The organism is Pedobacter folensis (assembly GCF_056490665.1).
In genome coordinates, this window is sequence record NZ_JBWJIF010000001.1 from 230,686 (window position 1) to 461,371 (window position 230,686).

160 protein-coding genes and 1 tRNA gene (2 of these 161 running past the window's edge) are annotated in these 230,686 nt (G+C 40.5%); 113 read left to right on the top strand and 48 right to left on the bottom strand.

Annotated features, from left to right (window positions below; genetic code table 11):
• Nucleotides 1–1,366, top strand: partial view of an alpha-N-acetylglucosaminidase gene (locus AC04QZ_RS00875; protein WP_478356186.1) — the 3' portion only. It extends 800 nt beyond the left edge of the window; 1,366 of the gene's 2,166 nt are visible here — the last part of the coding sequence; the start codon falls outside the window, past its left edge; it ends in the stop codon at nucleotides 1,364–1,366.
• 226 nt (nucleotides 1,367–1,592) lie between these two features.
• Nucleotides 1,593–2,615, top strand: a complete 1,023-nt coding sequence (locus tag AC04QZ_RS00880) for a LacI family DNA-binding transcriptional regulator (RefSeq protein ID WP_478356187.1) — start codon at nucleotides 1,593–1,595, stop codon at nucleotides 2,613–2,615.
• 775 nt (nucleotides 2,616–3,390) lie between these two features.
• Here AC04QZ_RS00880 and AC04QZ_RS00885 read toward each other — a convergent pair.
• The 3 genes from AC04QZ_RS00885 to AC04QZ_RS00895 all read right to left on the bottom strand — a co-directional run bounded on the left by AC04QZ_RS00885 (nucleotide 3,391) and on the right by AC04QZ_RS00895 (nucleotide 7,048).
• Nucleotides 3,391–4,446 carry an IS110 family transposase gene (locus tag AC04QZ_RS00885; RefSeq protein WP_478356188.1) on the bottom strand — a complete coding sequence of 352 codons (1,056 nt, stop codon included), beginning with the start codon at nucleotides 4,444–4,446 and terminating at the stop codon, nucleotides 3,391–3,393.
• Between the two features lie 560 nt (nucleotides 4,447–5,006).
• A complete protein-coding gene (gene nhaA / locus AC04QZ_RS00890; protein WP_478356189.1) occupies nucleotides 5,007–6,176 on the bottom strand; it encodes a Na+/H+ antiporter NhaA in 1,170 nt (389 codons plus the stop codon).
• 458 nt (nucleotides 6,177–6,634) lie between these two features.
• On the bottom strand, nucleotides 6,635–7,048 hold the full coding sequence (locus AC04QZ_RS00895; protein ID WP_478356190.1) for a hypothetical protein: 414 nt from the start codon (nucleotides 7,046–7,048) through the stop codon (nucleotides 6,635–6,637).
• 101 nt (nucleotides 7,049–7,149) lie between these two features.
• Here AC04QZ_RS00895 and AC04QZ_RS00900 point away from each other — a divergent pair, with 101 nt between their 5' ends.
• The 10 genes from AC04QZ_RS00900 to AC04QZ_RS00945 all read left to right on the top strand — a co-directional run bounded on the left by AC04QZ_RS00900 (nucleotide 7,150) and on the right by AC04QZ_RS00945 (nucleotide 12,578).
• On the top strand, nucleotides 7,150–7,761 hold the full coding sequence (locus AC04QZ_RS00900) for a UPF0758 domain-containing protein (protein ID WP_478356191.1): 612 nt from the start codon (nucleotides 7,150–7,152) through the stop codon (nucleotides 7,759–7,761).
• A gap of 283 nt (nucleotides 7,762–8,044) precedes the next feature.
• On the top strand, nucleotides 8,045–8,437 hold the full coding sequence (locus AC04QZ_RS00905; RefSeq protein WP_478356192.1) for a single-stranded DNA-binding protein: 393 nt from the start codon (nucleotides 8,045–8,047) through the stop codon (nucleotides 8,435–8,437).
• Nucleotides 8,438–8,455: 18 nt separating this feature from the next.
• Entirely contained in the window at nucleotides 8,456–8,887 is a 432-nt protein-coding gene (locus AC04QZ_RS00910) for a hypothetical protein (protein WP_478356193.1), read from the top strand.
• A gap of 48 nt (nucleotides 8,888–8,935) precedes the next feature.
• Nucleotides 8,936–9,160 (top strand): hypothetical protein, encoded by a 225-nt coding sequence (locus AC04QZ_RS00915; protein WP_478356194.1) that lies wholly within the window; start codon nucleotides 8,936–8,938, stop codon nucleotides 9,158–9,160.
• Nucleotides 9,157–9,678, top strand: a complete 522-nt coding sequence (locus tag AC04QZ_RS00920) for a PRTRC system protein E (RefSeq protein WP_478356195.1) — start codon at nucleotides 9,157–9,159, stop codon at nucleotides 9,676–9,678. The genes AC04QZ_RS00915 and AC04QZ_RS00920 overlap by 4 nt, the downstream gene beginning before the upstream one ends.
• A gap of 13 nt (nucleotides 9,679–9,691) precedes the next feature.
• Nucleotides 9,692–9,910 (top strand): PRTRC system protein C, encoded by a 219-nt coding sequence (locus AC04QZ_RS00925; RefSeq protein ID WP_478356196.1) that lies wholly within the window; start codon nucleotides 9,692–9,694, stop codon nucleotides 9,908–9,910.
• Nucleotides 9,907–10,092: a hypothetical protein gene (locus tag AC04QZ_RS00930; RefSeq protein WP_478356197.1), complete on the top strand. Its 186-nt coding sequence runs from the start codon at nucleotides 9,907–9,909 to the stop codon at nucleotides 10,090–10,092. The genes AC04QZ_RS00925 and AC04QZ_RS00930 overlap by 4 nt, the downstream gene beginning before the upstream one ends.
• Before the next feature lie 83 nt (nucleotides 10,093–10,175).
• On the top strand, nucleotides 10,176–11,081 hold the full coding sequence (locus tag AC04QZ_RS00935) for a hypothetical protein (protein ID WP_478356198.1): 906 nt from the start codon (nucleotides 10,176–10,178) through the stop codon (nucleotides 11,079–11,081).
• Nucleotides 11,062–11,772: a PRTRC system protein B gene (locus AC04QZ_RS00940; protein ID WP_478356199.1), complete on the top strand. Its 711-nt coding sequence runs from the start codon at nucleotides 11,062–11,064 to the stop codon at nucleotides 11,770–11,772. Before AC04QZ_RS00935 ends, AC04QZ_RS00940 begins: the two co-directional genes overlap by 20 nt.
• Nucleotides 11,769–12,578: a PRTRC system ThiF family protein gene (locus AC04QZ_RS00945; protein WP_478356200.1), complete on the top strand. Its 810-nt coding sequence runs from the start codon at nucleotides 11,769–11,771 to the stop codon at nucleotides 12,576–12,578. Before AC04QZ_RS00940 ends, AC04QZ_RS00945 begins: the two co-directional genes overlap by 4 nt.
• Before the next feature lie 367 nt (nucleotides 12,579–12,945).
• Here AC04QZ_RS00945 and AC04QZ_RS00950 read toward each other — a convergent pair whose 3' ends face one another.
• The gene (locus tag AC04QZ_RS00950; protein ID WP_478356201.1) at nucleotides 12,946–14,418 is read right to left on the bottom strand and encodes an ATP-binding protein; all 1,473 of its coding nucleotides are present in this window, start codon (nucleotides 14,416–14,418) and stop codon (nucleotides 12,946–12,948) included.
• Nucleotides 14,418–15,221, bottom strand: a complete 804-nt coding sequence (locus tag AC04QZ_RS00955; protein WP_478356202.1) for an alpha/beta fold hydrolase — start codon at nucleotides 15,219–15,221, stop codon at nucleotides 14,418–14,420. The genes AC04QZ_RS00950 and AC04QZ_RS00955 overlap by 1 nt, the downstream gene beginning before the upstream one ends.
• Before the next feature lie 702 nt (nucleotides 15,222–15,923).
• Here AC04QZ_RS00955 and AC04QZ_RS00960 point away from each other — a divergent pair.
• The gene (locus AC04QZ_RS00960; protein ID WP_478356203.1) at nucleotides 15,924–17,918 is read left to right on the top strand and encodes an ATP-binding protein; all 1,995 of its coding nucleotides are present in this window, start codon (nucleotides 15,924–15,926) and stop codon (nucleotides 17,916–17,918) included.
• A 218-nt stretch (nucleotides 17,919–18,136) separates the two neighbouring features.
• Complete coding sequence (locus tag AC04QZ_RS00965) at nucleotides 18,137–18,982, top strand: FimB/Mfa2 family fimbrial subunit (protein ID WP_478356204.1); 846 nt, start codon at nucleotides 18,137–18,139, stop codon at nucleotides 18,980–18,982.
• Nucleotides 18,983–19,041: 59 nt separating this feature from the next.
• Here the strand turns inward: AC04QZ_RS00965 and AC04QZ_RS00970 are convergent, their stop codons facing one another.
• From AC04QZ_RS00970 to AC04QZ_RS00990, 5 genes are all read right to left on the bottom strand, one after another.
• Entirely contained in the window at nucleotides 19,042–19,674 is a 633-nt protein-coding gene (locus AC04QZ_RS00970) for a class I SAM-dependent DNA methyltransferase (protein WP_478356205.1), read from the bottom strand.
• Between the two features lie 54 nt (nucleotides 19,675–19,728).
• On the bottom strand, nucleotides 19,729–20,349 hold the full coding sequence (locus AC04QZ_RS00975; RefSeq protein ID WP_086545791.1) for a Crp/Fnr family transcriptional regulator: 621 nt from the start codon (nucleotides 20,347–20,349) through the stop codon (nucleotides 19,729–19,731).
• A 227-nt stretch (nucleotides 20,350–20,576) separates the two neighbouring features.
• Nucleotides 20,577–20,852 (bottom strand): hypothetical protein, encoded by a 276-nt coding sequence (locus tag AC04QZ_RS00980; protein WP_478356206.1) that lies wholly within the window; start codon nucleotides 20,850–20,852, stop codon nucleotides 20,577–20,579.
• Between the two features lie 168 nt (nucleotides 20,853–21,020).
• Nucleotides 21,021–21,587, bottom strand: a complete 567-nt coding sequence (locus tag AC04QZ_RS00985; RefSeq protein ID WP_478356207.1) for a hypothetical protein — start codon at nucleotides 21,585–21,587, stop codon at nucleotides 21,021–21,023.
• Nucleotides 21,588–21,612: 25 nt separating this feature from the next.
• Nucleotides 21,613–22,890 (bottom strand): phosphatase PAP2 family protein, encoded by a 1,278-nt coding sequence (locus AC04QZ_RS00990; RefSeq protein ID WP_478356208.1) that lies wholly within the window; start codon nucleotides 22,888–22,890, stop codon nucleotides 21,613–21,615.
• 681 nt (nucleotides 22,891–23,571) lie between these two features.
• Between AC04QZ_RS00990 and AC04QZ_RS00995 the strand changes: the two genes are divergently transcribed.
• Complete coding sequence (locus AC04QZ_RS00995) at nucleotides 23,572–24,327, top strand: hypothetical protein (protein WP_478356209.1); 756 nt, start codon at nucleotides 23,572–23,574, stop codon at nucleotides 24,325–24,327.
• A 123-nt stretch (nucleotides 24,328–24,450) separates the two neighbouring features.
• On the opposite strand, the gene AC04QZ_RS01000 is transcribed toward AC04QZ_RS00995, so the two are convergent.
• The 6 genes from AC04QZ_RS01000 to AC04QZ_RS01025 all read right to left on the bottom strand — a co-directional run bounded on the left by AC04QZ_RS01000 (nucleotide 24,451) and on the right by AC04QZ_RS01025 (nucleotide 34,618).
• Complete coding sequence (locus tag AC04QZ_RS01000; protein WP_478356210.1) at nucleotides 24,451–24,840, bottom strand: hypothetical protein; 390 nt, start codon at nucleotides 24,838–24,840, stop codon at nucleotides 24,451–24,453.
• A 267-nt stretch (nucleotides 24,841–25,107) separates the two neighbouring features.
• Nucleotides 25,108–27,375, bottom strand: coding sequence for a GH92 family glycosyl hydrolase (locus tag AC04QZ_RS01005; RefSeq protein WP_478356212.1), 2,268 nt, complete (start codon nucleotides 27,373–27,375; stop codon nucleotides 25,108–25,110).
• Between the two features lie 151 nt (nucleotides 27,376–27,526).
• On the bottom strand, nucleotides 27,527–28,753 hold the full coding sequence (locus tag AC04QZ_RS01010) for an acyltransferase family protein (protein WP_478356213.1): 1,227 nt from the start codon (nucleotides 28,751–28,753) through the stop codon (nucleotides 27,527–27,529).
• A 181-nt stretch (nucleotides 28,754–28,934) separates the two neighbouring features.
• A complete protein-coding gene (locus tag AC04QZ_RS01015; protein ID WP_086545805.1) occupies nucleotides 28,935–30,608 on the bottom strand; it encodes a RagB/SusD family nutrient uptake outer membrane protein in 1,674 nt (557 codons plus the stop codon).
• A gap of 17 nt (nucleotides 30,609–30,625) precedes the next feature.
• Entirely contained in the window at nucleotides 30,626–33,664 is a 3,039-nt protein-coding gene (locus AC04QZ_RS01020; protein ID WP_478356214.1) for a SusC/RagA family TonB-linked outer membrane protein, read from the bottom strand.
• 66 nt (nucleotides 33,665–33,730) lie between these two features.
• A complete protein-coding gene (locus AC04QZ_RS01025) occupies nucleotides 33,731–34,618 on the bottom strand; it encodes an inositol oxygenase family protein (protein ID WP_478356215.1) in 888 nt (295 codons plus the stop codon).
• A 509-nt stretch (nucleotides 34,619–35,127) separates the two neighbouring features.
• Here AC04QZ_RS01025 and AC04QZ_RS01030 point away from each other — a divergent pair.
• The 4 genes from AC04QZ_RS01030 (at nucleotide 35,128) to AC04QZ_RS01045 (ending at nucleotide 39,926) form a co-directional block, all read left to right on the top strand.
• Complete coding sequence (locus AC04QZ_RS01030; RefSeq protein WP_478356216.1) at nucleotides 35,128–36,135, top strand: LacI family DNA-binding transcriptional regulator; 1,008 nt, start codon at nucleotides 35,128–35,130, stop codon at nucleotides 36,133–36,135.
• 127 nt (nucleotides 36,136–36,262) lie between these two features.
• Complete coding sequence (locus AC04QZ_RS01035) at nucleotides 36,263–37,891, top strand: sodium/sugar symporter (RefSeq protein WP_478356217.1); 1,629 nt, start codon at nucleotides 36,263–36,265, stop codon at nucleotides 37,889–37,891.
• Nucleotides 37,892–37,936: 45 nt separating this feature from the next.
• A complete protein-coding gene (locus AC04QZ_RS01040; protein ID WP_478356218.1) occupies nucleotides 37,937–39,355 on the top strand; it encodes a glycoside hydrolase family 28 protein in 1,419 nt (472 codons plus the stop codon).
• Nucleotides 39,356–39,560: 205 nt separating this feature from the next.
• Nucleotides 39,561–39,926, top strand: coding sequence for a hypothetical protein (locus AC04QZ_RS01045; protein ID WP_478356219.1), 366 nt, complete (start codon nucleotides 39,561–39,563; stop codon nucleotides 39,924–39,926).
• A gap of 1 nt (nucleotide 39,927) precedes the next feature.
• On the opposite strand, the gene AC04QZ_RS01050 is transcribed toward AC04QZ_RS01045, so the two are convergent.
• On the bottom strand, nucleotides 39,928–40,209 hold the full coding sequence (locus AC04QZ_RS01050) for a hypothetical protein (RefSeq protein ID WP_086545812.1): 282 nt from the start codon (nucleotides 40,207–40,209) through the stop codon (nucleotides 39,928–39,930).
• A gap of 267 nt (nucleotides 40,210–40,476) precedes the next feature.
• On the opposite strand from AC04QZ_RS01050, the gene AC04QZ_RS01055 reads away from it, so the two are divergent.
• From AC04QZ_RS01055 to AC04QZ_RS01090, 8 genes are all read left to right on the top strand, one after another.
• The gene (locus AC04QZ_RS01055) at nucleotides 40,477–40,800 is read left to right on the top strand and encodes a TfoX/Sxy family protein (protein ID WP_086545813.1); all 324 of its coding nucleotides are present in this window, start codon (nucleotides 40,477–40,479) and stop codon (nucleotides 40,798–40,800) included.
• Between the two features lie 214 nt (nucleotides 40,801–41,014).
• Nucleotides 41,015–45,064, top strand: coding sequence for a hybrid sensor histidine kinase/response regulator transcription factor (locus AC04QZ_RS01060; protein WP_478356220.1), 4,050 nt, complete (start codon nucleotides 41,015–41,017; stop codon nucleotides 45,062–45,064).
• A 256-nt stretch (nucleotides 45,065–45,320) separates the two neighbouring features.
• Entirely contained in the window at nucleotides 45,321–46,700 is a 1,380-nt protein-coding gene (locus tag AC04QZ_RS01065) for a sulfatase (RefSeq protein WP_478356221.1), read from the top strand.
• A 42-nt stretch (nucleotides 46,701–46,742) separates the two neighbouring features.
• Nucleotides 46,743–48,848 (top strand): chondroitinase-AC, encoded by a 2,106-nt coding sequence (gene cslA, locus AC04QZ_RS01070; RefSeq protein WP_478356222.1) that lies wholly within the window; start codon nucleotides 46,743–46,745, stop codon nucleotides 48,846–48,848.
• Between the two features lie 167 nt (nucleotides 48,849–49,015).
• Nucleotides 49,016–52,165 carry a SusC/RagA family TonB-linked outer membrane protein gene (locus AC04QZ_RS01075; RefSeq protein WP_478356223.1) on the top strand — a complete coding sequence of 1,050 codons (3,150 nt, stop codon included), beginning with the start codon at nucleotides 49,016–49,018 and terminating at the stop codon, nucleotides 52,163–52,165.
• 32 nt (nucleotides 52,166–52,197) lie between these two features.
• Complete coding sequence (locus AC04QZ_RS01080) at nucleotides 52,198–54,198, top strand: RagB/SusD family nutrient uptake outer membrane protein (protein WP_478356224.1); 2,001 nt, start codon at nucleotides 52,198–52,200, stop codon at nucleotides 54,196–54,198.
• Between the two features lie 18 nt (nucleotides 54,199–54,216).
• The gene (locus tag AC04QZ_RS01085) at nucleotides 54,217–55,251 is read left to right on the top strand and encodes a DUF5017 domain-containing protein (protein ID WP_478356225.1); all 1,035 of its coding nucleotides are present in this window, start codon (nucleotides 54,217–54,219) and stop codon (nucleotides 55,249–55,251) included.
• 47 nt (nucleotides 55,252–55,298) lie between these two features.
• Entirely contained in the window at nucleotides 55,299–56,630 is a 1,332-nt protein-coding gene (locus AC04QZ_RS01090; RefSeq protein ID WP_478356226.1) for a glycoside hydrolase family 88 protein, read from the top strand.
• Between the two features lie 72 nt (nucleotides 56,631–56,702).
• On the opposite strand, the gene AC04QZ_RS01095 is transcribed toward AC04QZ_RS01090, so the two are convergent.
• Nucleotides 56,703–57,920 carry a right-handed parallel beta-helix repeat-containing protein gene (locus tag AC04QZ_RS01095; RefSeq protein WP_478356227.1) on the bottom strand — a complete coding sequence of 406 codons (1,218 nt, stop codon included), beginning with the start codon at nucleotides 57,918–57,920 and terminating at the stop codon, nucleotides 56,703–56,705.
• 315 nt (nucleotides 57,921–58,235) lie between these two features.
• Between AC04QZ_RS01095 and AC04QZ_RS01100 the strand changes: the two genes are divergently transcribed.
• Entirely contained in the window at nucleotides 58,236–60,116 is a 1,881-nt protein-coding gene (locus AC04QZ_RS01100) for a gamma-glutamyltransferase family protein (protein ID WP_478356228.1), read from the top strand.
• Between the two features lie 44 nt (nucleotides 60,117–60,160).
• Here AC04QZ_RS01100 and AC04QZ_RS01105 read toward each other — a convergent pair whose 3' ends face one another.
• The 5 genes from AC04QZ_RS01105 to AC04QZ_RS01125 all read right to left on the bottom strand — a co-directional run bounded on the left by AC04QZ_RS01105 (nucleotide 60,161) and on the right by AC04QZ_RS01125 (nucleotide 66,539).
• On the bottom strand, nucleotides 60,161–61,141 hold the full coding sequence (locus tag AC04QZ_RS01105) for a PorP/SprF family type IX secretion system membrane protein (RefSeq protein ID WP_478356229.1): 981 nt from the start codon (nucleotides 61,139–61,141) through the stop codon (nucleotides 60,161–60,163).
• Between the two features lie 18 nt (nucleotides 61,142–61,159).
• Nucleotides 61,160–62,104 (bottom strand): T9SS type B sorting domain-containing protein, encoded by a 945-nt coding sequence (locus AC04QZ_RS01110; RefSeq protein WP_478356230.1) that lies wholly within the window; start codon nucleotides 62,102–62,104, stop codon nucleotides 61,160–61,162.
• 38 nt (nucleotides 62,105–62,142) lie between these two features.
• Nucleotides 62,143–62,835 (bottom strand): hypothetical protein, encoded by a 693-nt coding sequence (locus AC04QZ_RS01115; protein WP_478356231.1) that lies wholly within the window; start codon nucleotides 62,833–62,835, stop codon nucleotides 62,143–62,145.
• A 25-nt stretch (nucleotides 62,836–62,860) separates the two neighbouring features.
• Nucleotides 62,861–65,776, bottom strand: a complete 2,916-nt coding sequence (locus AC04QZ_RS01120; RefSeq protein WP_478356232.1) for a hypothetical protein — start codon at nucleotides 65,774–65,776, stop codon at nucleotides 62,861–62,863.
• A gap of 628 nt (nucleotides 65,777–66,404) precedes the next feature.
• A complete protein-coding gene (locus AC04QZ_RS01125) occupies nucleotides 66,405–66,539 on the bottom strand; it encodes a hypothetical protein (RefSeq protein WP_478356233.1) in 135 nt (44 codons plus the stop codon).
• A gap of 461 nt (nucleotides 66,540–67,000) precedes the next feature.
• On the opposite strand from AC04QZ_RS01125, the gene AC04QZ_RS01130 reads away from it, so the two are divergent.
• The 8 genes from AC04QZ_RS01130 (at nucleotide 67,001) to AC04QZ_RS01165 (ending at nucleotide 78,664) form a co-directional block, all read left to right on the top strand.
• Nucleotides 67,001–68,419 (top strand): hypothetical protein, encoded by a 1,419-nt coding sequence (locus tag AC04QZ_RS01130; protein ID WP_478356234.1) that lies wholly within the window; start codon nucleotides 67,001–67,003, stop codon nucleotides 68,417–68,419.
• Nucleotides 68,420–68,445: 26 nt separating this feature from the next.
• Complete coding sequence (locus AC04QZ_RS01135; protein WP_478356235.1) at nucleotides 68,446–69,660, top strand: hypothetical protein; 1,215 nt, start codon at nucleotides 68,446–68,448, stop codon at nucleotides 69,658–69,660.
• On the top strand, nucleotides 69,657–70,160 hold the full coding sequence (locus AC04QZ_RS01140) for a hypothetical protein (protein WP_478356236.1): 504 nt from the start codon (nucleotides 69,657–69,659) through the stop codon (nucleotides 70,158–70,160). The genes AC04QZ_RS01135 and AC04QZ_RS01140 overlap by 4 nt, the downstream gene beginning before the upstream one ends.
• Nucleotides 70,161–70,752: 592 nt before the next feature.
• Nucleotides 70,753–71,835 carry an efflux RND transporter periplasmic adaptor subunit gene (locus AC04QZ_RS01145; protein ID WP_478356237.1) on the top strand — a complete coding sequence of 361 codons (1,083 nt, stop codon included), beginning with the start codon at nucleotides 70,753–70,755 and terminating at the stop codon, nucleotides 71,833–71,835.
• A 24-nt stretch (nucleotides 71,836–71,859) separates the two neighbouring features.
• Nucleotides 71,860–75,030, top strand: coding sequence for an efflux RND transporter permease subunit (locus AC04QZ_RS01150; protein WP_478356238.1), 3,171 nt, complete (start codon nucleotides 71,860–71,862; stop codon nucleotides 75,028–75,030).
• Complete coding sequence (locus AC04QZ_RS01155) at nucleotides 75,023–76,456, top strand: TolC family protein (protein ID WP_478356239.1); 1,434 nt, start codon at nucleotides 75,023–75,025, stop codon at nucleotides 76,454–76,456. The genes AC04QZ_RS01150 and AC04QZ_RS01155 overlap by 8 nt, the downstream gene beginning before the upstream one ends.
• A 544-nt stretch (nucleotides 76,457–77,000) precedes the next feature.
• Nucleotides 77,001–77,462: a VOC family protein gene (locus AC04QZ_RS01160; RefSeq protein ID WP_478356240.1), complete on the top strand. Its 462-nt coding sequence runs from the start codon at nucleotides 77,001–77,003 to the stop codon at nucleotides 77,460–77,462.
• A 65-nt stretch (nucleotides 77,463–77,527) separates the two neighbouring features.
• Complete coding sequence (locus AC04QZ_RS01165; protein ID WP_478356241.1) at nucleotides 77,528–78,664, top strand: serine hydrolase domain-containing protein; 1,137 nt, start codon at nucleotides 77,528–77,530, stop codon at nucleotides 78,662–78,664.
• Nucleotides 78,665–78,683: 19 nt separating this feature from the next.
• Here the strand turns inward: AC04QZ_RS01165 and AC04QZ_RS01170 are convergent, their stop codons facing one another.
• A complete protein-coding gene (locus AC04QZ_RS01170; protein WP_086545837.1) occupies nucleotides 78,684–78,908 on the bottom strand; it encodes a DUF3606 domain-containing protein in 225 nt (74 codons plus the stop codon).
• 301 nt (nucleotides 78,909–79,209) lie between these two features.
• On the opposite strand from AC04QZ_RS01170, the gene AC04QZ_RS01175 reads away from it, so the two are divergent.
• From AC04QZ_RS01175 to AC04QZ_RS01200, 6 genes are all read left to right on the top strand, one after another.
• A complete protein-coding gene (locus AC04QZ_RS01175; protein ID WP_478356242.1) occupies nucleotides 79,210–80,421 on the top strand; it encodes a glycosyltransferase family 87 protein in 1,212 nt (403 codons plus the stop codon).
• 106 nt (nucleotides 80,422–80,527) lie between these two features.
• Nucleotides 80,528–80,701 (top strand): DUF3606 domain-containing protein, encoded by a 174-nt coding sequence (locus tag AC04QZ_RS01180; protein WP_478356243.1) that lies wholly within the window; start codon nucleotides 80,528–80,530, stop codon nucleotides 80,699–80,701.
• A gap of 10 nt (nucleotides 80,702–80,711) precedes the next feature.
• Nucleotides 80,712–83,408, top strand: coding sequence for a DNA ligase D (ligD, locus tag AC04QZ_RS01185; RefSeq protein WP_478356244.1), 2,697 nt, complete (start codon nucleotides 80,712–80,714; stop codon nucleotides 83,406–83,408).
• A 48-nt stretch (nucleotides 83,409–83,456) separates the two neighbouring features.
• Complete coding sequence (locus AC04QZ_RS01190) at nucleotides 83,457–83,753, top strand: Dabb family protein (RefSeq protein WP_086545840.1); 297 nt, start codon at nucleotides 83,457–83,459, stop codon at nucleotides 83,751–83,753.
• 133 nt (nucleotides 83,754–83,886) lie between these two features.
• Nucleotides 83,887–84,207, top strand: coding sequence for a hypothetical protein (locus tag AC04QZ_RS01195; RefSeq protein WP_086545841.1), 321 nt, complete (start codon nucleotides 83,887–83,889; stop codon nucleotides 84,205–84,207).
• Between the two features lie 103 nt (nucleotides 84,208–84,310).
• Entirely contained in the window at nucleotides 84,311–84,508 is a 198-nt protein-coding gene (locus tag AC04QZ_RS01200; RefSeq protein WP_145954222.1) for a hypothetical protein, read from the top strand.
• A 216-nt stretch (nucleotides 84,509–84,724) separates the two neighbouring features.
• On the opposite strand, the gene AC04QZ_RS01205 is transcribed toward AC04QZ_RS01200, so the two are convergent.
• Complete coding sequence (locus AC04QZ_RS01205) at nucleotides 84,725–87,226, bottom strand: TonB-dependent receptor domain-containing protein (protein ID WP_478356245.1); 2,502 nt, start codon at nucleotides 87,224–87,226, stop codon at nucleotides 84,725–84,727.
• A gap of 159 nt (nucleotides 87,227–87,385) precedes the next feature.
• On the opposite strand from AC04QZ_RS01205, the gene AC04QZ_RS01210 reads away from it, so the two are divergent.
• Together AC04QZ_RS01210 and AC04QZ_RS01215 are read left to right on the top strand one after the other, a co-directional pair.
• The gene (locus AC04QZ_RS01210) at nucleotides 87,386–88,555 is read left to right on the top strand and encodes a DUF3095 domain-containing protein (RefSeq protein ID WP_086545844.1); all 1,170 of its coding nucleotides are present in this window, start codon (nucleotides 87,386–87,388) and stop codon (nucleotides 88,553–88,555) included.
• A 119-nt stretch (nucleotides 88,556–88,674) separates the two neighbouring features.
• On the top strand, nucleotides 88,675–89,820 hold the full coding sequence (locus AC04QZ_RS01215) for a PAS domain-containing sensor histidine kinase (protein WP_086545845.1): 1,146 nt from the start codon (nucleotides 88,675–88,677) through the stop codon (nucleotides 89,818–89,820).
• A gap of 56 nt (nucleotides 89,821–89,876) precedes the next feature.
• On the opposite strand, the gene mgrA is transcribed toward AC04QZ_RS01215, so the two are convergent.
• Nucleotides 89,877–90,866, bottom strand: coding sequence for an L-glyceraldehyde 3-phosphate reductase (gene mgrA / locus AC04QZ_RS01220; RefSeq protein WP_086545846.1), 990 nt, complete (start codon nucleotides 90,864–90,866; stop codon nucleotides 89,877–89,879).
• 383 nt (nucleotides 90,867–91,249) lie between these two features.
• Between mgrA and AC04QZ_RS01225 the strand changes: the two genes are divergently transcribed.
• Entirely contained in the window at nucleotides 91,250–92,422 is a 1,173-nt protein-coding gene (locus AC04QZ_RS01225) for an aldose epimerase family protein (protein WP_478356246.1), read from the top strand.
• 72 nt (nucleotides 92,423–92,494) lie between these two features.
• On the opposite strand, the gene AC04QZ_RS01230 is transcribed toward AC04QZ_RS01225, so the two are convergent.
• Nucleotides 92,495–93,160, bottom strand: coding sequence for an HAD family hydrolase (locus AC04QZ_RS01230; protein ID WP_478356247.1), 666 nt, complete (start codon nucleotides 93,158–93,160; stop codon nucleotides 92,495–92,497).
• Between the two features lie 222 nt (nucleotides 93,161–93,382).
• On the opposite strand from AC04QZ_RS01230, the gene AC04QZ_RS01235 reads away from it, so the two are divergent.
• On the top strand, nucleotides 93,383–93,991 hold the full coding sequence (locus tag AC04QZ_RS01235; protein ID WP_478356248.1) for a Crp/Fnr family transcriptional regulator: 609 nt from the start codon (nucleotides 93,383–93,385) through the stop codon (nucleotides 93,989–93,991).
• Here AC04QZ_RS01235 and AC04QZ_RS01240 read toward each other — a convergent pair.
• Together AC04QZ_RS01240 and AC04QZ_RS01245 are read right to left on the bottom strand one after the other, a co-directional pair.
• Nucleotides 93,988–94,620, bottom strand: a complete 633-nt coding sequence (locus tag AC04QZ_RS01240) for a phosphatase PAP2 family protein (protein ID WP_478356249.1) — start codon at nucleotides 94,618–94,620, stop codon at nucleotides 93,988–93,990. The genes AC04QZ_RS01235 and AC04QZ_RS01240 overlap by 4 nt on opposite strands.
• Nucleotides 94,621–95,169: 549 nt before the next feature.
• Nucleotides 95,170–95,520, bottom strand: a complete 351-nt coding sequence (locus tag AC04QZ_RS01245; RefSeq protein ID WP_145954223.1) for a hypothetical protein — start codon at nucleotides 95,518–95,520, stop codon at nucleotides 95,170–95,172.
• A gap of 195 nt (nucleotides 95,521–95,715) precedes the next feature.
• Between AC04QZ_RS01245 and AC04QZ_RS01250 the strand changes: the two genes are divergently transcribed.
• The 20 genes from AC04QZ_RS01250 to AC04QZ_RS01345 all read left to right on the top strand — a co-directional run bounded on the left by AC04QZ_RS01250 (nucleotide 95,716) and on the right by AC04QZ_RS01345 (nucleotide 125,631).
• A complete protein-coding gene (locus AC04QZ_RS01250; RefSeq protein ID WP_478356250.1) occupies nucleotides 95,716–96,933 on the top strand; it encodes a sterol desaturase family protein in 1,218 nt (405 codons plus the stop codon).
• Nucleotides 96,923–97,615, top strand: coding sequence for a lysoplasmalogenase (locus AC04QZ_RS01255; protein ID WP_086545853.1), 693 nt, complete (start codon nucleotides 96,923–96,925; stop codon nucleotides 97,613–97,615). The genes AC04QZ_RS01250 and AC04QZ_RS01255 overlap by 11 nt, the downstream gene beginning before the upstream one ends.
• Before the next feature lie 411 nt (nucleotides 97,616–98,026).
• The gene (locus tag AC04QZ_RS01260; RefSeq protein WP_086545854.1) at nucleotides 98,027–98,635 is read left to right on the top strand and encodes a Pvc16 family protein; all 609 of its coding nucleotides are present in this window, start codon (nucleotides 98,027–98,029) and stop codon (nucleotides 98,633–98,635) included.
• Nucleotides 98,632–99,741: a hypothetical protein gene (locus tag AC04QZ_RS01265; RefSeq protein ID WP_478356251.1), complete on the top strand. Its 1,110-nt coding sequence runs from the start codon at nucleotides 98,632–98,634 to the stop codon at nucleotides 99,739–99,741. Before AC04QZ_RS01260 ends, AC04QZ_RS01265 begins: the two co-directional genes overlap by 4 nt.
• 18 nt (nucleotides 99,742–99,759) lie before the next feature.
• The gene (locus AC04QZ_RS01270) at nucleotides 99,760–101,544 is read left to right on the top strand and encodes a phage tail sheath family protein (protein ID WP_478356252.1); all 1,785 of its coding nucleotides are present in this window, start codon (nucleotides 99,760–99,762) and stop codon (nucleotides 101,542–101,544) included.
• A gap of 3 nt (nucleotides 101,545–101,547) precedes the next feature.
• A complete protein-coding gene (locus AC04QZ_RS01275; RefSeq protein ID WP_478356253.1) occupies nucleotides 101,548–102,993 on the top strand; it encodes a phage tail sheath family protein in 1,446 nt (481 codons plus the stop codon).
• Nucleotides 102,994–103,015: 22 nt separating this feature from the next.
• Nucleotides 103,016–103,450, top strand: coding sequence for a phage tail protein (locus AC04QZ_RS01280; RefSeq protein ID WP_086545858.1), 435 nt, complete (start codon nucleotides 103,016–103,018; stop codon nucleotides 103,448–103,450).
• A 5-nt stretch (nucleotides 103,451–103,455) separates the two neighbouring features.
• The gene (locus AC04QZ_RS01285) at nucleotides 103,456–103,914 is read left to right on the top strand and encodes a phage tail protein (RefSeq protein WP_086545859.1); all 459 of its coding nucleotides are present in this window, start codon (nucleotides 103,456–103,458) and stop codon (nucleotides 103,912–103,914) included.
• A 12-nt stretch (nucleotides 103,915–103,926) separates the two neighbouring features.
• Nucleotides 103,927–104,088 (top strand): DUF5908 family protein, encoded by a 162-nt coding sequence (locus AC04QZ_RS01290; RefSeq protein WP_478356254.1) that lies wholly within the window; start codon nucleotides 103,927–103,929, stop codon nucleotides 104,086–104,088.
• A 2-nt stretch (nucleotides 104,089–104,090) separates the two neighbouring features.
• Nucleotides 104,091–104,810 (top strand): CIS tube protein, encoded by a 720-nt coding sequence (locus AC04QZ_RS01295; protein ID WP_478356255.1) that lies wholly within the window; start codon nucleotides 104,091–104,093, stop codon nucleotides 104,808–104,810.
• Nucleotides 104,811–104,816: 6 nt separating this feature from the next.
• Nucleotides 104,817–106,544 carry a type VI secretion system tip protein VgrG gene (vgrG, locus tag AC04QZ_RS01300; protein ID WP_478356256.1) on the top strand — a complete coding sequence of 576 codons (1,728 nt, stop codon included), beginning with the start codon at nucleotides 104,817–104,819 and terminating at the stop codon, nucleotides 106,542–106,544.
• A 2-nt stretch (nucleotides 106,545–106,546) separates the two neighbouring features.
• On the top strand, nucleotides 106,547–106,825 hold the full coding sequence (locus tag AC04QZ_RS01305) for a PAAR domain-containing protein (RefSeq protein WP_478356257.1): 279 nt from the start codon (nucleotides 106,547–106,549) through the stop codon (nucleotides 106,823–106,825).
• 1 nt (nucleotide 106,826) lies between these two features.
• Nucleotides 106,827–107,246: a GPW/gp25 family protein gene (locus tag AC04QZ_RS01310; protein WP_086545863.1), complete on the top strand. Its 420-nt coding sequence runs from the start codon at nucleotides 106,827–106,829 to the stop codon at nucleotides 107,244–107,246.
• 3 nt (nucleotides 107,247–107,249) lie between these two features.
• Nucleotides 107,250–110,339, top strand: coding sequence for a hypothetical protein (locus AC04QZ_RS01315; RefSeq protein ID WP_478356258.1), 3,090 nt, complete (start codon nucleotides 107,250–107,252; stop codon nucleotides 110,337–110,339).
• The gene (locus tag AC04QZ_RS01320) at nucleotides 110,340–114,287 is read left to right on the top strand and encodes a hypothetical protein (RefSeq protein WP_478356259.1); all 3,948 of its coding nucleotides are present in this window, start codon (nucleotides 110,340–110,342) and stop codon (nucleotides 114,285–114,287) included.
• Between the two features lie 11 nt (nucleotides 114,288–114,298).
• Entirely contained in the window at nucleotides 114,299–117,961 is a 3,663-nt protein-coding gene (locus AC04QZ_RS01325; RefSeq protein WP_478356260.1) for a hypothetical protein, read from the top strand.
• A gap of 4 nt (nucleotides 117,962–117,965) precedes the next feature.
• A complete protein-coding gene (locus AC04QZ_RS01330) occupies nucleotides 117,966–119,453 on the top strand; it encodes a contractile injection system tape measure protein (RefSeq protein WP_478356261.1) in 1,488 nt (495 codons plus the stop codon).
• Nucleotides 119,420–120,799, top strand: coding sequence for an ATP-binding protein (locus tag AC04QZ_RS01335; protein WP_478356262.1), 1,380 nt, complete (start codon nucleotides 119,420–119,422; stop codon nucleotides 120,797–120,799). The genes AC04QZ_RS01330 and AC04QZ_RS01335 overlap by 34 nt, the downstream gene beginning before the upstream one ends.
• Nucleotides 120,800–120,801: 2 nt before the next feature.
• Nucleotides 120,802–124,746, top strand: coding sequence for an eCIS core domain-containing protein (locus AC04QZ_RS01340; RefSeq protein WP_478356263.1), 3,945 nt, complete (start codon nucleotides 120,802–120,804; stop codon nucleotides 124,744–124,746).
• 9 nt (nucleotides 124,747–124,755) lie between these two features.
• Entirely contained in the window at nucleotides 124,756–125,631 is an 876-nt protein-coding gene (locus tag AC04QZ_RS01345; protein WP_478356264.1) for a leucine-rich repeat domain-containing protein, read from the top strand.
• A gap of 9 nt (nucleotides 125,632–125,640) precedes the next feature.
• Here the strand turns inward: AC04QZ_RS01345 and AC04QZ_RS01350 are convergent, their stop codons facing one another.
• From AC04QZ_RS01350 to AC04QZ_RS01370, 5 genes are all read right to left on the bottom strand, one after another.
• Nucleotides 125,641–126,621 (bottom strand): SH3 domain-containing protein, encoded by a 981-nt coding sequence (locus AC04QZ_RS01350; RefSeq protein WP_478356265.1) that lies wholly within the window; start codon nucleotides 126,619–126,621, stop codon nucleotides 125,641–125,643.
• 141 nt (nucleotides 126,622–126,762) lie between these two features.
• Nucleotides 126,763–129,141, bottom strand: a complete 2,379-nt coding sequence (pbpC, locus tag AC04QZ_RS01355) for a penicillin-binding protein 1C (RefSeq protein ID WP_478356266.1) — start codon at nucleotides 129,139–129,141, stop codon at nucleotides 126,763–126,765.
• A gap of 140 nt (nucleotides 129,142–129,281) precedes the next feature.
• A complete protein-coding gene (locus tag AC04QZ_RS01360; RefSeq protein WP_478356267.1) occupies nucleotides 129,282–129,917 on the bottom strand; it encodes a hypothetical protein in 636 nt (211 codons plus the stop codon).
• A 90-nt stretch (nucleotides 129,918–130,007) separates the two neighbouring features.
• Nucleotides 130,008–130,559 (bottom strand): REP-associated tyrosine transposase, encoded by a 552-nt coding sequence (locus AC04QZ_RS01365; RefSeq protein WP_478356268.1) that lies wholly within the window; start codon nucleotides 130,557–130,559, stop codon nucleotides 130,008–130,010.
• Nucleotides 130,560–130,883: 324 nt separating this feature from the next.
• Nucleotides 130,884–136,475 (bottom strand): alpha-2-macroglobulin family protein, encoded by a 5,592-nt coding sequence (locus tag AC04QZ_RS01370; protein WP_478356269.1) that lies wholly within the window; start codon nucleotides 136,473–136,475, stop codon nucleotides 130,884–130,886.
• A 132-nt stretch (nucleotides 136,476–136,607) separates the two neighbouring features.
• On the opposite strand from AC04QZ_RS01370, the gene AC04QZ_RS01375 reads away from it, so the two are divergent.
• On the top strand, nucleotides 136,608–137,111 hold the full coding sequence (locus AC04QZ_RS01375) for a nuclear transport factor 2 family protein (RefSeq protein ID WP_478356270.1): 504 nt from the start codon (nucleotides 136,608–136,610) through the stop codon (nucleotides 137,109–137,111).
• 68 nt (nucleotides 137,112–137,179) lie between these two features.
• On the opposite strand, the gene AC04QZ_RS01380 is transcribed toward AC04QZ_RS01375, so the two are convergent.
• Both AC04QZ_RS01380 and topA read right to left on the bottom strand, forming a co-directional pair.
• Nucleotides 137,180–137,584: a hypothetical protein gene (locus tag AC04QZ_RS01380; protein WP_086549292.1), complete on the bottom strand. Its 405-nt coding sequence runs from the start codon at nucleotides 137,582–137,584 to the stop codon at nucleotides 137,180–137,182.
• Nucleotides 137,585–137,679: 95 nt separating this feature from the next.
• Nucleotides 137,680–140,241 (bottom strand): type I DNA topoisomerase, encoded by a 2,562-nt coding sequence (gene topA, locus AC04QZ_RS01385; protein ID WP_478356271.1) that lies wholly within the window; start codon nucleotides 140,239–140,241, stop codon nucleotides 137,680–137,682.
• A gap of 577 nt (nucleotides 140,242–140,818) precedes the next feature.
• Here topA and AC04QZ_RS01390 point away from each other — a divergent pair.
• Nucleotides 140,819–141,331: a glutathione peroxidase gene (locus AC04QZ_RS01390; RefSeq protein ID WP_086545876.1), complete on the top strand. Its 513-nt coding sequence runs from the start codon at nucleotides 140,819–140,821 to the stop codon at nucleotides 141,329–141,331.
• Nucleotides 141,332–141,448: 117 nt separating this feature from the next.
• On the opposite strand, the gene aqpZ is transcribed toward AC04QZ_RS01390, so the two are convergent.
• The 3 genes from aqpZ to AC04QZ_RS01405 all read right to left on the bottom strand — a co-directional run bounded on the left by aqpZ (nucleotide 141,449) and on the right by AC04QZ_RS01405 (nucleotide 143,825).
• Nucleotides 141,449–142,156, bottom strand: a complete 708-nt coding sequence (gene aqpZ / locus AC04QZ_RS01395; protein WP_478356272.1) for an aquaporin Z — start codon at nucleotides 142,154–142,156, stop codon at nucleotides 141,449–141,451.
• A 342-nt stretch (nucleotides 142,157–142,498) separates the two neighbouring features.
• Complete coding sequence (locus AC04QZ_RS01400) at nucleotides 142,499–143,335, bottom strand: MBL fold metallo-hydrolase (protein WP_478356273.1); 837 nt, start codon at nucleotides 143,333–143,335, stop codon at nucleotides 142,499–142,501.
• Nucleotides 143,336–143,381: 46 nt separating this feature from the next.
• Nucleotides 143,382–143,825 (bottom strand): MarR family winged helix-turn-helix transcriptional regulator, encoded by a 444-nt coding sequence (locus AC04QZ_RS01405; protein ID WP_478356274.1) that lies wholly within the window; start codon nucleotides 143,823–143,825, stop codon nucleotides 143,382–143,384.
• Nucleotides 143,826–143,995: 170 nt separating this feature from the next.
• Here AC04QZ_RS01405 and AC04QZ_RS01410 point away from each other — a divergent pair, with 170 nt between their 5' ends.
• Nucleotides 143,996–145,228 (top strand): MFS transporter, encoded by a 1,233-nt coding sequence (locus AC04QZ_RS01410; protein ID WP_478356275.1) that lies wholly within the window; start codon nucleotides 143,996–143,998, stop codon nucleotides 145,226–145,228.
• A 736-nt stretch (nucleotides 145,229–145,964) separates the two neighbouring features.
• Here AC04QZ_RS01410 and AC04QZ_RS01415 read toward each other — a convergent pair.
• Complete coding sequence (locus tag AC04QZ_RS01415) at nucleotides 145,965–146,984, bottom strand: LacI family DNA-binding transcriptional regulator (RefSeq protein WP_086545881.1); 1,020 nt, start codon at nucleotides 146,982–146,984, stop codon at nucleotides 145,965–145,967.
• 460 nt (nucleotides 146,985–147,444) lie between these two features.
• Between AC04QZ_RS01415 and AC04QZ_RS01420 the strand changes: the two genes are divergently transcribed.
• The 20 genes from AC04QZ_RS01420 to AC04QZ_RS01515 all read left to right on the top strand — a co-directional run bounded on the left by AC04QZ_RS01420 (nucleotide 147,445) and on the right by AC04QZ_RS01515 (nucleotide 178,600).
• Nucleotides 147,445–150,642: a SusC/RagA family TonB-linked outer membrane protein gene (locus tag AC04QZ_RS01420; RefSeq protein WP_478356276.1), complete on the top strand. Its 3,198-nt coding sequence runs from the start codon at nucleotides 147,445–147,447 to the stop codon at nucleotides 150,640–150,642.
• Between the two features lie 5 nt (nucleotides 150,643–150,647).
• Entirely contained in the window at nucleotides 150,648–152,390 is a 1,743-nt protein-coding gene (locus tag AC04QZ_RS01425; RefSeq protein WP_478356277.1) for a RagB/SusD family nutrient uptake outer membrane protein, read from the top strand.
• Between the two features lie 38 nt (nucleotides 152,391–152,428).
• Nucleotides 152,429–155,503 carry a SusC/RagA family TonB-linked outer membrane protein gene (locus tag AC04QZ_RS01430; protein ID WP_478356278.1) on the top strand — a complete coding sequence of 1,025 codons (3,075 nt, stop codon included), beginning with the start codon at nucleotides 152,429–152,431 and terminating at the stop codon, nucleotides 155,501–155,503.
• Nucleotides 155,504–155,599: 96 nt separating this feature from the next.
• Nucleotides 155,600–157,372, top strand: a complete 1,773-nt coding sequence (locus tag AC04QZ_RS01435; RefSeq protein WP_478356279.1) for a RagB/SusD family nutrient uptake outer membrane protein — start codon at nucleotides 155,600–155,602, stop codon at nucleotides 157,370–157,372.
• Between the two features lie 105 nt (nucleotides 157,373–157,477).
• Complete coding sequence (locus tag AC04QZ_RS01440) at nucleotides 157,478–159,307, top strand: glycoside hydrolase family 2 protein (protein WP_478356280.1); 1,830 nt, start codon at nucleotides 157,478–157,480, stop codon at nucleotides 159,305–159,307.
• A gap of 3 nt (nucleotides 159,308–159,310) precedes the next feature.
• Nucleotides 159,311–160,405 (top strand): endo-1,4-beta-xylanase, encoded by a 1,095-nt coding sequence (locus AC04QZ_RS01445; protein ID WP_478356281.1) that lies wholly within the window; start codon nucleotides 159,311–159,313, stop codon nucleotides 160,403–160,405.
• A gap of 9 nt (nucleotides 160,406–160,414) precedes the next feature.
• Nucleotides 160,415–162,634, top strand: coding sequence for a glycoside hydrolase family 3 N-terminal domain-containing protein (locus tag AC04QZ_RS01450; RefSeq protein WP_478356282.1), 2,220 nt, complete (start codon nucleotides 160,415–160,417; stop codon nucleotides 162,632–162,634).
• 175 nt (nucleotides 162,635–162,809) lie between these two features.
• The gene (locus AC04QZ_RS01455; protein WP_478356283.1) at nucleotides 162,810–165,464 is read left to right on the top strand and encodes a glycoside hydrolase family 2 TIM barrel-domain containing protein; all 2,655 of its coding nucleotides are present in this window, start codon (nucleotides 162,810–162,812) and stop codon (nucleotides 165,462–165,464) included.
• 13 nt (nucleotides 165,465–165,477) lie between these two features.
• Nucleotides 165,478–166,653 (top strand): DUF5009 domain-containing protein, encoded by a 1,176-nt coding sequence (locus tag AC04QZ_RS01460; protein ID WP_478356284.1) that lies wholly within the window; start codon nucleotides 165,478–165,480, stop codon nucleotides 166,651–166,653.
• Between the two features lie 13 nt (nucleotides 166,654–166,666).
• Nucleotides 166,667–169,129, top strand: a complete 2,463-nt coding sequence (locus AC04QZ_RS01465) for a glycoside hydrolase family 2 TIM barrel-domain containing protein (protein ID WP_478356285.1) — start codon at nucleotides 166,667–166,669, stop codon at nucleotides 169,127–169,129.
• 23 nt (nucleotides 169,130–169,152) lie between these two features.
• Complete coding sequence (locus AC04QZ_RS01470; protein WP_478356286.1) at nucleotides 169,153–170,340, top strand: alginate lyase family protein; 1,188 nt, start codon at nucleotides 169,153–169,155, stop codon at nucleotides 170,338–170,340.
• 1 nt (nucleotide 170,341) lies between these two features.
• The gene (locus AC04QZ_RS01475; protein ID WP_478356287.1) at nucleotides 170,342–171,514 is read left to right on the top strand and encodes a glycoside hydrolase family 88 protein; all 1,173 of its coding nucleotides are present in this window, start codon (nucleotides 170,342–170,344) and stop codon (nucleotides 171,512–171,514) included.
• A 2-nt stretch (nucleotides 171,515–171,516) separates the two neighbouring features.
• Nucleotides 171,517–172,641: a glycoside hydrolase family 18 protein gene (locus AC04QZ_RS01480; RefSeq protein WP_478356288.1), complete on the top strand. Its 1,125-nt coding sequence runs from the start codon at nucleotides 171,517–171,519 to the stop codon at nucleotides 172,639–172,641.
• A 37-nt stretch (nucleotides 172,642–172,678) separates the two neighbouring features.
• A complete protein-coding gene (locus AC04QZ_RS01485) occupies nucleotides 172,679–174,145 on the top strand; it encodes a glycoside hydrolase family 30 protein (RefSeq protein WP_478356289.1) in 1,467 nt (488 codons plus the stop codon).
• A 20-nt stretch (nucleotides 174,146–174,165) separates the two neighbouring features.
• Nucleotides 174,166–174,990, top strand: a complete 825-nt coding sequence (locus AC04QZ_RS01490) for an SDR family oxidoreductase (RefSeq protein WP_086545895.1) — start codon at nucleotides 174,166–174,168, stop codon at nucleotides 174,988–174,990.
• Nucleotides 174,991–175,037: 47 nt separating this feature from the next.
• Nucleotides 175,038–176,207 carry a mannonate dehydratase gene (gene uxuA / locus AC04QZ_RS01495; protein ID WP_478356290.1) on the top strand — a complete coding sequence of 390 codons (1,170 nt, stop codon included), beginning with the start codon at nucleotides 175,038–175,040 and terminating at the stop codon, nucleotides 176,205–176,207.
• A gap of 207 nt (nucleotides 176,208–176,414) precedes the next feature.
• The gene (locus tag AC04QZ_RS01500) at nucleotides 176,415–176,648 is read left to right on the top strand and encodes a hypothetical protein (protein WP_086545897.1); all 234 of its coding nucleotides are present in this window, start codon (nucleotides 176,415–176,417) and stop codon (nucleotides 176,646–176,648) included.
• Nucleotides 176,649–176,878: 230 nt separating this feature from the next.
• Nucleotides 176,879–176,952 (top strand) — tRNA-Arg (locus AC04QZ_RS01505).
• 144 nt (nucleotides 176,953–177,096) lie between these two features.
• Nucleotides 177,097–177,795, top strand: coding sequence for a DUF1826 domain-containing protein (locus AC04QZ_RS01510; protein ID WP_478356291.1), 699 nt, complete (start codon nucleotides 177,097–177,099; stop codon nucleotides 177,793–177,795).
• 100 nt (nucleotides 177,796–177,895) lie between these two features.
• Complete coding sequence (locus tag AC04QZ_RS01515; protein ID WP_478356292.1) at nucleotides 177,896–178,600, top strand: DUF92 domain-containing protein; 705 nt, start codon at nucleotides 177,896–177,898, stop codon at nucleotides 178,598–178,600.
• Between the two features lie 23 nt (nucleotides 178,601–178,623).
• On the opposite strand, the gene AC04QZ_RS01520 is transcribed toward AC04QZ_RS01515, so the two are convergent.
• Nucleotides 178,624–179,583 carry a phytanoyl-CoA dioxygenase family protein gene (locus tag AC04QZ_RS01520; RefSeq protein WP_478356293.1) on the bottom strand — a complete coding sequence of 320 codons (960 nt, stop codon included), beginning with the start codon at nucleotides 179,581–179,583 and terminating at the stop codon, nucleotides 178,624–178,626.
• A gap of 167 nt (nucleotides 179,584–179,750) precedes the next feature.
• Here AC04QZ_RS01520 and AC04QZ_RS01525 point away from each other — a divergent pair, with 167 nt between their 5' ends.
• From AC04QZ_RS01525 to AC04QZ_RS01565, 9 genes are all read left to right on the top strand, one after another.
• The gene (locus AC04QZ_RS01525) at nucleotides 179,751–180,440 is read left to right on the top strand and encodes an aspartyl/asparaginyl beta-hydroxylase domain-containing protein (protein WP_478356294.1); all 690 of its coding nucleotides are present in this window, start codon (nucleotides 179,751–179,753) and stop codon (nucleotides 180,438–180,440) included.
• The gene (locus AC04QZ_RS01530; protein WP_478356295.1) at nucleotides 180,437–181,393 is read left to right on the top strand and encodes a hypothetical protein; all 957 of its coding nucleotides are present in this window, start codon (nucleotides 180,437–180,439) and stop codon (nucleotides 181,391–181,393) included. The genes AC04QZ_RS01525 and AC04QZ_RS01530 overlap by 4 nt, the downstream gene beginning before the upstream one ends.
• A 364-nt stretch (nucleotides 181,394–181,757) precedes the next feature.
• Entirely contained in the window at nucleotides 181,758–182,702 is a 945-nt protein-coding gene (locus AC04QZ_RS01535; RefSeq protein WP_478356296.1) for a bifunctional UDP-sugar hydrolase/5'-nucleotidase, read from the top strand.
• A 47-nt stretch (nucleotides 182,703–182,749) separates the two neighbouring features.
• Nucleotides 182,750–183,304, top strand: coding sequence for a phage tail protein (locus AC04QZ_RS01540; protein ID WP_478356297.1), 555 nt, complete (start codon nucleotides 182,750–182,752; stop codon nucleotides 183,302–183,304).
• Nucleotides 183,305–184,459, top strand: a complete 1,155-nt coding sequence (locus tag AC04QZ_RS01545) for an ABC transporter substrate-binding protein (RefSeq protein ID WP_478356298.1) — start codon at nucleotides 183,305–183,307, stop codon at nucleotides 184,457–184,459.
• Nucleotides 184,460–184,468: 9 nt separating this feature from the next.
• Nucleotides 184,469–194,302 carry a YDG domain-containing protein gene (locus AC04QZ_RS01550; RefSeq protein ID WP_478356299.1) on the top strand — a complete coding sequence of 3,278 codons (9,834 nt, stop codon included), beginning with the start codon at nucleotides 184,469–184,471 and terminating at the stop codon, nucleotides 194,300–194,302.
• Between the two features lie 56 nt (nucleotides 194,303–194,358).
• Complete coding sequence (locus AC04QZ_RS01555; protein ID WP_478356300.1) at nucleotides 194,359–195,246, top strand: PorP/SprF family type IX secretion system membrane protein; 888 nt, start codon at nucleotides 194,359–194,361, stop codon at nucleotides 195,244–195,246.
• A 239-nt stretch (nucleotides 195,247–195,485) separates the two neighbouring features.
• Nucleotides 195,486–196,094 carry a class I SAM-dependent methyltransferase gene (locus AC04QZ_RS01560; protein ID WP_478356301.1) on the top strand — a complete coding sequence of 203 codons (609 nt, stop codon included), beginning with the start codon at nucleotides 195,486–195,488 and terminating at the stop codon, nucleotides 196,092–196,094.
• Nucleotides 196,095–196,355: 261 nt separating this feature from the next.
• Complete coding sequence (locus AC04QZ_RS01565) at nucleotides 196,356–196,808, top strand: hypothetical protein (protein WP_478356302.1); 453 nt, start codon at nucleotides 196,356–196,358, stop codon at nucleotides 196,806–196,808.
• A gap of 122 nt (nucleotides 196,809–196,930) precedes the next feature.
• Here AC04QZ_RS01565 and AC04QZ_RS01570 read toward each other — a convergent pair whose 3' ends face one another.
• Both AC04QZ_RS01570 and AC04QZ_RS01575 read right to left on the bottom strand, forming a co-directional pair.
• Complete coding sequence (locus AC04QZ_RS01570; RefSeq protein ID WP_478356303.1) at nucleotides 196,931–197,509, bottom strand: hypothetical protein; 579 nt, start codon at nucleotides 197,507–197,509, stop codon at nucleotides 196,931–196,933.
• Nucleotides 197,510–197,663: 154 nt separating this feature from the next.
• On the bottom strand, nucleotides 197,664–198,527 hold the full coding sequence (locus AC04QZ_RS01575; RefSeq protein ID WP_478356304.1) for a helix-turn-helix domain-containing protein: 864 nt from the start codon (nucleotides 198,525–198,527) through the stop codon (nucleotides 197,664–197,666).
• Between the two features lie 275 nt (nucleotides 198,528–198,802).
• Between AC04QZ_RS01575 and AC04QZ_RS01580 the strand changes: the two genes are divergently transcribed.
• From AC04QZ_RS01580 to AC04QZ_RS01595, 4 genes are all read left to right on the top strand, one after another.
• The gene (locus AC04QZ_RS01580) at nucleotides 198,803–200,581 is read left to right on the top strand and encodes a hypothetical protein (protein ID WP_478356305.1); all 1,779 of its coding nucleotides are present in this window, start codon (nucleotides 198,803–198,805) and stop codon (nucleotides 200,579–200,581) included.
• 62 nt (nucleotides 200,582–200,643) lie between these two features.
• Nucleotides 200,644–202,317: a hypothetical protein gene (locus AC04QZ_RS01585; protein ID WP_478356306.1), complete on the top strand. Its 1,674-nt coding sequence runs from the start codon at nucleotides 200,644–200,646 to the stop codon at nucleotides 202,315–202,317.
• An 18-nt stretch (nucleotides 202,318–202,335) separates the two neighbouring features.
• Nucleotides 202,336–208,428 (top strand): carboxypeptidase-like regulatory domain-containing protein, encoded by a 6,093-nt coding sequence (locus AC04QZ_RS01590; RefSeq protein WP_478356307.1) that lies wholly within the window; start codon nucleotides 202,336–202,338, stop codon nucleotides 208,426–208,428.
• Between the two features lie 10 nt (nucleotides 208,429–208,438).
• A complete protein-coding gene (locus tag AC04QZ_RS01595; RefSeq protein ID WP_478356308.1) occupies nucleotides 208,439–209,959 on the top strand; it encodes a fibronectin type III domain-containing protein in 1,521 nt (506 codons plus the stop codon).
• Between the two features lie 49 nt (nucleotides 209,960–210,008).
• On the opposite strand, the gene AC04QZ_RS01600 is transcribed toward AC04QZ_RS01595, so the two are convergent.
• On the bottom strand, nucleotides 210,009–210,905 hold the full coding sequence (locus AC04QZ_RS01600) for a phytanoyl-CoA dioxygenase family protein (RefSeq protein ID WP_478356309.1): 897 nt from the start codon (nucleotides 210,903–210,905) through the stop codon (nucleotides 210,009–210,011).
• 305 nt (nucleotides 210,906–211,210) lie between these two features.
• Nucleotides 211,211–211,573, bottom strand: a complete 363-nt coding sequence (locus tag AC04QZ_RS01605) for a nuclear transport factor 2 family protein (protein ID WP_086545915.1) — start codon at nucleotides 211,571–211,573, stop codon at nucleotides 211,211–211,213.
• A 211-nt stretch (nucleotides 211,574–211,784) separates the two neighbouring features.
• On the opposite strand from AC04QZ_RS01605, the gene AC04QZ_RS01610 reads away from it, so the two are divergent.
• On the top strand, nucleotides 211,785–212,222 hold the full coding sequence (locus AC04QZ_RS01610) for a hypothetical protein (RefSeq protein ID WP_478356310.1): 438 nt from the start codon (nucleotides 211,785–211,787) through the stop codon (nucleotides 212,220–212,222).
• 76 nt (nucleotides 212,223–212,298) lie between these two features.
• On the opposite strand, the gene AC04QZ_RS01615 is transcribed toward AC04QZ_RS01610, so the two are convergent.
• The gene (locus tag AC04QZ_RS01615) at nucleotides 212,299–213,459 is read right to left on the bottom strand and encodes a sensor histidine kinase (protein WP_478356311.1); all 1,161 of its coding nucleotides are present in this window, start codon (nucleotides 213,457–213,459) and stop codon (nucleotides 212,299–212,301) included.
• A 268-nt stretch (nucleotides 213,460–213,727) separates the two neighbouring features.
• Nucleotides 213,728–214,417, bottom strand: a complete 690-nt coding sequence (locus tag AC04QZ_RS01620; RefSeq protein ID WP_478356312.1) for a phosphonatase-like hydrolase — start codon at nucleotides 214,415–214,417, stop codon at nucleotides 213,728–213,730.
• Nucleotides 214,418–214,635: 218 nt separating this feature from the next.
• On the opposite strand from AC04QZ_RS01620, the gene AC04QZ_RS01625 reads away from it, so the two are divergent.
• The 4 genes from AC04QZ_RS01625 to phnA all read left to right on the top strand — a co-directional run bounded on the left by AC04QZ_RS01625 (nucleotide 214,636) and on the right by phnA (nucleotide 218,716).
• The gene (locus AC04QZ_RS01625) at nucleotides 214,636–215,718 is read left to right on the top strand and encodes a zinc-binding dehydrogenase (protein ID WP_478356313.1); all 1,083 of its coding nucleotides are present in this window, start codon (nucleotides 214,636–214,638) and stop codon (nucleotides 215,716–215,718) included.
• Nucleotides 215,708–216,943, top strand: coding sequence for an MFS transporter (locus AC04QZ_RS01630; protein WP_478356314.1), 1,236 nt, complete (start codon nucleotides 215,708–215,710; stop codon nucleotides 216,941–216,943). Before AC04QZ_RS01625 ends, AC04QZ_RS01630 begins: the two co-directional genes overlap by 11 nt.
• Nucleotides 216,944–217,041: 98 nt before the next feature.
• Complete coding sequence (locus tag AC04QZ_RS01635) at nucleotides 217,042–217,371, top strand: hypothetical protein (protein WP_478356315.1); 330 nt, start codon at nucleotides 217,042–217,044, stop codon at nucleotides 217,369–217,371.
• Nucleotides 217,372–217,468: 97 nt separating this feature from the next.
• Nucleotides 217,469–218,716 carry a phosphonoacetate hydrolase gene (phnA, locus tag AC04QZ_RS01640; protein ID WP_478356316.1) on the top strand — a complete coding sequence of 416 codons (1,248 nt, stop codon included), beginning with the start codon at nucleotides 217,469–217,471 and terminating at the stop codon, nucleotides 218,714–218,716.
• Nucleotides 218,717–218,829: 113 nt separating this feature from the next.
• Here phnA and AC04QZ_RS01645 read toward each other — a convergent pair whose 3' ends face one another.
• Nucleotides 218,830–219,288, bottom strand: a complete 459-nt coding sequence (locus AC04QZ_RS01645) for a MaoC family dehydratase (RefSeq protein WP_029274701.1) — start codon at nucleotides 219,286–219,288, stop codon at nucleotides 218,830–218,832.
• A 401-nt stretch (nucleotides 219,289–219,689) separates the two neighbouring features.
• Here AC04QZ_RS01645 and AC04QZ_RS01650 point away from each other — a divergent pair, with 401 nt between their 5' ends.
• From AC04QZ_RS01650 to AC04QZ_RS01675, 6 genes are all read left to right on the top strand, one after another.
• The gene (locus tag AC04QZ_RS01650; protein ID WP_478356317.1) at nucleotides 219,690–222,080 is read left to right on the top strand and encodes an ABC transporter permease; all 2,391 of its coding nucleotides are present in this window, start codon (nucleotides 219,690–219,692) and stop codon (nucleotides 222,078–222,080) included.
• Between the two features lie 406 nt (nucleotides 222,081–222,486).
• Nucleotides 222,487–224,877 carry a TonB-dependent receptor gene (locus tag AC04QZ_RS01655; protein ID WP_478356318.1) on the top strand — a complete coding sequence of 797 codons (2,391 nt, stop codon included), beginning with the start codon at nucleotides 222,487–222,489 and terminating at the stop codon, nucleotides 224,875–224,877.
• A gap of 341 nt (nucleotides 224,878–225,218) precedes the next feature.
• Nucleotides 225,219–225,659, top strand: a complete 441-nt coding sequence (locus AC04QZ_RS01660; protein ID WP_478356319.1) for a PaaI family thioesterase — start codon at nucleotides 225,219–225,221, stop codon at nucleotides 225,657–225,659.
• A 100-nt stretch (nucleotides 225,660–225,759) separates the two neighbouring features.
• Nucleotides 225,760–226,002 (top strand): hypothetical protein, encoded by a 243-nt coding sequence (locus AC04QZ_RS01665; RefSeq protein ID WP_086545924.1) that lies wholly within the window; start codon nucleotides 225,760–225,762, stop codon nucleotides 226,000–226,002.
• Between the two features lie 187 nt (nucleotides 226,003–226,189).
• The gene (locus AC04QZ_RS01670) at nucleotides 226,190–229,366 is read left to right on the top strand and encodes a SusC/RagA family TonB-linked outer membrane protein (RefSeq protein ID WP_478356320.1); all 3,177 of its coding nucleotides are present in this window, start codon (nucleotides 226,190–226,192) and stop codon (nucleotides 229,364–229,366) included.
• Between the two features lie 11 nt (nucleotides 229,367–229,377).
• Nucleotides 229,378–230,686: the 5' portion of a SusD/RagB family nutrient-binding outer membrane lipoprotein gene (locus AC04QZ_RS01675; RefSeq protein ID WP_478356321.1), read on the top strand. The gene runs 113 nt beyond the window's last position; the window shows 1,309 of its 1,422 coding nt (coding positions 1–1,309); the start codon lies at nucleotides 229,378–229,380; the stop codon falls past the right edge of the window.

Sequence of the window (230,686 nt, forward strand, 5' to 3'; positions counted from 1 at the left end):
GCGTCCCGATTTTCTTTCACCTGAGGATAGCTTGTTTGGAAAGATGGCAAAGGAATATTACCTCGAAATGAAGAGGTACTATGGAAGGCATATTCGCTTTCTAAGTGGTGATCTTTTTCATGAAGGAGGAATTTCTAATGGAATAAATGTGTCGAAAGTGGCTGGAATGATACAACAAAACATGCAGTTGTATTACCCTGAAAGCCATTGGGTACTACAGGGATGGCAAAGTAATCCAAGTTCGGAACTACTTAGCGGACTGGATAGGAGTAAGACTTTAATCATTGACCTCATGGGTGAAATGACCAATAATTGGGAGAAAACCGACGGTTATCATCAATTTCCATGGATATGGTGTTCAATAAATAACTGGGGCGGGAAAACAGGAATGGGCGCTATGCTCGAACGTATATTGGAAGAACCTACGCGGGCCCAGTCAAGTCCTCAGGGAAAAAATATGTATGGAATTGGTATAATCCCGGAAGGCATTAGCAACAATCCGATCACCTACCAATGGGCGCTCAATGCTGCCTGGGAAAATCAAAGTAATCAAGATATTCTGTTAAATAAATATATCCTTTCACGCTATGGTAAATATGACCCTGATGTATTTGAAGGTTGGAAGTTACTGTTGAAATCACTCTATGGTAATTATGCAGATCTCCAAAAAGGAGCTACTGAATCTATTTTTTGTGCCCGTCCGGCATTGAACATTACCAATGTATCTACCTGGGGCCCGGGAGATGTCCAGTATGATACAAGATTACCTGAGCAGGCCCTAATATTGTTTCATAAAGCATACCCAAAATTTTCATCCTGCCCATCCTTTAGGTACGATATTACTGATCTGGCAAGACAGGTTATCTCCAATCGCGGACGTACTGCTTACAAGAAAGTGATGAATGGAATTGTTGCCAAGAATGCAGATTCTTTAGCTTATTACAGCGAACAGTTTATTATGCTGTTGAAGATGCAGGATAGAATATTGGCGACACACAAGGATTTCATGTTGGGCTCCTGGTTGAAAAAGGCCCGTGATTATGGTATTTCACCAGAAGAGAAAAATCTATGTGAACAAAATGCCAGGACACAGATTACCTATTGGGGAGCGGACAACTCTGGTACAAATTTACACGAATATGCGCATAAAGAATGGAGTGGACTACTCTCAGACTTTTACCTTCCACGCTGGAAACTTTTTTTTGAGCAGCAGAAAGAATTGCTTTCTGGTCGATCAGCCAGTCAAATAGACTATTTCCCCATGGAAGCTGAATGGACCAGGAAGCATAACAAATTTCCAGTTAATCCCATAGGGGATATTGATGAGCAGATTGGTGGTTTAATAGTCGATTTCAATATTAAATGATAGCTGAAGATCTTGTAATACCTGAAATTAGCGAGATCGCTCCGCATATTGTCGACTAAATCCCCGAAAAGAAAGTCTTGCGCAAATCTTGTGATTCTGCTCAATTAGAAGATGACTAACAAAAGCTTCTTTTCATAATTCCTTAAAGTTATAAAAACGATATCCATAAAATGATTATCAAAACCCATCACAGTACATCACCTCGGGATCGGAGCCCGAAAATGGCATGAGGTCAAAACCCGCAACACTAAAGACAATTGCCGAGCTATTGGGTATATCTGCTACCACCGTCTCCAGGTCCCTTATTGACCATCCTTCAATTTCTGCCACAACCAGGATAAGGGTGAAGGAACTCGCTATGGAGATGGACTATAAGCCAAGCCGAAAGGCTCTTGCATTTAGAAACGGACGCTCTTTTACGATCGGGATTATCGTTCCTAACCTTGGAGAATATTTTTTTTCGAAGGCTGTTACAGCCATTCAGGATGTTGCATTCGAGAATGATTATATGGTCTTTGTTGGACAATCGCATGATTGCGAGGAAAAGGAGGTACAACTGATCGAACGAATGAAAAAACTTGGGGTAGATGGTCTGTTGGTAGCCCTGTCAAAGAATACATCGGGATTTGGTCATTTTACAGAAACAATGGGATACGGTACCCCAATTGTTTTCTTTGATAGGGTTCCGCCTTTGTTTAATATTCATTCTGTTTGCTGTGATATTGAAACGGTCACTTCTGATGTTGTAAAGTTCCTGGCCAAACGTGGGCATCACCGGATTGGCATGATCAATGGACCAGAGAATATGCTCTCAAGTCTGGAAAGGAGAAAGGGTTTCCTTAAGGCTATTGATGAGTTAGGGCTTTCTTTTAATTCATCGCTCTATACAGAATGTGACCTTAGTGAGGAAGGCGCTGAAAAATGCATCACAAAATTAATGGGTATGTCCCGCGGGCCATCTGCTGTCATTGCATTTAATGACTATGTAGCGTTATATGCAATAAGAAAAATAAGGTCGACAAGCAGGTATGCTAAACCCATAGATTTCGTAAGCTTTTCAAACCTGCCATTACTCGCCCATGTCGATCATGGACCTATCGCAAGCATAGAACAATTTCCTGAAGAACAGGGGAAGATCGCAATGCAGCTGCTTATAGATTTGATTGATGGTAAAAGTGGCATCGCAGGTCAGAAAAAAGAGTATAAGAATATTGTAATTCCGGCAATGCTGATGTTAAATGATAACTAGTAATTATATTCCTGGAAAATTCAAAGCTCTTGATCTTTATAGCACAGCCGTAAGGAGACCATTTAATCTTCAGGCTGCGAGTATCGAAATTTTTAAATCAGGCTGTCTCTTGAGGGTGGGGCAGTCCGCTGTATCTTCTGTTCCAAAAGGAGGCCGCTTCTATCCCTGCCAAGGAGATTATACCCAAGTTAAAACGGTGGGGTGGATATTTTATTTCTGGATTTCAGATATATGATTTTTTGAATGCGGATGGTAATGCTATTTTTGTGCTGCAAACCTACTGGTCTGCACTTTTTATCTAAACTAGCGCTTTCAGGATTGAAGCGCTTTTTTCTTAAGTAGCACTGGTTGCATCATTGACTACCAATAATGCCACATCCATTTCAGCTCAAAGTGCGGGTAAGAGAATTGTCGAGTAAATACAATATTGTTGCTTTCTCCGCTGAACAAATACAAATAACTACTGCCAGCGGCTTTCTAGACTCAACGATTTACCAAATAAGCCATCATAGAACTCAAAATGGCACAAACCAGAACTTTTAGGCAATTCAACTTGCGGAATTCAAAAAAATCGACATAAACAGCTCAAATCGAGAATTACTTATTTATGCAATGTTCTAAAAAAAATATAGCTGAGAAAACCAATACGGCCATTTTGTTCCGTAATCGAGCGTCAGTTTGAAGCAGAATGCGGTGTCACCTAGAAATACCAACGAGCAATTTCCCCTGAAATACCCATGGCAGGAACGACTGTTTATCTGCCATACCCGCATGATCACTGGAAACAAGCGGGGCTTACCACTTCATTGGTTTGTGCCCTGTAATCGTCCCTGTAAAATCTTTCACCCTTTACGCAGGCAAATATCCTCAAGACGAGTTTAAACCGTAGCGCATTGATAACCAGCATGCCGTTTTTGCCGTCGGTTTCTGTTTTTCTTTTGAAATAGGCCTGTAGTTCTTTATTGGACCTCAATGATCCCATCGCGCATAAATGAAGCAGGGATTTCATCTTAGTGTCAGACAGGCGTGAAACCCTGGATCTTTGTTTGACGCTCTTTCCTGATTCGTAGGGAAAAGGGGCAATACCCGCAAAACATGCAAATTTCTTTGGGTGGCTGATATCCCTGAATTCATTGGTTTTAATAATGATCTGCAGCGCTGTTTTTTCCCCAACATTTGGAACAGAGGTAATCCATTGCATCAACCTGGAGATCCGTTCATCACCTTGGATGAGACACCGGATCGTATTGTCAATTTCCTCAATGTCTTTATTCATGGCAAGAATAGTCCCGGCACAATTCTTTGAGCGTAAAAGTGATGTTTTTTTGTCCAGAAAGGAGCTGATCTCTTTTTCTGTTTGCCTGAGCGCCCTGATCTGGGAGCCAAGTTTGTTTCTTAAGGAATCCAGTACGCTTAACTTCCCAATAATATCTCTTTTGGATTGCCACAGGCTCAATTGATCCCTGCATTTGTAAAGATAGCCTGCTATCCGGGCTGAATCAACCTTATCATTTTTTCCCCTGATCAGTCCAAGCGAGTTGCGGATCACCAGGGAGTTTTCATGAACAATACTGGCCTTTTTTTTCTCAAGGGTTGTTAGCAAGAGATTGCAATAAATACCGGTATGCTCCATGCCAAACACACAAAAGCATAACCTAAATGCTTTGATGGTCTTAAGTTCTGATAGGAAACTTTTGATTGCGGTTACGGAATTTTCTATCCTGTGATGTGTTATGACCTCTTTCCCATGCATTACTGTTGCATCAAAAAAATCCCGGGATACATCTATCCCTACAAAGAACCTGAACTTTTTTTCAGTAGTCGTTTTCATAAATTCAATTGTTTTCTATTTACGATGATCACAAAATGATCCGGAGCGTTTAAAAATCATACGGTTTTATCGGTGTGTAGTGCTTAGGGGCATGTGGTTCTTTTGATATTTATCGCCGGGAACATAAATTGTTGCTCTAGCGTTGAGGCTAAAAAGCCTACACTGTACCAACTATTTCCAGGCTGCCGGGAACTTGAATGTGCCATTAGGTTATTAACCTGGATTTTCGCCTAAGTCATCCCGGCAGCAACAACTAAACCGGTTTTTTATTGCAGACAATTGGGTAAGCAATTCATTAGCTGATTTTAATAACCCCTGGTTTAGAAATAAGGAAATATGGATGTATAAAGACGGCGATTCTATTTTTACCTGTATAAGAAATTACGGATGTATTTTCCTTGCGATCGGGAACCTGAAGATCCAATTAGGTCATTAACCTGCACGATGTCCTGGGCCATCCCGATCGCCTCTAAAGAAGATTCCTTTATTGCGGGTAATTGTCAGGTTTTGAACAATTATCCGATTTTAAGCATCCCTTTTTAGAATAAGAAAATACCTATTTAAGTTGTTTCGCTGATGGGTGTCCGGATGTTTTTAAGATAAAAATAACCGGCAATCCCTGCAATGACTGATGCGGCTAATATGGCAAGTTTTGCTTCCAGAACGTGATTCTCATCATCAAAGGATAGTGTGGTGATAAATATGGACATGGTAAATCCGATTCCGGCAATCATTCCAAGGCCAATAATATGTTTCCAGCCTGCACCGGTCGGCAAGTTTGCCCATTTTAATTTTACGGCCATCCAGCTGAAAAGGCTCACTCCAATGGTTTTTCCCACAAACAGACCCAGTATGATACCAAGTCCAAGAGGCGAAACCAGACCTGTGAGCATTTCTGTTTTGAATGTGATATTGGTATTGGCTAAAGCAAAAATTGGCATGATCAGGTAATTTACAGGCAGGGTCAGGCTATGTTCCAGTTTTTCCAGTGGAGAGGAATCTGCACTGCCCTTGGCTGGGATGGTTAAAGCCAGCAATACCCCGGCAATAGTAGCATGGATACCAGAGTGATGGATCAGGTACCAGAGCAATATGCCTGGTATTATATAAAAGATGAGGCTTTTTACTTTAAAATAATTCATTAGGGCAAGTATAATCACTATGCCCATAGCCATGGCCAGATACTCAAAATGAATTTGTTTGGTGTAAAAAACAGCTATTACCAGTATTGCCCCCAAATCGTCCACAATAGCCAGGGCAGCCAGAAAGATTTTTACGCTGGCTGGAATGCGTTTACCTAAAATGGCAATAATGGCAAGTGCGAATGCAATGTCCGTGGCCATGGGAATGCCCCATCCACCTGAAGTTTCAGCCCCTGCATTAAAGGCGATGTAGATCAGCGAGGGCACCAACATGCCGCCTACGGCTGCGATTACCGGCAGGGACGCGCTTTTAAGCGATGATAGTTCCCCGCTGATGAGTTCGCGTTTGATTTCCAAACCAACAAGTAAGAAAAATATGGCCATCAGGCCATCATTCACCCAGGTCAGTATGCTATATTCGACAGGGCCGAATCCGGCTTCTGTTTTCAGAAGGGCAGTAAAAACTTCACCTGAACCGGTGTTGGCAATGGTAAGGGATATGCAAACACATATTAATAACAGTAGGCCGCCAACTTTCCCTGAGCGAAAAAAACGTTGGAATACATCAAGGACTTTAAGTTTTGGCATGGGCTAAAAATAAGAAAAACATGGGTCAATATTCATTATATTTATGGTGGTCAGCCGATATTTAAATGGTATCGGGTGTTTGATCCTTTCGGAATCAATCGGTTAAATCAATTCTTGCTAGCAGATTTCATATCCATTACTGGTTAACTTTCTGGGAGCTGTTGCAAATATGGCGATATATAAAATCATGATGAAGTAAACCAGGCATTTCAGTAGAACGAACTGTATGAGGAGAATTCCACGGAACTTAATTTTGATCCGGTAGTTTGCCTGCGAGGTTAATCCCTTACTAAAGCCATTTTTTTACGGGGGCTCCATCAATCAATGATCATCAGAAAATGAAGGGTGCCGCAAAGCCCAAAGCACAGATCAGCCCTTTAACGAGGGCTTTTTTGTTGGGTATATTATTACAGTATTCTAACTCTGGGAGGTCAATTTTACGGCAGCCTCAAAAATACTTAGAGGTTAATTTGCCTTTCATTTTTGACGAGCAGGATTTTTCCGTTTTCTACCTCGAGCCAGCCATAATCATAGCAGAACCGGTAGATGTTCATTTCTTTGCTGAACACGCTGGTGCAGTATCCAAAATGTAAACCCGCCTCGATCAGGTCAGCCTTGCTGATGATGAGCTTGCTTTCATCTCCCATCCTTTCCTTTAATATCTGCCTGTTGTGGCGGAGGATGCGGTGGATCTTTTCGACAAAAGCGGGTTCCTGCCAGCCGCTTATCCGCTGTACCTGTCTTTTGTTTGCGTTCCTGCAGGCATCACTGCAGAAGCGTTTATCTGCACGGCCTTCAAATGAGAGCCCACAGACCTCGCATTTGCGGTAATTATTTTCTGGGCTCCTTTTTTCCTGTGTCTGGTCAATCATGCATTATCCGGTTTTTATCCGGTAACCCCGCCTGTTACGGCTGGCAACCGGATATTGGTATGTTCCATTCCCAACTTTGCCCTGCACTAAAGCATAAAGTTATGAAAAATAGAATGATCGCAACCGAGTCATTCCGTTCAGGAAAGGACATTTACTTTTTTGATTATCTGGAAGCAGTGAACGGGAGGCATTACCTGCGTATTGCCAGGATGGAGAACTGCGCTGATGGAGCCACTAAGCGGAGCAAGGTGGTGATTTTTGAGGAGGTGATACAGCCGATGATTTCGGCCTTTGCTTACCTGCTCCATGTCGTGAGACATGCTGATAACCAGGACGAGGGTCCAAGGGAGATGTGCGAAAAGGCAAAGCAAATCAGGGCGCTGCGTGAAAGCATGGATCCTGATATGCCACTGCGCGAGCGGCTCGGGCTGTTTGGGGCGGGCACACTCAGTGAACATGAACTGGTTTCGCTGCTTGTTGGCCTTGGAACTACATCGATCGATGCCGAGCACATGGCGGATGAACTGCTGGGCCACCTTGGCGGCAATATCGCAAAGCTGGCAGGCATGACCCAGTCAGATCTTTGCAGGATGCCGGGGATCGGGATGGCAAAATGTTCGGTGATCCTCGCTGCAATGGAACTGGGCAGGCGTTCCTTTCTTGCCGCGCCCATCACTGCTAGCCCGATTGGGATCCGGTATTTCCGGGACTGATTTTTCGTCGCTGCAAACCTTGCTTTTTTTTAAATGGAGGATTTGCTGCCTAAAGGAAAACAAAATAAAAGTATGCGAATATCGTGACCTCCGCCCGGCTGCGCACGCATAATGTTCACGGTTGCACCATGAACACCCTGCGGGACTTATAGTGCTGCGCTGGGCTTATAAGGTCACCGCGGACATCTGGCATTCTTTTATCCCGTTTTCCATCAGGAGAACAAATTTTTGGGGACGGGATCAAGGGATGAATTAATCAATTTTTAATTAAAAAACTTTAATCATGGAGATTACAGGAAGATTGACCGCTGATGCCGTAACAAGGACGGTTCGTGGTGACAAGGTAGTGGTTGGCTTTAGATTGGCCATCAATGATAGTTATGTTTCAAACAATGAAAAAGTAGAGGTGACCACGTATGTGGATTGTTCGTACTGGCTCGGTAGTGGGATTGCACCTTATCTTAAAAAAGGCGGGATCCTGCAGGTTTGCGGCCGTATAGGAGTGAATGCGTGGATTTCAAACGATGGGGAGGCCAAGGGCAGCATCACCATGTTTGTATCGGACATCAAAATGTTTTCTGCTTCTGCTCCTTCAAATGCTGCTGCACCTGCCAGTAATTCCCGGCCTTTGATGGTTGCGGATAAAGGGGATGAAAACGGGGATTTACCATTTTAAATTTTAGATAGGATAGGGATGGAAAATCTGGAAAGGGAAATCGGGGAATTTAGGGAGGCTTTCTGTCCCTATGGATACCTTGATGTAAAAATGGCTGTAGAGGCGGCGCTCGAATCAGGGCATGACGGGGATTGGGCATTTGAGCAGATCGAAAAATTTTCGCAGGAATGCTGTGCCAAAATCACCGATATAGACCCCTGTTACGTGGTATTGGATGCCATTATGCAGGAAGCTAGGGCAGAAATCGAAGATCTGACGGGCTTTGATATCATCAGCGATGCATCATTTGAGGTGTACGGAAACTATATGTGTTCGGGTTATGACTGGAAAATCGAAGATATCGATGCGTTAAAGGATGTTTTAAAAGAAAGCGAAATCGCTGCGGATGACCTCTCCGATGCAGCCATTTACTGGCTGAAAATGGTAGAAGTAAGTTTAGAGGAAATATAGCAGTAGAAACCGGGGGCAGCACGCTGCCCCCTTTAAAGAAATAAAATCATGGGAATTATAGCAGAAAAAACAGAGCGGCAGGTGCTGCTCGAAATGGCAAGGACACTGCGTTTTTTTGGCCGTTTAGGGTTATTGAAAATCTCGGCAGGGGATGATGTACGCCTTGAACATGCCGAACGGATTATCAGGGACGTAATCCACCGCAACGGCTACGGGGTGAAATTTGCCGGAAACAGGGGAATAAAGATCATTAAACTATTTACAAAGTCATGAGTGGTTTTTTTACTAGCATCAAAAGCCTGCCGAGCACGGGCGGATGGAAAATTAACATTGCCTTTGATGACAATGAAAAAATGGTGGTATCTGTGTTATTGGAAACAGACGGTAAAGGTAAACCTTTACCGCCCATGCTGTTAAGGGGTACTGCCGAGGAACTGGATCGGGCATTTTTCGAGGTAGTGGCCACGCCTGTCGCCAGTACGGCCGAACTCTTTTTAAGCCGTGAAGCTTATAACAGGGAACTGGAAAAGGCAAAAGAAGAGCTAAAGAAGAAGCCGCAGGAATCCAAGACCACCAAAGCGGCAAACAATGGAAAAGCGGACGAGGCAGCAGAGCCAAAGATCAAATTTGACGAGGTGATCAAAAAGGTCACCGAATTGAATGCGGTCTGTAAATATGCCGAGGCTTTAGAAGTGCTGCCCCCAAATTCCGAATTCCCCGAGAAAAAAGAGGAACTCGAAAAGCTGCGCAGGGAACTGGAATGGAAACGGAATCAATTGACATTACTGTAAAAAAGGAGGGATTATGTTACAACATAGTATACTGCCAAGGGCATTTTATTTTAAGCATGGCGGGGAGGAAATCCGTTTATCTGACCCCAGTCCCGATTGGACGGTGGAGCAGGTGATGGGCTTTTATTCGGGGACTTATCCCATCCTCACTAACGCCAAACAGGAGGGACCAGAGATCAAGGGGGATGAACTCCGTTATGAGTTTTTGACCACACTAGGGACAAAGGGATGAAAAAACAAAGACAGGTGCGGAAAATCCGCACCGCAAAAACCAAAGAATATTCTAACGCATGGCACTTACATCAACGTATCGGTCAATTTGCGCAAGGCCTTGGCAGAAGAAAAGACCTCGCAGAAATCAGGGCGGACAGGCAGGGGACTGCACCGGTCACGCTATTGGAACTCCTTTTTTAGCATGTCGGCATCTACCGCTTTTTAAAGGCAGCAGAGAAGCAGGCCAAGGTCAAAGGGAAACGCAAAGGGTATTTTACCATGCTATGGGAAACCTTTGCAGTTTATATGGTTTCAAGAGACACCGCAGTAGGGATATGCCTTATCCGCTCAATATTATACAGGATTTTAACAGGCTGAAAAAACAACTCGAAAGCAGGGATGCGGCATTGGAACTGGTATTTATGCAAGAGGAGGAACGCAGGCGCTTAGTCACGGTAAAAACTTTCGATACAGGCAGAACGCTTTTTTACCTACCTGTTGCCCCACTTTACGACCTGCTGAAATCCCGTAAACAAAAGGCTTTTGCAGACCTGCTGCTTTCCGTTATGGCCTACCTGTATCAGATTACAGGTATACCGCATTTTAGAGAGGATTATGTGTATCTCGAAAGTATTTACGCCATGATCGGGGAATGGGTGAGCGATGGTGACTACTGCGAGGATAAGCAGGAACGTCAGTTGATGACCGATCATTTTGAAATGATGTACGCTAAGGGGGATTATACTTTAGCAAGGATGTCGGCAAAAAAAGAGGTAATGGAATTGGAAGGGCGTGCATGCCGTTTCAAGGTAAAAAATGAAACCGAAACTGAACTTTTAGATTGTGCCAATCAACTTGTGGCCTTGCAAAGGGATTATCCTGATCGGTCGGTTATGGAGGGGATGCGGCCGCCCACAGAGACTGATTACGATGATGGGTATATCAGGGCAGAGCAGTACCTCTGTTTTTACTGGAGCGGTGTGGACTGTTTGCAGGATCAGCTGTTCGATACGGTAAATGCCGAACTCAACGAATATGGGGCAATTGAAGAGCCTGTTACCATCCAGTATTTTGAGAGCAGGCAGGAATGCACCTTGCACGATATGGATTTTGAACGCAGGCTTTTTGAAATCCTGCATGGATTGAGTGATATATTATATGATTTGGAACATGGAGAACTTAATGGATAAAATAAGTGACCTTTATGTGCCCTTTAAGGCACTAATGGTTTACAGGGCAGAAAGCGATAACAGCTATTATGTAGAAAGCCACGATCTTGATCATAAGGGAATGGCCATAAATGCGCATCCGCTTTCGCTAAAAGAAAGCCAGTCAATGGCATCAGCACTCGATTCCGCGCAGGTGAAAGGGGAAAGCTTTTTATACCATCGTGGGCTTCTGCCGTCTTGCGTGCTGCATTTGAGAACCGGTAAGGATGGAACTGCGGTATGGCATACACCGATGATAAAAAAAGAATTGCATTTTATAAAGGGGCTTCATATTTCTGATGGTATGGCCTATGTTCCCCCGATGTTATGGAAAGCGGACAGAAAACAGCTATCGGTATGGGCATTGGCAGATAACAAAAGACCAAAGGAAAAAACTGCGCTGTATCATGCCCCTTTTTTCAATGTATATGAAAATGCTTCGGTGTGCTTCGGAAATGTGAAGATCGAAATCCCTGCCGATTGCAACCTGACTACATTTTTGAAAATGTGGGAACACTATTTCTTTGATAGCACCTTTAGCCACCTGATCGGTGGTGGTGCTTTCAAGGGGGATCTGGTCAGGCTTTGGAAAGAACAAACCGCGACTGGGCGGAAATTCCCGGTAGATGAGATGAACAGGACAGCAAAAACTTTAATGGAAGTACTGAAATGAAAACGGAAAAAAACATAGATAAAGAAAATATACACATTGTACCACATTATTTTCTGCATCCCACTAACCCCCTTTCGGTCAACCTGATCGGTGTGGGCGGTACAGGAAGTGTACTATTAACGGCACTGGCAAGGATCAACCATGCGCTTATGCAGCTCGGCCATGCAGGGCTGATGGTCAGGGCATTTGACCCCGATAGCGTCGAAGAACCAAATTTGGGCAGACAGCTTTTTTCGCATCACGAAATTGGAATGAACAAAGCCGTTGCGCTGATCAATCGGGTAAACCGTTTTTTCGGCACTGCGTGGGAAGCATTTGATTGTACTTATTGCGGGCAATTGGATAATGCTCAATCCGAACCGATAGCCAATATCACCTTATCCTGCGTAGATACGCTAGCAGCTAGGTTAGCTATTGCTGATCTGCTTGCTAAAACAGCATTGAAAGGGCAACACAGGGATAATCCGATGTACTGGATGGATTTTGGTAACAGCAGGGATTCGGGGCAGGTACTGCTTTCTACCCTTGGTGAGATTAAACAGCCCGAATCCAAAAAGTTCCGGACTGTCGGCACACTTCCGACAATTATTGAAGAATATGGTAATATATTGGAAACCTCAGGGGAAGATGAGCTGCCAAGCTGCTCCCTGGCACAGGCTTTGGGCAGGCAAGACCTCTTCATCAATTCAAGTTTGGCAGATTTGGCGGCATCGCTTTTGTGGACGATGTTCCGTACAGGTATGCTCTGCTACAGGGGATTCTTTTTGAACCTTTCAGGTTTTAGGGTAATGCCAATAAAAATTTGAGGGTAAGATATGCTTCATGCAGCGAGGTCATCGTTTTTAACTAAACCTTGCTTTAAATCATGCGGCGGCCGTCCTTCGGACGGCCCGAAGGCCTCGCGTCCTATCGTACGCTCGGCCGGTCTGGATCAGGTGAAACCATAGAAGAAAACGGAGTTAGTTTATAGTACTGAAGGTCATCTCCATACAAATTCAGGTTTGTCCAGGATCGGATAATCTAACCTGTAATTGCTCTTTGTGAGGAGGGATATGAAACCTTGAGTTCAAAAAAAGCCAGACATGTGCGCCGGCTTTTATCATCAAGAATTCTTTGAGATTTACACTTTAAAAAATATTATGTTTGGTAAGCGCAATCGTTTTTGCCTGTTTATCACCTGGGCAGTTCAAACCAAAAGGTACTGCCTTTACCTTGAATGCTTTCCGCGCCAATTTCCCCCTCATGTTTTTTTATGATTTCCGAACAGATGAACAGTCCCAGCCCCAGACCGGTATACTTTACCCCTTTATTGTCTACCTGGTAATAGCGGTCAAAAAGGAAAGGGATTTTTTCAGGTGGAATACCTGGCCCATAATCAGTAACTTCAATTCGTACACCGGCGGGTAGGCTGCTTATCTTAATCTCAATTTTTTTGCTGTCAGGTGCATACTTGATCGCATTGCTAATGAAATTTATGACAACCTGCTCGATGCGTCCTTCGTCGGCAAACACACTGGCACCTTCATAACCTGTAGTCAAGATTTGATACTGGTTTTCCATGCGGATGTGGTGCACACAATCCCCGATGAGTTGGGAAAGATTGATTTGAACTTTATTGAGTTGCAGCTGGCCTTGTGCTAATTGGCTGGCATTGAGGAGGTCATCCACAAGGGTGTTGACCTTATTGAGGTTCTTATTCGCTTTTTCAACCAGGCTGGGAATCATCTTATTGCCGGGATCTGCTTTAACGCGGTCGAGTAACTGCAGTATAGCCTTAAGACTGGTAATGGGCGTTTTCAACTCGTGACTGGCGATGTCAATAAACTCATCTTTCTTCTTTAAAGCATTAACGTGCTCATTTATATTTGCGCAGGATCCAAACCATGCAGTAAGCTTCCCGCTTTCGGATATGAATCGTGCCGCCCTTAACCGGTGCCATTCATACTCATCTGAAGGATTTTTAAGACGGATATCCAGTTGTAGGTCTTTGGCCTGGTTGAGGCTATCCTGCCATGTGCTGAGCAGTTTTTTGAGGTCTTCGGGATGGAATTTTGAAAGTATAAAAGTGGTGGCAGGAATTTGGGTGCCACAATTGAAATATTCAAAGAACCTTGCGTTTAGGTAATCTATTTTTCCTGCGTCGGTCATTGTCCAGATGATTTCGGGAACCAGGTCGGCCATGAACTGAAGGCGCTTTCGCTCACTTTCTGCGGTTTTTTTGGATTTAATCAGCTCTTTTTCATACTGCCTTCTTTCCGAATTGTCGGTAATTACGGTATTGATAGCGGTGATTTTTCTATCGCTGTCCAGTTTGACCGATGCATTGAGTAGTACCGGAAGGGTTGCGCCATCTTTGCAGGTAACCTCGTAGCTCATCTCCCTGACCGAATGCTCAATGGCGGCGAGTGGCAAAAAAAACATCTCAAAATGCATCTGTCCGCCTTTGGAAAGAAGCATCGAAAATTTCTTCCCGGTGATTTCTTCTTCTTTATAGCCCAGCCAGGTTAATAGGGTATGGTTTATCTTGATGATAGTCCCGTCTGTCGAAATAGAGCAATAGCCACATGGTGCATTGTTGTAGAGTTCAGCGACATCGATGAGCGAGGAAAGGAATTCTTGGTGCCCATAAGCTGAGGGTTCGTTCATTAGTTTTTAACTAGGTAACGTTTAATAGCAGCAATTGTTTCTTCAGGTTCACTAATGTGAGGACAATGGCCTCTGGCGTTGAGCTGTACGAAGTCATTTCCAGGTGTATTTTCATGAACATATCTTCCTACTGCAGTAGGGGCGATGATGTCGTCTGTACATTGAAGGGTTAAACTTTTTACTTTTGAATTTTGTAAGTCAGCCCGGTTGTCGGAGAAGAAAGTGACCCTGGCAAAGTCACGCGCAACTTCGGGGTCGGTGGCACAGAAACTTCCAGTCAGGAATTCGCCCAGTGCCGGCCGGTCAGGATTTCCCATGATTGCAGGCGCAAGGGTGCTTGACCATCCAAGGTAATTGCTGTCCATAAAATCGAATAAATCGTCCAAATCTTTTCTTTCAAATCCCCCGGTATAATGCCCCTCGTTCAAATAATAGGGAGAGGGACCTATAAAAATTAGTTTGGAGAAATATTCTGGATGGCGGTTTGCTGCGAGCAGGCCCACCATACTGCTTACCGAATGGCCCACAAAAATAACATCTCTCAGAGAAAGTGATTCGCAGACGTCCAACAGGTCCTGCACATAACCCTCAAGCGTACTGTATTTCCCCGGGTCGTATTGGGTAATGTCCGAACTGCCAGAACCGGTGTAATCAAAGAGCACTATCTTATAATCTTCCAAAAAGGCATCAATGATAAACTTCCATGCATTCTGGTCACAGCCAAAACCATGGGCAAACAACATGACTTGTTGGCCATTTCCGATTACATTAACATGATTACGCTTGATAACCTCTTTAGACATTCACACGGGATTCGTTCAGTTAAAGGTAGAAAAAATCCGTTAAATGACTGCACATCGCATTAGCCGATTTAGTCCAGGTCTTGCAAGACAAAGGTTAACTCACACTATAGAAATTATATGGAAAATGATGTTTCTGATTTCTTAAACCCCTCACCTTGGTACCTGTGAAAATAGGCAGTCCCTGTATTGAAAAATTGTGATTTATTTTGTTGTGAAAAAAAACAATTTTGATTAATTTTACGTCAGTTTAAACAGTTTTAGACTTGGGGAAATACCAGGTTAGAAGTGTGATTTTATCAGCTAAAAAATGGGCTAAAAAAGGCGATCCCTTATTCTAGCACCGGTTTAAAATACGAGTATAAAGCATTGAAAATCAATATATTATAGAGGGGTATTTCGTCCTGCCATCCCGACACAAAACAAAAAGCCTTTAGATCATAAGATTTAAAGGCTTTTTTGTTTATAAATTATTCTGCGGCGAGCTGTAAATCAGTATTGTGTTGGATTGAATCTGGCATTTCTACTGATCAGATCAGCAAATCGAGTGATTTTTCGCTTTAGAAGATAAAAAACTGGATCAATAATCGCTAATTTCAAACATATCGTCAGAATTAATGTTGATTAAATCTAAGCAAGTCTAATGAATCTAAAAATAAATTTACTTTTTAGGAGTGCCGCCATACCTTTTGTTAAAGCGGTACTATGGAACTGAACAATAAAACCAATCTCTTCGAGGGCTATTTAAAGGGTGGCGGCGAAATGGGGGAACTGACCAGAAATTTTGATTGGGCAGGGACTGAACTTGGGCCTCCTGAAACCTGGCAGGTAAACCTGTTGACTTCTGTAAGTATCTTGTTAAATTCCAGGTTTCCAATGTTCCTTTGGTGGGGAGAAAACCTGATACAATTTTATAATGATGCCTATCGCCCCAGCCTGGGCGATCAGGGCAAACACCCGGGAGCACTGGGGGCAAAAGCTGTTGATTATTGGGAGGAAATCTGGAGTGTAATTTCTCCGCTGATCCATCAGGTTATGAATACCGGTGAACCAACATGGAGCGAAGATCAGCTGATTCCGATTTACCGTAACGGTAAACTTGAAAATGTTTACTGGACTTTTGGCTACAGCAGTGTAAACGATGAGCATGGAAATGTATGTGGTGTAATGGTAATCTGTAATGAGACAACAGAAAAGGTAGAGGCGCTTCTTTCGCTGACTCATGCCAAGAATGCGCTGGAGAAAAGCAAACGTGATGCAGAAAATCAGCGTGACCGGTTAAAACAGTTTCTGATGCAGGCACCCGCTGGGATATGTATTCTGGAAGGGCAAGATTTGGTGTATGATTTTGTAAATCCAGGCTATCAGCAGTTTTTTCCGGGCAGAAGTTTGATTGGAAGGCAGCTATTGGAGGCAGTTCCCGAAATCCGAGATCAGGAAATACACGATATATTAAATCGCGTTCTGGCAACAGGGGTGACCTATACCGGTGAATCGCAGTTGATTCCGCTGGCTTATACCGATAGCGGTCCGGTTGTCGATCGTTATTTCAATTTTGTTTATCAGGCAAAATACGGGGACAAAGGTGAAGTTGATGGAATTATTGTTTTTGCATTTGAGGTAACCGCTATGGTTGAAGTGACTCGAGAACTGGAAAAAGCAGAGGATAAACTAAATCTGGCAATCGAGGCGGCTATGATTGGCACCTGGACGGTAGATTTAAATAAAATGACCCTAAACATCTCTTCACGCACAGCTGAACTTTTTGGCTTTGAGGAACGGAATAACATTTCGATGGAAAAAGTAGGCGAAATTATCATTCCCGAAGACAGGGAAAGGATCTTATTGGCCAGGAAACTCGCATTGGAGAATGGTAGTGATTACTGTGAAGAATATAGCATCATCGCCCTGGGTGCTACGGCTCCAAAATGGATTCGTTCTATGGGTAAAACTTATTACGATGCGGGTGGAAATGCGCTTTATATGACCGGGGCTATTCTGGATATTTCAGAACAAAAATTGAATGAAAACAGGAAGAATGATTTTATCAGTATGGTGAGCCATGAAATGAAAACCCCCTTAACTTCCATTAGTCTTTACCTCCAGCTTTTGGGTACCAAGGCAAAGGTGATGGAAAATCCGGTTACCGCATCGCTACTGGATAAGGTTAATGGTCAGCTCAAAAAAATGGAGGGGCTTATTAATGGTTTTTTAAACATCTCAAGGCTTGAGTCGAACAAGATTTACCTCGATAAGGAACGCTTTGATCTTGATATGCTGATTAGCGAATCTCTTGCAGAATTTAAGCTGGTGGCAAAGGATTTTAATATTGATTTTCAGCAGTCCTGTGTGGTTTCAGTTCTAGCCGATCGCTATAAAATCAGTTCGGTGCTTTCCAATCTGCTTAATAATGCCATGAAATATTCGCCTAGGGGTAGGAAAATAAGCGTAAAATGTGGTGTTTATGGCAATAACGTGCGGGTAAGTGTAGCAGATGAAGGAATGGGGATAAAACAATCTGAAATTCCCAAACTTTTTGAAAGGTTCTATCGTGTAGAGACGCTCCACACGACTACGATTTCAGGCTTTGGCATTGGCCTTTACCTAAGCGCAGAGATTGTACAGCTTCACGGCGGCAGGATCTGGGTAGATAGTGAGATCGGTATAGGTTCCGTATTTCATTTTGAGCTACCGGTTTAGCGGCTTTGAAGGCATATTCTCAGGCCACTAATTTTAAATTCGGGGACGAGTCAACATAGTTGTCCTTATTGCACACATTTTTGTAAACGGGATTTCCAATTATGGTTAAACAGGTTCTTTTTAATATAAAACATGTGTATGGGGTTACAGATTGGTATACATTGCATTAATTGAAGTTTTAAATTGCCTGGTAGTCAATAACTTTAGGTAAAAAACCTATGAAAAAGTTATTTATTCTACTCGCGCTCACGCAGATTATTATAATTTGTTCTTGCCGAAAAATTCTGGAGGGCCACGGCGGTCAGCCAGGAGGCACCACACACCAGATTACCTTTCAGTTTTCGGGACTTAATCACACCGTCGGGCAGCCTAATGTGGGGATGCAGTCTGAACCATTACAAAATTACATTAGCCAGCTCAGTGTGATTGCTTACAATGCCAAGACAGGTTCTGAAGTTAAACGGCTGACACAGTTTTCTACACAGTCAGGTTTTGGACAGGTGGTATTTAATCTTGATCCGGCACAGTACAATTTTGTGGCCGTTGGATCTCAGTCGGCATTTGGCATTAATCAGTTTTATAAACTCGATACTATTCCGGTATACCTTCCTTACACGCAAGCTACTATCGAATATATACAGGATGGTCCGGATCCCTATTGGAGGCACTACCAAACTGGTGACACCTTTTTATCCCGAAAAACAGTTAATGTAAATAATAATCAAACCGTTGAGATGGTTATGGAACGTATTGTAGGCAAACTCGAATTTGAAGTGAATGACGCTCCTAACTTCAAGGTATCTGAAATTTATGATGAAAAAACGGCGTTTAAGGTATCTGCTGATTCATTACTTCACCGGGTTAAGACCTACAGTTTTCCTGAATACACTGCTGTAAATGGTAAAATCAGTCTTTATATGCTTAATACCACCGGAAATCTGGCCATCGAATCGGGTGTATGGTTACACCCACTTTATATTCAGGATATACGGGTATACAAAAATAAAACAACCCTGGTTAAAGCGAAGGTGTTGACCGGAGAATATACGATAACGGTTCAATAAGCTGTGAATCTAACAAGCATAGTATTTCCGCTAAAGGATAGGAGATCGATGTTAATGTGCTATTTAATTTTACAGACCAATACCAAATCTGTAATGACCAGATCACCCTGGCCAGGAGAATCATAGCGTTTGAGGAGGAGCGTTTCAAAGTTGTTCTGCTCAAGGGCTGCAGATAAGTAATCTTCGCTATGGTAATTTACGTACACTTTGTCGCCGGTGCTGGATATTTGATACCTCGATTTATTATTTTCGTCTTCTTCCATGGTACTCAAATAAAAAACACCACCTGGTTTTAACAACTTAGAAACATTTGAAATTAGTTTAATGGTTTCCTGCTGTGTTAAATAGGGCAGGCAAAAGCCACAGGTAATCCCGTTAAATTTCTCTTTGATGGTGTCAATCTCACGGCAATCCATAAGTTGAAATTGAGCCTTAGGATTATTGGCCTGGGCAAGGCCGAGCATTTTTGATGACAGATCGATTCCTAAAACCTGGTAACCTGGTTGCTTATCCAATAGGTATTTGGTGATGTTTCCAGGACCGCAGGCAATATCCAAAACACGGGCATCATCTGCTGCTATATTATCAAAAAAGACCTTGAAGGGTTCAGCATATAAACTAACATCCATGAATTTTTCCTGGTATATTTTTGCCGATTTGTCAAATGCGTCAGCAGCCTTTAATATTTTCATGCCTTCTTCAAGATAAATGGTAAACAATTAAATTAAATATACGCAAAAGCAGTCTTATGTTTTTTTGTTTTCGCTTGATCGGATCCTGCTGAGCGTTTCCAGTCGTAGTCCGATAAATGATGCGACGTATCGGAGCGGCACACGGTCAATCATCCAGGGAAAGGCTTGAAGCAGGTGTTTATAACGCCCCGTAGCAGATGGGATCTGGCAGATAAAACCCCTGTCGTAGGCCCCTCTGTAATGAAGCTCCATAATCTTTCTCCCAATAATGTTTGCCTCTGGAAAATTTTTATAAAGCATAGTAGTGAGCTCATGAGGTATGGCAATCAGCTCTACATCTTCTATGGCCTGCAGGTATTCGTCTGATTCTTCAGCAGTCCATAGATTGCGGATGGTTCCTACAATTTCATATTCCTGGCATATCCACGAAGTAATTTCAGTTCCCGAATCCTTGTAGAATCCCCTCACTACTCCTTTTAAAATCAGGTAAAGATATCTGTTGCGGTCTATCGGCGAAATAATGTATCTGTTTTTACGAAAGCTTACCGGAAAGGTGAGGGAATCGATTAGTGCCTCCATTTCTACAGTTAAGGGATGAAAGCTATTGTATAGGGCAATAAGTGGGGAAGCTCCGTTATAGGAGTCCCATTTGCTGTTTTCCTGTGCACCGGCCATGATTCTTTAGTTTAGCTTTTCGGATGATGATAAAAGTAATTAAAAGCCTAAACTTTTCAAATTTTCGTTATGACGGATTAAGTACATAACTGAGGGAGTTGCCATGATCTAAGCTTAATAACACGTTCAATATAGATAATATTATTGTTAAAGCTATCCTGCCCAGGAATTCCCTTTTGGTTGGAAATCGTTGGCACAAGCAAATGTTGAAGATAGGGTATATGCTTTTATGGTAACTTATTTTTAGCATTTAACGATGTACGTAAAGGGGCAGACAAGGCGAGCATTTCGCATACTTTATCATTCCAGTCTATCAGTGCATCTTCTGGAGAAGTGCCAAGGCCTGAAACATCGTGTTCCTCTTCAAAGGATAATACCGCATAATAGCAATCGCCATCCTGATAAACGGAGGGTTTAAATTGCATGACAAAGGTTGGCAGCCGGTACCTGTTGTAATCAAAATCTACAAGTTTTCCGGGGATCGTTCGGGTCTGCGGTTTCATAGCTTTCTGTTTTATTGAAACATGTTATTTACCTGTTTTCTGCTTAGAGCATACAAACGCATTTCTAATTTAGCCCATCTAAGTTTCCTTAAGGTTAGCAGCTTGTTGTTTATTTGTTAAGCGTTTAGTGGGGGATGTGTTTTTTTTAAAATGTTAAGTAGGGTGTAGCTAGCCATTCATATAGTAATTTAGTATCCAGTAACACTGAAATATAATAAATGCTGATACGGTAATCAGATGCACCCATTTATTGTTTGTTCTTGCAGCGTTAAGGCAAGCAATAATGTGAATAAACTCTCTGATGGGATAAACTTTTAACATTTCTGTATGATAACCAGGACCTTTTAAATAAGTATCTACAGCATCAAATAAAAAGAGTACAGCCAGGATAGAATAAAACCACTTTTTCCGCGACAAAAAATAGGTTTTATAATCTTTGTAATCCCTCATATCTTCAGGAAACAGCAAGGCAGCTAAGGTGTAGTAAGTGATCACATAAATCACCAAAAACAGGTATTTTAGAAAATCCCAATGTTTTATTTCGGTTAAGTGAACCTCAAACCACCAAAAGTACACCGTACTTAAAAACATATAAAAAGCCCACAATAGGTGTATGGTGTATGGTTTTAACCGGTCAGGGTGCTCAATGATTTTAACTACACCTTTTAATGAGTGCGTGATGCTTAGCCCCAGAATAATACCGAGAACAGTTTTGATGTGGGTGAAGGTCTCCATAGATACAGATTAATGAATTGCTTGATTACCAGAGATAAGCGGTGAGGCTCAATCCAAAGGCTAGGTTGTCAAATTTAACTTTTTCCATCCCATAGTCTTTGAAACGATAAGTACCATCCTGGTCGATCTCTTCTATTATATCAAGTTTGAAGTCGTTATCTGAATTAAAATAATTAACATAGGCTTTGATCCCAATATTTCTTTTGATCTGTTTCTGGATCCCTGCACCTGCTGACCAGCTGAACGAACTTTCTGGTTTGTATCTGAAATAAGGTAATTCTGCTGTACCGAAAAGCCGCTGGAAATCTTCCCTTAGGTTCAGGATAATTTCACCTTGTGCGCCTACAGCTGTTCCGGCACCTAGTTTTCCGGTTATAAACCAGTTTCTGGCGAGCGGAATATTAAAATACGGACCTGCATGAATATAACGGATACCCATTGGCTGGGTATAATGCCCTTCGCTAACTATTGGGATATCTATGTCGTTGAATTTGAGGTTGTCGTCGTTTATTGGGAAACTTGAAAAAGCGAACTCTCCGCCAATCCCGAAATTCTGGCTAAAAAACCAGGCGCCATCTATACCAAAATTAAAACCACCTCTTGCAAAAAGATCTTCAGATCGTGCGGTAAGGTCTTTACTCAAAGCTTGGGCATAGCCTAATTTAAGCTCGATGAAACTCGGTTTAAGACGTACAGGAACATGATTATTCTTTAACTTGATATGTGTGCCGTTTTCTTTAAAAATTTTATCGGCAACAATATAACCAAGTTCTGTTGATAGAATGCCAATTCCGGCACCTGCCAGCACATCAGAGATCCAATGGCGGTTGTTCAATTCCCTGCCCACTGCAGTAGCCGTAGCAGCGGTGTAGGCACCTACACTATATAGCGGAGAACGGTATTGGCCATATTCCTTATGCAGAAATGTAGCATTCATAAAAGAATTGGCCGTGTGCCCTGATGGATATGAATTTTTTGAACTTCCGTCTGGCCGCTCAACTTTTGCCGTATATTTTACTGTATTCACTACCGAAGCCATAATTACTGCGGAGAAAGCATAGGAAACAAGTGCTCTACCCATTTTATGCTTTCCTTTCACTCCTGCAGCATTCAACCCTAATACGGTTACCACAGGGGCATACTGCAAATAGTCGTCATAATGGTATCGGAAGGTCGGCAAGTAGCGGTTGCGAAAACTGCGCACATCTTTTCTTATTCCCCATGTGGCTGCACTTCCTGCCAGCAATAGGGCTGGAACAGCAGAAACCCTAACCGGCTTTGAATTCCAAAAGCTATTTTTCATGCGAACAGAGTCTGTAACATGATTTAACTGAGCGTAAGAACTTTGGCAAATCAATATCATATTCAAAAAGACAAGGAAGGTAGTGAGTCCGTTTTTAGCTCGAAAAAGGGTAGTTGATTGCATATTAATTTATTTGAGTGGTTAAAGCGTTATGTATTTAAAGCATTTAAATCATTCAGCACAAATAACAGTTCTTAGTCTTCTTTACTAAGATAATCATTTTTGGCATTTTCCATTTTTTATAAGGAACATTGTAGAGGGTTTCCGCAAGCTGTAGTGGTATGGCAAAATACTTTAGCCCTGCTTTTGAAAATATTTATGAAGACCTGATTTTAGGTCTCATTAGTTGAAACAATTTAACTAAATAATGAATTGTTTTTTACAAGGCTTTATATCATCTTTGTTAAAGCTAAATAATGTTTTCATGCTCCAAAAATCTCTCTGTCATCTGCTAATTGTATCTGAATGTAATCAGAGTACATTTGCCCAAACCATAAATAAGTTACTCGATTCTTCTACCAGCAAAACAAGTTCATTTAAAATACTCATTTCAGTGGCTTTGCCATAAATGTGATCACTTGAGTCTTATAGCTGGGTATTAAAAAAAATATCATTTTATATTTCCGGAAAAGAAGAACTGGACATGAAACTCTTAAATCTATATTTAACCAACCTTAAAAAATGAAATCAATTAAATTGTTAGCAGCATCTCTGATGCTATCAGCCACTGTATTTGGCCAATCAATCAAGTTTCCCTTTGTAAATAGTTCTGAAGATCAGAAAACCATTATTACAGCAGTAGAAACCAATAATCAAAATACGATAGTTTCTTTTCAATATACCAGTGCTGCCGAAGGTGATTGGGTGCAGTTGAACAAAAGTATGTATCTGCAGGATGCCAATGGCGAAGAACGATATAATTATGTCAAGTCAGAGGGAATTCCATTAAGACCATCACGTTTCGAAGCTAAAGAAGCAGGTCAGAAAGTAAATTTTAAAGTATATTTTGAAAAATTAAAACCAGGTACTAAAAATATCAATGTTATCGAAAGAGCGAGATCAATAGCCGAAATGGATAATGGTATTACCTTTCTAAATTATTTTAATGTTGATTTAAATAGATCGCAGCCAGAAGAGCGTAATGGAAATACCGCATTCGATGTGGTTTTATCACCTCCATCACCATTAAAAGATAATATCAACATGGTACCAAACATTGGAGATATGGCCAACCTCGGTTCAATGGTAAACAACATGTATTCAGGAATGCTTACTGCACAATTAAATACATTGAGTAAACCTGAGGTAATAAATCAAGTTGCCAAGATTACAAAAGATTTTTATGATGCGCTAATTAAAGCAGGTTTTCCTGCTGATGCGGCTTTGAAGATTGTAATTGCCAAACCCTTGATTTCAACTGATACGGGGGCAAAATAACAGGTTCTGGATATTGGACAAGGTTTTTTTATGAGTCTATATCTCCTGGTTTTTAATAAATTAGGAGATATTTTTTTATTAAAGAAGAAAGCATATCAATAAGTACTTCGCAATGTCTCTACTTTACCGTTTATAACCCAATGTACTAATAGGGACGCCTTCTGTCCTCAGCTCCAAAGCCCGTTTGGTGAGCTTGGTTATGCGGTATTTTAAAACTTTTTTATCATCTAGATAGAAATAAAGTTCATTTCCGTTTTTGATCTCCCACATGGCCTTCCTTTTTTCTGGAAGGTCTGACAATAGCGCCACGCTTTTTTTGAAACTGATCTGTAAAAAGAACAATGGTGCTTCCCATTTGCCATGGAAGTGTGAAGTGTCTACTACAGCAATGGTATCGTAGCTTATGTCGTATTTCCATTTCCCAAGGATCAATTTTTCAGGAGGAAGTTGCTGCTGAGCTTTTATTTGCAGAACACCAAGCAATAGAATAATGGTAAGCAGGTATTTTAACATAAATGTTTTGAGCGTTATGACCAACAATTAAATATAAAAATTTTTCTGCAGTTAATCTTTTTGGCAGAGATATAGTCAAATCAACACCTATACCATGATAACAATGAAGGTGGAAAAGAAAACTTTAAATACATCAGATAAAACCGAGAATGAGGTGCCTGAAAGCGTCTTCCCTAAAAGGATGATACTTTTTATCCTGGTACTAAGTGCGCTACTTATGATCCTAGTTTTATTTAGAAATTGAGTTGTATAGATATTCATTCAGGCTTACTGCTGTTTAGACTGGTTTTTCAGGATTCGAAGCATGGCCGGTTGATCTTCCAGATAAAAGACCAATTTGCCGCCCTGAATCAGCGATTGATGTGTAATCTGGTTTTTTGTAAAAATCTTTCCATTTAAAGTGATTTTTGAGCTATAAATAGATTTTTTACTCTTTTTAATGGCTATAATGGTTAATTTTTTGCCGTTATTAAAAGAAATGGTGGTTTGCTTAAACAAGGGGCTGGTGAGTTGGTAGTTTCCTGAAACAGGATCTACCGGATAAAAGCCGAGTGCTGCAAAAACATACCATGCCGACATCTGTCCGGCATCGTCGTTTCCACTTAAACCACCAGCACCTTCACCATACTCTTCTGCCAGAATGCGCGATACCTGCAGCTGGGTTTTCCAGGGTGAAGCGGTATAATTATATAAAAAGGGGATCTGGTGACCAGGTTCGTTCCCATGCCAGTATTCCTTCTTGTCGAAAAGAGCATCCAGTTCATTTTCGAGTTTTTTGCTTCCGCCCATTAATTTAATCAATCCGGGCATATCATGAGGTACGTAAAAAGTATACTGTCTTGGGGTTCCTTCCGTAATATAGGCTTCACGGTGATCGGGATAAAAAGGATTATACCAGTTCCCGTTAGAAAAACGCCCCCGAACCATTCCCACCTTTGGATCAAAAACGTTCCGGTAGTTAAATGATCGTTTCAACAGTTGCTGGTAATCGGCTTCTTTGCCCAAATCTTTAGCTACGCTGGCAAGGGCATAATCATCATAAGCATATTCTAAAGTCCGGCTCACCTGTTCCCTTTTATGAAAAGCATCAGGGATACTGTCTTCCATTGGGATATAGCCGTATTTTAAGTAACTGTTAATGCCACGCCTGCCTTTTCCATTCAAATAATCAACAGAATCGGGCATTTGAAAGGCATTCTGTCGCATCAGCCGGTAGGCTTCATTAATATCGTAATTACGGATGCCTTTATTGTAAGCCGAGGCGATAAAGGCGGTAGTGTGATCGCCAATCATAGCGGCAGTATAATTGTTCCAGCAGGGGAAAATGGGCATCCAGCCACCTTGCTGGCCTTTTAAGATCATTGAATGAACAAAGCTATTTGCTAAATCGGGTTTCAGTAATTCAATTAAGGGCAGTTGTGCGCGGTAAATATCCCACATCGAAAAATCATCATAATAATCGCCTTTATTTATGGTTTTGTTCTGATATTTCCCATCAAACTGTGGATATTTCCCATCTACATCATTGTATAACCTGGGATGTTGCATGGCATGATAAAGGGCCGTGTAAAAGATTTTTTTTCCTTTTTCATTGGTATCTGTAATGTTTACCTGTGATAACGATTTTTCCCAAATCTGTTTCGTTCGTGCCAACACCTTATCGAAGGTATCATGTTTAATTTCACTTTCCAGGTTGGCCCTGGCTGCATCGATACTGGTAAAAGAAGTACCTGAATACACGATGAGTTGCGCTCCCTTTTGCAGTTTAAAGCCTGCAAAAGCACCAATGTCTTTTTTGTTGCTGATGCTTTGCTGATTGAAAATATGGCCCTCGCTATAAACCCCTGCTGAAGTAAAGACTTTTTTAAAACGGATGAAGAAATAACCACTAAAGCCCGCAGGTGTTCCCCATCCCTGATAAATCCGGTGAACAGGATTATAACCGGAAATTTCACCTTTTTCTGCATCAATTTGAATAAAACCCTTGTTTTGATCGCTGTTGGGTGTAACCAGGATATAAACGCTATCTGTTTTTAGCGCGGTGATTCGCATTACACCGCTTCTAAGACTGGCTGTAATTTCTGTTAACAGTTGATGACGAGCTAATTTTAGCTTATAATAGGATGGGGTAGAAACTTCGTTTTCGTGTATATAATCTTCTGCATATTGAGCTGATTGGGTTTTAAGCTGGCCAGAAATGGGCATTATGGTAAAGCTTCCGTAATCCTGCGTACATGAACCGCTAATCCAGTGCGTTGCCCTAAAGCCATAAAACTTTTTGTTGTTATAATAATAAGGGGCAAGGCATTTTTTTTCAGTCAGTTGTGTTTGTGGCGTCCACTGGGTCATGCTGAATGGTGGCGCAACCGCCGGGATGGTATTGGCCAAACGCTCTGTTTTATCTTCGATGTGCTGACTTGCCAGTGTAGTGCTAGCCGAAGTACCCGAAAAGGGTTGAACATAAGGAATTAAATGCTGCTGCTGTGCATATGTAACATCGGTATAAGTGCTAGCTGCAGCTAAAAGGAACAGCAATTGTAGTCTCTTTTTATAATTTGATGTTATCTTTTTTAAATCAGTTAGCAACATATAGAAATAATGGATATAAAAATCAATATTACGGAAGTTCTTTTATCGTTTATTAATGCCTAGTGGTAATCTGGTGTTTTTAATAGAAAATTGCTCGTTAAATTTTTAAGAACCATTTTCTAACATAAAGAAATTTCAATATCGCAAGCTGGATCAACAATACACCAGTCCATAATCCTGCCTGCTGCCAGATTAAAGGTAGTTTAGTTATAATTCCACCAAAGAGGAATTGCGAAGTAGATTCGAAATTGAAAAGCCCATGCGCACAAACATAAATTAAAATAGAATTGGTGCCTATCCAGATGAAGGGCGTGCTCCATTTTTGATGACCGCTAATGTCAATAATGTAATAGAACAACGCCAATAAAATAACACTAAAGCCGCCAGTCAGCAGTACAAAAGAACTCGTCCACATGTTTTTATTGATCGGAAAAAAGATATTCCAGAATAATCCGGCTAAAATGAGCACCAATCCTGCTGTAAGGAGTAAAATAACTTTTTTATTCGGAGTAAAGCGGTTATTTTTTGAATGAAGAAATGACCCTGTAAATACGCCCAGTAGCGCTGTTGCGATTGCAGGAATGGTGCTGAGTAATCCTTCGGGATCGTAAACGCTTCGATGAAGTTTCCCGGGTAACCACAAACGGTCGATATAGGCGGCGAGGTTCCCTTCGGGTGTTAATACCGCATTTCCGAAACCCGGTACGGGTATCATGATCATAAAAATATAGTAACCCACCAAAATACCTGCCAGCCAGATGATCTGTTGGTTTCGTGAAAAATTAAGGTAAATCAAGGCCGCAAAAAAAGTAGAAAGGGCAATACGACCGAGCACACTGGCAAAACGGGTCGCTTCGTAACCCTGCCATTTTAATAAACCGTTTACCACCATTCCAAGTATAATTAAAATCAAAGTTCTTCTGATCAGGGCGGTATAAATGTTTTTTGCCGAATTTTGATTGTCGTGTTTTGTGCTTAAATGTTTCTCATACGAAAAAGGCATAGCAACACCCGATATGAAGATGAAGAGGGGAAAAATCAGATCATAGAAAGTAAAACCATTCCATGGACTGTGGTGCAGCTGATTACTGATGCCAATTAATAGCTCCTCGAAAAATGATAGACTCTTATTGGTTGCAATCTTCCAATTGCTGGGATCCCTGATTAAAGCATGTTCTTTCATTACGCCGCTAGCCAGTCCATGAAAGATGCCTTCACCGCTAATGATCCAGAACATATCAAAGCCGCGAAGCGCATCTAGCGAAAGTAGCCTTTTCTTATTTGGAGTGTGTATATTCTGTTGTATGGTTTCAGTATCGGGCATGTTATCGCGGTAATCTATTTGACTGCAATGCTTGATTTTGTTTCTTAATCATGAAGCAATGGTTTCCTGCTGACAATAAATTTAAGATTTTTGAAGGATTTTAATGGATCATGTGTTTAGCATGATTGGAAAAGAAATTTCTCCGGCTTAAAAGCCAGAGAAATTTCCGGTAAAGTGCAGGTTAGTTGTAACCAGGGTTTTGAACCAGTTTATTGTTTGTTGCTATAGCTGTGCTAGGAATTGGAAATATACGGCGATAAGTGTCGGTATTTGTTTTAGACAAACCATAACTATTCTCAAATTTCCCGAATCTGATCATATCGTTGCGGTGCCAGGTTTCCCAGGCAAATTCTTTTGAACGTTCGTTGTAAAGTACATCCAAAGTTAATGCACCTAATGCTGCCGAAGTTGTCCGGTTACTTCTTACGTTATTTACCAGGCCTAATGCAGTTGCACCAAGTGTTGGGCTTCCACCTCTGAATATGGCTTCTGCTTTCATTAAAATAATATCCGAATAGCGGAATAAAGGCATGTCGTTATTTTGGTTCCGGTTGGTTGGATTGGTATAATCCGCTATAAATTTAATGTTGCGGTAACCGGTATTCCAGGCAATTTCATCTTTTCCCAAATCGTAAGCATTTGCACCTAAACGTGAACTGCTCAACGGGCTTAAGTTCAGCTGATAAGTTAAAGCGCCGGCAGGCGTACCACCTGTGTAAAACTGATCGTACCCTAAATTTGTAGTGCTCACCATTATGGGGCTTCCATCTGGCCAGTACTGCGGGCCGGCCAGCCATTGTTTATTTCTGATATCGTTAGCGTCGGTAAAATTTGCATAGAACTCAGTTGTGGTCATTCTTGGTCCGCTTGGTTTATTATTTGCTAAACCGCCGCCACTACTTTGGTTCATTACCGGGTTGGTAAATGAGCCAGCTGTTGAGCCAGAGTACTGGTAGCGTATGCCCAGGTTCCGGTTCAGATCGTAACGGGCCATAAACATGTTACCAGTAGTGGTCGATGCATCAAAGGGGATTGCAAAAATAAACTCTTTCTGCGATGGCCCATTGGTTGGATAAAACATCTGCAGATAAGTAGACATCGGTTCTATACTATATAAACCTGAATTTATAATCTGGTCGCAGGCCGCTATACAATCATCGTAACGAGCAGTGCCGGTATATACGGCGGCGTTCAGGTACATTTTTGCCAATATCGAATAAGCCAGGTATTTGGTCGGTAGACCATAAGTTGATATACCGGTGGTCGATTTTAAATAAGGTATTGCTGCTTTAAGCTCACTTTCAACATAGTTGAATACCTGTGCACGTGGTGTATTTGTTTTTAAATCTGTAACGCCGTATAAAGTATCTAAAGGTACATTGCCATACATATCCATCATCATAAAATAGGAGAGGGCACGCATGGTTTTTAACTCCGCCAAACTAGTGTTTTTTTGTGCCCCGGCAGGTGCCGATTGGCCGATAATCGAAATGGTCTGATTGGCGGTGCCAATAATATTGGTTAAATATGCCCAGCCTGCAGCAACCCAGGCATTGTCTTTATTCCAGGTATGGCGGTGTAGTTCGAGGTATTTATTGCCATCGATCCAATCAGAAGCAAAAATTGGCAAGACTGACTCATCTGTCGAGCTGCTCTGTAAAAAGAAGTAAGTGGTGGCATAATCGCTTCTTAGATTGATGTATACCGGCCCCGATGCCGAAGTTAACTGGGCAGCGGTTTGCGGATAAGATTCTGGGGTAAGCTCAGATGTAATGGGTACCTCAAGTTTTTGGCAAGAGGTGAATATTAGTGTCCCGGTTAGTGCACACAATATTCCAAATAATATCTTTTTCATGTTTTTGAAATTTATTTTTAAAACGATGCGTTTAGGCCTAATAAAAATGTACGTGTTTTAGGATAGAAATTATTATAATCTATACCTGGTGCAACGCCTCCCTGGTTAATTTCGGGGTCGATACCTTTATAACCCGTAATGGTAAACAAGTTGTTGGTTGATAAATAAAGCCTGATATTGTTTACATATTTAACAGGGTTTTTAAAATTATAACCCAGGGTGGCATTATCTAAGCGCACATAAGAACCATTTTCGATATACCGGTCTGAATAGAAGGAGTTTCTAGTGTCCGTTATTTTATCATCAGCGGCACTGTTTAGTATATTGTTAACCGTTGCGCCCGCCGTGTACGATAAATCGGCGCGTGTTGCATTAAATATCTTATTTCCGAAGGTTCCCCTTAAAAAGATATTCAGCTCCAGATCTTTATATTTGAAGGTGTTGCTCCAGCCCATTAATACTTTTGGCTGTGCACTGCCGAGGTAAAAATAATCGGTACCTATACCTGGGGTAGTGGTGGTAGAACCATCGCGTTTATAAAACAACGAGTTGCCATTTGAATCTTTACCTGCATATTTCAGCGAGAAAAACTGACCAAGTGGATAACCTACCTTAAGGATCTGCAGGGTAGCATTCGTTTGGCCCGGTCCTTCTGGATCTGAATAACGGACAGAATCGCCATTAGCGTAAGGTCCCTGTAAACTGGTAATTTTGTTCTTGTTGTAAGCCATATTGATGGTGCTTAACCAGGAAAAGCTTTTGGTTGTAACAGGAGAAGTAGTTAAGCTAACTTCGATCCCTTTATTGTTAATACTTCCTCCGTTAGCCCATATTGCGCCTCCCGGAACAAGCGATGCAGGTACATTGTATTTGAAAAGCATATCGGTTGTGTTTTTATCGTACACATCTACACTTCCGGTAACTTTGTTATTGAAGATACCGAAATCGAGTCCGATGTTTTTTGTTGCCGTTCTTTCCCATTTCAAATCGGGATTTGATCCCTGAATTGGTGCATAGGCGGCCGCCTGAACGCCATTGTTATAATATGTGCCGCTAATGCCATAAATTAACTGGCCGGTGTAAGCACCGATACCTGAAGAGTTTCCGGTTACACCATAGCTCAAACGGAGTTTTAAATCACTGATGACGGACTGACCTTTCATAAATTCTTCTTCACTCACTCTCCATGCTAAACCAGCAGATGGAAAATAACCCCACTGGTTGTTTTTTCCGAAAACTGAACTTCCGTCACGTCTGATAGATCCTTGAAAAAGATATTTGTTTTTATAGTTGTAATTTACCCGCAAAAAGTCTGAAATCATGAGTATTCTGCCATAAGTAAGGTCGTTCCCTAAATTAATACGGTAAGAAGAGATCGCGTAAGGATTACCCAGGGATAGATTGGAGAAACCAATGTAATCGGTAGGGAAATTAGTGCTGGAAGTTTGAAAACCATCTCCATAAACATTATCCTGATAAGTATAACCCAATACCGCATTTATGGTATGATCACCGATTTTTTTATCCCAGGTTAAAAATGTTTCGAGGGTTTTATTGGTGTTTTCGTAATTGCTTCTTAAGGCTGAGCCATTGGTGCCAAACAATCCCCCAATCAGGGTGTGGGCGATGCCAATACCAGGATCGGGGTTGTTGTAAAAGTTTGATGTTGGATACTTTCCAAAGTAACTGCTATAAAACTCACCATGTGAAGCGGTTGTTTTCTGGTAATATAAATTGATATTGTAGGTAAAACCGAACGGCAGTTTTACCTCCGTATTAAAGCCTCCCAGCAACACATTGTATTTGGTTTCATCCTGTGCATTATCTGATATGGCAATCGGATTAAAGTAGCCGGTATTATTCAGGTTTTCAAAATAGCTTCCATCTGCATTATAGATGGGCGAAACCGGTAAACGTTTGGCTGCCTGTAATAAAACGATGTTCTGCAAAGGTTCATTAATCGATTTGCTGCTCGAATTGGATAGGTTTAGGCTAAATTTTACCTTATCGTTAAAAGCGTATTGATCAACATTCAATCGGCCGATAATGCGGTCTAATGAACTTTTGGCCAAAATACCCTCTTTGGTGAAGTAGTTCAAACTTGCACTGTAGTTGCTATGTTCAGCACCACCACTAAAAGAAAGATTGTGATTCTGCGAAAAAGCGGTAGATCGTTCAATGGCTTTCATCCAATTCACATTTTCGCCTTTATCATCATTTGGCGAAAAGGCTACTTTATTCGTTGTCAGAAATGACCTTAACTGATCAGCACTCATCAGATCAAGCTGGCTGCTTACTTTTTCTGCTGCAGCATAACCGCTATAGTTTAACTGCGGTTTCCCCGATTTGCCCCGTTTGGTGGTTACCATGATTACGCCGCTCGCCGCACGGTTACCGTAAATAGCTGTTGCAGCGGCATCTTTCAGTACATCAATTGATTCAATATCGGCAGGTGCAATTGCCGCGATATCTGCCCCAGGTATACCATCGATCACGTAAAAAGGAGCCCCGGGACTATTCACAGTAGAGGCGCCACGTAATATAACGGCTGCGGGTTTGTTCGGGTCGCCACTGGCCGTAATATTCATCCCCGCTACCTTACCCTGTAGCAATTGTCCAACATCTGCAATGGCACCTTTATTCAATTCTTCAGGTTTTACCGAGGTGATTGCACTTGATAAAGTTTTGCGCGAGCTTTTTCCATACCCCACTACAACCACATCTGTTAACGATGCTGTCGCTTCTTTTAGGGTTACTTTATAGCTTGAAGCAGCCCCAATGGTAATCTCTTTGGGCTCGTAACCCATAAAAGTAAACACCAGTTTGTCGCCGCTTTTGGCCGGGATGCTAAAAGCACCATTATCGCCGGTTACCGTTACTTTGCTAGTGCCCTTAACCGAAACGGAGGCGCCAATAACGGGCTTATTTTCGGTATCTATTAAGTTTCCGGTAATTTTTCGTTCAGTTTGCGCAAAGGCTGTATTGAACGACTGGCTGATGAGTAAAAGCAGCAAAAAGATGCTGCCATACTTTAAGCTTGTACATTTAAATCTCATGATTTTTGTAGATTTAGGTTCATAAATGGTTTGTTTTATTTGGTTATATGGTTTTGAGATAGCATGTTAAAACTTAATGGTAGCCGGTAGATATTTGGCCACAAGCGCTTTATAATAAGGCTGCAGCTCTGCCCAGCTTTTTTGATTGGGGTTTTTAGAGTACAGATCGTAGGGATTAAACAGGTTTACCCATTTAAACATTTCGTGGTCTTTCTCGCTCATCAGGTGATCATATGCATTTTCCCGGTGCTGCGAATAAAAAGAATGGTAACGCAGCATGTATAATCCTGGCTCCGGAATGTATGGCTTCATCATGTGGTACACATACTCATCATGTCCCCACGACATGTCTACATGATCCAAACCGCAATTTTGGGTATAAACACCCAATTTGGTCTGATAGGTTTCGTTATGGAAATCGGGGTTTTGGCTGAAAAATTCAGGATAAACAATTTTATCTGAATAGGCACAGCCTACCGGAAAAGTATCGCCTACTACCGCCCATTGTGGCTCTCCGAATAAACAAAGCACCTTACCCATATCGTGGATCAAACCCACCAATACCATCCAATCGGGATGACCGTCGTTTCTGATGGCTTCTGATGTTTGCAACAGGTGCTGCATCTGGTCCAGGTCGGTATCAGGGTCAGAATCATCCACTAACTTGTTCAGAAAATCAAATGCACTCCAGATAGGCATCTCCTGTTTGTCGAACTTTAAATAATCTGCTTTTTTCTGTTTTACGAAATCATAAGTTTGATAGGTATGGTTAAGCCTGTAAAATTCTTTTACGCTATCCTTTTCTGTTTCATCATAATTTCTAAACTGCTCTTCTTTTTTTTCAGCATTGATGTTTTTCGGATCAGGGTAGCGGATCAATATATCCTCTTCCCATTGATCAAGATTTTGCAATGGATTTTGATTATCCTTTGAAGCTTCGCTTTGGTTTCTCATAAGGCCAGAAATTGATTTGGTTAAAAAATTTTCTTTGATTTTATAAGTTAAAGTTGAGTTTTTGAAAGCTTAAACTTTTATATTCTGCCTATTTTATTTACGTAAACGATTAAGTAAAATTTTATTTTTTACATCTATTTTTTGTTTAACTATTTTAAAATCAGGTATTTAATTTGTGTTGCTGCACCCGTAGGTATATTTTTAGGTCAGGTGCATTCGGAGGGGAGATACGTTAAATAATAAAAAATAAACGTTGTTGTTACGATTATTTCTTATTTTCGTTTATAAGCAAGGTATCTTTTCTTAGTCGTAAGAGATATCGGCTTGCTAAACCAAATAATTGTTATGAACATCAACTTCACCCGGCCCGATCTGTGTTGCCAGCAGCTGTTTGTTTTTTAAGATTTTGGTAAAAAAGAGGAAGCGCCAGAGCTATTGTTTCAATAATTTTTACTGCTAAAAACAGCCGTTTTCTCAATAAAATAACTAACAAAACAAATTTTAATAACATGGCGGAAGCAGTAAATATTAAGCGGTTGGCTCAGGAGTTGAATATTTCAATAGCAACCGTTTCTAAAGCACTTAATGACAGCTACGAGATTAGTTTAAAAACCAAGAACAGGGTATGGACTTTGGCTAAGGAACTAAATTATACGCCCAATCCGGCAGCCAGCAACCTGCGGAGCCATAAAACGAAAACGGTAGCCGTGGTTATTCCCTGTGTAGCCAATAATTTTTTCTCACTGGCTATAAAAGGAATTGAGGAGATTGCCAGGCAATACGGTTATCATGTACTGATTTACCAAACCCATGAAAATATAGAAGCAGAAGTTGCCTTTACCAATAGCCTGTTAAATGGTCGTGTAGATGGCATTCTTACCTCAGTATCGAGCAGTGAATATAACAGCGAATATTATACTAATCTGGTGAAGAAAATTCCTTTGGTATTTTTCGATCGTGTTTATGAAAATCTGGATGCGGTAAAAGTAACCACCGATGATTACGAGATAGCTTTTCAGGCGACTGAACATTTAATTGAATGTGGCTGCACCAAAATTGCGTATTTATATGGATTGGAAAACCTTCCTGCGGGTAAAGCGAGGTTTGCCGGTTATCTTGATGCATTGAAAACACATGGGATAGATGCTGCGGAACAACTTGTTGTTAAATACCATGATGACGAAGAATTAAACCTGCAGCATATTAAGGAGTTGCTTGCGAAAGATAAACCAGATGCACTTTTTTCTTCCATCGAAGAATTTATCATTCCTGCTTATTGCGCTTGCAGGGAATCAGATCTTAAAATTCCTGATGATGTTAAAATAATCAGTTTTTCGAACCTGAATACCGCCAGACTGCTGAGCCCTTCGCTTACTACAATCACACAGCCAGCGTTCGAAATCGGGCGTGAAGCGGCAAAATGCCTGTTCAAAATTCTCAATAATAAACAACTCGATGATGAACAGAATATCATCCTGAAATCGGTGCTGATCAAACGCGAATCGACGGGCTGTTAATGGGAATAAATCCATGTTATTGCTGTCTGCTACGCGAAAACGTTTACGTAATTAAATAATCCAATTAAGCCGCCAACATTGGGATTTTTTCTGATTTTTAAAAAAAAACCAAATATAAAAAGCCCTTATGAACCACTTGTCTGCATTCGATTATGCTGTTTTTTTGATGTATTTTGTTATTGTTTCGGCTTACGGCTATTGGGTTTATCGGAGCAAGAAGAAAAAACGTACCGATACCAAAGATTATTTTCTGGCAGAAGGTTCGCTCACCTGGTGGGCCATTGGTGCATCAATTATTGCTTCTAATATTTCTGCCGAACATTTTATTGGCATGTCGGGTTCGGGTTTTGCTATGGGCCTTGCCATTGCCAGTTACGAGTGGATGGCCGCCGCTACGCTCATTATTGTAGCCATATTCTTTCTGCCCATTTACATCAAGAATAAAATTTACACGATGCCGCAGTTTCTGTCTAACCGCTATAATAATACGGTAAGTACGCTAATGGCTGTTTTTTGGCTGCTCGTTTATGTGTTTGTAAACTTAACTTCCATTTTCTTTCTTGGTGCTATTGCCATCGAAACCATTACGGGCGTTCCTTTTAATATCTGCATCATTTTTCTGGCCATTTTTTCTGCCATTATTACTTTGGGAGGGATGAAGGTAATTGGTTATACCGATGTAATACAGGTTTTTGTTTTAGTGGCAGGCGGACTGATTACCTGTTATATGGCGCTTAAACTGGTGTCCGAAAAATTAGATGCCCCCAGTGTTTTAGCCTCACTTCCTTTATTACGCAGTGAAGCATCCGATCATTTTCATATGATATTTTCGAAAGGAGATAAATTTTATAATGAACTGCCTGGTATTGCGGTGCTGATAGGTGGTTTGTGGATCAATAATTTAAATTACTGGGGCTGTAATCAGTATATCGTTCAAAGGGCATTGGGCGCTGATTTAAAAACCGGACGTAATGGATTAATATTTGCGGCATTTTTAAAATTACTTATTCCGGTAATTGTGGTTATCCCGGGTATTGCGGCCTATGTACTTTATCAACGTGGTTATTTCCATTCCGAAATGCTCGATGCTGCGGGAGTGGTTAAACCCGATCATGCTTATCCGGTACTGATGAACTTATTGCCTGCAGGGATAAAAGGACTGGCTTTTGCTGCGCTTACTGCCGCTATTGTAGCCTCTCTTGCCGGAAAATGTAATAGCATAGCCACCATTTTTACACTCGATATTTATAAAAAGTTTATCAAACCCGAAGCTTCAGAAACGCGCCTGGTTTCAGTTGGCCGCTGGTCTGTGGTTATTGCATCATTAATTGCGATCATCATTGCTCCCGCATTGCGTAGTTTCGATCAGGTTTATCAGTTTATTCAGGAATATGTCGGCTTTATTTCGCCGGGTGTTTTTGCTATCTTTTTACTGGGCTTTTTCTGGAAGAAAACCACTTCGCGTGCGGCACTTACCGCTGCATTATTAACCATTCCCTTATCTACATTATTTAAATTCCTGCCTGCAGTTACCAATGGAGCTATTGCACCGATTCCTTTCTTAAACAGAATGTCGTGGGTGTTTATGATTATCATAGGATTAATGATTGTGGTAACCTTAACCGATCCGAAAAGTAAAGATAACCCGCAGGGACTTGAAATTGACAGCAGCATGTTTAAGGTTACTCCTGCATTTACCATTGCCTCAGTGATTATCTGTGGTATCCTTGCCGCACTTTATACTGTTTTTTGGTAAGCAAAGCTTTAAATAGCTGATTTATTTATTTCTAACGTATTGATTATGAAGATTAAAACCTTATTCTTTTTGGTATTGCTGATTTCTTTTAGCGCAGTGGCTCAAAATAAATTATACAACATTAAAACCTATGGTGCGGTTGGCGATGGCAAAACCAACGATGCCGTTGCTATTCAGAAAACTATCGATGCCTGTGCAGCGGCTGGCGGCGGACAGGTAATTGTACCCGCTGGTCATGTGTTTTTAACCGGTCCTTTTAACCTAAAATCCTTCGTTAATTTAAGGGTAGAAGGTGGCGCTAAACTTTTGGCTAGTCCTGATGAAAAACTGTATACCCAAAGCGCTTTTAGAGAAAATAAAGGCGAAGGCACCATCTGGATCGGCGGAGAAAAGCTCGAACAGGTGAGCATTAGCGGAACAGGTGTGATTGATGGAAATGGGATTTCCTTTATGGGGGAGGAGCTTAACGACTCGTATGTCTTAAAACCTTTTAATATTGTTGATCCGCGACCGCATTTGCTTACTCTGATCGGATGTAATAAACTGAATATAGAGGGGGTAACTTTTCAGAATTCAGCCTACTGGACAGTTCATTTGGTGGGTTGCAATGATGTATCGATATCGAATATCACCTTGCTGAACAGCATTAAGATCCGTAACAGCGATGGCATTGATCTGGATCACAGTAAAAATGTGAGAATTACGAACTGTTTTATCGAATCGGGTGATGATTGTATCTGCTTGAAAAACAGACGGGAGTTTGAAGAATATGGTGCCTGCGAAAACATCGTGATCAGCAACTGCACCATGACTTCCAGCTCATGCGCCATCAAAATAGGTTCTGAAAATATGGACCGGATTAGCAATGTCCTCATCAATAATTGTAATATCAGGAAGAGCAACCGCGGCATTGGCATTCAAAACCGCGATGAGGGTACAGTAGATAATGTGATTTTCTCCAACCTCTTTATCGAATCGAAGCTTTTTTCGGATGTATGGTGGGGCAAGGCAGAGCCGATTTACATTACGGCTTACCCCAGGGCAAGCAGCAACAATAAAGATGCCGGTTGGCGTTTGCCAAAGGGACAAAGTAAAGGCAGGGTTGGGGCGGTCGAAAATATTTATTTCAGTAATATCCGGTGTACCGGAGAAAGTGGTGTGTACATCAGTGGCGAAAGTCCAGATAAAATTTCGGGGATCTACTTTGATCAGGTTACTGTATACCTCGATAAAACAACAAAGCAAGAAGGCGGCGTATACGATCGTAGGCCAAGCAATGTGGAGGGACTGGTTAAAAGTGCAATTGCAGGGTTTTATTTCGAAAATACCGGATACATCAGCCTGCTGAACAGCAATGTGGTATGGGGTGTAAATAAACCCGGCTATGCCGGAAAAGCCCTGGAACAAAAGAATGTAAGTCAGCTCAAAACAGTGAACTTTAGCGAAAGTACCGCAGACAAATAATTAAGGGTTCCCCTAAACAGTAAACCTTTGGCTGTACTTCGGTTAGTCAGGCGCTGTTATGCCCTCACGTGTCTGTTTAAGGCTTTTCTACTTAAACGTTTACGCAAATAAATACGTCTAAATCCAATTAAAGGCCTGCTTTTTTTAACAACTTCGTTATACCATAATTACTACGAAGGCAATAAGCCGGAAAATAGTAACACTGGTGAGCGGAAAGGAATATATGTTAAAAACGATAAACGTATTGGTTGATTTACCCGATTTTGGTATTGTAGAATTACCGCTGGTTTATGTTATGGAAGGCGATAAGACAGGCGTTTGTTTAGTAAACTGTAAGGTGATGTTGAGTGCCGAAAATCAGCCCGAATGGCTATTAACAACAGCTTTTAATATTGTTTATACCCACGCTGAGGCGGATAACGCAAACATTGTTTCGGTAAGTACCGGTAAGGGAACCACAAACCGTTATCATGAAATTATGCTGAGCATTGTATCGTCATACATTAAGCTCAAAGAAGATCGCATTGATTCAAATCAGTCCTTAACAACGACTTCAAGTGTAGTTGAATAAGTTATTGTAATTCAGGCTGCTGTTCTCTTTGTGTAATTTCAGTCATTGCAACAGCGATTTCGTTAAGGGTTTTGACGCTGAAAACATGTCTGCCGGTTAACCACCTTTTGATTTCATCAGGATTAATATCCAGTATAGTCGCAAGATCGTTTTCTGTTGAACTCTTTTCTGCAAGTATGTCTCTGGTTTTATGGGCAACTTCCAGGTTTAGCTGCGTGAGTTGCTCAATTGCAGGATTTCCGGTTTCTTCCAGCCAGATCGAAACAAAATCGTTTTCTTCCATTTTATTCTTTTTTTACGGTTTAGAACAACAATGTACTTAACCATCAACTGTTCATTTGGGCGGCAAATTTAGTGATTAGCCCCATTATTGCAAACCAGAATTAAAAGAAAAGCAATCAGCCGGTGATTAGTCTGCCTGTAGGTTTAATTTAATGGTTGATTGTGCTTATCTTAGTGCAGTTGACTAAATTTGATCTTATATGCACTTAAAAGCTGCTTTTTGATTATTCTTCAACCTTACTCATATTCCAATTAGATCAAATTACAAATGGCATCAGACCAGAAATTCGTAGACTTTATAATAGATCAGATAGATTATTCCGAACAGGTTAGCTATAAAAAAATGTTTGGCGAATACGGCTTGTATTTTGATGGTAAGTTGTTTGCCCTGGTGTGCGACAATAAGCTGTTTATCAAACCAACTTTATCTGGAAAGGCCTATATAAAAGATGTGGTGGAAGCACCGCCTTATCCCGGCGCAAAAAATCAGTTTCTAATCGAAGCACAATTAGAAGATCGCGATTGGCTGAAAAAACTGGTAAGCATCACTGTAGCCGAACTGCCTGAACCCAAACCCAAAAAAAAGAAATAAGAATAGAATTTTGCTTGATTATAAGTAGACGATTTCTCAAAGATGGCATAAGAAAACCGTATAACCTGGTTGATGTATTAGGTATGATGGAAGTATTTTTTGACAAGTCAGGAAAATCTCTATTTTTATTCCCTGAATCAAACCAATGACAAACCGACTGCCCAAACCTATACTCATCTTCAGTGTGCTGCTGCATTTAAGCTTGTTATGCTTGATGAAACCGGTATTTGGACAACTTTCTTTCGATCACCTATCGGTAAACAACGGGTTGTCGCAAAGTACAGTGCTTTCCATTTGTAAAGATAGCCGTGGTTATATGTGGTTTGGTACACGCGATTGTTTGAACAGATATGATGGGAAGAGTGTTAAGATTTACCGCACAGATCCAGACAATCCAGCCTCTATCAGTACCGAAGATTATATTTATGCCTTGGAGGAAGACCGGCAAAAAAACCTCTGGATAGGAACACAAAACGGGCTAAACCGTTACATTCCCGAAAAAGATGCTTTTGAAAGGATTGCTTTTGATCCAAAAAATGCAAACAGCATTAGCGATAAGATTATTCTTTCTATCTACGCCGATAGGAGCGGGAAAGTATGGTTTGGTACAAACCAGGGCCTTAGCATGCTCGAGAATGGGAGCTCCCGAAAATTCAAAAAGATCTACCAAAAAGACGGTCTTGCCGGAAACTCGGTGTACACCATTTTTGAAGACAGTAAGGGGAATATCTGGGTGGGTACCACCACAGGCCTGAGCCGGTTATCGTTTAAGGGGGGTAAATACCATATCCAGTCCTTTTATCACCGGGCAGGAGATCCCGGTAGTATCAGTGGTAATTCCATCCGCACTATTGCAGAAGATGGAAAAGGACGGATCTGGATTGGGTCAGAATCTGAAGGGTTAAATCTTTTTCTTCCTGAATCGCATTCATTTAAAAGGTTTAGGTACAGTGCACTACAGCCAAATGCTTTAAGTAACGATATTGTCCGGAAAATTATGCCCGATGGAAAGGGTAATTTATGGATAGCCACCATGAATGGCCTCAACATTCTTGATACACAAACCCTGGGTTTTACTACCTATAAACATGACGCCGATAACCGGAAAAGTTTAAGTGATAACTCTATTAAAGAGATTTTTCAGGATGATCAGGGGTCCATTTGGATAGGGACGATGTTTGGTGGGGTAAATGTAGCCCATCGCAATACAATTCCATTTACCGTATTCAAATACAGTAAGTACCGCAACAGCATCAGTAGCGATATTAGTAGTGTAATAGCGGCTGATAATGATCAGAATTTATGGATCGGGACAGAGGGGCAGGGATTGAATTTCTACAATGTTAAAACCGGACTATTCAAAAAATATATAAACGATCCCCGCGATCCGGGCAGCCTGAGCAATAACACCATAAAAGCTATTTTTAATGATCGTAAGGGCCGGATATGGATCGGACTTTATCAAGGGGGATTAGAACTTTTTATTCCCTCAACAGGTAAGTTTAAACATTATCCGCCTGGCAGAAACGGACTGAGTCAGGGTTACCTCAGCAGCATTAGTGAAGACGACCAGGGAAGGTTATTGCTGGGCACCTCTTCAAAAGGGCTGAATATTTTCGATCCTGAAAAAGAAAGCTTCCAGGTCATTGATGATCAACCTGGTCATGGCTTAAAACTAAGCAGCAGTTATATCAGGTTTGCCTATCAGGATACCAAAAAGAATCTTTGGGTGGGTACACCAAGAGGTTTGAACTTTTTACCACCCGGAGCAAATCGTTTTAGCGTTTTTTCTAAGGATGATAAAACTAAAGGAAGTCTTAAATCCAGTCAGATTACCTGTTTATGGGAAGATCGCCTGGGACACATCTGGGTGGGTACCATGCGTGGGGGGCTGAGTTTATATCATCCCGACTCCAATTCGTTTAGTACTTACACCAGGGCCGAGGGGCTGGCCAGCGATAATATCATCGATGTTTTAGACGATAATGATGGAAATCTGTGGATCAGTACCGATCGGGGCCTTAGTAAGTTCGATTATAAGCGCGGTGTATTTAAAAATTATAATACGGGAGATGGTCTTCCAACCAACGAGTTCAATGTAAATTCAGCCTACAGAGATATTCATGGTAAGCTTTATTTCGGGAGTTATGATGGATTGGTGGTGTTTACGCCAAGAGAAATAACCGAGAATACACTTATACCCCGCACTGTTTTTTCAGGATTGAAACTTTTTAATAAACCGGTAGGCATCAATGAGGATAACGGCCTTTTGAAACAGGACATCAGTTTTACCAAAGGGATTACTTTTACCGCCGAACAAAACATCTTTAGTTTAGAGTTTGTATCGTTAAATTACGTGCAGCCACAACGTAATCGTTATGCTTACAAATTAGAAGGCTTTGAAAAAGACTGGAATTATGTAACTATCCCATCAGCAAGTTATACCAATCTTCCATCAGGTAATTATAAGTTATTGGTAAAGGGAAGCAACAATGATGGCTTATGGAGTAAAGCGCCCGTAGTAATGGAAATTCGGGTACTTCCGCCACTTTGGCAAACCTGGTGGGCTTATACCTTGTATTTTATTGCAGGCGGTCTGCTGCTTTATTTTGTGCTCCGATTTACCAGAAGGCAGCAAAAACTGAAAACAGAGTTGTATTACGAACACCTTAACAGTGAACGCCAGAGCGAACTTTACCAGATGAAACTGGATTTCTTTACCCGTATTTCTCATGAGATCCGTACACCTTTAACCTTAATTTTTGCACCCTTAGAAAAACTGATCAAAATAACCGCTGAAAACGGTGCCGTTAACCTCCAGTTGCAAAATATAAAAAGAAATACCGACCGTTTGGTGCGGCTCATTAGCGAGCTTCTTGATTTTAGAAAAATAGAAAGTGGAAATTTGAGCTTGAAAGTTTCAGAAAACGATCTGGTTAGCTTTTGTCGCCAGATCTATGAGTCTTATCTCGGCCTTGCAGAAATTAAGAATATAGATTATCGTTTCGAATGCGAAGCAGAATCGATGTCGGTTTACTACGATCCGGCACAAATGGAGAAAGTATTTTATAATATCCTTTCCAATGCTTTTAAATTTACACCTGATAATGGAAAAATAACCTTTAGCCTTAAGCAATCAGATGGGCTTGCCAAAATAGCCATAACAGATACTGGAATTGGCATACCTGCCGACCTGCAGGATAAGATATTTACAAATTTTTTTCAGGTAAAAAACGGAGCTGCTGCGACCGAAGGCTGGGGTATTGGCCTGGCATTGGCTAAGAATATTTTAGACCTTCATAAAGGAGAGGTTAATGTATACAGTGAGCCTGCTAACAATAAACAACAGGGCATTACCATTCTTCACGTGAGCTTGCTTTTAGGTAAAAATCATTTTAGTGATGAACAAATTGTATCAAATCCGATCGTGACAGACAAGCCTGCAGTGGTTGGCTCATTAGATCATGAATTGACTAAAATACAACAGGTCGCGCCCGAGGATAAAAAACGATATACAGTGCTGGTTGTTGAGGATAATGATGAACTCCGTGACTTTATTGTACAATCGTTAAAGCATACCTACCATATTTTAGAAGGCAAAAATGGTTTAGTGGGCTGGGAAGTGGCTACGGAACATGTGCCCGATATTGTGGTAAGCGATGTAACCATGCCTGAATTGAATGGCTTTGAACTTTGCCAGAGATTAAAGCAGGAAGAGACAACCAATCATATTCCGGTGATTATGCTAACGGCAATGGCCTCACACGTTCATCAGATAGATGGCCTGGAGGCAGGTGCAGACGTATACATTACGAAACCTTTTAGTATTCAGGTACTCGAACTGAGTATCCGCAATTTGTTACAGGGGCGTGAGGAGCTCAGGCAGAAATACATCAAGCAGATTATGCTTAATCCACGGAAATTGGAAACCGCTTCGCCAGAGGAGAAGTTTTTAAACCGGCTGATGCAGTTGATCGAAGATGGGATGGAAGACCCCGAATTTAATGTGGGCGGCCTGGTTGATCAGATCGGCATGAGCCAAACCGTATTGTATAAAAAAATAAAGGCCTTAACCGGATTATCTATTTCAGATTTTATTAAATCGCAACGACTAAAAAGGGCGGCACAATTACTAAACGATCATAAAATGAATATTGCTGAAGTAGCCTATTCGGTTGGCTTTAACGATAGGAAGTATTTTAGTAAGGAATTTAGGAAGCAATTTGGAGTGGCGCCATCAGAATACCAGCAAAAAACAGATTAATCACCCTTTTTAAACCGATTTTTCCTCCTTTTTTTATCCGTTAAATTCAATATTTGATCTAAATGAAATATAAGTTCACAAAAGATTAAATATGAAAGACCTTTTCATTGCCTTCTCAAAGGCTTGTAGCAGAATATTGATTAATTCTTTTCGAATATTATTAAACTTTTGCGGTACGGGCAAAAGCTTACATGCGCTTAATACTACTTTTATAAAATGTAAGCGTAGCTATGCCCTTATTGTACCGGTTCTATTCGTGACATCAGTACAATGTATTGCGCAAGTAGCCCGTCCTGATAAACCCAATGTTATTCTAATTGTAAGCGACGATGCAGGTTATGCAGATTTTGGTTGTTATGGCGGAAAGGAAATACCGACTCCGAATATCGATGCTATTGCCCGTCACGGTGTTCGTTTTACCAGTGCTTATGTTTCAGCTTCAGTATGTGCACCCTCCAGGGCAGGCCTTTTAACTGGTCGTTATCAGCAGCGCTTTGGCTTCGAGCACAATACCTCAACATTGGTTTCGCCTGGCTATACCCTGGCCGATGTAGGAATGGACCCAAGTGAGCGAACCATTGGCAACGAGATGCAGGCCAACGGATATCGGACAATTGCTATAGGTAAATGGCATCAGGGGGATGAAGAACAGCATTTTCCATTAAAACGGGGATTCGATGAATTTTATGGTTTTACCGGTGGTCAGAGGAGTTTTTTCGCTTATAAGGCAAAGCCTGCCCGGGAGAATTTGCTCTACGATAACCATGAACCTATTCCTGAAAGTAAGATTAGTTATCTAACGGATATGCTAACTGACAGGGCGACAAGGTTTATTGAGGAAAATAAAGATCGGCCATTTTTTATGTACCTGGCGTATAATGCCGTGCATAGCCCAATGAATGCCCGAAAAGACCTGATGGCCCGTTATGCCAATATTCCTGATAGCGGACGTAGAGCTTACGCTGCCATGATGACTTCTCTTGATGATGGCATAGGCAAGCTCATGGCAAGTCTAAAAGCGCAAGGACTAGAGAAAAATACCCTTTTAATCTTTATTAATGATAATGGTGGGGCGACCAACAATTCATCCGATAATGGTGTGTTAAGGGGAATGAAAGGATCGAAATGGGAAGGCGGTATCCGTGTGGCGATGATGATGAAGTGGCCCGATCACCTTGCAGCAGGTAATATTTATGCCAAGCCCGTAAGCGCATTAGATATTTTGCCAACAGCTATTGCCGCTGGTCATGGCACTCAAAAAGGCATAAAGAAACTTGATGGCGTAAACCTGATTCCTTATTTAAAGGCAGGTAATCAAAATACACCACACCAGGCCCTTTTCTGGCGAAGGGGAATCGCAGCCGCCATGCGAACTGGCAACTGGAAATTGATCCGCGTTAGGGAAAACAGCAAACTCGAGCATGTATTACTATTCAATCTCACTAACGACCTCTCCGAAAGCACCGATTTAGCAGCTAAGTATCCAAAACAGGTTAAACTGATGTTGCATAGTCTCGAACGGTGGGAAAAAGACCTGGATACGCCTCACTGGGGCAGTTCTTATGGTGGCAAGAACCAGATTATGAAACACCGCATGGAAACAAAAGGCAGGGCTATGGAAAGGCTGTATCCTTAATCAATCATAAAATAATACCAACTAACCAACCACAAAACCAAAATGAATAAATTATTGAATACCGGTCTGCTTTTTTTATGGATGTGTTTGCCAAATGTAATCAGGGCACAGCAAACGGAAACGACCAAATTAATCATGGACAGGATAATAAACGATCTTAAAAGACCGGCAAAATCTGTTGATGTCGCAGCTGCTGTAAGTTTGAAGACGATACAAGCTGACGGAAGCTGGAAAGATATTCCCTATCAGGATAAGGAGATTACCAAATGGCAACCTGCCAGGCACCTGGTTAACCTTGAAAACCTGATACAGGCTTATGTTGGAAAAGAAAGTCGCTACTTTGAAGATGAAAAAGTATTTGATGGCATTGGTAAGTCATTTCAATATTGGTACGATCACGATCCCAAAAGCAGCAACTGGTGGCACAATGAAATAGCTACGCCACAGGCCTTGGGCGAAATGCTCATTATGATGCGTTATGGAAAGGAACATTTGGATGTGAACCTCGAAAATAAACTGATTGAGCGGATGAAACGTGGAGATATTGAAAAGCAGACCGGAGCCAACAAAACAGATGTAGCTTTACATTATTTTTATCGCGCACTGTTAACTAATAACCAGGATTTACTTCGTTTTTCTACCGCTCAGCTTTTCGAGCCTATCCAGTTGGTATACCGTAAAGAAGGTCTTCAGTACGATTATTCCTATCTGCAGCACGGGCCACAGCTCCAGATATCCAGTTATGGTTCTGTATTTATCACCGGAGTATTAAAACTGGCTAATTATGTAAGGGGAACCGAGTACGCCCTGAACGGTGAAAAACTGGATCTGTTCTCGAAATATTACCGCAATAGTTATTTAAAAGCAATACGCGGAAGTTATATCGATTTTAATGTAGAAGGCAGGGGAGTAAGCAGGCCTAACATCCTGGATAAAAGCAACGAACGAAACAGGCTTCTGGTTGCACAGTTACTGGATTTTAAAAATACCAGCGATTGGAATGCAGCCATTGCAAGGACCGAAAATAAAGAAACGCCTGATTACAAAATACAACCTTATCACCAACAGTTCTGGAACGGAGATTACGTTCAGCACGGCAGGAGTACTTATGCCTTTAATGTAAGGATGGTTAGTAAGCGCACTAAACGAAGCGAATCGGGCAATAAGGAAAATCTTCTAGGCCGATACCTATCTGATGGAGCCACCAATATGCAATTGCGGGGCCCCGAGTATTATAATATTATGCCCGTATGGGAGTGGGACAAAATACCGGGTGTTACCAGTAGAGATTATCTGGTAGATCGGCCGTTAACCCAATTCTGGGGAGAACAGGGTAGCAATGATTTTGCGGGTGGTGTATCTGATGGTGTATATGGTGCCAGTGGGTATATGCTGGATTACGATAGTTTACAGGCAAAAAAATCATGGTTCTTTTTTGATAAAGAGATTGTTTGTCTTGGTGCAGGCATAAACAGTAATGCGCCAGAATCGGTTACGACGACCGTTAACCAATGTTGGTTGAATGGAGAGGTGCTAAGTGCTGATCATGGGCGGATTGTTGGCGGGAAGGTTGCTGTATTTAACGATAAGCACCCCAGCTGGTTGCTGCACGATGGAGTTGGTTATTATTTCCCTGAGCAAAACAACCTTACTTTGAGTACCGAAACCCAAAAGGGGAATTGGTACCACATTAATAATGCCCATGCTAAAAGCGATGTTTCGGGACAGGTTTTTAAATTATGGATAAATCATGGCGCTAAACCTGTCGATGCCAAATATTCTTATGTCATTTTACCCGGCATAACTAAAGCAGGAGAACTCAAAAACTTTAAAGCCAGTGATCTGATCATTGTAGCCAATACTGAAAAAATACAAGCAGTTTACCATAAAGCCTTAGACATGTTCCAGGTTATATTTTATCAGGCAGGCACCATAACTTTGGCGGGAATGGAAATCAGTACAGATAAAGCCTGTGCGCTAATGGTTAATCATGTTAATGGAAACCAGGTATGGTCAGTTGCTGATCCTTTGCAAAAAGAACTTTTGATTAATATGAGTTGTAAAGATGTTAAAACGGGAAAGACAAAAAAACTAAGCGCTGAACTTCCACAGCGGGAACTTGCTGGCTCAACAGTTTTATTACACTAAGACTTTTTCCGAAAAAATCGGTTAATAATGCGCATTAGCCACATGTTAACTTATTATTACCCTTATATAAATTAATTTATACCCCTCGTTTCAGTCGGTTGCTTTGCAAATTTGATGGATTAATCCGCGGATTGATGATGAGAAAACCAAATTTAAACAAATGAAATATGAGAAAGATTTACCTCTTTTTAATGTGTATGATCTATGCCCTCGGAGCCTTTTCGCAAACCCGAAAGGTGGAAGGAACGGTGACCGAGCAGGGATCGGGGATAGCCCTTGTTGGGGTGAGTGTATCGGTAAAAGGAACCAAAACCGGGGCCTCTACCGATAAGGACGGTCATTATGCCATTCAAGTCCCCACTAAGGAGAAAAGCACGCTTGTTTTTAGCTATGTAGGCTATCTTCAAAGAGAAATGCCGGTGGGCGATAAGGGCGTAATCAACCTGAGCCTTGCCTCTGACGAAAAAGCACTGGGCGATGTAGTGGTGGTTGGTTATGGAACAAGTAAAAAGGGCGATTTAGTAAGTTCAGTCGGGCAGGTCGATATGAATGATATGGCCAAAGCGCCTGTTCGTTCTATTGATGAATCGCTTGCAGGGCGTGTAGCTGGCGTGCAGGTTAATTCTTCTGACGGCCAGCCCGGATCATCCGTAAATATAGTAATCAGGGGTGCGAACTCCATTACCCAGAACAATAGTCCGCTTTACGTGGTTGATGGTTTCCCGATTGAAGGCTTTAACCTGAATGTATTCGATCCACAGGAAGTAGAATCTATTGATGTGTTAAAAGATGCCTCAGCCACGGCTATTTATGGGGCAAGGGGTGCTAATGGCGTAATTATGATCACCACCAAAAAAGGAAAGATGGGTGCACCAGTTATCTCTTTCAGTCCAACGGTAAGTTTTGATAACAATATTAAAACCATGGAGCTGATGAACAGTTACGATTTTGCCAAAATGCAGCTCGAGCTGGTTCCAGGTGCACCAGGTTCTGCAAATGATCCCACACCGATTTATATCTTACTTACCAGACCCGGTAAAACCCTTGAGGATTATAGAAATGCACCGGCAACCGATTGGCAGTCGCCTTTTTTTCAAACCGGTTTAAGGCAAGATTATTCGCTTGCACTTAGAGGAGGAACTGATAAAACCATTTATGCTTTATCTGGTAACCTGAACGATCAAAAAGGTACCATTATCAATACCGCCTACAAAAGATATCAGGGGAGGATAACCCTCGATCAAACCTTAAGTAAAAAAATAAAAGTGGGTGTAAATGCCAACTATGCTTATTTACTTCGTTCAGGAAATTCGGCTGCGCAAGGCACTGGTGGCAGCGGAACAACCAATATTTTATACAGTGTATGGGGTTATAGTCCGTTAAGTGAGCTCACCGAAGATGAAGCTATTGATGAAACCACTGCCAGCGGTGTAGATTATAAGTTCAACCCGATCATGAACCAGAACAACCTGCTTCGGAACAATAAAACACATAACTTAAATGTAAGCGGGTATTTTGATTATGCAATAACCAATAATTTAAAGCTGAAAATAACTGGTGGGATCAATAATACCAGGGTAATTAGCGAAGAATTCAATAATTCTAAAACTTATCCCGGAAGCCCCAATACCACACCCGGCAGAACCAGCGGTGTAAATGGATCTATTGCCGAAGCCAATACAAACAACTGGTCGAATGAAAATACCTTAACCTGGACCAAAACCTATAATAAAAGCCATAACCTGAATATTTTAGGCGGTTTTTCTACACAGGGCAACACCAGTAACGCTTTTGGTTTCGGGGCTACATTTTTGCCAAACGAAAAATTAGGTCTTAGTGGTTTAAACGAGGGGATTCTAAATCCGGTAACGATAGCAACCAGCTCATTATGGACTTTATCTTCTTTTTTTGGAAGGATTAAGTATAATTTTAAATCTAAATATTACCTCGAAGCCTCTTATCGCGCTGATGGTTCTTCTAAATTTGCCGATGGCAATAAATGGAGTTATTTTCCTTCAATCGGTAGCTCATGGCGTTTTATTAAAGAAGATTTCCTTAAAAATAACAAAGTATTATCAGAAGGTAAATTACGTGCCAGTTTCGGAAAAACAGGTAACAATAGGGTAAATGATTTTGCTTACCTCTCTTCTAATGATGTAGTGCCTGGAAACTCTTACCCATGGAACAACAGTTATGTAAGCAGTATTATTCCTACCTCACTGGGCAACCCCAAAGTAAAGTGGGAAACTACCGATCAGTACGATGCGGGCGTTGACCTTGGTTTTCTGAAAAACAGAATTTCCTTAACTGCTGATGTATACAAGAAAAACACCAAAGATCTTTTGCTAAGGGCAACATTGCCTACCTCATCAGGTTATACAAGTGCATTTAAAAATGTAGGTGCTGTTGCTAACCGCGGTCTAGAAATTAGCCTGAGTACAATAAATATCAGCAACAAGAATTTTCAATGGAACAGCAGTTTTAATATCTCCTTTAATAGAAATAAGGTTTTGGCACTTGCCGAAGATCAGCAAACTTTACTTTCGACCACAAATTGGGATAACGCTTATACCAATATCCCTTCTTACATTGCGAAAATCGGCGAGCCTTTGGGGCTGATGTACGGGTTTATATGGGATGGCGTATACCAGTACAGCGATTTTAACCGGACCTCTACAGGAGAGTACCTGTTAAAAGACAATGTGCCCGCTAATGGCAGTGCCCGTCAAAACATTCAGCCCGGAGATATCAGGTACAGAGATCTTAACGGCGATGGGAATGTAAATGCCTCCGATTATGCTGTTATTGGCAATAGTTTGCCGTTGCACACCGGTGGTTTTAGCAATAATTTTACCTATAAACAATTCGACCTGAATGTTTTCTTTCAATGGTCGTACGGTAATGATATTCAGAATATTAACCGGCAGGTTTTTGAAGGGAATGCACTCGGTAAAAGATTTCTGCAGCAATATTCAAGCTATACAGACCGGTGGTCGCCAGAAAATCAGGCTTCATCTAATTACCGGACCGGTGGTTTCTCTGTTGCAGGTTATTCATCCAGAACCATTGAAGACGGATCGTTTCTCCGTTTAAAAACGGTTTCACTAGGTTATAATATTCCTAAACCGTTGTTAGATAGGGTGAAAATCAAAACTGCACGTATTTTCGTATCGGGGCAAAACCTCTACACCTGGACTAAATATACAGGATTAGACCCTGAGGTGAGTACTTACAGCTCGGTGCTTACCGGTGGCTTTGATTATAGTGCCTATCCAAGGGCCAGAACCATCGCTTTTGGCGCTAATGTAACTTTTTAAGAACGGAAGACATTCACAGAAATTCAATTGACATGAAAAAGATATTATATTTTCTCCTCATTATATCTACAGGTTTAGGCTCCTGTAAAAAGTTTTTAGCTACGGTACCGACCGATAATCTTTTGCCGGAAGAATACTACGATTCGGAAGCGAAGTTACTTAATGCGCTGGCTGGCGTGTATTATCCATTGGAAACCTCAGCGTTGTATGGGAATTTCCTTAGCAGCGATTATAATATTTCTGATGAAGCATTTTATCAGCGAAGTGCGCAAACTACTGGTGTATCGGTTTATAATTTCGACTATTCTGATGCCAGCGTTGCCGCCTTGTGGCAGCAGTGTTATGTTGGTATTGAACGGGCAAACATGCTTATTGCCAATATCAATGTGGCCAATATTGCAGAGAACAAACGTGCGCCGATTTTAGGAGAAGCGCTCTTTTTAAGGGGCTATTATTATTTCTTACTGGCCAGTAACTATGGCGATGTTCCCCTTAAAACAGTACCTACAAAATCGCCCTCAGCAGAAGATGTACAGGTTCCGCGTACCCCATTAAAACAGGTATATGCACAGATACTTGAAGATATGACCAAAGCCGAAGGATTGACGAGTAAAATAACTGATCTGGGCTTTAGCGGCAGGGTAAGCAAAACCACTGTTGAAGGTATATTGGCCAGGGTTTGTCTGACTATGGCTGGTGCTCCGCTTAAAGACGAATCTAAATATGCTGATGCCAAAGCCTGGGCTTTAAAAGTGAAAGAATCAGGCGAACACCGTTTAAATCCAAGTTATAAACAGCTTTTTGTAAACATGCATCAAGACTTGTACGACATTAAAGATAGTATGTGGGAAGTAGAATTCAAAGGTAATGGTGCTGATGGATTGGGCTCCAATGGCCGGGTAGGCAGTTTAGGCGGTATTCAAATGCAGGTTGCAACTGGTATAGGGCTGAAAATCGGGTACAGTTATGGCTTTTTGCATACTACCGCAAAACTCTTTAACCTTTTTCAGCCGGGAGATTTAAGAAGAGATTGGAACCTTGCACAGTTCAATTATATTGCCACTTATCCCGATCGATACTACTATAACTATTACACGGCTGCCCAGATATACAACCGCGACGCCGCTAAATTTAGAAGAGAAGCTTATGTGCTGGACAACAAAAACCAGAATACCACACCGATCAATTATCCTTTATTGCGGTATTCGGATGTATTGTTAATGCTTGCTGAAGCAGAAAATCACCTTAATGGACCAACAGCCTTAGCCTACGATGCCATTAACCAGGTTCGAAGAAGGGGATATGGAGTAGATGCGGCAACTGCTGGCGCAACCGTTTCGGTAGTAAACAGTATTACATTAGCTACTGCAGGAAATACCGGATACCTCACCACGGTAAATAATATTCCTGTAACGCTATCAGGCGGTGGTGGGACAGGTGCAACTGCCGATGCAACGGTTTCGGCCAGTACAGGTAAAGTAATCGCTCTTGCTGTACTTAATCCAGGCAAAGGTTATACTGCTGCTCCAACGGTAACCATTGGCATGCAATGGTTAAGCAATACAGATTATGCGGTGGGTATACAAATCTTCAACGGCAACAATGTTTATACGGTTACAACGGCTGGTAAATCTACTGCGACGGCACCGGTACAAACTTCAGGGGCTTCTGCTGCGGCAACAACCGGAGCGGTATTTACCTGGGCTGGTACACGGGCTACTGCTACGGCTACTATCGCAACAACAGCGGTTGATCTGAGCGGATTAAGCCAAAGCAGCTTTCAGCAGGCCATTGAAGATGAACGTTCGAGAGAATTGTGTTTTGAGGCACTGAGAAAACCCGATCTCATTAGATGGGGTAAGTGGGTTGAAACGATGAATAGCATTGGCGCTGAGATTAGAGCAAACGCTGGTGCTACTTTTTCTTACGGTGGCCTGGCCGGTTCAAACGTATTATCCAAACATCAACTGTTCCCGATTCCGGCAGCAGAAATTACGGTAAATAAGCAGGCTACCCAAAATCCAGGTTGGTAAATTTAAATAGAAAAGATCATGAAATTATTAAATATCATCATGTTAGCAGGGGTACTAACTTTGGCCGCATGCGAAAAAACGATTGAGTCAAAACCAGTTGTTTTTGATGTATTCAGTACAAAAACTAACGGCCAGTCTACCGCTACATTTAAAACAACAGACACCATTGTTTATCAGTTGAGTGGAAATGCCGATATCATCACCTTCTATTCCGGAGCAATTGGTCAGCGATATACGTTTAGGAACAGGACCACAGCAAATGGTACGCCTCAGCTTCAATTCAGTTCGCTGAGGGCTAATGGTACACAAGCAAATTCTATACAGTTACTTATCTCTTCTGATTTTAAAGGTGTGGTAGCCAAATCGCAGACCATTACAGGTGTGATTACCCGGGATACAGCGGCAACTAATGCAAATATTGCGGCTGGAGGCTGGACAGATATTTCGGCCCGGGCAACATGGTCAGCAGGAGGAACAACAGCAACGCCATCTGGTATCATCAACCTGTCTGATTACGCCAAACAGGAAAAACCAGTGTTTATCGCTTTTAAGTACAATGCTGCTGCAGGTAGTATCCAGAATAAATGGACGATTACCAATTTTTCACTAAATAATCTTTTGGAAGACAATACCATTTATACACAGGCTAATTTTGCCGCTTCCAATCAGTCTATCACTAATTATGGTGTAAATACCCCGGGTTTAGGCTGGCTTAGCATACTCGACGAAAAAGTGAATGCAAACAAGTACGCCTGGATATATACTACCGGTGTTGGAACGGCTGGTTCGTTGGTCATTACAGGTGCTTCAACGGTGGCTACGGCAACGGCTTCTGCCGAAGCATGGGCCATAGTTGGTCCGATCGACCTGCGAAAAGTAACGCCTGATGCAGGGGTGGGAATCAAAGATATTACGGCTAAGGTAACGAGTTATACTGCTGCAACTGTATATCCAGTAGGTAATTACAAGCCAACTTTTGTAGCGACTAATAGCACCGTTGATGGAACTTCAGCTGTTGTAAAAGAAATCCCTTTAACAATCATCGCTCCCTAGTCCAATATCGTCATAATCCTTTTTTGAAATTTAAAAATATTACATCTATGAAAAAAAAATATTTTAATAACAGGCAATTGGCTTTTTTCCTTAGCCTGTTGTTAATGGTTGCAGTTAGCGCCTCAGCATTTTTATCGCTGTCGCCAAAAGAAGAATTGATCAGGAAAGATTTTACCGTAGCCGAAGAGCAGTATAAAACCTTACTTAAAACCTCTACCGATCTGACCAGTTTTCCGAGGACAACCAAAAAAGATGGAACGGTTAAAGGAACCGATGTTTGGGATTGGACAGGCGGCTTTTTCCCGGGCGGTTTATGGTATATTTATGAGTATACCAAAAAGCCAGAATGGAAAGCTGCTGCTACAAAATGGACCGAAGCATTAGCACAGGGACAATTTATAACCAAACATCATGATGTAGGTTTTGTAATGTATTGTTCTTACGGGAATGCCATGCGTTTAGAAAAAGATCCGCAAAAATTAGAAAAATACCGTAAGATCCTGATCCAGTCGGCCGAATCTGCACTTACACGTTTCGATCCTAAAGTTGGACTGATCAAATCCTGGCAAGCTAAAAAATCATGGGACAATAAAACCACCTGGCAATATCCGGTAATTATTGATAATATGATGAACCTGGAAATGTTGTGTTATGTTTCGAAAATTACAGGTAACCCTAAGTACAAAGATGTGGCCGTAAGCCATGCATTAAATACGATGAAAAACCACTTTCGTCCTGATTTTAGCACTTATCATGTGGTCGATTATGGTATCGGAGGTAAGGTGCTGCATCAACAAACTAATCAGGGTTATTCAGATAATTCTACCTGGTCTAGAGGTCAGGGATGGGCCATATATGGCTTTACCATGATGTATAGGGAAACAAAGGATAAACGCTTTTTACAGGCGGCAGAAAAAGCTGCCAATTTTTATCTGGGTCATCCTAACCTGCCAAAAGATAAGGTTCCGTACTGGGATTTTAATGTTGGCGAGAAAGGTTATACACCAGATTGGGATTATGCCTCACGTAAGCTCTCATATATCCCACGTGATGCCTCAGCTGGCGCTTTGGTAAGTTCGGCCTTGTTAGAATTGAGCACATTTTCTGCACAGGGGAGCAGGTATTTTAAATCTGCAGAGCAGATGCTCGAATCGCTTTCAGGAAATGAGTATTTGGCAAAACCAGGTGCTAATTCGGGCTTTATTTTAAAACATAGTGTGGGTAGTTTCCCTCACAACTCCGAAATCGATGTTCCGCTTATTTATGCTGATTATTATTTTCTGGAGGCCTTATTGAGGTACCAAAAACTGAAAGGACAATCGCCCGCACTTAGCGAAACCGGAAAGGCAATCAACTCATCCAATAAATACCAGAAGTAGGTTAGTAGCTATAGTCACTTCATCACTTTAAAAGATAGCAGTCATTAAAAATGGCTGCTATCTTTTTTTTATTTAATAATTGCCAGATTGGTTAATGCCTGCTTTAAGGTTCAGTATACCGTAATCATTGGTGTAAACTCCTCCATTTGCGGCATTAAAATTAGCAACATTAAGGTTATTCCCGGTAAAACTAATGGTTCCATTCGTTACCAGGTTCCCTTCAATGCGGAAAGAATATTCAGTGCCTGTGGTATTGTCGCGGTAGTAACCTATTCCATGATAAATATCATTAACATTAGTGCCAATATTAATGGTATTATTGAGTACAATAACATTGTTTAAATACGGATAGGCAGGCGTATTCGCGTATTCATAAAGCAGGATCCCTGAGGTATTAAAAGTATTGCCAGAGATGGTAACCTGTTGTCCGTTTCTTGCTTTTACCGCACCACCATCGGCGTTTGGCGGCCACCCTGAAATCGTATTGCCGCTTATCGTTAAACCATTAAAGCTATGGGCGTAGATGCCGTGGTCGGTTTGTGCTAAATCCGTGTTTAAAGCGGGATTTCTATTGGCTACATTGTTGCTGATCAGGCTATTGCTTTCGCTGTTGTCGTTAATTGCAGTAACAAAATAACCCGTTGTGCCGCCATTGCCAAAGGTGCAATTTAAAATTTTACTGTTTGTGGTGCTTTTTAGCCAGATCCCTCTTCCACTATTATTCTCCCTTCGTGAAAAAGTACAGGTATTGATCAATGAAGAATCGGTATCACTGAATTGAAGGTAAGCATCCGAATAATAGCTTTCAGTGGTTCCAGCCTTTCTTCTTCCATAATCAAAAATGCAGTACTTAAAGGTTACTTTAGCCGCATTAGCTATTACAAACCTGTAATTCCAAAAAGTGATCCCCGAAAAAACACAGTTGCTTAATTCTGTTCCATAACTTGCAGCGAGCAGGTCGGTAGTGGTTGCTGTAGCATCAAAAATAGGGTTAGTGGCCGTTTTTTTTGCCAATATTACGCCAGCTTTCATTACCACTTTACCGGTAATAGCATAGGTGCCGGCTTCCACCCAAACCGTATCTCCGGCTACTGCAGCGGCAATTACCTGATTAATCTGCGCAAGGGTCATTCCGGTGTTAATGGTTAAATCGCTCACCGAACTTGCCTGACTTTCCATCATCGCTGGCTTTTTTGCATCGAAGGTTGTGGCCTGCTCCTCATTTTCTTTTTTGCAGGATAATAACAGAAGGCTTAAAGCCAGGCATAGAAATTGGGTTTTTCTTTTCATTGTTTTTTGAGATTAGTATTTGGTTAAGTTTTAATTGGTTGCGTATGGATGGTACACAATGGTTGTGGCTGGCAACCAGGGTGATATACTAATTTCAATGAAAAGACAAAATGGATAGGGTCAGGAATCGGTTTAATAAGGGGGATAAATCATCACCATGCGCGAAAGGGTAATGTGCTGGTGAAGATGCATGTGTAATGATAATTTGCCTGCATAGCACTTAAATTTGTAACAAGCTTGTTTTAATGTGCTGAATTAAGGAATGCGGTTTGAGTATAGTACAGCTATGGTTCATATTTTGGCTATATTGGAGCTATGAAAAATTTAGCCCTGTTTCTGCTATTATCACTCTCTATTCAGTCTTTATTTGCACAACAAACGCAAAAGCCAATGCTTTACGGCAACAGTTGGATGGCCATTACCGGAAAGCCGATGGCCGCAACAGCAGGATCGATGATCTTTCAGCAGGGTGGGAATGCCGTTGATGCAGCATGTGCCATGCTGGCTGCCACTTGCACCATGTGGGATACCCTGAGCTGGGGAGGAGAAACACAGGCGCTGATCTATAACCCGAACACAAAAAAAGTAATCGCCATTAATGCCATGGGTGTTGCGCCAACAGGTGCAACTGTAGCCTTTTTTAAAGCGAAAGGTTATAACTTTCCACCGGAATATGGGCCTTTAGCCGCAACTACTCCAGGTACACCCGGCGGACTGATCTACATGCTCAGTAAATATGGCAGCATGAGCCTGGGGCAGGTGCTGGCACCTGCCATGCATATGGCTGCAGGTTATGCCATAGAAGCACAGGCGGCAAACAGTATGGAGCGTGATAAAGAACTGATTAAAACCTGGCCTTACAGTAAAAAAGTGCTGTTGCCGCATTTGGGCGACAAACGTGAAGCCCCAGAAGCGGGAGAGGTTTTTATTCAAAAAGATTTGTTGGCCACGCTAACCAAAATGGTTGAAGCAGAGCAGGCAGCGCTGAAGAAAGGCCGTTCGCGACAAGAGGCTTTAATGGCTGCTTATGATCGTTTTTATAAAGGCGATATTGCACAGGAGTTTGTTCGTGGAAGTAAAGAACAAGGCGGTTTAATCACCATGGATGACCTGGCTAAATGGAAACCAGTTGAAGAAGAAGCACTAAGTACCGATTATAAAGGCATTAAAGTATATAAATTAAAACAGTGGACACAGGGACCGGTTTTACTTCAGGCTTTGAATATATTAGAGAACTTTGACCTAAAAGCAATGGGTTACAATAGCTCAAAATATATCCATACGGTTTATCAGGCCATGAACCTGTCTTTCGCTGACCGTGATTTTTATTATGGCGATCCAAACCAAAATCCTGCTGAGCCGATAAAAGGCCTGTTGAGTAAGGATTACGCAAAACAACGGGCATCGCTTATTCAGGCTGATAAAAATGATGCAAACATTGGCCCCGGCGATCCTTACCCATATGAGGGCAGGAAAAACCCGTACTTAAATCTGTTAAAAAGCAGAGGTTTTAATCCCGATACAGCCAAACGGAACTTTGCACCGAAACACGACCTGGGTAACCATACACCAAAAGAAATTTATGAAGACCGTTTATGGCGGGGAACAACATCGATAGAAGCTGCCGATAAAGCAGGTTGGGTAGTATCGGTTACGCCAAGCGGAGGCTGGCTTCCGGCCTGTATTGCCGGCAATACAGGCATTGGGATGAGTCAGCGCATGCAAAGTTTTGTGCTCGATTCTGCCTTAAATCCCTTTAATGTTGTTGCACCGGGCAAACGGCCAAGGGTAACCTTGTCGCCCTCATTGTTTATCAAAGACGGCAAACCTTTTGTATCGGCCGCAGTTCAGGGCGGAGATACCCAGGACCAGAATTTGCTGCAGTTCTTTTTAAACATGGCTGAGTTTGGTATGAATGTTCAAAGGGCAACCGAAGCAGCTAATTTCAATACCAATCAGCTGTGGCTTTCACTGGGTGGTACTAAAACGAGCGACAGGGAACCAAAGCCCGGTCAGATCTTGTTAAATACCAATACTAAAGAGGAGGTACGCAGTGAACTGAAAAAAATGGGTTATTCGCTTAGTTTTTCAGAGCGCACCAGCGGACCCATTAATGCCATTTATTTTGACTGGAAGCACAATAGTTTGCAAGGCGGATCGAGTAACCATGGCGAAGATTATGGTATTGCATGGTAGGGGATTGATTTAATAAATAATCTGTATCCCGCTTTCATTAAGCGCTAAAAATAACACTTTGGTCTTCGGCTCTTTTTGGTTTCGATGTAATAACCAACTGAGATTTCGTGCGATCCATAATCATAATTGCTCAGTTTGTTGAGGCTGTAATCATAGCCATAGCCAATGCGTAAATTAGATCTGATGAATAATTCGCTGATGAAACCAACGGCAGCTCTGCTGGTTAATCCGCGCTGCAGGTTCTCTTTCGGGTAAATTTTTACCGAAGTGCGATAAACTGCACCTAGCCAGAAACGCTCTTTTACCAGTAAAAAGGCATTTAAATCTAACGAAGTTGGTCCGTGTAAATCGTCTTTAATTAAAAAGGTTGGTTTAAAAACAAAATCATCATTTACCGGTAAGGCCACTCCAGCACTGAGGTAAAAATGCGGTTGAATTTTTACGTTAAGTGAATTGTAATCGCCAAATACCGATAAGGGTTTTGATAAGAGGTTATTTGCCGAAAAGCCGATAAAAAACTTCTCATTTGAATAATGTATGCCAGCGCGTATATCAGGCATGGTCTGGCTTATTGATCCTGTTGGGATGCGGTTATCGCCCATTTCAATAGGATCTAACATACTGCCGTTTAAGGAGGCTTGTATTACGCCTACGCCTAAACCGAAAGCAAGGATGTTGGTTTCAGTACGATCGAGTTTTATCCGGTAAGCAAAGTTTGCTGATGCATTCAGCGTATTTTGTGCCCCTATTTTATCTTTGGTTACAATCATCCCAATGCCAAGGCTTTCATCATTTACAGCTTCATCAGCCGATATAGAAAGCGTTTGTGGTGCACCCCGAACACCAGTCCATTGTGCTCTGGCAAAAGCCTGCAGGTAAAGCTCTTCCTTGTAGCCCGTGTAGGCAGGATTGATGTACATGCCATTAAAAATATATTGCCCAAACTGGGCATCTTGCTGCGCAAAAACCTTAACAGCTGATATCGTAATGATCAAAACAAAAAATATCCTTTTCAAAATGTTCATGTCTGTATTTCGTTTTATTTACCTGATTACGGTTACATAACCTTTGTAATCTTGCCAGGTGGCTGTTCCATTTCTAACCTTAACCACGTAGAAGTAAGTTCCGTCTGTTAGCCCCGGAGCGGTCCAGTCGTTCTGGTAGTGATTGGATTGATAAACCGTACTTCCCCAACGATTGATGATCGTTACTTCGTTCGATTCAAAAGATTCCAGGTGTTCAATATAAAAAGTGTCGTTCTTGCCGTCCCCATTGGGCGTGAAAACATTTGGTATTCTTAAACCTGAAATCTCTTTTTTATCGGTTGATGTATTGTTAGCCAGATTAGGATCAAATTCTGTTGCCGTTACAGTGGCGGTATTACTCACCATCCCTGATTGTTTAGATTTTACCCTGATAATCAGTTCGGCAAACTTACCATTGGCCAGTAACGGGATGTTCCAGTTAATGGTTCGGTTTAGCTGATCGTAGGTAGCAACTCCATCTGTGGGCTGGGCCAGGTTTTCTAAAGAAAGGTTATCCGGAAGTGCATCTTTTATCACAAGCTGGGTGGCATCATCTGTGCCATTATTTCTAACATTCAGGTAATACTCAAAAACCTGATCGCTCACGACAATCTTTGATTCTGATCGCTTTGTTATGGCTACATCTGCAATAAGCTGTGGCAATACCATCACTTCTATTTCATCTGAGATATCGGAGGTACAACCAAATTTATTTACTGTAGCAACTTTATAAATACCAGCGGTTGCCGTAATAAGTGTTGCTTTATTCTGGCCGTTCACTAACACATCATCCTTGTACCATATATACGAAGCAGCCCCAACCGAATTTGCGCGCAAAACCACTGACGACCCTTGCCTGATCGTAATGCTTTGCCGCCCTTTGGGAGCAATCTGGCTTATCGCTGTTTGAATAAAAAACAACATCAAAGCCAATGACAGAAAGGAGATTATCCTTAGCTTCATTGATACAATAATCTTCAGAAAACGAACGAAACTTTAACCTAGAAAGTAACTGCTGTTGCTGTACCAGTGATGGTTCCTGGCGTAATGGTTGGTTTTACAGGTTTAGCCGTTACCGTAACATCATGATCGGCCATCTGTGGACAATATTTATTGCCATTGATTACATAACCTACTTTTAAGCGATGCGTTTTTGTTCCAACTGTTGCCGGCGCCGATGGTGTATAATCTTTTGTTGTAGCACCTGATATAGCCGTTTCTACCCCTCCGGTTACCGTATACCATTGATAAGCCAATGAGGTAATCGTTGGATCTTCAGGATTGGTAACTGTACCAACCTGGGCTAATGGACTTTCAAGACAGAAATTAGCTGGCGTAAAATCAACCACCAAAGGTTTAAGCACATACACCGGAATTTCCTGTAATTCTGACTCGCAGGATCCTGGTGTGGTTGATTTAGAACTTAAATAATAATAACCTGTGTTTAAATCGGCTGCCGCAATTTTATTTCCCGAAGCTAAAGTAATACCGGTACTGGGCGTGGTGGTTTGCGTTGCGCTGTATTTAACAATCCAGTTTTCTCCGGATGGTGCAGCAGGTAAAGTAAGGTCAGACCCTTTACAAAATAAACTTACGCCACTTGTGGTGGGTAATACCTGGGCCGATACTGTTGAAAATGTGCAGATTAACAGAAAGGTAATCGCTAAAATTGTTTTTGTAATTGAATTGTTCATGGGGACGATTTTTTTGTTTGTTTAATTAATATTGTGATGAAGTGGGCACCAACACATGTGGTGCTGATGGTTTTGGATTTATTTTAATGTTAAAATTAATTTGAGTACTGCAGCCCGCCGGATTTTTAATGGTCAATATGCCAGAATGAATCCCTAATGCCGCATTTGCAGGGATGCTAATCGGAATGTTTCCTGCAGGTAAAGACTGGTTGTTAACCGGATCAAAACCTGCCGTATTCCAGCTAATGTTATAGGTTGTCGGGTTGTTTAAAGCATTGGTGTAACTGAGCGATGAAGTGGTAAAACCCTGGCATATTTCAGGATCATTGCCTAATGTTAAGTTGGGTAGTGCACTTACGGTGACGATAAAATCGGTTGTTTTCTCCGCGCAGCCTTTTGCGGTAGCCGTTATGGTGGCTGTCCCTGTAAATGTATTATCCCAGGTTACTTTTCCACTGTTTGCATCTATAATACCTGCAGCTAAAGGCAATATGGAATAAACGATGCTCGTGGCATTTGTTGCCGTTGCAACATAAGTATCAGTTCCGCTACCCGTACAACGTTTATCCGTTAATCCATTATTAAAAACCGGACTGCTTACATTTCCGTTTACGGTTATCTTTCCCGTTGTAGTGAATGGAGTTCCTGTAGTGTTGGAAACCGTATAAGTCATTGCCGGACCTGCTGTAGTTGGCGTGCCTGAAATGGTGACTTTTTTAGGAGATGAACTATAGCTCGACGTTATTCCGGTTGGTAAACCTGTAACTTGAATACCGTTTGAGCCTGATGGAATATTGATGATGATATCATCTATGGCTGTACCCACACAAACTTCTCTATCTTTAGAGCCAGTTATGGTACTCACTGAGCTCTGATCATTATTGGTTACCTGATCGGGTTGCGAGCCAGTAATCGTTGCTGTATTAATATTAGTTCCTGTCGTTACAACTTTTGCGGTGATGCTTAAGGAAATACTGGCATTACTGGCCAAATCGCCAATGGTCCATATCCCTGAAATAGGATCGTAACTCGTGCCTGATGGCGCTACGCTCGATACATAAGTAAAACCGCTGGGAAGCAGGTCGTTAACCGATACCCCAACCGCATTGCCATTACCTAAATTTTCGGCCTTAAGGGTAAATACCACATTACTGTTCAATTCAGGATAAGCTACATCAACCGTTTTAGTAATAGCGCGGTCGATATTACAAAGGGAAACCTTTAAGGGTAGAGATGGTGCACTGAGTCCGCAATCCAAACTATAACTAACCGAATAATTACCCGAAGCACTAGCTACATAAGTATTGGAGTTTGCTCCATTTATCGGGCTTTCGTTAAGGTACCACTGATAATTGGAAGCATTGGGATTTGCTATAAGAGTTGCTGATGCGCAATTGGTTTGAGATACCAGTGGTTGATCGCCCTTTTCAGGGAAACGGGAAATAAAGTTCGACATCGAGAATCCATCACCTTGTTGCACCATCGAAACCGTGAGCCGCTCTGCACTGGTAATGGTGATTGCCTTTGGTGAGCCAATATCCGCTTTTGTAAAACTGATTAAATATAAGCCCGAAGTTCCCAGTGTTTTACGGTTGCCTATACCTGCTATACTTTCAATATCAGTATTGGTATAATTGGTTGTACCAAACTGGGTTGTGAGGTAGATTTTGGCCGTGCTTTTTGTAATGATGTAACCAAAATAAGATAAATCACTATTGTTATAATCGGTAAACTTATTGGTTTCAACTTTTTTAGATCCCGAACAGCTGGATATTGGTACCAAAGTAGCAACATCTACCTCGCAACCACCGCCGCCAGAAATACCAGCTGTACCTGAAAATACACCCACATTTTTAGTGGCTTCAATTCTTGAAGATGAATACCTCCCTGTATTTATGCCCGGCGGATTTGCCGCGCTATAGGTTCCGGAAACAAAACCATGCTCGAATGTTTTAAAATCGCCAGCTTGTGCCAGTGTAAAGTTAGTGGTAGTTTTCTGAGTACCGTTAAGGTCAAAACTGGTAACCGTAACCACGGTGTTAGCCTCTGTTGCAATCACTGTTGTTTGCTCGGCAGTTGAATTACCCTCGCCTCTAACCACTACATACTCCCGGCCTAGTGATGCTATTGGTGGAATTGGATTGTATGCACCATCTCCACAGCCTCCGGGAGCATCCAGATCTGCAGCGGTATTCATTACAGCAGCCCCTGAAGATTCTACCAAAGTTCCCATAGGCGCAGTAAATAAATAACTCTGTCCGGCATTTAATGTTGCCTTTGCTACACCAGCTATTTTAACAATGGTGTTATTTTCGGTAGCCATAATACTATAGATTGGTGGATGTGTACTGGCAAGATTACCATTCCTATAGTAACCTACCCGGAAAGAGGTTCCAATTGCGGCATCACCAAAGCTGAAAAGAGAGGCATTACCCTTAATATCTGTATCTGTACCGTTAGTTCCTAAATCATCTGATGCTACATTTCTTAAATTCACTGAAATAGATCCGGTAGCTTCTACTATTAATCCGGCTCCGCTTAGTACAGTGTTAAGTTGGTGCGCAGGTACATCTTTAGGTAGTCCGGTAAAGCGATAAACAAAAGGCGTTCCCTGCACACAGGTAAAAGTGGTAACAACAGTACCGTCGCTTTTATATATTGTTCCGGTAACGGTTCCGATATCTGATGTAATCACAATTTCATTGGCCTTACTCCAATATTGCCAGGGGGCAGGCGCAATATAATGTTTGGCGTAACTAATTGCAGGTAAGTTTTTTATGGTTCTGGCACTGGCTTTTGAAGGAGAAGGGATTGGTAAATTGCTAAAGCCCGCGTTGGTTACGCTTTTAATTTCATGGCGCGCAAATGCAATATTTGCTGAGCAGAGCAATATTAATCCCAGTAACCCGTTAAATAAAAACAGCAGAAAAGCCTTAATCATAAATAACCTGTTGTTAAACCCATATGTTGCTTAACATGGACCTAATCATTCATTAAAGGCTGAGGGCGTTTTAATAAATTTTAGCATAATAAATCACTTGCCTATGTAGGTTAGGTTTGATTTATTGTGTAGTTCGAATGTGTCAGTTTGTTGGGTTCTTTGGTCGAAAGTAATTAAAAAAATGCACTAAAAATTACCCTCAATATTAATTTTTAATGCACTTTAAAGCTGTTTAAAGGCGTTTTTTGCATAAATTTAAGCACCTGTATTTCTACTGATACACCTTTAATTAAAAACCGATTATCTTCTTTTAGATTATTAGAATTTGATTGATGGGTAACTGATTTGTAGTCAATTAATTATGATGCTATAGCAAGTTTAAAACTACTGCGTAAAGCGTTTGTATGAGAAAAAATGAATTTTTTTTATAAAAACTGGAAAATTATAAGAAAATAATGAGCTCATTTTTCGAGCCCAGATTGTTAATTTTCATTTCGAATAAACCAAAGGTTTATAATGATCTTGTGTTGGCAGTTGATCAGTTTTGCTTAGTTCGCGCTAAAAAGTCAAACCGAAACTTCTTGATGTAACAAGGTCTAACTCACCCCAGTTTCATTGAAGATTAATTTTAGTTGGTATTTTCCGGCTCAGGCTTATTGGGCGTTTCATCTAAGGCTTCTATTCCGCAAGCTGCCCAGATAAATTTAAAAATATTTAGGAATTCACATTGGATATCCCTGTCAGATTGTATTTCGTTTTCCATGTTGTGCCGCTTTAATCTTTATCGAAACAAAGAAAGGCTGGTTTTGTGTTAACGAAGGTAATCCTTTAATGTAAGTTTACTGTTGTCTAAATGTTAAGGATCATGTTTTTAACCATTAACTGTTTCAGTGTAATATTGATTTAACTGGCTGACCTTATTCCGGAAAACCTACTGGTAGTGTGCATTAGCATTTCTTCCGAATGTCTTGGTAAAAATGTCAGCAATAATATTGGTATCAAAATTCCATGCATAGAATTAATACCCAGTAGCGGGTATTGGAATCTATCAGCTGTTCCGTTATATTTACGTATTCGATGACTGTACTCTTTTAATGTAAAAGCGTCACGTTATCTGCCGTTTAAGTGCTGTATATTTTTCTTTTGAATTAATCATTACCAGTATATCCCCAAGCGGATTTGTGCGGTGCCTTAGGGCGTATTTCATCTAAAACCTTTCAGCTCATGAATATCTCCATTGCAGATTTACATTGCCATCCTTCGATGAAACCATACGGACGTAGCTTTCCCGATAGGATACCTGGTGCAGACCCCCTGGTAAAAGACTGCATATATTACTATGGCAACCCGCCCTTTGTTAAAAAGATTCTCAATAAAATTTTAGGTATCACCAGCTTTCCCCAGGCAGGTATTCAGGCACTTGAAAAAGGAGGCGTCGGACTTGTTTTCTGTTCCCTTTATCCTTTCGAAAAAGGATTTGTGCGGAAAAACGCCTTGCCTGGTGATTTGGTTACAGATAGTGTAAATCTGGTTACTGGCATTGGAAAAGAACGCATACATTATATTCAGGATCAAAACAATGGGTATTTTACCGACCTCGAAAATGAATATGCTTTTTTAAAGGCTTTAGATGGAAGGGTATTCACCTTTGGATCGAAGAAACTTAGGTATGTATTATTAATTGATTTCCAGCATATCGCCCAGAGCACCGATGATGAGGTGTATACCGTGTACATTGGATTATCTTTTGAAGGGATGCATGCGCTTTACAATCGATTTGAGGATGTGGGAAGCGATGATCCTTTGGTAAAACAAAGTTTAATGGATAACCTGGCTAAGGTAAAAGCATGGCCGCACTGCCCTTTGTTTGTTACTTTTGCCCATCATTTTTATAATGGTTTATGCGGGCATGCAGCTAGTTTAACCGATTTTTCTGTGAAACTGATCACCAATCAAAGTGTGATGCTTGGAACAGGTCTCAATGCATTGGGCAAGGATATGATCAGGGCTTTGTTGGCCAAAACAAACGGTAAGCGAATTCTTATCGACATTAAACATATGAGCGTTGCGGCCAGGAAAGAGTATTTTGAGCTTTTAGACGAGGAATATAAAAATGAGCAAATACCCATAATCGTTAGCCATGGTGCAATATGTGGCGACGAATATGCTTACAATTGGTTTTTAAGTGCTGATATCAATTTTTCTGATCGCGAAATTGTACGTATCGGGCAAAGTGAAGGGCTGTTTGGGATACAGTTAGATGAACGGCGTATTGCTAGTAGTCATGAAATTGCTCTCTTTAGAAAGCACCTTGGGACAGAGGCTATCTTGCTCCATGCGGCACTATTTGTGTGGCGGCAGATCCGTTATATGGCGGTGCTGCTTGATATCAATAGACTTCCGGCCTGGGATATCCAATGTTTGGGGAGCGATAATGATGGTATTGTTAATCCTATTGATGGGATATGGACTTCTGCTGACTTTGGATTGCTCAAAGACAGACTTCTTGTTCATGCAAATGCCTTTGTTGAAAATCCAGATTACAGCATGTCGATGCCAGGCAACCTCATATCAGGAGCGGAAATTGTAGAGAAGTTTATGAGCAGGAATATGCTCAGCTTTATGGAGAAAAATTTCAGGTAATCACACATTAACCTAAAGAAAATGATATGAACAACGATCTTGAAACCATGGACCCTAAGATAAAAAAAGAGCTTATCGGTAAACTGCTCAATAACAAAATTTCGGTTAGCGAACTCATTAAACTGCGGCCTGAAATTAATGAGTTTGATCTCTCTGAAATTATTCAACATATCTACGACCTTAATCTGGAGCAGGTACGGAAAATAGCGGCACTGGAACCTGTTATGGCTAAAGTAGATGCATTGAAAAACAGTCAGCGTAATACCCGTTTTATCAAAAAGGTAAAAAATAACTTTCGTAAACATACGGCCAAGCATAATGGACTTAAAAACAGGGTGGTGGTAGTAGAGGGCGATTCTTGGTTTAATTACCCCATTCTTTTAAGCGATGTGATCGACTGGGTTTCTATGGAAGAGAATATGGCGGTTTATAGCCTGGCCTCAGGAGGCGATTGGCTGATGAATATGGTAAGTGCCAAAAAATATGTCGAACAGCTTTCTACGCTGCAACCTGATGTATTTATCATTAGCGGGGGAGGAAACGACCTGGTTGGAAACCGGAGGATAGCAGCCATGGTTACCCATAAAGGAGATTCTAATGAATTTGAAAATAGTGAATTTGCGAAATATCTGTATCAGAACGCAGCTCAGGCGCCCGATAATCCAGCAGATTTTAAGCGGGGTACCCAGTTCATATCTAAAGATTTTTATGCTTTGCTGGCTTTTTTTCAGCTTCAGTATTACTTTATTATAAATGGAATTCTCACCGGAGGTAAAGGCAAAGGTGAAAACGGGAAATTCCCGGGCATACAGATTATTACACAAGGTTACGATTACGCCATTCCCAGTGATAAAAAGATCGCCGGATATAATCCACTCAAATGGTACCGGTTGTTTGCACGAACTTTTCTCGGTCATGGCGGATGGCTAAAAACACCCTTACAACTCCGGGGGATTTACGATCCGGAAGATCAGCGAAAGATTGTTTATGCCATGATTTATCTCTTTAACGAAATGATGATCGATATCGGTCGCGTTTTTAGTCAAATGTTAGGGGAGAATCGGGTATTCCATATCGATTCAAGGGGATCAGTTGGTCAAAACGGTTGGACAGATGAATTGCATCCATTGCCCGCTCACTTTAAAAAAACAGCAGCAGCCTTTATCCATTGTATAAATTATCCGAATAAAAGCGGAAGTGCAGTTATAGAGGTTATAAAACAGGAAGGAGGCCAGCGATGAAAAAGATATTGATTTTAGTATTGATCATCGTTTGTGCTGTGATGTCCTTTCAGGGAAGCATTCTTCAGCGCTTCAGTGGAAAGGGAATTGTCAGCTTAGAGCTTGCCAATAAAGATACAGGAGTAGAAATTATTGGGCTTTGGAGTGATACGCTTTATGGCGACCAGACACTTTTAAGCCTGGCTCAAAAGAATACACACCTAGATTTTCTGTTTATTTTGGTATATGTGCTGCTGATCATGACTTTATCCAATGCGCAGATGCAAAGAGAAAAAACAAGCTGGCTAAATGAATTGCTGCGGCTTAATTTATTCCTGGCATTTTTGATTGGCGCACTTGATGTTATTGAGAACATCAGGTTACTCCACAGTTTTCATCACCCGGGAAATCTGGATGAATTTTGGCAAACAGATTTTATCGCATGGCCTAAATTTGTGATGGCTGGCTGGGTAATTCTGGTCTATCTTTTGTCGATAATTAAGGGCTACTTGCGTAAGTGATTTTGGTTGTTTGTGGATCATTAAGAAATTAAGGTCATTAAGGCATAGACTATTGTAAAATAGCCTGGGTGTTTACACGCGCTGTGCTCAATAAATCCTTCTCCTTCGCTACAATCGACTGATTCCAAATCGATGATCATTTCCGTGCTTCCGTGGCAAAAAACTCAGCTCCGCAATTAAGCTTATGTTAATTTACGGTCAATAAATCCATTTTGGTTATGATCTGAAAATATCTTCGCACGATACAAATTGAAGTCTTAAGTGTCAGAAATCATATTTCGCCATTCAAATTCACCCGATTTTCATTATTCGGTAAGAAAATGTTCTTAATTAATTGGTTTATAGCTTAAAAACGTTCATTTTCATTTTAAAACACAATTTCGCTCATCCAAACCAGAAGTTCAACTTCATTATAACTTCATAAATCTGTATTTATTTCGCTTTCGAATTAAATCATTGCGTAACCATAATTTATTGAAGTCAATTGAGTATCTGCACATCGGTTGTAGGCTACTTTTCATCATAAATTGGTTGCCAAGGGAAACTAATTAGAAAAAAAATAAATCAGATTAAAACCATTCAACAAAAAAAGATGAAAAGAGTTGTCATGTGCTTAGGCTTATGTACTTTGCTTTACGTAACAGGTTGTACCTCGAAGAAAGAAGAAAAAGAAGAAGTAGCTACTTATGCGGTAACCACGCCGTTAAAAATGGATACTTCGTTTACCAAAGAATATGTTTCGCAGATTAAATCTGTTCGGAATATCGAAGTTAGGGCCCAGGAAAAGGGTTATCTCCAAAATATTTATGTAGATGAAGGTCAGCATGTAAAAGCAGGCCAGCTGTTGTTTAAGATTATGCCTAAAGCAGCACTATCTGAATTGTTAAAAGCACAGGCAGAAACAAAATCAGCAGAAATTGAATTAGAAAACACGAAACTACTGTCTGATAAAAACATCGTTTCTAAAAATGAACTGGCTATGGCTAAAGCCAAGCTGCAATCGGCAAATGCCGAAACTTCGTTGGCCAAATTTCATTTATCCAATACCGAAATCAGGGCACCTTTTGAGGGTACCATCGATCGTATTCCATTAAAACTAGGTAGCCTGGTTGATGAAGGTGCATTATTGACCAGTCTTTCAGATAACAGTCAGGTTTTTGCCTATTTTAATGTTTCAGAGCCAGAATACCTGAACTACCAAAGTACAGCAAAAGCAAAAGGGCAGCAGGAAGTTAGCCTGTTATTGGCGAATAATGAGTTGTTGAAATCGAAAGGTAAAGTTGAAGTAATCGAAAGCGAATTTGATAACGAGACAGGAAACATCGCTTTCAGGGCCAGGTTTAACAATTCTGATAACCTATTGAGAAACGGTGAAACGGGCAAGATCCAAATGGTAGTGCCTTTAAAAAATGCCTTGGTAATTCCACAAAAGGCTACTTACGATATTCAGGATAAAACTTATGTTTTTGTGATTGATAAAAACAATAAAGTACATTCAAGAGCAATCACCATCGCAGGCGATCTTCCTGATTTATACATTGTAGGTGATGGCATCACAACCGGCGATAAAATATTGCTTGAAGGTGTGCAGAAAGTTAAAGATGATGATAAAATCGCTTTCAAATTCCAGCAGCCTCAGGAAGTGATGAAACAATTAAGATTGAAAACAGAATAATCCAGCACCCTCCATACTTATTTTATGTTTAGTAAATTCATACAAAGGCCCGTCCTTTCTATTGTCATATCGCTTATCATTGTGTTTCTTGGGGTGCTGGCCATCAGCTACCTGCCTGTTACACAATTCCCTTCTATTTCGCCGCCTAAGGTTAATATTACGGCAGAGTACCCGGGGGCAAATAACGAATTGTTAATCAAATCGGTGGTTATTCCGCTCGAACGTGCACTTAACGGTGTACCGGGCATGAAATATATCGCTTCCGATGCCGGTAACGATGGTGAAGCCTCTATTCAGGTGGTATTTAACTTAGGTACCGATCCGAATCAGGCTTCGCTTAACGTGCAGAACCGTGTAGCGGCTGTTACCAATAAACTTCCTCCTTTAGTGGTTCGTGAGGGGGTAAAAATCACCCGCGAGGAGTCTAACATGTTAATGTACATCAATTTGTACAGTAAAGATCCTAAAATGAACCAGAATTTCCTGTACAATTATGCTGATATCAACTTGCTTTCTGAGTTGAAAAGGGTTGATGGTGTAGGTTTTGCCGATATTCTGGGTGATAGGGATTACGCCATGCGGATCTGGCTTAAACCAGATCGTATGCAGGCCTATAAAATCTCTGTGGATGAAGTGATGAAAGCACTGGATGAGCAAAGTTTAGAAGCTTCTCCGGGTAAAACCGGCGAGAGTTCTGGTAAACGCTCTCAGGCTTTTGAATATGTGTTAAAATATTCCGGACGTTTTAGTACCAAAGAAGGATACGAAAATGTGGTGCTAAGGGCAAGTGCCAATGGCGAATTACTGCGTTTAAAAGATGTTGCAGATGTAGATTTTAGTGCCTCTGCTTACAATTTATATTCTACCTTAAACGGAAAGGCTTCAGCAGCTATTGTACTGAAACAATCTTATGGTAGTAACGCCAGTCAGGTAATTAAAGATGTGAAAGCGAAAATGGCCGAGATCAAATCGAGCTCTTTTCCTAAAGGTTTAGATTATGAAGTAAGTTACGACGTTTCCAAATTCCTGGATGCCTCCATTGAAAAAGTGATTCACACCCTGGTTGAAGCCTTTATTTTGGTGGGTTTGGTGGTGTTCCTCTTTCTTGGCGACTGGCGTTCAACGCTCATTCCGGCTATCGCTGTTCCGGTATCCTTAATCGGAACCTTTGTTTTCATGCAGTTCTTCGGTATTACACTCAACCTGATTACCTTGTTCGCCTTAGTATTGGCCATTGGGGTAGTGGTAGATGATGCCATTGTGGTAATTGAAGCGGTGCATGCCAAGATGGAACACAACAGGAAACTCTCCGTGCTAAAAGCCACGCAACAGGCCATGAAAGAAATTGGCGGGGCAATTATCGCCATTACCTTTTTAATGGCATCGGTATTTATCCCGGTTGCTTTTATGTCGGGTCCGGTAGGTATTTTCTACCGTCAGTTCTCGATCACCATGGCAACGGCAATTATCCTTTCGGGTATTGTAGCTTTAACGCTAACACCGGCATTGTGTGCCATTATGTTGAAGAATAATCATGGATCGAAGAAAAAGAAAACGATTATCGATCGCTTTTTAGACAGTTTCAACAATGGTTTTGCCAAACTTTCGGGTAAATATGAACTGGTATTAACCAAGGTAGTAAGCCGCAGGATCTTAACTTTTGGAATCCTCGTAGCCTTTTGTTTAGGTGTATGGGGATTAAGTGGAAGTGTGCCATCAGGTTTTATTCCGAATGAGGATCAGGGAATGGTGTACGCCATTATCCAAACCCCTCCGGGATCTACGTTAGAACGTACCGATCAGATTTCAGAGAAACTGCAGAAAATGTGCGAAGATATTGATGGCGTAAAATCCGTTTCATCTCTTGCCGGATATGAAATTCTGACAGAAGGTACCGGATCGAACTCGGGTACCTGTTTAATCAACCTTAAAGATTGGAGCGAGCGTAAACACTCGGCCGTAGAGATTATTGAGGAGCTTGAAGAGAAATCGAAATCTATTCCGGGTGCAACCATCGAATTTTTCCAGCCACCAGCTGTTCCGGGTTATGGTGCTGCGGGCGGTTTCGAGCTACGTTTACTCGACAAAGCAGGTAGCGGCGATTATAAAAAAATGGAAACTGTTGCCAACGATTTTGTAAAAGAGTTGAATAAACGTAAAGAACTATCATCGGTATTTACTTTCTACAGTGCAAGTTTCCCTCAGTACATGTTAGATGTCGACAACGATATTGCGCAGCAAAAAGGGGTGAGTATTGATAATGCCATGAATACGCTATCAACTTTTGTAGGCAGTAATTACGAAACCAGTTTTATTAAATACGATCACCAGTATAAAGTAATTGTACAGGCATTACCTCAGTACAGGGCTTTACCAGAGGATATTTTAAAACTTTCGGTTAAAAACGACCGGGATGAAATGGTGCCTTTCTCGGCTTTTATCAAAATGCGGAAAGTATACGGTTTATCTGAGATTACGAGACACAACATGTATAATGCGTCGGAAATCAGCGGACAATCTGCTCCTGGTTACAGTTCTGGTGAAGCCATCAAAGCCATTACTGAAGTTGCCAAGAAGTCACTGCCAAGAGGATTTGGTATCGACTGGGCGGGTATTTCAAAAGATGAAGTATCAAGAGGCAACGAAGCCATTTATATCTTCCTGATTTGTTTAGGCTTCGTTTACCTGGTGCTCGCAGCCCAATACGAAAGTTTTATCCTGCCACTTTCTGTGATCCTTTCTTTACCTGCTGGTATTTTTGGCGCTTTCTTGTTCCTGAAATTATTGGGATTGGAAAACAACATTTATGCGCAGGTAGCGATGGTGATGTTGATTGGTTTACTTGGTAAAAACGCCGTATTAATTGTGGAGTTTGCTGCACAACGGCATGCCCAGGGTGCATCAGTATTAAAAGCAGCCATGGAAGGTGCAAGCGTCCGTTTTCGCCCGATTTTAATGACCTCTTTTGCCTTTATTGCAGGTTTAATTCCTTTAATGATTGCTTCCGGACCAGGGAAAATCGGTAACAGAACGATTGGCTCGGCTGCTGCCGGTGGTATGCTTTTCGGTACCATTTTCGGCGTGGTGATTATTCCGGGATTGTATTATGTATTTGGAACAATAGCAGCCAGGCACAAGCTGATCAAAATTGAAGAAGAACATCCATTAACTGAAGAAGTAGAAGATAATGTTTAAGAATAATATTTATAAAGGCCTTGGTTTAGTGCTGATATGCGCCGCATATACTGCCTGTAAATTACCAGAAGTGGCCCAGCGCACCGAAAATAAAAATGTTCCTGCAGCCTTTAGTGCTGCACAAGACACCGTAAGTACAGCCAGTATACAATGGCGTAAGTTTTTCACTGATCCAAATCTGGTCAACCTGATCGATACAGCATTGAAAAATAACCAGGAGCTGAATATTACGCTACAGGATATCGAAATTGCGAAAAACGAAATCAAAGCGAAAAAAGGAGAGCTCTTGCCAAGTGTAAACTACCGTGTTGGCGCTGGCCTGGATAAAGTTGGCCGTTACACCAGTTCGGGTGCCGGCGATGCTTCAACAGAAATTACACCGGGCAAAGAAGTTCCTGAAATATTGCCCGATTATACTTTTGGTTTGCAAGCCAATTGGGAAGCCGACATCTGGCACAAATTACGCAATGCTAAAAAAGGAGCTATAAGTCATTATTTAGCGACAGTAGAAGGCAAAAATTTCGTGGTAACTAATTTAATTGCGGAGGTGGCAAATTCATATTACGAACTGCTGGCTGCCGATAATCAGTTAGAGACGGTGAAAAAGAACATTGAGCTGCAGAAAAATGCCTTAGAACTGATGAAAATCCAGAAACAGGCCAGTAGGGTTAACGAACTTGCCGTGCGTAAATTTGAGGCTGAAGTGTTAAGCTCTAAGAGCCTGGAATTCGATATTCAACAGAACATTACCGAAACGGAGAATAAAATTAATTTCCTGCTGGGCCGTTTTCCTCAGCCCATTATAAGGGATAAATCGAGTTTTACTGATCTGGTACCACCAACCGTTCAAACAGGTTTACCTTCACAATTATTAGCCAACCGACCTGATATTAAACAAGCGGAGTTAGAACTCGCTGCGGCTAAATTAGATGTTAAAGTGGCTAAAGCTCAGTTTTATCCTTCATTGGGTATTTCTGCCACGATTGGTTATCAGGCTTTTAATCCATCTTATTTATTGAGAACGCCAGAATCTTTAATCTATTCATTAGCAGGAGATTTGGCTGGACCGCTAATTAACCGAAATGCCATTAAAGCAGAATATTTAACCGCAAATGCAAAACAATTGCAGGCCGTTTACGATTACGAAAAAACGATTCTGAACGGTTATATAGAAGTGGCCAACCAGATGTCGAAGATCAGTAACCTGCAAAAAAGCTACGATCTAAAATCGAAACAGGTCACTGCACTAACCCAGTCGATCGATATTTCTAACGATTTGTTTAAATCGGCAAGGGCCGATTATTTTGAGGTATTGATGACCCAGCGCGATGCTTTGCAATCGAAGTTAGAGCTGATCGAAACCAAAAAACAGCAGTTAAATGCTGTAGTCGATATTTATCACGCCCTTGGTGGAGGATGGAATTAGGTAAAGAATAACCACACTTCATACTATCGTTATATTTCTGTTAAGGCTGCTTCAGATTATTGAAGCAGCTTTTTTTTGTTTTAACACAGGGCACATTGGTGCTATGGATAAAACTTTGTCACCCTGAGCGGTCAGTTTTAGAAAAAAAACAAAGCACTTGGATGACAGGTTAAGATAAATCGTCATCTCGACCGCAGTGGAGAGATCTTTTAGCAGAGACCAGAGATCTCTCCACTGCGCGTTGCTTCGGTCGAGATGACGACCGATTTTTTAAACCTGTCACTGGTAGCATAGTCGAAGGGCTCTTACCGATTATCTATGTTAACCCTTATTTCAGAAGATCGCAAACTAAACGCGTTGATTTTTTCTTCTCGCAGCGTCTTCCTGAACTTGTTTCAGGATCTTTCCAACTCTGGCATTAAACACAAAACCACATTTGTGTATATCTTTTTGATTCGGACAGGTTGCAGTTAATATGCTATCCCAAAGCAAAGAATGTTTAACTTTTATTAAAATTATTCCTTTATAAATTTGATATTTAAACATGAAAAAAATCTTCCTGTTTACCATCATCTTATTTTCTATCACTTTTCAGAAAGCCATGGCGCAAAATAAAAACGAAAATTTACCTGCTGTTTTAAATCATATTGCAGTTTACGTGGCTGATTTGATTAAAGCAACCACTTTTTACGAAAGTGTGTTCAACCTTAAAATCATTCCTGAACCTTTTAAAGATAACCGCCATACCTGGTTTAGTTTGGGGTCTGCCGGACAATTACATTTAATCCAGGGTGCAAAAGGAAATGAAGTTTTCGATAAAAACGGACATTTATGTTTCAGTGTTCCATCTGTTGACGATTTTGTAAAGAAACTGAATGCCAAAAATATCAGCTTTGAGGATTGGGCCGGGAAAGAGAAGGGAATTACATTACGCGTAGACGGCGTAAAGCAGATTTATTTTAAAGATCCCGATGGACATTGGCTGGAAGTAAACGATGCCAAATAAATTTCCGGTAGCACAGCGCTTTGTTTTAGCACCTCATTTCTATTTATTTCTTATCCCATAAGCCTATGAAACTTAAATATTTTTATGTCTTTATCCTGATCGTTGGTTTAATCACGCAATCAAAAGCGCAAAATGAAAAAGCTGAAGTTGATTTCAGGCAAATCATGGAGAAATTTAGTGCGGTGGGAGCTGCTGTGGCCGTGGTTAAAGATGGCAAGATCATTTATACCCATGCTTTTGGCTTAAAAGATTTAGAAGATAAAAAGCCTTTAACCGAGCAGGATATTTTCAGGATCGCTTCGATCTCTAAATCTTTCTCGGCAACATCCATTATGCAACTGGTAGAAGCAGGTAAAATTTCTTTAGAGGATGATTTTGGTGATCTGGTGGGATTTAAAATCAGGAACCCAAAATTCCCTGAGCAGAAGATCACATTAAAAATGGCATTGTCGCATACTTCAAGCTTAAACGATTCGCAGGGTTATTTAAACCTGGATGTGATCAATCCGGATAAAAATCCAAACTGGGCCAAATGTTATAACGATTATGCCCCTGGAAGCAAATTTGATTATTGCAACCTGAATTTTAACCTGATTGGCACCATCATCGAAAAGAAATCTGGTGAACGCTTTGATAATTATGTGAAAAACCACGTATTGAAACCTTTAGGACTTTACGCCGGTTATTGCGTCGACTCTTTAGATAGTACCCGTTTTGTTAATTTATATGAGTATCATGCTGATACGAAGAATTATACGCCCTCACCATCGGCATATGCGCCACGAAGGGCAGAAATTGCAAATTATATTAGGGGTTATAGCACACCTGTTTTTTCACCCACAGGTGGCATGAAGATTTCGGCAACTGATTTAGCTAAATACATGATCATGCACATGAATTATGGCCGGTCAAATGGTGTGCAGATCATTAGTAAAAAGAGCGCAAAAAAGATGCAGACTGCCTTAACTAATGATGAAGGTTATGGCCTGGCGATCAGGACCGCCGACCAGCTTATTCCAGGCGTAAAACTGAAAGGACATACAGGTTCAGCTTATGGCCTGTTCAGCACCATGTTTTTTAATCCGAAAGAAAAGTTTGGCTTCGTTATCATTACAAACGGTATAAACGCCACTTATACCGATGGCTTCCCTGATTTTAGCAGGGCGGCTATCAATAGTTTATATCAGGCCTTTATTAATTAAACTGAAATTAATTTTAAACCTATGAAGGGTTAAGAAAACGTTGATAAGCATTTCCGGATTTAATTTTTTCCATTGTTAAATATTCTTTTACAATAGAAAATTCCATGCTCTGGATCGCTTTAACTACCGATTTTAGTTTTTCAGCTGTAATGCCTAATCTGGCTGCCCAATAATTGCGATCCTGCTCATCAGCGATCTCAATAAACTCTTTTCTGGCATTCATCGAATTAATTTGATATTCCATCTTTTACCGATTTTTTGGTTAGTTAATATGTGATTACAAACACCGCTAATTCTGATTTGGTTTTGGAGTTTTGCCAAAAGATTGTCAAATATAAAGCTACAAAGGCTTTAATGCTTAACGATTTGGATCGAAATCGCCCATTTAACTTAAACCAATTGCCAAACTGTTCTTGAAAATCGATTTAGGCGTGTCATTTAAAGCAGATATTTTTACCCTTAAAAAGAGTAACATTTTCCTTACAAAAACACTTGGTTTTGTCATTTAACATATTTATTATTGTATTGTAATATAATTTTTACAAATGTTAAACCATCCCATAACTGACACTCCCGGTCTATCTCCACGTCAAAAATTTTATCAGGACAATCGTTTTGTATTATTCCTTTGGGTACTCATCACACTTATTTTTGTGATCGATTCGTGGGCAACACACAGGTATAATAACTACCTCATTTTTGAGAATACCTTCAGGAATCTTCTCCAGGAAAAATCTCTTTACGCCCCTTATCCGGCTTATCACGAAGATGCCAATCATTACGGCCCCGTTTTCAGTATTTTAATGGCGCCCTTTGCTTTAATGCATAACTGGGTTGGCTTACTCTTTTGGAACCTGTTTAATTGTTTCCTGCTCTTTAAAGCTGTTCAAACTTTACCTTTAAGCGAGGATAAAAAAGTTATTATCGGTTATATTGCCATTCCCTGTTTAATAGAATCGATGCTGAATCAGCAGTTTAATGCAGGTGCCGCGGCCTTAATGATACTAAGTTATACGCAAATAAATAAAGATAAAGGAATATGGTCTGCCCTTTGTATTGTGCTGGGTACATTTATTAAACTTTATGGTATTGTAGGTTTAGTATTCTTCTTTTTTGCGAAGAAAAAGCCGGTTTTTGTTTTGTGGTTAGTTATGTGGTCGATGGTGATATTCTTACTGCCGATGTTATTGGCCGATCCGGATTTTGTTGTACAAAGTTATATCGATTGGAAAAACTCGCTGATCGGGAAAAATATGCTTAATGTTTCAGGTGAAGGAATAGATATTTCGATTATGGGTTTCTTTAGGCAGCTTTTTGATCAGCCGGGGATATCCAATTCTCTCTTTTTAATCATCGGTTCTTTGATATTTATGCTGCCTTTTAGTCGTACAACAAGTTTTTCGAAAGCTAAGTTTCAATTCATGATCCTGTCCTCAGTCATGCTGTTTCCTGTATTATTTAGTACCGGAGCTGAAGATTGTACTTTTATTATTTCAGTAATAGGCGTGGGCATCTGGTATGTTAAAGAAAATAATAAGGCCATGAAAAAAGTCTTGTTACCCGTTTTACTCGTCATTACCTGCAATTTCCCCTTATTGCTGTTTCCATCCTTTGCAAAAGCCCATCCCTTATCGCTCGCGATCATTAGCTTTCCTTATTTTTTGGTGTGGTTAAGGGTCATTAATATGGCCACCATGAATAAGTTCGCCTATGAAGAAGAAACCAAACCAGAGATGGTTACTGCGTTTGTAGATTAATATCTGAATTTTATTTTTTTAAGGTTTTAATATCCGTTTGTAAAAAATGGCTGTTAAAACCTTTTTTGTTATTGGGCTGTTTTATAACCGTCTAATCAAAATAATTATGGATGATAAACTAAAAAACGGTAGTGCTGATCGGGCTAAGATCAACATTAACGAAGGTTATGAGCTGGATTATTGGTCTAACAAATTTGGGGTGAGCAAAGATAAACTGAAAGCCGTGGTGCAAACAGTTGGTACCTCTGCCCGTGAAGTGGAAAATTATTTAAAAAAGTAAAACCTGGGTTATGAGTCTGAAAAAGTATGTTGCCAAACGCGATTTCTCCAAAACTACCGAACCAAAATCGGGCAAAAGCAGCGATCGGAATAAATTACATTTTGTAATCCAAAAACATGATGCTTCGCGGCTGCATTACGATTTCAGACTCGAAATGGAAGGAGTGCTAAAAAGCTGGGCCGTACCGAAAGGCCCCTCAACCGATCCAAAAACCAAACGTCTGGCCATGATGGTAGAGGATCATCCATACGATTATAAAGATTTTGAAGGCATTATCCCACAAGGCGAATACGGTGGCGGAACCGTTATTGTATGGGATGAAGGAACTTATGAGCCTATAGAAACGATTAAAGGTAAAAAAGCACAGGAAAAACATCTATTAGGCCAGTTAAAAGATGGTTCTTTAAAAATCAAGCTCAACGGAGAAAAACTTCATGGCGAGTTTGCACTTGTGAAAACCCATGGGATGGGCGAAAACGGCTGGCTGTTAATCAAACATAAAGATGATTATGCTTCTGTAAAAGACATTACCAAAGAAGATAAATCGGTGCTTTCTGGAAAAACAATCGAAAAGATGGAAAAAACATCCGATAAGGTTTGGAAAGAAGGGAAGGAGCAGGATTTAAAAACTGAAAAAAAAAGCCCGAAAGGAAAAGTAAAGAAAGAAACCAAAGCAGTGGGCGATGACGTCGTGGTAGATGTAAAAGCCATACTGAAGAAAGCCCCTAAAACCGCTATTCCAAAAGGCATAAAACCCATGCTGGCCACCCTGGTTGACGAACCTTTCGACGATCCTGATTGGCAGTATGAGGTAAAATGGGATGGTTACCGTGCCCTGGCCTTTGTCAATAAAGGAAAGGTTGATCTGTTATCAAGAAATAATAAATCCTTTAACGAAAAATTTTATCCCATTTACGATCTGCTTTTGGGCTGGAAAATGAATGCGGTATTGGATGGTGAGATTTTGGTCTTAAATAGCAAAGGTGTGTCTAATTTTGGCTCGCTACAGAACTGGCGAAGCGAAGCTGACGGAGAACTTGTTTTTTATGTGTTCGATATCCTCTGGTACGATGGTAAAAACCTGATGGAAATGCCACTTTACCAGCGACAAGCCATATTGAACGAGGTACTGCCAACTGATGATGACCGTGTGCGCCTTGGGAAAGTTTTTAAAGCCAGTGGAGTAGACTTTTTTGATGCGGCCAGCAGAATGGGCTTGGAAGGCATTATTGCCAAAAAAACGGATAGTATTTATGCAACAGACCGGAGATCGAAAGAATGGCTGAAAATTAAGGTACAGAAGCGACAGGAAGTGGTTATAGCCGGTTTCACCAAAAACGCCGATACTGCTAAATCTTTCAGCTCTTTACTGTTAGGCGTGTATGAAAAGGGAAAACTACAATATGTGGGCAAAGTAGGGACTGGCTTTTCAGATAAACTTCAGAAAACCATGATGGAGCAGTTTAAACCGATTATTGTCGACAAAAGCCCCTTCGAAAGTATTCCTGATGTAAATAAACCCTCCCGCTTCAGGCCAAATCCACCAAAAGCACAAGCCACCTGGTTAAAGCCAGAATTGGTATGCGAGGTTGCTTTTACTGAAGTAACGGAAGATGGTGTTTTCCGTCACCCGTCTTTCCAGGGCATGCGTGAAGATAAAAAAGCCAAAGAAGTGGTAAGGGAAGCCGAAATGCCTACAGAACAAATTGTCGACGACACTAAAGAGAAAAGTCCCCATGCGGCGGCAATAAAAGCTCCAAAAGGTAAAGAACCTAAAACTTTGTTAAATCCGAAAGATGAAACACAGGTCAGGAAAGTTAAAGGCCACGAACTTAAATTTACCAACTTAAGTAAAGTATATTGGCCCGAAGATAAGGTAACCAAAAGAGATATGTTTAACTACTATTACCAGGTTGCTGAATATATAATGCCTTACCTGAAAGACCGTCCACAATCGCTTAATCGCTTTCCGGGCGGAATACATGGTCCGAGTTTTTACCAGAAAGATGTAAAAGGAAAAGCACCAGACTGGGCTGAAACTTTTCCTTATGAAAATGGTGAAGGCGAAAAAAAGGAATACCTGGTGGGAACAGATGAAGCTTCCTTACTCTGGATGGCCAGTTTAGGCTGTATTGAAATGAATCCCTGGTTTAGCCGGGTGCAAAGTCCCGATAATCCAGATTATTGTGTAATTGATTTAGATCCCGATAAACATACTTTTGATCAGGTGGTACAGGCCGCTCTGGAAACTAAAAAAGTATTGGATGCCATAAACGTTCCTGGTTATTGTAAAACCTCAGGTTCAACTGGAATGCATATTTACATTCCCTTAAATGCCAAATATACTTATGAGCAAAGTCAGATGTTTGCTAAAATAGTGGTCAACCTGGTGCACAATCAAATCCCTGAATATACTTCGCTCGAGCGGATGGTGGCCGCCAGAAAAGGTAAAATGTATTTAGATTTTTTGCAGAATAGGCCAGGGGCAACCATTGCCGGACCCTATTCATTGCGCCCGAAAATTGGTGCAACCGTATCAATGCCTCTGCATTGGGATGAAGTTAAACCTGGCTTGAAAATGAAAGATTTTAATATTTTTAATACCATCGATCGCTTAAAGGTGGAGGGAGATCTGTTTAAAGGTGTACTGGGCAAGGGAATTGATTTAATGAAGGCCATTGATAAAGCCAAAAGTGTTTTTGGATAAAACTTATGATCTTTTACGGCTTTCCTTATATTTGGAAAAAATTAAAAAATGATCGCACACCACGTTTTATTCTGGCTAAAAGCCGATACCACCGATGAGCAGAAAATTGCTTTCCGCAATAGCTTACAAACATTAGAGAACATTGAAGTTGTAAAAACTTTTCACATTGGCGTACCGGCACCGATTGAGCGTGCTGTGGTAGATACCACTTATACCTTTAGCCTCATTCTGTTCTTCGAGGATTTGGCTGCACATGATGTTTATCAGGTACACCCATTACATAAGGCTTTCCTGGATGAATTCAGGGTTTATTTCGAAAAGGTTGTCATTTACGACGCAGCATAATAGAAAATACCTCCGATGAAAATCGGAGGTATTTTTTTTGGTCTTTATTTATAAATTGAATTTATTATTTGGAATTATTCTAAATAATAAGATATTTGTTAAATCTATCGATCAATTTTTAAATGTAAAGCCCATGTGTAAAACAACTGTACTTGCTCAAAACGAAAATATCACCATCGCACAATGCAATAATTGTAAAGTTTTAAATATATGGCGCTCGGGTGTTTTAATGAATTTTTCTTTTGATCAGTTTGATGCTTTTTATGTGGCTACCAAAAAACTCGATTTCGATGATTATTTAGAGAACAGGCCAGATGGGAGGCAGGTTGTGATTTTATCGACACCTTTCCCTGACATCAGTTTAGTCTTTACGCGGGAAGAATGGTATGAGTTTTTTACCAAGATAGACGAAGCTTTATACATGAAAAGAGTTTATGAGATTGTGTATTGCTAATTAACACTACAATTTTGTATGTTTGATACTTATTGGTAGGTAATTTATGAAACTACAAAACCTAATGGTTTTTAGTTACGTAAATACTTCAAACTGCAATCTTATGGAAAAAACAGCTACATTAATTAAAAGAGCATCCCTTAACGTAAATCAGTTAGATAACATTAAAATTGGCGATTTATTAGCTGATGAGTATGGCAAATCGGGTAAGGTATGCGAAATCGAAAAAGTCAACCGCCACGGTGAATATCACTACTATTTTAAACTGCTGAAGTCAGGCACCATCCTGATTATTCTTTAATCCTTTTTTAGCTTAACAAATGGATTGTGTGGTTATGAAGATATGCCTTGTACCATTGGCTTTGCTTTGCCCATTAGTGAGGTCATTGTAGCATAAACTCTGCCATCGAAGAACAACTACCAGCAATGGCTATTTGAGTAAATAGGCCAACCACGTAAAAAGCAAAAAGCTCCAGATCAACCGACCTGGAGCTTTTTGTTTAATTTATGATATTGACTAGAACTTATAAGATAAGGTAGTCATGAATTGACGCGGTGGAATTGGATTCACACTGTAGTTCTCATGTACGAAATAGTTTAACTCATTCGTAATGTTTGCAACTTTAGCCAATAATGAAATTTTTCTCCAGTTATAACCAGCAGATAAATCGAAAGTGGTAAATGCACTTAATGGAATTAATCTGCTATATGCTTGTGTTTTAGAGTCGTTATATCCTCCGTTACGAGCGCCAGTGTAGTACGCTGATGCACCAAGCTTTAAACCTTTAACGCTTCCTTCCTGGAAAGTATAAAATAAAGTTCCGTTAGCTGTATTTTTAGTAGTACCTACCAATCTTTGGCCTTCTATAATTCCACCAACAATAACGTCTCTAGTTGCATTAGGGTTAGTAGGAGTTGGCGCTGCCACTTTTAAAACTGTTCTATCGCGGGTTTCGGTATAGCGGATATAGTTATAGCTATAGCCAGCAATAAAGTTTAAGCCCTTTACTATTGTACCTGTAATATCAAGTTCTAAGCCATCACTTAACGATTTTCCATTAAGTTCTTTAATGTTAGCATCGCCATTTGGTACACCTTGTGCATTAATTAGTGCCTGTTGTGCAAATTTATCATTGGCAATCCTGTACCAGGTTAAGTTAACAGATAATCTGCCTTTGAATAAATCGTTTTTAACACCAGCTTCATATTGTTGCAATGTTGAAGGATCTAATGGAGCTAAATTAATATCAGTTCCTGTATTCTGAACAAAATTGCTCGAATAACTGGCATAAACTGATGTTGTTTTTAACGGTTGGTAAATTAAACCAAATTTTGGCGTAAAGGCACTTTCTACTTTTGATTTATCTAAACTGTTTACACTTAAGGTTTGTACGCCAGTAGCTAAGTTTGTGGTAACGGTTCTTGGTGTTTTTTGGAAAGTATAACGAACACCGGCAAGTACTTTAAATTTGTCGGTAATCGAAACCAAATCCTGTACAAATGTACCCATGCGGTATAGAGGCGCAAAGGTCTCTGAAACTACATTTACGGTTGGTTCAATACCCGACCCAAAATAAGTTGATGGATCAAGTAAGTTTACGTTGCCATAGTTAAAAGCAGTCAGGTTGTTGTTGAAGGTAAAACCACCGCTGGTTGTGCGCGATTGATCTGCATCAGCACCAACCAATAAAGTGTGACTTATACTTCCAGTTTTAAAATAACCATTTAAGTTAATCTGCTCATTGTAAGTAAATTCTTTTGTTTTAGAGCGGGTAACATTTCTTGCAGCAATACCATAAGGAAGTGGGTTATTTGCTACTTTGGTATCTGCGAATGGGCGTTCTGCACTAAAATAGTTGCGGTTGTAAGCTTGTACGTTAGCCAGTACATTCAACTTCCAGTTGTCGTTAAATTTATGGTTAATGTTTAATTGTGTTGTAGCTGTATTCGTTTTGTTGTATGCCCAAGGTGCATTTACAAAAGCATTACGGCCTATATCTACAATTTGATTTTCAACAGTACCAACACCAAAATCTGGCGTCATGTTACTTTTCAAATAATCACCTTGTAATAAAATATCTGTTTTCTCGCTTATTTTATAAAGTAAAGATGGATTTACATAAACCCTGTTCGAGTTGACACTGTTTCTGAAACTTGCAGCATCTTCATAAGTGCCAATTAAACGAAAGGCTAAATTCTTTGTAATCGGGCCATAAATATCTCCTGTTGGTTTGTACATATCATAACTACCACCACGCATAGAAACTTCACCACCGTATTCGAATTTAGGTTTTTTGGTTACCAGGTTCACTACAGCTCCACCACTTACACCACCATAAAGCAAAGCGGCACTTCCTTTTAAAATCTCAACTGATTCCAATGTACTGGTTTCAGGCATACCACCGCTTGTAGCCCGCGATCCATTTTTGAAAACATTATTGGCACCTAAATTATAACCACGTGCAAAAAAGGTTTCGCCACTTACGCCACCTCTGTTTTCGCCAAAAGCAACACCATTTACGTTTTTGAGCACATCGCTTAAACGGTTAGCTTGTATATCAGTAATTACCTGGTTGCCGATAATTTGAACCGCCTGTGGAAGATCCATTGGCGCAATAGCGATTTTACCCAGGTTAACAGGCTTTCTGTTAGGTGTTTTGTAACCGTTAATGGCTACTTCGTCCAGTTGCGATGAAGATTCTGCAATGGTGAAATCAGCATTTGCAGTCGCACCAGCAACAACCGTAACTGATTTTTCCTGCGCAGCTACACCTATAGCTGATGTTTTAATGGTATAAGTGCCTGGTATTACATTTTTGATCGTGAAATTACCTTTCTCATCAGTTTGTGTCGTTTTACCGGTATTTTTTAAACCCACACTTACATAACTTGCCGGATTGCCATCACTGGTTTTAACCGAACCTGAAACAGATCCGTTTTTGCTTTGTGCCATTGTATTTCCTGCTAAAAGCAGAAAAAAAGCTATAATATTTAAAAAAAAAGTAAATTTTTTATTCATTTTTATTTAGATTAATTCTTAGTTGGCGCAAAGGAAGGGTTTTTGCTTCTAAATAGCAAAATTATTTTTATTTGTTCTAAATAAGATTTGTTATTAGTCTCCTGATTAGAAAACTTAAATTTTTCTAATGCGTATATTAGAGCTGTTCCATATTCAATTATGTCAAATAACGAAGATCATTTCTATTCCAATCTGCCCGTTCATAAAATGCCTTTGCATCAGTTATTGATTCAAAATCGATTATTTGAAAAAGTGGTTGCAAGCTGGTATGTCATCATCACTGATATCAAAAGTTCAACAGCTGCAGTCAATCTGGGACTGCATGAAAATGTAAATCTGGTGGCAACGGGTAGTATTGTTGCCGTGCTTAATATTGCGTTTAAAGCAAATATTTCCGTGCCATTCTTCTTTGGTGGCGATGGCGCCACTTTTATTGTTCCGCCCGGTATTGTGGATGATGTGATGAAATCGCTGCTGAAATACAAAGACAATACCTTGCAAAATTTTAACCTCGAATTAAGAACTGGTATTATACCTGTTGCCGAAATTTATAAAGAAGGCCATAGCCTTAACATTTGTAGATTTAGTAGTGCTGAAACGTTTTCCATACCCATTGTTTTAGGCGATGGTCTGGCCTATGCAGAACAGGTTATCAAGGGAGAGCATTACCTGCTAGCCGGCCATGATACCGCAAGCGATGAAATCGATTTAAGTGGTATGCAATGCCGCTGGGACAAGATCGAACCACCCGAAAACAGTGATGAAGTAGTTACGTTGATCGTTATAGCTTCAGAAACGGAGCAACAGGCCAGCGTTTTCAGCAAAGTGATCCATCACCTCGATCAAATTTATGGCAGCCCGGAAAAGCGTCAGCCTATTTCTGTTTCTAAATTGATTTTCAAAACGAGCTTTAATAGTTTAGGGAAGGAGATGAAACACCGGCTTGGAAAAATTAAGTTTTTTGAACTCCTAAAATCGTGGTTCATTAATATTTACGGATATATCTATTTCCGGACAGCGCGTGGTAAAAAATACCTTAAACAGCTTGTAGAAATGTCGGATACGCTGGTGATAGACGGAAGGATAAATACGGTCATTACCGGAACTGCACAGCAGCGCCTGGCATTACAGAAGGAGCTTAACCAGCTCGAAAAGGATAATAAAATTTTATATGCCCTTTACGTCAGCGGCGAATCGATTATGTCTTGTTATGTTAGGGACCTGGAGGATGACCACATCCATTTTGTTGATGGCGCAGATGGCGGATATACCCAGGCCGCAGGCATACTTAAACAGAAAATACGCGATAAATTAAGTGCCGGCCAATAAAATTTAATAATAAAACGGGACTAACCAAACATTTGTAGGGCCAACTTGTATGATAAGGAGTACGATTTCATTTTAATCAAAAAATATCAGCATAGTCGGGTTTTAATTTTAAAATATAAATGGGAAGTTATTCAAAGGTTTTAAATAATAATCAACTTTTAGAGGTGCTTTCCTTATCAAAAGATGCTACAGCCATATACACATCAGAGCAAATTGTAATTGAAATGGCCAACGATGCGATGATTGCTTTTTGGGGTAAAGACCGCTCGGTAATCGGTAAACCTTTAGAAGATGCCGTGCCTGAGTTAAAGGGGCAACCTTTTATCAATATGCTGAAAAATGTGTTGCTAACTGGGATTACAGATAAAGGTGATGCTATTCCGGCTGAAACAATAAGAAACGGGACGTTACACACCGCTTACTATGCCTACGAATACCGGGCCATTAAGGATGAAACCGGACTGCCTTATTGTATTCTTCATACCGCAAGTGATGTGACCGATATGGTTAAGGCTAAAAATGCCATTAGAGAGACTGAATTACAGCGGGAGGCACTAGATCAGGAACAGGTTTTAATCAGCATAAAGGAAGAGCGGCAAAAGAATGATTTTATCAGCATGATAAGCCATGAGTTAAAAACACCCATAACCTCTATTAGTGCTTATGTTCAATTAATGCAGAACCGAAGTTTAAACGATCTTTTTATTGTAAATACTTTAGATAAGGTCCAAAAGCAGATCCGGAAAATGAGCACCATGATCAGTTCTTTTTTAAACGTATCCCGTTTAGAATTTGGAAAAATCCATTTGAACCTATCCGATTTTGATCTCAGTAAACTGATTTTTGAGGTTGTAGAAGATTTGGGATTGATCCATTCCACTAATCAGATTACTTTTGTAGCAGGAGCGCCTAAATTGATTAATGCTGACAGAGATAAAATAGGTTCAGTGATTTCAAATTTGATTAGTAATGCCGTAAAATATTCAGATCATGGCAGTACTATTTTGGTCAAATCAGAAGTCATAGGAGATAAAATGCATGTTTCTGTAACCGATAACGGTATAGGTATTCAGTCTCATGAGCTGGACAAACTTTTTGACCGGTTTTACCGGGTAGAAAACCAGCAAACTAAAACCATTTCGGGCTTTGGGATAGGCTTATACCTGAGTGCAGAGATTATAAATTTGCACAATGGTAAAATCTGGGCAGAAAGTGATTATGGTACTGGTTCAACCTTTCACTTTTCGCTACCTGTAGGTCAGTGACAAGTGATTTTTAAAATCGTCATCCTCAATAGCTTTGAGAATGACGATTAGTTTTTTTAACTTAAAATTTCATCAATCAGTTTTACTTCCGCATCACTAAATTCGATATTATCTAAAGCTTTAATTGAATCCGTAATCTGTTCTGGTTTACTGGCACCTATTAAAACCGTGGTAATTCTATTGTCTTTTAATATCCACGATAAAGCCATATGTGCTAATTTTTGTCCGCGTGATTTGGCCACGTCGTTTAGTTTGGCAATGACAGCTAATTTTTCGGGTGTGATGTTGCTTTCTTTTAGGAAGATACCACTGGTTGCCACTCTCGAATCAGAAGGAATACCGTGTAAATATTTATCGGTAAGTAAACCTTGTGCCAATGGTGAAAATGGAATACAACCTACGCCATTTTGGGCTAAAACATCAAGCAAACCGTCTTCAACCCAACGTTCAAACATCGAGTATTTAGGCTGGTGGATTAAACAGGGCGTGCCGTTATCTTTTAAAATTTTAATTGCTTTTGCAGCTTCTTCTGCCTTATAATTCGAAATACCAACATACAAAGCTTTTCCTTGCTGAACCAGGAGACTTAAGGCCCCCATGGTTTCTTCAAGCGGAGTTTCAGGATCAGGACGGTGGTGGTAAAAAATATCAACATAATCCAGTTTCATGCGTTTTAAGCTTTGATCTAAACTGGAAACCAGGTATTTTTTCGAACCCCAGTCGCCATAAGGACCATCCCACATGGTATATCCGGCTTTGCTTGAGATAATCATTTCATCACGATAGCCTTTAAAATCTTCGTGAAGGATTTTTCCGAAAACTTCTTCAGCCGACCCGGGAGGGGGACCATAGTTATTGGCTAAATCGAAATGGGTAATGCCATTGTTAAAAGCGGTATAAATTAGGTTTTTGCTGTTTTCAAAAACGTTTACATGTCCGAAATTATGCCATAAACCCAACGATATTGCGGGCAATTTTATGCCGCTGTTTCCACAACGGCGATATAACATTTTGTCGTAACGATCTGTTGAAATGTTTTGATTCATATTTGGGATTTGATAGCCGCAATAATAATCAGTTTTAGCGGATTTTAATTGATATTGGTTAATATATTATCTTCAGAGCAGTAAAAATTCAGAAAGTTTAATTCAAACATATGATCATCGTCATGTTGAACCTTTCATTATCTTTTCCTCATCTTCTTAAGAAAACTGAAATAAATCCGATCAGGATATAAATAAATCAAAGACTATTAATCATTCTACATTTTGTTATCACCATTTCTACAAATTGTATCATGATGGGTGTGTAAAATAAATTATTATCCAGATTGTGCGTTTGGATTCTTCTAAATCGTTTTATTTATCAAGTTTAGTGCTATCTTTATATTTAAAACTTAATTAAAAAATCTAAACCAAGTATCCATTTTATGAAATTACAATCATTCACCAGCCTCGGTGTACTGGCTGCAATAGGCTTTGCATCTTGCCAATCCGGAACCCAAAAAACTTCATCGACAGATAGCTTAAAAAGCGACTCGGTAGCAGTTGTAAAACTTGTGGCCGATTCGTTTAAAAAGGAAATTGATGGTAAGCAAACCGCATTGTACACCTTAAAAAATAAGAATAATGCGGAAGCTATTTTTACCAATTACGGTGGGCGCCTGGTTAGCTTATGGGTACCTGATAAAGCTGGTAAGTTAGTTGATGTGGTGGTGGGTTTTAAAAGTGTTACTGATTACGAAAAATCAACCGAGCCGTATTTTGGGGCAACTATTGGTCGCTACGGTAACCGCATAGCAAAGGGTAAGTTTACGCTTGAAGGTAAAAGCTACTCATTATTCACCAATAACGGGCAGAATACCCTTCATGGTGGAAAAAAAGGTTATCAATATGTAGTTTGGGACGCCAGTCAGCCCAATGACCACACTTTGGTGCTTCATTATTTATCAAAAGATGGTGATGAAAATTTTCCCGGTAATTTAGATGTTAAGGTAACTTATACTTTAACGGATGATAATGAGTTGAAAATGGACTATGAGGCTAAAACCGATAAAACCACTATCGTAAATTTAACCAACCACGCATTCTTTAATTTAAATGGCGATGGAAGCGGTGAGATTTTGAACCACAAGGTGCAGATTTATGCTGATGAATATACACCGGTTGATTCTACCTTGATCCCGACAGGAAAAATTGAAAAGGTTAAGGGAACGCCGTTCGATTTCACCACAGAAACGACTATTGGTGCGCGCATAAATGATAAAAACGAACAGTTAACTTTTGGGAAAGGTTATGATCATAACTATGTGCTGAATAAAACCAAGGCAATGGGCATGTTTCATGCAGCTACTGTCAAAGGAGATCAGTCGGGCATCGTGATGGATATTTATACACAGGAGCCAGGCTTGCAATTTTACAGCGGAAACTTTATGCAAAGTAAAAATACCTTTAAAACCGGTGCTAAAGATGATTTTAGAACAGCAATTGCATTAGAAACACAACATTTTCCGGATTCACCAAATCAGCCAAACTTCCCCTCAACGGTTTTAAAAGCCGGACAGTTATACAAAACAAGCTCGGTATATAAATTTACCAAATAATTGTTTTGGTGATCACGATATTCCAACAATGAAAAAATAAAAACGGCCTGTAGAAATGCAGGCCGTTTTTATTTAGAAAAGTTCCTGTAAAACAGGATCTGTATAATCATCTATAAAAGCTACAATGTTCGTGTACGCTGCAAATTCTTCTTTGGTGTGCATGGTTGTCAGTGCAACACACCTCATTCCGGCATGCAGTGCTGCTTCAACACCTTTTGGTGCATCTTCAAAAACAATACATTCGCTGGCTGCAACACCTAAAATTTCAGCCCCTTTGCTAAAGGTTTCAGGATCTGGTTTACTATTTACCACATCTTCTGCGCTTACTATAGCTTTAAAATAGGAGCGGATATTTAAATTATCGAGTACGAAATTGATATTGAAGGGAATAGCTGCCGAACCAATTGCCATTTGAACGCCTGACTGTTTTGCTTTTTCTAAAAAATCGCCCAGCCCTGCTATTAACGTTAAATGTTTTTTATACGCAGCCTGATACCTGTGTTCTTTTTCGATAGAAATCTGATCAATCTGTTCCTGTGAGAAATGACCAACACCAAAAACACGTTCCAACAAATCCTGGTTTTTACCATACATCTGTTTTTTAACGGCATCGAAGCTTATGCTTGCACCTAAATCCTGTGTAAGGATATTATGCCAGGCGTGGTTGTGGAAAGCCATATCATCAATCATGGTTCCATTCAGATCGAAAAGGAAAGCTTTGGGTTTATTGTTCGTCATGGCGGCAAAATTATCAGATTTTTTTTAGGATTAAGTCAAAATACCGTGATCAAAACGAAAATTTAATGAATAATTTATTCCTTAAAGTGGTGCCAAAAACAAATGATGTGGAAAATAAATTTTCCACAACTGTAATTTTTAGGTTGTTATACTCGTTTTCATATTTGGAAATCCGGTATTCAAGTAATAGCTTGCATAGTTTTAAAACCCGGGATAAATATTATGACCGCTGCCCATCATGAAAGTGATCCGCTTATCAAGTATTTAAATGAGTTGCAGCCATTAAAAAAAGAAATAATAGAGCGGGTAAAAACCGAAACATTTAAAATCTCTGTTCGCAAAAACGAGGTTTTGCCTAACCTGAGCAATATCAGTGGCGATTGTTTATTCTTTATTGTTAAAGGGCTGGTACGGGCTTTTGTGCTTGATGAAGGGAAAGATATTACCGCATGGTTAACCGACGAAAACCATCTGATTGGCAGTATTCGAAATCCAGGGACACTTACGCCAACTTACCAGGAAGAATATCAGGCACTGGAAGATTCGGAATTGCTTATACTTCCATATCGTTTTATTGATGATATGTACGCACAATTTCCTGAAACGAACATTTTAGCTAGAAAATTATTGGCTATACATTACCATATGTCGCAAGAGCGATCTATCTTATCCCGAATCCCTTCAGCAGAAATTAGGTACAAACAATTTAAGATCGGATATCCTACGATAAAGTCAAGGGTTCCGTTAAAATTTTTGGCCAGCTATCTGGGAATGCGGATCGAAACTTTAAGCAGGATCAGAAAGAAAGAAAAACTGGAAGAAAAGCGTTAATCTGTTTTCTTCTTGAAGTAAAAATAACAAAGCGGGAAAAGGCAAATTAAACCCAGCAGAAAACCACCAACGGTATCTGTAAACCAATGTGCACCTAAATAAATTCTGGATGGGGCAATGGTAATCATCAAAAATGCTGATAAATAAGTCACGATATTTCTGGTGAGCTTAGGCGTATTTTTCAGCGTATTCATCAAAATAATTAAGAAGCCAAAAAAGAGCGTATAAGAAAGTACATGTCCACTGGGATAGCTCTGAAACCGGTTTACCTCCACCAATCGTACATAAAATGCAGTGGGACGTGGACGATTAATTACATTTTTAATCCCCAGGATAATTAATCCGGATAGTAAAACCGTTGAAATGAATAAACCTTCGCGTTTATATTTCTGCTGATAGAATATAACAGCCACCACTACTACTGAAAGTAATGAATAGGGGAGTTCGCCAAAAAAACTGATGGCCAACATTAATTTATCCAACCAATCTGCATGGTATTGCTGAATAAATAATGATGTTTTAATGTCAAAATCAAATAGGGGGTGCTGCGCAATAAAAAAACTTAAATAAGTAAAAGCAGCAACCAGTATGATGAGTATAAAAATGAGCGTATTTCGTTTTAAAAGCATAGGTATAGGTTGATGAAAAACCAAAACTATGGATTTTATGGCAATAGATGCAAAATTTTCAGCTTTTTAGCAATGGTACGATTTGCGCATCTAATTCATGGAAGGGTGACTTTGAGTATAAGAAAAACTACAAGACCAAAAATATTCATCAAGGAAATAAAACGATTCATCAAGGAAATATGCCTATCTGTATAATCTGTTATGATATGTAAAAATGATTTTTAATCTTCGAATCAGATAATAAGGATATCTATGCTTACGAGGTTGGCAGGATTAATTTCCTGCCGACTGAAGAGGCACTCCATTCGAAAATTTAAACATAAATTATACTTTTTGTATTAACGCTCCAGCCGAAGCCTACCTCCTTTCAATGAGGAGGTGCTTAGGTTGATTCATATGGTGCCCTTTCTACCACCAATTTTCGGCAATTGATGCTGTGTTTTTCTGAGGTACGGAGCTTAGACAATATAAAGATGAGCGATTAAAGCCGCGCGGAGGAAAATGTGCTGGTTTTTACGCCACAGCACTAGAAATTATATGATGGTTTAATTATTTTACAATAATCTGCTTCGGATCGGTAACTAAAATCTGTTTTTTGCCCTTGTAGTCAGATACGATTCCGGTAACACAAATTTTATTTCCCATAAACATGCTTGAAGGTTCTGAAGGGAATTTACCCAGGTCTTCTTTATTGATCACTACAGTAATTAGCTCTTTTGGATAGGCTCCACCTAAATTAATTAAGGTTAATTTATCTAAAGCCTTTGCACTATATACCGAATCGCAAATGGTTACATTTTTACCGATATATTGAGCGGCGTCTTTGGCTAATACCAGCGTTTGACTCTTTGCATAAAATGCTGTCGCCATTAGCAAAAGAAGGAGAGATAATTTTTTCATAGATGGGATGATTTAAATGAAAATTTAATAACGCCAAAAGCATGAGTTTAGCCTTTCAAAGGTAAGGTGAATTTGACAGAAATCAATAACTAAAACCAAACAAGCACAAATATTACAAGAATTAGATTTTAGGTTGACCTGAAAATTTTCTAAATTGTAAAGTTAATACCGCTGGCCAAATATTTTTTTGTTGATATGAAAGTAGACTACATCGCCTTATCTGTACCGGTTTTTTTTATACTGATCGGGATAGAATTGGCTTATAATTTTTATAAAAAACTAAATTATTACCGGCTTAATGACAGTATTGCGAATTTAAGTCAGGGTATAGGGCAGCAGCTCACCGGGATTTTTATGAAAACCGCATTGTTTTTTGGCTACAAATATATTTTTGAACACTGGCGTTTATTTGAATTGCCCAAAACAATATGGGTTTGGATACTGCTGTTTATTGGAGTCGATTTTTTCTATTATTGGTTTCACCGGATGAGCCACGAAGTAAATGCTTTATGGGCAGCGCATATTGTACATCACCAATCAGAAGAATATAATTTAACCGTGGCTTTGCGTCAAAGCTGGTTTCAGGGCTGGTTTAGCTGGGTATTTTACCTGCCATTGGCATTTATTGGTTTTGATCCGATCATGTTTTTAACCTTAAGTTCTTTCAATACGTTATATCAGTTCTGGATTCATACCAGAGCCATTAAAAGTATGGGCTTTTTAGAATATATTTTAAATACCCCTTCACATCATCGCGTACACCATGGTTCTAATCCGAAATATATTGATAAAAACCATGCCGGTACTTTAATTATCTGGGATCGCTTTTTTGGAACTTTCCAGAAAGAAGAAGAAGAGGTTTATTACGGAATCACCAAACCGCTGGCCAGTTGGAATCCACTTTGGGCAAATCTTCATTATTGGGATGATCTGGTTAAAACAGCAAAGCAATCGCCAAAGTTCAGCGATAAAATTAAAGTTTTTCTTAAACCTCCGGGCTGGTTTCCTTCACACCTGGGTGGATTTCAATCTGCACCTGAAATAAATGTGGAAACCTATAAAAAATATAATCCAGTATATCAATCCAAGCTTACAGCTTATGTTTTAATGCAATTTTTGATTGCTTTAACTGCAGGCGCTGCGATATTGTTTGCTTACCATAAAATGGAAACCATTACTTTGGTATCTGGAGCTGTTTTTACCATATTTACTTTAATTACCTGTGGTGCTTTATTAGAACAAAAAGTGTGGCAAATCAGGTTTGAGTATTTTAGGTTATTGTTTGGTGTTTTGCTGGTTTTGTTTTTGAAATTTCCAGTCGGATATCAAGTAATTTTTGTGGCTATCCAGTTAATATCCGTAATTTGGTTTTTTAATTTGCAAAAGGCAAATCCCGACCCTGATGAAGACTAAGTTATTTTCATTTATATTTTTCCTTGTATTTGTAATTCAGCTATATGCGGAATATGCCAATAACATCGAATTACGTAATTTCTCCAAGCCACTAATTGTTGTAGTGCTTTTGGTATGGCTTTACCTCAGCACAAATTTGAAGGGGCGTTTCCACAAAAGAATTTTTACAGGATTAATTTTTGCAGGAGTTGGCGATATTTTGCTGATGCTTCAAAGCGGTAAACCAGGTTTTTTTATTTACGGGTTAATTGCCTTTCTAGTCTGCCATATTTTTTACATCAGGGCATTTACACTCGATCATAAATCCAATCCCAGTCACAAAACACCTTATTTTTTATGGGCAGTTGGGGCCTTTGCTATTTTCTGCTCAGGCTTATTTTTTTACCTCCAGCCAAAATTAGGTGCACTACAGTTTCCGGTGCTGATGTATGCGATCATTATTTGTGTAATGGCACTTATGGCGGTTAACCGTTACGGGAAAGTGAATATTTTTAGTTTTAAACTGATTCTCTATGGTGCACTGTTTTTCTTATTGTCTGATAGTGCATTAGCAGTGAATAAATTCGCTCAACCCATCCCCCAGAGCGGCGCTTTAATTATGGCCACTTACATGATTGCGCAGTACCTGATTGTTTATGGAACAATTTCTCGGCAGCTGGTGGTTAAAAGAACCGAAATTTAGTTTCGCTCATTATCCGTTTGTTTTGTAATTTGTTGATAATTAATGATATAGTTAGTTTTAATCATTCTTGAGTAGTATTTCTAATACGTGCGATATCTTTTTTGTTTCAGTTTAAGTAAGTTTTATTCGCTCAATTTTGTAATTGGTAAAAGCATTGAAGCTCTTTTGCCTTCAAAAAGTATTTATTCCTAAGCGTTGTTTTTAACAAATTGATTTTCAGTGTGTTAAAAACTTACTTCTTAGTGAGTTTATTTTTCATAAAAATTACGTCTGCGTCTTCCAATCGCCACTTTTCAGTTAGCGAATCTGTTAATAACTTTTTTTTGTAATTGTTAATAACTATCGGTGTTTTCCTATCTAAGTTTATGTTAATCCTTTGAATACCAATAGTTCCAAAACGAATTTTTATCTATGATTAACGCAGCATTAGATTTTTTTTCGAAAGAAATTAATGGCTATCTAAACAATATCGCCAACACCACAGGTGAAGATTATATCGTGGTGAGCAGTGTGGTTTCGGAAGGAAAACTTGCTATACCCGAAAAAACGATGGGCATCACTTTGATGAACATTGAAGAAGACAGGGTTGTTAAAGATCAGCGCGTTACGGTCAAAAATATGCTCGGTGATATTGAAACAAGAAACCCCGATATCTACCTCAACCTTTACGTGCTCATTTCAGCAAATTTTAACCATGCTGATACCGAATCACCAACCCTCGATTATTTGGAAGGTTTAAAGAAACTTTCACAGGTAATTGCTTTTTTTCAGGGTAAAAATGTATTTACACAGGCCAATTCGCCTTTGCTGGCCACTATTGATAAAAATATTGAACGTTTAAGTATCGAGCTTTTCAGTTTTAATTTTGAACAGATGAACCACTTTTGGAGCATTATTGGTCACAGTTACCTGCCATCGGTGTTGTATAAAATCAGGATGATTACCGTGCAGGAAAATGTACAGCTGGCACCAGATGGATTAGTTGAAAACATTTTGTTAAACACAAGAACCAAGTTATGAGTGCCTACCGTAAATTATTTTCTGTTGGTGTAAACCACAATTATTATGAGGATAACCTTTGCGATGATTTTGGATTTATGCCCACCAGCGCCTCAATAGCTACCATGCGCAATCAGCGCTGGTTATTTAAAACATTTGGCTCGGGGTTTAGCATGATTACAGAAATAGGCGCCGACTTAAAAAATAAGATCGATCTTTTAGATACCACCCTGCATTTTGGTATCAACTTAAATAATGCCGCCAAATTTTTAGCTGTTACGCAGTTAAATGAGATCGCACCGAATAAGGATTTTTTGAGTAATAAAAAGGTTTATTTTTCTAATAATGCGTTAAATCCGAATCTTGGATACCAGATTATTGACAGCATTGTTAGCGACCTGATGAATCTGAACTTTACACTTCCACCTGTAAATACAGAAGTAATGTTAAGGGTAAACTCACCAACTGAAAATAACCTAATAGTGGATTTCGACAGCGAGGGACTACCTGTTAACGGTCCTTATAAAATTAAACTTAACAGCAGTAAGGTTTTCGAAAAACTGATCAATTTTAGCAAGTTACCCGACGGACTTTACCATATATCCATCAAAAATGCAGCCGATACCGGTAACGATCTGTTGAGTTATAAAATTTTTAAAAGCAACGAATTAAGTGCACAGTCTATTTTTGGTGTACTGGAAATTGAAATGCCTGCAAGCAATGCCGTAGTTACCGAAACCAGGTTTTTGATCAGTTTTTCAAGGAAATCAACCATCTGGAAATATTATATCATTAACCAGAGCGGTATCGATTTGGATGATTTTGATTTGTTTGTAAAAGATAAGAGTCAGGATGGAACACCAAGCGGAAATCCGGTTTATGCCAAATATACCTTTACCGGAAATCCCGTGCCTGCCAACGATCCCGACCCGATAAATAAAATTGCCGATGCCGATATACTGCTTTTTAAAAGCAATGTAAAGATCCCTTTTTTTCAAAAAGTAAAACTGGGTATAGAGCTGAGTAAAAAAGACACCGGAGCAGAGGTGGTACTAACCAGGAATTTGCCCAATCCGGTACCCGAAAAGCAAGCAGGTGATGAGAGTAAAATATATGTATATGTTTAAAAAATAATTAATCATGATATGGCGCTAACATATAAACATCCAGGGGTTTACGTTGAGGAGATTTCGACTATCCCGCCTTCTATTGCACAGGTAGATACGGCCATCCCCGGCTTTATCGGTTATACTGCAAAACGGGAGAAGAACGGTGTAGCCTTTGCTGCTAATACACCGGTTCGCATTACCTCATTATTAGAATTTGAGGTTTTCTTTGGCGCTGCCTTCCCTGAAGTACTCGAAGTAACCATCAATGAACCAGAAAAAGGTAAATTGACACCAAAAATTGATGTAAGCGCCGCAACAACAGTTACGGGTGTTTCGGGCTATATTTTGTACTATCATGTAAAAATGTTTTACGAAAACGGCGGCGGTCCATGTTGGATAATTTCTGCAGGTACATACAATAGCACGCCGGCAATAACCAAGGCTGCTTTAAAACTCGGTTTGCAGGCCTGCGAAAGGGAGGATGAAATTACCCTGCTGCTCATCCCCGAAATTACAGCATTAAGTTCTGCTGCTGATATTAAAGAATTAAACGATGGCATGCTCGCGCAATGCGCCAAACTGCAAGATCGTTTTACCATTATAGATGCCCCACAGGTCAATTTATCAACAACCTATGTGGATGCCGATAAATTCAGGAACGACCTGGTAAGTGCCGATAACCTTAAGTATGGCGCCGCATATTATCCGCAGGTACAAACCGGTGCAAGTTATGGCCGGGTAGCCAATGAAGATATTAAAATAGCGGCCGATAACCGAACAGGTGCCAATAATGGAATTTATAAAAAAGTTGGCTCTACTAAAAAAGCAATTACAAAAATTACCGATAAATCTGTAGCGGCTGTAAAAGCTTCGGCAACCATCACCTTTGATGGTTTAGCCATAACGGGCCATTCGATTTCCATAGCAGGCTTTAGCTTTACTTTTGGTCCGACTGGAATTGCAATCGGTGCAAGCACAAGTATAACGGCGACGGCTTTAAAAACGGCAATTGATGGCAATACAGAACTGGCTGCGCTGGTAGAAACTTCGGTAACAACATCGGTATTAACTGTAAATGCTAAAACTGCAGGTAACGAAGGCAATGCAATTTCCATTGTTTACGATCCAAAAGGAACTACGCCTCAGATTACCTTAAGCAGTTCATTTCTCACCGGAGGCTTTGATAGCACAGACTTTGGCTTGTTTAATCAGATCCAGGCAGCGCTTGATGCTTATACCGTTCCGCTTTATCCTTCGGGCATTATAGCAGGGGTTATGGCACGTGTTGATAGCGACCGTGGGGTGTGGAAAGCGCCCGCCAATGTAAGTTTATTAACCGTTGATAAACCTTTACTTACCGTAAGCGATGAGGAGCAGGATTATCTTAATGTAGATGCCACATCGGGCAAAAGCATCAACGTAATCAGGAAATTTGCTGGCCGGGGAACTTTGGTTTGGGGAGCCAGAACATTGGCTGGTAACGATAACGAATGGCGTTATGTTCCTGTAAGGCGTTTTTTTATCATGGTAGAAGAATCGATCAAAAAAGCAACGGAGTTTGTTGTTTTCGAACCAAATGATGCCAGAACATGGATGCGCGTAAAAAACATGTGCCAAAATTACCTCACTGTATTATGGAGGCAGGGTGCATTGGCCGGAGCCAAAGCCGAAGATGCATTTTTTGTCAATGTGGGTTTGGGCATCACCATGACCTCGCTCGACATTCTGGAAGGACGCCTGATCATAGAAATTGGAATGGCCGCCGTTAGACCAGCAGAGTTTATTGTCCTTAAATTTTCTCACCTATTAGCAAAATCTTAAATTATGGCAACCAATTATAAAACCCCTGGCGTTTACATAGAGGAAATAAGTAAACTGCCGGCATCAATAGCAGCAGTTGAAACGGCTATTCCTGCGTTTATCGGCCGTACCGAATTTGCCAAAGATGAAAATGGGAACGATGTTTTACCTGCTGCGCCAACGAAGTTGCCAACCCCCATCCGGATTACTTCGTTTCTTGATTATCAAAAATATTTTGGCGGTGCCAATTCAGAAACAACGGTTTTCGAAACCAGTGGTATACCCACTATAACCGACACTGAAGTTGACGGTAAAATAGTAAAACGGGTAATAAGCTGTGATGCCAAAAAAAGCGAGACGAGTGGTAAATACATGTATTATGCGATACAAATGTTCTATGCAAATGGTGGCGGAGCCTGTTATATTGTTTCGAGCGGAAGTTACACTACCGATTTAACCACAGATGCTGCCAAAGCGGGTTTAGATGCAATTGCAAAAGTTGATGAACCAACGATGCTGGTATTTACCGATAAGCATAAATTGTTAAATAGCACCAAATCAGGCTATAAAGATGTTTATGATTATGCACTAATGCAATGTGCGAAACTGCAAGACCGTATTGCCATTTTTGATGCCTGGGTATTATCCGATTCTCCCTATGCCGATGCCGGTATTGTGCGGAACGATATTGGTACAGCAAATTTAAAATATGGTGCCGCTTATTATCCCTGGCTGCAAAGTACATTAAGTTATGCCTATAACGAACAGGTAAAAGTAAAACACCAGGTAAATGCCGGTAACGGACCTTATAACGATCTAACCTTAGCTGACATTAAAGCCCTGGATTTAAGTACCTATCGTGCACTGGTAAACGAAATGGATAAAAATGTAATCGATTTGCCGCCTTCGGGTGCAGTAGCAGGTATAATGGCAAGAGTTGATAACAACCGTGGCGTTTGGAAAGCACCGGCTAACGAGAGCGTAAACCTGGTTACTGGCCCCTCATTAAAAGTTACTGCACAACAGCAGGAAACACTTAATATAGACCCAACTACGGGTAAATCAATCAACGTAATCCGCTTTTTTACAGGCAAGGGAACTTTGGTTTGGGGAGCACGTACCCTGGCGGGAAACGATAACGAATGGCGGTACATTTCGGTAAGGCGTTTTTATAATTTTGTTGAAGAGAGCGTTAAAAAAGCCACTGAATTTGTGGTTTTCGAACCCAATGATGCCAATACCTGGCTGCGCGTAAAAACCATGTGCGAGAATTTCTTAAACCAGCTCTGGCGTCAGGGGGCATTACAGGGCGCAAAACCCGACGACGCCTATTTCGTGCGCATTGGTTTGGGGGTAACCATGACCTCGCTTGATATCCTCGAAGGCAGAATGAATGTAGAAATCGGCATGGCAGCCGTGCGCCCGGCAGAATTTATCATCTTAAAATTCTCACATAAATTACAAGAATAATTCATCATAAATTATAAAAATTATGGCAAATACTTATCCATTGCCGGTGTTTCACTTTCAGGTGGAATGGGGCGGTTCGCGAATTGGTTTTACAGAGGTTAGCGGTTTAACCGTTGAAACCCAGTCTATTGATTATCGCGAAGGAAACTCGCCAGAATACCATGTTACCAAAATGCCCGGAATGCAGCAATATACTGCCATTTCGATGAAAAGAGGCATAACAAAAGGCGATAACGAACTTTTTCAATGGTTTAATACCGTGAGTTTGAATAAAATCGAACGCAGGGATTTAACAATCAGCTTGCTTAACGAAAGTCACGAACCGGTGGTGGTTTGGAAAGTTAGGGGCGCATGGCCTTCAAAAGTAGACGGGCCAACATTAAACTCTACCGGTAACGAAGTCGCCATAGAAACGGTCGAACTGGCACACGAAGGTTTAAGTATTGAGTTTACCTAGCTGTTATGAAGATTGTAAATCCTCCTGTTGGTTTCCATTTTTTGCTCCGCATAGAAGGTTTATCTCCACAATATGATGGTTTGCCCGATATTGGTTTTACGGATGCAACGGGTTTTGAGGCAAATATTGCGACAGAAGAATATAAAGAAGGAGGAGAAAACCGCTTTGCACATAAATTGCCAACTGCGGTAACTTACAGCAACCTTACATTAAAAAGGGGATTGTTGATTGGCTCGGCAGCAATGAAATGGTTTAAAGAATCGGTAGAGGCGTTTACATTCAACCCTAAAGATATTACCCTGATTTTGCTGAACGATGCACATGTTCCCCTGCAGGCCTGGAATTTTGTAAATGCTTATCCTGTAAAGTGGTCGGTAGAGGGATTTAATGCACAGCAGAACGGCCTGGTAATAGAAAGTATAGAGTTTGCACACCAGTATTTTAGAAGGATCGAAATTTTTTAACCACAAGTACACATGCCAGTAGAAATTAGGGAACTGAATATTACAGCAACCGTAACCAACAATGTTGCCGGATCTGCGCCACCAAGTGCAACCGGACAAACGGCTACGGATAAGAAATTAAAGAAGGCATTGGAGGAGTTGAGATTACAGATCAAAAATAAGAATGAGAGGTAACTATGGCTTTAAGTCAACTGCATGATCGATTGGGCAATCTGGAAAAACTCGTCATAGATGTTTATTCTGATAACAATTTTTCGGGTTCACCCATCGAAACTTTTAAGGTGTTGTACAATCCCAATACTTATTTTATCGATTATAAAAACGAACTCGATCACGATGCACCGGTAAATGCTGCCGATGGGGTTGGGGAGTTTAAATCGTCGAGGGGTAAAGAGCTTAATTTAGACTTGCTTTGGGATGCCACATCTGCTTCTTATTCGGGCAGTTCAACCTTTCAGGCCGATGTGCAAAATGATAAAACCGTACATAAGGTGATCGAGCATTTTATCGATAGCTGTTTTAAGATCAAGGAAGACACGCATCAGCCAAACTTTTTAAAAATACACTGGGGCGAGCTTACTTTTCAGGGTATGCTTACCGCGGTTAAAGTTACCTACACGCTGTTCGATAATAGCGGAAAACCACTTAGGGCAAAAACCGATTGCACTTTTACCAGTTATACCTCACTCACCGAACAATCGAACGAACAACGACGCAGTTCACCCGATTTAACACATTACAGAAATGTAGAGGGCAATAATTCGCTCCCTTTAATGACATATAATATTTATAAAAACGACAGGTATTATTTAGAAGTGGCTAAGGCCAACAGTCTGAATAATTTTAGAAAATTAAAACAGGGAGCGCGTATTACGTTCCCTCCAATCGAAAAATAATTTACCATGCCAGCTAATTCAGGTGCTCAGAGTTTTAGTATTAAAGTAAACGGACAGGTTTTGTCCGATGCGGTTGGTATTTTGGAAATTGTGGTTACCAACCTGGTTAATGCCATACCAAAGGCCAGGGTGGTGGTGATGGATGGTAGTGCAGCAGCCCAGAATTTTGAATTGAGCAATGGCACAGATTTTATACCCGGAGCCGAAATTGAGATTGCCGCTGGTTATAATGGCGAAAACGAAGTGATATTTTCAGGTTTAATCATCAGTCAAACCATTAAAGCCAACGAAAGTGGCAGTCAGATGGAAATAGAGTGCCGGGATAAAGCCGTTAAACTTACCGCAGGACGTAAAAATAAAATTTGGGAAAATACCAGTGATGCTGATGCCATTACCGATTTGGCTGGGCAAAATGGCCTTACAGCAGATATAGATGGATTGGATCTACAGCACAAGCAACTGGTGCAGTTTAATTGCAGCAATTGGGATTTTATTGTTACCCGTGCCGAATTAAATAGTGCTTTAATCATAACTGAGGCAGGAAAACTAAACATTGCCTCGCCCGATGCAGGGCAGGAGATTACGGCTACCTATACTTATGGCTCCGAAATTTACGATTTCGAAGCCCAGATGGACGCCCGTACGCAATATCCTCAGGTGATTACTAAAAACTGGAATTATACCAGCCAGGAAGTAAAAGAAGAAACATCAACAGCAAAATCGTTGCCCCAACAGGGAAATATTTCGGGCGATGATTTGTCAGGCGTACTCGGATGGGAAGATAACAGTCTTTATCATTCGGGCAATGTTGCCGAACAAGAATCGGCCGAATGGGCAAGTGCACAACTGTTCAGGAGCAGGTTAAACAGGCTTATCGGCAATTTCAGGGTGCAAGGCGATCAAAAGTTGAAACCTGGAATTATTGTGGAACTGTTGGGCATAGGTGAACGTTTTAGCGGTAAATGCTGGGTAACCGGTGTAATCCATTCCTATTCAGGCGAAGCAGCGTGGTACAGTCATGTCCAGTTTGGACTTGATAAAAACCTCCACAGCTACAGTTTCGATGATATTGTAGAAAAACCTGCTACCGGAATCATCCCGCCGGTAAATGGATTGCAGATCGGTATCGTTACCCAGCTGGAAAGTGATCCCGATGGTGAAAACCGGATCAGGGTGCGTTTGCCTACCGTTGAAAAGGAAGGTGATGGGATTTGGGTCAGATTGGCGGCCGTAGATGCCGGGAAAGACCATGGATGGGTTTGGAATCCCGAAATAGACGATGAAGTAATTGTAGGTTTCATAAACGACGATCCGAGGGATGCCGTGATTTTGGGACGATTATATAGCAGTTCATTTCCACCTCATGTAGAGGCTAAAGACGATAATTACCTGAAGGGATTATCCACAAAATCGAAACTGCAGTTATCGTTTGATGATGAAAAGAAAATAATCAAAATAGAAACACCGGGAGGTCATTCCATAACGCTCGATGAAGATCAGAAACAAATCGCTATTCAGGATATGAATGGCAACAAAATAGAAATGGGAGAGGACGGGATCAAGATTGAAAGTATTAAAGACATTACGCTAAAAGCATCAGGCGATTTAAAAATCGATGGAACAAACATTACGACCAACGCCAATGCACAATTAAAACTAAGCGGAAGCGGAGGCACCGAGTTAAGTTCGTCGGCAATTACAAAAGTGAAGGGAAGCATGGTTCAAATTAATTAAAAATGGCAAACGCAGCAAGAGTAACCGATACCACTAACCACGGTGGAACTATAATTGGCCCTGGGGTACCTACGGTTTTAATAGGGGGCATGCCTGCCTGCGTGGTTGGCGATAACCATGTTTGTGTATTGCCGCCAAATAGTCATCAGCCAACCGTAAGCCCTTTTCCGGCCGGTAGTGCAACGGTATTTATTGGTGGTTTGCCTGCAGTAAGAACCGGCGATAGCTGTATTTGTGGGGCAAGTGCCGTAGTGGGCTGCCCAACTGTAACAATAGGATAAAATGGATACTGAAAATAACTTTTTAGGCAAGGGCTGGACTTTTCCGCCAGTAATTACCAAATATGAAGGTACCGATCGCTTTGCAACCGGCATGGTAAGCGACGTGATTGATATTAACCAGAGCCTCGAAATCCTTTTTGGTACGGCAGTGGGCGAAAGGGTAATGCAGGCCGAATATGGTTGCAATGTGGAAGATATGATTTTCGAGCCCATTAATGTTACGCTGGTGACCAGGATCACCGAAAGGATAAGAAGGGCCATTATTTATTACGAGCCACGCATTAAACTCGATAAACTGGATGTTTTTAAAAATGAAGAAAACGGAATCATCAACCTGGTAATAGAATACACCGTCAGGAGTACCAATACCCGGAACAATATTGTTTACCCTTATTATTTAACCGAAGGCACAAATATTTAAGAAATGAGTACCAACTGCAATAAAAATAATGACCCAAGAAACGGAACCAACCGTTTAAACCGCTTGCCCAAAGCCTTGGATGCATCTTTTATTGCTATTGATGAAAGAGATAAAAAAAGCCTTTATCAGTTTTGCGATAACCTTGCAGCCTATATCAATTACTATTATTATGATGGGCTGGAGAAAAAAACCGACTGGCAAAGTGTTTTCAATATAGATGAATTAAAAAAAGATGGTACTTCCGAACCCCATCTGGCGCTTTTCGATTCTTTCCTCGAATTATATGCCATTGCTCAAAAAGACCTTAACCAGTTTACCGGCAAACATCTGGATTATTTCTTCGAAACCATTTTGGGTTTTGAAAAAAAGGCTGCCGCCCCCGATAAAGTATACCTCATTGTAGAGCTGGCCAAACACATATCGCAATATGTTTTAAACGATAAAACCGAATTCAGGGCGGGTAAAAACAGTAAAAAACAGGAGCAATTTTATAAACTCCTGTCTGATTTTAGCTTTAGTCATGCACAGGTGGCGAATATTAAATCCATTTTGGTTGATCAGACGGAAAAGTCCAGGATTAAAGCTTCGCCGGTTGCAAATTCGGGCGATGGCATTGGTGCAGAAGTGGTAAACCAGGATGGTAGCTGGGATACATTTGGTAACGAAACGCGGCCTCCCGCCAATATCGGTTTTGCCATCAGTTCTCCTTTATTCAGGATGGCCGAAGGAAAACGTAAAATAACCCTGTCATTTAGCTATCATGCACCTTATCTGGTAGCGCCGGTAATTAAACCCGAAAATTTTAAGGCCAGTATTACTGCAGAAAAAGGATGGACAACAGTAGAAATTACTTCGGTAACATTTCCCAATCCTGGCTTGCTCGAAATGGTACTCTTCGCCGACGAAAGCATACCTAAATTAGTCAATTATAGTCAAAAACTTCATGTAGAGGATTTCAGGACCGATTTTCCGGTATTAAAAATGGAATTACTACCGGCACCAAACCTTTATGCCGGTTTAACCTTTGCTTCAATTGATAGCGTAGCTATTAAAACGGATGTTCAGGGCGTAAAAAACCTGTTCGTACAAAACAGTTTGGGTAAGCTGGATGCCGCTAAACCCATGGAGATTTTTGGTCCGGTACCAGGTGCAGGTGCCAATTTTTATGTAGGCAGCAACGAGGTTTTTCAGCATAACCTCAGCAGTTTAAGGTTGAATTTCGAATATTTAGGTTTACCTGCCGTTACTTTTGCCACATACTACGATCTCTATGTTAATCTCGCTAACGACAGTAATGGACGTGATAAATCCACTTACGTCAAAAACAGCGATTTTAAAGCCGAAGTTTCCTTTCTCTTACACCGCAATTGGATCAATTCGACAGCGCCAGAGGTTGCACTTTTTACTGCAGCAGATGGCGATGCACCCAATGCATTGTTTTCAACAGATTTAAGTATACCAGCTGATTTTGAAGCAGATTATAACACCAAAGTAAACGATGCTTATAACCTCGAAACCGAGCGCGGTTATTTAAAACTTAAATTCACCAAAGGTACATTTGGTCAGGCTGATTATCAGCTGGTGTTCAGTACAGCTGTTATAGGCAAAACCACGGTGCCTAAATTGCCCAATCCACCCTATTTGCCGCTCATTCAGAATTTAACGATCGATTATAGCTGTGCAGCAACAATAGATCTTTCGGTAAGTGCTGATGTTAAATCAACTTATGATAACCGCATACACCGGTTTTATTTTATCGAACCTTTTGGCCTAGCCGAAGCGCATCCGTTTACCCATGGTGCCGTACAGTTGCTTCCTGTTAAACCTAATGAAGGTGAACTTTATTTGGGGTTAAGTGATGCCGTTGTACCGCAGAATTTAAGTTTGCTGTTTCAGGTAAGCGAGGGTAGTGCCAATCCTGATTTTGATAAGGCGATAATCAAATGGGCCTATCTTCAGCATAATATCTGGATAGAATTTGAAAAAATAAATATTTTAAGAGAACAAACCAACGGACTTTTAACCACAGGCATTGTTACCTTAAATATTCCTAAAACGGTAAATACCGATAATACACTCCTGGCAAATGGCCTGTTATGGATCAGGGCTGCGGTAACTGCAAATGCCGCTGCTGTATGCGATATTATTTCCATCACAGCCCAGGCTGCAGAAGCCGAATTTGAAGTTTACGATGACGTGGTGCCTGAAAAAATTGCCATCGAAGCAGGCGTGATTTCAAAATTAAAAGACCCTGATAACGCTGTAAAAAAAGTAATGCAGCCCTATGGTTCTTTTGATGGAAAAGGAACCGAAAATGCCAACGATTATCATTTGCGTGTGAGCGAAATATTAAGGCATAAAAGAAGGGCCATCACCCAGTGGGATTACGAACGCCTTATTTTGGCACAATTTCCCAATGTGTATACCACCAAATGCATTAACCATACTTTTTACAACGGTAACGTGAGCAGCTACAACGCTTTGTCGCCGGGCGATGTAACCATTATTGCCGTACCTGATATAGCCATCAGCAATGCGCCAAACCCGTTAAAACCAAAGGTTTCTAAAAATACTTTGGAAATGATTAAAGCATACCTGGCCAAAACCAATTCGGCATTTGCGAGGCTGAATGTTCAGAACCCAATTTTTGAAGAAATAAAGCTGCATTTCCATGTAAAACTGAGAGACGGTTACGAGGAAAATATTTACCTCCCACAACTTAAAAACCAGATCCGTTTGCTTTTGGCCCCCTGGACAGGCAATGCTTCCATTCAAATGGAATTTGGTGGTAAAATAGAAAAATCGACCATCATCTATCAGCTGGAGAAGTTGGCTTATGTAGATTATATTACCTGTTTTAAATTGTACCTCTACCGGCCTGCCGGATTGGAAGATATCTCGTCGAAAGATTTGGAAACAGCAGAAACAGCTACAGCAGCAAGTATTTTAACTGCTTATCCCGATCACTCCATTATCAACATCAACGACATTGCCGGAATCAGCAATCCCGATTGCGATTGTGTGGATTGCAATGATAATACCATTATAGCAAAAGGTGAATTTGTTCCCGTTAACGAATGCGGTTGTAATTAAATGAGCGATTTAAAAACCATATCGAAAAACAGTCCTCAACAGGAAAGCATGCAGTTTGATAAACTGCGGGAAATGGGTATTAACCGGATACAGGCTTTGAGCCAGCAAAACTGGACTGATTATAACCTGCACGATCCGGGTATCACTACGCTTGAAGCACTGTGTTATGCCATAACCGACCTGGGTTACCGTTTAACTTTCGATATGCAGGATCTGCTGGCCAATAATCCCAATATTGACCAGGTCGATTTTCATAACTTTTTTACCGCAAGGCAGATTCTGCATAATGCGCCGGTTACCATTAAAGATTTTAGGAAACTGTTAATGGATGTGGCCGTACAGGTTGATCAGGAAACTTTGGGCATCAAAAACGCCTGGGTGATTCCTGCTGAGGATGCCGAAATGAAAATTTATGTAAACCAGGCACAACAAAAACTGGAGTATTTCCCTACCGCAACAGATGGGACAGGTTATTTTGTAAAGGGCCTGTATAATTTCCTGATCGAGTTTGATCAATCCATTATTTATGGCGATTTAAACTCCAATGCCATGGAAGGAACCTATATCATTAATAATTTTAGTAGTGATTTATGGTTGGAAGGTGTAGAAATTAATGTAACCATCCATTTTCCCCGCTGGGATGATCTTACTATAGATTTTAATAGTGATACAAACATTATCAATAACATTAAAAGTCTTAAAATCAAGGCTGAGAAACTTCCGACAGGATATGAATTGATTGATAGTAACGATCTGGATCATACGGTTACACTTGCAGGAACCAAGAAAGTGGCTGGGGTACCTGTAGCCATTACCGGTTTGAGCGAAATAGATACTGAACTGAATCATTTCATTTTTGATGCGCCAAATGGACTGTTACAAAGTTATAAACGCAAAATAGCCATCATTAAAAACATCATTAAAAAGGCAGAAGACAGGTTAAATGATAACAGACCGCTATGCGAGGATTATTTCCAAACCCGGGCTTTAAAAGTGGAAGAAATAGCAATATGCGGCGATATTGAGATCGATCCTTTTGTTGATGCTGCTACCGTTGCTGCCGAAATCTATTTTCAGCTGGCCCAGTTTCTTTCTCCGGATGTATATTTCTACAGTTTGCCTGATATGAAAAATAAAGGCAAAACTACTGAAGATATTTTCGACGGACCTGCTTTAACACATGGTTTTATCGATGATGACGAGTTAAATGCTTCCGAACAGCAATGCACCATTCATGTAAGTGATTTGATCAGGATTATTATGGATGTTAAAATTGATGGTAAACAGGTGGTTCAATCCGTTAGTGGTTTGCAGCTGGCTAATTTCCCTGAAGATAATGGCAGTAATGATATTACCCACAAAAGTGTAAAATGGTGCCTTTCCTTAGCCATCGATAAATTTTATGTGCCAAGGTTATCAACCGAGCTTTCCAATTTGTCGTTTTTCAAACACAAACTTCCTTTTGCTTTCGATCAGCATGAAATGGAAGCCAGATACAGGGGACTTTTCGCAACCGCAAGAAAACGTTATCCCGAAAATCCAATTCTGGATAGGGCTTTGCCCATCGGGAACTGGCGTGAAATAACTGATTACACCTCTGTACAGGAAGATTTTCCTTTAATATATGGTGTAGGCAGCGAGGGTATTCCTAATTTACCAACTGTAGATGATGAAAGAAACCTGCGATTGGCACAGGCCAAGCAGTTTAAAGGTTTCCTTTCTTTTTTCGATCAGTTATTGTACAATTACCTGCAGCAGATAAACGGTTTAAAAGCCTTGTTTAGCCTGAACCAGGAACTTGATGAATTTGGTCAGCCTTTGCTGAATAAAACTTACTTCAGTGAATCTTTAATAAAAACAGCCGAGCATGCCGATATCGTGCCCCATGCTATAGATCAAAAGATTTTCGTAAATGATTACGCAACCAGGCTACAGGGCATTACCGAAAGCAAAAGCGTTTACGAAAAGCGTAAAAACCGGTTTCTCGATCACCTTTTAGCGCGTTTTTGTGAACAGTTTAGCGATTATGCACTCATTGCTTATACCAACGAGGGACAAAAAGCAGGGGCGGAACTGATTAAAGATAAACTTTCATTTTTAAATGCCTATCCCGAAATCAGCAGTAATCGCGGGAAGGCTTTTAATTACAAAAATGAACTGAACTGGTTTTATCAAAATGTTTCAGGTTACGAAAAACGTGTGGGTATGCTCCTTGGGATTGATGCTAAAAAAACTGATGATTTACATTTTTCTAATGCTTTCAGGATCCTGCCTGTAAGCAATAAATGGAGCATCGATACCAAAGTATCTACAAAAATCCTTTTCGAAGGCATCAATAGTTTTAATGATCAGTTATTGGCAAAAGCCGCAATGGAAGAACTGATCAGTGCTGCCGTACACATCAATAATTATAAGATAATCGCAGGAACTGCTGCGGGCAAATTCCAGGTTTTGCTTTATGCCGATTTAATTGAACAAAAAGTTATCGCAAAAAGTAAAAATACCGCATTAACTAAAGCCGATAGCAATACGTTAATTAATAGTCATAGTGATCTATGTACTAAAGAATTATGTGGTAATATTTTAAGCAATCGTAAAAATTTAGCTGCGCCCATATTTAATTATTTCGAGGTTACTTCTCACACCGTAGATGGCACTACAACGCCGCCATTGCATACGATTAAATATGAACTGTTCGATTTGCCAACAGAAGATGCAGGTAGAAAAGTAATCATCACCGGAGAGGTTGAAGGCCCGGAAGTAAAAGGTGCTGATGCTGCGGAAACCACCAGTAATACCATTGCAAATTTACTTTGGAAATTTATCCGTTTCGCTTCAGATGAAGATTATTATCGTTTTGTGCCCGAAAATGTAACAGTGTACGATCCAAATTACCATTTCGAAATATTCGATATTTACGGCGAAACATTGGGCAAACATAAAGGCAAGAATTATAACCATCAGCTGGCTGAAATTATTGAAGACAGCACAGCCTCTCCAGTAGTTAATATTGTTGATTCTCTATCCAATAATGGCACTTATACCGTGAAAAATACGGTGGCCCTTGGGCCAAATATTAAAGTAGAAATTAATGAAACACTACCAAATAATTATCCTGATGGTAAATTAAGCTTCAGCGAAACATTTAACGCTTATATATTCGAAAATGGCCGCAAGCTTACTGTTACCGGCAGCGATTTAACCAACAGGCTGCGCATAGGTGATAAAATGAATTTCATTATACCTTCAGCAGAGAGAACTGAATTCGAAATATTGAACATCAGTTTTGCCAATAATAAGACCACTATTATTTCGGATATCCTGCTCGATTTTGTGGTAGCGCCAAAATTGAGCTACACTAAATTGTTCGAAATCAAAAATGTAACACCTAAAACCATTATCATCAGGGCCGGTATGGAAAAATTGGCCAGACTGGATATGGTAAATTTCTTTAACAGGATATTTATCGATCGTGAAGGACTGCATTTGATCGAACATCTACTGTTAAGACCTAAAAAACGTGATTTTGATACTTTATTGGATATCCACACAGATGTAGATTGTATGCAATGCAAAATTGCCGATACCTATAGTTTCGTGATGACCGCGGTATTACCTTATTGGCCAAACCGTTTCAGGGAACGGAATTTCAGAACATTTATTGAAAAAACGCTGAGAGAAGAATGCCCGGCCCATGTAGTGCTCAATGTATGCTGGGTAAATCCCTTACAGATGAACCAGTTAGAAACCGCCTATAAAAACTGGCTGATCCAGATCAATACCAGCAGTCCAGGTGACGCAGAAAGGGTAAAAGCGCTGAAAAACTTTATAGAAGCAATTCAGGGTTTAAGAAGCGTTTATCCATCCGGCAAACTGCATAGCTGTAACGAAAACGAAGTGCAGAAAAATCCATTAATCCTAAATCAAACTAACATTGGTATTTTTTAACTAATCTAGCTATGGAACTCATTAATAAAACAACGGTTTTTGAAGAAAATCAGGTACTAACAGCAGGTCAGCTGAATAATACACAGCAGTTTTTGTTTCAGGAAAGCAGGTTAACTAGGATTAGATTGATCGGCAGGGGGATCGTTTGTGGTCTACATGCAAGCTACGGCGAAAATGCCGTACATATATCGAAAGGGCTCGGGGTAACTTCATGGGGTTTCCTCATTACACTTGGCGATTGCGATTTAACACACTATAAACCTTATACCTTAGCCGATGGCTTAGATTATAAATATTTTAATGATGCCCCGCTTTTAGAATTGGTTACCGCAGAAAATGCAGCTGCCATAGGGGCCGGCCCCATTACTGGTGCATTGGTTTTGAGCGATTATGTGGTGGTTTTATTTTTGGAATCGGCAGCCCGCGACCTTAAAAGCTGTTTGGGCAAAAGCTGCGATGACCTGGGTAAAGAAAATACCTTTACTATCCGCAAATTGCTGATCAAAAGAACCGATCTGATCAATATTAATACCTCAAATAAAAATAAAGGCGGCGCTATGTATCCTGCTCTGTATGAGTTGGAAACGATCGATTATCCAAGGGCTTTAATTACACCAATTGCTGCGGCTAATTACCCTGCTTTAGTCAATACTTATTTAAGTCCGGTTGCGGCCATATTAGAGAAGCTCACCAAACAACTGGCGATTATTTATAGTGAACTGCCGGCACTGGCTCGCCATTTTCCTAATTACGATTTTGATAGCATACGCGCCACATGGGAGGCAAAACTGATCGAACTTTCTGCGCAGTACCTAAGCGGTAAGGCTTATGGATTTCAATACGTGTACGATGCCTTTGAAGATATTATAAAATCGTACGAAGAGTTGCGCTGCATCGCCATGCACCTCAATAGTGTTTGTTTGCCCGATGAAGATGCTTTCCCTATGCATTTAATGTTGGGTAGCGATACCTGTCCGCCATCTGTTTTCCGTCAGGAGTTTGAATACTCGCCGTTATTTAATGAATATAAAGACTGGAGCAAAAAACTGGTTACGGTTTTCGGAAGAACCCTGAATATGTTAACAGGTTTTTACGATAGCCAGAACGAAAAAAACGACCGCGGTATTTTGGCTACCCCAAGTAAAGAAAAGTGGCAAAATATAGGCAAAAGGGCTTTGCCGATTTACTTCGACCCCAGTATTGCCGATTTTGAAACTTACTGGAACGAATCTTTATGCCATGGCTGCGATAATGGCAAACCGCTCAGCTATCATTATCAACTGCCCTTAAATTTACAGACTTACGGTAAAAGCAAACTGGAGGCACCATTGCTTTACAATTTTTCTGACACCACATTTTTCAGGATGGAAGGCCATTTGGCCATTGAAGAAGATGTGGCTGTTAAACAGTATAAAAGACTACAGCGCAACCTGAACCTTCCTTTTAAGGTACGTTCCATCTTTATGGGCGAAGGCGGAACAACAAAAACTGTTTGCCGTTATCCCGATCTCGATTCGCAGTACCTGGTTTGGCGGAATGTAATGCTGTATTATCTCAATAACCTGATCAAATACAGTACCCTGGCCGAAAAGATGATCGCAAGGTTTGATGATGTAAAAGATGCGGCAAAAGATGCGGTTGTTGGTGTAAATACCAAAAAAGAAACCCGTTTTAATGCAAAAGCTGGCGGAAACGAAACTTTTAACGATACAAACGGCCAGACAGAAAAAACATCTACTTTCGGTAACATCAACAATGTTTTTATTAAAGCCGGCATGGTTAACGAAAGGATAAACCAGGCCAATTATTCTAAAATAAATAACAGTAAGGGAAGACTGGAAGAAACGCCCGACGACCTGCAGCGTGATGCATTGAATATGGTTGCCCAGTTTAACGATAACATTGAAGAATTGATTGCCACCCTCACCCTGGAGTTTTCCGACTTTGACGAAAACCGTTTCAAATCGGTATATACAGGTTTAATTTCGCTTTATGTAAAGGGAATGAAACTCATGGTCAAAATTATCAATAACGAGGGCAATGTAGAACTGATGGCTTATCTCATGGCGGCAACCATTGTGCACAGGGCGCTAAATTTATTTATGATCAGGCCTTATATCAATATTGGTACTTTAACCGATATCAGGTCGCAGCGGAACAAAAGCCTCGGTACAAATATTTCGTTTTATGATTATATCAGGAGGGCAGGTGCGGTAGAACATTTGGCTGGGGTAAATAAGGGCAATACGCTGTTATTGCTATACCATACAGGTCGTGAAATCGAATACCAAACTATTGGCAAAGCACCAGCGGCCGTGCCAGTTACGCATAAAGAGACTGAAATAGCAGAAATCACGAAGGCTGAAAAAACGGTGAAGGCAAATTATGAAACCCGGTCCGCTGAAATAAAAGCACGCATAGAGGAACATGAAAACGAACTTGTCCAGGTTAAAATCCAGTATAAAGAAGCTTTAGCAGGCAGGATCGAGGAAATTAATAAGCGTAAAGTGTTTACAGCTGATGAAATCAAGAAGGAAGAATTAGCCATAAAAAGCGAGCTTGAAAAGAAAATAAGAAATTTAAAATCTACAGGCGAAGATGCTGTTAAAACTGAAGCACTCGAAAAAGAATACAAAGAAAGAATTGTCTTGTTAAGGAAAAATACAGAAGCCGATAAAGCAAAAGAGCTGAAGGAACTTACCGGGGCTATGGAATCAGAGCTGGCGGAAAAACTTAAAGTCAGCGAAGAAGTGATCGAAAAGGCCAGAAAAGAGGAGGCCGAGGCTTTAAAAGAATACGAAGGTCATTTAAAAGTGCTTACAGAAAAACATAAAGCTGTAGAAAAAGGCAGGGAAAAAGAGCTTGAAGAAATCATTGTTACGGGAAAGCGAAAAAGAGGAGATTATTTAAGCAAGTTCGAAGCCAGTTTTAACGAACAGTATGATAAACTGGTAGAAGAAATAGGCAAGGAAGGACTGCCAAACATTGCCGGTAACGTGATTGCCGATTTTACACTTTACGAAGATGATGGCTGCTGCGAATGTGATGCAAAAGATTACCGCAATAAAGAACTTACACCCTTGGTAGCGCCTATTTCGCGTTTTGTGGTCTATACGCCAAGCAGAATCAATACCGCTAAAATACAGGTACTCAATAATCTTTACCATCCCGGCGATTATAAGGTTATTGTTAAAAACGGCCCCAATTTGGGATCGGTAAAATTTGAGGAAGAAGTTTATGAACCTAAACCAAACCTGAATAAACAGATTTTGGTATATACCCTCGACCCGGAAAAGGTTGCAAAAGATAGCCGTGCCAGAAGATCGGTAGTTGCTGTAGATGAATTGGAGTATGCCGTTATCGAAAGAGAAACCGGTAATGAGGTAGGTACAGCCCTGATTACTTTCTTTATTGGCGTTGGACGTATTGGTCAGGATACTTACGAATTAAGTGGTAACGTGGCTTATGCTAAACAGTTTAAAATTACAATCACAGATGCTGCTGGCGCACCGATACAGCAGGGTGAGTTTACAGGAAACAAATACAGTTTTAACTTAAATCCAGGTAAATACCATATTGTAATGGAAGGAATTGCACCTCAGGGAAGACAAGAAAGAGATACTGAAATTGTTGACGAAGATGTTGTTGAAAATTTTGATTTAGGAAAAAAATAATGTGATGAATAAACACCTCATCCAATCGCAAAAAATGTTGCTCACTGTTGCCAGTCAACAGGATTGGGAAAAGGTGCAGGCAGAAATCGGCGATTTTTGTAAAACAAGATTGCCTGATATTTTCAATTCCATCTTTGATGAATTTGCATTCAACCAAACCATTCGCATCGATCAGTTAAATATAGACCTGGGAAATTTATCTTTAGATAAACTGATTCAAGATATTGAAGAACAGATTGTTATTCAGGTATATGCTTATTTTAGAAACCAGAATTATCATAAAGAAGTTAATATTGATATTCTTGGACCCGAGGTTCAGGCATTTATAAGGCACTTAGCACATCAAGAGAATGTTTTTGCAAAAGATCAATCTGTTTTACCTGATCGCGCAGCAGAGGCCGATAATTATGAATCCTTAGCCTTTTATTGTCAAACCGGTTTAAAACCCTGGTGGCTGCCTGATGAAACAACATTTAAGCCTGCTGCGGTTTTAATCAAACTTTTTAATAACGATCGACAAATTTTCAGCCAGTTTACCCAGCTCATAAAACGTAATACCCTTAGTTATAAAAGATTAATGCAGCTGGTAAACAGGCACTTGTTTTTTTACCAGCTTCATAATTTTAAAACAGATATTTCAATTTTAAAATATTTAGAACCAAATATTAATGCTCATTTATATCATGTAATACTTGAAGTCTGGTTTGGTGCTTTAGAAGAAGAAAAAAAAAGTATTGAAATCGATAATTTTGGCCTGTGGCTTTTTAACCTGGTTCAGGAAAATCCGGCATTAAAAGCTAAATTAATAACAAGTTTAAAATTGGCAGTTACCGCTGCCGTGCTTAAAAATGAGGCTATAACAATAATCGAACGGTTTAATAATTTAATCGCTGCCATTCACAAGCAGAAGGCTGTAACAGCAATTAAACCAAAATTTAAAGAAAAGGAAGACTTAGTCAATCCGAAAAAAACTGGTGAAATTAAAAAGGAAGCTTCGGTTTTAATCGAAAATGCAGGTTTGGTTTTGCTTTATCCATATTTTAAAAACCTGTTCAATTTTCTGCAGTTGTTAAATGGCCATGCATTTATTGATGAAAAGTCTATGAATAAAGCCATTGTATACTTGCATTATTTAATTTACAACGAAATGCCCGAAGACGAAACGCTGTTGGTTTTTAATAAAATATTGTGTGGTGCTGATCCTGAAACGGTAATCAATCTACACGAGATCACCTTTACGGATGAAGAACTCGCAGAAGCCAACGAATTAAAAAGGACAGTAATTCAACATTGGTCGAAACTTGGATCAACAACGGTACAGGGTTTTACCGACACCTTTTTAAAACGTAACGGAAGTTTAATTTTCCGTACCGGTGATTACCATTTATATGTAGAAAAAAAGGGTTTTGATGTTTTATTAGACACTTTGCCCTGGCCGATATCAATAATACGCTTACCATGGAACAACTATTTAATCAACCTGAACTGGTAAAGAATAACCTGCAGGCAAATGCAGATGCACTTTTAGCCGAATTAAACTGGTTTGAAAAAGTGTTGCAGTTGCGTAGCGCCATTAATGCCGGTAATGTGGCTGCTGGTACCCGTATTTTTGATGCCCACCCGCCCGATTTAAGCAATTTCGATAGTAGTTATGCGAGGTTTCTGGCTAAGTATCAGTTTAAATTTGCCGAGCGTTTTTTGCTTTTCCTTTCCATGGTGAGTCAGATAAAACCACAATGCCTGGATATTTTCCTGGTGAACAATCCACAAACCGGGCAGATATTTACGGAATTTGGCGGTAAAAAAGGAAACGTTTTTAGTGGTTTTTTACCCACAGCCGAAACTTTTTTGTTTTTGCTTGCTTCCGATAATTTAATGCTGCGCTTTGATCTGATGAAATTATTTGATGCCCGAAATCCGCTTTTCGCCTTAAATGTACTGGAGTATGAGCCGCTTCCACCTGGTGAACCTATTTCGAGTATCCCATTACACATTAGTAAAAACTGGTTCGAAGAGTTTACCACAGGCGAAAGAAGCAAACCCCGTTTTTCAACTGATTTTCCGGCACACCTGATCGAAACCAATATGGAATATGCCGATCTGGTTTTGCCCGAGCATACCCGCGAACACCTGGAGCTGTTAAATGCGTGGTTACAGCATAGCCCGACTATGATGAACGATCTGGGGCTGAAACATAAGATAAAACCTGGTTTCAGAACGTTATTTTACGGTCAGCCCGGCACTGGGAAATCTTTAGCCGCCGCTGTTTTGGGTAAAAAGCATAATTTACCGGTTTATCGCATCGATTTAAGCAGGATCGTAAGCAAATATATTGGCGAAACCGGTAAAAACCTGGCCAAGGTATTTGATGCTGCCGAAAATCAGGGTTGGATATTGTTTTTTGATGAAGCTGATGCGCTTTTTGGAAAACGTAGCAATGTAAGCGATGCAAGGGATAAATATGCAAATCAGGAAACCAGTTACCTGCTCCAACGGATTGAAGACCACAATGGCCTGGTTATTCTCGCCAGTAATTTTAAACAAAATATCGATCAGGCATTTTTGCGCCGTTTTCAATCGGTAATCGAATTTCCGATGCCAGAGGCCAGTCAGCGGGCCTTGCTCTGGGAACAGGGCTTTTCGCCATTTACAAAAATGGAAGCAAAGATAAACCTCGATGAGATTGCCCAGAAATTTGAACTTACCGGTGGTGTGATTATTAACGTGGTGCAGTACGCCACCATGCAGATGCTTAAAGAAGGCGGAAAAGAAATCAGGCAAAAAGATATTATTGAGGGCGTTAAACGCGAATTAAAAAAATCAGGGCGAACATTATAGGTATGAGCAGCACATTGGCATATCGCAATTCTCCATCCAGGTCTGTAACACACAGCAGGCCAGGGAATAGTGCTATCCAAACCAAGCTGAAAGTTGGGGCGGTAAACGATCCGCAGGAGAAAGAAGCCGATCAGGTTGCAGAAAGGGTCATGCGGATGCCATCGAATGCGGACTTTGCCATGGCTGGTGCCGGTGGTTCGTTATCTGCTATGCAGGTACAACGAAAATGCCCGGGTTGTGAGCAGGAACAAAAAGTTTCCCGTAAGGAAAACAGCATCACGAGGTTGGCTGCCAGGCCTGCTGTACAGCGTAAATGTGCAACCTGTGCAGATAAAGAAAAAGCATCTCGTAAAGAAAAAACTAAGCTCCAGCGTAAATGCGCCAGTTGTGCAGAGAAAGAAAAAGTATCGAAAAAGGTGAAGGTAACACCAGAAAATAAACTTCAGCGCAAATGTAGTTGTGAGCACGAAGAAGAAGTATCGCGTAAACCAGAAGAGTTAAAGGATATAGATCAACCCGAGGTATTACAGGCCAAATCAGAATCGGCTTCTGCGGCAGGAGGAATTGCGCCGTCGGGTGTACAATCGGGTATTAACGCAACGAAAGGTGCCGGTACCACCTTACCCGGACATGTGAGCCGCGATTTGGGCAGTAAAATGGGAGGTGATTTTTCGGGTGTGAGGATTCATGATACTTCTTACTCCGCCAAATTGAACGATAGTTTAAATGCCAGGGCATTTACCGTTGGCAATAATATTTATTTTAACAAAGGCGAGTATAATCCAAATTCGCAAAGCGGAAGGTTTTTACTGGCACATGAGTTAACGCATACGATGCAGCAAGGGGCTTCGCCCGATATACAGCGCTACAGTTGGGATGAATTTACAGGGGATGTTGCCGGCGGTGTTGATGCCGTAGGAGAAGGACTGAGCGATGCAGCTGGTGCTGTTGCCGATACGGCCAGTGCAGCTGCAGGAGCTGTAGCAGATGCCGCCGGAACGGTTTATGATGCAGGCGTAGAAGCAATAGACTGGTTGGCAACCGAAGCCGGACAGGCTGCCCAGGCCTTGGCCGATGCTTTGGGTGTTGGGGTAAGAATAACAGCCAGTGGTTTGGAAATCGACATTCCGGGAGGTTGCCCGCTTGATGGCCACAGCCAGCAGTTTACCCTTGAAACCATGGATAAGGATTTCATGATCCCGATTTTTGCCATGCCAATCGCTCCTGATGTATTTATTTCGGGCGAAGTCGGCATTACAGGTAGCATTACACCAGAAGTTCAGGTACAGATAGGACCAATTTGTTTCGACCCGACACATATTTTAATCAATCCTTTAACCAGTAACTACAGCATCAGCGGTGGTATCAGCATTACCAGTGCTTTATCATTAGGTGCAGAATTGCGGGGAGGAATAAAAGGTGAGCTTAGTTTAAGTGGAATTATACCAGTTGGGCCAGTGCCTGTACCGGTAAGTATTCCGCTTTTAAGTGCCGAAGGTGGCCCGGCTGTATTCGTAAGGGCTATTGGCATGCAAACCACACACATTGGTGGTTCATTATCATATGGCGGAGGTACCATTACCGCGAGTCCGGATTTGGATATCGATCTGGGGGTTGCAGCCGATTTATTTGCAGGTGCTTATGCGCAGTTAAGTGTGCTCGGTTTTAACCTCTGCCGCATTTACTGGCAGCCTTACGAATGGCATGGCGATGCAGCAGTTTCGCTTGGTTTATCTGGTTCCATTAGTGGAGTGCCAGGGCATGGAATTACAGGAGTCAGCGTAGCTACACCAACTTTCACGGGCATTCCTTTTGATAATATCGGACTGGCTATAGATCGAAGTGAGGGCTTTACCGACGATTGTCCGCTGATATCCGGTTTATGTACGATTTTAAGGGCTTTACATTACCTGCCATCACAAAACGGAGGCAGTTGGGATCCGACCGGCACAGGCCATGGGCGCAGGTTTGGCCCGGGGCCAAGACTTCCGGGACCAGTAGACGCTTATCAGAAAAATCCAGGCATAACCAGCGGGGCCGAATGTAGAGGAGCCTGCGGGGTAAACTGCGATACCTGTGCGCATTTAGGAACGAAACGCATTCTTGATCCAATGACCGGAGTAACCTGGATATATACTGATTTTCAGGATTGTAACACACATGATGGTTGTAGGGAGCATGATGCCGGTTTTGATTGGGCTGCTGATGTTAAAGGAGAAACAGGCACCTGGGCCATGATTTTACCATGGCACATGGCTGCAAATATCGAATGTGCATGTAATAACCTGGCAGGAAACTGTCCGGCATGGGCGTTTGGTTTGCCACCTTATGATGGAAAAATGTACTTTGCCGCTTCTGCGGTGCCGGCACCAGCACCACCGGTGCCACCAATAATGACAGGTGAGGAACCTATCGGCGAGGTTGGCCCTGATTTTTACCATTACAGTGCAAGAAAACCTTCGGGTAATTTCTCGGCAGGAGTAGAACGCTGGACAGACTACAGAACAAATTGCGCGGCAGAAGCAAGGGCGGCAACTGGTGTGCCTGATGATTTTAAATATATTTCTACTTTATCATCAACGGTTTCTGATTCGTATATCGATCGTGATCAGTATAGTACGAGGTACGCTACTTCCATTATTTATGGCATTCCATACCCCTATAATCACTATACCAATCATACCGAGATCCCAACTAATGATTATTCAACAGCATCATTAACGATATTTTCTGCCAATTGCAGGTCGGCAAGTACTTTCGGAACACCTACCGGTAATGAAGAACAGGATCTGGCGAGCTGCGACCGTAATGAACTTCCACCTGATTATTGCGAAGAATTACGCAACAGGGTGATTGACCGCTTTGGAGGCAGGGAAAGGGATTTGAATTTTGATCCGGATACCGATATCAATGAAGACCGTAGAAGGGTTGATGACACACCTACCTCGACCGAATTCAGACGGCTTTATAACCGTTTGGATAGCTGGGATTATTTCATTGCCCGCAGGCATAGCGAATGGTATGATGAATTTGATACCAACTTTCATGTAACAAGAGACAGAAAAGCATGGATGGATGAATTAAAAGCCAGGACCGAGGAATTTAAGGCTCAGTTTCGGGACCTGCAACGTCAAGACACCCAGGAGCTGGTTGATAATTTTGAAAGGGATGTATTGCATGAAATAGAAGGACGGATAGCGCAAAGGGTGCGGGATATAGCAACCTGGTATAAACAAAAAACTGGTTCAACCGAAAGTTTGGAAGAATTGACCGAAAGAATCCATGCCGAAGGTACCGAGTTATGGCGTGATGACTGGAGGGCTGCAATACTTGCGGTTAACCGTGTTTTATCACGTTTGTGGCCGCCCGCTAAAAACCAGATTATTACCTGGGTAGCTGCTCAAAGGGCAGTACATCCTGATGTAGACTTTAGCGGACCAATAGGTGATATTGATTATGTAGGTAGCCTGGCTACCGGTTATAAGGGTGTACCTAAACAATTTGTGCGGTTTAATCCACGGAGTTTTGATGTGGATGCCAATGTGGTCGCACCACCGTTAGAGCGATATGCAGTAGATGTAAAACACATTACACCAAAACATAATCGTATTTTTGCAATCGGACATGGAACGGATATAACGCCTTTGATTACCTTTTGCCATGAAGCACACCGTGAAATGACCCCGATACCAGGTTATGATGCCAGTGAACAGTTTGATGTGGTAATTGCTGCATCTGCAACTCCTGGTCAGGATAGGACTAATAATGGTATTAACCGGGTTTACGACTTGCGTGATACGCTGGAGCCAGAACGTTATACTGCAATGGTAAATGAATTAAGGGCAGCAGGATTATTGGTAGATGAAGATGCAGGCTGGCGGTTAAAACCAGAACTCTCTGAAGAAGAAATGAATACGTTTAACCAGATATTGGCCAGATACGAATAAAAAAGAAACATGACCGACACAAAGATCTTGTACCATTATCTGCTGAATTATATCGAAGCCGATAAAATTGATCATCTCGCTAATGGGGATTTAATCAAAGCCATTGTAAGCTCCGGACCATCTAATGAAGCATGGAATGCATTGATCGAGCTTTTTTTTGCCTGGCCTATCGGTCAAGCCAGAATTGATGCGATCAAATTGGCTAATGATCTTATGGTAGACTGGCCTATATCACAAAGGCGGGTAAATAGCGCATGGGGTAGGGTAATTAATAACCAAAAACTTACCGATGTAACATTGCTCGCCCGTAGCATAGCAATAAATAGAAATGAAGGCATCGGCGGTAATGAGTTAGCCATTATTGCTTCATCTGCTTATGCCATAAATTTGGCCGAAATCAATATTGATAGAAGCCACATTAGTATAGAAGCGTTGCTTGAGTTAACCCATTCAAAGTTTTTGAATACGTTAAGTACACTTCATATGAACGGGCTTACGCTTTCTGATGAAAAATTGAAAACTTTATTTAACCCAGAAACATTGCCAGCGCTTAAATCGTTAACACTAAGAAACTGCGGGATAAGTGGAAAAAGAAGTCAAATTATTACAGAATCTAAGCTTTTTAAACAAGTAGAAAATATTAACCTATCGATGAATACGATTAGTGATGAGGGTGTTCGCTTTATCGTCGAAGCAGGTACAATACCTCAACTCAAACATTTAGATTTAAGTGAAAATTACATCAGCGACGAAGCGGTCATTTTGTTGTTGAATTCGGGTAATATGCCTAATTTGGCGAAACTAATTCTAACTAAAAACAGTATAAAAAAACCTGAAGTATTATTCGAAACAGCAGAAAGGAATAATATTAGCGTTGTAATTTAAAATGATGTATTAATTCAAAAAATCCTTCTTTACCCATTTGTTATCGCTACTTATTTTACACCAGCCATTATTTTCTTCAACGATAAAAACCTCCTGATTTTTTGTAAGTGCAGAAACTTTTGGAAAGTTGGTGCCTGGTCCGCTTCTTACATTTAAGGTAGTAGCATTTACAGTTGCCCTGGTCACATTTTTGGTGAAACTTCCATTAACCCAATGCTGTTGTGATGCCGATATTTTATACCAGCCGTTTTTCGCTCCATATACCCGCAGAATAGCCCCTAATGTGGCTGGCTCAACTCCTGTAACTTTTTTACTTTGGGCATTCGCGTCCTCCCTAATATTTAAGCTATCGGCGGTAACAGCAACATATTTTATAATATTTTGCGCAGGTTGAGGAACGGTACCATTTAAAGCTGCACTTACCAGTGGCAGGAAATTTTGATTGCAATTTTCAACTTTGTTACCGCCAAAAAAATTAGTACCCGGGCAGGTTTTATTATTGCCTGTTCCATTGTTTCTGACCCCGGTGGTTAAATTAAACCAATGGTGATAAACTACATTGTTGCTGTTAACTGCAATACCGAATTTTTTACACAGGGCTGCCGTTATCCTTATAATCGTATTTTTGTGCTCAGCGGTCATTGCATCTTTTCCTATGTCGAAATCCCCAAGATTTTCAATGCAAATGGCATTCGTATTAAAGCCCAAAATACAAGCGGGTGTATTTTCAAGGCTTCTACCCGTTAAAATTGTACCATCGGGAAAAGTGGTAAAATGTTGACCGATATCCATCCAGCCATTATGGCTTACATGGTAACTTTTCATTCCCTGCTGTAAATCAAAGTGATTATTGCCCTTAAAATTGATGTAACTGGGGCTCCAGGTATGATGCTCCTGAATGTGTATGATGGTACGGGCAACTCTTAAATTTGAAATCCACGTTTCAAATTCATTGATATCCATTTTGGTAAAACCGAATTTACTAGTCATAACAACATTGGTTAAGGTAAAACTTAATTGTTAGAAGGATGAAAATTTTGAAATTCTAAATGTTCTACTAAATATACTTAAAGTTTTATAATCTCTTTAATATCAGTTTGTTATGTTTTTTATTTTTCGGTTAAATTGCCTTTATCTGTTGTTTTTCTCTTTATCCAAAACGGTAAAAGTTTGTACCAGTCTTTCGCCGTTTTCATCCACTAAGGTTAAAGTATGTTTACCTGGCGGCGGACTAATAGCCAATTGATGAAAATTAGTGGTGGTGCTTACATATTCATTATCGATATGCCAATATATTTTAGCACCCGGATTTCTGTGCGCTGCATTAATCACAATTTTGCCTCTGGTTCCATCCAGTTCCAAGGGAATATAAACTATGGCGTTATTTTTAGGGTAAATTACTTCCATTACGCTATTACCGCCTGAAAGGTCACAGCCATCTTTAAAAGGAGGGAGGGATTTGTAATCGCTATTTTTTATTTTGTAGTAATATTCCATTGCTGGTGGTAAAATAAACCAGCTTTTGTGTTGCATATGGGTAATACTTTCACATTGATCGGTAACCCGGTAAGTACCGGTATGGTCTAAATGAACCAGTTTATGAAAGGGACAAACTGCCGTTTTTTCTCCTGATACAGGCACTAATTCTTCTACAACCTGTGTACAGTATTCTCCAGCTTTATAACCACTCTGCTTGCAGATTTTTATCTTTTTTAATTTGGTGGTTGGTGTTTCAAACCATTTTCCATTGGGCAATAACCTGAAAATATCGAATAGGACCGGAGCAGCGGCTTCAATCCCTACCAGGCCAGGTCTTCCTTCGCCATCGGCATTGCCTACCCAAACACAAACCACATAATTGGGCGTTAAGCCAACGGCCCAGGCATCGCGAAAACCAAAACTCGTCCCTGTTTTCCAGGCTACTCTTTGCGATGAAGAAAATTGTTCCCATAAGCCTTCATCACCTGGACGCATTACCTCTTCCATCGCATTAAAAGTTGCCCAAATGGAGCCGTGGTCTAAAAAGGATGTACGTTGATAATCTTTTTCATCTTTACCGTCGTTATTGAAATAGCTTGCAGGTTTATAATCTTCAGGATTATACAAGCCTTTATAGGTGTTAAAATGATTCAGGGTACGTACCATTCCCATATAGGTATTCGCCAGGTCCCACATCGTCACTTCGCTACCGCCTAAAATTAACGATAAACCATAATGATCTGCCGGCTGGTTCAGCGTTCCTATGCCCAGTTTTTTGAGTTTATCATAAAAACGTTCATACTTGTATTGTTGCAGCATTTTTACCGCAGGGATGTTTAGCGAACGGCTCAGCGCTTTATCGGCGGCAATGGCACCATCATAACCCAAATCGTAATTTTGTGGCGAATAACCTGCTATTTGAGTCGGGATATCAGGAATTAAAGTGTGCGGCAATATGAAGCCGTCATTCAGCATGCTGGCATAAAGCAGGGGTTTTAAGGTGCTGCCAGGACTGCGTGGTGCTTTAATCATGTCAACATGACTTTGTAGGTCGGCATTTTCCGGTTGGTAGATATTGCCTACGTAACTTACCACCCGGCCAGTTCTGGCATCGAGTACCAGGGCCGAAATATTGTTAATGTCGTTTGCCCGGTAGCGGTTATTGTATCGTTTTAATATGGCATTGACTTTAAGTTGTATATTTTCATCTAAGGTAGATGTGATTCTGGTGGAAGGGATTTTAAGACTTGCCCGTTCTACTTTAAAGCGGTTTAATAAATGCGGCGCATTTTGTGGCAAGGGCATAGGCTTGCCCGGAACAGGTTCCAGCTTAGCTAAGTTCGCCGTTGCCTGATCGATGTATTTTAGTTTGGCCAGCTTATCTAATAAATCGTTTCTTTTTTTAATTAATCTTGTCGAGTTTTTACCAGGATGAACCAATGAAGGACTATTTGGGAGTACCGCTAATGTTGCCATTTCGCCCCACGAAAGGGTTTTGGCATTGCGACCATAATAGCGCCAGCTTGCTGCTTCTAAACCGACAACATTACTTCCAAATGGGGCATTAGCGGCATACAAACCAATAATTTCTTCTTTCGAATACCTTATTTCTAAGCGTAGGGCTAAAATCACCTCCAAAAATTTCTGCCAAAGCGTTCGGTCTTGTTTTCGCGATAAACGGACTACCTGCATGGTTAATGTGCTGCCGCCACTGACCACACCCTTTGCCTTCCAATTTTGCCGCATCGCCCTGCTCATGGCCAAAAAATCGATGCCGAAGTGGCTATAAAACCGCTTATCCTCGAAAGCAATAATGCAATCCTTAAATTTTACCGGCACACTGTCTGCAACAGGGAAGCGCCATTGTCCATCGCTGGCAATGGCTGCACTTAATAAATTGCCATTGCTGGCTTCAATTACAAAGGAAGTAGGCGTTTTGAATAATTTTGAGGGCAGCGAAAAAAGAAATGCCAAAAGCAGGGCAAAGCAGAAAAGATCGGAAATGAGGAAAGCTTTTGGGATTTTGTTCATTTAATTTTTAACGCTTGTTTTATCGCCTCGTTAAACGTTTATTATCTTTTTATTTTCGAAAGTCGTAGCGCGACGCTACGACTAGATACTAGTCTTAAAATATTTGATCTCGATTTGTTAAGCTTAGGCGCTTGAAAAATTTATTTATCAAGTGCCTTATTTAATATGGCTTCAAAAACAGGCTGAAAATGGATTAAAACTTTATCGTTTATTAGTTTAAAGTTTTCTTTATCAAAAACCACATCATCGAATTTTTGATTTTTGTAACCAGGCTCCAGGAGTACTTTAAAATCATTACTTCCTTTTAAATACCTGATGATCGAAAAATTATAGAACAACATCGGTCGTTTATCATACATGCTCAATGTTGCAATGCCAAAATCGTGATCGAAACCAAAAAACATTTGCATTGGATCTGTTAAGGTGTAGGCATTTTTTGTTCTGATAATGATAATCTGATCCAGGTTATTTTTAATACAGAAATCTTCAGCATAGGCAACCATTTTTTTGTATTTATATCGCTGAGAAAAATACTCAAGTTCTTTAAAATCAAAATTTTCTAATTCCTTATTTTCAATATTTTTTTTATTCAAATAAGTAGTCAAATAAGTTAATAGATTAAAATTTAGGTCATTTTCGGCAAGTACTTTTGGTTTAAACGCTCCTTTAAGGTAAACATATCCCATCTGGTAGTTACTGTCGGATACGATTGCGGTTTTTTGTGCAATTGAATACAAGGGAATAAAAAAAACAAGAATTGTAAATATAATTTTCATTTGGGCTGATTTCTGTTTTGCTATTGCAATGGTTTGTGTCTAACTCTAGTTGTAGCGTCTCGCTACGACATAATTATTTCGTAATACTAGTTATTCAATAATAATAATATCAATTTGTCCTTTTCTTATCTCATGATAATCGCCGGCACTACTATTAATCCAATCTTCTTCATTTTCTACATACCCAGCCTTAACAGGGTTTTGGTGAATATAATTCAAACGCTGATCTAAAAGATAATTAGTATCTAGCTCTATCGGGTGGTTATGTTGTTGCCAAAATTGAAAGTCCTTGTTTCTTTTATTTTTAGCTCCAGAGTTCTTCATAATTTCTAGCATCCATAGTTTTCGACTTTCAATATTGCTATTTTCGATAGCCTTTCTGATGTGTCTTGAGGTAAAACTTTTAAGATCTCTAACAATATCAGATAGCACTCCATTTTCTGTCCCAATAATTAAATGAATATGATTTGTCATAATGCAATAGGCATATAAATCCAATCCTTTTTCTTTTTGGGAAAACTTCAAGCTATCATAAATGATTTCTACATATTCTTGTTTCGTAAATACGTCAATCCAATCTACAACGGTAAAAGTCACAAAATAGAGTTTAGTATTATCGTGAAATTTATACTTTCTACCCATTTCTTTTATAAAAAACCTTAGTCTTAGCGTCACGCTAAGATTAATAGTTTACTTTTTATTAGAATCAATTCATTGTTGATTTTTTAGGTCGTAGCGAGACGCTACGACCAGATTTTGTTTCCGACTTCAATGTAATTCTTTCTTCTGGCTTCAAATAATTTATCCATTGTCATTAAATTTCGGTTTACGGAGATACAATGTGGACTGGCTGTGTTTTTTCAAGTTTCGGTTCGTGGAGACACGAACCGAGGCTTTAGAAATATATTAAAACTTTATGCCATGGTTCGTGTCTCCACGAACCATTAGCAATTTATATTAATCTTCTTACTTCACCACTTGCACCCATTTACCCGCTTCTGTGGCCGAGATATCATTATTGTACATCGCTTCGCATTGAACGGCTGATAAATAGTATTTCCCTAAATAAGAAGCATTAAGCAGTACTTTATACACCAGGCTTTCACCTTCTCTTACATTAAAATAGGTGAAAACACGGTCATCTCTGATATCCTGATAAGTAAACGGCGAAGAAGCTAAAATACTTTGGTTATCGTTAACGCGGGTATTGATGATTTCCCAGCCTGAAGGGAAAATCTGCGTCAGCGCCATTTGTTCGTAATAACCCATTCTGCCAGGATTTTTTACGGTTACTTCTGCATAGAAATCAGTTCCCTGTTTTAAAGTAGTAGGATCCAGTACCTTACCATTTAAACGTTTGTAAGTGACGTTCATATCCAATACCTCCGGACGGTTTGGTAAAAAATTATTCTGACCGGCAATTGGTTGTCCTTCTAAAACCAAACGAACAAACAATACATTATTGCCGTTATTGGAAACCGAAGCCGTGTTGCCTTTAAAGTTTATTGGTGTACTGTTGAGGTATTGGTTCGAGTTTACAGGTACCGATTTTCCATCCAGCACATACTGATATTGCAGTTTATTTGCCGATTGGTTTGAACCACAGAATTTGGCAATGGCCAATAAACTATAAGCGGTTGTTTGTGTACTATACCAGGTATTTTCGCCCAGTTTAGCCGCTAAAGGCTGTAATAAACTGGCGGCTTTTGCTTTCTGACCAAGTAGGGTTAGGGTTTCTAAAATCATGGCCTGATCACGTACGTCAGATCCATAAGTTCCACCCAATTGTTTATAAGCCTGGATGGAGGTATCTAAACCTCTGATCATATTTTGGGCTACATCATTTTGTCCGGCCAGTTTATAGGCCGCTGCCAATCGCCATTTTGCAGCGATTGATAAGTATTCAAAAGCTTTTAAACGGTTCATTGCCGCCATTTCAGGTTTTTTAGCTAAGGCAAGCATGTACAAACGATAAGCCTGAGACAAATCACCTCCATAAAAATTATTACTGTTTGGTGCCCAGTTTGCTGCTTTTGATTTTTGAAAGCGTAATAGTTCATCCAACAGACCAACAGGCAGGGTATAACCGGCATTTTGTGCTTCCACTAGGAAATGACCGGCATAATTACTTCCCCATTCATCAGAAGTACCTTCGCCAGGCCAGTAAGACAAACCGCCATCTGTAGTCTGGAAACCTTTGATTCGGTTTATTCCGGCTTTAATGTTTTTCTCGGTTGTTGCTTTTTGCTGTTCGTTTAATGGACTCAACCTATCTAAAAATAGTTGAGGGAATATACCCGAAGTCGTCTGCTCAATACAGCCATGTGGATACTGAATGAGGTAACCTAATCTTTTACCAAGGTTGATTGCTGGGATAGAAGAGACCTCTAGTGAGCCTGAATTTGTTCCCGTCATGCCGATTGGTAAATAATTTACAGCCCATTTGGTATGAGGCTGAACAGCTGCCGACACCACATTGGTTACGTAAGGATTTGGATTTCTAATATCCATTTCCACATCGTAAACCGTTTTTTCAGCTCCGCTTTGTGCAACCACTTTTACTTTGGCGATACCCACTGTGTTTGGCGCTTTAACTTCAAAATAGGTCATCTGTTCGCCTGTTTGTTTGTAGTAAAGCTGTTGTTTGTTGCTGCCCTGAACAATTAAATTACTCGCCTGGAGTTGTACGGATACATTTTTAAGGTTATTCTCTGTGGCAAAAACGGTTACCGGTAAAGTAAAACTCTCTCCCGGACCGATAACCCTTGGTAAAGTAGCCAAAACCATTAACGGCTTTTTAACCTGAACCGATTTTTCGGTAAAACCATAGGCGGCATCCTGCCCGGCAACGACCATTGCCCTTACCGCACCGATGTATTGTGGCAATTTAAATTTGTGTGTTTTACTTTCGCCTTTACCAATAGTAAATGGTCCCATAAATTTAACCACTGCTTTAAAACGGTTGGCTTTTGCAGGATTTAAGTTTTTGTTGATGCTGCCATCACCACCAATACTTAAAATGCGTTCCAGATTTCCTCCCCATGCACCTAATACATAGTCGAATAAATCCCAGGTTTTAACGCCCAAACCTTCGCGGGCATAAAATGCACTGTGTGGATCTGGTGTTTTAAAACGGGTTAAGTCCAGCAAACCTTCGTCTACCAAAGCAATGGTATAGGTCATCGCTTTACCATTCTGCTCGCCGACAGTGATGCTGTTTTCAGTTTCCGGTTTGATTTTATCGGCCATTTTAATGGTCGGTTTTAGAATAGTTTGGGGATCTTCTACCGAAAGTGGGATAGCACCATACATCCTGATCGGTAAATCGTTTACCGTTTGGGCATGAGGTTGTAGTAAAGTGATATTGGCAAAAACGTTAGGTGCCATTTCTTTCTCTGCCTTAAATTTAAATTGCGTTTGTCCGGCTTTGGTATCTACCCAGAAGGTTTTTAATACGCGGCTTCCATTTTCAATAGAAATTAATGCCCTTCCATTTTTACCCGTTGGGATAGTTAACGTAATATCTTCTCCAACGGTGAATTTTTCTTTGTTGGCCGTGAATGATAACATAGAGGCTTCTGTTGGATTGCTGCCTTGCTCACGCTGTGCCCAGCCCGGCCAATCTACATAAACAGATTTCCCCGTAACATGTCCACCATTGACATCGCGTACTAAAATTAAATAACGTCCCCATTCTGGTTCATCAACGCGTAAATTCCAGCTTCCTTTTCCATTAAATAAGTTTACCTGATGCGTTTCTACTAATTTATTAAACTGGTTTTGGGTAAAGTTGGCATAAGTGTACTGGTCATCTTGTTCCCACCACCAGCGCCATTGTGTTTTATATAATTCAACCTGGACAGTTTTAGTACCGCTTAACAGTTTTCCGTCGGTATTTACGTTTACAATTTCTATTTTATGCTCTTTGCCTGTAACCAGCATTCCGCTTAAACGATCACCTTTCTCCGGACGGATGCCTAAATAACTGCTGTATACATGATAAGGGATGCTGAAATTATCGATGCTGAAATTGCCGCCCGGTTCGAAAACTTTCGTGGTAAAATTCGCCCTCAACACGCCTGGTGCCGTATTGTTTTCGTTTAAATTGGTGTTAATCTGTGCTGTTCCAGTTGCATTTAATGTGCCTTCGAAAATGGTTTTAACCTGTGATTCGAAGTTAACCGTAGGATTATCGAAGCTAAAACCCTCAAAGCCCTTAAATTTGGTTTCCGTAGTGTTTAAGTTTACATCAACCTTGGCTTTTAAATTCTGTGCAACGGCACCAAACAGCCATTTGGCCGATAGGGTAGCGGCTGATGTTCCTGCGCTTAAATATGTTCTATTGCCCACGTTGAAATCAATTTTCAAGCGGTTTGGCATAACAGTTTCAATTTTTAAGGTTTTGGTAAATGTAGCGCCACCGGCTTTAACTTTCGCCATCCAGTTACCAGTAGGTGCTGTACTTTCGGTAGCGGTTTTGAATATATAGAATCCATTTAAGGGTTTGCCATTAATCAATCTTTTGTAAAGCTGACCTTTAGGGTTATAGAACTCCATGGTTACCGGATAATTGGCGGGAAGTTTTTTGAGTTTGTCTTCCAGAACGAAAGAAACAAATAAACTGTCGCCTGGTCGCCAAACGCCACGTTCGCCATAAATAAAACCTTTTAAGCCACTTTGGACTATGTCGCCGCCCACATCGAACCTGCTTAAAGGAAGTGAGCTCCCGTCGTCTAATTTAAGGTAACCGCGCTCAGAGCCATTTTTAGCAATCAATAAAAAAGGTTGGCGTTTTAGGTCAAAACTTGCAAAACCGTCACCATCTGTTTTAGTGGTGAAAATGATCTGTTTCTGGTAATCCATTAATTCCAGGTTTACGCCACTTAATGGTTTTGCTGTTAATAAATCTGTAGCAACAATGAGCATACTGTTATCGTTACCGCGTTTGGCTACTAAACCAATATTCGAAGCAATTAAGTTTCTGCTTGCCCAGCGCTGGTTGGTGTAAAATGATGGTGTACATGGATTGTCTTTATCATTCCATCTGTAATTTGAGGGGTAATAATTGTTGAATCGCTGCCAAAAATCATCATCTTCATCAATTTTTTCGCCATAACCTTCGTCATCTCCGTATTCACTTTCTTCTTCACCATCACCAACTTTTTCTTCTCCTGTTTTACAATTGTAGGCATTGTATTCCTGTCTGAAAGCAATGGTAACCCTGTACATGGCACCTGGCTCGGTACGGATCATCTTGTCAAGGTCGAGGGTAAAACGGTTCTTTTTATGGAGGTTAAGCGCTTTATCTTCATCTAATCGTATCGTTTTTTGCAAAATAGGTTTTGCCACCCTTCGCAATTCGTTACCATCTTTATAACTATTGGTTTGAAAAAACTGCGGGATGTTGTTTTCGTAAATTTTGATGACGGTAACATCAACAGCCTTTAAATTAATCGCTTCGAAAGGTAGAACCAGCTTTCCGGAGTTGGGTAAAATCGTACCCGCACCAGCAATGGTAACTGCCGGTAATTTATCTTCGAAAACAAGATTGGCCATTTTGCCATTAGCCAGTTTCTTCGCATTGATATTCTCGATCCCCGCATTTACATTCAGGCCATAATTTCCTTTAAGTTCTTCTGCGGCATAAACTTTAACCTGACTGGCATCGATGGTATATCTTAAGTCACTCAGATTGCCGAGTGTGATCATGCCTGTTAAATCTTGTCCAACACCAACTGGTTCCGAAAACTGTACCAATGCATAATCTTCTTCGCCCTGAATGGCCTTCATGTCCAGAATTTCGAATTTATTTATGGCCGGAACGCGGATGTCTACTTCTCCCTTTTGTTCGGCATCAATAGCGTCGCCATCCCAATCTATCTTTAAAGTTTGGTCGCTGCCAGTCTTTTTGATGCTGTCGATGGTAAATTTTGAGGTGTTTTTCGCGGGATTGTGCTGCCATTTGATTTTTAATTTTTGGTCAAAATCCAATGAAACCGTTTTCTCTATTTTGCTCGTTTCTTCCTCGTCAGCAGTGGCCACTTCGCCGGTTAATTTCATGTAATCGAGCGCCGTATTGTTCTGCGAAACCAATCCGTTTTGAGAGAGCATCATGCCGGGGGTAATTACTTTAAACTCAAAGTCGAAATCTTCCAACCCTTTTTCTGTAGCAGAAACTTCTGATAGTTTAAAAGTAGCTTCGTAGTTTTTACCCGGTTTAAGATTGTCATCAGGTCTAAATTCGACAGTCTGTGGATCTATCCAATAGGTTTTGCCTGAGATAGAAGGGGAGAAGTCGAAAAGCTCCCGTGTATCTGCTTTACCCAGGTCCTGCATGCCTGTTGCCGCATTGGCCAGGTGAACCCTGATAAAACTCTTTTTAGAAATGGTTCCAGAGGTATAGGCTTCGATATATTTTGCATAAGCCTGATTTTCTTCATGGTTTTTTTTCTTTCTATTAAAATAGATAAATACAATTGCCGCTATGGAAACAGCAAGTAATCCGATGAAGATAAATTTCTTTTTGGAGGATGACTGGTAGGTGGATGGTTGTTCCATGTTTGAAATTCGCTAAGATAAATGGGAATATAATGTTCCGGTAAAAGCAATTGATGTGCCGCAATTTTCCTTTGTAACTAACAATATTATATTCCATCCGAAAATTAACTAAAATTCACGTTAAAATAAATTATGTTGAAAATTAACGTTTATGGTTTGTTCCTTTGCATGGTTTTGGATAAGTTTACAGCATCAACCTCAATACAACCAGATATGATAAAGAAACTCTTGATTTTTTCGGGCTTATTAATTTCCACCAGCTTTTGTTTTGCTCAAAAAACAGCAGTAGAAGATGCGGTAACCAAATTAACCAAATTAATGGTTAGCCCTGATAGTTTGGCGCTTGATAAAATAATTTTGAATAACCTAAGTTACGGCCATTCGAGTGGAAAGATTCAAACCAAACAAGAGTTTATGCACTCATTGCTTTCGGGCGAATCTGATTTTGTGGATATTAATTTAACCGATCAGACGGTTATTGTTCAAAATAAAACAGCTTTGGTACGTCATACGCTAAATGCCAAAACAAATGATAAAAATGTTCCCGGAAATGTGAAATTGTATATTCTTTTAATCTGGAACAAAGAAAAATCAGGATGGAAATTAATTGGCAGACAGGCTGTTAAGGTGCCTTAGTTGAGTCCCTGGTCTTGAGTCCTAAGTCGGTAGTCAAAGACTCATGACTGAGGACTTAAGGCTCATGACTATTTAATCATCACCCCGGGCCGGTTTACCAATGGGATTTTGATCAGATTGGAATCGATGATGCTTTCGGGTAAGAAAATAAACTTTTTATCGTAAATGGTGTCGCCAATGTAATAGCTTAGCCAGTATTCGTTAGTTAAGCCAAATACTTCAGGATCGATGGCTTCCACACCTGCAAATGAATTGGCTTCCATGTCGCCTACAAAATGTCTTAAAACAGAAGTTTTTACCTGCTTACCGTCTTTTTCACCATAACCTTTAGAGCTGATCAAAACATTGGTTATGGGCTCGTTTTTTAAATTAACGAGATAAACCGTCCAGCTTTTTACTTCTGGTGTTTCGCCCATTAATACAACGGCCATCGCAATATCTTCAACTGTATTTTCTGGTAAATCTGCTTTCATAACCATTATTTGTCGTCATGCTGTCCCGAATTTTTGGGCTCAGCATCTCTCGCAAACAGAGACCCTGAAACAAGTTCAGGGTGACGCGCTGTTAATTACTTTTTCTTCGCTACAGCCTTTTTAGCGGGAGCTTTTTTCTTCGCCGGTGCTTTTTTCTTCGTTTCGAAGGCGTTTGGCACCTGCTCTACAATCATCTTTTTAACTACTTCCAGATCAATATCCACCAATTCTTCTGGTGTATACTTCTGTTTGGTTGCCTCGTTGTTTCTTAATTTAAGCATCAGTTTGCCAAAACGGATAAACGGTCCCCAACGGCCATTTTCGATAGAAATTTTTTCAGCATCCCAGGTTTTAATGTACCTGTTGGCCTCTTTTTCTACTTTTTTGCCAATTAAGGTGTTGATATCTTCCTGTGTTAAATTATCGAAATCGTATCCTTTTGCAGGAATATTGATAAACAGATCGTTCCATTTAATAAACGGACCAAAGCGGCCTTTGCCTTTAGTTACACCCAAACCTTCGTAAAAAGCAATAGGGGCATCGGCATCCATTTTCTCTCTGATAATTTCAACTGCTCTTTCATAAGTTACCGATAAAGGCTCCTCATTTTTAGGCAGCGAAATAAAACTTTCACCCCATTTTACATATGGACCAAAACGGCCAACCCCAATCATCACTTCTTTACCTTCAAAATCAGGAAGCGGGAAAGGGAGTTTAAATAGCTCCAGGGCATCATCTAAAGTAATGGTTGCAACAGATTGTGTACGCATTAAGCTGGCATATCGGGGTTTTTCCTCTTCGTCAAGCTCTCCAATTTGAACCAATGGTCCGAATTTACCAACCTTGGTGTATACATTTTTACCAGTTGCCGGATCTAAGCCCAACAGGCGCTCGCCAGTGGCACGTTCTGCCGTTTCAAGTGTCGTTTCTACTTCAGAATGAAATGGATTATAGAACGAATGCAGCATTTTGGTCCACTCTTGCAAACCCTGTGCAATTTCATCAAATTCTTTCTCCACCTTGGCGGTGAAGTTAAAATCGACGATTCCTTTGAAATGTTCGACCAGGAAATCGTTTACCACCTCGCCAATATCAGTAGGGAAGAGTTTTGATTTCTCTGCACCGGTAATTTCCGATTTTGTTTCTTTTTTTACCTGCCCATCAGCCAAAATGATAGAAGTAAACTTACGTTGTTTACCATCTCTATCTTCTTTAACCACATAACCACGGTTTTGTACTGTAGAAATGGTGGGTGCATAAGTAGACGGGCGGCCAATGCCCAGTTCTTCTAGTTTTTTAACTAAACTGGCCTCTGTATATCTTGCCGGCGGGCGCGAATAACGCTCGGTTGCCTGCATTTCTTTTAAAAATAGTTCTTGTCCTTTGCTTAGAGGAGGTAAAATTGCGCCACCTTCTTTTTCTTCGTTTTCTTCATCGTCAGTCGATTCCAGATAAACTTTTAAGAAACCATCGAATTTTAATACTTCACCTTCGGCCACTAAATATTCTTTTCGGGTGGAGGCCGTAATCTGAGCGGTTGTTTTTTCGAATAAGGCCTCACTCATTTGCGAAGCTATTGAACGTTTCCAGATTAAATCGTATAAACGTTTTTCTGAAATATCTCCATCTACACTATGTCTGTCAAAATAGGTTGGACGGATGGCTTCGTGAGCTTCTTGCGCACCAGCCGATTTTGTTTTGTAAACGCGTTGTTGGTGGTATTTATCGCCATAAGCAGATTTAATCTCTGCAGCAGCTGCATTTAATGCCGTTTCTGATAAGTTTACAGAGTCTGTTCTCATGTAGGTAATCTTACCCGCTTCGTACAGTCTTTGTGCAACCTGCATGGTTCTGGCTACCGAAAAACCTAATTTTCTGGAAGCTTCCTGTTGTAAGGTTGAGGTGGTAAATGGCGCTGCCGGATTACGTTTTGCAGGCCTTGTTTCTAAACTCGTAATGTCGAACCTGGCATTTACACAGTCCTGAAGAAATTTTTCAGCATCAGCCTCATTTTCGAAACGTTGTGGCAATTCTGCTTTTACCAGCTCTCTTCCTTTACCGGTAGAAAACTGAGCCGTGATTTTATAGGCTGCAGCGGCATTAAAATTTAAAACTTCTCTTTCTCTGTCAACAATTAAACGTACGGCCACTGATTGTACACGGCCTGCAGATAGTGATGGTTTTACTTTTTTCCATAATACCGGAGAAAGTTCGAAACCCACCAAACGATCTAATACACGGCGTGCCTGTTGGGCATTTACCAGATTATAATCGATGCCACGCGGACTTTCTATAGCTTTTAAAATGGCTGGTTTGGTGATTTCATGAAAAACGATGCGTTTTGTTTTCTCCACTTTTAGGCCTAAAGTTTCGAATAAGTGCCAGGAAATAGCTTCCCCCTCGCGGTCCTCATCGGATGCCAGCCATACCATTTCGGCTTCCTTGGCTAGTTTTTTTAATTCGGCGACCACATTTTTCTTGTCGGCAGGTACCTCGTAGGTTTGGGCAAAATTATTCTTGATATCAATCGCCATATCGCCTTTAACTAAATCCCGGATATGGCCATAGCTAGATTTCACCAGGAAATCTTTACCTAAATAGCCTTCTATAGTTTTAGCTTTTGCGGGTGACTCGACGATTAATAAATTTTTGGCCATGAAATACGTTTTTGTGCAAATAAAGCTATAATTAAAGCATAAATCAAAACATGGATAGAATTAAATACATTTTTTTTATTAAATGCCGGGGAAATATGTTGGTTTACAGGTTGATTTTAATGCGGTTTTAATCTTTTTTTTGGAAAGCAATATTAGTAATTTATAGGTAAGGCTTTGTCCCGCCCTTTGCTACAAATCCTTAACCTCGTTCCTCGGTCTGCGGGTTTTTCGCTTCGGTCAGGTTTAGGTGGCCTGTGTAGTACTGCTATTTAGGTTTTAATGGCGTGGTGCCAAGTGAAAGGTATAAAAAGGCTTCAAGCTTTGTTAATTAAACCAGATAGAGCGGAATAGCCCACAGCGTAGCGAGGACTATAAGCGATAGCGGGGCCGTAACCGCCAAGAACCACTGCCTTCAATTTCCTAATCAAAAAAACTTTTCATTTGTGCGATGAAATCCTGCTTTCATTTTCAAACTCAAAACCCTAAGCGCTTTAATTATCCATATCACATAATTTACAACAACGTTACGCTAACGCAACCTATTTGTAACTATATTCGTATATAAAATAAAACAACGATGATCAGCACAATTTTAATTCTATTAAACTTATTGGTGTCGCCACCAAAAAATGTTTACGATTTCAGCTTTAAAACCATTGATGGTAAAGAAATTAAGCTATCGCAATTTAAAGGCAAAAAAATCTTGATTGTTAACACGGCTTCTAAATGTGGTTTCACTCCACAATATGAGGATTTAGAAAAACTCCAAAAGCAATACGGTAAAAAAGTAGTATTAATTGGCTTCCCTGCAGGTAACTTTGGTGGTCAGGAGTTTTCTACCAACGCAGAAATTAAAGAATTTTGTACCGGAAAGTATAACGTTTCCTTTTTGCTTGCAGAGAAAAGCAGTGTTAAAGGTGATGATATCAGTCCTTTATTCAAGTATTTAACTTCTCAGACCAACACCGAAGAGCAGGGTGATATTAAATGGAACTTTGAGAAATTTTTGATCAACGAAAAAGGAGAATTGGTACACCGTTTCCGTTCAAAAACAAAACCTACAGACGAAGCGATTGTAAAGAACCTGTAGTAGGTAAAATGTGTGATGGAAAATGGAATGATTTTCAATTGCATTAAATAAAAGGGAAGATGTGATAAGTGAGCTAAACACCATGCTCCATATCACATCTTCCCTTTTCCATTTAACCTAGCTTTTCTCCAGTACCGTTTTCCAAACTAAAGCACTTAGTGCTGCACCAATAACCGGTGCTACAATAAAGAGCCATACCTGGCTTAATGCCTGTCCGCCAACCAATAGGGCAGGGCCGATACTTCTGGCAGGATTTACCGATACTCCTGTTACCGGGATGCCAACAATATGAATGAGTGTTAAACTTAAGCCAATTGCCAGTCCCGCAAAGCCTCCGTTGATGTTTTTAGTAGAGGTGGAGCCGAAAATTACCAATAAGAAAATAAAGGTGAGTACAATTTCAGCAATGAAACCAGCCTGTAGGCTATAATGTTGTGGAGATAGTGCGGCAAAACCATTTTGCCCTAATCCATTTGTTGTTAAAGAATATTCTGGTTTTCCTGAGGCAATTTGTAGCAAAATAAATGCCCCTACAATACCACCCAGTACCTGCGCCACAATATAATAGGCTGCTTCTCCAATTTTCATGCGACCTGCTATTACCATTCCGATTGAAATGGCCGGATTAATGTGACAGCCTGAAATGTGGCCTATGGCATAAGCCATTGCGGTAACGGATAAGCCGAAGGCAAAAGATATGCCTAATAAGCCTACACCTGTGGTTCCGTTTGCTCCTGCTATAACTGCACTACCACAACCCATCAAAACCAACACGAGCGTGCCCAGGAACTCGGCACTGAATTTAGAAAGTTTACTTGTCTCCATATCATTTATTATTTAAAGGTTTAAATGTGATATCAGGATGATTGTCAATCGAATATAACTAAAAAATTAGAATATCAAATGGATAAAATGTTGTTGGTTTGACCTTAATTGTTGCGAAATTTCAGGCAAGAGAAAGGGGCTTAAATCCATAAGCCCCAATAAACCAAACAAACTATTTATGAAGTTTATATATAACTCCTGTTTAAATAAAATGTTTTTGTAAAAATTAAATTATTTGTACCTCATTCTGGATTTGCTGGTTTAATTGCAGTTTACTGCCCAAAATGCATATGAATGTAACTGAATTGATAGAAAACAGCGATTTATTTTAGCTTTAATACCCTAAAACAGGTTAAGTTGTTCCGGTTGGTATAAGTTAGGATCGAAACTGTAAGTTTCAGGTATATTTTGAGTATTAGCTACATAAAAAAGCTCGGTTTCTTCATATCTCGAAGCAACTTTAACAAAAGTATTGCCGGCAACATTTTTAAAAAGATTTTCAACCAACTGTGGGTCGTTGTTATCCTTTGATAAGTGGCTCAATAATAAATGACTCATGTATGGGGCTTTATGGTTGGTGAAAAGCTCCAAAGCCTGTGCATTACTCAAGTGACCACGCCCGCTCATAATTCTTCTTTTCAAAAAATAGGGGTATCTGCCATTTTCCAGCATCTGCGTATCGTAGTTCGCCTCTAAGAAAGCAGCATGGCAGTTTTTGAAATGTGAGATTAAACGGTCGCATACAGAGCCTATATCGGTAAAAACACCAACTCTTACGTTGTTGCATTCAACGGTAAAGCTGTAAGGATCTGCTGCATCGTGGAATTTAGAAAAGGCAGAAATTTTTAAACCGCCAATCTGAATGTGCTGTAAGTGATTTAATGAAAAGGTATTGTTTGCATCCAATAATAACCGGCTGCTTTTTAAGGTCGCAGTACTAATGTAAACCGGGAGTTTATGTTTTTTAGCAAAAACGGAAAGCCCCTTAATGTGGTCGCTGTGTTCGTGTGAGATAAAAATGGCTTTTACTTTACTGATTGGTAAACCCAAACGGTTCATCCGGGTTTCAACCTCTTTGCAGGTTAGGCCAACATCAACCAAAACAGCTTCATTATCATTACCTACATAGTAACAATTGCCATTACTGCCCGAATTAATTGATGTAAAATATAGTGCCATTTTCAGCCTGCAAGATAAGGCTTATTTGGTGAAGGAAAAAGGAAAACTATACTCTTGTGCCATTGTGTTCTACCAGGCGTGAAAGAAGGGGCAGGAAGGCCTGAATCAGGTTGATTTCTTCCGAAGAAAAGATTTTTTCCATGGTTTGTACCAGCCATTCTTCTTTTATTTTTCTGCTGGCAATAATGTGTTTTTCGCCCAGTTTGGTTAAGCCGATAAAAACCTTTCGTTTATCCGCTTCGCTTGGAAAGCGCTCTACACATTTGGCATCGAACAGGCGGTTAATGATTTGCGAAATAGCTTGTTTTGATACCCTTTCCATATCTGCCAGCTCGGTAGATAACATTTTGCCGTGTTGTTCGAGCAGCGACATGGTTAATAGTTCGGCGTTGCTAAAGTCTGAACTTACATTCTGCTTGCGTAACTGTCGGGTTAAGCGGGTAACGGTGCTTCTGAGCTTTGCGGCAATCTCTTGTGTTTGAGTAGGCATCTTAATGGTAAATAAACTTTACAAATATAAGCTTTTAATTTTGTGGATGAACTAATATTGTTTTTTGTTTAGTGTGAATTATGATTATATCGTGATAAAACTGCTTATTTTTCGTTTTATGGTTTGATTATAATTTTTTACTTTTGTAAAGTTACTTTACTATTTTAAACATGAGTATTTTTCGTTCATTAAGGCATTACAATTACAGGTTATTTTTTACAGGTCAGGCCATTTCATTAATTGGTACATGGATGCAGCGCGTGGCCATTAGCTGGCTGGTTTACCGTTTAACCGGATCAGCTTTTTTGTTGGGATTGATTACTTTTTTAAGTTTAATTCCTTCGCTGGTGCTGGCACCATATGCGGGGAGTTATGTAGACAGGCATAATAAATATAAAATATTGGTCATTACCCAGGTGATCCTGATGTTGCAGGCCGGTGCCCTGGCTTTGATGATTTGGTTTAAGGTGTACGATATGGTCTGGATTGCAGCCCTTTCGCTGGTTCAGGGTTTGGTAAATGCTTTTGATGTTACTGCCCGCCAATCGTTAATGGTAAATTTAATTGATGATAAAGAAGATTTACCAAATGCCATTGCACTCAACTCTTCTATGTTTAATGCGGCCAGGCTAATCGGGCCGGCCTTGGCAGGGGTGATTTTGAGTACCCTGGGTGAAGATATCTGTTTCCTGATCAATTTTGTAAGCTTTATTGCGGTATTGGGTTGTATGGTCATGATGAAACTTAAACTCACTGGACATCAAAAATCGAAGGAAAATATCTGGATCGACCTGAAAAAAGGTTACGATTATCTTAAATCATCTCCGGATTTGGCCTCGATGGTATTAATGATGGCTGCATCGAGTTTATTGGTAATTCCTTTTACTACTTTATTACCTGTTTTTGCCAAAGATATTTTTAACGGAAATGCCACCACATTTGGCTGGTTTGAAAGTGCCGCAGGATTTGGGGCCTTCTTTGGTGCCATTTATATGGCTACTTTAAAGGTGAACCAGAATCTGCAAAAAATTGTGATGATGTCGGGTATTTTGCTGGCCATTTCGGTTGTCGCGCTGGCTATATCACCATCACTTATCCTGGCTTTAATTTGTACTGGTTTAGCTGCTCTGGGTTTAATGGCGCAAACCTCGTCAATCAATACTTATTTGCAAACGCATGCCGATGATGTAATGAGGGGCAGAACCTTAAGTTACTATATCATGGCCTACCAGGGTGTATTGCCAATAGGGAGTTTATTAATGGGTTATTTGGCACATCTTTTTGGGACGCAGGTAGTCGTTGCTTTTGAAGGTATAGCTGGTTTGTTGATTGTTGCGGCCTTCGTATACAACGAAAATCATCGTAATCAATTGAAGAATAAGTTTTCTCTTTTTGGAAGTTAGCTCATCATATTCTCTTAACTACCTTAACTTCTTAATGGTGTGCGCTATAGAGAAGGTTTTTTACCATTAAGGAATTAAGAACATTAAGGTTTGGAGCAAAGGTTTCCCGCAGATTAAACAGATAAGGGCCGCAGATTTTAGAATTGGTTAAAACGCCAAACGCCTTTCGCCAAACGCTTACCCGTGTCCAATTTGTATATCACGAAAACCATCGTAACCAGTTAAGAATAAGTTTTCTCTTTTTGGAAGTTAGCTCATCATATTCTCTTAACTACCTTAACTTCTTAATGGTGTGCGCTATAGAGAAGGTTTTTTACCATTAAGGAATTAAGAACATTAAGGTTTGGAGCAAAGGGGTTTCCCGCAGATTAAACAGATAAGGCCGCAGATTTTGGAACTGGTTAAAACGCCAAACGCCTCTCGCTAGGCGCTTAACCCTGTATAATTTGTATATAAAGAAAACCATCATAACCAGTTAATGAATAAGTTTTCTCATTTTGGAAGGTAGCTCATCATATTCCCTTAACTTCTTAATGGTGTGCGATATGGTGAAGGTTTTTACTATTAAGGAATTAAGAACATTAAGGTTTGGAGCAAAGGGTTTCCCGCAGATTAAACAGATAAGGCCGCAGATTTTGGAACTGGTTAAAACGCCAAACGCCTCTCGCCAAACGCTTACCTCTGTACAATTTGTATATAACATAGGTTAAAACGCCAAACGCCTCTCTCCAAACGCCTACTCGTGTACAATCAACTTACAATCGACCATTATTTTTTGGTAATGCTGGATATCGATTTCTTTGTTGATTAATTGTATCAATAGTTTAATTGCATTTTCTCCTACCGATTCAGGATTTTCTTCGATAGAGGCAATAGGTGGTGAATCGAGATAACCGATGAAAGAAGTATTCCCAAATCCTATACACTCAATTTCGTCAAATTTGGGGTGGTTTATCGACCTCAGGTATTTTATCGCATCGAAAAGGATCGGTTCTTTAAAAGCCACTAGTGCAGTAGGCATATTGTCTGGATTGGCAAATAAGTTTTTAATTGCTGAAATTGTATTTTCTTTATCAAAATCGGTATAAGCAACCAAATCTGATGAAAAAGGTACTTGATTGTCTTTTAAAGCATTGATGTAACCATTAAAACGATCGTGCGTAAAATTAATCATTTTTGGGCCGCCTAAATAAGCAATCTTTTGATGCCCCCTGTCTATTAAAAACTTTGTAGCCTGATAACAGCCCTGAAAGGTATTGCCCAGTACTTTATGGCAGTTTAAGTTAAAACTCGGGTTTCGGGTATAATATACCACCGGAATGCCCATGTTCTCGAACTGGTCTAAATGCCCAAAATCTTGTGTATGTTTTGAAATAGCTACAATTAAACCATCAACCCGGCTCCGCAACAACATATTAGCAGATTGGATCTCTTTTTCCAGCTCATCGTGAGATTGACTGATGATCACATTGTATCCGTTTTGCGTAGCAAACTGTTCCACACCATAAATACTTCTGGTGAAAAAGTGATCTAAAAGATTGGGTAAGATAATACCAATAATGTGCGATTTCTTTTCCTTTAAATTAATGGCTGATTTATTGGGCGTAAAATGCAAATCGCGAGCCATTTCCTGAACACGCTGTTTGGTGTATTCGTTTATGGTTGGGTAGTTGTTAAGGGCTTTTGATACTGTTGATACTGACATCTTTAACTTTTCAGCCAAGAATTTTAGTGTAACAGGGGTATTGTTCATCATCTTTTCCAATCTCAATGCATAGTTAAGAAAAAAAACGCAATTATTTCAAACGTTTGAAATGTAGTTTCAGTGGATTTTATTGCGTTTTGGCCTATTTTAAAACGTTTTAATCTTTTAAGCTTTTCTAAATTCGTTATCACTAAACACAAACTAACCAAATAAACATGATGAAATCATCCCGTACTTACTTCAGTTTTAAAAGGGCATTTACTGAAGGATCAAGTTTAGTTGTTAAAACTAACTACATTTTGTCGCAAAGATATTACGAATTAAAGACAAAATCATACAATTCCCAAGACGCTTAACCGCAAAATTCAAACATTTTCCTGATCGCTTCTCTTGCAGCTGCTGAGCGACATTTTAAATTAAATTAATTGGATCTGTACAGTTACAAATCTACTTAATATGGGCTAGCTACGCATTAAATTTTAACAAAATAAATTTAGTATTTATTATAATTATGGATAGACTTTACAATTTTAGAAGCATTTTACCATCTGTTGGGTTTGAGAAAATCCACTGGCTAAAGGTGCTCCATACTTTGGCTTTTATTTTACTCATTTCCTTTACTGCATTTGCGCAGGGTACGGTAACCGGTACGGTAAAAGATAACAAAGGAGTTACCTTGCCAGGTGTTAGTGTTAGGGTAAAGGGGACCACCGTAGGGGCGGTAACTGATAACGATGGTAAATTTTCGATTAAAGCGGCTGACAATGCGACTTTAACCTTTACTTACATTGGCTATATCAACAAAGAGGTTACTGTAAACAGCAAAAGCAGTATAACCATTGTATTGGAAGACAATTCTCAGGGTTTGGATGAAGTGGTTGTGATTGGTTACGGTGCGCAGAAAAAATCTACCTTAACCGGAGCCATTGCGCAAATCAGTTCTGAAGAGATCATGAAATCTCCAACGCCAAACCCAACCAATAGTTTAATTGGTCGTTTGCCAGGCTTATTGGCCGTACAAACGAGTGGCCAGCCAGGTGCAGACGGTGCACAACTAAAGGTGAGAGGTGTGGCGACATATGGTGCCAATAACGCCGCTATTGTGGTGGTTGATGGGGTAGAACGTCCGAGTTTTTCAGATGTTGATGCAAATGAAATCGAAACCATTACCGTGTTAAAGGATGCTGCTTCAACCGCTATTTATGGTATCCGCGGGGCGAACGGTATCATTGTAATTACAACAAAACAGGGTAAAATTGGCGCGCCAAAGGTTACTTATACCGGAAATTATGCCTTACAAACTTATACAGGCTTAGCGGTGGGGCTTCCTGCATTCGAGAATGCTTCTTTGTTGAATCAGGCTTATAAAAATGATAGTTATGGCTTGTCAGTGCCGTTAACGCCGCCATTTTCTGATGCTGCGCTGCAAAAATTCAAAGATGGGTCTGATCCAATTGGTTATCCTGATGTACAATGGTTCGACTATTTAACCAAAAAGTATTATTCTCAAACGCAGCATAATATTAATATTAATGGCGGAACAAAAGTTGCCAAATACTTTGTATCAGCTGGTTATGCTTTTCAGGATGGTATTTTCAAAAAGTTCGATTCACCCTATGGAATTAACACGGTGCCAAATTATAACCGTTACAATTTCCGGTCAAATGTAGATTTAACTTTAAACAAAGATTTTACTGTAGGCATTAAATTAGGCGGCCGTTTTGCCGATCGGTACCAGCCTGCCGGTTTAAGGTCTTCATCTGCTTTTTCATATGATACGATTGAGGGGATGATCTCACGTATTTTACAGGTACCTGCTTATGCTTATCCGGTTACCTTACCCGACGGAAGAATAACCGCCAACCCGAATGTGGGTACAAACATCTGGAATCCTTATGCCGTTTTAACCCGTTTTGGAACGCGTAATGATGATAACAACACGATCGAAAGCACATTCAATCTAAATTACAAACTCGGTTTCATCACCAAAGGCCTGGGCTTTAAAACAGTATTTGGCTACGACTCTTACTACAACAATATCGAAAGAAGAAACGCGAACTGGGCAGCTTATGTGTACAATCCCATTACTAAAGAGGTTACCTTATCAACCGATACCCGTAACCGCGATGAGCCTTTAGGTGCTGTACAAGATGGTGGTGTTACTGAAGGAAGTACAAACATGAACATACAGTCGGGTTTTGATTATAACCGCGATTTTGGTAAGCACAGTATTGGCGCTTTATTGCTGGGAACAAGGCAGTTAATTAAATCAACAGGTAGTACAGCGTTTACTGCGCCTCCAAGAGCATCACAGGGTATAGCCAGCCGTGTTACTTATAACTATGATGAGCGTTATTTTGCTGAATTTAATGCTTCATACAACGGATCGGAGAATTTTGCCCAAGGCTTACGTTACGGTTTCTTCCCGGCAGTATCGGCAGGATGGACATTAACGAACGAGTCATTCTGGAAAAAGAACGATATTTTAACTTATTTAAAAATTAGAGGTAGTTATGGTTTAGTGGGTAACGACCGTATTTCGGATAGCCGCTTCCTGTTTTTAACCAGCTATTCTACTTATACTACAACCACAGCTGGTGGCCAGGTAGCGCCATTTGGAAACCCAAACTCGATTACCAATTATCCAACCATTCTGATCAGGGATCCTCAGTTTTTCGGTGCTACCGGAAATGATTTAGGGAATGAACTGGTTACCTGGGAAACGGGTACAAAACGTAATATTGGTTTTGAAGCCCGGATGTTAAAAGATAATTTAAAGGTAACTGTCGATTTATTTGATGAAACCAGAAGAGACATTCTAACACCATCTTTGAGTGGATCAGCGCTTTTTGGGCACACTTATCCAAACTTTAACCGGGGGATTGTGTACAATAAAGGTTATGAAGTTGAACTCGATTATCAGAAGCAGATCGGAGCAATAACGCTTGGGCTAAACGCGCAGATCAGCTATGCTAAAAATAGAATCATAGAAAACGACGAACCAGATGGATTGCCTTTTTCAGTAGCCAGAAAGGGAACAAGTGTTGGGCAATTTTTTGGCTATAGAACAGATGGTTTCTTTCAGTCAGCAGCAGATATTGCCGCCTCACCAAAATTACAGGGTTATTCGCCAATTCCAGGTGATATAAAATTTAAAGATTTAGATGGCGATGGTATCATCACCAGTTTAGATCAGGACAAAATCGGGTATACCAATACACCTGAATATGTGTATAGTTTTAGTCCCCGCATTTTATACAAAGGATTTTCACTTTCCGCCTTATTCCAGGGGGTTGCGCATGTAAGCTCAAATGTTATTTTGAACGAGCAGAATAATGGCCAGCAGATGTATCCCTTTATGCTCGATGCCTGGACACCCGAAAATGCAGCTAGCGCAACATGGCCGGCTTTACATGCCAGGGGAACAGCATCGCTCAATTACGCTTTAAACGATTTTACCTTGCAGAATTCGGCTTATTTAAAAATCAGGAATATAGAATTTGCGTGGAATTTACCAAAGGAATGGGCTACCGCTTTAAAACTAAGCAATGTAAGGTTTTTCTTACAAGGTCAGAATCTATATACCTGGACAAAGTACAGGTTTTATGTAGATCCTGAAAATGTGAACACCATCAATACGGCTTTCCCTTTACAAGCGCTTTATCCAACATCTAAGGTTTACAATTTTGGTTTAAACGTTCAATTCTAAAGAAAATGAAAAATTATAAAATATTTACGGCAGTTCTTTTATTTACGCTCTTCTCCATTTCTTGTAAAAAAGACTATTTAGAGCGTACACCGGGTGTTGCCATCAGTGAGGATGATATTTTTGCCGATCCGGCATTGGCTGCCAGATTTGCTGATAACGCCTATAATTATCTGATTACCAAATATGTTCGTTTTAACGATCACCGTGGTTGTACAGCGCAAGCTTCTGATGAGGCCGTTTCTGGTAACTCAGAGGGCTCAGTAACCTCTTTAAACAGAGGTTTATATCACGATCATTCAAACGGACCATCTTTAAATGATATTTACGGCGTTTGGAAATTGATGTACGCGGGTATTGCTGTCCAGAATAAAATGCTGGCGAGGATAGGTGAGGTGCCACTTCCACCAAATGCTTCAGTTCCGGTTTTTGATGCTAAACGTGTAGAAGGGGAAATGCGTTTCTTACGCGCCTTATCTTATTTCGAATTAACTAAAAGATTTGGTGGTGTACCCATTGTAGATAAAGTTTATGGGGTTTACGATGATATCAATTTACCGCGTAGCACCTTCGCTCAGGTAACCGCTTTTATTCTTAAAGATTTAGAGGTGGCGATTACTAAATTAGGTAACGATACCGAATATGGACCTTCCAATTATGGTCGCCCAACTATCGGCGCCGCATTGGCTTTAAAGGCAAGGGTTTTATTGTATGCCGCCAGTCCGCTAAACAATCCCGGTAACGACAAAAGCAAATGGCAGGCAGCTGCTGATGCGGCTGCTGAAGTAATGAAAGGCGCAAACGGATTGGCCAGGCAAACTTATGGGTTGCAGGCTACTTATGGAGATCTGTTAAATCTTCCCAATTCAACAGAATACATCATGATCAGGATAAAGGGGCCAACGCCTCTGGCTGGCGAAATGATGCAGGATTTTTCGATGTCGCCAGCTTCTGGCGGTGCACAAGGCCAAATGAATCCTACACAAAACCACGTAGATATGTACGAAATGGCCAATGGTAAATCCATTACCGATCCAACATCTGGTTACGATCCGCAAAAGCCTTATTTAAACCGTGAGCCACGCTTTTACAATAACATTATCTATAACGACTTGGCCTGGCAAGGTCGAAAAATCGAAATGTGGACCACCAAGGATGCCGACAACAATACCATATTCGGTAGGGATTATAGTACCACCATTACTTATACGGCCACACGTTACTATTGCAAAAAATACTGGCCTGAGGTTTACAGGACTGTGGGTGGAAGTACCACCTTATTAAACTACATCTATTTCCGTTATGCAGAAATGATGTTAAACTATGCTGAGGCACAGAATGAAGCAAACTATACGGTTAATGATGCTTCGGTTTACAACGTACTCGTTGATATCCGCAAACGCGCCGGTATTGCTAAAGGTACAGGTACTTATGGTTATGGCCTTAAGGATAACATGACGCAAGATGAAATGCGCACCGTAATCAGGCACGAACGCGCCATCGAACTGGCCTTTGAAGATCACCGCTGGTACGATATTATGCGTTGGAAAATTGGTGCACAAACCATTGCCGTTCCAATGAAGGGTATGGATGTAGTTAAAAACAGCAATGGAACTTTTACCTATACGCCAATTGTGTTAGGCCCAACCTTCCAAAAAACCTGGACAGAGGCACAAAATCTTTATCCAATTCCCAGAGCAGAAGTTTATAAAAGTAAAGGGGTATTGACCCAAAATCCGGGTTGGGAATAGTAGGTTAAATTAATATAACGCTAAAAAGATTTTTCAATATGAAATTTATACAATCAAAATATATCATTTGTCTCTTATTCATGATGGCGGGAATGCTGAATGTTTATGGGCAAAAACCTGATGAGAAATTAACCGTAACCGGAAAGGTTGTAGATCAGGATAAAAAACCGCTGCCTGGCGTAACCATTTCCATTCAGGAAGATAAAAGCAATAAAGCGGTTTCTACCGGAACAGATGGTAGCTTTTCTATGGAGGTAAGCAGCAGCGATGTGCTGGTATTTAAATATGTTGGATTTGGGACTATTTTAAAACCGGCAAGCGAAGTGAACAAGGGAGATGTAATCTTAACCAGGTCTTTAATTGATGCCGGTGATGATGACAATGTATATATCCCTTTTGGGGTAAGAAAGAGAAGAGCGGTTACGGCAACCATTAGTACCATTCGTGCGGAAGACCTTCCTCAGATCCCTTCATCTTCATTAACCAATGTTTTTACGGGCAGATTAGCCGGGCTGGCCGTGTATCCGAGTGGCTCGCAGCAACCGGGCTACGATGCCTCCAGTTTTCTGGTAAGGGGACGCTCATCTTACAATAGTAACCAGGAGCCTTTGGTTTTGGTTGATGGCATTGAAAGAGATTTTACTTCAATGGACTTAAGTGAAATTGAGAGTGTAAGTGTATTAAAAGATGCAGCCACTTTGGCCTGGTATGGTATGTATGGCGGTAATGGCGTAATTTATGTAAAAACCCGTCGCGGTAGTGCCACTTCTACAAAAGTAAGTTTCGACGCACAGGCCGGGCTTCAGGCTCCGCTGCAGATTACCGCTCCTTTAGATGCCTATTCATACGCTACACTCTATAACGAGGCATCCATCAACAGTGGAGGTGCAAGCGTTTATGGTCCCGCGGCATTACAGGCCTATCAGGATGGCTCAGATCCTATAAAATACCCAAATAATAATTTTGTAAGGGATTTTACCAAAAGAGTAGCGCCAACGCAACGTTATGTAGCTTCGGTAACAGGTGGTAATGCTTTTATCAAATACTACACAGTTTTAAGTGCTTACCAGCAAGGTGGTTTTTACAAAGGTGGCAATAACGAAACTTATGATGCCAATACCGATTTTAACCGTTATAACCTGCGCACCAATTTAGATCTGCATGTGAACAAAAACTTAGATGTTGCCTTAGATATTGGTGGCAGGATCACCAATCTTACTTTCCCGAATGCAGGTACAGGTGCTTTTTTAACTACAGTATATTCCACACCGGCAAATGCCTTTCCTATTTTAAATCCTAACGGATCTTATGGTGGTACATCAGTTTATCAGCAAAGTAACCCATTGGCGATGATGCAGGCCAGGGGAGCCAGTACCGATTTAATGCGGAATATGATTGCAACCATTAGTGCCCGTCAGAAAATGGATGGTATTTTAAAAGGATTATCGGCCGAAGTGTTTTATGCTTATGACATTGCGGGCTTATACCGCTCTGGCTTTGCCGAAACCTATGCAACAGCCGTACTTAATGCCGATGGCTCTTATTCGCCATTTGGCACGGCCAGTAAAGTGAATTATCAGGGCAATGTGTTCTCTGGCAACGTGAAAAAAAGTGAGTTTTGGGCTGGTTTAGATTATAACAGAACATTTGGTAAACATGATATTAAATTTTCTACCAGGGTTTCGAGAGCAAATTTATCTTCTTTCGGGAATTTAGATGTACGCAGAGAGGGCTGGTCTAACCGTTTATCGTACAATTTTATCCAGCGTTATTTTGTAGATGTAACAGCCAATTATTCTGGCTCTGAAAATTTTGCGCCTGGAAAAAGATATGGTTTTTTCCCGGCAGCATCTGCCGGATGGATTATTTCTGATGAGAATTTTATGAAAGGATCTACTGGTTTTCTTGATCTGCTAAAAATCAGGGGATCTTATGGCCTGGTAGGTAATGATGCCATTGGTTCGGCCAGAAGGTTTGCTTTTAACGATTTCTTTAGCAGAAGTACCACGGGTTATAACTTCGGGACCGCTTTTGCAGGTGTTGGCGGTACAGGTCAATTGGCATTGGCCAATCCTGATTTAACCTGGGAAAAAGCATATAAAACCAGTGTTGGTTTTGATGCGAAAATGTTTAAACAATCATTAGCCATCAGCGCTGATTATTTTTATGAAAACAGAAAAGACTTAACTACTGCTTCTTTATTGCCAAGTTTGCTCGGACAAGGGTTGATTTATGTGAATGAGGGCGAAGCAGAGTACAAAGGCTTTGAAACTAGTATTAATTACAATAAAAAATTAGGCGGCGTTGATTTAAACGTTTTTGGAAACTTTACCTATAACGTAAGTGAAATCCTGGCCATTAATGAGGCAGCTGGCTTACCGGCTTATCAAAAAGCATTGGGACATCCCATTTCGAGTGTAATTTCGCCTGCTGCAACCGCAACTACTCCTGCCGGATATATCTCTACCATGCTAATATCTGACGGTATTTTCCAGTCGCAGGCGCAGATTGATGCTTCACCAAAACAAATTCTGTCAAGAGAGGTAAAACCAGGCGATATTAAATATGTTGATCAAAACGGAGATGGAATCATTAACGATCTGGACAGAATAAGGACCGATTTCAACTTTGTGCCTAAAGCTTTCTTCGGTTTTGGTGCTTCGGTTTCTGTTAAAAACTTCGATATCAATTTCCTATTTCAAGGTACCAGTGGCAGGTCAATTACCATTCAAAATCTGGTTAATTCGGGTAATGCCAACAATGGTTACCTCAGTCAGTTCAGCGTAGACCGGTGGACACCACAGAATCCGGGTGCTGCTTACCCACGACTATTATTAACCGATAGGGGGAACAATACCGCAAACTCCGATTTTTGGATCCGTTCTGGCGATTACATCAGGCTGAAAAACGTAGAACTTGGTTATTCTCTGCCATCGTCATTTACCAGAAAGTTAAGAATCTCACAGCTTCGTTTTTATGTGGGTGGATTAAACCTGTTAACCTTTGATAAACTTGGCGATTTACCCATCGATCCGGAGTTGCCAGAATCGGGATACAATGCCTCATATCCTTACATGAAAATTTATTCATTAGGGATGAACTTGAAATTTTAAAAGATAAGACAATGAAACCATCATGATTTTACAAACTTATAATAAGATACATTAAAATCATGATCGCTTCATCACCATTGAAATAAATAAAAAAAGATGAAAAAAAATATATTTTATCTAATCCTTGCCTTTGTAGCTTTAGCGCTAGCTGGATGTAAAAAATCTGACTTTCTTCAAGATGGTTCTTTTAGTGGAGGTAACGATATTACGGAAGCGCAGTTATGGGCCAACCCTGATTATGCCAGAAATTTTCTGAACAATGTATATGCTGTTCTTTCCGATCGCTATAACCTCGGTGATGGCTCCTTACTGGCCTCAGGAAGCGACGAAGCGGTAAATTCCAATCAGAATTCATCAATTTCTACACTTAACAATGGTACTTGGAGCCCGGTTAGAACCTTTGATGATGTTTATGCCGATATGTATGTAGGCATCAGAAAAGCAAACATGTTCCTTGAAAAAGTGGATGGCAGTGCAATTGTTCCAATTGATGAAGTATTGCCGGCAAACGTAGCCGAAAACCAGACTTATGCCGCGCAAATAGAGCGTTTAAAAGGACAGGCTTATTTTTTAAGGGCATTTTTTCAATTCGAACTGCTTAAACGTTATGGAAGTTTTCCAATTGTAACCAAAACACTAACCATTAACGATAATCTGGACTTACCCAGAAATACCTTCGATCAATGTGTGGCGCAGATTTCGGCAGACTGTGATGCTGCGATAGCCAGATTGCCAATTTCGCCGGCAGATTGGAACAATGTAAATCGTGGAAGAGCCGCACAAACCTCAGCGATGGCGCTAAAGGCCAGGATGTTGTTATATGCGGCCAGTCCTCAATATAACCCAACAGGCGATGCTGCCAAATGGCAAGCTGCTGCAGATGCAGCAAAACGTATAATAGATACGGGCAAACATGGTATTTTTGCTGCATATCAAAATATATGGTTGTGGAATGCAACTAACGCAGCCTATAATAATGAAGTTATTTTTGCCACGCAAACACTCAATACGAACACCATCGAATCAAGCAATGCACCGGTTAGTTATGATGGCGCAACAGGCCGTACTAACCCGACACAGGAAATGGTTGATGCTTTTGAAATGAAAACGACTGGCAAAGCAATTACCGATGCAAACTCGGGTTATGTGGCCACCAATCCTTATGCAAACCGCGATCCCAGGCTGGCTTTTGCTATAATGTTTAATACAGCTTCAGTTCAACCGGTTGTAGCGGCCAATAATTTTAAAGGTAAACCAGTTGAAACTTTTGTTGGAGGTAAAGATGGGTTAAACTTAAACGTTAATGCGACCAAAACAGGTTACTACATGCGTAAGTATCTGAGTGAAAATGCCGTTTGGACGGGTACCGCAACTAACGTTCGCCGTCCTTGGATATTCTTCAGGTATGCAGAGGTACTGTTAAATTATGCTGAAGCACTTAACGAGGCACAGGGACCAGCTGCTTTAACCGAAATCCTAAAATCAGTAAATGCCGTTCGCCAACGAAAAAATACAGCTACGCCTGCACAGAGTGTTGATATGCCAGCTTTACAAACCACTAATCCATCAGCTGCGGGTTATGTCGCCCCAACCAAAGAAGAATTACGCAAGCGGATCCACAATGAGCGACGGGTAGAACTTTGCTTCGAAGAACAACGTTTTTACGATGTACGCCGATGGAAAGAAGGAGAGATCACGTTTAACAAGCCTGTTACAGGCATGAGAATCGTTCAGCTTACACCAACAACGTTTAGCTATACACCATTTACAGTAGAAAACAGGGTGTTTACAGCTAAAAACTATTTATATCCAATTGCTCAAAATGAATTAAATAAAGCCCCTGGCTTGGGGCAAAACCCTGGTTATTAACGAAAAACTGAATTTTGCTCAAATTTAGGCGGGCGGTGGAAACACCGTCCGTTAATTAATTGTTAGTTTTGAAACGATCAATTAATTAATATTAAAACTTAAGTTATGCTAAAAACAACCTATAGCGTATTTTTAATCTGCTTTTCGCTCCTTTCATCAGTTAGTTACGGTCAGGTTACCGCTATACAGAACATTCAGGCCCGGAAAATCCAGAGCCTTAATGGTAAATGGAATTATATTGTCGATCCTTACGAAAACGGTTATTACGATTACCGCCATGAACCATTCGATCAGTCGAAAACCGGAACCGGAGGTTATTTTGACGATAAAGTGCAGAAAGATAAGTCGGAACTGATCGAATATGATTTCGATCATTCGCCTCAAATGAATGTTCCAGGCGACTGGAACTCGCAATCAGAAAAATTAGAACTTTACGAAGGCAATGTTTGGCTGCGCAAAAAGTTTGATGCAAAACCCGAAAAAGGAAAAAAGTACTTCGTATACTTCGGTGCAGTAAACTATGAGGCCCATGTTTACCTCAACGGTAAAAAACTGGGTGTACACAAAGGCGGTTTTACGCCTTTCCAGTTCGATGTAACCAGCAATTTAAAAGTTGGCGAAAACTCCATTGTGCTTAAAGTTGATAATATCCGTAAACAGGATGAAATTCCTACCGTAAATACCGATTGGTGGAATTATGGAGGGATTACCCGTGATGTTTTTTTAGCCGAATTTCCTGAACATTTTATCAGTGATTACAAACTTCAGCTCGTTAAAGGAAACAATAACCTGTTAAATTTTTCGGTTAAACTTGCTGATGCAACCGCCGGACAGGAAATTACACTCTCTATTCCTGAATTAAAGCTGGAAAAGAAGTATAAAACAGATGGTGAAGGTAAAATTGCAGATGAATTTACCTGGAACAATTTAAGTTTATGGTCGCCGGAAACACCAAAATTATATGCCGTAAATATTAAAACCGATAAAGAAAATATTAACGATAAAATCGGTTTCAGGACCATCCAGGTTGAAGGTGATAGCATCCTGTTGAACGGTAAATCTGTTTTTTTAAGGGGAATATCGCTACACGATGAAAATCCGCTTTTAGCTGGTCGTTTACGCTCGGAAGGTGACATGCGCATGATGTTGCAATGGGCCAAAGATATGAACTGTAACTATGTTCGCCTGGCGCATTACCCCCATAATGAAGAAATGATTCGCCTTGCTGACGAAATGGGACTATTGGTTTGGGCTGAAGTTCCGGTTTATTGGACCATTAGCTGGACCAACCCGGCAACTTATGCCAATGCAAAAAAACAATTGACTGATTTAATCGTACGCGATAAAAACAGGGCAAGTGTGATCGTTTGGTCAATTGGTAATGAAACTCCGCTTAGTGATGCCCGTTTAAGTTTTATGAGTAATCTGGCAGAAACTGCCCGCTCTTTAGATGATACCCGTTTGGTGGCTGCGGCCCTGGAGGTACACCGTGAAGGAAATAACATCATTTTAAACGATCCCCTGGGCGAAAAAATCGACCTGGTAAGTTTTAATGAGTACGCTGGCTGGTACTGGGGAGGTAATCCATCCGAAATTACCAAATACAATTTCGATATCAAATACAAAAAACCGGTGGTGATTACGGAGTTTGGTGGCGATGCGCTGGGCGGTTTCCATGCGGATGAAAATACCCGTTGGAGCGAAGAATACCAGGAAGCATTATACAAAAACCAGATTGCCATGTTAAGCAAAATTAGTGCTTTACGCGGAATGACACCATGGATTTTAACCGATTTCAGATCACCAAGAAGACAACATCCTATTTATCAGAATTTCTGGAACCGTAAAGGTTTGATCAGCGAAACAGGCAAGAAAAAGAAAGCCTTTTTTGTGCTCAAAGATTTTTACGACCAGATGCAGGTCAAATACAAATAAAACATGAACAGATTACAGAAAATTAGTTTCGCTTCGAAAATCATGATTTCGATGTCGCTGTTAACCCTCTCTTGTGCCAAATACAAGAGCACCAGCATTGATCCAGGGATTTTAATACAGCCACATCAAAAAGAAGAAATCAGCTTACAAAAAAATATGCCTTTCCCAATGGGGGCCGCTGTTAATGTAAGTTTTTTAAAAAGCAACGCGAATTACCGTAATCTGGTCGTTAAAGAATTTAATAGTGTTACGGCAGAAAATGCCATGAAATTTGCATCCCTACATCCCTCAAAAGATACCTACAACTGGAGCGATGCAGATTACCTGGTCGATTTTGCCGTAGCCAATGGAAAAAGGGTACATGGCCATACCTTAAACTGGTACAAATCACTTCCCGATTGGGTGAATAACTTTCAGGGCAATACCGCCGAGTGGGAAAACCTGTTAAAGACACATATCCAGACCGTTGTGGGCCACTTTAAGGGGAAAGTAGTTTCATGGGATGTGGTAAACGAAGCCGTTAATGAAGACGGTACCATGCGCAACAGCATCTGGGTACAGAAATTAGGGGTAGATTATATTGGCAGGGCATTTCAATATGCACATGAAGCCGATCCAAACGCTTTACTTTTTTACAATGATTATGGTCATGAATTTGGCCCTACAAAACGTACAGCAATATTAAACCTCGTGATAGGCTTAAAAAACAAGGGAATTCCGATTGATGGAATTGGCATCCAGATGCATACCCGCGTTACGCAGACTGATGCAAATTTAACAGCTGCCATTACCACTGCGGCAGCAACAGGTCTAAAAATCCACATTTCTGAAATAGATATAGCACTTAATCCCGATAATGTGCAGTCGATGACATACAGCACGACTTTGGGCGAGCAACAGGCAGCAAAATATAAAACCATTGTGCAGGCGTATAATGCCATTCCGAAAAGCCAGCAATTCGGGATCACGCAGTGGAATGTTACCGATGCCGACAGTTGGATACCATCCAATTATAGCCGCCCCGACTGGCCTTTGCCTTTCGATGCACAATACCAGCGAAAAGCAGCTTATCAGGGAATTTTAGACGGAGTTAAATAGCCATAATTAATGAGAAGATATTTACCATTAGCCTTAATCTTAGGGGTGTCCCTTTCCGCAGTTGCGCAGGATAAAAAGATCGAAAAGAGAATTGATTCAGTTTTAAAACTGATGACGCTGGATGAGAAAATCGGCCAGTTAAATCAATATACGGGTGATCGGGATGCAACAGGACCGATTACGAATAATCCCAATAAGTTAAAAGATATCCGCGACGGCAAATTAGGTTCCATGCTCAATGTGCGTGGTGCCAAAGAAACCCGCGAAGTGCAGGAAGTAGCCATGCAATCGAGAATGAAAATTCCCTTGATTTTCGGTTTGGATGTCATTCATGGGTATCGGGTTACCTTCCCAATTCCACTGGCCGAGGCCGCAAGCTGGGATTTGGCAGAAATGGAAAATGCCGCAAGGGTGGCTGCACGGGAAACGGCTGCATCTGGGGTACACTGGACATTCGCACCCATGGTTGATATTGCCCGCGATCCACGCTGGGGAAGGGTAATGGAAGGGGCAGGAGAAGATACTTACCTGGGTTCTAAAATTGCTTTTGCCCGTGTAAAAGGTTTTCAGGGCAAAGGTTTAGGTAACCTCGACGCCATTATGGCCTGTGCAAAACACTTTGCCGCTTATGGTGCGGCCATTGCCGGTAGAGATTACAATGCGGTTGATATGAGCGAACATACTTTATGGGAAACGTATTTGCCGCCATTTAAAGCTGCGGTTGATGCTGGTGCAGCTACTTTTATGAACTCTTTTAATACCCTGAACGGCATTCCAGCCACTGGAAACGCTTACCTGCAACGCGATATTTTAAAAGGACAATGGAAATACCAGGGTTTTGTGGTAAGCGACTGGGGATCGATTGGAGAGATGATTGCTCATGGTTACGCTAAAGATAAAGAACAAGCCGCAGAACTGGCCCTAAAAGCAGGTAGCGATATGGATATGGAAAGCAGAAGTTATCTGCCAAGTCTGGCCAAACTGCTTGCCGATAAAAAAGTGTCAGTTGCTTTGATTGATGATGCCGTAAGAAGGATTTTACGCAAGAAATTCGAATTGGGTTTGTTTGATGACCCATACCGTTTCAGCAACGAAAGCCGTCAGGAAAAAGAGCTGAATTCTGCTGAAAACAGAAAAGCTTCCTTAAGAATGGCCGAGAAAAGTATCGTGCTCTTGAAAAATGAGAATCAGGTTTTACCACTATCTAAAAACTTAAAAAAAATCGCGGTGATTGGTCCTTTGGGTAAATCTGAAAAAGATATGCAGGGGTTCTGGTCTATTGCCTGGGAGAAAGATAACCTGGTTTCCTTATACCAGGGATTAAAAAATAAGGTCGGCAATCAAACCGAACTATTATATGCCAAAGGCTGTGAGGTAGCCGATTCTTCAAAAGCTGGCTTTGCCGAAGCTGTAGCAGTGGCTAAACAAGCTGATGTGGTGATTATGGCCGTTGGCGAAACTTTAGATATGAGCGGTGAGGCAAAAAGTAAAGCCAATATCCATATGCCTGGTGTACAGGAAGATTTAATTAAAGCCATCCAGGCTACAGGCAAACCTGTGGTGGTTTTGGTCATGGCTGGTCGACCGTTAATTTTCAACTGGACAGCCGATCACGTTCCGGCCATTATGTATACCTGGTGGTTAGGCAGTGAGGCAGGTAATGCCATGGCCAATGTGCTTTATGGTGATTACAACCCGGCGGGCAAATTACCGATGACTTTCCCACGCGATGAAGGACAGATCCCTTTGTATTATAACTACCTAAGCACGGGCCGTCCGGCTAAAAATGATAAGGATACCCGTTACCGTTCTGCGTATTTAGACATGCCAAACAGCCCGAAATTTGCTTTCGGATACGGTTTGAGTTATACCACTTTCGATTATACCGATTTAACGCTGAGCAAAACACAAATCAAACAGGACGAAAAAATTACGGTAAGTTTTACTTTAAAAAATACTGGTAAATATGCCGGAGAAGAGGTTGTTCAACTTTATCTGCAGGATAAATTTGCTTCCGTAGTACGTCCGGTTAAAGAATTGAAAGATTTTCAGAAAGTAATGTTAAAAGCAGGAGAGCGCAAAACCATCACTTTCACTATCGATAAAGAGAAACTTTCTTTTTATAACCAACAACTAAAATGGGCTGCCGAAGCCGGCGATTTTAAATTAATGATCGGAACCGCTTCGAATAATATTAAACTGGAAAAGGATTTTACACTATTAAACTAGATTGGCCACGGAGACACAGAAACACGGAAGATTGTGTTAACCAGCTTTGTGAACTTAGTGCCTTAGTGGTTTAAAAAAAAAATATACAATTCGTGGCGACACGAATGACAGGGGGAAGGAGTTGAAAACAAAGTTTTCCGCGCCTCTGTGGCAAAAATAATTACGAAGATATAACATGAAGAAATCATCCCTACGATCGAAATCACTTTTATTATTACTTATTGCCGCAATTACCGGTCTAAGCACTTATGCCCAGGATGCAGACCGGAAAACCATCAGCTTAAACGATCAATGGGAATTTAACAAAGAAAACGGACCAGTTGAAAAAGTGAATATTCCACATACCTGGAACGATAAAGATGTTTTGGATGATGCACCAGGTTATTACCGCGGATTAGGAATTTACAAACGTAAACTCAAACTCGATGAAAGCGTAAAAGGTAAAGCTATTTTCCTGGTGTTTAACGGCGTAGCACAGGAAGCAGAAGTATTGGTTAATGGTAAAACTGCCGGCAAACATATTGGCAGTTATACCCGTTTTATCGTCCCGATTTCTTCATTTTTGAACTTTAAAGATGATGTAATCGAAGTTAGGGCAAACAACAGATTTAACGAAGATATTCCACCACTCACCGCCGATTTTACTTTTTTTGGTGGTTTGTATCGCAATGTTACCCTGTTGATGACCAATCCGGTGCACTTTTCGCAGAAAGAAAATGGCAGTTCAGGTGTTTTTATCACTACGCCGCAGGTTTCAGCGTCAACCGCAAGTGTACAGGTAAAAAGTTCAGTTGATAATACAGCCACCACCAGCCAAAAAGTACAGGTGATGACTACCATTTTCGATGCAAATGGAAAAATGGTAACCAGTCAAAATACTACGGCGAATGTAAACAAAGGCGGAAATACGGTGGTCATTCAGGATATCAAAGCGATTCAGAAACCTCAGTTATGGTCACCTGAAAATCCTTATCTGTACCGGGTGGTGACTAAGATTATCGATCCTAAGACCAAATCAGTGATCGATCAGGTCTCCAATCCATTAGGTTTCCGCTGGTTTAAGTTCGATGCCGAAAAAGGATTTTTCTTAAACGATCAGCCTGTAAAAATTATTGGTGCGAGTCGTCATCAGGATTACGAAAACAGGGGTAATGCCACACCCGATGCCTTACAGATTAAAGATATCGAACTACTTAAGGCAATGGGGGGTAACTTTTTAAGGGTAGCGCATTATCCGCAGGATCCACAGATTTTAGAAGCCTGTGATCGTTTGGGTATTCTGGCTTCGGTGGAAATCCCGGTGGTCAACACCATTACCGAATCGGAGGCTTTCACCACTAATTGTTTGAACATGCAGACGGAAATGATTAAACAAAATTTCAATCACCCAAGTATCATCATTTGGGCTTATATGAACGAAATTTTATTGCGTTTAAAGTTTTCCAACGATAAACCCCGTCAGCAAATCTATTTTGACCACGTTCGCGGACTAGCCCAAAAATTAGACAGTTTAACCCGTAAACTCGATCCCGCCCGATATACCCTTTTGGTCAACCATGGTGCCTGGGATATCTACAATAAAGTTGGTTTGACTAAAATCCCGATGATTGTAGGCTGGAACTTATATTCAGGCTGGTACTCTGGTGTACCCGAAGATTTCGCTAAATTTTTAGACCGTCACCATAAAGATTTACCCCATACACCTTTTATGGTTACCGAGTTTGGGGCCGATGCTGATCCAAGGATCCGTTCTTTTTCGCCTATCCGTTTCGATAAAAGTGTTGAATATGGCATTAAGTTTAACCAGGTTTACCTGAATGCCATGCTCAGCAGGCCATTTGTAGCCGGTGGCCAGGCCTGGAATTTAGCCGATTTCAATTCTGAAACCCGTGAGGAAACCATGCCGCACATCAACAACAAAGGGCTCTTAACCATTGGCCGTGAGCCAAAAGATACCTATTTCCTGTATCAGGCTTATTTGTTGGGAAAACCCTTTATAAAAATTACTTCAGCACAATGGAAAGATAGAACAGGTATTGCTGATTCTGCCACTTTAACCAGTACACAACCCATTCAGGTAGCCACTAACCTTAAATCGGCAGAACTTTTTTTGAACGGCAAAAGTTTAGGTTTAAAAGAGGCGGTAGATCATATTATCGACTGGCAAGTGCCCTTTGTTAACGGTAAAAACCAGTTGCGTGTCGTTGCTGGCGATCAAAATGATCAGGCTGATATTCAATTCCAGTTACAGCCATTCAAGTTTAATGATGTCAATATTCCTTTTAAAAATATCAATATTCTTTTGGGATCAAAACGTTTTTATATCGACGAAAAGGAACAGCAGATCTGGATGCCCGATCAGCCCTACAAAACCGGTGCCTGGGGTTGGATTGGCGGCGAACCTTACAAGGGAACCAATAACCGCATCACTTACGGCAGCGATAAGAATATTTTAGGTACCGATAACGATCCGGTTTACCAGACGCAGCAGGTAGGCATTAAACAGTTTAGATTCGATGTGCCAGATGGCGAGTACGAGTTGGCACTGCATTTTGCCGAACTCGTAGGTGGCGAAACCAAAGAAGCTTTAGCTTATAACTTAGACAATAACCATAAAAAAGAAATAGAAGAGCAGCGCATTTTTGATGTTTCGGTTAATGGAACACTATTGATGTCTAAAGTAAATCTGGCTGCCAATTTCGGTTATACTACAGCGGTAAAGAAAACAACCAGAATTACGGTACAGAATGGGAAGGGCATTTTAATTGAATTTAAAGCCATAGAGGGGAAAGCTGTTTTAAACGCTGTTCAACTTAGAAAAATCTACTAATCCATCAGATAAAATGAACCAACTGCCACTCCGGATTTTATCAATCGACGTTTTAAGGGCCATCACCATGTTACTGATGATCTTTGTAAACGATGTTGCCGGTGTTTCAAATATTCCGCAATGGATTGAGCATACGCCTGCAGCGGTAGACGGAATGGGTTTTTCAGATCTCATTTTTCCGGCTTTTCTTTTTATCGTTGGCCTTTCATTGCCATTTGCCATCCAAAGCAGAAAAGATAAAGGCGCAGGGCTGTTTTCGATTTCAGCTTACATTGCCTTAAGAGCACTGGCTTTAATCGTAATGGGCTTTTTTCATGTTAACTTAGAAAATTACGATCGCCATTCCGTTTTGTTGCCTTATCCGGTTTATACCATTCTCATCACCATGGCCTTCTTTTTAATCTGGCTGGATTATCCTGCAGAACTCTCGAAAGTTAAAAAGAACGGATTGATCGGCTTAGGTATTTTGCTCCTTATCGTGCTGGCATTGCTGTATAAAGGTGGCTCAGCTACGCATCCTGAAGGCCTAAAACCGCATTGGTGGGGCATTTTGGGGATCATCGGCTGGGCTTATCTAGTTTCGGCATTTGTTTATCTTTTCGCTAAAGGTAATTTGTTGCTGCTCATGATCGCTTTTGTGGCCTTTGCAGCCATTAACATCACGACCCATTTAGGTATTTTTAAACATCATTTATGGATTATTGGCGATGCTTCGTCAATTGTGTTGATGTTAGGCGGTGCATTGATTACTTCGATGTATAAAAAACTGATCGGGGTTAAAAAATACCTCGATTTCTGGATTCTGATTAGTTTTTATGGTTTATTGTCCTTCACTTTTGGTATGTTCATCAGGCCGTATGCAGGCGGAATTTCTAAAATTTATGCCACACCAGCCTGGGTATTTGTATGCATGGGCATTACCATTCTGGTTTTCGAATTATTGATCTACCTGGTAGATGTTAAACAGAAAAAAGGTTGGTTTAAGCTCATTAAACCTGCCGGTACCAGTACCTTAACCTGTTACCTCATTCCTTATTTGTTGTACGCGCTTTTGAGTTTGGTCCATTTTCACTTTCCGCATTTCATGAGTTCGGGTATTGGAGGGATTTTCAGGTCGTTTTTGATGGCATTTTTAGTGATCGGTATAGTGTACTTTTTAGAGAAGAAAAAATTGCGTTTAAAAGTTTAATATTCAAAAATTTATGTTGAAGTTATTTAGATATATAGTCTTATTTATTTCCTTGTTTAACAGTCAGTTATCGTTTGCGCAGCGATCTGTCCGCTTAAATAATAATTGGGAATTTTTAAAGCAAGATTTAGGAGGCATATGGGAGGCTGTACGCCCGGTTGGTGTAGGTAATCCGGAAGCTGTACCGCTGTGGCAGAAAGTGAGTTTGCCGCATTGCGTTAACGCTGAAGATGCGGTAGATCCTGATGTAAATTATTATCAGGGCCCCGCCTGGTACCGTACCCAGCTTAACATCGAAAACCCTTATCAAAATGGCAGAACAATCCTGCATTTCGAAGGTGCGGGACAAAAAACAGAAGTTTATGTGTACACGACCAAGGTAGGCGTGCATGTGGGTGGTTACGATGAATGGACGGTTGATATTACCGATGCTGTTGCCGCTTTCCAAAAAACAGCTGTTTATCAAAAACAGTTTAAGGGTAAAGTTCCTGTTTCAGTACGGACGGATAATTCAAGAGATCTCGAAATGATCCCTTCTGATTTGTCAGATTTTAACGTTTACGGCGGTATTTACCGCTACCTGAATTTGGTTTATACACCTTCGTTATCCGTTGATAAAATGTTTGCTAAAGCTGAGGTAGATGCGCAGGGTAAATTGGGTAAATTGTCTGTCAAGGCACGTTTGTACAATCCTGTCGGACTTAAAGAAGCGACTATTCAGTTGAAATTGATTGATGCCGCCGGAAAAATCGTGAGCAAAACAGAGAAAAAACTTAACGATTTATCTGCTGATGTTGATTTATGGTCGTTAGAAATCAAGAAACCACAATTATGGTCAACGGAGAAACCTGTGCAATATCGTTTGCAATATGAAGTTATTTCTGCAGCAGGGAATTATAAAGGAGAAGAGAAAATTGGTTTCCGGCATATCGAATTTGTAGAAAAAGGACCATTTAACCTCAATGGGAAACGTTTATTGTTGCGCGGAACCCACCGGCATGAAGACCATGCAGGTGTAGCTGCAGCAATGACCGAAGACATGATCCGCGAGGAAATGCAGATGATGAAAGATATGGGGGTTAACTTTATCCGCTTAGGGCATTATCAGCAATCGCGCATTGTTTTAAACCTTTGCGATAGTTTAGGGATTATGGTGTGGGAAGAAATTCCATGGTGCCGCGGAGGTTTAGGAGGCGAAGTATACAAACAGCAGGCCCGTAGAATGCTCACCAACATGGTTGAGCAACATTTTAATCATCCGGCCATTATCATCTGGGGGATGGGTAACGAAAACGACTGGCCGGGCGATTTCCCTGAATTTGATAAAGAAAAGATCAGGACTTTCATGAAAGAGCTCAACGATCTCTCGCATAAACTGGATAAATCGCGTTATACTGCCATTCGCCGCTGCGATTTCTGTAGCGATATTGTAGATGTATATTCTCCTTCTATTTGGGCAGGCTGGTACCGTGGCGCATATACCGATTACAAAAAAGCGTCAGAAGATGAATTTGCGAAGGTAAAACGCTTTTTACATGTAGAATGGGGGGGCGATAGCCATGCACTACGTCACTCAGAAAACCCGGATAAAGCTTTAAGTAAGATTAAAACAGGTGGCAGTGCCGATGAAAGGGCAGGTGACGCTTCGTTATACGGTGGTGCGGCAAGGATTTCTAAAGATGGCGACTGGAGCGAATCGTACATCACCAACTTAATCGACTGGCATTTAAAAGAGCAGGAAACCATGCCCTGGTTAAGTGGTACGGCTTACTGGCCATTCAAAGATTTTTCAACCCCTGTTCGTCCCGATAATCCGGTGCCATACATGAACCAGAAAGGGGTGATAGAAAGAGATTTTACCAAAAAAGAAGCTTATTATGTTTTTCAGTCTTATTGGACGGAAAAACCGATGGTGCATATTTACGGACATACCTGGCCAATCCGTTGGGGCGACGAAGGCGAAGAGAAAATGGTTAAAGTTTATTCGAACTGTACCGATGCTGAAATTTTCCTTAACGGCAAAAGTTTTGGTAGTAAAAAACGCAATAGTCAGGATTACCCTGCAGCGGGTTTACGCTGGAACCTTCCCTTTGTAAAGGGCGAAAACACGGTTAAGGTAATAGCCAGAAAAGGGAAAGAGACCATAACCGATGAAATTAAATTTACTTATCAAACCGAAAAATGGACAAAGCCAGTTAAAATGGAACTGAAAAAAATCAGTCAGCAAGATGATGTGGCCACCCTAGAAGTAAAGCTTTTTGATGCGAAGGGTGTTCCATGTTTAGACGCCATTAATTGGATAACTTTTGGTTTAACTGGTGATGGTAAATTAATTGATAATCAAGGTACTTCATCAGGATCGCGTAAAGTACAGGCCTATAACGGCAGGGCCATTATTAAAGTTAAATTAAACAAGGGTCAGAGTGCTGTATCCGTTGTTTCTGAAGGTTTAAAAACAGTTTTTAGCACATTATAACATCCAGACCAAATATATAACCAATGAAAAAATTCATCCCCTATGCATTATTAGTGCTGCTCTGTTTTACCGGGACAGCATTTGCTTCCCTGAAACCCGATCCGAAAGGAACGGATTTAAAAAAACAGGCAGCGGCTTTATTAAAAAAACAGATTTTGGCCGGGGCAGCCTGGGCCATGCAACAAAAACCCATTACCGTTACGGCATCATCTTCGCCAAGAAGTGCTGGAGGGAAACATGATTTCTTCTCCGAAGCCGATTATTTCTGGCCCGATCCGCAAAACCCGGATGGCCCTTACATCAACAGAGATGGACTCACCAACCCCGATAACTTCCTCGACCATCGTAAAGCAATGGTCCGTTTTAGTAAAATCATTGGTGCACTGGCCTCTGCCTATAAAATTACCGGCGATGAAAAGTATGTTAAACAAGCTGTTAAACATTTTCAGGCCTGGTTTATCAATGCGGAAAGCTTGATGAATCCGAATCTGCTTTTTGCGCAGGCCGTAAAAGGCAAATTTACAGGCCGTAATTATGGTATTATCGATACCATTCATTTAATGGAAGTGGCTCAAGGCGCATTGGTGATGGAAAAAGCCAAAGCATTTGATAAGGAAACTTTAAAGGGTGTGAAAAAATGGTTTGCCGATTATACTTTATGGTTAAATACCAGCAAACCCGGCATTCAAGAGAAAACCGTAAAAAATAACCACGCCACTTGTTGGGCCATGCAAGTGGCTTCATTTGCCAGATTATGTGGTGATGAAAACATGCTCGATTCGCTGCGTAGCAGTTTTAAAACCATTCTGTTGCCAAACCAGATGGCTACTGACGGCAGTTTTCCTTTAGAAATGGCCAGAACAAAACCTTACGGTTATTCGATCTTTAATCTTGACGCGATGACCATGCTTTGCCAGATCTTGTCCACACCAAAAGATAACCTCTGGACTTTTGAAACAACTGATGGCAAATCCATTAAAAAAGGGCTGAACTATTTATATCCATTTATCGCCGATAAAAACAAGTGGACCTTAAAACCCGATGTAATGTATTGGGATAACTGGCCGGTAGCGCAACCTTTTTTGCTGTTTGGTGCAGTACAATATGATCAGGCCAATTGGTATCAAACCTGGGCAAAATTAGACCATCAGCCTCAAGTAGAAGAAGTAATTAGAAATTTACCTATCCGTAACCCATTAATCTGGTTATAATATGAACTTAAAAATAACAATAACTGCGCTAAGTGTATTGTCTTTCAGTATAGTAAAGGCGCAAAAAACAGATGTAAAAAAAGCTTTTGCATCAGCAGCGAAACAAACAGAAGTATTGATTAAAAATGTTGATTCGGCCAGAAAAGTGAAACCTAATCTGGTTTCGCCACGGACTGTAGAAAACGGCCAGTTTAAAATGGTGGTTTCGAAAGACTGGACCAGTGGATTTTTTCCTGCAGAATTATGGTATTTCTATCAATATACCAATGATAAGAAATGGCTCGATCTGGCTAAGAAATATACAGAGGATATTAAAAAGGAACAATTTAACAAAGGAACTCACGATTTGGGTTTTATGATTTATTGCCCATTTGGAAATGGATACCGCCTGACAAAGGATCCGGCTTATAAAGACGTAATTATTCAGGCGGCAAAATCATTGTCTACCAGATTTAACGCTAAAGCAGGGGTGTTAAAATCGTGGGATCACAATGGCGATAAGTGGAAGTATCCGGTAATTATTGATAACATGATGAACCTTGAACTGTTATTCGAAACCACCAAATTAACAGGCGATTCATCATTCTATAAAATAGCGGTAACACATGCCAATACCACCATAAAAAATCATTTCCGACCTGATTTCAGTTCTTATCATGTGATCGATTATGATACTTTAACAGGCAATGTGCGCCAGAAAGTAACCGCACAAGGTTATGCGAATGAATCGGCATGGGCACGTGGACAAGCCTGGGCGCTGTATGGATATACCATGTGTTACCGTGAAACTAAAAACAAAGCATATTTGGCTCAGGCCGATGGTGTTGCGGGTTTTATCTTGAATAATAAAATTACCCCTGCTGACGGCATTCCATATTGGGATTATAATGATCCAAAGATTCCTGAAGTATCCAGAGATGCATCTGCTGCATCAATTACAGCTTCTGCACTTTACGAGTTGGCAAAGTACAGCAGCAATGGTAAAAAATATAAAGCTGCTGCCGATAAAATTTTAAATTCACTCAGCACAAAGTACACCAGTAAGATAGGCGCAAACTATGGCTTTATTTTAGAACACAGCACAGGGCATCGTCCGGCGAAATCTGAAATTGATGTGCCGATCAATTATGCCGATTATTATTATTTGGAAGCTTTGCTAAGAAGTAAAAATTAAAAATGAAGCGCACATTAAAGTTATTCATCGGCGCAATCCTCGCCGCTGGTGTGCTGTTAAGCATGCAGCCAGACCATTCAGCCCAAAAGAAAGTGGTTATTGGTTATGTTGGCGGTTATAGGGGTTTGGTTGATGTGCAGAAAATTGCTGCAGAGAAACTTACCCATATCAATTATGCCTTTGTTGATGTAAAAAACAACCGTGCTTTTTTACATCGTGAAGCGACTGATACCGTTAATTTTCGGCAGTTAAATCAACTTAAACTTAAAAATCCTGACCTTAAAATTCTGATTTCTATTGGTGGATGGGCCTGGAGTGAAAACTTTTCGGATGCTGCACTTAGCGATACTTCACGTAAAGCTTTTGCCGAAAGTGCTGTTAAAATTATAGAAAAGTTTAAGCTGGATGGAGTAGATATTGATTGGGAATATCCTGGCATTGCGGGCGAGGAAGGTAATGTTTTCAGACCGGAGGATAAGCAGAATTTTACTTTGATGTTGAAAGAACTCCGTTTAGAACTGGATACTTTGGAAAAGAAATATCAGTCTAAAAAACTGTTGACTATTGCTGTTGGTGGTTTTAGCAATTTCATTCGCCATACAGAGATGGATAAAGTACAGCAATACCTGGATTTTGTAAACCTGATGACCTACGATTTCTATAATGGCGATTTCGCAGGACATCATACCAATCTTTATAACTCAAAAAGCCACCCGGCAGAAAATTATGCTGACAAAACCTTCCGTGAGTTTGCCGCTGCCGGTGTTCCTGCCGAAAAGCTGGTGATGGGAATTGCTTTTTACAGTCGTTCTTTCACCCTTAAAGAAAGCGCTAAAAATGGTTTAGGCGATTCTGTTTTAAAAAGCAGGTATGGAAAAGGATATACTTTTTTAAAAGATAGCCTGATCAATCAGAAAGGCTTTAAAAAATATTACGATAAAGATGCTAAAGCTTCTTACCTCTATAACGCAGCAAGCCGTGAATATATGACTTACGATGACGAAAGATCGGTAAAGGCAAAATGCGAATATGTATTGAAAAATAACATGGGTGGAGTGATGTTTTGGGAGTACGATTCTGATTTAAATGGCTATTTGCTCAATCAGATCAATAAAAGTTTAAAATAATTCAGGCAATCTGAGGTAGAAAATAAATAATATAATCATGAAACAGAATCTAAGCATCCTATTGATTTTGGCAACGGCATTTAATGTGGCTGCTCAGAATAAAAAAGGGGTTAAGCCAGTACAAACTTATACTGTTGCCAACAAAAAGGTAACGGTTTACACGACGGCAGAGAAATCTGAATATCGCATCAGTAAAACCGAAACATTAAGTTTTGCGGTGAATAAGCAACCTTTTGAAACAGAGCCCTGTATTTTTGTCGATCCAACGGTAAAATACCAAACCATGGTGGGCATTGGAGGTGCTTTAACCGATGCTTCGGCAGAAACATTTGCAAAGCTGTCCAAAAAAAATCAACAGGAACTTTTAACGGCCTATTATAGTCAGGATAAAGGGATTGGTTATACGTTGGCACGTACCAACATTGCCAGTTGCGATTTTTCGAGTGGAAGTTATACCTATGTGCAGGACAATGATCAGGCGCTTAAAACTTTTAGTGTGGCACACGATGAGCAATTTAAAATTCCTTTGATTAAACAGGCTATCGCTGCATCAGGAGGTAAATTACCTTTGTTTGTAAGCCCCTGGTCGCCACCGGCATGGATGAAAGATAATAACAGTTTAATCCAGGGCGGACATTTATTGCCTGCTTACCGTCAAAGCTGGGCCAATCACTATGTGAAATTTATCAAAACCTACGAGGCTATGGGCATTCCGGTTTGGGGTTTAAGTGTTCAGAATGAGCCTATGGCCAAACAGAAATGGGAATCTTGTGTATTCACAGCCGAAGAAGAACGCGATTTTATTAAAAACTTCTTAGGTCCAACCTTACAGCAATCAGGTCTTGCCTCAAAAAAACTCATAGCCTGGGACCATAACCGCGATCAGATTTTCCAAAGGGCCAGCACCATTTTAAATGATAAAGATGCGGCTAAATATGTTTGGGGTATCGGTTTTCACTGGTACGAAACCTGGACAGGCAGCGGAATGCAGTTTGGTAATGTGAAACAAACACACGAAGCTTACCCGGATAAAGCGCTGATTTTTACCGAAGGATGTAAAGAAAAATACGATGTAAATAAACTCGATGACTGGACTTTAGGCGAGCGTTACGGTTACTCGATGATTAACGATTTTAATGCCGGAACAGCCGCCTGGACTGATTGGAACATTCTTTTAGATGAAAAGGGTGGACCAAACCACGTTGGTAATTTCTGTTTTGCTCCCGTACATGCCGATACAAAGAATGATAAATTGATTTATACCAATGCCTATTATTACATGGGACATTTTTCTAAATTTATCCGTCCGGGAGCCAGGAGGGTTGGGACAGCATCAAGTCGTGATAAATTACAATCAACAGCGTTTTTAAATACCGACGGCAAATTGGTGGTAGTGGTGATGAATCAATCAGATGACAAATTAAAATATAGTTTATGGATTAAAGGTGAAGCGGCAACAACAAGCAGTTTACCACACTCCATCACAACTTTAGTAGTAGAATAAACTTAAAAAGAACTAAACAAATGGTAAAAGAAGTAGAAAGCCTGTTTTCCCTAAAAAACAAGGTTGTAGTGGTTACCGGTGCTACAGGCGTTTTGGGTGAGGCTTTTATTAACGGTTTGTGCGCCGCGGGTGCTGCAATCGTTGTAATTGGAAGAAACGAAGAAATCGCTAAGCAAAGGGCAGAAGATGTAATTAAAGCGGGTGGTAAAGCCATTTACATTATTGCCGATGTACTGAACGAGCAGAATTTAATCGATGCAAATGTAACCATCATTAAAGAATTTGGGCGCATTGATGCCCTGGTGAATGCAGCCGGAGGCAATGTGGCTGAGGCCGTAATTCAGCCCGGTAGTGATGTTTTCGATCTTAATGTGCCGGCTTTAAAGCAGGCTTTCGATTTAAACCTGTTCGGCACGATTATGCCAACGCAGATTTTTGGTAAAGAAATAGCCAAAAACGGCGGGAGCATCGTGAATATATCGTCTGTTTCGGCCACTCAGGCACTTACCCGTGTATTGGGTTATTCGCTCGCTAAAGCAGCTATTGATAGTTATACCAAATGGATGGCTGTTGAACTGGCCAACCGTTATCAGGATAAAATCAGGATGAATGCCATTGTACCTGGTTTTTTTATTACGAACCAGAACCGGGCATTGTTAACCAACGAAGATGGTTCTTTAACCGCAAGGGGACAGGCCATCATTTCTAAAACCCCCTTCAAAAGGTTTGGAGCCCCGGAGGAATTAATTGGCGCTTTAGTATATTTGCTCAGCGATGCCTCTAAATTTGTAAATGGCGAGAATGTTAAAGTGGATGGAGGATTTACAGCATTTTCAGGCGTTTAGCGATCAATATAATCAGTGTAATCTTAAAATCTGTGTAATCATATACAATGAAATATAAAAAATTAGAACAAACCTGGCGTTGGTATGGTCCGAACGATCCGGTTAGCTTACAAGATGTTAAACAGGCAGGCGCTACAGGTATTGTAACCGCACTGCATCATATTCCACATGGCGAAGTCTGGCCATTAACTGATATTCAGGAAAGAAAAGCCATTATCGAGGCCGCCGGTTTAACCTGGTCGGTAGTAGAAAGTGTTCCAGTACACGAAGCGATAAAAACGCGCAGGGCAGATGCCGCACAGTATATCGAAAATTATAAAACCTCTTTGCGTAACCTGTCGGCCTGCGGAATTAAGATCGTATGTTACAATTTTATGCCGGTTTTAGACTGGACCCGTACGCAACTGGACCTGGAAATGACCGACGGTTCGAAAGCCCTTTATTTTAACTGGATTGATCTGGCCATTTTTGACCTCTATATTTTGAAGCGGGAAGGTGCGGAAGCAGATTACTCGAAATCTATTTTAGATAGAGCTGAAGCTAAATATTCGACTTTAACAGAACAGGATTTAGCTAATCTTCGTGTTAATGTGTTAATGGGGATCCCAAATGAAAAAGAAATCGAACTGGAGACCTTGCGCAACAGTATTAACGAATATAAAGCCATTGGAACACAGGGCTTAAAAGAAAATTTGAAGTTTTTCCTGTCATCTATCGCAGAGGTTTGTACAACAGAAGGTATTAAGATGACCATCCATCCTGACGATCCTCCTTATGCTATTTTAGGTTTACCAAGGATTGCAAGTACACTCGAAGATTTTAATTATATCATTAAAGAAGTAGACCAGGCTTTTAACGGCGTTTGTTTCTGTACAGGCTCATTGGGTGCCGGAATGGGAAATAATGCTTTAGAAATCTTTAATGCGGTGAAAGAGCGTGTTTATTTTGCGCATTTGCGTAACGTTAAAAAAGATGAAGATGGTAGTTTTTACGAAGCAGACCATTTAGGTGGTGATGTAAACATGTACGAAATCATGAAGGCCTTATCAGAAGAAAATGCACTACGTGATAAATCAATTCCTTTCCGCCCGGATCATGGTCACCAAATGCTGGATGATTTGGCCAAAGTAACCAATCCGGGTTATTCAGCTATAGGCAGATTAAGAGGTTTAGCCGAATTAAGAGGCTTAGAAATTGGCGTAACAGGCAATTATTAACCCAGCATATAGAAATTAAATAACCGGCCGTCACCCTGAATTCATTTCAGGGTCTTTCCAAAATGCGCACAGATAAACCCTGATTTATTTGTGCGCATTTTTTTATTGTCCACCTTTCGCCAACCGTTATTCTTCACAAATACACCGCAATTGCCGAAATTTTAACTCACCTTTGCTTGTGGCTTGAAATTTGAGTCTCTTAAAATTATGGAAAACAGCAATAATCCCATGAAGAAGATTTTAACACCTTCTGTTGTACACGATGATTTACCAGAGGTTAAAAAGCCTGAGCATTTGAGGAAAGTGTCTCCTGATCACGACAGTACTTTGCCCGAAAACCCGGAAAGAAATTATCACCACGAAGAATTAAAAAGTATAACCTCCAGTCATGATGAAATTCGGCATGCCGATGATGACATTTGGAACGGAGAAGACGCTTAATTAAGCATTGATTTGATTTTTAGCGTAGCTGCTCTGTATTAATGATGCAGAATTGGGTGAGAAATAACGTTTTTTACAGGCTGAAATCGAATTTATTTAGCGTGGATTTAATTTTAATTGCTTCGTTCTTAAATACTTATTTGAAATGCGAAAAGTAGCTTTTAAATAGTTTAAAATATATTTTTACATATTAAATAGAACTTCTATATTTGCAGCTCATTAAAAAATGAGCCTCGGTAGCTCAGTTGGATAGAGCAACGGTTTTCTAAACCGTGGGTCAGGGGTTCGAATCCCTTCCGGGGTACATTTAAAAGCTTCTAGTTAAAAACTGGGAGCTTTTTTTATTTCTGGCGTAAAATTGACGAAGAACCGCTATGCCTGAGAAGCATTCTCACTTTGGAATAATCCTCGAGATATGAGCATTTATAGCTAAATTATTGAATTAGAAATGGATAATAGATTTGCTGACAGCAAACAAATTGCGGTGGTATCCACTTTTTCTCAGCTATTGGATACAGATTTTTATGGAGATCAAAACGCCGTTTGCTGGAAGCGGGAGCTGGTTGGCGATTTTAAAGAAATTGTATCCAAATTAGAGTTGAAAGATAACCTGACGGAAGTTTCCATGGAAGACCTACATGCGCTCAGCCTGTCAGAGGCAGGTTGTCTGGCCAGAACAGTGATCTTAAGTGATTTTCAGTTGTTGGCAGATTCAGGCGCATCACCTTCGCTTAATTTAATCAAGAGTTACGATCGGGATGAAGAACTGGATTTTATTTCGACAGATGTATATTCTTTTCATGTAGACCGATCGCCCATTGGCACCGATACTTTTTTATGTACCTATTATGGTGCTGCCAGTGAAATTATAGCCAATCATCAGGCCGAACAAAAAATACTGGTCCCGGAAATCCGGCAAAAGCTTAAAGAACTGCATGAAGGTCCGGATGCTGAATTTCAAAATTTTTTGATGGAACATTATTTTGACCTGCATTACCAGGCTAAAGCTGGTGCAACTCCTGTAAACCTGGGATTGGGCCATCTGTGGAGACTGGCAGTAGATCATCCTGAAAAACAGTGTTTACCTTGTATCCACCGGGCACCGATTGAAAAAGAAGGGGAGTTTAGGCTGCTACTAATTTGCTAAAACGGGCTGGTTAATATGCTCAGGCAATTTTTAATCAATAGTCACCTCGTAATAATTCCCATGTGCTGTTTCTTAAGCAGAATTCAAATATATTTGCGATATGTTCAATAGCGGCATCTTGTTGCCAATCATCATTATTGCTGGCATTGCTTATGGCATCTTGGCCAAAAAACTGACCATTTTGGCTGCTTTTACAGGTGGAATTCTGGCCTGTGTTATTTTCATTGCGGCTGGTTATACCGGCGTTGCCATGATGAGCACCTTTTTTATCCTGGGTTCTGCGGCAACTTCCTGGCAGCAGCATAAAAAGCAGGCTTTTGCCGTTAAAGTGGAAAGTAAAAAAGGCCGTAATACCGCTCAGGTCCTGGCCAATGCCGGTGTTTCAGCTATTGCGGGGGTCGTAATGATAGGTTACCCACAGCTGACTGATTTAATGTTGCCTGCAATGGCAGCTGCTTTTGCCTCGGCTACTGCTGATACCCTGTCTTCTGAACTGGGGATGGTTTACGGGAGACGGTTTTTTAATATAATCACCCTCAAACCTGATCGTTGCGGAATGGATGGGGTGATCAGTCTGGAAGGAACTTCGATCGGTATTGCCGGAAGCTGCATGATTGCAGTCGTTTATGCATTGGGTTTCGGGTGGAACATCAGCTTTTTCTATATCGTTCTGGCAGGTACGTTCGGAAATCTTACCGATTCTGTATTGGGGGCTTTGTTTGAGCGAAAGGAAATCATCGGGAATAACATGGTCAATTTTTTAAATACATTGATTGCGGCATTGATGATGTTGTTGATACAATAAGGCAGCAACCTGAAATAGCCAGATCAAAGTACTTCATTAAAACTCACGTACTGCACAAATCTGGGTAAATCAGAATGATTGGGACTTGCAGCATGCGGAAGTGACTGCAGCCAAACAATTAAATCACCTTTTTTACCTTCAACCGGAATTTCTAAACCTTTATTGCGCAAAGCCGAAATGGCCGCTTCGGGATCGCCATAATGACTCAGGTATTCATCAATCTGGTGGTGGAAGCCTGGAATAACAGTAAAGGCGCCCCGGTTAGCAGGAACATCGTTTAAATACAATAAGCCCTGAATGTAATACCTCGGACCTGTTTGAAAATCGATATCCCAATGTAGCGGACTTCCTTTAAAAGAAAAATATTGATTCACAGGCGGATTATAACTCACTTTCTCTGCATTGGCGAAGATGTTATGATGCTTGTACAAGCTGCTGAAAACTTGCTTAATCTGTGGATGGTTACGAATGTGGGCAATAGCTTCATCCTGATATTTTTGCAACATTAATCCTTGCAATAACTCGTGTTGCGGGTACCAGGTTTGGGGATCAGTTAAATCAATGTTTAAGGTTTTACAGATGAGTTCGCATACTGCATTGCAATCAGACTCATTCACTAATCCTTCTATTTTAAGGTAACCATGCGTATTCCAAAAAGCATGTTGCCCGGCAGTTAAAACATTCAGGAAATCGGTTTTATGAGGATTGTTAGTGAGGTGCTGCTGTTCATCGAACTGGACTGAAGCGGTATTAAAAAAGTCTTGCCCTTTAAGGTCGATAATCCAATGCTTAAAATGGTCCGTATCTATGCATTTGGTATATAAAAAATCGTAAACTTCAAATAAACCCAGTTGAAATATATTTAAAAAAATCTGCTCTGCTTTGATAAAAGATTCATCCTGTTGTTTTTGTGGGTGTTTAGGGTGATGGTGTAACCGGTAAATTTCAAGAAAAGCAGAAATAGAAATTAAAGAGTCGTGCATAAAGATTGAATCAAAGGAAATCAGGTAATACTAAGATTAAAATTACAACTTTAGAAATGGCTTTAAAATAAATCCAATGAAAGATGCGGCGTAAAGTCCGATAAAAAGCAGATTAAATATTTGCGCAATAAAAAACACTTAGCTAATATTACAGAAACATTTCAGCTTTGCTAAAGTACATTCAATTTAACCAGGCCTATAACATTCAGCTGCTCAAAAACGAGCTCGCAATTGCATTACAGCAAGAGTGGGTTGATCATTTCAACAGGAAGGATTACGAAGGGAACTGGCAAAGTATTGCACTCCGCTCTGGCAGTGGAAAGGAAAATGATATTTTAGCCAACTATGGGGTAGATCAGTATCGGGATACGCCTTTGTTAAATCAACTTCCTTATATTAAATCAATCATCGAGGAGTGGAAGTGCCCCAAAGAAACCATTCGTTTGCTCGCATTACATCCCGGAGCGGAAATTAAGCCCCACAGAGACCGTGGCTGTAACTACGAAGCAGGAGTGTTAAGGATACATATTCCCATTCAAACCAATAATCGGTTAAAGTTTATCGTGGGCGAAGAGCAGTTGAAATTAGCAGAAGGTTCTTGTTGGTACATCGATTTCAATCAAACCCACAGTATCATCAATGATGGCGAAAACGTTCGGGTTCATTTGGTTATAGATGCCTTAAGAAATGAATGGACTGATTCTTTGTTTGAAGCCAATGGTTATAAACTAGCTGAAGAAAATCAAGGTCAGCCCTTAGATCCGGCTACCACCTTAAAAATGATTGCAGAATTGGAACAAATGGATACGCAGGTGGCTAGAGACCTGGTTGTGCAATTGAAAAAAAGCCTGGAATGAGCGCATTAATCAACTGGATTCCGTATCAACTTCTTTATAAGGAAAATGACTGGCAGCTTTTGTGGCTTGATTTGCAGGAAAAGCATATTGAAGAACCTTTTTTTGATGAGACGATAAATCTTTGCCGCTTTCGGATGAAAGAGCGATCGGCTTATTTGCCAGCAAGTAACCTGGGGTTTTTGGAAGAAGCAGCGAAGCAGATCGATTCGATAACACCAGATGCATTTATCTTTCATGTTTCGCGATGTGGCTCCACTTTATTATCGCAGGCTTTGGCTACAGCCGAAACAAATATCGTTTACGCAGAAGCTCCTTTGTTAGATGAGCTCTTAAGAATGAATGAACAAGATCCTTCGGTAAAAGAAGCACAGCAAGAATTTTGGTTTAAGTCAGCAATTACCCTGATGGGCCAAAAGCGTAAAGCGCAGTACACCAAATTATTTGTGAAACTAGACAGCTGGCATATTCACTTTTATTCCTTGTTAAGAAAATGGTATCCAGATACGCCATTTTTTTTCCTTTCCAGAGAACCCGATGCGGTTATTGCCTCACACTGCAAAAGGAGAGGCATACATGCTGTTCCGGGTATGGTTAATCCTGGAATTTTAAAGGTTAGGATACAAGAAAAGCATTACCAGGACTTTAATTTATTTACAGCAGAAGTACTGGCTAATTATTATAAAGCTTTAGCGGAGATTCTGTTGGTCAATCACCCCAAAAATACTTTTTATGATTATGACTGGGGCGTAAACCAGATGTTATCGCACTTTTTGAAAGTAATGCAGTTGGATGATGCTGCCTGTGAAAAAATGAAAACGAGGTTAAATTATCATAGCAAAAATCCTGATGAAAAGTTTAACGGAGATCGTAAACCAACAATGGCCAGTTATTCAGATGCCAGCACTGCTTACGGAAATCTTTTTAAACAATTAATAAAGCCTGATGATCAATAAAGAAAACCAAATCACGCCGGTCAATTTTAAATATGGTCGAATCTAATTTGATCAATTGTGTAAACCCATTTACACACTTACTAGTAGTATGCCAAAATGTTTTTTTTGTAGTATTTTGTGTACTCACTTATGTGGCTGGACATGGGAGAAAATGACATATTTTCTATGTTTTTGCAGTTATTGACATATGTCAATAGTTAAAAAATGCCGTTTTTCGTCTACTAAAAGAGGGGTTTGGTATACTATTTTAATTGTTTTGTCTACTGAATGACGGAGGAGTGTATAAATCTAAGCTTGTAGTATTTGTACTATAAGTAAAATAGTCTCATCTTTATAGTAACAAACATCCCATTACTCAATTTTTATGAATACCAATAGACGCTCTTTTCTAAAGAGGAACGTCTTGTTAAGCAGTAGTCTTTTATTGGCCGGACCAATTGATTCGCTCGCTAAAGCAAGCCGTTCTATCTATACCAAATCTGTAAACCAAAAACAGCTTAATATCATGTATAGCAATGATATTTGCGGCGCTGTTGATTCAACTGCTCAGGGATTTGGCGGCTTAAAGTCCTTACAAACTACCATCAATAACGAACTGGTTTCTACTTTATTGTTAGATGCTGGAGGATTTTTAAATTTTAATCGAAATAACCATGCCGAAACCCTTCAGTGGATGAATAAGGTAGGTTACCATGCGGTGAATCTTAGTGCTGCAGATTTAAAACAAGGGATTGATGCTTTTGCCGATTTACTTCCGCACATGGCTTTCGATTTGTTAAGCTGCAATTATCATTTCGAACACCCGAAATTGCAAAAAGCGGTAAAAAGCTACCAGGTAATTACCTATGGCAAATATAGAGTAGGGGTTACAGGTGTCGGAGAATCGGTTAACATCACCGGTTTAAAAGTGTCTGATCCAACCGCTGCATTAAATAAGATGGCCAGATTCTTAAAGGAAAACGAAGCATGTGATTTAGTGGTTTGCTTATCTCATTTGGGTTTTGATTCAAAGACAAAACAGAGCAACAGGCAACTTGCTGCTGATACCAGTTTGGTAGATCTCATTATCGGAGGAAATGTTTCAGCAGGTAAAAATCAACTTTATGTACTTCGCAATAAAGAAAAGAATGAAGTGCTGTTGGGTACAAGTCATAAAGGATTACAGTCGGTGGCTCAATTATCCTTTGATTTTGCTGAAGAAAAAGCCAGTAGCAGTTTAGCCTTTAAAAGACATATTCCAGGTATCTCAAACAGAGAAGAAATGCATGTTGTTTTTTCCGACCTGAAAAAAATAGAGAAATCTGTATAAAAATATTAAATCTTAATTAATCAAATCTTTACCAAAAAACAAATACCATGGATCCACCATTTTTAGGAATTATTGCCCTATTCGGGTTTAGTTTTGCCCCAAGAGGATGGGCATTTTGTTCAGGGCAGCTTATGGCTATTGCTTCAAATCAAGCTCTTTTTTCATTGTTAGGCACAACTTATGGAGGGAATGGGCAGAATACTTTTGCTTTACCAGATTTAAGAGGCAGGGTAGCTATGGGGACAGGGCAAGGACCTGGTCTTAGTCCACGTACACTTGGTGAAATGGCAGGGGTAGAAACTGTAACCCTAATCAGCACTCAAATACCACAGCATACTCATACCGTTGCTGAACCAGCAGTTACTTCTTCAGGAACATTAGATGTACCTTCGGCAAGTGTAATTCTTTCTGCTTCTCCGAAAACAGGATCAGGCCCTAATGCAGTATCTCTTAAAACCTATTCAGATGTGGCTGCTAATGCTACACTTAAACCATTTAATACAGGGATTGCAGGAGGTAGCCAGCCACATGAAAATATGCAGCCTTATTTGGTTTTGAATTATAGTATTGCGACCGAAGGTATTTTTCCATCCCGAAACTAAATGAACAAACCACTTAAAATTGGTTTTTTGATGCCTTATTCAGGAGTCTATCCGTTTTATGCACAGCATATTACGGCCGGATTTCTGTGTGCGGCAAGTAAAATGTCTTATGGCATTGCTGATTTTGCCTTTATGCCAACCTATGTTGGCCAGGGCGGAAATAAAGCCATTTTAGAAGCGGCACAAAAACTTGTCTTTTTTGACGGGGTAGATGTGCTTATGGGGATGATCAGCCCTAAAATATATCCTGAGCTGAAACCGATATTAGAAAATCATAATAAACTGGGTTTATTCTTTGATTTCGGAGAATCAGTGCCAGCCTCAGAAGGATATGGCACGAATATCTCCAGTCTTTCAATGGGGCTCTGGCAAAGTGAATATGTGCTCGGGCAATGGGCCACTAAAGAATTTGGACCAAGAGGCCTGATGATATCACCACTTTACGAAAGTGGTTTTAATTTAGGAGCATCTTTTTTAAGCGGAGTTGGTTCTGCCGGGGCAGATCAACTTAGAAGTACTGTGCTTCCCGAAAATCAAGCCAATAAAAACAATCTGGATTTAAGCCATTTTTTTAATGAAATAGATGTAAATACACCAGATTATGTACATGCCATTTTTGTTGGACAAATCGGAAACGAATTCCTTAAACAATGGAAATCCAGCAAGTTTAATAATGTAATTCCTTTAGTCACCGTAGAAAACATGGCCTACCCCGATATGCTGGAAGATATAGGTCACCTTGGATTAAACTTTTACAGTGCTTCTTCCTGGAGTAAGGAACATAGAACAGGAACTAATCCGGCCTTTGTGCGGGATTTCGAAAATTTTGGCAAACAACAAGCCAACCTGTTTGGGATGCTTGGCTACGAAGCAGGCTTAATGCTAAGCCGAATGAAAGCACAGCTAACCATCGGCAATGCTTCAACAGCGGTAATCGAATTTAATCAAAGTGGAACAATAGGACCAAGAGGGTTACTTCATTTCGGCAGCCAGGAACAACAAAGTTTTCCATTGATCGATATTGTGAAAATCAATACGACCAATAAAAAAAATAACGCAACTATAATTTCTCAGGGTACCGCTTTGGGATACGATATATCAACTGTTTACAGCGAAACTGAAAGCGGTTGGGAAAATCCATATTTATCAGTCTAATTAACGCTTATGAAGAGATTTTTTACTAAAGTAGCTTTTACAGTTTCAGTAATCGTGCTTTTTCTGGCGCTTGCTCCCGCATCTGCCCAGTATACTAAAACTCAGTTGCATTCCGGAGGATTGTATGCGGCTTTGGCTAAAGATGCCAGTGGTAATGTTTATGTTACCAAGGCCTCTGGCCCTGGGGTTTATCATGTAGCCAAGTATATTGGCGGTACAGGTAGTCCCACCATTATTTATAGTGGTTTAACCTCTCAATCGGGAGAATATCCATGGGGTTTAACTGTAGCGAGCAACGGTGATGTTTATCTGAGTACCGATTTTACATCGAATAATGGTGCAATTATCAGGTTAAATGCAGCATCGAGTTATGCGGCAACTACAGTGCAAACAGGAAGATATTTTACCGGATTAACTTTTGATGCGGCAGGAAATTTATATGCTTTGGAGTATAATGTTACCAATACAGATTATGCTGTGGTTAAATATACCGATCCATCCACGATAAACTCTACCAGTAAAACAATGATCTATCATGGTCTTATTTCGGGAAGCGGAATGAGTTATCCTACTGGAATTGCTGTTGCAACCAACGGTGATGTTTTTGTAACCAAAACTTATAATGGAACTACGCAAACCGGTGGTATTTTAAAAATAAATGCCCCTACTTACGCAACTACAACAAGTATTGCAACAGGTACCTATGCTACAACATTAACACTTGATGAATTCGGTAACTTATATGCTTCTGAAACCAGCGGAGGAAATACTTATTCGTTAAATAAATATACTGCTGCTACCGGCTCGCCAGCTGCTTTTTACTCAGGTTTGCATGGGACAGGTACGTTTTTACCTTATGGGGTAGCTTTTATTGGTACAACAGGATATATTGCTGACGGAGATGATGGCGCATTGGGTGGTGAATTAATTAAACTGGCTCCAACTGATGTTACACTTCCAACTGTTCCAACCGGTTTGGCCGCAAGCGCAGGAAGCTCGCAAAACACGCTAACCTGGAACACCAATGCAGATGTCGATTTATTAGGTTATAAAGTATATGGTGGTACTACAGCGGCGCCAACGACTTTACTGGCTGCTATTCCAAAAGGAACCACAACCTATACGCATACGGGGCTTACCAATGGAACGCCATATTTCTATCGCATTTCAGCAGAAGACAATTACTTTAATGAAAGTGCTAAAACTGCTGATGTATCCGCTACACCTACACCACCAGCCATCGCTTCAGCTACTTACAACGCTTCAACAGGAGCATTAACCGTAACAGGATCGGCGTTTCCGGCTTTTGCAGGTGCAACCAATGATATTGTAACGAATAAATTAACCCTAACCGGAGAGGGAGGAACAAATTATGTGCTTACTTCAGCTAATGTAGAAATCACTTCATCAACAGCTTTCACTATTACGCTAAATACGGCTGATAGAAATGCCGTAGAAATGATGTTCAATAAAAATGGAACAGCTTCTACCAGCGGAACAGCTTATAATTTAGCAGCGGCCGAAGATTGGGCAGCAGGAGAAAATCCCGCATCAGTTATTGCAGATGCTACTAATTCGGTTACGGTATCCAATGTTGCCGTTCCTGCCATTACCAGTGCAACTTATAATGCATCAACCGGGGCTTTAGTCGTAACAGGAACAGGTTTTTTATCGCTCAATGGTGCAACAAATGATATCATCGCCAATAAGTTTACCCTGACCGGAGAAGGCGGTAGTACTTATACGCTAACGACTACACCAAACGTAGAAATCACTTCGAGAACTGCATTTACTTTAACATTAGATGCTGCAGATCGGGCAGGCGTAAACCAGGTGATCAATAAAAACGGAACAAGTTCAACAGGTGCAACTGTATATAACCTGGCAGCAGCTGAAGATTGGGCCGCCGGAGCAGATGCAGCAGTTGTTGTAGCAGATTTAACCGGTAATGGAATCACAGCAAGTAATGTTGCTGTTCCTGTTATCACTTCAGCTACTTACGATGCTGCCACTGGCCTTGTTGTCGTAACTGGTTCAGGCTTTTTCTCCAAAACAGGAGCGGCAAATGATATTGTCGCCAACAAATTTACGGTTACCGGTGAAGGAGGATCAACCTATACTTTAACCGATACCCCAAATCCCGAAATCAGCTCTTCAACGGCGTTTACGCTGGTATTGAGTGCTACAGATTTGCCTAGAGTTAGCCAGATTATCAACAAAAACGGAACATCCTCAACAGGAGGAACCACGTATAACCTGGCAGCTGCCGAAGATTGGGCCGCCGGAGCAGATGCCGCAGTGGTGGTGGCCGATTTAACTGGCAACGGAATTACGGCAAGTAATGTTGCCGTTCCAACCATTACATCAGCAACCTATAACAGCAGTACAAATACGCTAGTCGTAACCGGAACCGGATTTACCAAATTAAATGGCGCAGCAAATGATATCGTAGCGAATAAACTAACCATTACCGGAGAGGGCGGTGCAACCCTTACGATAAATGCAGGTTCATCAGCTGAAATAATAAACGCCACCACTTTTTCTATTATCCTAGGCCCGGCAGATCAAACTTCCATTAAAGAAATACTTAATAAAAACGGAACAAGTTCAACAGGAGGAACAACGTATAACCTGGCAGCAGCAGAAGATTGGGCGGCTGGGGCAGATGCAGCAGTAGTTGTTGCAGATTTAACGGGTAATGGAATTACAGTTTCAAACGTGCCTGTTCCTACCATTAGCAGTGCCACCTATAACGCTTCATCAGGAATATTGGATGTTTCCGGATCAGGCTTTAGCAAAATAGGTGGGGCATCTAATGATATTGTCGCCAATAAATTTACAATTACCGGAGAGGGTGGAGTAACTTACACCTTAACGAATACACCAAACGTTGAGATTAATTTTACTGGATTATTTTCATTAACCCTAAGTCCGGAAGATAAAGCAGCTGTCAATCAAATCATCAATAAAGACGGAACAGCTTCAACAGGCGGAACAACGTATAACCTGGCAGCAGCTGAAGATTGGGCGGCAGGAGCAGATGCAGCCATTGTTGTAGCAGATTTAACCGGAAACGGCATTACGGTAAATAGTGTGGCTGTACCAGCCATTACAGCTGCAACGTACGATGCCACTACTGGCGTACTTAGCGTATCAGGAACAGGATTTTTAAAATTAAATGGCGCTGCAAATGATATTGTGGCCAATAAATTAACTTTTAAGGGACAAGCAGCTGCAACCTATACACTTACCGACTCGCCAAATGCGGAGGTTACGAGTGGAACCTCGTTCAGCATAACGGTTAGTACAACAGATAAAGCTGGTTTGGCTTTACTCATGAATAAAGATGGTCTTTCAGCAGCGGATGCAACCGTATATAACCTGGCAGCAGCCGAAGACTGGAATGCAGGAGCAGCGGCAGCGGTTACCATTGCAGATGCAACTAACCCTGTAACGGTTTCAGGAGCAAAATCCAGAAATGCCGATCTGGCTTCTTTAACCACCAATGCCGGAACGTTTACACCAACTTTTGCTGCAGGTACTACAGCTTACAGCATCAATGTACCGTATACCACCACTACGGCAACCGTTACCGCTACAAGAGCTGAAAGCCATGCAACATTAACATCGAGTTTAGGCGCAGGCGCATATACGGCACTTACGGATGGAGTTGCTTCTTCAGCATATACACTGAATAATGGTGCTAACTTAATTAATGTAAAAGTTACGGCAGAAGAAACGACAGTAACCAAAACCTATACCCTGACCGTTAATAAACAGGAAGCGGCTTCAATTGGCGATTTCGTTTGGTTAGATTATAATCAAAATGGTGTACAGGATGGCGGCGAGCCAGGCGTAGCGGGCGCGACGGTTACCTTAACAGGAACTGATATCTTTGCGAATGTGGTAAATTTAACGACCACAACAAATGCATCGGGCAATTATACCTTCAGTAATTTAAATCCTTCAAGTGCCTATAAAGTAGTGGTGTCGGGTTATCCGGCACGTTACACCAGTACTTATGATCTGGATGGGATTGGAACAAATGGTGCAACCTTCGTACTTGCTTCGGGACAAAATAGAACGGATGTAGATTTTGGTTTATATGACCCTTATTATGCTAATGCCGATTTATCAGCATTAAGTACCACAGCAGGCTTAACGCCAGTTTTTGCAGCGGGAACCACTACCTATACTGCCAGTGTTTTAACCGCAACCAATGTAGTAAAGTTAACAGCTACTGCACTTGCGGCAGGGTCAACACTTCAAATTAATGCAAACGGAGCGGGTTATGTAACGCTAACCAGTGCGGTAGAAACAGCAGATTTGGCCTTAAACTTTGGTAACAATACTTTTGATATTAAAGTAACGGCTCAAAATGGAACTACTACTAAAACTTATACCGTAACGGTTAACAGGCCAAACGCCAATCAATCCATTACCTTTGCAGGCACCGCGTCAACTACTTATGGTAATGCCGATTTTGATCCTGGGGCAACCAGCGCAACTTCTGCAATTAATACCATAACTTATAGCAGTGATAACTTAGCGGTGGCTACAATCGTAGCGGGTAAAATTCACGTTGTTTCGGCCGGATCAGCAGTAATTACAGCAAAACAAGCTGCAAGTACCGGTTATAATGCCGCAACCGACGTAACACAAACTTTAACGGTGAATGCAAAAAGCCTTACAGGTAACTTCACTGCCGATAATAAAGTTTATAATGGAAACAATACCGCAAACATCTTAACCAGAACCCTTAGCGGTGTAGTAACCGGAGATGAGTTAGCAGTAAGCTTAACAGGAGGTACTGCCACTTTCGATAATGCCAATGTAGCCAATGGTAAAACCGTAACTTCAGCAGGTATGACGCTTGGCGGAGTAAAAGCGGCTAACTATACTTTATCATCCGTAAATACAACAACAGCTAACATTACCGCTAAAGATATCAGCGGTAACTTTACCGCCAGCAATAAGGTTTATGATGGTAATAATACGGCCAATATTTTAACCAGAACTTTATCTGGTGTAGTGGCCGGAGAAGAAGCAGACGTAACCTTAACAGGTGGAACCGCAACTTTTGCCAATGCATTGGCCGCTACAGGTAAAACGGTTACGGCAACAGGCTTAAGCCTCACCGGAACCAAAGCCGCCAACTATAACTTAACAGGCGTAGCTACTACCACAGCCGATATTACAGGTTTAGCTTTAACCGGCGCATTTACTGCAGATAATAAAGTTTACGATGGAAATACTACGGCAAGCGTATTAACCAGAACCCTAACAGGCGTATTAGCTGCTGATGCCGCTGACGTAACTTTAACAGGTGGCACAGCTTCATTTGCCAATGCCAGTGTAGGTGCAGGCAAAACGGTTACTGCTGCAGGTATGACATTAACTGGAGCTAAAGCAAGTAACTATAGCTTAAGTAGTGTGGCTACTACCACCGCGAATATCACTGGTTTAGCCTTAACGGGTAGCTTTACCGTCGATAATAAAGTGTACGATGGCAATAATAGTTCAACCATATTAACCAGAACTTTAGCAGGCGTACTGGCAGCTGATGTTGCCGATGTAACCTTAACAGGCGGAACCGCTACTTTTGGTGGGATCAATACCGGAAATGGTAAAGAAGTTACCTCAACCGGAATGGTATTAACAGGTGCTAAAGCAGGTAACTACACCTTATTTGCCGTAAATACCACAACAGCCAATATTACACCAAAAGATATCAGCGGAAACTTTACCGCCAGTAACAAAGCCTACGATGGTAATAATACAGCAACGATATTAGTCAGAAGCTTAACCGGAGTAGTTCCAGCTGATGTAGCTGATGTAAACTTAACAGGTGGAACAGCAACTTTTGCCAACGCCAACATTGGTACAGGTAAAATAGTTACTGCTGCGGGTATGAGCCTTACCGGAACCAAAGCCGACAACTATAATTTAACGGGAGTGGCCACTACTACAGCCAATATAACAGGTCTGGGCTTAACCGGTAATTTTACTGCAGCTAATAAAGTTTACGATGGCAATACAACGGCAAGCATATTAACCAGGACTTTAACAGGTGTATTGCCAGCCGATGTAGCCGACGTTATCTTAACAGGTGGGGCAGCCAGTTTTGCTGATGCCGGTAAAGGTGCAGGTAAAACAGTTACTGCAACAGGTATGACCATTACCGGTGCCAAAGCGGCTAACTATACTTTGGCTTCGGTAGCCACTACAACGGCTGATATTACCGCCAAAGATTTAAGTGCTGGCTTTACTGCCGATAGTAAAACTTATGATGGCAACACAACCGCGGTCATTTTATCAAGAACCCTAACCGGTGTACTGGTTGCTGATGTGGCCGATGTAACGGTGAGCGGAGGCACGGCAACATTCAACAATGAAAATGTAGGCACAGGTAAATCTGTAAATGCATCAGGTTTTGTATTAGCCGGAGCCAAAGCAGCTAACTATAACATCACCACAGTCGATGCAACTACAGCAAACATTACTGCTAAAAATATCAGCGGAAACTTTACTGCCGATAATAAAGTGTACGATGGTAATACTACCGCAGGTATTTTAACCAGAACCTTAACCGGTGTATTAGCTGCTGATGCTGCTGATGTTAACCTAACAGGTGGTACAGCAAGTTTTGCAACAGCAAGTGCAGGTACAGGTAAAACGGTTACCGCTACAGGCATGACCATAACAGGAGCAAAAGCTGCCAACTACAGTTTAACCGGAGTAGCCACGACTACCGCAAATATTACAGGTTTGGCTATTACTGGTAATATCACAGCTAGCAATAAGGTATACAATGGTAATAACATTGCTAGCATTTCGGGTAGGAGTTTAACAGGCGTATTAACCGCTGATGTAGCCGATGTAACACTAACCGGCGGTACAGCAACTTTTGCCGACGCCAATAAAGGTACTGGTAAAACCGTTACCGCCACAGGCTTAACCCTGGCCGGTACTAAGGCTGCTAATTATACATTAGCCTCGATAGGTACAACAACCGCCGATATTACTGCAAAAGATATCTCAGGTAATTTTACTGCAGATAATAAGGTATACGATGGAAATACCACGGCAAACATTTTAACCAGAACCTTAGCAGGTGTACTGGCCGGAGATGTAGCTGATGTGAATTTGACAGGCGGAACGGCCAATTTCGACAATGCCAACATGGGTACCGGAAAAACCGTTACCGCAACAGGCATGAGCCTGGCAGGTACCAAAGCTGGTAACTATAACTTAACGGGCGTAGCCACTACTACCGCTAACATTACGGGTTTAACACTTACCGGTAACTTTACCGCTGGTAATAAAGTGTACGATGGTAATGCAACTGCAAGTATATTAACCAGAACATTAACCGGCGTATTAGCCGCTGATCTTGCCGACGTTACTTTAACAGGCGGTTCAGCCAGTTTTGCCAATGCCAGTAAAGGCACAGGTAAAACCGTTACCGCAACAGGTATGACCATCACTGGTGCGAAAGCCGCGAACTATACTTTGGCTTCAATAACCACTGCAACAGCCGATATTAGCGCGAAGGATATCAGCGGAAACTTTACCGCCGACAATAAGGTTTACGATGGTAACGCTACTGCCAATATTTTAACCAGAACCTTAACCGGTGTACTGGCAGGCGATGTTGCCGATGTGAATTTAACAGGCGGAACAGGAAGCTTTGCCAATGCTAACGTAGGCACAGCAAAAACGGTATCGGCGGCTGGCCTAACTTTAACAGGAAGCAAATCGGCCAATTACAATTTAACAGGTGTAGCCACTACAATAGCCAACATTACAGCAAAAAATATCACAGGAGCATTCACGGCTGATAATAAGGCTTATGATGGCAATACAACAGCAACCGTGTTAACCAGAACGTTAACAGGTGTAATTACAGCTGATGCAGCGGATGTAAACTTAACTGGTGGAACAGCAAGTTTCGCCGATGCCAATATTGGTACAGGTAAAACGGTAACTTCAGCAGGTATGACTTTAGCAGGTTCAAAATCTGCTAATTATAACTTAACAGGAGTGGCTACCACCACGGCTAATATTGGAGTTAGAAATATCACCGGATCATTTACCGCAAGCAACAAGGTTTATGATGGCAATGCTAGCGCTACGGTGTTAACCAGAACCTTAACAGGAGTTTTAACTGCAGATGCTGCAGATGTAAACTTAAACGGCGGAACAGCCAGTTTTGCTGACGCCAATGTGGCTACCGGTAAAACGGTTACGGCTGCAGGCATGGTACTGGCTGGTACAAAAGCTGCTAATTACAATTTAACCAGTGTAGCGACTACTACAGCTGCTATTACTGCAAAAACGGTTAACGGAAGCATTACCGCAAGTAATAAGGTTTACGATGGAAATACTACAGCTACCATTTCGGGAAGAAGCCTAACCGGTGTACTCGTGGCTGATGCTGCCGATGTAACCTTAACAGGTGGCACAGCAACCTTTGCCGATAAAAACGTAGGTACTGCGAAAGTGGTAACAGGGGCAGGTTTGCTGTTATCGGGCGCCAAAGCAGCTAATTATGCTTTAGCTAGCGTGGCAACTACCACTGCTAACATCAGCGCTAAACCAATTGTGCTTACGGCCGATGCGAAAACAAAAGTGTATGGCAGTGCCGATGTCGCATTAACTTATACACTTTCTACAGGTGCATTAGCCACGGGCGATGTCATTACAGGTAGTTTAAGCCGCGCAGCCGGAGAGAATATAGGCAACTATGCCATTGCGCAGAACACCATCTCAGCCGGAACAAACTATATTATTACCTATACGCCGGCCGATCTGGTCATTACCAGAAAAACATTGGTCATCACGGCCGATAATAAAAATAAAAACTTTGGTGATGCCAATCCGGCGCTTACGGCAAGTTATAATGGTTTCGCAGGTACTGAAACAGCAGCTGTATTAACCAGTCCGGTAGCATTAAGTACTACGGCTATTACAACATCGCCAGCTGGCAATTACCCAATTACGGCAAGTGGTGCTGCAGCAGCAAATTACAGCATTTCTTATGTTGCGGGTACGCTTACCGTTAACCCAGCCGCACAAACCATTACATTTGCAGCTTTAGCCAATAAATTAGATACCGATGGTACCTTTACCTTAACGGCAACAGCAAGCTCTGGTTTAACCGTAACCTATACGAGCAGCAATCCGGCTGTAGCCAGGATTATTAATGGTAATCAGGTAGAAATCTTGAAAGCAGGTGTGATCAACATTACTGCCAGTCAGGCCGGAAACGCCAATTACCAGGCAGCAACTAATGTAGTACAGCCGTTTACAGTAATCGAAAATCCGCCACCGGTAATTACCATTACCAGCAATAAAGGTAATAGCATTAGTAAGGGCGAAACGGCAATACTTACTGCAACGGGTGCATTAACTTATCAATGGACAAATGCAAACGGAATTATTAGTGGCCAAAACACTGCCGTATTAACCGTTAGGCCATCTCAAAATACGACTTATACCGTTACCGGGTTTAACCAGTACGGAAGAAGCAGTACCAAAACCTTTAATCTCGAGGTGAGGGCCGATTACCAGGTGCTGAATATCATGAACGTACTTACACCTAACGGTGATGGTAAAAATGATACATGGGTTGTCGAAAATATCGATATGTATCCAAACAATACGGTACGCATTTTCGACCGTGCCGGTAAGTCGATATTTGAAATGAAAGGATATGACAACAGCTGGGGTGGTACCTTAAAAGGATCTTTAGTTCCTGAAGGCGCCTACTACTATATCATCGACTTTGGTCCAGGTATAGGGGTAAGAAAAGGCTATATCACAATTGTAGGTAATAACTAAGATTTAACCTGCCATAACCAGTTTAAAATACTGGTTATGGCATAAAAAGTATAAAGATGAAAACAAGGAAAATGCTTATCACATTGGTGATGTTCAGTATCTGCATCCCAGCCTTTGCTCAGCTCAACCCTATGGGCAGTATGTATTACCAGAACCTTTATCTCAGCAATCCGGCCATGGCAGGTATTGAGAAGGGTTGGGAGGCTGCTGCAGCTTATAAGGCTCAGTGGACAGCAATAGAAGGCGCACCAGCTATGCAATCCGTAACGGCAGCTTATGGTGCCAACAACAATAAAGTTGGCGTAGGTGCCTCTTTTTACAATGAAAATATAGGGGTAATTCAGCGCACCAGTTTCAAAGGTACCTATGCTTACCACTTGCCGCTCAATAATGGTTCTGATTATCTTGATTTTGGTCTTTCAGCAGGTATCATGAACGAATGGATCGATCTGACAAAAATTAAGGGAAGCCAGAATGATATTTCCTTAACGAACTTTAACCAGCGTAAACTGTATTTTGATGGCGATTTTGGTATGGCTTACCGTAGTCAGCATTTTAATATTCAGGGATCAGTATTAAACCTCAAGCGGTTTTTGAAACGTGATGATGAAAGAACGGTGGTCGACCGCGCTTCTTATTTTGCATCAGTAAGCTATAAATTTATTAATCCCGATAAGGTGCTGAATGTGATTGAACCCAAATTAAGTTATAGAGGCATTGATAATTACCGCGATATTGTTGATCTCGGATTAAATGCGCAGTTCTGGGGTAATAAACTGTTGTTTACCGGCATTTATCACACGAGTAACAGTTTCACTGCCGGGGTGGGCACAACTTATCAAAACCGCTTGTCAATATTGGCCATGTATACTACCAATACTTCTGATATACAAAATTATGCAAACGGAGAATTTGAAGTCGGCTTAAAATACAATTTTAGGTAATAACCGCGATAACAGTCTTGCTGTTATCTTCCATAATAGCTGATTAACTTACCAGCTCAAACTCAAGCGATCCTTTCTTTATTAGAGAGGATCGCTTGAGTTTATAAGCTTTCCGAAAGTACGAACCTTGTCTATGCTGCGCCGACTTAAGGTATGTGAAATCGTAAAAGAAATACTAAAATCGATTAAGGAATCTATTGGTGTAGAGAATATGCTTATTTTTGATTTCACATTTTTATATGAAAGATCACCTGCGCGACCAGTTTGGAAATATCGACATCTACTTATTTGATCAGCTTTTAAAGGGAACCTACAACGATTGCCGGTCTGTTCTGGATGCCGGATGCGGAACGGGAAGGAACGCAGATTACTTTATCCGCAAAGGGTACCAGGTATATGGCGTCGACTCTTCAGCGCACCATATTGAAAAGATTAAACAATTGGCTGCGCCATTTTCTGAAACTTCTCCTGCAGAAAATTTCAGGGTTGGATTAGTCGAAGACCTTCCTTTTAACGATGAAACATTTGATCTGGTGATCAGTAATGCCGTACTTCATTTTGCAAACAATATGAAACACTTTGAGGAGATGTTAAACTCCATGTGGCGGGTATTACGTCCCGGCGGCTACCTGTTCTGTCGTTTAGCATCCGATATCGGTATCGAAAACATGGTTCACTCAATCGGTAACGGAAAGTATATTTTGCCTGATCAATCAGAACGTTTTTTGGTTAATCAAGACAGGTTACTGCATTTTACAGCAAAACTTGCAGCTACATTACATGAGCCCATCAAAACTACCAATGTGCAGAACCTTCGGTCAATGACCACCTGGTGCCTGAAGAAATAAAAGATTTGAGGTGGGGGATACATTTGTCGTATAAGAGTTTAAGGGTGCTCCTGAACATTAAGACTAAAAATTGCTTGGTTTCGATAAATTCTTTTTTGTTAATAGCAGGTTAAACTCAAAGGTTGGATTGACCTAAAAAATCTAAACTTGCCATCAAACCCTGATGCTTGCATGCTGTTTTTTAAAAATAGTTATCTTTGTAACGATCCCTAAGCGTTCACGTTAGTTTAACGTGCGTGCGGTTTAAGTCGTCCAATTTCTATGAGAATAAAAAAGATCTTCATCATTTTGATGCTTGCTTCTTCATGCGTGCTATTTAACAACTGCTTTGCACAGCCAACCGTATATCCTCCTTTCGGCTGTAAATCATCATCCACCGATATCGTATATTATGACTGGCTGGGTACAAGTGATAACGGTAAATATGTATTCAAGGGCTATCCCAGCTATTCAATAGCTCCTTATACCTGGAATGCGTCAGCTATGGCAACCTATCCCTGTTACCGTTGGATAACCTACGAAACACCTATGGGCTGCAAGATCCAGACTAGTACTTCCCCCGTGGCGTATGAGGCTGGAGAAAGGGGCTACTTCGACGAAAATACGGCCTATTGTCCGTTAGACGATTATCTGCCCTACCTCATTTTGCCTTTACTGCTTTTTGGGTTTTTCTATGTCAGAAATAATGGGTTGAAAGCCACCATGATTTTTTAAAACGGTTTAACGACAAGTAATTTTAAGACGAAGATTCATATTGCTATTTGGAGAGAAATGCCTTTACCCATAAGTCAGGGCATTTCTCTTTAATTTCCATCTTTAGGCTGCTAAAGTTGCTTTTACCCAAATATTTTTTGAACGGCCAGCTGAACCTTAGCGGCATCATTTTCGATCGTTTTTTTGATGGACTCATCAAATGAAGGAGAGAAGCCTGCTGTAACAGAGATAAGTGGTGTTTGGTTAATCACGGTCAGTTCAAAGGAATGACTTCCAAATTTAAAGCTGCTTTTTATTTTATCGGTTTGTTTTTCAATTGCCTTAAAAAATTCATAGCTGTTGCTGATCTCATCGAAATGATCCTTTACCGCCTGAAAAATCAGCTGTGTTTCTACATCTAAATCATTGATGATCACTCTGGCATTCAATAATGCTTCTGCTGTTTTTCCTTCAGCTCCTTCCTGTAGGTTCTTCAAAGAGGGGAGCAGGTCTTCACTGAAGATGATATCTTTAGGATCATTGATAAAAATCGTTGAAGGATTGCCATTTTCATCCGATCGCTGTTGGAGGTATATCGTGTCATTACCATCCTTAAGTTCTACACTGGCTGGGGCAATATATTCTGTTTTGATGTCGGTGATGGTGTTTTTAATCAGCTTAACAACATAGGCTAAGACAGGGTAATCTGTAATATCGTTCATTGTGTTTTTTTTACAAATGTACAGCTTCGTTGAAGGGATATAAAGCGCCGAAGCAAAACCAATGGATGGTTTTAGGATAAAGAGATCAACAAGAGCGAGTTAATTTTTTTCTTTGATGAGGCGCTGATGGCCATCATCCATTTTACATCACCCATTAATCCATAAATTGGTCATTGAATTGAATGGGACTGCCCGAAAGATTATTTTTATGGCGATCATAAGGGAAAGACCTAAAGTGGTCTTCGTCTACAATAATACTGGGTATGGTACCCGAAAACTGTTTAAAATCGCGGATGAGGTGCATGTGATCGAAATAACCACAGTGAAAAGCAATCTTGTTCCATGACAGGTGCGGATGCTGTTCTTTAAGTTTATAGGTATTGGAAAATCTAATCAGCCGGCCAAACATTCTTGGCGAAACCCCAATTTTATGGTTACAGAGCCTTTCAAACTGCCGCAGGCTTAAACAGGCAAGGGAGGCTGTTTGCTCTATCGTCAGGTTACCACCCGAGCGGATAAAAACATCAATTGCCCGGTCAAAGGGAGAGGCCGTTGCTAAGCTATTCAGTTTTTCCTTCAGAAAAGATTGAATGATGTAGTTTTGTGCCAGGGCCGAGCTTGCTTCTGCCAATTGTTCACTTAATATAGCTGCATAGTTTCCCAAAAATAATTTTGCATCGTAACAGGTGTTCAACACCTCGTTCTGAGGTACATTTTTCATTAAACTGTTCCAGCCAATTGGTTTAAATTGTACACATACCGCACGGTGTTTTTTGCCCAGGTTCATAATCGTAGAAAACAAATGGAAGCCGGCCAGAATTACATTTTCTCTTTCCACCAATTGCCCGTTTTCATAAGCACTGATTTTATCTTCGAGTATAAAACACAAGCAAGACCTGTAATCAGGAACGATTGTGATTTCTTTCATGAAATCTTCGTTGAAATTGAGTTCGATAACAATAACGTTTTCCACGTATTGTGCCAAACTTGGTTCAGGCAAAAAATAGGTAAAACCCATAATATTTTGACCTTTTAAGGTGAGAGGTAATATTTACGGTATCCAAGTTAGGTATTTATATCAGAATTTTAAACTTCTCTTTAAATAATCTGCATTTGGTTAAGGTTGTCGTGTTTGTACTATGTGCCGACGCTTATTCTGAGATAAATTTGATCCGTGATCATTTAGATTACAAATGCCAGGCAAACCTTTTACAGAACATTTAGTCCCGTTCATCGATTAGGTTTCAAATTGTTACGCCTGGAGCAATACCTCAACCAATCAAAATTATCCTTATGAAAAATTTTTACTTTTTTTTAATGATCTGTTTTATAACTGTACTATCCAATTCTTGTTCCGAGACAGGATTGGAGGGGCCTGAAGGCCCTGCCGGACCACAAGGCGTAGCAGGAAATGCAGGTGCAGTAGGCGCCGCAGGTAAAGATGGTAGTATCATTTATAGCGGAACAGGAACGCCTCCGGCAGCACTGGCTGCAAACGGCGATTATTATTTAGACCGTTCTACAGGAAATCTTTACGGCCCAAAAACAGCGAACGGCTGGGGTACAGCACTTACTCTAATGGGGGCTGCAGGAACCAATGGTACAAATGGTACTAATGGTTCAAACGGTACCAACGGAAGCAATGGAACAAATGGCAGCACTACACTAAGCGGAAATGGTATTCCATCTGCAGCAGCGGGTATTGCAGGCGATTATTACCTGGATAAAAGCAATTATCAATTATATGGCCCAAAAACAGCCGCTGGCTGGGGTATCCCTATTTTATTGCGCGGTGCAGATGGTGCACAGGGACCAACTGGCGCTGCTGGTAAAGATGGTAGCATTATTTACAGTGGCACAGGTATTCCTGTCGCTACAATTGGCGCAAATGGAGATTATTACCTGGACAAAACAACTGGTAATTTATATGGCCCAAAAACTGCTGGTGCCTGGGCCACACCAATCGTGCTGAAGGGAACTAACGGCACAAACGGTACCAACGGAACCAATGGTACTAATGGAGCGAATGGTTCAAATGGTAGTACAACCCTAAGCGGTAATGGTGCACCTTTACCAGCGACTGGTGTAATTGGCGATTATTATTTAGACAAAACCAATTATCTGTTATATGGCCCTAAAGATAATACAGGTTGGGGCGTTCCTATTCTTTTGCGTGGGGCAGCTGGAGCACAGGGGCCGACTGGCCCTGCAGGTGCCGATGGTACGATCATTTATAGTGGAGAAACTGCTCCAGACCCAGGTTTAGGTAAAATAGGAGACTTCTATATCTCCAGGCTACCGGTTATGATTTATGGTCCTAAAACAGCAATTTTTGGCTGGGGCGTTGGTACCAATTTAAAAGGTGCCGATGGAACGAATGGAACAAACGGTACAAATGGAACTAATGGTACCAATGGAAATAAAATTTTAAGCGGAGGTGGAGCTCCGCAAAATACAATAGGTAACGATGGTGATTTTTACCTAGACTTAACCAGTTATGTGATGTATGGCCCTAAAACAGGGGGCGCCTGGCCTTTTCCGGGAACATCTTTAAAAGGTGCTAATGGTGCAGATGGAAATTCAAATGTAATTTCTTTAGAAACCCCAGATAATGTAACCTTTACCTGGAATGGTGAAGGCGCTAATTTTAATACCTATGCTTTAAAGAAACATGGACTTTCATTCAACGATACTACATCGGTATTTAATATCCCAGCCATACATTTAGCTGCTGTAAGTCAAGGTATTGTAATGGTGTATATGCGCAAAACAGAAGCGCCGGGTGTTTATAGCTGGAAGCAGTTGAACTATACCGATTTAAGTCAAAGCCCAAATCAAAATTTAATTTATAGCTATTCTTTGAGGGTTGATGCAACTACCGCAAAAGTTAGAATTTCATTTTATAATGGGTTTGGTTCAACCTTTACGGCCTACCCTGTAGATAAAGTGAGAATTGTTATCGTTCCACAAAGCAGCACGGGCGTATTAAGCATCAAGCCCAATAATACACCATTGCTGCAGGCCATGCATCAGCTTAATTTAAAAGATAGTGATTTTAAAATATTAAAGTGATGTTATTAGGGCTGTAGTTACACATATGGCCCATAATTCCCATTCTAACAAACGTAGAATCTATGAAACGCATATCACTTTTTGTGTTGTTTTTGTGTGCTGCTTTTTTGGCCAGATCGCAAGACCTGGGCCAGATCACAAAACAAAAACCAGTTGTATTTAACGGTACCATAGGTCTGGGACTTGGTACCTATAATGTAAAGGGGATCCCAGCCAGGCAGCGCGATTTTTCTTATATTTTTAACGGCGCACCAACTTTAACCATTTACGGGGTTACTTTACCCTTTTCGGTCGTGGTGAGCGATCAGGAAAGAAGTTACACGCAGCCCTTCAATCAATACGGAATCAGTCCAACCTATAAATGGGCTACTTTTCATGCTGGCTGGCAGAGTTTAGAATTTTCGCCTTTTACTTTGGCCGGGCATAATTTTTTGGGTGGAGGCGTAGAACTCAATCCGGGCAAACTCAGGTTTGGTTTTGTTTACGGCCGTTTTAACAAAGCGATAGAAGAAGATCTCAATCAGCCATTGGCCCTGGCGCAACAAGCTGCTTACAAGAGGACGGGATATAGCACCAAATTGGGTTGGGGTACCGAACGAAACCATGTTGATATCATTTTTCTGAATGCGAAAGACCATGTAGGTTCTTTAAGTGCTACCCCGGTTTCTACAGAACTGAGCCCTGCGGAAAATATGGTGCTGGGTTTATCATCCAGATTCAGCTTCTTAAAACATTTTGTTTTTGATATAGACGTTTCAGGAAGTATTTATACCCGGAATGTACTGTCAGATACGGTCGAAAACTTAAAACTGGGCAAGGTTGGTTTTATTAAAGACCTGATTACCCTTAATGCTTCAACCCAATTGTTAACCGCCGCACAAACCAGTATTGGTTACAGTGCCAGCAGCTACGATGTAAGGTTCAAATATCGGAGGGTAGACCCCGATTATAAAAGTATGGGAGCCTACTATTTTGAAACCGATGTGCAAAATTATACCGTTGAAGGTATGCTTCGTTTAATGAAGGGACAACTGCAGCTGGGTGGCAGTTTTGGACTACAGAATGACAATATCCTGCACGATAAAGCAGTACGCTCTAACCGGAAAATTGGGGCCGCCAATATTTCGTTTAATAAAGCAGATTATGGTTTCGATTTAAGGTACACCAATTTTGGAATTACCCAGGATAGGGGATTAAACCCCATTATAGATATGTTTCGTGTGGCCAGAACCAATCATAACCTGAGCACTGTTTTAAGGTATAATATTACTGATGAAAAGTTTAGTCATGGTTTTGTTCTGGTCGGTAACCTGCAATCGCTGGTAGATTTAAATGAGTTAACCAAACCTAACAGTAAATCGAACAGTAAAACCATCAACCTTTCTTACCAGCTCGGTATGCCAAAAAAATCCTTTGGTGTTAATGCTAATCTAAGTTATACCGTTGCAGAGGTTGCCTTTGGCAAGACCATTTTTTATGGTCCAACTTTAGGCCTTAACCAAACCTTAAATAAGGGTAATCTGGGCCTTAATGCTTCTGTTAGCTATCAGCTCCAGCGCAATAACAGCATTGATGCGGGTAATATATTCAATGCAAACTTTAATGGTTCGTACCGTCTTGGCAAACGTGATGCGGCCAATTTATCACTTAACTACCTGAAAAGTAACTCGAAAGATGTTACGCTTCCTTCTTTTAACGAATTGAGGTCGAATCTTGGTTTAACGCATTCCTTTTAAAATTTAATACCATTCAGCATGAGAAATTACGATCATTTTATAAAAGGTTTTAAATGTGTACCGATTTTGTTCTTATTCGTGATGCTTTCGCTCTATTGTAACATTACAATGGCCCAAAGTGTTAATATCAGCACGACTATTATACCCCCATATTCTCCGTTTTATGCCGATTATGCAGGAACAAATGCTTCAAAAGTTTTATTAACCATTACCAATTTAACCGCCCTGCAAAAGAGAATAAAGTTAGTGGGGCAGCTTCAGGGTGATAATGGTATAAAAATCACCACGAAATCCAATTATGTTCCTTTACAGCCTGTTATTTTGAATCCAAATGAAACCAAACAGCTAAACGGACTGGCCTTAAAGGATATTTTCGATTTAAATTCCTTAAATGTATACGGCATTGATAAAGTAAGATTGGTGCAAACCTCACGCTTACCCGAAGGAAACTATGTTTTCTGCATTCAGGCGGTAGATATGAATACCAATCAGGTTATTTCAGCCACTGCACCTTTGGGCTGTACAAACATTAATATCGCTTACCCCGATGCTCCGGTACTCATTAATCCATTGAGCAACTTAACGCTATTTGCTACCAATCCGCAAAGCCTGGTTTTTAACTGGATAAATGCCGGTTTTGTACCAATGGGTACCCAGTATATATTACAGGTTGCCGAAATGCCATTGGTCAGCTCAAATCCAAACCAGGTTTTAAATTCCGCATCTTTTCCACTGATCAATAAGACGATGAACAGCATGTCTTACAGCTTATCGCCCTCAGACCCGCCCTTAAAAACAGGGAAAAGTTATGCCTGGCGTATAAAAGCTTTCGATCCGACAGGAAAGACAGTTTTTAAAAATAACGGAACGAGTCAGGCCAATGTTTTTACTTACTCGGTACCACAACTTACTTTGGCTGCGCCAGTAATCACTTCACCTACAAATAAGGTAGAATTTACAGAAGTGCGAAATGCTTATAATATTTTAAATCAGCCCAATATAGATATTAGCTGGAATGGTACGGGTGCAAGTAATGCCCAGATCAGATACATCATCAAGATAGCAAAGGTTGGCGCGAATGATCAGGCAGAAAATGTGTTGGCTACTAATAGCGGACTAATTGTAAACGATGAAATTAGCACCACAACTTATACGCTGAAAGCACTTCCGGCAGCAGGCAAACTACCATTCGACAATCCCAATAAAGAAATCACAGGTTCGTCAGGAAAAGCAGCTTTAGAACCCGGTGCCACTTATGCCATCCAGATTATGGCAAAAGGAGTAGATGCATATGGTAAAAACATCAACTTCACTAATTTGGGTAATAGCGAAATCGTATTGTTTAAATACAATGGTGCGCCAAAATTACCTCCGGTAGTAGATAATATGGTTACCATAACTGGCAGATTATTATACCGCTATAAAAAAGAAAATGAACAAGCCAACAACAGCAGCTTTAATTTTCCACCGGCATATGTGACCAAAAAAGCTGGGAACTTTAGCATGCTTGTGCTTAACGATGCACCTTTGCCTGATTTTATCTGTAATGGAATGTTTAACCAGGATAATGAAACCAGGCCAGTAAAAAATACTAAGATAAAATTTGTTTATGCACGGTTTACATCCGAAGCGAAAACACCAACCCAGTATAACGACTTAAAAACTAGTGACCTTGAAAACGCACCATGGACTACACCTCCAGGTTCATCTGGTTACGTTGACCCTGAAAGAACACAAGATAAAATATTGGCTACAGTTACCACAGATGAAAATGGTAATTTTTCGGTTTCTTTTTTAAACAATATGAAAACGGGTATGGATGAAAGAGCAGACAAGTCGATTGAGTACGGGGCGCTCCGTATTGCAATGGGGGAAGATAAATACACTAATTCTGATCTGATTATTTTTCCGAAAAATGGTAAAACCATTCATCTGCCTGATGAAGTTGTGTTTGCAAGTTCTTATAATCTAAAAATAAAGGTAAAGACGGATGATGAAATTGCAGATCAGGCATTAAAGACAAGTGCAGTTGTTGCAGGTTACCCGGTACAGCTGGCTGTGCTTAAAAGCGATTATAGAACTGATCCATCGTACCCGGTAGAATCGAATATAGAAGTGTACAAAGATCTGAAAGCAACTATTTTGAACGAGCCAGCAACTGTATTAGACTTAGGTAAAACAGACGCAAATGGGGAAATAATATTTAAAAGACTGCTGTCCAATAGTTATTATACTACTAAGTCATCGGATAGAAAGTATACCTTAGCGCTGGAAAATAAATTGGAAGGCAATTTTGCTTACGAAACGCAAACCAAAGTGATCCAATCCGACGCTTGTAACAATTGTCCGTTTCATGATGTAAACTATAAACTGAGCAAAAGAAGTTCGGTACATAAAGTTGGTTCTATTGCACGCGAAATTATTATTTCACCCAAAAACCCAGAGATCTACCTCCGGGTAATGACGATGCAGAATAACATGCCTAAAGCAATTGCCAATGCTACCGTTACCGTTTACGAATATGCTACAGATAAATCTTTTTTTCCAAGTTCAAAAGACTATACCACAGATATAAATGGTTATCTGCATTTGAAAGATTTAGCGATAACAACGGAAAAGCAAGGCAATTTAACAAAAGTGATCGGACCATTGCGCAGCATTGTGATTTCAAAACCTGGTTATGCGAGTTTAACCATAGCGAGCAAACAGAAATTGTCTTTTGGAGAACGTTTTCCTGCCCAGGTAGAGCAATATATGAAGGGTGGTGGCGAGCTGGTGGGACATGTAGTGAACGAAAAGGGAGAGCCAGTTATCTGTAATATCCGCATCGCTGGTGGTCCGTTTGTAAAAACTGCAGATAACGGATGGTTCGATATTAAAAACACCGCAAGTGGTAATTTTACCCTGATAGAAGTGGTACCGGTTGTTGATAATTATTTCCCTGAAGCACTTCGTAAGAATATTAATGCAGGAGATTATACACTGGTGAGTAATGTAAATGATCCTACTGGGAAGATAGTGGTAAAAGAAAAACTGCACCGCGTGCGGTTTAAAATAGTGGATGAAAATAATAATCCTGTTGCCGAAAGCTGCACCTCTGTTGGCCAAAGTTTAAACGTCTGTTATCCCAGCGACAGTAAAACTGGATTGACCAACGAAATAGCTGTGGCAAGTCCTGATAACGAATTCCATATCCGTGTAGTTGCCTATGGCTATGTTACGTATGATAGTTACAAAAATATACCAATCAGCAAAACATCGGAGGTAATTCCCATCAAGCTGGTCCGGGCAAAAACGATCGTAGGTTATGTGCTTGATGAAAAGACAAATAAACCGATCAAAAATGCAAGGGTATACACCATTAGTGGTACCAATCAGGATGGTCAGGTACAGAATGAAACCTATACTGATGATAAGGGCTACTATATACTTCCGGGTGCCGTTAACCAATCGATGTTTTTTGATTATAACTCTGGGCTCAATATCCAGAGTCCGATGGATGTGTACGCGGTAAAAAGTGGCGATGAAGGTTATCAAAGCCAAAAACAGACGGTGCTTTTTGGTTATGGCGTGGGACCAAATACGGTGAGTAATGTTGTTTTTAAACTAACAAGCCTGAACATGAAGGCCGAAATTTGGGGAATCCCGATCGAGGTCAATACTGTAGAAGAAGGTTCATCACCTTTTGCCTTAAAAATTAGCGGTGCATTTGTTAAAATACCTGATAATGCTACGTTTAAAACGGCTTTAAGTAATGCAAGGTTACCATTTAAAAATTTGCAGGTATACATCGACAAAAAAACAAATCCAAATGGTACGCCTAATTATATTTTTGTGCCCACAGCCAACGAAATAACAGTACAAACCAATGCGTTTAAGGTTATGGCCTTTAATAAATTCTCTTGCGAGGTATTGGGCAGCGATCAGTTTTTTCAATATCCGTTGTTAAAGATTAGCAAAGGCAAAAACGGTTTGGGTGTGTTGAGCGGTTTTGTAACCTCCGAACTGGCCTCCTTTAACTTTAGTTACGATTATAATGGCAGATTTTTGTTTGATCATGATAAATCCCAGTTTTTTAATCAGGCACTTCCATCTGCCCCGATAGATGTTCTGGGTGCAGCAAATAGTTTTACACCACTTTCTAAATATAACCTTAAAGCATTATATGGGGTAAGCAGCTTCAAAGTGCATGATTTTGAAGCCACTATGCTCAAGGGATCGTATGTAAATACCGATGTTTTCGCCATAAATACGGCCATAAAAATGCAAATCCCTTTAGTGGGTATCAGCAGTTTACAGGCGGGTACGGTAAAGGTCTCTCAAAATGACATTAGCTGGCAGGATTATGTTGGAGATATAACCATTCCTTTAGAAAAATGGACCATTAGGGGCAAAGGTTTGCAATACGAACTGAATAAAGGTGGCTTTAAAATTATTGGCGGGCAGTTGCAAACCGACCTGCCGAATGTTCCGTTGAACGAAATGTTGATTATGCCAACAGCGATTGATCTGGGTACAAATAACCTTAGCGGCAACGAAGTTTTAACCCTGGGTAATGTTACCCCGCTAAAATTGGTGGGCGGTGCAAAACTGACCTTAAATTACGATGCAGCAGCGCCTTTTGATCAGAAACCGCATTACCGGATAAATTTGTCGGGCGGTAATTACCAGCGGGTGGCTTATATTGCAAATATCCCCGGTATCTCGGTATTGGATAAAATAGATATCGAAATCATGAGCGCCTATAGTGATGGGATACATAGAACCGTAAATGTCACACCCGTTAAACATCCGTTTTTTAATGTGATCTCGCAAACGATTAGCGGTATAGAGGTTGGTAAGGATTATTTTACCCTTATTGGCAATACCAGTCTCGATATCCCCGGGGCAAACAACAATGTTACGGGTAGATTTAAATATTATAAAGATCAAAACGGCAGCATACAGCAGGTAACCGAAAAACTGCAGACTGATATAGAGCTGCCTGGTAAAGTAAAGTTTAATGGAACCAGCTTTAGCCTATCGAATGGTGTTTTTAAAGCTACAGGTGATCTGCTGATCTACAAAAATACACTTGCAGATGCCATACCCTTACACGGAACAATTACTAAAACTCCTGCAGGTACGCAAATGGATATCCTGCCCAATGACAAAATAAAAATGGGCGCTGATGGCAGCAGGTTTATGACGATTTTGAATGGCGGTAGTAAGGTTAATGGCAATACCTGGAACCTGGTAAAATTTACGGCTAAACCTGAAAACTTTTTAGCAGACGGCAAAGAAATCCTGGTAAAAGGGCAGGATGAGATTGATTTTATTGTAAACGGAGCGATAGAAAATGATAAAAAATCAGGCAAACAAATAAAAGTAGAAAATGTGGAAACACCTTTCGGCGGGCTGGATATTTCTTTCGATTTTGATAAAAAAATATTAGCAGGTTCTTTAAAATTTTCAGGCCAAAATATTCCTGTTGGGCCTGTTAATCTGCATGATGGTAAGATTAATATGCAGATAGATGGTAATGGTTTTATTCTTTGCGGTATCATATCTAACGCTTCGCTTACACCGCTGCCTATTCTCAATGGCTTTAAAAGTGGCGTAGCCATTGGCTTTTATAACGGCCCGTTGCCAGCTTATATGAAACAGGATCTATTGAATGTGACGCTATACAACCAACTGCCCGATTTGGAACAGCGTTTAACAGGTGTTTATGTAAACGTAATGAAATCATTGGGCAAAGCCGATTTGCCAAAGCTGCCAGGACCTAGCTTAGATGATATCCCAGGGATGAGTGCATTTGTTCCAACTTTCGATTTTTCGGCTGGGATAGACCTCCGCATTATGGTCAATTTAAAAAGCGGTGTAACCATAGGAGGGAAAGCAATTGCGAATGCCTCTTGCCTGTACAATTTTTCTGTTTGCAAAATCGGTTTAACCGGTAGTGCCAATGGCGAATTTGGCCTTACTTATAATGGCGGGCTGGGCGGTTACCTGCAATTTGGTGTTAAGGGCGGACTTGTTTATTGTGTAGGGTCTAAAGAACTGGGCCTGTTACTGAGATTAGATAAGCCGCCAGGTGGTGGATTCAGCCCTTCGGTAAAACTCAACTAAAAATATTTCTATGAAACCTATACTTATTGCAATACTGTTCTGCTGCTGGGCTACTGACCTGGTATTTGCGCAACAAAACCCTGAAACCAAATTATTGGCAAAATACGATGGTGGAGATATTCTGCTTAGTTATCAGTTGCCCGCTCTTAATGGTGCTGATAGTCTCTCCCTGGCCATTTACCGGACAGGGAGACAAGGCGCCGAGGTTTTAATAAAGCAAAACCTGAAGGCGGCTGTCAATACCAGATTTTTATATGCCGATACCACACTCAGAAAAAATCCCGGAATTTATCAATACCGTTTACAAATCAGTGTAGCGCAGGCGGTATTAAAGGATGAAAAAGTGCTGGCTTATGCTTTCGCTCCCGACGAAATACCTGTGGCTGTTGATTTTGATGCAAAAAATACCAGAGGAACTAAAAATATAAACCTGAATTGGAGAATTGCCAATAACTACCTGCTCAATAGCATCATCATTGAACGTAGCCGTAAGCAGGATGTCTCATTTGCACCCATAGCAACATTAAATCAAAATGACAGCGTTTTTGTAGATCAGGTTTCTGATGCCAATGAACCTTATTTTTACCGTCTGGCGATGGAAAATATTGTTAATGGTAAAATATATTACGCAGCTGTTGCTCAGGTTATTCCACAGTTTGCTATTGTGCCTTTAAGTGTAACCCATGTAAAAGCAGCACAACTGAGGGAGAAGATTGCGCTAAGCTGGGAAAATCAAGATGAAAAAGCCAATGGATTTTACATTCTGAAAAAGTCAGGTAAACAAGATACCTTTTTGCTGGCTTCAGCTAAAATAATGAAAAATAGCACCGATAAATATCAATGGATAGATAGTGCAAGCACTTTGGTTAATCATGAAATGTATCAGTATAGTATTGTGGCAGAAAGTAACTCCTTTGATAGAAGTAAACCTTCTGATACGGTAACCGTAGCATTCAGCAGAAGTTTTCCGGCACTTTCGCCACCACAACATTTACAGGTTATCACCGCAAACGATACTACTTACAACCTGGTTTGGCAGGTAGATAGCTTGCGGCAGCATGAAATTGCCGGCTATGCTGTTTTTATAAAAAATGCAGGAGGCACAGCATTTCGGGCTTTGGCTGGTGGTGTGGTTACTTCAAACATGAACTACCTAGCCATACCGAGGCCGAAAAATGGCGATACCTATCAGGTAAGAGCCGTAAATGGAACCAAACAGAGTGCGCCAAGCATCGCTTATACCTATACTAATGCTTTTGAAAAAGAATTTGGTCCAAAATATTTAAAAGCAGCGGTTATTGATCATATGTTAAAAATTAAATGGTCGAAACCAGAAGATGTTGAAGTAAAAGCTTATAAATTATATAAATGGAATGGAAAAGGCTTTGACTTGATCGAGACCATACCGTCAGATCAGGATACCGTTACCACCAAAAAATACCTTGCAGGCGAACTCAATATGTACCAGTTAAAAACGGTAAATGCACAAGGGATTGAAAGTAAGGGCAGCAAGATGCTGCAGGTGAATTGATCCGCTCATCAAGTCATTTTGGTTAAGTATTGAGTAATTAATGAACCAGTTAAACCAGATTATCGGGAGAAAATATCAGTGGAAAAAACTGCCCTTCCATTTTATGTCCCGCCCTAATGGGTGTCACGCCTTTAAGCAAAGCTTCGTCGGTATTAGATTCAGTACCGTCAGTAAATACATTTAAAACGAAAGCACTTCTTGAACGTGGCGATTTATTGGGGAACGAACCATGAACCATTAAGGGATGGTGAAACGTAGCATATCCCTTTTTAAGTTCGATGGGAACAGGATGAAATTCGGCCTTCTGCTCTTCTGTTAAATATTGCATCAGGCCCTCCATATCACCAGCTAAATCTGGTTTATCCAGCAAGCCCCAGTGATGGCTTTTAGGTACATAATATAGACAACCGTTTTCAGTGGTAGCATCATCCAATCCAACCCAGCAGGTTAAATGTTGCATGGGCCCCGTACGTGTCCAGTAAGAATAGTCCTGGTGCCAGGCCACAACGCCTCCGTGTTTTGCGGGTTTACAGAACAACTGATCGTGCCAGAAACGTACGCCTTTATTGCCTAAAATTTGACTGGCAGCCATCGCAAAAGCCGGATTCCATATTACATCATGAAAACCTTCTGTAATCCGCCAGGCACCTAATGCATGAAATAAAACGGAGTTAGGGTCTGCAGATTCATTGCTGTGAAACTCGTGAAACAGCCCATTTAACGGGTGTGCGGGATCAACAATTTCTGCTAATTCTTTGTTCAGCCGGTCTACCTGCCACTCGTCCAGTAATTTCACATCACTAACGTATCCATAGGTTTTAAAAAAATCAAGTTGCTCGCTGCTAAGCTTGTACTGTTCCCAGTCAGAAGCTTTTGCAGGCCATTTAAACAGATCCGAAATGAGTTGATGTTTTTTTGAAAGGTCTTGCTGGATGGGCATTGTCATCAGTTCTATGCGTTTTATGGTTAGAAATTACTCGTTTATTTAAAGGTAATAAAAGATTTTCCTTCATAGAACAGGCAAAGCAAATTTGAAGCTGATTATTTTATAATAGGTTGCCCTGGTTAATTAAGCGTTATTTAATACTTTGAGTTAATGTAGTGCCGCCAATTTTAGATAATACGTGATAAATATTTAACACTGAATTAATAATCGGTCCTTAGTTTTGCGGTATAAATATTTGGTTAGTATTTATAAGTTTAGGTTAGTTGATTATAAAAGCCCAGATGGATATCGGGGCTTTTTATATTTTAACCCATGCGATAGAAAAACTCATCGGCAACGATTTTTCCGTCTTTAACCTCATAAACACAAATTTCACTCATCGCCATTCTTCCATGCGATTTATAAGTGGCATCAATGTTCATTACAATTGAAAAATGATTGTCTGCAACAATCGGTTCGGAGCAAGAAGCGCTATGTATTTCTTCAACACTTTCTTCCCATTGTATGGTTTTGTTTTTAACAGCATCCTTGCCTTCTGTTAATTCCATTGGCGAGCCTTTTGGCTCTTTACTCACTACGTTGTCGGCGTAAAGTTCATCAATGGCTTGTTCGTGTTTGCCTTCACGGCAAAGCTGTACCAATTTGTCAGCTACTTCCTGAGTATTCATATGCTTATATTTAAGTTATGACCTAAGTTATCTAAAAATAAACGTTTTAGCGGTTTAAAAGGTTTTAAGTTTAGGTTAACTTGCTGAGGCGAGACAATAGGATGTAACCTTAGCTTATGGTACAGCCTCTTTTTTATTTTGCCTCAACATTAACTTTTTTTTGTTGTAGCGATTTAATAACCTTACTCGTTTCTGTGTCAAAATTAATGCTATGAAAATATGTTTAAAGGTTTTTAGCCTGATCCTGTTCTGTACGATGGCTTTAACCGCCTGTAAAAAAGATAAACCTGCACAAGCAGAACTTTTGCCACTTGTGGGCAGCTGGACCGAGACACCTGTTTCACCGGATTACCAACGTAAGCTGTTCTTTAGTGCAGACGGAACCTTTACCATGCACTTTACCTATTATGGATTGCAAGGAGGTGTTACATCTACCGGAACCTATTCGGTAAGTGGAAACAAGTTAACCGCTATTATCAAAAGCCAGGTATTCCTCGAGCCGAAAAGACAACCTGAAATTAGGGCGGTTGAACAGTCGCTTTTTGATAGCGGTACTTTTAGTATCACCGGCAATGTGCTTACTGTTAACTTTTTGAGTTATCCGGCCGATGGCCCAGAACCCACTACAATTAAGTTTCTGAAGAACTAAGTATGAATGGCGTATTTTAACTAGCTAGTTTAGCAGAGAGGTTCAAATCATTATTTTTGTAAAACCCTGTACAGGTTTAATGGGCTGTTTTAAGACTGAACGAAAATGTTGATCCCACACCGAGCTTACTTTCAACACTGATAGATGAACCATGTAAGGAAATAATAGAGCTGGATAGGTATAAGCCAATGCCAAAGCCACTGATATTACGGGTTTTTTCAGATCTGATGCGGTAAAACTTCTGGAACATATTTTTTTGGTCTTCAGAAGAGATGCCAATGCCCTGATCTTTTACGCTAATGATGAGGTTTTGATCACTGCGTTTGCAAGAAACAGTAATAATCCCTCCATCAGGCGAATATTTTTGGGCATTGCTCAGGAGATTGGTCATCACCAGGGAGATTTTTTCGGCATCACCGATAACCATCGCCTCATTTTCTCCCTCATAAACCAGTTGATGTTTTTCGCTACTTGCCTCCGCATCTTCAATGCATGACCGGATGGTGGCAACAAGGTCAAAGCGGGCGCTTTCAAACTTTAACTGCCCACCCTCCAGCCTGGAGATGTGTAAGAAGTCGGTAATCATATTCTCCATCTTCTTGGTCTGCTGTTCGGCTTTTGTAAGGGCATGGGCGATAAAGTCATTGCCATTTAACTTAAGCTTATGCAGCGCGATTTGTATATAAGAACGCAGTGAAGTTAGTGGCGTTTTTAGTTCATGACTAACAAAACTAATAAACTCATCTTTTTTTTTCTCCACCAGTTTTTTTTCAGTGATGTCCCTCGCGATCTTGGATAGTCCAATTACCTGTCCACTGCTGTCTTTAATGGGGGAGATGGTGAGTGATACATGGATGAGCGTTCCATCTTTTTTTCTGCGGATGGTTTCAAAATGGTCAACCCGGTCGCCCTTGCGTAACTGCGAAAGGATCTTGGGCTCTTCCTCATGCCGATCGATTGGAATGACTTTCAGGATGGAACTACCGATCATTTCTTCGGCAGTATAACCAAATATCCGGGCAGCAGCATTATTCCAGCTGGTCACTATTCCATTAAGATCCTTTGAAACAATGGCGTCGTCAGATGAACTGATAATAGAAGTGAGTATGGCACTTTTTTCTTCGGCAAGTCGCAAGGCATCATTAAGCCGACGGAGTTGCTCATTATCAAGCCTTAAGTCCAGTTCCCTCTTCTCGTAATCTTTAATGAGTTCAATGATTTCGCTAGTGTCTTTCATATCTTTTTCTCCGAACACAAGATAGGAATAATTAACGGCCTATTTCAGCCGATTTTTACCAACTAAGATCAGGAAATACTTTTCCATTTATTCAGAAAGCAGCGTAAAAGAAATCATTTACGATTGACAGAAGATACTGGTTGATGGTGATAATTTTTAAATATTAAGGCTTCTGGCCTAATGCCAAAAGCCTTTCATCTTTGATCCTAATCGTTGAGCTTCCGTATGAGTTTGTCATTAATGTTGGAAGGCTATTCGGAGTAATGATTTAGTTCTGCTTGGTTACCATGGCCAGGATATCCATTAGATTGTCTATTACGGCGTCAGGTTCTGCTTCTTCTAATTGTTTTTGTGTATGCGCTCCGGTGGTAATGCCGATGCTTAAACCGCAACCTGCATTTTTGCCTTCTTCAATATCAATACTGGAATCACCCACTTTAACAACCGATTTACCATCGGTAAGGCCATGGTGTCTCATTGCCAACAAAATCATATCTGGTTCTGGTCTGTTCTGACCCACTTCCGAAGCAGTAACCAATGTATCGAAGTCGGCACCAACTTTCCATCCAAGTCTGTTCAGGATAGCTTCTGCAGTAACCCGGTCATAACCAGTATTGAGTACCGAAATGATTCCTTTTTGTCGAAGTTTCTCAAAAAGTTCAATCGAACCTGGCTGCGGTAAAATTTCCTCAGTTTCGTAAGCCAGTTTCAGTTTACCAATAAATTCTTCGTATATATTGAAGACCACTTCTTCATCAAAAGAACCTTCGTAAGTTTTAAGTACCGACCTGATTGCTTCTTTCTTTTCCTTTCCGGCTGCAACAGCAAGAACCTGATCAAGGGTATAAGAAAAACCAGCGGCATTTATTGCATTCATTAGAGTTTTGTAAACTAGGTTGTTTTCGTTCACTGTGGTGCCAGCCATATCGAATACTACCATTTTAATTTCAGGGTACATTTGCTTTCTATTAAATTAGATAAATTAATTTTTTGAACTTTCGTCGTCAAATATACTATCAGTAATTTTACTAAACAAATGTTTAGTAATAGTTAACATTTATATTAACATTTGTTTACTTTAGCTAAACATTAAAAGTTCATTTTTGTCTTATTGTTTCGGCATTAAGAAGTATGAACCAGAATAACCAGATAATCAAATAAAAGAAAAAGATAAATATGAAAAATGCAACCCTCGTTGTTTTTAATGGATCAGGAAAGGCGCTGGAGGAAATAGAAACAACTATTCCTGTACTTAATCCAGGTGAAATTTTGGTCAAAAACTTATATACTACAATTTGTGGAAGCGATCTGCATACCTTTTGTGGCTTGCGTAATGAAGCTGTTCCTACCGTTTTAGGACATGAAATTGTAGGCGAAGTACTGGCTTTTCATCCAGAACACAATCAAAAAGATTATTTAGGAAACCAGCTTGAAATAGGAGATAGGGTAACCTGGAGCATATTTGCTTCCAATGCAGATTCAGTAAGGGCGAAAGAAGGTATGCCGCAAAAGGCTGATGGTCTTTTTAAATATGGGCATGCAAAGGTTACCGATACGGACGCCCTTCACGGAGGACTTTCAACCCACTGTGTATTAAAGCAGGGTACAACTGTACTTAAAATCAGTAAAGAAATTTCACTTAAAGTTGCCGCAACCATTAACTGCGCAGTGGCGACGGTTGCAGGTGCTGTCCGTCTTTCAGGTAGCCTTCAAGGAAAAAAGGTATTAATTTCTGGTGTTGGTTTGCTGGGTTTGGTATGTGCAGCAATGTGCAGTGCCGATGGCGCAAAAGAAATCCATGTAGCCGATGTAAATGACGGACGTTTAAAGTTAGCCGAAGCATTCGGAGCCAATGTGCAGCACCTTTTAGGTCAGGATGCAGATCTTCCAACAGATATTGATGTGGCTTTTGATATGAGTGGTTCGCCAGATGCCATGGAAATGGGGCTTAACACACTTACGGTTGGCGGAACAGCGGTTTGGATTGGCGCGGTTTTTAAAACAAGAGAAGTTCAGGTTAATGCGGAGCGTATTGTTCGTAACCTCATTACCATCAAAGGCCTTCACAATTATAACTACGAAGACTTTGTACAAGCGGTAAAGTTTATAGAAACGAATCATACAAAGTTTCCGTTTGAAAAACTGGTTTCAGCAGAGTTTTCTTTAGCAGATGCAGAATCAGCCTTTAATTATGCCGTGGCTGATAAGCCTATCCGTGTAGGGATCAACGTTGCCAAAAATAATCATAATGAACAGTAATAGCGCGGGCAAACAGAAGTGGAAGATGTTACTGGTAACCATGTTGTGTTACCTCTTCTTTTACACCGGCAGGCACAACTTTGGATGGGCGGTGAAAGGCATGGTTGCTTCGTTGAATATACCGTATAGCACCATTGGCTGGATCAGCTTTTGTATGTTAATCGGTTATGCCATAGGTCAGTTTATCAATGGTAACCTTGCAGATAAATTGAGTCCTAAACTGATGGTGGTAACCGGCGCTTATTTATCAATCATGACCAATATTGCGATAAGCTTTTCAAATACGGCTACCATGATCATGATCCTTTGGGGCCTCAATGGGTTTTTTCAGTCTATGGCCTGGGCGCCAGGTGCAAAACTGATCAATAATTGGTGGGATGAACATGAGCGGGGCAAAGCATTCGGGTTTTATACCATGGCCGCCGGATTATCTTCTGCAGTAACCTACCTGATTTCTATTGTCCTGTTGCAGCAGGGAATTGAATGGCGAATGCTGTTCCGCCTACCGGTACTGTTGCTGTTGGTTACGGCAACCATATTTTTAATTATTGCTAAAGACCGGCCTGATGTTGAAGAGCACAATGGTCGTCAGCCCCTGGCCGAAGATAAATCAGATTGGCTCGACCGTTATAAGGAAGCCTTCAGGAATAAAAGATTTTTGCTTACTTCTTTATCTTTTGGTTTTGAGAGCATGGCCCGCTACGGACTGATATTTTGGGTTCCGGTTCATTTTTTAGGTAAAAACTGGAAAGATAACCCTGGGAATATTTGGGTTACATTTTTACTCCCGGTAGGTATGGCCATTGGCGCATTATGCTTTGGTGTTTTATCTGATACCTTTTTTAAAGGAAACCGTCTAAAAGCCATCGTGGTCGGCATGTCGGCTAGTGCAATTCTCTCCCTGCTTATCTTTATTGTTCCAACGCAACAAATCATACTCAGCAGTATTTTGATGCTGTTAACTGGTTTCTTTGTTTACGGGCCCCAGGCTTGTTACTGGCCCTTGAGTCCGGACATGTTGGGTAATAGGCTTACCGGTACAGGTATAGGGATTATGAACATGTGCGGTTACCTGTTTGCCGCCATTGGTGAGCCCTTTTTGGGCTATGTAATCGATATTACGGGCGATAGCAACAATATTTTTATTGTAACGGCTTTAGCTTGTGTGTTATCTGCTTTGATTGCTTTTTTCGTTTCCAGGTCTAAGCCAGTTAAAGTGAACTAATATTTTAACTTAAAGGGCACAACAATGCGGTTGTTGCCCATATAAAGCAAGTAATTGATTACTGCCGGAATAATTTAAAGTTTTTTTAATAATAATTTATGAGTTTGAAGGGGATAAGTAAGACTACAGTAGGAAATTTGATCGGTCTTCTTGATCAGCTTGAAGAACTGGAAAGGATAATGGGAACCGACCCAGGTGAATGCGATGAAGTCAAAAAACTTAAACAGGAATTAATCAAAACCTACCAGAAATATGAAGGGATGCTGCGGGAGATAACGGAGCAAATAGGTGTTTATCAGGATCTTTATGGTAAGATCCGGTTTCGCTTTGTGCCCGAAAAACTAAAATCGTTAAGGCGGATTATTCCGCAGGATAGTTACGAATTTACTTTGCTTAAAGAAAGCATTCAGAAAAGCCATTTAACTTAAATAGCTAGTGGCAGTATGATGATTTGCCACCGAATCATCTGGCTTTTTCGGGCAAGTTTCAGGTAAAAATTTATAAAATACTACATTCCCACATAAAATGGACAAGATCTCTACTACTCCCTTTTCAGTAAACGGCAAAACTTATTCTCCTCCTGTAAAACCGGTTGTTGTAATCTGCATGGATGGCTCTGCAGCTGAATATCTTGATTGTTCAATGGCTAACGACCGAATGCCCAACTTAAAAAAAATGGCAATGAAGGGTTATAGAGGTATGGTACGTGGGGCATTACCTTCTTTTACGAACGTGAACAATTCTTCCATTGTAACGGGGGTTAGTCCGGCGGTACACGGCATATGCGGAAATTTTTTTTATGATACTGAAAAAGATCAGGAGGTAATGATGAATTCCTCAGCATATTTACGTGCCGATACTTTACTGGCTGCGGCTGCAAATGCAGGTCGTAAGGTTGCGGTTGTTACCGCAAAAGAAAAATTACGTGATATCCTTTCTTATAAACTGAAAGGTATTGCTTTTTCAGCCGAAAAGGCCGATCAGACGACACTGGAAACGCATGGAATTGAAAATGTAGAAACACTTATTGGCCATAAAACGCCTGCTATATACAGTTCCGATGCGAGCTTGTTTGTCCTACGTGCAGGTGTGGCCCTCATTAAAAATGGAATGGCCGACTTCCTTTATTTATCATTAACCGATTACATGCAACATACTTATGCACCAGAAACTGAAGAGTCGCTGGCTTTTTATGAAGCCCAGGATGTCGAAATTGGAAAAATGCTCGGGCTGGGTGCAATAATTGGCGCTACTGCCGATCACGGTATGAATGCTAAAATTAAAGCTGATGGATCGCCCAATGTGTTATATATTGAAACAATGCTTACCGCGAAATTTGGAAATGGCTTTAGGGTAATCTGCCCCATTACCGATCCGTATGTAAAACACCATGGTGCTTTAGGTTCTTATGTGGTTGTACATGTAGAAGACCAGTCAAAAATAAATGAGATAAAAAACTGGCTGATCTTGCAAGATGGGATCACCGAGGTATATGACAAAGAATTGGGTTGCCGCATACTGGAACAACCGGCTGATCGTAGCGGAGATCTTTTTGTATTATCGGCACGTGATGTTGTTCTCGGAAAAACCGCGGCTCATCACGAACTAAAAGCTTTAGATGGCACCTTGCGTTCACATGGTGGCAGATATGAAGAAATGGTACCCATGGTTATTTCTCATCCTTTAAACACCATATATAAAATAAAAGCTCAAGGTGATCCCCGTAATTTTGATATTTTCGATTTTACAATTAACGGTACCTTAAAGAATTGACTTTTTTAAAAAATCTTCTTCAATATTCGTTGTCCCACTGATAATCATTTTGCCTGATATCAAAATTCCCGGTATGAAAACCAGTGGTAATTACGTCGCCAGGTTGAATGATACTATATAAAATGATACAAGAATACCACATCACCTACATAGGCTGGTTTGGGTTGATCTTTAATCACAAGTGTAGCTTGAATCGTAACCTTAGTTATTCCCCTCAAATTGCTAATGCAATTTAATTTAGCTTTTAACTGCACTTCGCTATCCACTAAAACTGCCTGACCGAATTTAAAGCGTTCAATACCGTAATTAATTTCCATTTTAATATTGCGTACATCTGCAATCTGTTTCCACAAATAAGGAATTAACGACAAGGTTAAATAGCCATGTGCGATGGTTGCCTTAAACGGGCCTTCGTTTTTAGCTTTTTCCGGATCGGTGTGTATCCATTGATGATCCAGGGTGGCATCGGCAAATTTATTGATCTGCTCCTGGTCTATAGTATGCCATTGCGAAACACCTAGTTCTTTACCTAGATGCGATTCATACTCTTCAAAATTATTGATCACCAACATTATATTCTATTTATCGGGTTAAGTACTGTTTTAACAACTCCTTTAGGTACAGTCTTCCTTCGGGTATATAGTTGGATTCCACTCTTCTGTTCCCAATTATAATAATAATAACTGTGCCTTTAACAGTATACGTACAAATATATTTTAAAGATTTTCTTGGCTTATTTCTATTCGGTCGATAATATATTAATATACAGAGGGTTTGTGCCTAAGTTCGGATACACCAACCCGATCCAATAAAAATGATTTAGAATCATAACAGGCTGTCCGATTATGTACATATTTGTTCATTAATGAACAAATATGATTTATAAAATAATGATATATGCCCTTTAAAATGCTTTCCGTGAGCTTGCTTATATTTGGCATAGGAATGGCGTGCTCCATAGAAATTTAGATTTATGTTCAAATTAAACCTGAAGATCGCTTTTAGAAACTTGTTGAGGAACAGATCATACGCATTGATCAATATCCTAGGCCTTTCTATCGGAATGACCAGTTGCATTTTGATCTTTATTTTTATCCAGTTTCAGCTGAGTTACGATACACATTTTAAGGATAGCGAGCGGATATTCAGGTTTGTAACTGATTGGAAATACAACAGTTTTGACGATTATTCTGCAGGAGTGCCTTTACCTTTTGGCCCTGCAGCTAAAGAAGAACTGGTTGGTATTGAGAAACTGGCCAGGATTTCGCGCAGCAGCGGAGTGGTGTTGGTACGCAATGGAGACGGAACCGAGCATTTTAAAGCCGTGAAAGATGTATACTTTACAGAAGCCGATTTATTCGATATCCTGCAGGTGAAATGGCTTTTCGGAAAACCCACACAATTGCTTTCAGAACCCAATACTGTAGTGATTTCGGAAAGAACCGCTAAAATTTTCTTTGGTTCGGCTCAACAGGCTATAGGTAAAAACTTCACCTTTTGGAATTCCATCCGCTTAAGGGTAGTTGGTGTAATCGCCAATTTGCCAAGTAGCAGTAGTATTCCCATGGAAATTATGATTAGTTACCCTACTTTTTATGGTGTTAATAATCAAGATTGGGATTCGGTAAGTACTTATAACGAATGTTTTATGCTGCTCAAAACTGGTGCTTCATTGGCGGCACTAGAGCAATCATTAGAAAGGATGAACGATAAGTACTTAAAACAAAAAAAACTTGCGGGCAATCAGCGTAGCCATTTACAGGCTTTATCTGATATTCACTTTAGCGAGCGTTACAATAATTTTGCTGAAACAGCCATTACGAAAAAGGAGGTATACGGACTGGCCATTATTGGTCTTTTTTTGATGGTAACAGCCTGCATTAATTTTATCAACCTGGCTACAGCCCAGTCGGTTAACCGCTCAAAAGAGGTTGGGGTGCGGAAGGTTATGGGCGCTATGCGTAGGCAACTTGTGCTGCAGTTTTTGGCCGAAACCACAACCATAGTAGTAGTTTCTATGCTATTGGCCTGTATTTTCTCTGAATTATTACTGCCACTGTTATCACATCTTTTTAAAGGGCAGGTTTCATTATCGCTCTTTACAAACCCTTCAGTTTTTGTTTTTCTGTTTCTTCTGGTTACGCTGGTTAGTTTTTTGGCTGGTTTTTATCCTGCAATGATTATTTCAGGCTTTAGTCCTGCTTTGGCCATCAAAAACAAGGTGCGTATCCAAACAGGGAATTTAAGTTTGCGCATGGTATTGATCATCATGCAGTTCACCATTACTATTGTGCTCATTATTGCAACGCTGGTGGTGATCAAACAAATGCAATATGTAAGAGAAAAACCTCTTGGTTTCAAAAAGGATGCTGTGGTTATGATTGGTTTTCCGGGTGATAGCGCAAGTTTAAGCCGTCAGCAGTCGTTCAGGGAAAAGCTGCTTCATATACCAGGAGTGGAGAAACAAACTTATTTTGTTAGGCCACCTCTTTCAGGTATCATGAACACTACAAATTTTTATGTTGATGGCAAGGAAAATAAAGACTTTGAGGTTCGGTTAAGCCCCGTCGATGAGCATTATTTTGATCTGTTTGGACTGCAGTTTGTGTCAGGTAAGGTATATCCAAAAAGCGATACGGCCAATGCTTACATCGCGAATGAAACTTTTGTAAAGAAAATAGGTATCTCTAATCCCCAGTTGGCACTTGGGAAAGTCATCGCACAAAATGGAAGGACAGGGCCGATTGTTGGTGTGGTGAAAGATTTTAATGATCAATCACTCAAAGAAAAAATATCTCCAATGGTTTTTTACCAGGAAAAAAGGCAATATTATAACATGGCGGTGAAATTGGATGCTGAAAAAATTATGCCGGCCATGAAAACAATAGAAAATATCTGGAAAAGTAATTTCCCTAACGAGGTATACAAAGCAGAATTCATGGATGATGACATCAATAATTACTATGAGTCAGAACGTATTACTGGTCTCTTGTTCAGGATATTTGCCGGTGTAATTATGTTTATTTCTTTTATCGGTATTTTTGGATTAATCTCTTTTGTTGCTGCTCAGCGTACACGAGAAATGGCCATCAGAAAAGTACTCGGTGCTTCAACAGCCGAGCTGGTTAAAATGCTGAATAGTGCTTTTATCAGGATGGTTTTTGTGGCCAATCTCATAGCCTGGCCATTGGCCTACATTTTGGCGAGCAAATGGTTATCAGGTTTTGCATATCGGGTGCCGCTTGGTATTTGGCCTTTTGTATTGGCCATGGCCGCATCAATGGTGCTCACCTTAATTACGGTAAGTTTCAGGTCGTACCGTGCGGCAAAAGCAAATGCTGTAGATGCGTTAAAATATGAGTAGGTATTGAGTTATATAAATCGTTGAAAATGATTTGTTATATTGATTATGATTTTAGAAATCATCCAAATTTTGTCACGCGAAGCGTATCCACTTCCGCGTAAATCCGCTTTGTTAACGGGTGATATACACTATAGTTGCCAGCTTATAAAAAAAAACGCATAACGCTTGTCATTTCAAAATCCCTTGTCCCTTTAAAAGCGCCTTCCGCTTAGCGCCAAACGCTACCCTTAATTGTCTTGATTTTAAGCATGTTAAATATTATCTAAATATTTAATTTGATATATTTAAATTAAAATTTAGATTTGTCTAAAGTTATATTTAGATAAATCATTTTGTATTCATGAAATCCCTGTTATTATATTGCTTCTGTCTTTTTTTATCACTAAATGCCATTGCCCAAAAGGTGATGATTAAGGGATTAGTAACCTCTCAAAACGAACCTGTAGAAAATATTACCATTAAAATTTTAGGCACTAACGGATCAACAAAATCGGGTAGTTCAGGCCTATATCAATTAAATGGAGTCCCTGCCGGAAATTGCGATCTCATTTTTTCAGGTATTGGTTATCAGTCAAAAAGAATTAAAGTCATCTTAAAAGGGGATACAGCCCTGGTTAATGCCGACTTATTAAGTTTAGCATCAGATTTAAATGATGTGGTAATTACCGGCGTAAACCGGGCCACACAATTGCGTAAAAGCCCTGTGCCTATTGCCGTCCTCTCTAAAAAGTCAATGGATCAAAACGTCAATACGAACTTGATCGAAGCCATTGTTAAAGGAGTACCGGGCATTACCGCTGTTACCACCGGTCCGAATGTTTCTAAACCTTTTATTAGGGGTTTGGGCTATAACCGTGTATTAACTTTGTATGATGGTTTAAGGCAGGAGGGACAACAATGGGGCGATGAACATGGGATTGAGGTGGACGAATATGGCATTACCAGAGCCGAAGTAGTAAAGGGCCCTGCGAGTTTAACCTACGGTTCTGATGCCCTGGCTGGGGTAATTAATATGATTCCTTATAGTCCAAACTTTGAAACCGGAAAGTTGAAAGGGGATTTTACCGCAAATTACCAGAGTAATAATGGTATGATCGGTTCTTCGCTCGGCCTGGCCTACATTAAAAACGATTGGAAATATACGTTTAGGGCAACCGGGAAAACAGCACATAATTACGAAAATAAAATTGATGGACTGGTTTATGGTACAGCTTTTAGAGAATACAATTTATCGGCCAGTGCAAGGGTAGATAAAGCCTGGGGTTTTTCTAAAACGGCCATTACCTATTATGATAATTTAATGGAAATTCCTGATGGTAGCAGAGATTCTCTCTCGAGAAGATTTACCAGACAGGTTTTGGATGACGGAGACGATATTAAAAACAGACCTGTTGTACCTGAAAGTGATCTGAATACTTATTCCATTAATCCCTTGCATCAGCATATTCAACATTATCGCTTTTATAATACCAGTCAGTTTAAATTTGGAACGAGTGATTTAAATTTATTGATTGGCGGACAACAAAGTGTAAGAAGGGAATATAACCACCCTACATTACCAGGCCAGGCTGGACTTTACGTCGTGTTAAACACTTTTAATTACGATCTTAAATATAATCTGCCCGATTTTGCTGGTATAGAAAGTACCATTGGGATAAATGGGATGTACCAGGGGAACAGGAGTAAGGCTGCTACCGATTTTCCCATTCCGGATTATGACCTTTTCGATATCGGTGCTTTTTATTTCGCAAAAAAATCGATGGGTAAAGTCGATGTTTCCGGAGGGATCAGGATCGACAGAAGAAATATAAACTGGGGTGATTTTTATGTAGGTACCGATGCTCAATCTGGTTTCGGGAAACAAGTAAGCGCAAACGACCCAACCGGGAAACTGCAGTTTCCTTCATTTAATAAAAACTACTATGGTTTATCAGGAAGTTTGGGTTTAACTTACAATATTTCGGAAAGGCTTTTAATTAAAGCCAATATGGCACGAGGATACAGGGCGCCAAACATTACGGAAATCGGTTCTAACGGATTAGATCCAGGTGCACATATTGTGTATTTGGGTAACAGGACCTTTAAACCAGAGTTTAACCTTCAGGAAGATGTTGGCATTATTGCCTATTTGAAAGATGCCGATATAAGCCTGGAACTATTTAACAACAATATTCAGAACTATATTTATCAGTCGCGTTTGACCGATGCCAACGGAAATCCCGTAGTTATTGTGCCTGGTAATTTAACCTATCAGTATCAGCAATCAAAAGCCAGATTATATGGCGCAGAAATTTCGATAAATCTACATCCTACTGGTTTAAAATGGTTAAGTTTCAATAATAGCCTGGCATATGTGGTTGGCCTGAACCAGAACCAGGAACTCCTGAATAAACATGGCAGAGCGGCTAAATACCTTCCTTTTATTCCGCCATTGCAAGTGAGGACGGAGATCAAAGCGACTGCACAAAAACCTATAGGTATTTTTGATAAACCCTATATTAAAATTGATGCTGCTTTTTTCGCTGATCAGGATAAATTTTATGCTTTAGATGATACCGAAAGCTTTACCGCAGGTTATACATTAATTAACGGCGGCATAGGATCGGCATTAAAAACGAAAAAAGGAAAAACTTTGTGTGATATTTTTCTTCAGGCCGATAATATTTTCAACATCGCCTATCAATCAAATTTAAACAGGTTGAAGTATTTCGAATATTACAACCGTTCGCCCAATGGCCGGTCAGGAATTTACAATATGGGCAGGAACTTAAGTTTTAAAGTGATTATTCCGATTTAAGGATGGGAGAGGGAGGATGGAAAATGGAAGATGCAAGATGTAGGACGGGAGATGGAAGATGTAAGATGTAAAATGGAATAGGTAAGATGGCTTTAATATGGATTTCCCCATGATACATCTTAAATAATTGCATCTGCCATATTGTTTTTGTTTCGTTTAGGAAATGGGAGGTATTGATATCTTCCATTTTCTTTTTATATCGAATAAACCTTTTTGCTGCCAACCCTTCCACCTTATGGACTACGGACTACGGACTACGGACTATGGACTTGAACTATGAACTATCTCCCATTTTTCCTACTTTTAACGCATTCATCTTACCTCATAACATTTTACATCTTATGGAACCTTCCTTAAGCGAACAGCGTTTAACTTTTTTACGACAATCCATTGGCAAGGTAATTACCAATTCGCCATCTAACTTTATGAATTGGCTGGCTCCGGTTTTAATTAAAGCAGAGCATGGGATATTGGTTTGCCAGTATACCATCCGTAAAGAAATGACCAATCCTTATCAAATTTTACACGGTGGTGTAACAGCAGGTATAATTGATGATTTAATTGGTGCCACTGTTTTTACCATGGGATTAAACGAACGTTATACCACTGTAAATAATTATATCGATTATTTTGCTATGGCAAGTGAAGGTGACGAAGTTATTGCAGAAACCTCGATTGTAAAAAGAGGACGCACGATATTAAATCTGCAATGTGAGATATTTTTACCCTCAAAAAAGCGTTTAATAGCTAAAGGCTATTCGAACATGTTAAACATAGGTTAAGTTTTTTCTGGTAGCTTAAGAATTAATTGTTAATTCCTTTAAATTAACGAAACATTCTCATTTATAATTTGTTGTAGATTAACCTAAAATATAATGAGCCATGTTAGAAAATTATTCCACCCTGCAATTCATCGTGAGAGGCAAAATTTTTAAGGGATTTTGCATGCGTATTCAAGATGATTTTCACGAAACTTATGCTGTTGTTTTAGATGGTTACCATTCTTTTTGTATCTGGTTAGATAATAAAACAGAAAAGTGGTGTGCTTCCAAAAACGTAGCCATTGATCCTGATGCTATAGATGAAATCATTCACAGGATTTCTATTCCCCAACCATCTTGCTAAAATTGCGTAATAAAAATGTTGCAGCATAAATTCTGCCATTGATCTGCAGGATTTTGCTGTTTTATGCGGTATTTATCCTTTTTTACTTTTCTACTTCCTGCAAAACCAGGTTCATAATGGGTTTTGGTGGGTTAAATTGTGTATTTTAACAACAACTTAACTAATCAATTAACCTAAATCTTTCATTATGAACAAAAAATTACTAATGCTATTAGGAATTTTAGCGTGTTACGTAGTTTCCTATGCCCAAACCACTGTAAAGGGCAAGGTAACAGACGAGAGCAACGTTGGCATTCCGGGCGTAAGTGTACTGGTTAAAGGCAGTACAACCGGCGCTTCTACAGGCGGTGATGGTTCTTACAGCATTACTGTTACATCAAATAATGTTACACTGGTTTTTAAATCAATAGGCTTTGTTAGCCAAGAGGTAGCTGTTGGTGGCCGAACACAGGTTGATGTCAAACTCTTATCCGATTCTAAAGAACTTTCCGAAGTGGTTGTAACAGCTTTGGGCATTAAGAGATCTGAAAAATCCATTGGTTATGCCACTCAAAAGGTCGATGGTGATGCGTTAACCATGACCAAAGAAACCAATGTAATTGGTTCGCTGGCTGGTAAAGTAGCTGGTATTCAGGTAACTGGTTCGTCGGGCGCAAGTTTAGGCGGAACACAAAAAATTAAAATCAGGAGTGTAAATTCATTAACCGGTGGAGGATCGCCTTTAATGGTGTTGGATGGTACGCCCATTACACAGAACAATTTTGGAGGTTCGGAGAATGGTGTGGATTATGGAAATACCTCTCAGGATATTAACCCTGATGATATCGAATCAATCAATGTTTTAAAAGGACCGGCAGCATCTGCGTTATATGGGATTAGAGGACAATATGGCGTGTTATTAATTACCACTAAAAAAGGAGGTAAGGGTGCCAAAATGCAGATTGATATCAGCTCTGCTTATACCATCGATAAAATTGGGAATTTTTTACCATTACAGAACATTTACGGCGTAGGTAACAGTCAGGTTTTTTCCAAACTAACCAACGGACAAAACTATGTAAATGGAAACGATGAAAGCTGGGGCCCAAAAATGGATGGTACACCAATCAGGAAAATCAATAGCTTTTATCCACAGGATCCGGAGTACGGCCAGCTAAGTCCGTTTGAACCGCAACCCAATAATATTAAAGATTTTTTTGAGACAGGCCAAAATGTAAATAATGGAATATTTCTTACCGGTGGTTCAGAAAATTCTACTTTTAAAATCGGTTATACCAATGCTTATACAAAGGGTACTATTCCAAATACCTGGTTAAAAAGAAATAATTTAAGTTTAAGCACCACTTTCGATTTAACTAAAAAGCTCACCATAGGCGCCAATGTAAACTATGCGAATAATTCAGGACAGAGGCCAACACAAGGTTATCAAGGCTCATTTACTGGTGCTGTACAATGGTTTCAACGTAACCTGGATGTAAATACACTGAGAAATTACAAGTATGCGGATGGTACTATTTTGAATTGGAATGTAAATCCAAATACAGCAGGGGTAATTACCACCAATAAACCCAGTGATTGGAACAATCCATTTTTTGATGCTTATGAAGTATTAAACAATGATGATCGTAACCGTTTATTCGGCGATGTAAATCTGAGTTATCAGCTACTGCCTGAATTGAAAATCAGTGGTTTTGTACGTTCAGATATGTTTAGTCAGAATATTACGCACAAAGAGCCTCTTGGTGGTCGGAATTTAGATAACTATGCCATTACCAAAGCAGATGGAATAGATAATAATTATGAATTTTTAGCACAGTTCAATAAGACTATTAACGATTTCTCTGTTAATATAAATGCAGGAGCGAATCTTTACACAACCAAATTTACCCAAACGTCGCAATCAACAGTTGGCGGTTTATCCAGTCCAAACACGTATACCATTGCGGCTTCTGTAGATCGGCCAAACAGTAGTTCTTATCTGCGTCAAAAACAGGTTAGAAGTATTTATGCCATGGGCTCATTTGGTTATAAGGATACGTATTTTCTTGATGCATCAATTCGTAATGATATCTCATCAGCTTTACCTGCTGCTAATAACTCTTATTGGTATCCATCTGTTTCAGGAAGCTTTTTATTTAGTAACCTGATCAAATCAAAAGTACTGAGCTATGGTAAATTGAGAGCGAGTTATGCCATTGCCGGTTCTGATTTCGATCCTTTCCAAACGGCCATAACTTATGCTTTTGGTAGTCCATATCCAGCCACCAGTGGAACAATCAGTTCTTTAACGGTGCCGGATATTTTGAAAAATCCTGATCTAAAACCTTCTTTTGCTAATTCTTACGAGGCAGGTGTAGATTTAAGGTTTTTAAACAACAGGGTAGGACTTGATTTCACTCTATATCAGCAGCGTAATAAAAATCAGGTAATCAATTTATCGGTGTCTGGTGCAAGCGGGTACGATACTTACGTGGTTAATGCTGGTTTGATTGAGAATAAAGGATTAGAACTTACCTTATTTGGCCAGCCCGTTAAATCGAAGTTTTTTACGTGGGATATCAGCATAAATTATGCAAAGAATAAAAACACCATTAAGGAATTATATCCGGGTATAAATGTTTATCAGTTAGACCAGAATACCTATTCAAGTCAAATTATCTTTCTAAATTCTTCTATAAACCAATCCTTCGGAAATTTAGTTGGACCGGGATATAAACGTGATCCTGCTACAGGTGAAATACTTTTAGGAGCAGATAATATGCCTATTTCTGTAAACGGGGTCGACTTCGGCAGTGTGGTGCCAAATTATACAGGTGGAATTACCAACAATTTTAAAATCTGGAAATTCGATCTTGGCGCAGCATTCAGTTTCCAGAGCGGTGGCAAGTTTTTTAGCTGGAGTCAAATGTTAGCGGCAAAATCGGGACAATCAGAAATTACTGCTGCACTAAATGATAAAGGAGTGAACGTTCGTGAACCCATAGCGAATGGTGGTGGTGTGAAAGTTTCGGGGATCTCTTCTGTAACCGGGCAGCCTGTTACGGCTTATGTAGATGCCAGAACATATTATAGAACAAATTTAGGAACCAAGTTTTACGATGAGTGGGTTTATGATGCTTCTTACATCAAAATCCGCGAGTTAAGTTTAGGTTATAACTTCGATACGAAGCTTTTAAGTAAAACACCGTTTAAAGCCGTTAAACTTTCGGCAGTGGCGCGTAACCCGGTAATGATCTGGCAAAAGGCACCAAAAGGAGTTGATCCTTCAGAACTATCTTCGGGAAGCTCGGCCATTAGCTGGATCGAAAAAGGAGAACTGCAAACGGTACGTTCTTTTGGTTTAACCCTAAATGTTAAATTTTAAATCTTAAGACCATGAAAAAATTAAATCAATCAATATACTATTGCTTAGTGGTTTTAACCTTATCGAGCAGTTGTAGTAAATTTAAGGATTCGATCAATACCGATCCAAATAACCCTACGAAGGCTAGCGGCACACAATTAATAGCAAATTCAGAGCAGTTTTTGCCTACACTTAGTTCTTCTCCTTATGGTGTTCATTATCCGCAATACTTATCCAATACTTCATTCCCTGACAACTCCAGGTATGTAACCACAAATTTCGATTTTTATGGTTTATATAAAGGGCCAATGATCAACCTGCAAAATGTAATTACCAATTCTGCGCTCGATGCAAGTGAAGGGCCAATTGTCAACCAGATTGCAGTGGCGAAAATATTAAAGGCTTATTTTATGTGGCATGCCACTGATCGGTGGGGGCCGCTGCCTTATACCGATGCGTTAAAAGGGAAGGATAATTTTACGCCTAAGTACGATACACAACAAAGTATCTACAACAGCCTTTTCGCACTGCTTGACGAGGCAAATGCAAGTTTTGTTACGGGTAACTTAAAAAACGATATTGTTTATGGAGGTGACGTAGCTAAATGGAAACGTCTGGGTAATACTATTCATTTATTAATGGCATTGCGTTTAAGTAAAGTCGATCCAACTAAAGGAACTGCAGAATTTAATAAAGCCATTGCCAATGGGATTATGACCGCAAATACCGATAATTTGGCCTATCCTCATTTGGCTGTTACTGCTCAGGAGAATTATTGGTATAACTCGTTCACCGTACTCAGCAGAAATTGGTTTGCAGTGAGTAAACCGGTTGTAGATTTTATGCAGCCTTTAAACGACCCGCGACTGCCTGTTTTTGCAGCAAAAAATACCGCAGGGAATTATGTGGGTTTAGACTACGGCTTATCTACTACAGTTACACCAGGTAATTATTCGTTATTGGGAACAGCAATACGTCAACAGAATTCTCCCGTTTATTTAGTTACTTATGCACAAGCCTTGTTTGCTTTGGCAGAGGCTGCTAAAATGGGTTGGATAACGGGAGGAGATGCAGTTGCCAAGACCAATTATGATCTGGCCATTGAACAATCGATCCGTCAATGGAATAATAATGATATTAGTGGGCTAGCGGCTTATAAATTAAATGCTTCTGTAATATATAACCCGCTTACTGCATTCGAACAGATTGGCAATCAGCGTTGGGTGCATTTATTTATGCATGGATATGAGGGCTGGGCCGAATGGCGCAGAACTGGTTTTCCCAGCTTTTTGGCTCCTGCACCAAACAACAGTAACAAACCCATTCCGAGAAGAGAAGGTT

Coding starts and splice junctions, on each gene's coding strand:
- AC04QZ_RS01100 (WP_478356228.1), top strand. CDS start 58,236: ATGAAAAATTTAGCCCTGTTTCTGCTATTATCACTCTCTATTCAGTCT.
- AC04QZ_RS00935 (WP_478356198.1), top strand. CDS start 10,176: ATGGGAAACCTTTGCAGTTTATATGGTTTCAAGAGACACCGCAGTAGG.
- AC04QZ_RS00975 (WP_086545791.1), bottom strand. CDS start 20,349: ATGGCCGGTGCACAGGAAAACAGCAAATGGGACTCCTATAACGGAGCT.
- AC04QZ_RS01295 (WP_478356255.1), top strand. CDS start 104,091: ATGGCTTTAAGTCAACTGCATGATCGATTGGGCAATCTGGAAAAACTC.
- topA (WP_478356271.1), bottom strand. CDS start 140,241: ATGGCCAAAAATTTATTAATCGTCGAGTCACCCGCAAAAGCTAAAACT.
- AC04QZ_RS01015 (WP_086545805.1), bottom strand. CDS start 30,608: ATGAAAAAGATATTATTTGGAATATTGTGTGCACTAACCGGGACACTA.
- AC04QZ_RS01030 (WP_478356216.1), top strand. CDS start 35,128: ATGGCGGAAGCAGTAAATATTAAGCGGTTGGCTCAGGAGTTGAATATT.
- AC04QZ_RS01265 (WP_478356251.1), top strand. CDS start 98,632: ATGAGTGCCTACCGTAAATTATTTTCTGTTGGTGTAAACCACAATTAT.
- AC04QZ_RS00885 (WP_478356188.1), bottom strand. CDS start 4,446: ATGAAAACGACTACTGAAAAAAAGTTCAGGTTCTTTGTAGGGATAGAT.
- AC04QZ_RS01465 (WP_478356285.1), top strand. CDS start 166,667: ATGTTGAAGTTATTTAGATATATAGTCTTATTTATTTCCTTGTTTAAC.
- AC04QZ_RS01050 (WP_086545812.1), bottom strand. CDS start 40,209: ATGGAAGAAAACGATTTTGTTTCGATCTGGCTGGAAGAAACCGGAAAT.
- AC04QZ_RS01600 (WP_478356309.1), bottom strand. CDS start 210,905: ATGACAATGCCCATCCAGCAAGACCTTTCAAAAAAACATCAACTCATT.
- uxuA (WP_478356290.1), top strand. CDS start 175,038: ATGAAATATAAAAAATTAGAACAAACCTGGCGTTGGTATGGTCCGAAC.
- AC04QZ_RS01060 (WP_478356220.1), top strand. CDS start 41,015: ATGAAACCGGTATTTGGACAACTTTCTTTCGATCACCTATCGGTAAAC.
- AC04QZ_RS00910 (WP_478356193.1), top strand. CDS start 8,456: ATGGAAAATCTGGAAAGGGAAATCGGGGAATTTAGGGAGGCTTTCTGT.
- AC04QZ_RS01635 (WP_478356315.1), top strand. CDS start 217,042: ATGAGTTTGAAGGGGATAAGTAAGACTACAGTAGGAAATTTGATCGGT.
- AC04QZ_RS01475 (WP_478356287.1), top strand. CDS start 170,342: ATGAACTTAAAAATAACAATAACTGCGCTAAGTGTATTGTCTTTCAGT.
- AC04QZ_RS01335 (WP_478356262.1), top strand. CDS start 119,420: ATGGAACAACTATTTAATCAACCTGAACTGGTAAAGAATAACCTGCAG.
- AC04QZ_RS01125 (WP_478356233.1), bottom strand. CDS start 66,539: ATGGAAAACGAAATACAATCTGACAGGGATATCCAATGTGAATTCCTA.
- AC04QZ_RS01105 (WP_478356229.1), bottom strand. CDS start 61,141: ATGAACATTTTGAAAAGGATATTTTTTGTTTTGATCATTACGATATCA.
- AC04QZ_RS01435 (WP_478356279.1), top strand. CDS start 155,600: ATGAAAAAAAATATATTTTATCTAATCCTTGCCTTTGTAGCTTTAGCG.
- AC04QZ_RS01010 (WP_478356213.1), bottom strand. CDS start 28,753: ATGCCCGATACTGAAACCATACAACAGAATATACACACTCCAAATAAG.
- AC04QZ_RS01490 (WP_086545895.1), top strand. CDS start 174,166: ATGGTAAAAGAAGTAGAAAGCCTGTTTTCCCTAAAAAACAAGGTTGTA.
- AC04QZ_RS00985 (WP_478356207.1), bottom strand. CDS start 21,587: ATGGAGACCTTCACCCACATCAAAACTGTTCTCGGTATTATTCTGGGG.
- pbpC (WP_478356266.1), bottom strand. CDS start 129,141: ATGAACAAAATCCCAAAAGCTTTCCTCATTTCCGATCTTTTCTGCTTT.
- AC04QZ_RS00940 (WP_478356199.1), top strand. CDS start 11,062: ATGGAGAACTTAATGGATAAAATAAGTGACCTTTATGTGCCCTTTAAG.
- AC04QZ_RS01270 (WP_478356252.1), top strand. CDS start 99,760: ATGGCGCTAACATATAAACATCCAGGGGTTTACGTTGAGGAGATTTCG.
- AC04QZ_RS01510 (WP_478356291.1), top strand. CDS start 177,097: ATGGATAATAGATTTGCTGACAGCAAACAAATTGCGGTGGTATCCACT.
- AC04QZ_RS01545 (WP_478356298.1), top strand. CDS start 183,305: ATGAACAAACCACTTAAAATTGGTTTTTTGATGCCTTATTCAGGAGTC.
- AC04QZ_RS01370 (WP_478356269.1), bottom strand. CDS start 136,475: ATGGAACAACCATCCACCTACCAGTCATCCTCCAAAAAGAAATTTATC.
- AC04QZ_RS01285 (WP_086545859.1), top strand. CDS start 103,456: ATGAAGATTGTAAATCCTCCTGTTGGTTTCCATTTTTTGCTCCGCATA.
- AC04QZ_RS01090 (WP_478356226.1), top strand. CDS start 55,299: ATGAAAAAAAAATATTTTAATAACAGGCAATTGGCTTTTTTCCTTAGC.
- AC04QZ_RS01195 (WP_086545841.1), top strand. CDS start 83,887: ATGTGTAAAACAACTGTACTTGCTCAAAACGAAAATATCACCATCGCA.
- AC04QZ_RS01480 (WP_478356288.1), top strand. CDS start 171,517: ATGAAGCGCACATTAAAGTTATTCATCGGCGCAATCCTCGCCGCTGGT.
- AC04QZ_RS01210 (WP_086545844.1), top strand. CDS start 87,386: ATGTCAAATAACGAAGATCATTTCTATTCCAATCTGCCCGTTCATAAA.
- AC04QZ_RS01430 (WP_478356278.1), top strand. CDS start 152,429: ATGAAATTTATACAATCAAAATATATCATTTGTCTCTTATTCATGATG.
- AC04QZ_RS00950 (WP_478356201.1), bottom strand. CDS start 14,418: ATGAACGAACCCTCAGCTTATGGGCACCAAGAATTCCTTTCCTCGCTC.
- AC04QZ_RS01630 (WP_478356314.1), top strand. CDS start 215,708: ATGAACAGTAATAGCGCGGGCAAACAGAAGTGGAAGATGTTACTGGTA.
- AC04QZ_RS01000 (WP_478356210.1), bottom strand. CDS start 24,840: ATGTTAAAATACCTGCTTACCATTATTCTATTGCTTGGTGTTCTGCAA.
- AC04QZ_RS01425 (WP_478356277.1), top strand. CDS start 150,648: ATGAAAAATTATAAAATATTTACGGCAGTTCTTTTATTTACGCTCTTC.
- AC04QZ_RS00965 (WP_478356204.1), top strand. CDS start 18,137: ATGAAAAAGTTATTTATTCTACTCGCGCTCACGCAGATTATTATAATT.
- AC04QZ_RS01380 (WP_086549292.1), bottom strand. CDS start 137,584: ATGAAAGCAGATTTACCAGAAAATACAGTTGAAGATATTGCGATGGCC.
- AC04QZ_RS01440 (WP_478356280.1), top strand. CDS start 157,478: ATGCTAAAAACAACCTATAGCGTATTTTTAATCTGCTTTTCGCTCCTT.
- AC04QZ_RS01040 (WP_478356218.1), top strand. CDS start 37,937: ATGAAGATTAAAACCTTATTCTTTTTGGTATTGCTGATTTCTTTTAGC.
- AC04QZ_RS01645 (WP_029274701.1), bottom strand. CDS start 219,288: ATGTTGGTGATCAATAATTTTGAAGAGTATGAATCGCATCTAGGTAAA.
- AC04QZ_RS01200 (WP_145954222.1), top strand. CDS start 84,311: ATGGAAAAAACAGCTACATTAATTAAAAGAGCATCCCTTAACGTAAAT.
- AC04QZ_RS01655 (WP_478356318.1), top strand. CDS start 222,487: ATGATTAAGGGATTAGTAACCTCTCAAAACGAACCTGTAGAAAATATT.
- AC04QZ_RS00960 (WP_478356203.1), top strand. CDS start 15,924: ATGGAACTGAACAATAAAACCAATCTCTTCGAGGGCTATTTAAAGGGT.
- phnA (WP_478356316.1), top strand. CDS start 217,469: ATGGACAAGATCTCTACTACTCCCTTTTCAGTAAACGGCAAAACTTAT.
- AC04QZ_RS01205 (WP_478356245.1), bottom strand. CDS start 87,226: ATGAATAAAAAATTTACTTTTTTTTTAAATATTATAGCTTTTTTTCTG.
- AC04QZ_RS01595 (WP_478356308.1), top strand. CDS start 208,439: ATGAAACCTATACTTATTGCAATACTGTTCTGCTGCTGGGCTACTGAC.
- AC04QZ_RS01365 (WP_478356268.1), bottom strand. CDS start 130,559: ATGGGTAGAAAGTATAAATTTCACGATAATACTAAACTCTATTTTGTG.
- AC04QZ_RS01660 (WP_478356319.1), top strand. CDS start 225,219: ATGGAACCTTCCTTAAGCGAACAGCGTTTAACTTTTTTACGACAATCC.
- AC04QZ_RS00900 (WP_478356191.1), top strand. CDS start 7,150: ATGAAAAATAGAATGATCGCAACCGAGTCATTCCGTTCAGGAAAGGAC.
- AC04QZ_RS01530 (WP_478356295.1), top strand. CDS start 180,437: ATGAGCGCATTAATCAACTGGATTCCGTATCAACTTCTTTATAAGGAA.
- AC04QZ_RS01555 (WP_478356300.1), top strand. CDS start 194,359: ATGAAAACAAGGAAAATGCTTATCACATTGGTGATGTTCAGTATCTGC.
- AC04QZ_RS01410 (WP_478356275.1), top strand. CDS start 143,996: ATGAGTATTTTTCGTTCATTAAGGCATTACAATTACAGGTTATTTTTT.
- AC04QZ_RS01350 (WP_478356265.1), bottom strand. CDS start 126,621: ATGACTAGTAAATTCGGTTTTACCAAAATGGATATCAATGAATTTGAA.
- AC04QZ_RS01445 (WP_478356281.1), top strand. CDS start 159,311: ATGAACAGATTACAGAAAATTAGTTTCGCTTCGAAAATCATGATTTCG.
- AC04QZ_RS00915 (WP_478356194.1), top strand. CDS start 8,936: ATGGGAATTATAGCAGAAAAAACAGAGCGGCAGGTGCTGCTCGAAATG.
- AC04QZ_RS01575 (WP_478356304.1), bottom strand. CDS start 198,527: ATGGGTTTTACCTATTTTTTGCCTGAACCAAGTTTGGCACAATACGTG.
- AC04QZ_RS01305 (WP_478356257.1), top strand. CDS start 106,547: ATGGCAAACGCAGCAAGAGTAACCGATACCACTAACCACGGTGGAACT.
- AC04QZ_RS01535 (WP_478356296.1), top strand. CDS start 181,758: ATGAATACCAATAGACGCTCTTTTCTAAAGAGGAACGTCTTGTTAAGC.
- AC04QZ_RS01170 (WP_086545837.1), bottom strand. CDS start 78,908: ATGGAATATCAAATTAATTCGATGAATGCCAGAAAAGAGTTTATTGAG.
- AC04QZ_RS01405 (WP_478356274.1), bottom strand. CDS start 143,825: ATGCCTACTCAAACACAAGAGATTGCCGCAAAGCTCAGAAGCACCGTT.
- AC04QZ_RS01175 (WP_478356242.1), top strand. CDS start 79,210: ATGTTAAACCATCCCATAACTGACACTCCCGGTCTATCTCCACGTCAA.
- AC04QZ_RS01155 (WP_478356239.1), top strand. CDS start 75,023: ATGTTTAAGAATAATATTTATAAAGGCCTTGGTTTAGTGCTGATATGC.
- AC04QZ_RS01275 (WP_478356253.1), top strand. CDS start 101,548: ATGGCAACCAATTATAAAACCCCTGGCGTTTACATAGAGGAAATAAGT.
- AC04QZ_RS01400 (WP_478356273.1), bottom strand. CDS start 143,335: ATGGCACTATATTTTACATCAATTAATTCGGGCAGTAATGGCAATTGT.
- AC04QZ_RS00970 (WP_478356205.1), bottom strand. CDS start 19,674: ATGAAAATATTAAAGGCTGCTGACGCATTTGACAAATCGGCAAAAATA.
- AC04QZ_RS00995 (WP_478356209.1), top strand. CDS start 23,572: ATGAAATCAATTAAATTGTTAGCAGCATCTCTGATGCTATCAGCCACT.
- AC04QZ_RS01585 (WP_478356306.1), top strand. CDS start 200,644: ATGAAACGCATATCACTTTTTGTGTTGTTTTTGTGTGCTGCTTTTTTG.
- AC04QZ_RS01240 (WP_478356249.1), bottom strand. CDS start 94,620: ATGCTTTTAAAACGAAATACGCTCATTTTTATACTCATCATACTGGTT.
- AC04QZ_RS00925 (WP_478356196.1), top strand. CDS start 9,692: ATGTTACAACATAGTATACTGCCAAGGGCATTTTATTTTAAGCATGGC.
- AC04QZ_RS00895 (WP_478356190.1), bottom strand. CDS start 7,048: ATGATTGACCAGACACAGGAAAAAAGGAGCCCAGAAAATAATTACCGC.
- AC04QZ_RS00945 (WP_478356200.1), top strand. CDS start 11,769: ATGAAAACGGAAAAAAACATAGATAAAGAAAATATACACATTGTACCA.
- cslA (WP_478356222.1), top strand. CDS start 46,743: ATGAATAAATTATTGAATACCGGTCTGCTTTTTTTATGGATGTGTTTG.
- AC04QZ_RS01500 (WP_086545897.1), top strand. CDS start 176,415: ATGGAAAACAGCAATAATCCCATGAAGAAGATTTTAACACCTTCTGTT.
- AC04QZ_RS01020 (WP_478356214.1), bottom strand. CDS start 33,664: ATGAGATTTAAATGTACAAGCTTAAAGTATGGCAGCATCTTTTTGCTG.
- AC04QZ_RS01320 (WP_478356259.1), top strand. CDS start 110,340: ATGAGCGATTTAAAAACCATATCGAAAAACAGTCCTCAACAGGAAAGC.
- AC04QZ_RS01230 (WP_478356247.1), bottom strand. CDS start 93,160: ATGACGAACAATAAACCCAAAGCTTTCCTTTTCGATCTGAATGGAACC.
- AC04QZ_RS01670 (WP_478356320.1), top strand. CDS start 226,190: ATGAACAAAAAATTACTAATGCTATTAGGAATTTTAGCGTGTTACGTA.
- AC04QZ_RS01515 (WP_478356292.1), top strand. CDS start 177,896: ATGTTCAATAGCGGCATCTTGTTGCCAATCATCATTATTGCTGGCATT.
- AC04QZ_RS01415 (WP_086545881.1), bottom strand. CDS start 146,984: ATGATGAACAATACCCCTGTTACACTAAAATTCTTGGCTGAAAAGTTA.
- AC04QZ_RS01180 (WP_478356243.1), top strand. CDS start 80,528: ATGGATGATAAACTAAAAAACGGTAGTGCTGATCGGGCTAAGATCAAC.
- AC04QZ_RS00880 (WP_478356187.1), top strand. CDS start 1,593: ATGAGGTCAAAACCCGCAACACTAAAGACAATTGCCGAGCTATTGGGT.
- AC04QZ_RS01330 (WP_478356261.1), top strand. CDS start 117,966: ATGAATAAACACCTCATCCAATCGCAAAAAATGTTGCTCACTGTTGCC.
- AC04QZ_RS01055 (WP_086545813.1), top strand. CDS start 40,477: ATGGCATCAGACCAGAAATTCGTAGACTTTATAATAGATCAGATAGAT.
- AC04QZ_RS01580 (WP_478356305.1), top strand. CDS start 198,803: ATGAAAAATTTTTACTTTTTTTTAATGATCTGTTTTATAACTGTACTA.
- AC04QZ_RS01120 (WP_478356232.1), bottom strand. CDS start 65,776: ATGATTAAGGCTTTTCTGCTGTTTTTATTTAACGGGTTACTGGGATTA.
- AC04QZ_RS01420 (WP_478356276.1), top strand. CDS start 147,445: ATGGATAGACTTTACAATTTTAGAAGCATTTTACCATCTGTTGGGTTT.
- AC04QZ_RS01605 (WP_086545915.1), bottom strand. CDS start 211,573: ATGAATACTCAGGAAGTAGCTGACAAATTGGTACAGCTTTGCCGTGAA.
- mgrA (WP_086545846.1), bottom strand. CDS start 90,866: ATGAATCAAAACATTTCAACAGATCGTTACGACAAAATGTTATATCGC.
- AC04QZ_RS01590 (WP_478356307.1), top strand. CDS start 202,336: ATGAGAAATTACGATCATTTTATAAAAGGTTTTAAATGTGTACCGATT.
- AC04QZ_RS01325 (WP_478356260.1), top strand. CDS start 114,299: ATGGAACTCATTAATAAAACAACGGTTTTTGAAGAAAATCAGGTACTA.
- AC04QZ_RS01150 (WP_478356238.1), top strand. CDS start 71,860: ATGTTTAGTAAATTCATACAAAGGCCCGTCCTTTCTATTGTCATATCG.
- AC04QZ_RS01035 (WP_478356217.1), top strand. CDS start 36,263: ATGAACCACTTGTCTGCATTCGATTATGCTGTTTTTTTGATGTATTTT.
- AC04QZ_RS00980 (WP_478356206.1), bottom strand. CDS start 20,852: ATGAAACCGCAGACCCGAACGATCCCCGGAAAACTTGTAGATTTTGAT.
- nhaA (WP_478356189.1), bottom strand. CDS start 6,176: ATGCCAAAACTTAAAGTCCTTGATGTATTCCAACGTTTTTTTCGCTCA.
- AC04QZ_RS01140 (WP_478356236.1), top strand. CDS start 69,657: ATGAAAAAGATATTGATTTTAGTATTGATCATCGTTTGTGCTGTGATG.
- AC04QZ_RS01135 (WP_478356235.1), top strand. CDS start 68,446: ATGAACAACGATCTTGAAACCATGGACCCTAAGATAAAAAAAGAGCTT.
- AC04QZ_RS01160 (WP_478356240.1), top strand. CDS start 77,001: ATGAAAAAAATCTTCCTGTTTACCATCATCTTATTTTCTATCACTTTT.
- vgrG (WP_478356256.1), top strand. CDS start 104,817: ATGCCAGCTAATTCAGGTGCTCAGAGTTTTAGTATTAAAGTAAACGGA.
- AC04QZ_RS01570 (WP_478356303.1), bottom strand. CDS start 197,509: ATGAACGATATTACAGATTACCCTGTCTTAGCCTATGTTGTTAAGCTG.
- AC04QZ_RS01390 (WP_086545876.1), top strand. CDS start 140,819: ATGATCAGCACAATTTTAATTCTATTAAACTTATTGGTGTCGCCACCA.
- AC04QZ_RS01560 (WP_478356301.1), top strand. CDS start 195,486: ATGAAAGATCACCTGCGCGACCAGTTTGGAAATATCGACATCTACTTA.
- AC04QZ_RS00930 (WP_478356197.1), top strand. CDS start 9,907: ATGAAAAAACAAAGACAGGTGCGGAAAATCCGCACCGCAAAAACCAAA.
- AC04QZ_RS00905 (WP_478356192.1), top strand. CDS start 8,045: ATGGAGATTACAGGAAGATTGACCGCTGATGCCGTAACAAGGACGGTT.
- AC04QZ_RS00955 (WP_478356202.1), bottom strand. CDS start 15,221: ATGTCTAAAGAGGTTATCAAGCGTAATCATGTTAATGTAATCGGAAAT.
- AC04QZ_RS01450 (WP_478356282.1), top strand. CDS start 160,415: ATGAGAAGATATTTACCATTAGCCTTAATCTTAGGGGTGTCCCTTTCC.
- AC04QZ_RS00990 (WP_478356208.1), bottom strand. CDS start 22,890: ATGAAAAATAGCTTTTGGAATTCAAAGCCGGTTAGGGTTTCTGCTGTT.
- AC04QZ_RS01095 (WP_478356227.1), bottom strand. CDS start 57,920: ATGAAAAGAAAAACCCAATTTCTATGCCTGGCTTTAAGCCTTCTGTTA.
- AC04QZ_RS01165 (WP_478356241.1), top strand. CDS start 77,528: ATGAAACTTAAATATTTTTATGTCTTTATCCTGATCGTTGGTTTAATC.
- aqpZ (WP_478356272.1), bottom strand. CDS start 142,156: ATGGAGACAAGTAAACTTTCTAAATTCAGTGCCGAGTTCCTGGGCACG.
- AC04QZ_RS01145 (WP_478356237.1), top strand. CDS start 70,753: ATGAAAAGAGTTGTCATGTGCTTAGGCTTATGTACTTTGCTTTACGTA.
- AC04QZ_RS01280 (WP_086545858.1), top strand. CDS start 103,016: ATGGCAAATACTTATCCATTGCCGGTGTTTCACTTTCAGGTGGAATGG.
- AC04QZ_RS01245 (WP_145954223.1), bottom strand. CDS start 95,520: ATGAAAAAATTATCTCTCCTTCTTTTGCTAATGGCGACAGCATTTTAT.
- AC04QZ_RS01250 (WP_478356250.1), top strand. CDS start 95,716: ATGAAAGTAGACTACATCGCCTTATCTGTACCGGTTTTTTTTATACTG.
- AC04QZ_RS01075 (WP_478356223.1), top strand. CDS start 49,016: ATGAGAAAGATTTACCTCTTTTTAATGTGTATGATCTATGCCCTCGGA.
- AC04QZ_RS01520 (WP_478356293.1), bottom strand. CDS start 179,583: ATGCACGACTCTTTAATTTCTATTTCTGCTTTTCTTGAAATTTACCGG.
- AC04QZ_RS01360 (WP_478356267.1), bottom strand. CDS start 129,917: ATGAAAATTATATTTACAATTCTTGTTTTTTTTATTCCCTTGTATTCA.
- AC04QZ_RS01315 (WP_478356258.1), top strand. CDS start 107,250: ATGAGTACCAACTGCAATAAAAATAATGACCCAAGAAACGGAACCAAC.
- AC04QZ_RS01650 (WP_478356317.1), top strand. CDS start 219,690: ATGTTCAAATTAAACCTGAAGATCGCTTTTAGAAACTTGTTGAGGAAC.
- AC04QZ_RS01130 (WP_478356234.1), top strand. CDS start 67,001: ATGAATATCTCCATTGCAGATTTACATTGCCATCCTTCGATGAAACCA.
- AC04QZ_RS01190 (WP_086545840.1), top strand. CDS start 83,457: ATGATCGCACACCACGTTTTATTCTGGCTAAAAGCCGATACCACCGAT.
- AC04QZ_RS01235 (WP_478356248.1), top strand. CDS start 93,383: ATGACCGCTGCCCATCATGAAAGTGATCCGCTTATCAAGTATTTAAAT.
- AC04QZ_RS01610 (WP_478356310.1), top strand. CDS start 211,785: ATGAAAATATGTTTAAAGGTTTTTAGCCTGATCCTGTTCTGTACGATG.
- AC04QZ_RS01620 (WP_478356312.1), bottom strand. CDS start 214,417: ATGTACCCTGAAATTAAAATGGTAGTATTCGATATGGCTGGCACCACA.
- AC04QZ_RS01340 (WP_478356263.1), top strand. CDS start 120,802: ATGAGCAGCACATTGGCATATCGCAATTCTCCATCCAGGTCTGTAACA.
- AC04QZ_RS01225 (WP_478356246.1), top strand. CDS start 91,250: ATGAAATTACAATCATTCACCAGCCTCGGTGTACTGGCTGCAATAGGC.
- AC04QZ_RS01460 (WP_478356284.1), top strand. CDS start 165,478: ATGAACCAACTGCCACTCCGGATTTTATCAATCGACGTTTTAAGGGCC.
- AC04QZ_RS01115 (WP_478356231.1), bottom strand. CDS start 62,835: ATGAACAATTCAATTACAAAAACAATTTTAGCGATTACCTTTCTGTTA.
- AC04QZ_RS01345 (WP_478356264.1), top strand. CDS start 124,756: ATGACCGACACAAAGATCTTGTACCATTATCTGCTGAATTATATCGAA.
- AC04QZ_RS01485 (WP_478356289.1), top strand. CDS start 172,679: ATGAAACAGAATCTAAGCATCCTATTGATTTTGGCAACGGCATTTAAT.
- AC04QZ_RS01615 (WP_478356311.1), bottom strand. CDS start 213,459: ATGAAAGACACTAGCGAAATCATTGAACTCATTAAAGATTACGAGAAG.
- AC04QZ_RS01550 (WP_478356299.1), top strand. CDS start 184,469: ATGAAGAGATTTTTTACTAAAGTAGCTTTTACAGTTTCAGTAATCGTG.
- AC04QZ_RS01255 (WP_086545853.1), top strand. CDS start 96,923: ATGAAGACTAAGTTATTTTCATTTATATTTTTCCTTGTATTTGTAATT.
- AC04QZ_RS01665 (WP_086545924.1), top strand. CDS start 225,760: ATGTTAGAAAATTATTCCACCCTGCAATTCATCGTGAGAGGCAAAATT.
- AC04QZ_RS01470 (WP_478356286.1), top strand. CDS start 169,153: ATGAAAAAATTCATCCCCTATGCATTATTAGTGCTGCTCTGTTTTACC.
- AC04QZ_RS00920 (WP_478356195.1), top strand. CDS start 9,157: ATGAGTGGTTTTTTTACTAGCATCAAAAGCCTGCCGAGCACGGGCGGA.
- AC04QZ_RS01625 (WP_478356313.1), top strand. CDS start 214,636: ATGAAAAATGCAACCCTCGTTGTTTTTAATGGATCAGGAAAGGCGCTG.
- AC04QZ_RS01025 (WP_478356215.1), bottom strand. CDS start 34,618: ATGAGAAACCAAAGCGAAGCTTCAAAGGATAATCAAAATCCATTGCAA.
- AC04QZ_RS01110 (WP_478356230.1), bottom strand. CDS start 62,104: ATGAAGCTAAGGATAATCTCCTTTCTGTCATTGGCTTTGATGTTGTTT.
- ligD (WP_478356244.1), top strand. CDS start 80,712: ATGAGTCTGAAAAAGTATGTTGCCAAACGCGATTTCTCCAAAACTACC.
- AC04QZ_RS01375 (WP_478356270.1), top strand. CDS start 136,608: ATGTTGAAAATTAACGTTTATGGTTTGTTCCTTTGCATGGTTTTGGAT.
- AC04QZ_RS01540 (WP_478356297.1), top strand. CDS start 182,750: ATGGATCCACCATTTTTAGGAATTATTGCCCTATTCGGGTTTAGTTTT.
- AC04QZ_RS01080 (WP_478356224.1), top strand. CDS start 52,198: ATGAAAAAGATATTATATTTTCTCCTCATTATATCTACAGGTTTAGGC.
- AC04QZ_RS01215 (WP_086545845.1), top strand. CDS start 88,675: ATGGGAAGTTATTCAAAGGTTTTAAATAATAATCAACTTTTAGAGGTG.
- AC04QZ_RS01455 (WP_478356283.1), top strand. CDS start 162,810: ATGAAGAAATCATCCCTACGATCGAAATCACTTTTATTATTACTTATT.
- AC04QZ_RS01290 (WP_478356254.1), top strand. CDS start 103,927: ATGCCAGTAGAAATTAGGGAACTGAATATTACAGCAACCGTAACCAAC.
- AC04QZ_RS01310 (WP_086545863.1), top strand. CDS start 106,827: ATGGATACTGAAAATAACTTTTTAGGCAAGGGCTGGACTTTTCCGCCA.
- AC04QZ_RS01085 (WP_478356225.1), top strand. CDS start 54,217: ATGAAATTATTAAATATCATCATGTTAGCAGGGGTACTAACTTTGGCC.
- AC04QZ_RS01260 (WP_086545854.1), top strand. CDS start 98,027: ATGATTAACGCAGCATTAGATTTTTTTTCGAAAGAAATTAATGGCTAT.
- AC04QZ_RS01565 (WP_478356302.1), top strand. CDS start 196,356: ATGAGAATAAAAAAGATCTTCATCATTTTGATGCTTGCTTCTTCATGC.